The following is a 226030-nucleotide window of genomic DNA, read 5'->3' as shown; positions in this document are numbered from 1 at the left end:
TTGGCCGCCATCTGATCGGCCTGCGCTGTACTGTCACCTTCCATGGCGCAGATCAGGATCAATAGGCCGGGGCCGATATCGCCGATGACATCACCGTCGACACTGACAGAGGCTTCAGAAACGCGTTGGATCAGAGCACGCATAGTCTCTCCTATTCACTGGTCGGAGGCGTCAGTCGCGCCAGCTGGTAAAATCGCCCAATTCGGCGCGTTCGGTTCGGAATTGATTGGCAGGATGGTCCGGATCACCGTAGCCGAAGGACAGCGCACAAAGGATATTACGATCCTCCGGTATGTCGCAGAACTGATGCAGCATCGGGGCGTATGTGGCGACCGCAGCCTGCGCAATAGTCGCCACACCTGCGGCTGTCGCAGCAAGCGTGAAACCGGTGACGAAACCCCCGCAATCCAGCGCGCCATAGGGACCTAGCTCCTTCGGGCTGGTCAGAATGGCGCAATGGGGTGCGTCAAACAGGGTGAAATTGCGCATCATCTGTTGGTGAGATGCGGCGCGATCGCCGCGTTCGACACCCACGGCCTCATATAAGGCCCAGCCGCAGGCCTGACGGCGTGTCTTGTACTCGTCGCTGTAGCGTTCCGGAAACGGCAGATCCGGTGCAACGGGATCTTTCATGACCGCCTCCATCAAAGCGGATCGCAGCGCGTTGGTGGCCTCACCGCTGAACAAGGTCACCTGCCAAGGCTGGGCATTGCACCAGGACGGGACCTTCTGCGCGCAGCGCAAAATATCCTCGATCACCGCGCGGGGCACCGGGTCGGGACGAAAGGCACGACAGCTGTGGCGCTGACTGAACAGGGCATCAATCGCGGGCAGAGTGGTCATAGCGGATCCTTGATTTCTGACATCAGTAAGTGGACATGAGGGCGAGCCTTGGCTGTCAACGCGATCCGAAAAACGCCACGGCGCCGCCAAGGATCAGTGCAAGGATAACGGCCGATGCAATCTTCCACGCGGAGTAAGGGCGTTCCCCCTGTACACGGCCCGATTGCCCGTTGACCACAAACCGGTAGGTTTTGCCCCGGTACTTGTACGCGGCGAGCCAGACCGGCAGCAGCACATGTTTGAATGTGATATCGGAGAAATTGCTGTCGATATCTTCAATGCGCTGTCGATCCCCACCGATGTCAAAACGCACGTCACGTTCAATCACCCGGCGCATCCGCGCGTTTGCTTCGCTGTAACCGTCGGCCAGCTCCACTGCATAGGCCTCGGCACGGAACCCGGCCAGATACTGCGGCTGATAAGGTTCCAGCGCGGACAGATCCCAGGGTTCCAACGCGTCGGTGTTCTTTTTCGGCAGGCTTTTGGAGGCCAGCACCAGCACATCATCGAAAAACCGCTGGACCCGACCCGTGACTGGCCGCCAACGCACCTTGGGCACTTGGCGGGATTGGCGCTTGCCATCGACCATGACGGTTTCGGTGACATAATAGACCGTGCCGCGCTGGCCGCGATATTGCGACCGGGTTTCGGCGTCAAAGGTCCAATAGGGGACATAGATCCCGTCCATACGCCGCCCCTTGCGGGCGTATTGTTGCAGGCCGTTTGGGGCGAACCACAGCTGACCCAGCCAGTCTGACATGGCCTTATGGGCGCTGCGCTCGTCAAAGGCGAAGGGCAACACACCCTTCGGTTTGATGTGACGGTGGGTGCCGGTATCGGTCACCATAGGCGTGGCGCAGAAAGGACATTCGCCCGCATGGTCCTTTGGGTCCAGCTCCACCTGAGCCGCGCAATTCGGGCAGCGCAGGACGCGGGTTTCTTCCATGTCGGCCTCTGCCAGACCAGACGACAGGGCGGTCTCGAAATCCAGTTCGCGCAGGCTGCCACCGCGCCATGGACCGGAACGTATGGTGTCTTGATGGCCGCAATGATCGCAGGTCAGCGTGCCGTTCTGCGGGTCATAACGATAGTCTGCGCCGCATTGTTCGCAAGGGAACCGGTGTTCCGTCGGCTGAGCGTCGGTGCCGGAGGACGCAGGGGGCTCGGCAGAGGGAGGGCCGGGGGGCGGCGGTGGGGGTTGGGTCACGGGGGAGCCTCAAAGATACTTGTGCAGCAGTTTCGGCACCATGATGCGCAGGGCGTTGTCCTTCAACAGAAAATGGCGCCAAAGGTGGAAGATCCCATGCAAAACAATGGCAACTAGCAGCGCATCAAAGGCGATCTCATGCAGATCTTCAGCCAGTTCATGCAGGGTGCGGCTGCCGACCGCAGGGTTGATCGGCACAACCCCAAAGGCACGGATCGCAAAGGGCGCCAGCATCCCGGCCAGCGCGCCGGTTGCAACCATGATCGGCAGGCCGATTTGCAGAACACGATGGTTCAGCCCATGGAACCGCTTGGCCCAGCCGGGCAGCTTGGGACCGGCACGCCCGGCTAACCCTTTGCGCAGATAGATTGCGGTCCAGATCAGCACGATCAGCGCCAGTATCAGCCCAACCCCGGCATGGGTGGCCAACGCCAGCCCAGGGGCTGCGCTGTTTTCCTCCGGCTCCACCAGGTAGAAGTAGACAATAAGAGCGAGGCTTAGCCAGTGGAGCCATTTGAGCGCACTGCGTCGGGTCATTATTGCTGAATCCTTCGTGGCAAGGAGGCTGCATCGGTCGTGAGAAAGGGCGCCGATGATCACAGCGCCCTTGGGTTGGTTTGATGTCAGCCTGCCGGGGGGGGCGGTGGTGGGGGCAGGATGGTAAAGAGCTGCGCCAGTTCCAGCACATCGCCAGCTGCCTTCCAGCCGTCCTGACCCGGGGTCCAAACCAGGCTGTCGCGGCGCAATCCGCCCTCCTGCGCCATCCGCCCAAGGCGTGCTTTGGAGAAGGGGCCGGTGGTCTGTCCATTCTCGGCGATGTGCCAGACATGTTCCACCGGTGGCGGTGGCGGCGGCGGGGCCACCGGGGCGGTCATCGGTGCGGTTTGCGGGGCAGCGGGTCTGGGCCGTGCGCCCCAGGGACCGGCGGGCTGACCTGCTGCATGACCGGTGGCACCCGGTTGCGCCATCTGCGCCATCTGTTGGGCCATCGCCATGCCCATACCCATGCCCATACCAGCCCCCATACCGCTGTTGGGCGTCTGGGCTGCGACGGTCATCGCTTCGGCGGCAGAAAACTGCGTGTAGCGGCCAAGATCACCGACGATCCCCATCTGGGTGCGCTTGTCCAGCGCCTGTTCGACCGCGGCGGGCAGCGAGATGTTCTCGATATATAGCTCCGGGATCGCGATGCCGTAGTCTGCAACCGTTGCGGAAATCTCTGCTGCGACCAGCTTGCCCAGATCAGCGGTATTCGCGGCCATGTCCAGCACCGGGATGCCGGACCCTGCCAGCACCCGGCTCGCCTGTTGAACGATAATGTTGCGGATCTGGAAGGAGATTTCATCCATGGTGAATTCACCATCGGTGCCCACGATTTCAGTGAGGAACCGCGCCGGATCTACCACCCGGATGCTGTAGGTGCCAAAAGCGCGCAGGCGGACGGGGCCGAACTCGGGGTCCCGCGCCATGATGGGGTTCTTGGTACCCCACTTCAGATCGTTGAACCGGGTGGTGTCGACGAAATAGATCTCGGACTTGAACGGCGACTGAAACCCGTGGTCCCAATGCTGCAGCGTCGTCATGACTGGCATGTTGTTGGTCTCTAGCATGTAGAGTCCGGGGGTAAAGACATCCGCCAGCTGGCCCTCATGGACAAAGACCGCAGCCTGACCTTCGCGGACCGTCAGTTTGGCGCCGTATTTGATCGCATGGCCTTCACGCTCAAATCGCCAGACCAGCGTGTCATTGGTGTCGTCGGTCCAGTGGATGACGTCGATGAACTCTCCCTTGAGAAAGTCGAAAATACCCATTGTCTTCATCCTTGTTCGGCGATGCCAGAGCATCGGGTCGGCAAATGCGGGGCCGCTATTGCGGCTCCCCCATGATATCATAGGCGATTGTTTGCACGATCGGGCGGGCCTCTTCGGCGGACATGCCGGAGCGCAGACGTGGATCATACAGGATCTGCAGAAGCTTCTCGTCCTGGCTGGTGAGCAGCGCAAATTCATCGTCATCGTTGAAGATTGAGGGACGCGCGTGCGGGCTGTCGTTGCGCAGGCCAAGGCCCTGAGCGATTTCCTCGTGGATACAGCTGCGCCGTGCCAGATCCGGATGCTCTGCGCGAATGAGCGCCACTCCGCGCATATAAGACGAGGGATCCGCCTGCAGACCTCCGGCGCGCACCAGACAATAATAGCTTTGCGGCGGATTGGAGAAGACCTGAAGATCGGCGTCGCTGATCGACGGCAGGATTTCCCGCACCCGTCCGGCCACATAGGCACTGTCATCTGCGCCAGCGAAGATCACGTTGAAATTGGCCCGTGCGCGGCTGGTTGTCGTACTGATCGGATGACCGGTGATCCGGGCCAGACGGGCGGCATATGCCTCCAACGTTGAGCGGTCTTTCTGCTGCTGTTCGGCGCTGACCGAGGGGCCGAAGTCGGCCCTCAGGCGCACCGGCCCGTCCCACCGCCCCAGCGCGCCGGAGGTGCGCAGATTGCCGCTGCCGTATTCATCGTAGAAGGCGATCTGCTCAAAGTTCCTGCGCAGATCGTCAGCGTCATAGGGCGTCTCCGGCCCGCCACCATCTGTCCGCAATAGCCCACGGGTGAGCAGATCCTGCTGCAGGGCACCATAGTAGCGGGCCAGTCGCTGGCTCTCGACTGAGGGCGGTTTGGGCTGCGGGGCCAGGTTTGCAGGGCGCGTTGGCGGCACCAGCGAGGTGCGCTGAGCCAGGGGATCGCAGCCCATCAGGAGCGCAGTCCCGGTCAGCGCGCCGACAAGCACCGGCACCATTCGTCGCTTTCGGGCGCGCTGCCATATGCGGTGGGTCTTGCTCATGCGGTGCCGGGGACCGCCGTAGCAGCTGTGTCGCCAACACCGTCTCGGCGTGCCTTGGCTGCGGCGAGGGTGTCGCGCAATTCTGCTTCCATCTTTTTCAGATCTTCCTCAGCTGCGGCGCGTTTGGCCTTGCCCTCGTCAGCGATCTGCAGGCTATCCTGAATGGTGCCGATTAGATCGGCATTGGCCTGTTTCACCGCTTCGATGTCGAAAACGCCGCGCTCCATTTCCTGACGGATTACCTTGTTGGTTTCGCGTAGGTTGGCGGCGTTTGAGGTTAGCAGCTCATTTGTCAGGTCATTGGCATCGCGTACGGCCGCCGCTGCCTCTGCCGAGCGCTGGATGGTGACAGCCTGCGCCAGCTGGGTCTCCCAAAGCGGCACGGTGTTGACCAGAGTAGAGTTGATCTTGGTCACCAGGGATTTGTCATTTTCCTGCACCAAACGGATCGAGGGCAGCGACTGCATGGTGACCTGACGGGTCAGTTTCAGATCATGCACCCGGCGTTCCAGATCGTCGCGGGCGGCGCGCATGTCGCGCAACTCCTGCGCGCGCATCACCTGATCGCTCTCAGCCGCAGCGGCGACAGCGGCTTCCAGGGCGGGGATCTCATTGGCATCCAGTTCGGCCAGCTTGGCCTCACCTGCTGCAATATAGAGCGCCAGCTCGTCATAGAAGCTCAGCGTTTTGGCATAGAGCAGATCCAGCGATTTGATATCCTTGAGCAGCTGATGCTCATGACCGAGGAGATTATCGGTGATGCGGTCGATCTGGCCCTGCACATCCTCAAACCGGGCGGTGAATTTGGCAAAGGGTGCGGCGCGACCCAGCAGACGCTCCCAGAAGCTGCGCTTGCGGCGCACATCCAGTTCGGACACCGAAAAGCCACGGATGGTGGTGACGATATTGCGCAGACTGTCGCCGGCGGGGCCGACGTCTTTGTTGCGCACATCCGTCAGCATGGCTTGGCTGATCTGCTGCAATTCGGCCTGTGCGCCAGAACCGAAATTGATGATCGAATTGCTGTCCGACATGTCGATCTGCGCCATGCGGGACTTGATATCGGCGCTGGTGGCCTCATCCGCCTGTTCCAGCGACTGGATCTCCGCCACCGGTTCCGGCAGCTCAATCGCGGTGATCTCGGAAACTATTTGCGTCTCCTTGGCGGCTTTCTTCTGGGTCGTCTCGGACATGTGCAAATTCCTTATGGCTGTGTCAGCGGGTGTCCAGATGAACGCCCTCGCGCTGCAAACGATCCCGCAGCACGTCGATTTCAACGGTTAGATCGGTGCGATCCTCCAGCAGCATCTTGCGGGTGCGGGCGGCGAAATTCTGTTCCAGGTCAGTCAGCAGGGCCAGAAAATCCTGCCGGGCCTGAGTGTCGCCGCTGCGGGTATAGATATCGGCGAATTTGATGGTCGCATCGCGCGCCCCCATCAAATAGACGGTGAGGTAGCGCCGCGCGCCGGTCAGATCGCGGGGGTCTTCCTCAACTGTACGAAAGAGGTCGCGCGCCACCTCCTGAAAGGCCTCAACCTGCTGCTCGACCTTGCGGTCGCGGGCGCGCAGGGCGGCATCCTTCATTGCGGAGAGATAGGTTTCGGCCTCGTCCACTACACGGGCAACGCGGTCACGTTGGAAATCATCAATGCCTTCAGTGCCCTTGTCGCGCAGGGGATCAACGCCAAAGGCCGCCAGATGCAGGCCAGTCGACGCAGCGGCATAAATCAGCGCGCTGAGGGCGCCGGGGTCCTGCCGCCAGACAGCAAACAAGGCGCCGATACCGCAGAGCAGCGCCGCCAGGATCTTGCGTGGCAGGGCAGGGCGGCGGGCAACCTTGCGATCATCATAGGCGGCTTCAGCCCGCAGGCCATCGCGCAGCAGATAGGCCGACCCGGCCCATGTCGCTGCGGCAAGCAGGCCAAACGCCAGACCCGCCGCGTCCGAGAAGACAGACATCAGGGCCACCAGCCCCGCAGGCAGCGCCATCAGATTGGCGCGCATGCCGACTGGATCAACATTGGCGCTGCGATAGCTGTTGGCGCTGGAGGTGGTGTGGCCGGAGGTGGGGGCTTTATCTGCTCCGGTGTCGCGGCCATCAGGGCTGTATTTGCCGCCAAAACGCTGTGCCATGGGGTTAGCCTCCGACCAGCCAGCCGGTTGCCAGGCCAATCAACAGGATCAGCAAGGCCACAAAGGCGAGTTTCTGCACGTCTGTTCCCCCAAGATGAGCGCTGCAAGCAACTGGAAACTTAGGATATGCAGCGTCATCTTGCTAGGGGGAACTCTGAAATCGTGGACGCAACTTCTTGTCGCGAGCGGCTTAGCGGCGCGGTGGTTTGCCACCACTGCGTGGCGCGGGCCCTCGACCCGTGTCCCGACCTCCATCGCGACCCCCACTACGGCCCGAGGGTTTGCCGCCGAACTTGCCGCTGGGTTTACCACCCGGTTTGCTTCCGAATTTGCCTGCGGGTTTGCCACCGGGTCTGTCCGGCGTGCGATCAGCGGTCCGCCCCGCGGGCTTACCCTCGGCTTTTCCGGCAAACCGATCGGATGGTTTGCCTTTGCCTGCAAATTTTCCGCCCGGTTTGCCAGCAGGGCGGGCACCAGATCGGTCGCCGGGTTTCTCGCTCGACCGATCAGAAGAGCCAAAGGAGCGACCTGACGGTTTCCCGCCTGGTTTCCCGCCCGGCTTACTGCCTGATTTGAAATCTGGCTTGGCACCTGGCTTCGGGCCGGGTTTGCCCGCACCGGGGCGTTGGCGCACAGGGCGCTTGGGTCTTTCGTCTTCTTCAGTTTCTGGGGCAGTAAGTCCCAGCTGATCCCGCACCACGCGTGAGCGCAGTTCTTCGACCTCGCCCGGCTTCAGATTGCCCAGCTGGAAGGGGCCATAAGACAGGCGCAGCAGGCGGTTAACGGTAAAACCGATGTCTTCGATCGCACGGCGGATTTCGCGGTTTTTGCCTTCGCGCAGACCAATTGTCAGCCAGGCGTTTGCGCCTTGCTGGCGGTCCAGCGCGACGGTCATCGGCTGAAAACGCTCTCCCTCGATCACCAAACCCTGACGCAATGGTTCGAAATCGGTGTCTTTTGGACGGCCGTTGATCCGCACGCGGTAGCGGCGCAGCCAGCCGGTAGAGGGCAACTCGAGCTGGCGCTTGATGCCGCCATCGTTGGTCAACAGCAGAAGGCCTTCGGAGTTGAGATCAAGTCGCCCCACGGTCATCACGCGCGGCATATCCTCAGGCAGTTCGTCAAAGATGGTTCGGCGGTCCAGCTCATCATTTGTCGTGGTCACCAGACCTGAGGGCTTATGGTACATCCACAGGCGCGGCGGTTCGGGGTCCTGCATCGGGTTGCCATCCACCACGATCCGGTCCTTGCCCAGCACCACATTCAGCGCAGGGCTGTCGATCACCTTGCCGTTTACCGCAACACGCCCTTCGGCGATCATCCGCTCGGCTTCGCGCCGCGACGCAACGCCTGCGCGCGACAGAACCTTGGCGATGCGGTCGCCTTCGGGGCCATCACCCATGGCGGGCGTGTCAGTCGGTGTCTTACCAGCCTTTGCCGAAACAGGGCGTGTGTTGCGGGCTGGTTTGGCCGTGCCGGGGCGCTGGCCTTTGGGGGAAGATGGTGTTTTGCTCATACTGAGGCCATAGATCATTCCGCGCAGTTGCGAAAGCTCCCATTCTGGGGCAGGGAGAGGCTATGCCGTTTCGTTCTCACATGGATGTCGCCCTTGCCGAAGCCCGCGCCGCCGCCGCGCGCGGAGAGGTGCCGGTGGGGGCCGCCCTGATCTCCCCGGAGGGGCAGGTGGTGGCCCGTGCAGGCAACCGCACCCGAGAGCGGAGCGATCCCACCGCCCATGCCGAGGTGCTGGTGATCCGCGAGGCCTGCGCTGCCGCCGGTTCGGAGCGCCTCACGGGCCATGACCTCTATGTAACGCTGGAACCTTGTGCGATGTGCGCCGCCGCCATTGCTGCTGCCCGCATTCGCCGTGTCTACTACGGGGCGTCTGATCCCAAGTCCGGCGGCGTCGCTCATGGCGCTTGCGTGTTTTCGCATCCGCAGGCGCATCACGCGCCAGAGGTCTATGAGGGGATCAGTGCCGAACCGGCTGAAACCCTTCTGAAGGCATTCTTTGCCGCCCGCCGCTCAGGCGATAGTTGACCCGGCAGATGTGAGGGTCGTAGCGTGGCATTTTGGTTGCGCCAGCCGGTCGCGCCGCAGGAGGGCAAACAGACATGAGTAAGGAATTTCTGGCACCTGACGGGCAGTTGCGCTGTGGGTGGGCAGGATCCGCCCCGGAGTTTCTGGCCTATCATGATCACGAATGGGGCTATCCGGTTGCGGATGATAAGCGCCTATTTGAGAAGATCTGCCTGGAGAGTTTTCAGTCAGGCCTGAGCTGGCGCACCATTCTGGCCAAACGCGAGAATTTCCGGGCAGCTTTCGCGGGGTTCGACTGGACCCAGGTCGCCCGGCTTGGCCCTCAGGACGTGGATCGCCTGTTGCAGGACGCAGGCATCATCCGCCATCGCGGCAAGATCGAAGCGGTGATCAACAATGCCCGCCGCGCTGAGGACATGGTTGCGGGGGAAGGATCGCTCGCCGCGTTTTTCTGGAGCTATGAACCCGGCCCGGATGAACAGGTGCCGCCGCAGACGGCCTCCATTACGCCGCAGTCGATTGCGCTGTCGAAGGAGCTGAAAAAACGCGGCTGGAAATTCGTCGGACCCACCACCTGTTTTGCCTTCATGCAGGCGATGGGGCTGGTGAATGACCACGCAACAGACTGTATCTGCCGGAAAAAGGCCGCCCAGGCCCGCGCCGCCTTCACCTCCCCCGCAGTGCAGCAGGCGGGCTGAGCCGCGCAACTGACCGACTGGCAACCTTGCTCATAAGTTACCTGTTGCCGCAGCGGCCGCCTGCGCCGCCCGTTTGGGGCGGCGCCACGCCCAACGGGACCAGATCTGCCCGGCAGATCATGGTCCGGGCGGGAGCGCCCCGGTCAGCGGCGCGCTTATAGGATGATCGCCTCGAGCACCTGCGGTTCAATCACCGTCACATCCGGCAGCGCCTCCGCCAGTTTTTCGGCGCTCTGCTCCAGGATCGGGAAGGTGCGGTAGTGGCAGGGGATCAGCGTCTTGAACTTGAAATACCGCTTCGCCGCATAGGCCGTCTGCGCCATATCCATGGTGAAATGCCCACCAGCGCTTAGAATGCCGATCTCAGGTTTGTAGTAATCGCCCATCCAGTCCATATCCGCCATCAGCCCGGTATCGCCAGAGATATAAAGCGTTTTCCCCTCGCTCATCAGCATATAGCCCACCTCGCTGCCAGCCGTCCTCAGCCCATCCTGTGTCGCAAAGGTGGAGCTGTGCGAGGCCGGAACCATGGCGAGGTTCGGCCCGTCCAGATTTACGGTACCGCCCTTGTTGAAGCCGATGGTGGTCACATCTTCGGTCTCGCCCCAGATGCCCATCAGATCATATTGGCCCACAATTGGCACCGTCAGCCGCCGTGCCAGCGCCAGTACGTCAATGACATGGTCAAAATGGGCATGGGTCAGAATGATGTGCGTGGCGCCTGCGATAGCGGCCTCATGTTGGTCGTCGCGCAGCATCGGGTTGCCGGTCAGCCAGGGGTCCACCAACAGAACCTGTCCTGCGGTCTCGATGCGAAAGCTGCCATGGCCCAGCCAGATAATCTTCATGTTTTATACTCCCTCACTGCTGTTGCGATCCGGCCCGCTAGGGGCGTTGTCTTGCCCCAAGCCTATCGCGACGGAGGCAGAAATCCACAGGCTCAGGTGCCTTGTGGTCGAATTCCCGGGGCTTTCACGCGCCCGCAGGCTTGCGGCGGCGGCGGTGCGGCGGTAAATGCGTCCTAACACGAGATGAGGGTTTCCATGTCGATTGACCAAAGCACCGCCGCCAAGGTGGCCAAACTGGCCCGTATCAAGGTCGAAGAGGACGCGCTGCCCGCTCTGGCAGATGAGTTCAACACCATCCTCGGCTTTATCGAGCAGCTGAACGAGGTGGACGTCGAAGGCGTCGAGCCGATGACCTCCGTGACACCACAGCGCCTGAAACGTCGGGTGGATGAGGTCACGGACGGCAGCCAGCAGGACAAGATCCTCGCCAATGCTCCCGATGCCCGCGAAGGCTTTTTCGCAGTGCCCAAGGTGGTTGAATAAGACATGACCGAACTGAACAAACTCACCCTGTCCGACGCCCGTGACGCCCTGTGCAAGGGCGAAACAACCTCTGTTGAGCTGACCGAGGCCTGCCTGAAAGCCATTGATGCCGCTGATGCGCTGAATGCCTTCGTGCATAAGACGCCCGAAATCGCGCTGGAGCGCGCCAAGGCAGCAGATGCACGGATCAAGGCGGGCGATGCGCCTGCCATGTGTGGCCTGCCGATCGGCATCAAGGATCTGTTCTGCACCAAAGGTGTCGCCAGCCAGGCCGCCTCCGGCATTCTGGAGGGCTTTAAGCCCGAGTATGAATCCACTGTATCGCAGCAGCTGCAGGATGCAGGCGCTGTCATGCTGGGCAAGCTGAACATGGACGAATTCGCCATGGGCTCGTCCAATGAAACCTCCGTCTATGGTAACGCGGTCAGCCCCTGGCGGCGCGGCAATGATACTGCCGAGCTGACACCGGGCGGGTCCTCCGGCGGGTCCGCATCTGCCGTGGCAGCTGATCTGTGCCTCGCGGCAACCGGCACCGACACCGGCGGTTCGATTCGCCAGCCTGCGGCCTTTACCGGTATCACCGGCATCAAACCCACCTACGGGCGCTGCTCGCGCTGGGGTGTGGTGGCCTTTGCCTCATCGCTGGATCAGGCCGGTCCGATGACCAAATCGGTGCGCGACGCGGCAATGATGCTTGAGGCGATGTGTGGCCACGATCCCAAGGACAGCACCAGCGCCGATCTGGCAGTGCCGAACTTCGAGGCGATGCTGACCGGTGACATCAAGGGCAAGAAGATCGGTATCCCGCGTGAATACCGCATGGATGGCATGCCTGCGGAGATTGAGAAACTCTGGTCCGAAGGCGCCGAGATGCTGCGTGCAGCAGGCGCCGAGATTGTCGATATCTCTCTGCCGCACACCAAATACGCCCTGCCTGCTTATTACGTGATTGCGCCGGCTGAGGCCTCGTCGAATCTCGCGCGCTATGATGGCGTGCGCTATGGTCAGCGCGCCACGCTGGAGGCTGGCGATGGCATAACCGAAATGTACGAGAAAACCCGTGCTGCGGGCTTCGGCCATGAGGTGCAGCGTCGCGTGATGGTGGGCACCTATGTGCTCTCTGCAGGTTTCTATGACGCCTATTACAACCGCGCCCGTAAGGTCCGCACCCTGATCAAGAAGGACTTTGAGGATGTCTTTGCCCAAGGCATCGACGCGATCCTGACGCCAGCCACGCCCTCTGCCGCCTTTGGCTTGGGCGAAATGATCGACGCGGATCCGGTGCAGATGTACCTCAATGACGTCTTCACCGTCACCGTGAACCTGGCCGGTCTGCCGGGGATTTCGGTGCCTGCCGGTGTTGATGCGCAGGGGCTGCCGCTGGGGCTGCAGCTGATTGGCCGTCCGTGGGAAGAGGGCGATTTGCTGAATACAGCCTATGCGCTGGAAGAGGCTGCCGGATTTGTGGCCAAGCCCGGGCATTGGTGGTAAACCCTGTCCTGATCTGAGCAGAACCAACAGGTGGTGATCATGCGTGCATTCCGGTCCATCCTTGCGACCAGCAGCCTTGTCCTGCTGGCCGCGTGTCAGCCTCCGGTACCCGACAGCGGGCCAGAGGCCGGATTTGGCTCCAGCCCCTTTGACGGGGCGCCTGCGACCGGCACCACCATCAACGGCGACCCACTGGTGCCACCGGCACGGGTCGCCAGCGAGCCTCTGCCGCGTGCTGTGCAGCCTGCGCCGCGTGTGGCGGCACGCACCAGTGGCGCCGGAACACTCGCATCTTCCGGCAGCAGCAGCGATGACATCGCGCGGGAAACCGCAGCCGCGCTGGAGGCAGCGCGCAGCAACTCCGGTACCGCCCCGATTGAGGCCAGCCCCACCAATCCGGCACCGACGCTTGCGGGCAATCCGCGGATCTCCGATGAGAATGACTTCGACGCGGTTTCCTCCCGTCAGAGCATTGAAAGCGACGCGGAGCGGCTTGCCCGCCAGCGCGCGCAATATCAGGTGGTGAGTCCAACGGCCGTGCCCACCCGCAGAGGCAGCCGTGACCCCAATATCGTACGCTATGCGCTGAGCACCTCCAATCCGCGCGGGCAGCGCATCTATTCGCGTTCTGGCATCAATCTCGCCGCGCGCTCCTCGCGCAATTGCGCGGGCTTTGCATCACCCGAACTGGCCCAGATCGCCTTTCTTGAGGCAGGCGGCCCAAAGCGTGACCGTCAAGCCCTGGACCCTGATGGGGACGGCTATGCCTGCGGCTGGGACCCCGTACCCTACCGGCTTGCGGTGCAGAACTGAGGCGGCTTGCGCCCCATGACCCCTCCGCCGACCTCTGCTGACACCGGGACGGATGCCATCTGGCATCCCAGTCCCAATTCCAATGCGCGCCGCAATGATCTGAGGCCGCATCTGGTTGTGCTGCATTACACCGCGATGGACAGTGCCGAGGCCGCATTGGAGCGGCTCTGTGATCCGCAGTACGAAGTTTCCGCCCACTACCTGATCGGCGCTGATGGTACGCTGTGGCAAATGGTGCGCGAGGCGGATCGCGCCTGGCATGCGGGCGCAGGTGAGTGGTGCGGGCAGGAGGATATCAATTCGCGCTCTATCGGGATCGAACTCGACAATCGGGGGGATCACCCATTTTCAGCGCCGCAGATGACCCGGTTGGAAACGCTCCTGAGCGCTATTCTGCAACGTTGGGCGATCTTGCCGACAGGGGTGATCGGTCATTCCTGCATGGCGCCGGGGCGCAAATGTGACCCGGGCGCCCGCTTTGACTGGGCGCGGCTGGCCAGACAGGGGCTGGCCAGCGCCGCGCCGGGTGCTGCGGCGCGGCCAGAGATCGACGTCGGGATGGACCGCTTTCGCGCTCTGGCGCGGCGGCGTGGCTTTACGGCGGATGTGGATGACGCCACCCTGCTGCAGGCGGTGCGCCTCAGATTCCGGCCATGGCAGACCGGTCCCTTGACCGACAGGGACGTCCTGCCGCTGCTGACCGATGCGTCCCGGGCAGAGGCCTGAGCGAGGCTCTGCCTCGCGCTCCGGGATATTTGACGCCAGAAGATAGAGAGCGTCCCGGCATCTTCTGGCCGCAAATATCCTGGGGGTGAGCGCCGCAGGCGCGAGGGGGCAACGCCCCCGGTGCACTATCCGCTTGACCTTGGGCGCAGTAGTTTCTACGCCAACCCCTGCGCAGAGGGCTGGATGGCCGCGGGAGGCCGCAAGGCGTCGCGAGGAAAGTCCGGACTCTACAAAACAACGGTGCCGGGTAATGCCCGGGCAGAGCGATCTGACGGAGAGCGCCACAGAAAACAGACCGCCCATATGCGCCTGCCTGTCAGGTGATCCTATGTGGGTAAGGGTGAAACGGTGGGGTAAGAGCCCACCGCGCCGCTGGCAACAGGGGCGGCACGGCAAGCCCCACCGGGAGCAATGCCAAATAGGACCCCCGCGCGGGCCGGTCGGCGCAAGCCGATACCGCCGCTAGGCATGTTTTGGCCAAGAGGGGTCGGGTTGGCAGCTGGAGGTGCGCAGCAATGTGCATCCTAGATGAATGGTCGTCGAAGGGGCCTTGGCCCCGGAACAAAATCCGGCTTATAGGCCCTCTGCGCAAAATATCCCGGCGAACCCTCTTGACTCACGGGGTGGTGCAGGTAAAAGCGCACGCTCATATAGGAATTTACCGAGAGGCCCCTGCCTTTTCGGACGCAGGAGAATACCATGGCGAAGCCGACCACAATCAAGATCCGCCTGAACTCGACCGCGGGCACGGGCCACTTCTACGTGACCAAGAAAAACGCACGCACCATGACCGAGAAAATGGTTGTGCGTAAGTACGACCCGGTCGTGCGCAAGCACGTTGAATACAAAGAAGGCAAAATCAAATAAGCCTCTTGATGTCGCGCAGCCACTGGCCGCGATATCAGCCCCGATGTTCGGGACAGTAGATAAGAAGGGTCGCACATGAGTGCGGCCCTTTTTTATTGGCGCAGAAGGCGCTGCGCGACGCCGCATCAATTTTATGAAAATCCGGTAAATGAAATCGCGACCCGCCGTGCGCTTTGGCCTGAAAAAGCCACATTTCACCACGACAAGTGATCCCGGGATGTGGGTGAGAGAGTGGCGCCGAGATATCTCGCCGGAAGTGCGAGGTCTCAGGCGGTCACAGCACCGCAGGTCGGCTCGGGGGAGCGACCAGAGCAGGAGGCAGCGGTGGGGCTGCCTCCTGTTTTTTTACGGGGCGGCAATGCCTGTGTTTCAGGGCTCCCAGAGACGCAGAGGGCTCCGGCTCCGCTGCGCGATAACCTCGCCTGAGATGAGGCCTGTTTCAGCCACGCCACTCGGCCATTACATTCACCGGCTTCAGCCCCATACGGGCCATCAGCGCGGCGGAGGCGCTGTTGAACGGTGCATATGTGGTGGCAACTATCTGGATGCCTTGGGCTGTCACAGCACGCTTCAGATCCGCGATCAGCGCGGATCCAACGCCCATACGTCGCCAGCTTTCTGATACGGCGATGTGATGCAGCATTGCGCGGGTCTCAGCCTGGCGGACAGGTAGGGCAGGGCGGTGTTCAATGCCATATATCATATAGCCCATCACGCTGCCCTGCGGGCTGACCGCAGCGCGGGCGGTCACACTGGTCTCGCTCAGCCACTCCGTCAGCCAGCGGGTCAATGCGGCGTCGTCCGGGGCTGCCGGGTAGCGGTCGGGCTGATGGGCCACATGCAACGCATGCAGGTCCTGCAGCAGGGGGATCAGGCGGTGGGCGTCTTCGGGGGAAATATCAATCAGATCCATGGGTGTCTCAAATGCGGCGGTTATAAGAAGCCTGCCCGGCGACAGAAGGTCGGGCGCGCAGACAAAGAAAAAGGGCGGATCGTGATGATCCGCCCCGGTCGTGCTTATGTCTGGAAGGTGTCGCGTTATTCGCGGTTTCCAAGCAGCTGGAGCAGCATCATGAACATATTGATGAAGTCCAGATAGAGGCTCAGCGCGCCCATGATGGCGGATTTGGCAAGCCACTCCTGGTCGCCCATGTGGGCGTGCTGCAGATAGTCATTCTTGATCCGCTGGGTGTCATAGGCGGTGAGGCCGGCAAAGATGAGCACGCCAATCACCGAGATCGCAAACGCCATGGCAGAAGACGCCAGGAACATGTTGACGATTGATGCTACGATCAGACCGATGAGACCCATGATCAGGAAAGCGCCCATGCCGGAGAGGTCTTTCTTGGTGGTGTAACCCACCAGCGACAGCCCAGCAAAGGCGATGGAGGTGATCAGGAACACCTGCACGATGCTTTCGCCGGTGAACACCAAGAAGATCGAGCTGATCGACAGGCCCATCACGGTTGCAAAGACATAGAACAGCAGCTGGACGCCCGCTGCCGACATGCGATTGGCGGCGGCACTGATGCCAAAGACAAAGGCCAGCGGCGCAAACATGATAACCCACTTCAGCGGCGAGGCATAAAGCGCATAGCCGATGCTGGTCAGATATCTATCGGCACTCAGCTGGGCTGCGGCATTGGCCGGGTCCGTGGTAACCGCCAGGCCAGAGATGGCCCAGGCAGCCAGAAATGTAATGAATGTGCCTACGGCCATGGTGCCGTAGACCTTGTTCATATGGGCGCGCAGGCCCGCATCGATCTCCGCAGAGCGTGCGCCCGCTGTGGATCGGATGGTGTCAAACTGTGCCATGTATCATGGTCTCCGTCTTTAAACTCCCTCGCGCAGGTTTCCTGCTGCGTGCAGAGACCTGGCGTTCCTCGCAAATATCGGGTGAAGCGGGGCGCGGTTCAAGCCTGTAGATCGAAGTTTCGACGCAATTATCAACAAAAAGCGGTACAGAGCGGGGTCGTGATCCTGAAGTTTGCATTTATCAGGCGGATGCGCAGCGAGAGTGCATAAAACTATGAAGGCAGCGGGCAACCGCAGGGGTGCTCTTTTGCCAGGTTGGCTTCCTCAGTTCACACCACGGTATAGACGGGCTGCGGAAACCCTTTGGACGGTCCGGGCGCAGGGCGTTTCACAGGGTGATCGTGACATATTCAGTTCACTCTGAGGAACCGGCCGATACCATCATCGGTGCGTGCAATTTTTCGCGCATATCGGCACAGTTTCTGAGGGTCGTCTGTGCTCACGCCGCTCATGGTCAGCGTTATATGCCCCAACCGTCTCAGATTTTCTCTGTTCCCGTAGTAGAGGATACGCAGCAATCGCTGCTCGCGCAGACCATCGCGGGCGACACCGATGGATACAGCGTTATGACCTGAATAGGTCGTCACGCCCTTGCAGGTCTCGGCGATCAGGGCTGACGCCATATACTGCCCCCAGAAAACATCATACTTGCCTTGCGCTGTGGAGGCAGTCGCTGACGCGAGAAAAAGAAACAGGGCAACAGTAAATCTGGAAGGCTGCATGTGAAATCCACTAAGGTCTAATATCGAAAAAGATAATATTACTTTGTAACCCACCATCCCTTCGGCATCAATTAGGTGCGCGGTGTTGCGATGTTTTCCGGTCACAGGCCTGAGTGGAACGGGTTGAGCTGATCGCCAGCCTAGGGGGTGTTGAACCGATGGGCCCCATTGTGGACAGGTGCAGACAGGAGGGGGCTTCGGGAAGCTCATCTTCCATCAAAAAAAGGCCCGCAGCGCGGACCTCTTTTCGTATTAGACTTAGTGTGAGCCTTGTCGGGGCGTCGCCTTTAGCGGGTCCAGTTGTTTGGAGCGTCCCAGATCGGACGGCGGGCTTCTGCCTCGGCGTCGCGTGGGCTGATGCCCATGTCCTCAAGCGCGGAGGAATCCAGTTGCGCCAGCATCCGGCGTTCACGCCAGACGGCCAGCGCGTGCGCCACAGTTGCCAGGATCGAGCGACGGGGGGCGCAGGAGGTGGAGCGCAGGCTGTTATCCATATAGGTCATGATCTGTGTCCTTTTCTGGATCTATGATGGTGTGGTGCGTTGTTATCAATTCTGTTGATGTATATGGCGCAGTGTGATTGATATGAAAAACGAATGTTTATGATTTCAACTATCAAGGATTGTGATAATGCGGAATCTCGATATCACCACGCTGCGCTCCTTTGTGGCGGTTGCGGATAATGGCGGGGTGACCCGTGCCGCCGGTTTTCTGCATCTGACCCAGTCTGCGGTGTCCATGCAGCTGAAACGGCTTGAGGAGCTGTTGGGCCTGCAACTGCTGGATCGCTCTGGCCGGACGATTGCGCTGACGGCCTCGGGGGAGCAGCTGCTGGCCTATGCGCGGCGGATGGTGGCACTGAATGACGAGGTGATCGGGCGGCTCACCGATCAGGCCTATGAAGGCGAGATTGTCCTTGGGGTGCCGCATGACATTGTCTACCCGGCGATCCCGCAGGTGCTGCAGCGTTTCAATGCGTCGTTCCCACGGGTGAAGGTGCAGCTGATCTCCAGCTATACCCGCTCTTTGAAGGAGCAATTCTCGCGCGGCGAATGTGATCTGATCCTGACCACGGAGACCACCACCTCGGAAAATGGTGAGACATTGGCAGAGCGTCCGCTCTGCTGGATTGGCGCCCCCAACGGCTCCGCCTGGCGGCAGCGTCCGCTGAAACTGGCCTTTGGCCGTTACTGCACCTTCCGGCCCAAGGTGGTGGGCGCGCTGGATGCGGCGGGGATCTCCTGGGAGATGGTGGTGGAAACCGACAGTGACCGTACGATTGAGGCGACTGTCAGCGCCGATCTTGCGATCCATACGATGATTGAGGGGACCGAGCCGCCGCATCTGGTGCAGATCGACCACGGCGGTAATCTGCCGGAGCTGCCGGTTCAGTTGATCAACCTCTATGGTGCGGAGACCTCAGGCTCCCCCATGGTGAGCGAGCTGGCGTTTCTTGTGCGCAAGGCGTTTCAGAACATCAGCGCCCCGCTGGCTGCCGCGCAGACGCATTGGACAGCCGCCTGAACTCTGACCTTTGATCAACACCCGTGTCGCCCCGGTTCGCGATCCGGGGTCTCAACGCTTGGCGGGGGCAGGGCACGCAGGCAGGCTGTCGTTATCTCTGATCCGGTCGGATCATGATCACCACCTTGCCCGTGGCCCGTCTGCTGCGCAGCAGATCCAAACCCTCGGAGACTTGATCCAGCGGCAGCCTATGGCTGATATGCGGGCGCAACGAGCCGTCGCGGTACCACTGAAGCAACCGTTCGATAGCGCTGCGGATCACCGCGGGATGGCTCTTGAGGTAGCCGCCGAAGTAGAAGCCGATCACACTGAGGTTCTTCACCAGCAGGTGGTTCGCCGGGATCTGTGGCACCTCACCGCCGGCAAAGCCGATGGGCAACAACCGCCCGCCGGGGTTGGTGGCGCGAAAGGCCGCTTGCCAGACCTCGCCGCCAATCGCCTCATAGACCACATCCGCGCCGCCCAGATCCTTGACCGACTGGCGCAGATCTTCGCTGGCTTCGATCAGATGATCCGCACCCGCCGCCTTGGCCACGGCCAGTTTTTCAGCACCACGGGCATGGGCAATCACCCGCGCGCCCAGACGTTTGCCAATTTCAACAGCTGTCAGCCCGACACCGCCGGCAGCGCCGGTGACCAGCAGGGTCTCCCCCGGCTGAAGCCGTGCGCAGTGATCAAGGGCCACAAGCCCGGTGCCATAGGTGATCTGGAACGCCGCCGCATCGGCAAAGGACATCTCATCCGGGATTCGCGTGACCCGATCGACTGGGAAAACCCCGGTCTCGGCCAGACCGCCCTGACCGGAGAACACCGCTACCCGATCGCCCACGGCCAGCCCATCCACATCCGCGCCAACCGCTTCGATAACACCGGCGAGTTCCAATCCCGGCACAAAGGGCAGGTCCGGGGTGTCCTGATATTTGCCACGAAGCAGAAGAAGATCTGCAAAATTCAACCCACAGGCGTGTATTGCAACTGCAACCTCTCCGCTTTTTGGTGATCTAACGTCAACCTCTGCGATAGTTGGTGAGATGTCGAAGCTGCTGACACGGTAGGCGCGCATATCATTTTTCCATATCTGGCATGGGGTAAGGTGATTCTGAGTGGCAAAACCATGCCAGATTCGTCTTCAGATCACCTCACTATTTATGGGGAGGTGTAGAACATGTGTAAAACATGCAAAAAAGTGAAATAAAATTGGTTCATGAAATCATGCGTTTGACGCACGGGCGCCGATTGTGGCGAGAGTGACCGCTTGAATTCAACCGTTAAGGTCGTACACTCAACCTCAATGGGAGCGCCTTGTTCGTTTGTACAGGGACTTACGGGTTTTTTGGCAACATTGGTCTTGCGCGGTATTTGCCGGGTGGGCGGGGGTTAAGAAAGACGGCTAGGGTGGCTCCCAGTTTGTAAATCTTAGGAGAAACGCATGGCTCATCCAGTGGACGTGCACGTGGGGAAACGTATCCGGCATCGCCGGTGGCTCATAGGCATGACGCAACAACAGCTCGCAGAGCTGGTTGGTATTAAATTTCAACAGATCCAAAAATATGAAACCGGTGCAAACCGGGTCAGCGCCTCGCGGCTCTGGGATATTTCCGACGCGCTCAGCGTTCCGGTCAGCTTCTTTTTTGAAGGGTTGCAGGACGATGATGCGCCAGCATCAGACAAGGCACAGGTGCCTGATGATCTGATGGGCGATAAGGAGGCACTGGATCTGGTGCGGTCCTACTACGCGATCCCTGAAAACCAGCGCCGTCGTTTGTTCGAACTGGCGCGCGTGCTCAGCGACGCGGCCTGATTTTCCGGCCTCAAGTGGGGGCTTGGGGCTTGAAAAATGCGCGGTTGAATGTCAGGCCTTCGGGTATGACTTCAGCCGCGTTTTCAGATCTGGAGGTTGCCCATCGGATGGCCGATGCTGCACGCCAGGCGATCCTGCCATATTTTCGTTCAGCCGGGCTGCAATCCGACAATAAACTGGACGATGGCTTTGATCCTGTCACCATTGCTGATCGCGCTGCCGAACAGGCGATGCGGTCCGTGCTTTCCGAACTGCGCCCCGAGGACAGCATCCTTGGCGAGGAATTTGGCGAAACACACGGCCAGTCCGGTCGCACCTGGGTTCTTGATCCGATTGACGGCACCCGTGGCTTTATCAGTGGGACCCCAACTTGGGGGGTGCTGATCGCGCTGGGGGATGCAGATGGTCCGTTTCTGGGTATCGTCGATCAGCCTTATATCGGCGAGCGCTTTATCGGCACGCCAGAAGGGGCCAGTCTGACTGGTCCGCTCGGTCACAGCGCACTTGTCACGCGCGCCACCCACAGCCTGTCTGAGGCAACGCTGTTTACCACATTCCCAGAAGTCGGCACCGAGGCCGAACGCGCCGCCTTCCAACGGGTTTCAGCTCAGGTGCGCCTCACCCGCTACGGCATGGACTGCTACGCCTATGCGCTGCTGGCCGCCGGACAGTGTGATCTGGTGATTGAGGCAGGTCTCAACGCCTATGACATTCAGGCGCCGATCGCGGTCATTCAGGCGGCGGGCGGCGTGGTGACCAACTGGCAGGGCGAGCCCGCGCATGAGGGCGGTCAGGTCCTCGCAGCCGCCACGCCAGAGCTGCATGCTGCAGCGCTTGCGCTGATCCAGCAAACCGCTTGAACTGCCGGCAGATAATCAGCTAAACCATCACAGCGCGCCGAGTCCTTTGCCCTTATTCTGTCGGCGCGTCTTCACACTTCACCGAAATGGGCGGCCTGATGGAGTGTGACCTGTGCCTGAAATTCTGATCCAAGATATTGATATCGCGCTGACAATGGATGATCAGCGCAGCCAGCTTTCGGCTGTGGATTTGCGTATCCGCGACGGGATTATCGCTGAGATTGGCAGCGGTCTTACCACCGAGGGAGAGCGGATCAGCGGCAAGGGCTGTGTGGTGACGCCCGGTCTGGTGAACACCCACCACCATCTCTACCAGAACCTGACCCGCGCGGTGCCCGGTGCGCAGGATGCGCTGCTGTTTGGTTGGCTGAAGCGGCTCTATCCGATCTGGTCCGCCTTCACGCCGGATGACATCCATGTCTCCGCCCAGCTGGGGCTGGCCGAGCTGGCCTTCTCCGGCTGCACGCTTACCTCCGATCACCTCTACCTCTACCCCAATGGTTCAAGACTTGAGGACACGATTGAGGCCGCAGGTGACATTGGTCTGCGCTTCCAGCCGACGCGCGGCGCCATGAGCATCGGCGAAAGCGCGGGCGGCCTGCCGCCTGACAGCCTGGTCAAGGAGGAACGCGCCATTCTCGACGATATGATCCGGGTGGTGGACCGGTTCCACGATCCCGCCGAAGGATCCATGTGCCGGGTGGCACTGGCCCCCTGTTCGCCGTTTTCCGTCAGCCGCGAGCTGATGCGGGACAGTGCCCTTCTGGCGCGGGACAAGGGCGTTATGCTGCACACCCATCTGGCCGAAAATGACGAAGACATCGCTTATTCCCTCGCGCAGTTCGGCTGCCGACCCGGCCAATACGCCGAGGATCTGGGTTGGACCGGCCCCGATGTCTGGCACGCCCATTGTGTGAAACTGGATGCTGAGGAGATTGACCTCTTTGCCCGGACCCGGACCGGCGTGGCCCATTGCCCCTGTTCCAACTGTCGCCTTGGCAGCGGCATCGCGCCGCTGCGCGCGATGCGCGATGCGCGGGTTCCGGTCGGGCTGGGGGTCGATGGATCTGCCAGCAATGACATGGCCAGCCTGATCAGTGAGGCCCGTCAGGCCATGCTCTTGCAACGGGTCGCGCAGGGCGCCGATGCCATGAGCGCCTATGAGGCACTGGAGATCGCCACCCGGGGCGGCGCAGAGGTGCTGGGACGGCCCGATGTCGGTCAGCTTGCGGTGGGCAAACGCGCCGATATCGCCATGTGGGACGTAACCGGCGTTGCCTCAAGCGGCAGCTGGGATCCAGCAGCCCTGTTACTGGCAGGACCTGCGCAGGTGAAACATCTTTTCGTCGAGGGGCGTCAGATCATCCGCGATAGTAACTTGGCGACCATGGATCTGCCGGGGCTTCTCGAGCGGCACCAAAAAGCCACCACACGGCTGATGCAGCTGGCTTGATGCGACTGGCCTGACGCAACTGGCCAAACTGGGCACCATCGCTCCGCCCATCTTCTGGCGCCAAATATCCCCGCCGGAGGCAGAGGCGCGTCAGCGCCTCCCTCTCTTGGCGCTCCTGTCGCGGCACGGTTCAGTCGCGCGCGCCGTTGATCCAGACCTCGGCAACCGCCCGGTCATCGCCCATCATGATGGTGGCAAAGACCGCCTCCCAGAGGTCTTTCGCCCCGGCGCTGCGCTGCGCAATGGCAGGGGTTGAGGCCAGATCCAGCACCACCAGATCCGCCTCCATGCCAGGTGCGATATTGCCGATCTGGTCTCCCATATGCAGCGCGCGGGCCGAGCCTTGCGTGGCCAGCCACAGCAATTGTGCCGCATGCAGGGGCGTGCCGCGCAGCTGACCAACCTCATAGGCCGCCGCCATGGTGCGCAGCATCGAGAAACTGGAGCCGCCACCGGTATCTGTGGCGAGACCAATGCGTTGCCCTTCGGCCATCAATCCGGCCATATCAAACAGCCCAGACCCGATGAAGGTGTTGGAGGTCGGGCAATGCACCAGCGCCGCGCCAACCTCGCGCAGCCGGGCACGTTCGCGGTCTTCCAGATGGATGGCATGCCCATAAAGACCACGTGCGCCCAGCAGGCCAAATTGCTCATAGGTGTCCAGATAATCCCGCGCCTCGGGAAACAGCGATTTCACCCACGTAATTTCATCCGTCTGCTCGCTCAGATGGGTCTGCATCAGGCAGTCCGGATGATCAGCCCAAAGCGCGCCCATCGCCTCCAGCTGTTCGGGGGTCGAGGTGGGTGAGAACCGCGGTGTGATCGCATAGGACAGCCGGTCGACCCCATGCCAGCGCCCAATCAACGCCGCGCTGTCGTCATGGGCAGACTGCGCGGTGTCGCGCAGCCCGTCGGGGGCGTTGCGGTCCATGCAGGTCTTGCCCGCAACAACCCGTTGCCCACGTGCCTGCGCGGCGGTGAAAAACGCATCCACGCTTTCGGGGTGGATGGTGCAGTAGCTGCACATCGTGGTGGTGCCATTGGCCCGCGTCAGATCGAGATACCGTCCGGCGATTTCATCGGCATAGGCACGATCGCCAAACCGCATCTCCTCGGGGAAGGTATAGCTGTTCAGCCAGTCGATCAGCCGCTTGCCCCAGCTGGCGATAATGGCCGTTTGGGGGAAATGCACATGGGCATCGACAAATCCGGCCAGGATCAGCCGGTCGCCGTGATCCACCAGTTCTGCCGCCGGATGGGCCTTGCGCAAGCCATCCCATGTGCCCAGCTCCAGCACCTTGCCACCACCGATGGCGACCGCCTCATGCAGCTTTACCGCAGCCTCAGGGCTGTCACCCTCAAAGGGGGTGCCCGCAAACGAAAGAACCTGTCCCCGTAAGATATATTCTGCCTGCATAAGACGCGGTCCTTTCTTGCCAAACTGCGGTCCACAGGATACGCGCAGCATCATCGGCGGTAAATTACGTCATTGTCATTGTTTTTCGGTAACTGCTTCTTTTATTCCAGAAGCAACCGCGAAAAAGGGGCCTCAGATGATTGCAGACGACCACCAGGAGCCAGTCGACCCCGCGTCCGAGGATGCCTATGAGCTGGATCGCAAACGGGTCACCCAGATCCTTGAGGCGGTAGAGGCAGAAGATCAGGCGCAACTGACTGCACTGATGGAGCCATTGCACGCGGCGGACATCGCTGACCTGCTGGAACAGATCAGCGCCTTTGACCGGGGTCAGCTGATCCGGCTGTATGATCGTGAATTCGACGGTGAGATCCTGTCGGAACTTGATGAGAGCATCCGCGAAGAGGTGATTTCTCTGCTGGCGCCACAGGTTCTGGCTGAGGCGGTGCGTGATCTCGAAAGCGATGACGTTGTTGACCTGCTGGAGGATCTGGAAGAGCCGCAGCAAGAGGCCATCCTCAACACGCTCGAAGATGCGGACCGGGTCGCGGTCGAACAATCACTGAGCTATCCTGAGAATTCCGCCGGCCGTCTGATGCAGCGCGAGGTGGTGATGGCCCCGGATCACTGGACGGTGGGGCAGGCCATTGATTTCATGCGGGAATCGGATCATCTGCCGGATCAGTTCTACCATGTCGTTTTGGTCGACCCACGGTTACATCCGGTGGGCAATGTCACGCTGGGGCGGATCATGTCGTCGAAGCGTGAGGTGCCCCTCGGCACTATCGTCGAGGAGACCTTTCAGATCATTCCCGCCGATCAGGACGAGGAAGACGTGGCCTATGCTTTCAACCAGTACCACCTGATCTCGGCCCCGGTTGTCGATGATGAGGGACGGCTGGTGGGTGTCATCACCATGGATGACGCGATGGTGGTTCTGGACGAAGAACACGAAGAAGACATCCTGCGCCTTGCCGGTGTCGGCGAGGGCAGTCTGGCCGACCGCGTCATGGCCACGACCAAGCAGCGTTTTCCCTGGCTGGCAGTGAACCTTGCGACCGCGATCCTGGCCTCGCTGGTGATTGCCCAGTTTGAGGCGACGATTGCCGAATTTGTGGCGCTGGCGGTGCTGATGCCGATTGTGGCCTCCATGGGCGGCAATGCCGGTACGCAATCGCTGACGGTGGCGGTGCGCGCGCTCGCCACCCGCGACCTTACCGGCTCCAACGTCTGGCGGGTAATCCGGCGGGAGGTTCTGGTGGGATTGGTGAACGGCCTCGCCTTTGCCCTGATCATGGCCGTTGTCGGGATCCTGTGGTTCGGCTCGCCCATGCTGGGCGCCGTGATCGCCGTCGCTATGGTGATCAATCTGGTCGTCGCGGGGCTGGCAGGTACGGCGGTCCCGATTATTTTGGAGAAGATCGGCGTCGATCCGGCGCTGGCCTCCGGCGCTTTTGTGACGACGGTTACGGATATCGTTGGTTTCTTTGCCTTTCTTGGGCTGGCCGGGGTGTTGCTGCTCTGATCCTGCCTGCTGTTACTGCCCATTTGGGCCGTGTTCACTCACTCTGACAGGACCCGTATCATGGATGACCTTACCCAGATCAAGGCCGACGCCCGCAAGGCCGCCTTTCAGCGCCGCAAGGCCGCCTTTGACATGAACAAACCCGGCGTCGCGGGCCATCTGTCAGAGGTGCTGGCAGGCTATCGCGGCGTGCCGCTGTCGGGCTATATGCCGATCCGCACAGAGATTGATCCGCTTCCCGCGATGGCCGAAGCCGCCGCTCATGGCCCTGTTGGTGTGCCGGTGATCCAGGCCAAGAGTACACCGCTGAAATTCAGTCGCTGGCAGCCGGACGGCGCGCTGCGCGACGGGCCCTTTGGGGCCAAAGTGCCAGAGGCCGATGATTATTTCGAACCCGAGATCCTGATCGTGCCGCTGGTTGCCTTTGATGCGCGGGGCGGGCGCCTTGGTTATGGGGGCGGCTTTTATGATCGCACGCTGGAGCTGCTGCGTGCCAAACGTGCGACATTGGCCATCGGTTTTGCCTTTGACGCGCAAGAGGCGGATGATTTACCGCTGGAACCAACGGATCAGCCGCTGGACATGCTGATCACCGAAAGCCGGGTGTTGCAGTTCAACCGATGACGCTTGGGTGGGGAGGCCAGGATTTTTCCAAAAAATCCTGACAAAGCTTTTCAAAACGTTTTGCACCCACAACGCGGCTCTTGTCCTGAGCCCAGCAACGGCGTACCACGCCCGGATGCGACTATTATTTCTTGGCGATGTCATGGGCCGTGCGGGACGCAAGGCCATTTCCGAACACCTCCCGCAGATGCGCAAGGACTGGCGGCTCGATTTTGTCGTGGTCAATGGCGAGAACGCCTCCAATGGGATGGGGCTGAATGGCGAACACGCCAAGGCGCTGCTGGATGCGGGGGCCGATTGCCTGACCCTTGGCGACCATGCCTTTGACCAGAAGGACATGTTGCAGGCCATTGAGAAAGAGCCGCGCATTATCCGGCCGCTGAATTTTGCTAAAAACGCACCGGGGCGCGGCTACCGGCTGTTCAACGCGCCCGGCGGGCGCAAGGTGCTGGTGGTGCAGGCATTGGGGCAGGTGTTCATGAAGCGCGCCTATGATGATCCCTTTGGCGCGGTTGAGGCAGTGCTGAAATCACACCCCCGCGGTGGGCTGGCCCAGGCGGTGATCGTGGACATGCACTGCGAAGCCACATCCGAGAAGATGGCCATGGGGCATTTCTGCAATGGCCGCGCTTCGCTGGTTGTGGGGACACATACCCATGTGCCGACGGGCGATGCGCAGATCCTGTCCGAGGGCACCGGCTACCTGACAGACGCCGGCATGTGCGGCGATTACAACTCGGTGATTGGCATGGAAAAGGCTGAGCCGATGCGCCGCTTCCTGACCGGAATGCCCAAGAACCGCTTTACCCCCGCCGAGGGCCCGGCAACCCTGTCCGGCGTTTTTGTGGAAACCGATGACCGGACAGGCGCGGCGAAATCAATCCGCATGATCCGTGTTGGTGGCCTGTTGGAACAGGCAATCCCCTGAGGCAAGCTCTGCTCATGTGGTTTGCAACGTGCTGTGCTCCGCAAAAAATACGCGCAGGGCAGGGGGATACTTGCCTGCCTATGCGCGCAAAACCCGAACCCTGTTCGCAAACAGCTGATAAATCAGGGCTATGCAAACCGGTTGCATAGCGAGCCCCTTGCCTCGGCTGACAAGATCAGGTTCACTCCCTTGGGCCGCGCGAAGATGAATGCGGCTCTGGCAGTTCTTTTCGGTTTGCTATGATTGATCTTTCAACCTCTTGGATGTCTTTACCCCTGATGCAGTTTCTTCCCCTTGGTGAGACCGGCGGCGCGGTTCTGACGCTGCTGATCGTGGTGGCGATGTTTGCCGCTTTCCTGCGCGAAACCTTCCCGACCGAGGTGGTGGCGCTGGCGGGGGTGTCCGTGATGCTGGCAACCGGCGTTCTGCCCTATCAGGCGGCGCTGCCGGTGTTGTCAAATCCGGCGCCCTGGACCATTGCGGCCATGTTCATCATCATGGGGGCCCTGGTGCGCACCGGTGCGCTGGATGCTTTTACCGCGCAGGCCCGCAAACAGGCCGAGGTCAATCCCAAGCTGGCCATCGCGCTCTTGATGGTCTTTGTCGTTGCTGCCTCTGCCGTTGTGTCGAATACGCCGGTTGTGGTGGTGATGATCCCGGTGTTCATCCAGATTTCGCGCACGATGAAGGTTTCCGCCTCCAAGATGCTGATCCCTCTCAGCTATGCGGCCATCCTTGGCGGTACGCTGACGCTGATCGGCACGTCTACAAATCTGCTGGTTGACGGTGTCGCACGGGCGCAGGGGTTAGCACCTTTCACCATTTTCGAGGTCACGCCGCTTGGCATCATTCTGGTGATCTGGGGTATGATCTACCTGCGTTTCATCGCGCCGCGCCTGCTGCCGGATCGTAGCAGCATGGCCAGCCTGCTCAGCGACCGGTCCCGCATGAAATTCTTTACCGAGGCGGTGATCCCCCCCGAAAGCAACCTTATCGGTCGCGAGGTTACCGGTGTGCAGCTGTTCAAACGTCAGGGCGTGCGGCTGATTGATGTCATTCGCGGTGATATCTCACTGCGCAACGCGCTCAAGGGGGTGGAGCTGCAGGTGGGAGATCGCGTGGTGCTGCGCACGCAGATGACCGAACTCCTTAGCCTGCAACGCAACAAAGAACTGAAACGCGTCGATCAGGTCTCCACCGTGGAAACGGAAACCGTTGAAGTGCTGATCACCCCCGGCTGCCGCATGGTGGGGCGTTCGCTGGGCGCGATGCGTCTGCGCCGCCGCTATGGCGTCTATACGTTGGCGGTGCATCGCAGGAATCAGAACATCGGCGTTCAGCTGGAGGATCTGGTGGTGCGGGTCGGCGATACCTTGCTGTTGGAGGGCAATGCCGAGGATATTCAGCGCCTTGCCGCAGATATGGATATGGCTGCGGTGTCGCAGCCCTCTGTGCGCGCCTACCGCCGCCGTCACGCCCCCATCGCGATTGTCGCGCTGATCGGTATCGTGGTTCTGGCAGCGCTTGGCGTGGCGCCGATCCTGTTGTTGTCGGTGCTTGCCGTCTCCACCGTGCTGATCACCCGCTGTATTGACGCGGATGAGGCCTTCTCTTTTGTTGATGGTCGCCTGCTGACGCTGATCTTTGCGATGCTGGCCATTGGGGCCGCCTTGGAAAGCTCCGGAGCCGTTCGGTTGATCGTCGATGCGGTCGCGCCCTCGCTTTCAATGCTGCCGCCGTTCCTGCTGGTCTGGGCGGTCTATCTGTTGACCTCAATCCTGACAGAGCTGGTCTCGAACAATGCCGTGGCCGTGGTGGTGACCCCCATCGCAGTGGGGCTGGCGCAGGCCATGGGCATTGATCCACGCCCCTTGGTGGTTGCGGTGATGGTGGCGGCCTCGGCTTCTTTCGCGACGCCAATCGGCTATCAGACCAATATGCTGGTCTACGGTCCGGGCGGTTACAAGTTCACGGATTTTCTGCGCGTCGGCATTCCGCTGAACTTCAGCGTTGGCCTCTTGGCATCCATCTTGATCCCCTTCTTCTGGCCGCTTTAACAACGGCCAGTAAGGGTCTGTTAACCATAATTTATGTGACTTCAGGCAATGGCGCGTGATTGTCCGGCCTGACGACCAGTAAAAAGACAGCCGCCCAGGAAACTGCCCTCCAGCGCGTTGTAGCCGTGATAGCCGCCACCGCCAAAGCCTGCGACCTCTCCAGCGGCAAACAGCCCGGGTACAGCCGTGCCATCCGCGCCAATCAGCTGCCCGTCGAGATCGGTCTGCAAGCCGCCCAGTGACTTGCGCGTCAGAATGTTCAGCCGCACTGCAATCAGCGGCCCATTGGCGCGGTCCAGCAGGCGATGCGGTTTGGCGGTGCGGATCAGCCGGTCGCCCCGGTAGTTGCGCGCGGCATTGATCGCAATCAGCTGCGTGTCCTTGGCAAAGGGATTGTCGGCCTGCGCATCGCGCGCTTCGATCTGACGCCGCAGATGGGTTTCCTCCAGCGGCAGCTCACCCAGTTCATTCATGCCTGCGACCAGTTCGCTCAGCGTATCGGCGACCACAAAATCCGCACCATGTTTCTTGAAAGCCTCAACCGGGGCCGGGGCCTTGCCCCGCGACAACAGCCGCGCCCGCAACACCTCGCCCCATTTGCCAGAGGTCAGATCCGGGTTCTGCTCGGACCCCGACAGGGCAAATTCCTTCTGGATGATTTTCTGGCTCAGGATGAACCAGCTGTAATCCTGCCCGGTCTTGAGGATCTCGCGCAGGGTGCCCAACGTATCGAACCCCGGCAGATAAGGGGCGGGCAGACGGTCGCCTCTGGCGTCAAACCACATGGACGATGGTCCTGGCAGGATGCGGATGCCGTGGTTGGGCCAGATCGGATCCCAGTTGCGCAGCCCTTCGGTGTAGTGCCACATCCGGTCGGCATTGATGACATGACCGCCTGCGGCCTCTGTAATGGGGATCATCCGCCCATCCACGTGAAAGGGCACACCGGCCACCATGCGGCGTGGCGCAGGCCCCAGCCGATCCACCGGCCAGTTCTTGCGCACCGCATCCAGATTGCCGCCAATCCCGCCCGAAGCCACCAGCACCGACGGCGCATAGACCTCAAACTCGCCAATCTCCTGCCGGTTGGTGCGCGCGCCCTGTTGGGCATCATCAGAGGCCAGAACCTCGCCAGAGACACCTTTGACGATGCCGCCTTGGGTGATGATATGGCTGACCTGATGGCGAAACCTTGGTTGGATCAGACCCGCCTCGATATGGGCCTGCACCCGCTCGGCAAAGGGGGCGACCACGCCGGGTCCGGTGCCCCAGGTCAGGTGAAAGCGCGGCACCGAATTGCCGTGCCCTTCAGCATCACCACCGCCCCGTTCAGCCCAGCCGACCACCGGAAACCAGCGCATCCCCAGCCCATGCAGCCAGGCCCGCATCTCCCCGCTGGCAAAGTCCAGATAGGCCCGCGCCCAGCGTTGCGGCCAGTGATCCTCGGGGCGGTCAAACTGGGCGCTGCCAAACCAGTCGCGTCGCGCCAGATCGGGACAGTCGCGAATGCCCATGCGGCGCTGTTCCGGCGTGTCGATCATGAACAGCCCGCCAAGGCTCCAATGGGCCTGCCCGCCCAGGAAATGCGCAGGCTCCTGATCCAGCAGGATCACCCGCTTGCCCCGGTCGCCCAGTTCGGCAGCCGCCACTAATCCGGCCAGCCCGGCCCCGACGATGATGACATCTGCGCTGTTATCCGTCGGCTGTCCCATGGCGTGCCTCTGCTGTTAATCCAGGTTGTGGGATCAGCCTAAGCGTGCAGAGGGCGTTTGCGCAAACCCTGCGCGCCCTGCCGTTGGGTCATATCCGCGTTGATCCGCGGGTTCAGAGCGGCCAGAACAACAGGATCGACGGGATGGAGACCGCGATGATCAGCACCTCCAGCGGCAGGCCAATGCGCCAGTAGTCGCCAAAATGATAGCCCCCCGGACCCAGAACCAGCGTATTGTTCTTATGACCGATAGGGGTCAAGAACGCCGCCGAGGCCGCCACCGCCACCGCCATCAGAAACGGATCCGGCGATACGCCAAGGCTGGTGGCCATCTGGATCCCGACAGGGGCCGCCACAATGGCCGTGGCGGTGTTGTTCAGCACATCCGACAGCGTCATGGTCACCACCATCAGCACGGTCAGAATGGCCCAGGCGGGCATGCCTGCGGTCAACGTCAGCAGGCTTTCGGCGATCAGAGCCGTGCCTCCGGCGCTGTCCAGCGCCGCCCCCAAGGGGATCATTGAGCCGAGCAACACAACCACCGGCCATTCGATATGGTCGTATAATTCGGCCAGCGGCAGGATCTTGGTCAGCACATAGGCCACCACCACCAGTCCCAGCGCAATTGGCAGGTAGATAATCCCCAGCGAAGCCGCCAATACTGCGCCTGCAAAGAGACCAATCGCCAGCCAGGTCTTGTCATTGGCGGTCACCGACAGACCGCGCTCCGCCAGCGGCAGGCAGCCCAGCCATTCGGTGACATCGGCGCCGCGATCGCGCGGGCACAGCAGCAGCAGGATATCCCCGGCCTCAATCTGTTCCTGCCGGATATGCCGGGTCAGGCGGCGGCCCTGCCGTGCCAGCCCCATCAGCACGGTATTCTGCCGCCAGGCCAGCCCCAGCGCCTGCGCGCTGCGCCCCTTGATGCGGGCGGTTTCTGGCACCACCACTTCGACCAGCTCAAGCCCATCACCGGCTGCGCCCAGTTTCTCCTGCCGTGCCGCATCGGCAAAATCGAGCGAGGCCGCGGTGCGGAATTCATCCAGCGCTTCCGGTGTGGCCTCCAGCACCAGCGCATCACCGGCGCGCAGCATTTGACCCGCCGCGCGCCCATACAGGCGCTTGCCGTCACGGATCAGACCCAGGATCGCCACATCGGCCTTCTCGGCCTCTTTGTCGAATTCGCCCAGCCGCTGGCCGATCATGTCAGAACCTTCCGGCACGGTCAGCTCGGCTATATACTGGGACAGCTGCGCCTCTGACGCGCCCGCCGCATTCTGGCGCAGCGGGATCAGACGCCAGCCGATCAGCGCCACAAACAGCAACCCCGCCAGCGCCGCGATGCCGCCCACCGGGGCAAAATCAAACATCCCGAACGGTTCGCCCAGGGTTTCGGCCCGGATCGACGCAATGATGATATTGGGCGGCGTGCCGATCAGCGTCGCCATCCCGCCCAGAATGGTGGCAAAGGACAGCGGCATCAGGCTCATCCCCGGCGTGCGTCCCGCCTTGCGCGCGGTCTGGATGTCCACCGGCATCAGCAGCGCCAGTGCCGCTACATTGTTCATGAATGCCGACAGAACCGCGCCAATACCGCCCATCAGTGTGATATGCGCGCCCAGACTACGGCTGCTGTCCACCAAAGTGCGGGTGATCAGGAACACCGCCCCCGAGCGCACCAGCCCGGCCGAGACCACCAGCACCAGCGCCACCACCAATGTGGCGGGATGACCAAATCCTGCAAAGGCGTCATTGGCCGGCACCACACCCAGAACCACCGCCACCATCAACGCTGAAAACGCCACGATATCATAACGATACCTTCCCCACAGAAGCAGGCCAAAGACAGCAGCAAAGAGGGCGAACAAAACGATCTGGTCAAATGTCATGGCGCCACTCTAGCCGTTGGGGCGGGCGGGGCAACCGCCACATTGCGGTGATGGGGCACAGCCGAAGGGAGGTGCGCGCATGTGATCGGTTAGTGATGTGGGGGGCAGGGCGCATATGGGGCGCTTGAAAGCCCCCCGGTGTCGGGGCTATATGGGCGCCAGATCGAAATTGAAGCAGCAAGGATGCACCATGGCAGGCCATTCCAAATGGGCGAATATCCAGCACCGCAAGGGCCGTCAGGACGCCGCGCGGTCGAAATTGTTCTCGAAACTCTCCAAGGAAATCACCGTCGCCGCCAAAATGGGCGACCCCGATCCTGAGAAAAATCCGCGTCTGCGTCTGGCGGTAAAAGAAGCCAAGAGCCAATCCGTCCCCAAGGATGTGATTGATCGCGCGATCAAGAAATCCACTGCCGGTGAAGGCGACGATTACGAAGAAATCCGCTATGAGGGCTATGGCCCGAATGGTGTGGCCGTCATCGTCGAAGCCATGACCGACAACCGCAACCGCACCGCCTCCACCGTGCGCTCCACCTTCTCCAAGAACGGTGGCAACCTCGGGGAGACCGGCTCCGTCGGGTTCATGTTCGACCGCAAGGGGGAAGTGACCTATCCGGCGACGGTCGGTGATGCGGACACCGTGATGATGGCCGCGATCGAGGCGGGCGCCGAGGATGTTGATAGCTCCGAAGATGGCCATATCATTTACTGCGCCGACACCGACCTCAACGAGGTGTCCAATGCGCTGGAAGGTGAGCTGGGCGAGTCCGACTCGACCAAGCTGGTGTGGAAACCCACCACCACCACGGAACTGGATCTTGAAGGCATGCAGAAGCTGATGAAACTGGTGGATGCGCTGGAGGACGACGACGACGTGCAGCGCGTCACCACCAACTTTGAAGCCTCGGATGAGGTGATGGAGCAGCTGTAATACGCTGCCCCAGACAGAACAGGGCTAAGCCCCTCAGGCCCGCCGGATTGGCGGGCCTTTTTCGTCTGCACAATGGCTGCAGGCCCTATGCTGTAGAAGGATAAAGTCATGAATATCAGACCTTTCCGCCCCGAAGATGCCGCAGCGCTGGCGCAGATCTTTCATGCTGCCGTGCATGGGGTAAGCGCGCGGGACTACAGCCCGGAGCAATGCGCCGCCTGGAGCCCGCAACCGGCCCCGGCAGAGGCATGGCAGGGCCGCGCAGATGACGGGCGATCTGTCTTTGTCGCAGTAGACGACACGGATCAGCCGCAGGGCTTCATTGAGCTGGAGCGTGACGGTCACATCGATTGCTTCTATTGCCATCCGAAAGTTGCAGGCACCGGCGTAGGTCTTGCGCTTTATCAGCAGCTGGAAATCCGGGCGCGGGATCTGGGGCTGAGCAGCCTGTTTGTCGAGGCGAGCGATGCGGCGAAGCGATTTTTCATCCGGCAGGGGTTCACTGATGAGGGGCGCCGCGAGATTGAACGCCGCGGTGTCGCCCTGCACAATTACCGCATGACCAAGATCCTGATCTGACCGAAGGAGGTCAGGGCCGGGTCAGCACGCCTTCGCGCCGCAACTCGTCTGTGTCCGGCATCCAAAGGTCGCTGCTCGCGGTGGCAAACAGCCGGTCGGCAAACCCTGCGCTGATACCCTGTTCGATCAGGAAGGCCCGGTCGCGGGCCTGTTCTCGTTTCAGATCCACCTGAGGCAACCCGCCGGGAAAATCCAGCGCATAGGCATGAAACCCAAGGGCGCCCTCAGTCGCGAGCCGCCGCTGTCGCCCTGCGGCAAAGATCAGCGTGCAGGCCGAGGCACATGTGCCCTCCGCCACCGTATCCAGCGCGCGCTCACGGATCAGCCGGGCCACGCCGCGGGCCTCATAGATCAGGCCGCCGGGACCGCTCAGGGCGACCTCGCGCAGGGCGGGTGCGTCTTCCATCATCGCCTCTATGCGGCGGGTCAGCCCATGCGGAATCTCCCCCGCAAAAATCAACCTCCGGCCATCCGGGGTGATCGACAAGTCATACAGCGCCTCGCGCGCCAGCCGTTCCTGTTCGGCATAATCCGGCTCCACCGGGGCAGTGGCGATAAGGATCGCGTCCCACCACAGGGTCACCGTCGCAAAACCGGCAAAGAGAATGGCCAGATACCCGCCCCAGACCGGCGCCAGATGCCCGGTGTCGCGGATATGGGCATCGGCGCTGCGCAGGAAGCACCGCGCCTGCCATAGCAGTAGCAGCGCGTCGATCAGAACCAGCGCATATAGCAACCGCATCGGCAGCACCACGACCGTATTCAACAGTGCCCATGTCAGCAGCACCACGACCCTTGGCAGAACCAGCTGCCATAGAAAGCTTCGCCCGAGTGTCAGAATGCGCAGCCGCTTTGGCGAGGTGCGGGCGAGGCCGGTTCTCAGGCTGGATAACCGGCCGTCCGTTTTGCTGGTGTCGTGATCCTCTGGCACTGTATTCGTGCCCCCGGTGGTTAGATCGGCGTCAGATGCCGACGCGCTGATATGAGCACGGCATGGGTCACATCGGCAAGGGCCGGGGCCAGAACCCGGCTCACCTGCCAGGTCAGCGGGATATCCAACGGGGTGTTTGGGATCAGCGGGCACAGGTGCTCTGCCGCCAGATAGGGCGCAACCAGCTGTTCGGGATTCATCCCCCAGCCGACGCCTGCCAGTGCGGCATCGACAAAGGCCTGACTGGACGGCAGGAAATGGGCGGGGGGCGCAACCCCTTGTCCCACATGCGCGCCGAGCCAGCGCGCCTGCAGCTGATCCTTGGCATTGAATATGAGACAGGGTGCGCGCGTTGCGGCCTCTTGGGTCACGCCCTCGGCAAACCAGCGCTCCCGAAACCCCGGTGATGCCGTCGCAATATAGCGCAGGGCCCCCAATGGGTGGGCATCGCAGCCGGTCACCGGCTTGGCATGGGCTGTCACCGCCGCTGAAACCTCACCCCGGCGCAGCCAGTCGGCGCTGTGATCCTGATCGTCGATCACCAGATCAAACAGCAGCCCGTCGCAGGCGGCCATCACCGGAATGAACCAGGTCGCCAGACTGTCGGCGTTGATCGCCACCCGCAGGCGCGAGGCACCGGGGGCGCGCGTCAGCCGCAGATCCTCGGACACTGCCGCCTCCAGCAGGGCCACATCCTCGGCGTGTTTGGCAATCCGCAGCCCCGCTTCGGTGCCAAGGCAGGGGCTGCCGCGCTGCACCAGACTGCTGCCGATCCGATCCTCCAGCGCCTTGATCCGCTGCGAGATCGCCGAGGGGGTCACCAACAACGTCTGCGCCGCCGCCTCAAAGGAGCCAAGCCGCAGAACCGCTGAGAGCGCGGCAAGGTGATTGGGATCAAATCGCATTAGAGTATCTTAATTGAGGTTATTCAGATTAATTTGCGTACATCAATCAGGCGGCGTAGTCAAAGCTTCAGGCACGGTCAAAGCTCGTGCAGAAGTCAACAAAGGATAGATCCTATGCCCCCCAGCCTGATTGCCGGCTTCTTTCTGGGCCTCAGCCTCATCATGGCCATTGGCGCGCAAAACGCCTTTGTACTGCGGCAGGGGCTGCGGCGGCAGCATGTGTTTTGGATCTGTTTCACCTGTGCCAGCTCTGATGCGCTGCTGATCACTGCCGGTGTTTTGGGCTTCGGCTCTCTCGCGCTGGCGGTGCCTTGGTTCGAGCTGGCGATGCGACTGGGCGGGGCGGCGTTTCTGCTGTGGTATGGTGCGCGCAGTCTGATGGCCGCCTGGCGGGGCGGGGCGCATCTGGACAGTGCCGACGGGCAGGGGGCGCCGGTAACGCTCTGGCCGATGCTGGCAACGGTGCTGGCGCTGACTTGGCTCAATCCGCATGTCTATCTGGATACCGTGGTGTTGCTCGGCTCAATCTCGGCGCAATATCCGCAGCCGCTGGTGTTCGGCTTGGGGGCTGCCGTATCCAGCTTCGTCTTCTTCTTCACGCTGGGTTATGGCGCCAGCTTTCTGGCCCCGGTCTTTGCCCGGCCTCGGGCCTGGCAGGTGCTGGATGTGCTGGTTGGCCTGACCATGTGGGCCATCGCGCTCAAACTATTGCTGATGTAGGGTCTGCCGCGATGAAGATCTGCGCGTTACCCGACCAAACCAATGCAGATGGCCCGTGCCTGAAGATATTTCATATGTGAAGGGTTGTTCTGCAGCGGCCCCGGTGGTCTCATGCCCGCCATGACCTCAACATCGCAAAACTCTCCGTCTTCCGCACAAAGCACTGCCGCCAACCAGCCCTTGCGAGGCGTGTTCTGGATGCTGATGACGGGCTTCTGCTTTGTTGCGGTGACGGCGCTGGTCAAATATCTCGGCGATCGTGTCCCGCCAGCAGAATCCGCCTTCCTGCGGTATCTGCTGGGGCTGGTGTTTCTGCTGCCGATGATTGGTGCGCTGCGCCGCAGCCAGCTGACACCGCGCCTCTGGGGGCTGTTTGCCATGCGGGGTTTTGTCCATACCCTGGGGGTGATCCTGTGGTTTTTTGCGATGACCCAGATCCCCTTGGCAGAGGTCACGGCAATGAATTACCTCTCGCCGATCTATGTCTCCATCGGGGCGGCGCTGTTTCTGGGGGAACGCATGGCGTTGCGCCGGGTCGGGGCCATTCTGGTGGCGCTGATTGGCGCGCTGATCATCCTGCGGCCCGGGTTTCGCGAGGTGGAGGCGGGCCATATCGCCATGCTATTCACCGCACTGGCCTTTGGCGCGTCTTATCTTCTGGCAAAAACCACCGTGGATGGCACCAGCCCGGTGGTGGTCGTGGCGATGCTCTCGATCTGGGTGACGGTGTTTCTGGCGCCGTTCGCCGCCGCGGTGTGGGTGACACCCACCCTGTGGGAGCTGGCGATCCTGTTTGCGGTCGCCTGTTTTGCCACCGCCGGACATTACACAATGACACTGGCCTTCGCATCGGCGCCGGTGACGGTCACTCAACCGGTAACGTTTTTGCAATTGCTTTGGGCAACACTGCTAGGGGCGCTGGTCTTTGGTGAGGCGGTCGATATCTGGGTGGTGGCCGGGGGCTGCCTGATCCTGGCGGCTGTCAGCTTCATCACCTGGCGCGAGGCGGTGCTGAAGCGACGGGCTCTGACACCGGCCAGCCTCGCCACAAAAGTCTGATTTCGCAAAACCGTCACATAGCGCTGCTAGGGACCTCGAACGGATTCGGTAACAAAGGTGAAACACATGCGCGCCCGACTGATCTTGGCGTTTCTGCTGGCACCGCTCGGGCTGGCACCGCCTGTCCAGGGGGAGGCCGCGGGTCCGGACGGTCCAAGCTACGCAGGGCTGGAGATCTGCAACGACACCGCTGTGCCCCAATCCGTCAGCCTGGCCTACCGCGATGACGGGCGGTGGATGTCCCATGGCTGGTGGGCGCTGCCACCTGAAACCTGTGAACGGGTGCTCAATGGCCCGCTTAAGAACCGGTTCTACTATTTCCGCAGCGAGGCGCAGAACTGGCAGTTTCTGGATGAGCGGATTTCATTCTGCACAGCACCGGGTGAATTCACGATCTATGGCGACCGGGATTGCGCGATCCGTGGCTATGACAGCGCATTTTTCGCCAAGATCGACACCGATGTTCCTGCCCCTCCGTCCAGCAGCGGTCAGCCCGTGGTGGCCTATGTGGCCCGGCTGAGCCTCCATTCCCGTCCGAAGACCGGCGGCGCCGGCCCGTTCAGCACGGTGCTATCAGGGGCGGGCGCGACGGCCGGCAGCGCCTTTGATCAGGATGTGACCTTTCAGGGCTGCGAGGAGCGTGGCGATGGTCGGGTGATTTGCAAATTGGTCATGGGGTCAGGGCAGCTTTGCGTGACGAACGACGGGATGACGGATCCGGCCATCATCGACCGGCTACAGGCGCTGGACCCCGGCACGCCCCTACGGGTGTCGGGAAAGAGCCTGACATCCGGCGATCGCGTGACCTTCGCCAGCCTGAACGCCCTGACCAAGCGTGAGGAAACCCGGCACGATCTGATGCTGGATGATCTGGCTGGCCAATGGGTCTCGCAGGCCGATGCTTATGACCTCTTTGTCATCGAAGGGGCGGCGCGGCGCAATTTCTACGGATCGGTCGAAACCATGACTGAGCTGTTGTCGGTTCAGACCGCCTGCGACGACGCCACCGGGGCGGGTCCCTATCTGGTCGCCCAGGCCGAGGATGGTGGCCCCACCCATTGCTACCGGATCATCTCCCTGACAGAGAACGAGCTGGTGCTGTCATACATGCCGCGCGGGACTGAGCTGCGCTATCAGCGCCACGATCTGCCACTGAACTGAGTGGCGCGCGCTCCAGCTGTGCGGGGGAAGGGGGCGCTAGTTCAACGCCAGATCCACCACCCGATGCGCAGCGCGGCGGGCCTGGGCGGAATCCAGTGGCGTCGCGGACTGGGCGGCCTGCAGCCAGACCCCGTCCATATAGCATTGCAGGGCGTGACGGGCCGTCTCCACCCGGTCCGGCGGCAACAAGCCGTTCAACTCTGCCAGAAAATGGCTGCGCACCCGGCTGCGATTGATTCTGTGCAGCCGCGACAGACGCGGCGAATAGGGAGCGCTGGCCCAGAACTGCATCCAGAGACTGCATTGCGCGACGCTGAATAATTCATCGTCAAAATTGGCATCCATAACCGCATAAAGCCGCTCTTTCGGGCTCTTTGCGGTGGCATATCCCCGGATCATTGCCTCGCGCAACTTGTTTAGGAGATGGCGCATCGTGGCTTCCATCAGCCCTTCCTTGGAGCCGAAGTAATAGTTGATCGAGGCCGCTGAGGCCCCGGCCTCCCTCGCGATTTCTGCCATGGTAACAACACCATAACCACGTCGATGAACGGCGACGATGGTGGCTTCTATCAGCTCTTCATTGCGGATGTCGCGAATTCTTTTTCTACCCATTCTTCAGTCTTGCGTCAGGTCGCTCTGCGTTTCAACTCCTGTTATGCGCATTCCGGATCTTGAACGACCATTTAAAAATAGGTTTAGAGATGACCTTTTTTCTGCTATGCCTCTCCCACACGTCAAAAGGGCGATCAACGCCCATCCAAGGGAGGGACGTATGACAACAATCATCTCAGCCGGGATCTTGCTGGCCTTTGCGCTGGTGATTTTCTGCGTGATCAAATGGTGGAACATGCGCATTGTCGGGGTCACCCCGGTGCCATTGTTCACCTTCATCGCAATCCTGTTCACCTCGGGTCTGGATGTGGGGCTGATCATGTTCCCGCTGGCCTTTGACTACCCGCTTTATGCGGATACCGCAGCAGAGCCTGCCTATGCGTTCACCAATCCGCTGGCGCTTGAGTTCGGCTTCTGGGGCTTTCTGATCTGGGCCTTCTACTTCCTGACCTCATTCTACTTCTGCGCCATCGAGCCGCGGGTGAAGTTCTTTGAGATCGGTATTGTGAAGCTGCTGAACAATCTGGTGATCATCACCACCTGTGCCTTCACCGGTGCGCTGTTCCTCATCTACATGCCTTACTATATCGCTGAAGTCGGCGACGGTGAGACGGTCATTCCGGCCTTCTACGTGATCTGCTTCCTGGTGATCCTGGCGGCGGCCTATTCCTCGACCGACATCAAATACGTCCGTATCCTGTCGGTGGGTTCCACCTTCCTGTTCTTCGCGCTGATCCTTGGCATGTGGGCCTATGCAGGTATGGGGCTGGGTGAGTTTGTCACCACAGCTGGCAATATCGGCGGCTACTTCGGCAATATCCACAAATTCATCCTGCCGCTGACCGAATACCATGAATTCTACCTGTTCTGGTGGTTTGCATGGTCGATCATGATCGGCCAGTTCACCTCGCGCTTTGTTGGCGGTCTGACCACATGGCAGCTGCTCGCCGCACTTCTGGTGTTCCCGTCGATCCCGCTCGCGGTGTGGTTCTCGGTGCTGTATTTCTACCACCTCAACACCATCCCGACCGCTGGTCTGATCAACTGGTCCATGACCGTTGTTGGCATCCTCTTCGTGATCAACTCGTTTGACTCGCTGATCCGCCTTTACACCGACAACATGAACCTCAGCGCCGAACGTCTGGGCAAGCTGCCTTATGTGCTTGGCAATACGGTGGCGCTTTTTGCCCTGACCCTGGCCTTCCAGAGCCAGTGGCTGCAGATCCAGTGGGTCGGCACCGTGGTGATCGGCATCTACATCGCCTGCCTGATCTACATCTTCGTGAAGAAGCGTAGCGAAGTTGCAGCGATCACCAGCTCGCCTGAGGAAAACACCCTCGACTTCGATCGTATCAAAACAGCCCACTAAAGACCGGGCGCCCCGGCCCGCCAGATGGCAGGGCCGGGGCCTTTCGCGGCATCGCCGCATTCAGACATCTGACAGGATTGGTTCTTTGTGTCGCGCGCTTCTGGCCCCGCAAAACGCCACCTGTTGCAAGCTATCACCGGGCCCAAGGCCGCATTGCAAAAACAGAGGAGACGTTGGAAAGATGACCGCCCCGAATATCCTGATCGTGATGGTTGACCAGTTGAACGGTACGCTGTTCCCCGACGGTCCCGCCGATTTCCTGCATGCGCCCAATCTCAAAAAACTGGCGGCCCGCTCCACACGTTTCAAGAACGCCTATACCGCCTCGCCTCTCTGCGCGCCGGGGCGGGCCTCCTTCATGTCCGGTCAGCTGCCGTCGCGTACCGGTGTCTACGACAATGCCGCTGAGTTCCGCTCCGATATCCCGACCTACGCCCACCACCTGCGCCGCGCGGGCTACTACACCTGCCTGTCCGGCAAAATGCACTTCGTCGGCCCCGATCAGATGCACGGGTTTGAGGACCGCCTGACCACCGATATCTACCCGGCCGATTTCGGCTGGACGCCGGATTATCGCAAACCGGGAGAGCGGATCGACTGGTGGTATCACAATATGGGGTCGGTCACCGGCGCAGGCATCGCCGAGATTTCCAACCAGATGGAATATGACGATGAGGTCGCCTATCACGCCAAGGCCAAGCTCTACGATCTGGCGCGTGGCAAGGATGATCGCCCCTGGGCCCTGACCGTCAGCTTTACCCACCCGCATGACCCCTATGTGGCGCGCCGCAAATATTGGGATCTCTACGAAGATTGCGACCATCTGCTGCCAGAGGTCCCGGCGATGAACTACGCCGACCACGACAACCACTCCAAACGAATTTTTGACGCCAATGACTGGCGCAGCTTTGATATCTCGGAAGAGGACATCAAACGCTCCCGCCGCGCCTATTTCGCCAATATCTCCTACCTCGACGACAAGATCGGTGAGATCCTTGAGGTGCTGGAAACCACACGGCAAGAGGCAATCATCCTTTTTGTCTCTGATCACGGCGACATGCTGGGCGAGCGGGGATTGTGGTTCAAGATGAGCTTTTATGAAGGCTCCTCCCGCGTGCCGCTGATGATCTCGGCACCAAACCTGCCTGCCGGGCTGATCGAGACGCCTGTGTCCACATTGGACGTGACCCCAACGCTGGGCGCGCTGGCCGGTGTGGATATGGCAGAGATCGAACCCTGGACAGACGGGCAGAACCTGCTGCCGCTGGCTCTGGGCACGGAGCGCAGCGAACCGGTTGCCATCGAATACGCCGCCGAGGCCTCTTATGCGCCGCTGGTCTCGCTGCGCTATGGCAAATGGAAATACAATCGCTGCGCGCTGGACCCCGATCAGCTGTTCGATCTGGAGGCGGATCCGCAGGAGCTCAACAATCTGGCCGACGACCCGACCCATGCAGGCACGCTGCAGACCTTGCGCGCCAAGTCTGAGGCCCGCTGGGATCTGGACCGCTTCGACGCTGAGGTGCGCGCCAGCCAGGCCCGCCGCTGGGTCGTCTACGAAGCCCTGCGCCAGGGCGGCTATTACCCCTGGGACTATCAGCCGCTGCAAAAAGCATCCGAACGCTACATGCGCAACCATATGGATCTGAACGACGTTGAGGACGGCAACCGCTTTCCTCGCGGCGAATAGACCTCTCACATACACACTCCTACGCCAGTTCTTCTGGCCCTAAATATCCCCGCCGGAGGCATAAAATCATGACACACCCCGCACAGCCCAAAGCCAGCCATTTCATCAATGGCGAATACGTCGAAGACACTGCCGGCACGCCAATCCCGGTGATCTACGCCGCAACCGGTGAGCAGATCGCCACCGTCCATGCCGCGACGCCCGCAATTGTCGAACAGGCGCTGTCCACCGCCAAGGCCGCCCAGACGGCATGGGCCAGGATGACCGGCACCGAGCGGGGCCGCATCCTGCGCCGCGCCGCCGACATCATGCGCGAACGCAATCACGATCTCTCGGTTCTGGAAACCTACGATACGGGTAAACCGCTGCAGGAAACCCTTGTGGCCGACGCCACCTCCGGCGCCGACGCGCTGGAGTACTTCGGCGGTCTCGCAGCCTCGCTGACCGGCGAGCATATCCCGCTGGGTGAGGATTGGGTCTATACCAAACGTGAAGCTCTTGGCCTCTGTGTTGGCATCGGTGCGTGGAACTACCCCACGCAGATCGCCTGCTGGAAAGGTGCGCCAGCCTTGGCCTGCGGCAACGCGATGGTGTTCAAACCCTCCGAGACCACCCCGCTCTGCGCGTTGAAAGTGGCCGAAATCCTGATCGAGGCGGGCGCTCCGGCCGGTATCTACAATGTCATTCAGGGCATGGGCGAGGTTGGTGGTGCGCTGGTCACCGACCCCCGCGTCGACAAGGTGTCGCTGACCGGCTCGGTGCCAACCGGCAAGAAAGTCTACGCTGCAGCCGCTGAAGGCATGAAGCACGTCACCATGGAACTGGGCGGCAAATCGCCCCTGATCATCTTTGACGACGCCGACATCGACAATGCCGTCGGCGGCGCCATCAACGGCAACTTCTACTCCTCCGGTCAGGTCTGCTCCAACGGCACCCGCGTGTTCGTGCAGAAGGGCATCAAGGAGAAGTTCCTGGCCCGGCTGGCGGAGCGCACCGGCAACGCCATCCTCGGCGATCCGATGGATGAGGCGACCAGCTTTGGCCCCATGGTGACCGAGAACCAGATGAACATCGTCTTGGGCTACATCGAGAAGGGCAAGGAAGAAGGCGCGCGTCTGATCTGCGGCGGCAAGCGTGCAGACATGGACGGCTATTTCATTGAGCCGACCGTCTTTGCCGATGTGACCGACGACATGACCATCGCGCGCGAAGAAATCTTTGGCCCGGTCATGTCCGTCCTCGATTTCGACACCGAAGAAGAAGTTGTCGCCCGCGCCAATGACACCGAATTCGGCCTGTCCGCCGGTGTGTTCACCAAGGATTTCACCCGCGCCCACCGGGTGATCGGCAATCTTGAGGCCGGCAGCTGCTTCATCAACTCCTACAACGACGCGCCGGTTGAGGCGCCGTTTGGCGGTGTGAAGGCGTCTGGTGTGGGCCGCGAAAACTCGAAAGAGGCGATCAAGCATTTCAGCCAGGTGAAATCCGTCTACGTCCGCATGGGTGACGTCGAGGCGGCCTTCTGATTGCCCTTTTGGGCAACGCCCACCCACCCGCCCCGTTGCCCAAAAGGGCAAGAGGAAAGGGTTTGCTGAGAGGTCGCTGAGGGCGCTTTGCGTCCTCAGCAGACCAGAACAATGATGAGGCAGATTCGGGATGCCTCAAGGACAAGCCGCGCTAGGGCGCGGTGCCACAGGCATCCTTGACCCAGCCCGAATCCGCAATGGAGAGACGCAATGAACGCGGATTATGTGATTGTTGGCGCCGGATCAGCCGGCTGTGCCATGGCTTACCGGCTGTCAGAGGCCGGTAAATCGGTGCTGGTCATTGAACACGGGGGCACGGATGCAGGCCCCTTCATCCAGATGCCCGGCGCGCTGAGCTATCCGATGAATATGTCGATGTACGACTGGGGCTATAAATCCCAGCCGGAACCGCATCTGGGCGGGCGTGAACTGGTCTGCCCGCGCGGCAAGGTGGTTGGCGGGTCGTCGTCGATCAACGGGATGGTCTATGTGCGCGGCCACGCGGGCGACTACAACCACTGGGCCGAGTCGGGGGCTGCGGGCTGGTCCTATGCCGACGTGCTGCCCTATTTCAAACGCATGGAAACCTGGGACGATCGCGGCCATGGCGGCGATCCCGATTGGCGCGGCACCGACGGCCCGCTGCATGTGACCCGCGGCCCCCGCGACAACCCGCTGCACGCGGCCTTTGTCAAGGCGGGCGAACAGGCCGGCTATCCGGTGAGCAAGGACTACAACGGCGAACAGCAAGAGGGCTTTGGCCCGATGGAAATGACCGTCTACAAAGGTCAGCGCTGGTCCGCCGCAAACGCCTATCTGAAACCGGCGCTGAAGCGTGACAATTGCGAGATGATCCGCGCCCTGGCACGCAAGGTGGTCATTGAAGACGGTCGCGCCGTCGGGGTTGAGGTCGAGCGTGGCGGCAAGATCGAAGTCATCCGGGCAAATGCCGAGGTCATTCTTGCGGCGTCTTCGCTGAACTCGCCCAAACTGCTGATGCTGTCGGGCATTGGTCCGGCAAAACACCTGGCCGAACATGGCATCGACGTTGTCGTCGACCGCCCCGGCGTCGGGCAGAACCTGCAGGACCATCTGGAATTCTATTTCCAGTTCGCCTCGAAACAGCCGATTACCCTGTTCAAATACTGGAACCTCTTTGGCAAGGCACTGGTGGGCGCGCAGTGGCTGTTCACCAAAACCGGTCTTGGCGCCTCCAACCAGTTCGAAAGCGCCGCTTTCATCCGCTCTGACAAGGGGGTGGATTATCCGGATATCCAGTACCACTTCCTGCCGATTGCCGTCCGCTATGACGGGCAGGCGGCGGCCGAGGGGCATGGGTTTCAGGCCCATGTCGGCCCCATGCGCTCGGACTCGCGCGGGGAGGTCACGCTGGCCTCTGCCGATCCCAATGATGCGCCGAAGATCCTGTTCAACTACATGTCCACGGAGAAGGACTGGGAAGATTTCCGCAAATGTATCCGCCTGACCCGTGAGGTTTTTGCGCAGGATGCAATGAAACCCTTCGTGAAGCATGAGATCCAGCCCGGCGACGCGCTGCAATCGGATGAGGAGCTGAACGGCTTCATCCGCGAACATGTTGAGAGCGCCTATCACCCCTGCGGCACTTGCAAGATGGGCGCAGTAGAGGATCCGATGGCGGTGGTTGATCCGGAATGCCGTGTCATCGGTGTTGAGGGGCTGCGCGTTGCCGACAGCTCGATCTTCCCCCGCATTACCAATGGCAACCTCAACGGCCCCTCAATCATGACCGGAGAGAAGGCCTCTGATCATATTCTGGGTCGCCGCCTGCCGTCTTCCAATGCGGAACCGTGGTTCAACCCGAATTGGGAAGGTTCACAACGCTGACCCCTATGTCGCGATCCCGGTATTGCGACTGCCGTTAATCACGATCCCTGAAACGCCCGCTGCACACCGTTGCGCGGGCGTCTTTTTTTAGCGCTGTCGCCGCGGGTTTGATCCGCGTCAAGGTGGCTGACGACCCGCGGCCCTACGCTCTGTCTGACGCTAAGAAAAAGGAGCGAACAGATGTCCAATACCCCGCATGAGCTGGCCGAAGAATTTCCCGATAAAACAGCGCAGATCAGCCAGCTGAAACAATCCGACGCGCATTTTGCCAAACTCTCGGACGAGTATCACGCGGTGAACCGCGCAGTGCATCGCGCCGAAACCAATGTGGAACCGGTCAGCGCTGAGGCGGAGACCGGCCTGCGCAAACAACGCGCAGCACTGAAGGATGAGATTTGGGGCATTCTGTCCAAAGCATGAAGCCTATCGGAAGAACCGATTGGAAGGGCGCCTGAGGCGCCCTTTTGCTTTTGATCCTGCAAAACAGGCAATTCTGTAGGCCACCTTTTTCGGAGATTCAAAGCTGATGCAGAGCATGGATCGGGCAGGAAACGGATCCAACGCGCCACGATTGCACCGTTCGCGGAAACAATACGGCACTAGGGGCGGACTGTTTTCGCTAGGCCGCGAGTATTAACCAAATTTCATCAAATTTGAGGCAAAATAGGGCGATCTCCCGCACTTTCGTATAGTCTGGGTACAGCAAACGAATGTGCCCCGGCGCGGATCATTGCCGGAGCGGGTAGAGTTGAGGAGATGCCAGATGGAACAGAGCTGCCAGACTGCTTTCGGTGAGGACATGTATGGAACCGCTGGGTCTGACAGCGATGCGGAAATTCTGGCGGCTGTGCGCCGGGTCCTGACCGCCGAAGAGATCAGCCATCCGGATGTTGTTGAGCCTCCTCGAAAAACCTCCCTTGTGTCCACGCTGCTAAACCGGCTGCGCGGCTGATCTGCCGATTCGGGCGCAGACCGCTGCGCCCCCCGGTGACCAGGGATTTTGCAAAATCCTTGGTAATTTCCTTAGCAAGAAAATAGCGCGATAGGCGATGGGTCAGCTCACCTCATAAGGCAGCACGCCGCGTTGATCGGTATTGATGCTGAGCCTGCGTTCCAGCGGCGGCACCGAACGTTGATGACAGTCGCGCCGCTCGCAGATGCGGCAGGAAATCCCGATCGGCTCATAGGCGCTGTCCTGGCTCACATCCAGCGTATCTGCATAGACCAGCGCATCGGCGTGGCGCACCTCACATCCCAGTGCAATGGCATAGCGACGCACCGGTGAGCCGAAGGAGCCACCGGGTTTCGAGACATCCCGCGCCAGCGAGATATAGCGCACCCCGTCCGGTGTCTCCGCCAGCTGCCGCAGAAACCGGCCCGGCGTTTCAAACGCGCGGTGCACATTCCACAAGGGACAGGCGCCGCCGAAGCGGGCAAATTGCAGCCTGGTGGCCGAATGGCGTTTGGTGATCGTGCCCGCCTGATCCACCCGTACAAAGAAAAACGGCACGCCCTTGGCGCCCGGGCGTTGCAATGTCGAGAGCCGATGGGCCACCTGCTCGATTGAGGCGCCAAAGCGGGTGGAGAGCAGCTCCAGATCATGCCGACATTCGACCGCCGCGTCCAGAAACTGGCGATAGGGCATCATGGCAGCCCCGGCAAAGTAGTTGGCCAGCCCGATCTTGGCGATGGACCGCGCCGCCTCGCTGTGGAATTTGGCAAAATCCAGCGTCGCCTCCAGCAGATCATTCTGATGCAGCAGCGCCACCTGTAACAGCAGCTGAAACAGCTGCGTCTGCGGCGAGGCCCGGTTGGACAGTCGCAGAACCTTTCCCGCCGGATCAAATTTGCGCAGCCCGTCGATATCGCCGAACACCACGCTGATCCCGGCCTGATCCAGCGCCGCGATTGCCGCACTGCGGGCATCCAACCGCCCGCAGAAATTCTCAGCGGCGCGGTCCACCGCATCAATGTAGTTGTCGCAATAGTGGAAGAAATCGCGCACTTCTTCCCAGGGAGAGGCCTGAATGCGCGCATCCTCGCGTCCCAGGGCCTCATCCAGCGAAGCCAGCCGCTCATGGGTCTGCCGATAGGCGCGGTGCAGGGTGAGTAAGGCCCGTGCCAGGGCAGGCGCGTTGGAGGCTGTCAGCCGCAGATCCGCCATCGGGGGCGTGTCATCGGCAAAAACAGGGTCGGCCATCACTTCGCGCATGTCACTGACCAGCCGCTCACTGTCTCCCGCAGACAGCTCAGTCACATCCAGACCAAACTCCTGCGCCAGCGCCAGCACCACGGTGGTCGACACCGGCCGGTTGTTGTTCTCCATCTGGTTGAGATAGGGCAGGGAGACGCCCAGTTTGGCGGCAAACTCCTTTTGTGTCAGCGACAGGCGCAGCCGCATTTCCCGCAGCTTGGCCCCGGCATAGAGTTTCTGTTGCGCCATCCTGGTTACCTTTGCAAACTGAGGGTTCTGCAATTGTAGAATTGCAAATCAGTTGGCGCAATAGGGGTGATCTTTCAACCTGCTATCGCTTAGTGCTGCGCGCAGCACGGAAGGGACAGAAAGCTGCGCCTCAGAGTCCCAACGTCTTCTCGCGGCGGATCACCACCCGGATTGAGATAAAGCCCAGAACTGCGGTGCCCAGCATGATTGCCAGGAGGGGCACCGGGGTTGATCCCGGTACCAGCAGATAGCCGGCATAAGCGCTGAGGCCCGCGCCCACGCCAATCATGATCGCGCCGGCCAGCCCCGACGCTGTCCCCGCCAGATGCGGGCGCACGGAGATCGCGCCGGCGGTGGCATTGGGGATGGCCATACCATTGCCCAGCCCGACAAAAGTCATGAACCCGAAGAAGGAATAAACGCTGTCGGCCCCCAGCAGCGCCAGTACGAGCGACAGCGCCACGCCCACACCGTTGATCAGACACCCCCAGAGCACCATCTGGTTGAGGCCAATTCGCACGGAATAGCGCCCGGACAGGAAATTTCCGACGAAGTAGCCAACTGCCGGGGAGGCGAAATACACGCCCAATTGCGCCGCCGACAGTCCATAGACCTGCGTCCCCATAAAGGGTGCGCCGCCGAGATAGGCGAAAAACGCCCCTGACGACAGGCCGGAGGCCAGCGAATAGCCCCAGAACCGAGGTGACCGCAACAATTCGGGGTATTCCCGGAACTGGGCCATCAGCGTCTTGCCGCTCTTGCGCGCGGTTTCGCCCAGATCCAGATAGGCGATGGCAAATGTGCCGGTCCCCAGTGCCATCAGCAGCCAGAAATTGGCCTTCCAGCCGATGGTCTCTTCCAGTGCGCCGCCAATCATCGGGCCAATCATTGGCACAACGGCCATGCCCATGGTGACATAGCCGATCATGCTGGCAGCCTGATCACTGTCATAGATGTCGCGCACCGCAGCCCGGCTCAGCACCATGGCCGAGGCAACGATGGCCTGGCACATCCGAAACAACAGGAAAATCTCGGCTGAGGGCGCGTAAAGACAGCCCAGTGTCGCCAGAAGGAACAGCGCCACCCCCCAGAGGATCACCGGGCGCCGTCCCAGTTTGTCCGATATAGGCCCGACAAAGATCTGTACAATCGCGCTCACCGCAAGGTAAAGCGCGACCGAAAGCTGCATGAGACTGTAATCAGCATCAAAATGCCGCGCCATCCCGGGAAGGGAGGGCAGAAAGATATTCATCGCCAGCGCCGACAGTCCTGACAGCAGGATCAGCGTGCCGATATTTGGGTTGGACCGACGGTCCAGAAATCGCCGCGGAATGGTTCGCATGTGAACGAGTTAGGTCACACCGCGGCGATTGTCCATATTCAGCGGTCTCAGACCAGCAGATCGTCGCTGATTTGATCCAACGTCATATTGCGCAGGGTGATGCTGTGGTTGCCCTCCAGATCGAAGTAGAGATCATCCCCCACCTCGCTGGCACGGGCCAGCACATCTGCTTTGCTGCCATGCCCGACAATCCGCAGGGTATCGATATCGTCCTGAAAATCGCGGATGGTGTCATTGCCGCCTTTGCGGGCAAAGATGAACAGATCAGCACCGCTGTTTCCCACCAGCCGATCGTTGCCGCCAGCGCCGTTCAGCCGGTCATTGCCGCCACCTCCGACCAGCAGATCGACGCCGCTGTTGCCGTTCAGCGCATCATTGCCGCCATCGCCACGCAGCGTATCGCGCCCGCCGCCGCCCACCAGCCGGTTATTTGCATCATTGCCGGTGATGCGATCGCGTCCTCGCCCGCCAATGGCATTCTCAATGGTGACCCCCTGGGCGATGGTCACATCACTGTCGGCATCGAAACTTGAAAAATGCATCTCGCGCAGGTCCAGCGTCACCGCATTGGTTCGGTTGCTGGCGTTGAAAGTGTCCGTGCCTCCTGTGTCCCAGACCACATCGACCGTATCCGTGCGCGATCCGCGATATGTGGTGTTGCCGGTGTTGAAATCCGCAGCCCCCCAGATGTCCTGCAGCGCCAGCACGTCAAACAGCATCATCGCATCGCTGTCCTGCCCGTTCAGCGGGTTTTCCCGGTAGGACATCACCGAATAGAGGTTGCTGTCATACTCTTCAGGCAAGCTTGAGTCATGGGTGTGCTGAAGACCAAGAGCATGTCCCAGTTCATGCAGGATCAGGCTCTCACGGTTGTCTTGTGACATATCCAGCGTGTTATCGAACACGGCATAACCATCCCACCGGGTGATATCATCGCCGCGGAAGCTCATGCTGTAGCCACCGATGCCCACCGTGCTGCCCGGAATAGTGACTGAGCCGAGGTTGAGATCCGGATCGCTGGAGCCCTGGACCTCGACGAAATCGACATTGAGGAAGGTTTCGATATGCGCGAACGCCTCGGCGAAGGCAGCTTGCTCGGCGGCGCTGAAGCTCTGCCAGCCGGAATAGTTCGAGCCGGTGGGCAGGTCGCCCGGCGCGGAGTTGCCCGCGAACTGATAGGTGATGGTGAGGCGTGGGGCGTCATCCGTATTGACCGGGTTGCGGGTGTAGAACCCGTCGAATTGCATCGCCTGGATGATCTGGGAAGGTTGTAACATGGGGGGTGTTCCGTTTCCGTTAGTCGACCCCGGTGATACGAGTACATCCGTCAGCACATCAAGAACACCCGCCGCTTCGGCAGTTTCTGCGCGGTTCCGCGCTGATTTGCAAATTAGCGCATCCTCTACGCAAATGCTTTGCAAATTTGCCATTATTGCCTTTGGCTTCGCGTGTTCAGCGTCTATGGTCGCCTGAAATTCAACAGGGGGCATGGCCATGAAAGATATCCTTTCCGAGCTGGAAGACCGTCGCAACGCAGCGCGACTGGGTGGCGGACAAAAGCGGATCGACGCCCAGCACGGGCGCGGCAAACTGACCGCGCGCGAGCGGATTGAACTGCTGCTGGACGAGGGTAGTTTCGAAGAATTCGATATGTTCGTGGCGCACCGCTGCACGGATTTCGGCATGGAGAACCAGCGCCCCGCGGGGGATGGTGTGGTCACTGGCTGGGGCACCATCAATGGCCGGATGGTCTATGTTTTCAGCCAGGATTTCACCGTGTTTGGCGGCTCCCTGTCGGAAACCCACGCGCAAAAGATCTGCAAGATCATGGATATGGCGGTGCAGAATGGCGCGCCGGTCATCGGCATCAACGACTCCGGTGGCGCGCGCATCCAGGAGGGCGTCGCCTCGCTCGCGGGCTATGCCGAAGTGTTCCAGCGCAACATCATGGCCTCTGGCGTGGTGCCGCAGATTTCCGTCATCATGGGCCCCTGTGCCGGCGGCGCGGTCTACTCCCCCGCGATGACCGATTTCATCTTCATGGTGAAAGACACATCCTACATGTTCGTGACCGGACCCGACGTGGTGAAGACCGTCACCAATGAGGTGGTGACCGCCGAAGAACTGGGCGGTGCCTCGACCCACACCAAGAAGTCTTCGGTGGCCGATGGGGCCTTCGAAAACGATGTAGAAGCCTTGGCAGAGGTCCGCCGACTGGTCGACTTCCTGCCGCTGAACAATCGCGAAAAACCGCCGGTGCGCCCCTTCTTTGATGAGCCGGGCCGCGTTGAGACCTCGCTCGACACCCTGATTCCTGCGAATCCCAACACGCCCTACGACATGAAGGAGCTGATCCACAAAGTCGCGGATGAGGGGGATTTCTACGAAATTCAGGAAGATTTTGCCAAAAACATCATCACCGGCTTCATCCGCCTTGAGGGGCAGACCGTGGGTGTTGTCGCCAATCAGCCCACGGTTCTGGCGGGCTGTCTGGATATCGATTCCAGCCGCAAGGCCGCGCGGTTCGTGCGCTTCTGTGACTGTTTTGAGATCCCGATCCTGACGCTGGTGGATGTGCCGGGCTTCCTGCCAGGCACCAGCCAGGAATACGGCGGCGTCATCAAACATGGCGCGAAACTGCTGTTTGCCTATGGCGAGGCGACGGTGCCGAAGGTTACCGTGATCACCCGCAAGGCCTATGGCGGTGCCTATGACGTGATGGCGTCCAAACATCTGCGCGGCGATTTCAACTACGCCTGGCCGACGGCGGAAATCGCGGTGATGGGCGCCAAAGGGGCGACCGAGATCATCCACCGCGCCGATCTGGCGGATGCCGACAAGATTGCCGAGCACACGAAGGACTACGAGGAGCGCTTTGCGAATCCGTTTGTGGCGGCGGAACGTGGCTTCATCGATGAGGTGATCATGCCGCAGTCCACCCGCAAACGCGTCAGCCGCGCCTTTGCGTCGCTGCGGGGCAAGCAGCTGAAAAATCCGTGGAAGAAACACGACAATATCCCTCTTTGAGGTCCGGACCACTCCGGAATTCCTGAACCCAGACCCTTGCGGCTAAAGGTAAATATCGCCTTGGTTGCGAGGAGAGATGAGGATGCAACCCTGATGTCAGCGCTGCGATATGCCCGGATATGCTGCCGTGATGGCGGCGAAAGCCTGTGGGAAATCAGGGCTCTGGAACCAATCCTGCGTGATCAGGGCGGATTGTTCGCAAAATGCGATCAATTTGAGCGACCCCACGCGTTAGCGCCCACATTTGCGTCTTTGTTTGACACCGGAACCGAATCTGCTCCATGATCCGCGCCAGCTCATATCGGACAGCGCGCACCGCGTGTGCAGCGCCTGCAGCCCCGACAGGAGGAGCCCATCGTTTTTGGGGTCGGGGCTGCGGTATTGGGCCTGTCATCACATCTGTTTCCTGCCTCTCTTTGTCCGCGCTTGCCCTGTGCCTTGGCACCGCAGAGCGGGCGGTTGCTGTCCCCCTTGATGTGCCCTCGGGGCAGAGCGTCGATCTCCATGAAGTGCTGCTGGACGAAACCACTGGTGAACTCTGGGTGCGCTTTCGCTTCCTGGCGCCTCAGATTGCGCGCGATCTGGCGGGGATCACTTATGAACAGGCGGCGCCGGACATGGATCACCTCTGCCAGACACTTGCTCTGGCCTATCTGCGGCAGCATCAGCTGGCGCCCGCCCGCGTAGTGATTTCGCTGTCGGACCGCGAGGTGCCTTTTGGCCAGGCCGATGCCGCCGCAACGCAGTTCTTCGAAAGCTATCGCCCCGAGGGTGACAACTGTATCTGGGAGGCCTTCTGATGATCTCCTGTCTGCCGCCCGATATCCGCACCGGCGGCATCAGCGCGCCGCATCCGCTTCTGGTGGCGCCCGGCGTCACAAATATGCCGATCAAGGCTGAAAACTGGCGCTTTTTTGCAGCTTTATCCCGCGAACTGCCGTCCTGCTCGGCTTTGGGATGTGAAACCGCGCGCATCTCGGTTATTCTCGCGCCAGATCACATACGTGTGATCTGTTATTTGAGGATGAGGCAGGCGCCGGCCGTGGCCCGCGCAGGTTTCAAAGACACAATTGGGAGACAGAAATGTCCAAGAGCATCAAACTCGTTGCCCTCGCGGGCCTGCTTGCAGCCGCCGCAGCCTGTGCACAGCAGGAAGAAGAATACGTCGTTGTCGAGCCCGAGCCGATTTCGGCTGAGCCTGTCTACACCGGCAAATACAAGTAATCACTACAGGGGTCCGGCCCTGCGGCCGGACTCCACCGTCCCGCGGGGTGCCGGATCGGAGGCACCATCATGCTAAAACACCGCGGCTTTCCCGGTCGTCTGCCGGGCACCGATTTTCAATTCATCATCCGTCGTCCCAACCCCAAAGGGGTCACGCCGATCACCCGGCGCGAGCGGTTTCGCGACCGTCGTCCGGCGGACCGGCGCGCTGATGCCGGCTTCATGCAGGCGCTGTGGGATTGCTTTGGCGACCAGCCCTTTGAACGGGGCAATCTGGATGCCGGTCGTCTCAGCTGGCTGTTTGGCCGCGAGGTGATTGCTGCAGAAGACCCGTTTGATCCTGAAAGCTATGAGGCGCTGCTGGTCATCGACGTTGATGCCGCCCAGCTGTCCTTTCCCGAAGTCTTCGACGGAAACGCCCGCTAAGATGTCGGCCGGGATCCTTCATAACCCTGTCCGTTGCGACCGCCTCACGGGGTGGTTGCAGCGCGGCTGTGGCGACAGGATTTCGGCGAATCTATTGCTGGCGTTTTCCACGGATCTGCGTGTCGCACGGGCTCAAAAAGGGTCTCCTCGACTGCGGGGCGGTGACACTAACTGGCGGTCAAATAGGCCTATTCTGGCGGATTTCGGCATAATTCTGCACGGGGCTTCCCGGTTTGCGCGAGTTCTCGCCAAATCCGCGTGGTTTGCAACTCAGGGGATGTTTCTGCGCCGGACTGGGGGCAGTCTGACAGAGACAGGTCAGCCTGTCGTGCATCTGATCCAGCCCCTTCGCCTGGAAGGGCAGGTTTGCCCCCCCAATCGCGGCCTGCCCATTTTTTCCTTGGATGCAAAGGCGGAAGCTTGCCAATTGCCCCCCAGTGTTTGGCAGGCTTCTGCGCATCCTCTTGATGCAGACCGGATATCCTTGCCTCCTGTCCGGGGGGCTGCAAACAGTTGTGCAGAGCTTGGATCACACAACGAAGGATCACCCCCATGCAGGCAAAACTCATTCTCGCGGCCTTTGGCCTTTGCACCACACTTGCCGCCTGTGGCGACACCACGGGCGAACAGGTTGTCTATGGCGCCGGCGCCGGTGCGGTCGGCTCGGCGTTGCTCAACGGCAATCTCGTCGCAGGCGCTGCCGTTGGCGCTGCGGCCAATGTCATCTACTGCAAGGAAAATCCGCGCAAGTGTTAAGAAGACCGCTTGCCCGCAGACAGGCCTGACGCCTGATCGCTTGCCCCGCGCGGGTAAGGGGCTGCGCCGCATATCCACCGCACAAAGGCTGCGCCCGGAGATTTCTCCGGCGTGGCCTTTTTTGTGCTCCGACGAAGCCAAGACCGTGGCGGGGGCATGTCCTCGCGCCTCACGGAAGACACCGAAGACAAGGGACAGCCAATGTTTGAGAAGATCCTGATCGCCAACCGGGGCGAAATCGCCTGCCGCGTCATCAAGACCGCCCGTAAGATGGGTATCAAGACCGTTGCCATCTACTCGGACGCCGACAAGCAGTCCCTGCATGTGAAAATGGCCGACGAGGCCGTCCACATTGGCCCGCCGCCCGCGAACCAGTCCTATATCGTCATCGACAAGGTGATGGAGGCGATCCGCGCAACCGGCGCGCAGGCGGTGCATCCGGGCTATGGTTTCCTGTCGGAAAACGCCAAATTCGCCGAGGCGCTGGCCGCTGAAGGTGTCGCCTTTGTCGGCCCGCCGGTCGGCGCGATTGAAAGCATGGGCGATAAGATCACGTCCAAGAAAATCGCGCAGGAGGCCGGTGTTAGCACCGTGCCCGGCTACATGGGCCTGATCGCCGACGCGGATGAGGCGGTGAAGATTTCCAACGAGATCGGCTACCCGGTGATGATCAAGGCCTCCGCCGGCGGCGGCGGCAAGGGGATGCGGATCGCCTGGAGTGACGCCGAGGCCCGCGAAGGCTTCCAGTCCTCCAAGAACGAGGCCGCGAATTCCTTTGGTGATGACCGGATTTTCATTGAGAAATTCGTCACTCAGCCGCGCCATATTGAAATTCAGGTGCTCTGCGATGCCCATGGCAACGGCATCTATCTGGGCGAGCGGGAATGCTCGATCCAGCGTCGTAACCAGAAAGTGGTGGAAGAAGCGCCGTCGCCCTTCCTCGATGAGGACACCCGCCGCGCCATGGGTGAACAGGCCGTGGCGCTGGCCAAGGCGGTGGGCTACGCCTCCGCTGGCACCGTGGAATTCATCGTCGATGGCGACAAAAACTTCTACTTTCTGGAAATGAACACCCGTCTTCAGGTGGAACACCCGGTCACCGAACTGATCACCGGTGTGGATCTGGTCGAACAGATGATCCGCATCGCCGGTGGCGAGCCGCTGTCGATCACCCAGAACGATGTCAAACTGAACGGCTGGGCCATTGAAAACCGTCTCTATGCCGAAGATCCTTATCGGGGGTTCTTGCCTTCTATCGGGCGTCTGACCCGTTATCGCCCGCCCGCCGAAGTGGCTGCAGGCCCGCTGCATGACAGCGGCAAATGGCAGGGTGATGCGCCTGCGGGGGAACTCGCTGTGCGCAATGATACCGGCGTCTTTGAGGGCGGTGAGATCTCAATGTATTACGACCCGATGATCGCCAAACTCTGCACCTGGGGCCCAACGCGCGATGCGGCGATTGCGGCAATGCGCGACGCGCTCGACGGGTTTGAGGTTGAGGGGATCGGTCACAACCTGCCGTTCCTCAGCGCGGTGATGGATCACCCGATCTTTATCGCGGGCACCATGACCACCGCCTTTATCGAAGAGCAATATCCCGAAGGTTTCAATGGGGTGGAGCTGCCGGAACAGGATCTGCGCAAGATCGCCGCCGCCTCTGCCGCCATGCACCGCGTTGCCGAAATCCGCCGCACCCGCGTGTCGGGCCGGATGGACAACCACGAACGTAAGGTCGGCAGCGACTGGGTTGTGACCCTTCAGGATGTGTCGTTCAATGTGACCGTTGACGCCGATCGTGACGGCTCCACCGTGCGCTTTGACGATGGCAGCGCGCTGCGCGTCGCCTCCGACTGGACGCCCGGCGACCAGTTGGCGCGGCTCACTGTGGGCGATGACAGCCTGGTGGTCAAAGTCGGCAAGATCTCAGGCGGCTTCCGCATCCGCTCGCGCGGGGCCGATCTGAAGGTCCATGTCCGCACCCCGCGACAGGCCGAACTGGCCAAGCTGATGCCTGAGAAAATCGCACCTGATACGTCCAAGCTGCTGCTCTGCCCGATGCCGGGTCTGGTGGTGAAACTGGAGGTCGAAGTCGGCGATGAGGTGCAGGAAGGTCAGGCGCTTTGCACGATTGAGGCGATGAAGATGGAGAACATCCTGCGCGCCGAGAAAAAAGGCGTGGTCAGCGCGATCAACGCCGCCGCTGGTGACAGCCTCGCCGTTGACGAAGTGATCATGGAATTCGAATAACACGACATGATGTCGGTGCAGTCATATCACAAACTGGCGCGTGTCGCCTGTGTTGCGCTGGCCCTTTCGGGGCTGGCGGGCTGCGCCTTGCAAGATGAGGCGGCGGCCCGTGCCGCCGTCGGCGATTGGGTACAGCTGGGCGAGACGCAGTATTATTTCTCCCGCCGCAACTGCGCCGCTGGTGTGTTTGAGGTGAAGGCCACCCGGATTTCATCGCTGCTGACCAAGGCGCGCTCCATCCGGGCGGGGCTGCGTCACCTCGACAACAACATACCCGTCGCCTTTGAGGTTGAGGGACTGTCGCCCAATATGGTCTCGGTTCAGGTGATGACGATGGATCAGGGGCGCGGCAATGGCATCTTCGCAGCCGGGATTGTTGGCAAGGACTGTATGCTGGAGGAGGTCAGCCGCGCTTATCTCCTGGCGCTTCTCGATCCGACATCGGTGCTGATTTACGAGCCACGTGCCCGCTTCATGGCGGTTGTGGATCGCAGCAACAGACGCCTGTTCTACGCGCAGGGCGGGGGGGCGTGATGCGCTCCCGCTCGTCCCTTGGCTCTCGGCAAGTTGGTCCTGGCGGGTCCCTCAACGGCCGCGTCGGCGGGTACCGGGTTGTGTCCACTCAGCTGCCGCGCCGCTCCTCCACCTCGCGCAGGCGGGAGGGGAATTTGTCGATGGTCCGGCTCAGCTCGCGCACGGTCCAGGGTTGCGGTTTGCGTAATTTGACACCGCCATCCTTGCCGATCAGCACCAGCATGAACCCCCGTGGCCGCAATTTCTTGCGCAGCGCGGATGTCACGCCGGGGTCGGTATCGGTCAACACGATGACATCGCGCTCCAGCAGGGCCTCGGCCCCGTCCGCCAGCCGCTCCATCTGTTCGTGGAAACGCGGGTCAGCAGGGCTGTCGGCAAAAACCACGATGGGCCGGTGCAGCCACATCAGATCGTTCAGCTCAACGCTGGCGCCGGGGCGCACCAGCTGCACCAGCGGGTCGGTGGGCGGATCGGCGACTTCCGCCATCGTCTGGGCGTCACGTGCCCCTTGCGATCCGGTCTCCTCCGCCACGATCGCGGAGTCATCCGCAGCGACAGCAGCGGCCTGTTGTGCAACGCCCGCAGATGGCAGCCCCATGGCAAGCAGAGCCGCCAGCCCAAGTATCCCAGCCGATCCAAGCAGCGGTTCGGCCGGCCCAAAACGGGTTTTTCCAAAGACAAACAAGTGTTTCATCAGCTCTCCTGTAGCGATGAATATATGCCCCATCGCGGTAATTGCGATGGGCAATCCCGCGCGTGGGGCAAAAAAAACATGTCCCTGCAAAACCCGCGCACGGCGCATTAACCGCATCGTCAGCCTCCCTGTGGCAGGCTCTTGGCCTCTGCAAACCCGGCAGTCCGCCTTGCGCGACGCCACCATCGGGACAGGACTGGCCATGGATATCATGCTGCATATCGGCGCGCATCGCTGCGCAACGGGGTATTTTCAGGGCTTCCTCGCCCATCATGCGGCGCGGCTGCGGCAGGACGGGCTTGCGATCTGGGGGCCGGAGCAGACCCGCAACGGGCTGTTCCACGGCATCCAACCCGGCCCGGCGCCGGTCACAGGGCGCGATCTGGCAACCCGCGCGCGGGGCCGTCTGCGGCTGCGGATCGCGACAGAGGCCGCCGCCGGCGCCCAACGCCTGCTGATCAGTGACACGGATCTGATGGGCGGTGCCCATGACCTTCTGCAGCAGCGCCAGCTCTATGCCGGGGTTGGCGTGCGGCTCGCCCGCTTTGATGCGGCCTTTGACGGGCAGGTGCGCGACGTGATGCTGAACCTGCGCAGCCCGGATCGCTTCTGGACCTCGCTGCTGACCCAGATGGTGGCCAATGGGCACCCGCTGCCCTCGGCTGCGGTGCTGGGTCAGATCGCCGCCCATCCGCGCAGCTGGCGCGATGTCATCACGGATATCGCCTGCGCCATGCCCAATGCCCGCATCCGTGTGATGCCTTACGAGACCTATGGCGACCGGCCCGAGGTGCAGCTGTCCCTGCTTGCAGGCCTGCGTCTGGCGCGGATGCCCCGCGCAGATCGGCTCAACCGCTCCGACGGTCTGCCGACCCTGCGCCATCGCTTGGCGCCTGATGTGGCCCGCGATCTGCCGCGCGGGGAGGGCCGCTGGAGCCCGTTTTCCGACATTCAATCCGCAGTGCTGCGCGAGCGCTACGCCGACGATCTGATGTGGCTGCAAGGCGGGGCCGATGGTCTGGCAGAGCTGATGCGCGACCCTGACAAACACGCGGTGGGCTTGAACCCGCCCCCCTACGACCTGACAAGAGGAACTTCCGATGACGACCAAAACCGACGATTGGCGGGCTCTGGCTGAAAAGGAACTGCGCGGCCGCCCGCTGGACGCGCTGACCTGGAATACGCTGGAAGGTATTGATGTCAAACCACTCTATACCGAGGCCGATACCAAAGAACTGCCCCATATGGGCACCATGCCCGGCTTTGGCCCCTTTACCCGTGGGGTGAAGGCCACGATGTACGCAGGCCGCCCCTGGACCATCCGCCAATATGCGGGCTTTTCCACGGCTGAGGAATCCAACGCTTTCTACCGCCGCAACCTCGCCGCCGGGCAACAGGGCGTTTCGGTGGCCTTCGATCTTGCCACCCACCGCGGCTATGACAGCGACCACCCCCGCGTGATGGGCGATGTCGGCAAGGCCGGCGTGGCCATCGACAGCGTTGAGGACATGAAAATCCTGTTTGACGGCATCCCGCTGGATCAGGTCTCGGTCTCGATGACGATGAACGGCGCGGTTATCCCGATTCTGGCCAACTTCATCGTCGCGGGTGAGGAACAGGGCCATGACAAATCGCTGCTGGCCGGCACCATTCAGAACGACATTCTGAAGGAGTTCATGGTCCGCAACACCTATATCTATCCGCCTGAACCCTCGATGCGGATCATCTCGGACATTATTGAGTACACCTCGAACGAGATGCCCAAATTCAACTCTATCTCCATTTCCGGCTACCACATGCAGGAGGCCGGCGCGAACCTGGTGCAGGAGCTGGCCTATACCCTCGCAGACGGGCGCGAATATGTGCGCGCGGCGATGGAGGCGGGCATGGACGTCGACAAATTCGCAGGTCGTCTGAGCTTCTTCTTTGCCATTGGCATGAACTTCTTCATGGAAATCGCCAAGCTGCGTGCCGCTCGCACACTCTGGCACCGGGTGATGACCGACTTTGATGCCAAGAATGACCGCTCCAAGATGCTGCGCACCCATTGCCAGACCTCGGGCGTGTCCTTGCAGGAACAGGATCCCTATAACAACGTGATCCGCACCGCCTACGAGGCGATGTCGGCGGTCCTTGGCGGCACGCAAAGCTTGCACACCAACGCGCTGGATGAAGCCATCGCGCTGCCCACCGATTTCTCTGCCCGCATCGCCCGCAACACACAGCTGGTCCTGCAGGAGGAAACCGGCGTCACCAATGTGGTCGATCCGCTGGCGGGCTCCTACTATGTCGAAAGCCTCACCAATGAGCTGATCGAGAAAGCCTGGGCGCTCATGGAAGAGGTCGAGGAGATGGGCGGCATGACCAAGGCCGTGGCCTCCGGCATGCCCAAACTGCGCATCGAGGAAAGCGCGGCCCGTCGTCAGGCAATGATCGATCGGGGTGAGGAGGTGATCGTCGGCGTTAATAAATACCGCAAGGAAAAGGAAGACCCGATCGACATTCTGGACGTCGACAACGTCAAGGTGCGTGACAGCCAGATTGCCCGACTGGAACAGATCCGCTCCAGCCGCGACAGCGCCGCCTGCGAGGCCGCGCTGGAGAACCTGACCCGCGTCGCAAAGGAAGGTGGCAACCTTCTGGCCGCCGCTGTCGAAGCCGCGCGTGCGCGCGCCTCTGTCGGAGAAATCAGCATGGCAATGGAAAAGGAATTCGGCCGTCACAGCGCCGAGGTCAAGACCCTCGCCGGTGTCTACGGTGCCGCCTATGAGGGCGACGAAGGCTTTGCCGCCATTCAGAAATCCATCGAAGACTTTGCCGAGGCCGAGGGCCGCCGCCCGCGTCTTCTGGTGGTCAAGATGGGGCAGGACGGTCACGACCGCGGCGCCAAGGTGATCGCCACCGCCTTTGCCGATATCGGCTTTGACGTCGACGTGGGGCCGCTGTTCCAGACCCCGGAAGAGGCCGCGCAGGACGCCATCGACAATGACGTGCATGTGGTCGGGATCTCCAGCCAGGCCGCAGGGCACAAGACGCTGGCCCCGCAGCTGGTGAAGGAACTGAAGGCGCAGGGCGCCGAGGATATCATCGTGATCTGTGGCGGGGTGATCCCGCAGCAGGATTACCAGTTCCTCTATGACAATGGCGTCAAGGCGATCTTCGGCCCCGGCACCAATATCCCCGAAGCGGCGCAGGACATCCTGAAGCTGATCCGCCAAAGCTAAGTGCCGATGGTGCGCGTGGGGTCTCTCTGCGCGCACCCATCCGCACCGGCATTGAGACACCCATAGTGCTCCCGCCCCCGCAGGTGGGTTTGCCCCTTGGGCAAACGCCCCCTTTGCGGCCTTGGGCGTGGCAGCCAGCCTATTCGGCTGGCTGCCTGCATCGCGCTTGGCGCGATGCGATGCCCAACGGGAGCGGCTGCGTCTGAGACGCGGTCGAGGACGGGCGGGAGCGGCGCTGTCTGCCTCCTCACATGCCGCCAATATTGCCGCTTGCGCCCCGGCGATGTCCGGCTAGTCTCGCGCTGATGCAATGGCAGTGCCGGAAGAGGGGAGACATCATGGAGCTGGATCATCTTGCTGTGGCCGCAGATACGTTGGACGCGGCGGTCGCCCATGTGGAGGAAAGCCTCGGCGTGCCGATGCAACCCGGTGGCGGCCATGCGGTCTTTGGCACCCACAACCGGCTTCTTGGGCTTGCCGATGGCCTCTATCTCGAGGCCATTGCCATCGACCCAGCCGCCACACCGCAGCGCAGCCCGCGCTGGTTCGATCTGGACCGCCGCGGCGGCCCGGCACGGATCACCAACTGGATCTGCCGCTGCGCCGATCTCGCAGCCGCGCTGGCGGCAGCCCCGGAGGGCGCGGGCGAGATTGTCGATCTGCAACGGGGCAATCTCAGCTGGCAGATGGCGGTGCCGAAGGATGGCATCCTGCCCTTTGACAATATGTTCCCGGCCTTGATGCAATGGCACAGCCCCCATCCCGCCGCCGCGCTGATCCAGCAGGGCTGTACCCTGCGCCGTCTGCATCTGTCGCACCCGGACAGCACAGCACTGGCGCAGGCTCTGCCGCTGCGCGATGCACGGGTGGAACTGCATCATGGCCCCGCCGCCTTCGAGGCCGAGTTCGACACGCCCCATGGGCCAAGGGTGCTGCGATGATCGTCCGGGCGGCCACGGCAGCGGATGCAGAGGCAATCGCCGCGATCACCAATCAGATCATCCGCGACACGCTGATCACCTTCACCACGGCGGAAAAGACCAGCGCGCAGGTCAGGGATGAGATCGCCGAGAAAGGCGCATATGTGCAGGTGGCCGAGGAAGCGGGTCAGATCCTTGGCTACATCAGCCTTGGTGGGTTTCGCACCGGTCCCGGCTATGCCCGCACCTGCGAACACGCGATCTATCTGGCTGAAACGGCCCGTGGTCGCGGGGCAGGGCGGGCGCTGATTGCCGCCATTGAGGCGGTCGCGCGTGCCGCTGGGATCCATGTGCTGGTCGCAGGGATCAGTGCCGTGAACGCAGGCGGGTTGGCCTTCCACGCCGCCATGGGGTTCGTCGAGGTGGGGCGAATGCCGGAAGTTGGACATAAGGTCGGCCAGTGGCTTGACCTGGTGCTGATGCAGAAAATTCTCTCACCCAAAGGGGTTGGCCCCGCTGACAGCCCGGTCAAAGCAGGGTAGTCTGACCGCATGTCACTCTGGACCCGCATCACCGAAGCGCTCTCTGCGCTGGCTTCTGGCCAGAGCCTCAGCGAGGTGTTCGACAGCCTGCGCGCACCGCCGGAACGCAGTGTCGCCTTTGCCATTGCAGTGATCGCGCTTGGCGCCAAAATGGCCAAGGCGGACGGGCAGGTTACCCGTGACGAGGTCACCGCCTTTCGCGAGGTGTTTCAGATCGCGGCGGAGGATGAGGCAGGTGCTGCGCGGGTGTTTGACCTCGCACGCACGGATATTGCCGGCTACCAGGACTATGCCGCGCGGATCCAGAAGATGTTTGCAAATGACCCGCAGACGCTGTGCGATCTGATGGAAGGGCTGTTCCACATCGCCATGGCGGACGGGTTTTATCATCCCGGCGAGAATGAATTCCTGTCAGAGGTCAGCCGCATCTTCGGCCAGAGCGAGCAGCAATTCATGGCGCTGAGAGCGCGGTTTGTCGCCGATGCGCCGCGTGATCCCTTCACGGTTCTGGGGGTGTCCCCCGAGATGCCACGCGAAGAAATCCGCCAGCATTGGCGTAAACTGGTCCGCGAAACCCACCCTGATGCGATGATGGCGCGCGGTGTGCCCGAGGAGGCGGTGCGCCTTGCGGAAAAACGGATGATCGACATCAACCGCGCCTGGGATGAAATCAACGGATGCGGTGGCCATGCGGCTCGTCACCTATAACGTCGAGTGGTTCTCCTCGCTGTTCGGCGCAGATGACAGGTTGCTGATGGACGGCGGCACATCGGGCCGCCATGGCGTGGACCGTGACCGTCAGACCCGCGCCCTGGCGCAGGTGTTCAAACATCTGGATGCCGACGGCATCATGGTGATTGAGGCCCCGGATACCAACAACCGCCGCAAAACCCTGCGCGCGCTGGAGCATTTCGCCAAGGAGGCCGGTCTGCGCAGCACCGAGGCGGTGATCGGCTTTGCCAATGACACCCAGCAGGAGATCGCCTTTCTCTACGATCCGAAGGTGCTGCGTGTGGCCCATACTCCCGGTGACAGTGACGAGGCGCCGCGGTTTGATGGTGTTTTTCACATTGATCTGGATGTCGATGCGCAGAAGGACGCGGTGCGGTTTTCCAAACCACCGCTGGAGCTGACCGTGACCACAAACGGGGGCCGCGAGATCTCTCTGATTGGGGCGCATCTGAAGTCAAAGGCCCCGCATGGCGCGCGCTCCGAGGATCATGCCGTTACCCTGTCGATTGCGAACCGGCGCAAACAGCTGGCACAGGCAATCTGGCTGCGCCGCCGGGTTGAGCAGCTTTTGGCCGAGGGGCGGGACGTCGTGGTGATGGGCGATCTCAACGATGGGCCGGGGCTGGACCAATATGAACAGCTGTTCAACCGCTCCTCGGTGGAGATCGTGATGGAGAGCGATCTATACGATCCCAACGCCCAGAGCCTGCTGCAACCCCGGCTGCGGGTGATGCCCAGTTCCGCGCGCTTCTATGATAAGGCAAACAAACGCTATTTCAGTGCCTTGCTGGACTATATCATGGTCTCATCCGGGCTGCGCCAACCGGCAGCCAGCTGGCGGATCTGGCACCCGTTTGAGGATGCGGCCTGTTATGAGGATGTGGCGCTGCGCGAGGCGCTGCTGGCGGCCTCCGATCATTTCCCGGTCAGCCTTGATCTGGATCTGACGTGACAGCGGCCAACTCCGCCAAGGGCCGCAGCGCATACCGCCGGGTCTGCGTCCTCTTCAATCCTGACGTGGTCTGCCTATATTGACGGCAGGCAATCCCTGCCCATGCCAACCTGTTCATGCCAAAGGGGGCAAGACCATGATGCCTAGGTTTCAAATGACAGCGCAATTGAGCCGTATCCTTGCGCTTTCAGGACTGTTGATGCTGCCGCTGACGCCATCCGCGCAGGCGGAAAACGCGCCTGCGTCCGAGGATGAAGGCAGCAGCCTGATGCAGCGCGGGGCAGGGCTGTTCTGGGAAGGCCTGCGTCAGGAGATGGCCCCGGCAATCGACGATCTGCAGGCGCTGGCGGATGACTTCGGGCCAAGCCTGCAAGGGTTCCTGTCTGAGATGGGACCGGCACTGGCCGAGATCGCAGGCAAGGTCGAGGATTGGAGCGTCTACGCACGCCCCGAAATCCTGCCCAATGGCGATATTATCATACGCCGAAAACCCGAAGCCGCGCCGGATGAAACACCGGAGGGGCAGCAGGATGAGGTGTTGCCCGAGGGGACAACCGACCTCTGAACATCACAGCAGGCCCGCCCTCTGCCGCAGCTCGCTATCAGATTTGAAAGATGCGGAGGATCACTTGCGGATCTTCACCCGCACCTCTGCCTCCAGCGAGCGGGCGAGGGAATTCAACCGTGCTTCGGCAACCTCACCAAACAGCGGCTCCGCCTCGCGGGGGAGTTCCAGCAGCAGATGTTTTTTGCGCGGCTGCCAGACCAGTTTGCCGATGTCGCCATCCTTGCTGACCATCAGCATGGCGCCAAATCGCATCGCCTTGCCAAGGATTTCTGCCTCTTTCTTGCCGCGCTCATCCAGGAGGTCATAGAGGTATTCAAACGCTGTGCCCTGCCGCTTGTTGCGGTAGCGGTGTAGCAGCGCCAGGCCCAGAAACACCCGTTCAGAATGTTTCAGCCCGCCCAGATTGGCGCGGGTGGCATTGTCGAAACAGACTTCGGCGCGGTAGTCGGGGTGGGCGCGCCAGCTGACGTCATGCAGCAGGCAAGCGGCCTTGACCAGCCGGGTTTTTGCGTGATCCGAGGCTTTGAACAGGGGCGAGACAAATTCATAGAGCGTGCGGCCAAAGCCGGGGATACGGGCGTCTTTCTTCTCGGCAAAGCGGCTGGCCTCAATCAGCGGGTCCCGGTTGCGCAGACGCTGCGGCATCTGCTCATAGAGCAGCCCCTCGCGGATACCATAGCTGGAGACGGCAATATCCTTGGGTTTGAAGGTCTTGACCAGACGGGATAGGACATCGGCCGCATAGGGCACCAGTGACATCCGGGCGGTGGAAATGCCGCATTCGCTGCGCAACGCTTCCAGATTATGGGTCTCGATATAGCGCAGGGTTTCGCGCACGTCCTGCGCATTCATGCGATACTCATGCAGCACCCTCAGCGGGTAGCCCCGCCGGGCCATGTCGATCCGCGCAATTGCCCGCCAGCTGCCGCCGACCAGAAACAGCCGGTCGTTCTGCTGACCCATCTCGTTGCGCAGGCCTTCCATAACTTCTGTGATATGCGCTTTGCGGCCCCGCCTGCCGCCGGGAATGTCGCGCAGCTTCAGCGGGCCGAGCGATGACGTCACGCGTTTGCCAACCTCGCCGTCATGGATCTCTGCCAGCTCCATGGAGGAACCGCCGATATCGCAGACCAGACCGTAAGACCCCGGCCAGCCCAGCAGAACACCCTGGGCGGACAGGCGAGCCTCTTCCTGACCGTCAATGACGTGAATTTTCAGCCCGGTGTCATGCAGAACCTCTTCGCAGAAATCCTCGCCGTCGCTGGCATCGCGTACTGCTGCAGTGGCCACCACCGACAGTGGCGGCATGTCCATGCCCTCGGCCAGATGCTGAAACCGGCGCAGGGCGGACAGCGCGCGGGCGCGCCCTTCGGGGTTCAGGCGACCGGTCTCTGACAGGCCCGCCCCAAGCGCACACATGATTTTTTCATTGTAGAAATAGGCGGGGCTACGGGCGGCGCCGTCGAATATCACCATCCGCACCGAGTTGGAGCCGACGTCGACAACGCCCACCCGCGACAGGGCGCGGACGCCGGGATCGTCAAACAAGGGGCGCTCAAATGGCCCCCAATCGGCGGTGGCAGGCTCCGGTGTCACGTGCATGTTGGCTCCGTTACGTGTCGTCAGGATGGGGGATCGCAGGGCGCGGGTCAATCGCCGGATGTGGCCGGGTCGGCTGCCTCTGCGGCATCTGTTTTCGGATCGGTCTCTGCGCTATCGCCCGCGTCTGCCGATGCCGTTGCGGGCCGGGTCGGGCGGTCGGACATCAACTCCACCGCCAGCACGCGTGACACCATGCGCCCCTCAGTGAGGGAGAGACGATCCAGCTCCTCCACGATCTGTGAGGCGGCGGCAAAAGAGCGGTCCATATGGGCAACCAGATAGGGGATCACATCAGGCTTCGGCGTGATCTGGCGGTCATTGAACAGCTTGGCCAATACCACCGACAGCAGGGCGTCATCCGGTGGTTGCAGCTGCGCATGCGGCGCGCCCTCGATCCGGCTTTGCAGGTCGGGCAGGGACATGCCCCACAGATGCGGTGCCGCCCGGCCGGTCAGCATCAGGGCGTGGCCATTGGCCAGCACCAGATTGTGTAGGTGAAACAACGCGTCCTGCGCAGGCGCGCTGTCGGCAATATCCGGCACATCCTCCACCGCAATCGGACCATCGGCCAGATGCGGGACATCTTCCTTGGTCAGCTGCCAGGCGGGAATGATCTGCGCGCCGGAATTGCTGGCCCAGACGTGCACCAGATGGGTTTTGCCAGAGCGTTTTGGCCCGCTCAGCACCAGCTTGCCGCCCGGCCATGCGAAGGAGGGATCCAGCATCGCCACGGCCATGGCATTGGAAGGGGCGACAAAGAAATCGTCCCGCCCAAGCGCCGGTTTCGCCGGGAGATCAAAGCTCAATTGCTGTGCCATGGGGGAATTCAGTCCGCGTCGTGAAAGGCTTTGCCCTGATAGAGGCGACTGTCCAGATACTGCTCAACAAGGAAACGTGCAATCACCCCAAGTGCGGCGGCAACGGGCACCGCAATCAACATGCCGACAAAGCCAAACAACGCGCCAAAGACCGACAAGGCCAGCAGCAACCAGACCGGATGCAGCCCGACTGAATTGCCCACCAGTTTGGGGGTGAGCAAATTGCCCTCAATCACCTGACCAATGGCAAAGACGCCGGCCACCATGCCGATCGACCACCAGTCACCCCAGAACTGAAACAGCGCCAGACCAATAGCCAATGCGCCGCCGATCAGGGCACCCAGATAGGGAATGAAGGTGACAAGACCAGCGATAAAGCCAACGGCCAGACCAAAGTTCAGCCCGACCAGCATCAGGGCAACGGCGTAATAGGTGCCAAGGATCAGACAGACGGTGCCCATGCCACGGATGAAGGAGGCCAGCACCTTGTCAATGCGCGCGGCCAGTTCGCGGATGGTGGGGGCATGGTCGCGTGGCAGCAGCTCATCAATGCGGGCGACCATCCGGTCCCAGTCCAACAGCAGATAGACCGCCACAACCGGGACGATCACAAACAGGATCAGCACATTGACCAGCGACACAGCCGAGCCGACAACGCCTTCCAGCACGCCGATGGCCTTGCTTTGCAGGGTCTGGGCAATGGACACGATGGTCTGTTGCGCGCGGCTGCCCTCGTCAAACAGGGATGGTGCCTGCTGCTGTACAAAGTCCCGCAGGTTCTTGAAGGCCTCCGGCAGCACCTTGGCGAGATCCAGCATCTGGTAGATCAATGTTGGCACCACCACCAACAGAATGATGGCAAACAGCAGTACTGCAAAAACGGTGATCACCGCGGTGGCGGCAGTCCGGCTGAGGCCCATCGCCTCCAGCCGGTCGGCAATCGGGTCAATCAGATAGGCAATCGCCGCACCCAGCACGAAGGGCAGCAGCACATCGCCAAGCGCCCAGAGCACAACCGCGATAACAACCGCCGCAATGCCCCAGTATTTCATCTGTTTCTGTGCGGGAAGAGCCATTGTTGCGTCCTTGCTGTCAGCCCGAGCCTGCGGCGCGTGTTCGATCCAAGTCTTCGCCGATGCGCCGCGCTGATGCAACCCGTTGATGTGGCCCGTTGTTGTGGCCCTTTGCTGTAGGCTGCCAAAGCTCAGACGACAAAGCGCGATTGCCCAAGACGCGCCGATGGCTTAGACCGCTTGAGAACCCAGATTGATAAATGAGACCGCCATGCGCCTGTCCCGCTATTTCCTGCCTGTTCTCAAAGAGAACCCCTCCGAGGCCCAGATCGTCAGCCACCGCTATATGTTGCGGGCCGGCATGATCAAACAATCCGCCGCCGGGATCTATTCCTGGCTGCCCTTGGGCTTCAAGGTGCTGAAGAAGATCGAAACCATTGTCCACGAAGAGCAGATGCGCGCGGGCCATATCCCGATGCTGATGCCGACGCTGCAATCGGCGGATCTGTGGAAAGAATCCGGTCGCTATGATGATTACGGTCAGGAAATGCTGCGGATCTCTGATCGCCATGGCCGTGACATGCTCTATGGTCCCACCAATGAAGAGCTGATCACCGATATTTTCCGCAGCCATGTCGGCAGCTACAAAGATCTGCCGCTGACGCTCTACCACATCCAGTGGAAATTCCGCGATGAGATCCGCCCGCGTTTCGGCGTGATGCGGGGCCGCGAATTCTACATGAAGGATGGCTATAACTTCGACCTGACCAAAGAGGACGCGCTGCACGCCTACAATCGTCATCTGGTCAGCTATCTGCGCTCATACGAGCGTATGGGGTTGCAGGCGATCCCGATGCGGGCTGACGGCGGACCTATTGGCGGCGATTATACCCATGAGTTCCTGGTTCTGGCCGACACCGGTGAGAGCGAGGTGTTCTACGATAGCGCCGTTACCGATCTGACCTTTGGCGATCGCGCAATTGACTATGACAGTGTTGAGCAGTGTCAGGGCGTGCTTGAGGAGTTTACCTCCAAATATGCCCGCACCGACGAGACCCATGACGAGGCGCTGTTCAATGGGGTGCCGGAAGAGCGTCGCCGCGTGGCGCGCGGGATCGAGGTTGGCCAGATTTTCTACTTTGGTACCAAATACTCCGAAGCACTTGGTGCCAATGTGCAGGGCCCGGATGGCAAGCAGTCGCCGGTCCATATGGGCTCGCACGGCATTGGTGTTTCCCGTCTGCTGGGCGCGATCATTGAAGCAAGCCATGACGACAAGGGCATCATCTGGCCCGAAGGTGTGACGCCGTTCCACTGCGGGATCGTGAACCTCAAGCAGGGCGACGCAGAAGCGGACGCCGCCTGTGAGAGCCTTTATGAGGCGCTGACGGCTGCCGGGCTGGAGCCGCTCTATGATGATCGCAAGGAACGCGCAGGCGGCAAATTCGCCACTATGGACCTGATCGGTTTGCCTTGGCGCATCACCGTCGGCCCGCGTGGTCTGAAAAACGGCGTGGTCGAACTCACCTCGCGCCGCAGCGGCGAAAGCGAGGAACTCTCGCCCGAGGCGGCAGTGCAGAAGATCGTGGAAATCTACGCCAACCACCAGACCGGTCGCGGGTTCTGAGGCTAAGCTGACATCGCAAAAACGGTACAAGCGGCCCGCACCCCTATTTTTTTGGGATGCGGGCCGTTTTCATCTGGAGGTAGCGGGGAAAGCTGCCGGATGTGCAAGCAGATCTTGACCCCGGAGCTCAGGCAGCACAGGTTGCGCTGAACTTTGCCCGGCAGGATCATTATGGCCACACCACTCCCTTTTTCCCGTTTTGAATGGCTGATTGCCTGGCGCTATCTGCGGGCGCGCCGCGCCGAAGGGGGCGTCAGCGTGATGACCTGGATCAGCCTCATCGGCATTGCGCTGGCGGTGTTTGCACTGATCGCCACATTGGCGGTGCGCACCGGGTTCCGGTCGGAATTTGTCGGCACCATTCTTGGGGCCAATGCGCATGTGACGCTCTATTCACATGGCACTGTGACCGAACAGGGCCAGATTGACCGCAAACTGACAGAGTATGACGCCCTGGCCGAAGCCGCCGCAGCGGTGCCCGGTGTGATCCGCACCGCGCCGCTGATCAAAGGGCAGGTGATGGCGAGCCTGCGCCAGCGCAGCGCCGGGGTTGAGGTCTTTGGCATCTCGGCCGCCAATATCGCCACCTTGCCGGGGATTGCCCAGAGCGAGGCGGCGATTGGTGACCTGTCGCGGTTTGACGAGGGCGTGGCGCTGGGCTCCGGCGTGGCCCGCGAGCTGGGTGTCAGCGTCGGCGACCGGATCAAGCTGATCTCGCCCAACGGGGTGAAAACCGCCTTTGGCACCAGCCCGCGCGTCAACGCCTATGAGGTGGTCTATATCTTCACCGCCGGGCGCTATGACATCGACCGGACCCGGCTCTATATGCCCTTTGCCGAGGCGCAGAGCTATTTCAATCGCGAAGGCTTCGCCGATGAGATTGAGGTGATGGTGGAGGATCCCGAAACCGTCGATCGCATGGTGCTGCCGCTATTGCAGGCCGGGGATGAGGTTGCCTCGGGCATCGGGGTCTGGACCTGGCGCGATGCCTCTGGCGGGTTCCTGCGCGCGCTGGAGGTCGAGGACAATGTGATGTTCATCATTCTGTCGATCCTGGTGTTGATTGCCACGATGAATATCGTCTCCGGCCTGATTATGCTGGTCAAGAACAAGGGCCGCGACATTGGCATCCTGCGCACCATTGGCCTGAGTGAGGGGTCGGTGATGCGGGTGTTTTTCCTCTGCGGGGCCTGTACTGGCGTTGTGGGTACCCTGTTGGGCGTGATCCTTGGCTGCCTATTCGCGATCTACATTGATCCGATTTTTTCCTTTGTGAACTATGTGATGGGGGGCGGGGTCTGGGATCCGGCGATCCGGGGCATCTATGCGCTGCCCGCCGAGCTGCGGCTGGCGGATGTGCTGTCGGCAGTGGCGCTGTCGCTGACCTTGTCCTTTGTTATCACCATTTTCCCGGCACGGCGCGCGGCGCGGATGAACCCGGTGGAGGCGCTGCGCTATGAATAATTCTGAGGCGCAGGCAGGCGCGCAATCTGCCGTACTGCAGCTGAGCCAGGTCGGCAAATCCTACAACCATGGCCTGCCGACGCAGGTGGATGTGCTGACCGGCATTGATCTGACGGTGAAACCGGGCGAGATCGTGGCGCTGGTGGCGCCCTCTGGCGCAGGCAAATCCACGCTGCTGCATACGGCTGGCCTGCTGGACACGCCCGATCGCGGCACCGTGCGGATTGGCGGGCAGGATCTGACCGGCAAATCCGAGCGGCGGCGCACGGCGGTGCGGCGGCAGGATGTGGGGTTTGTCTATCAGTTCCATCACCTGCTGGCGGAATTCACTGCACTGGAAAACATCGTGCTGCCGCAGCTGGCCAATGGCATTCCTCAGGCCAAGGCAGAGGCGCGGGCGCAGGATCTGTTGGCACGGGTGGGTCTGAAGGACCGCGCCGGGCATCGCCCTGCGGCGATGTCGGGCGGCGAGCAGCAGCGGGTGGCATTTTGCCGGGCGCTGGCCAATGGGCCGCGTCTGCTTCTGGCGGATGAGCCGACCGGTAACCTCGATCCCGGCACGGCTGATCAGGTCTTCGCCGCGCTGATGGAGCTGGTGGCGGCCACCGGTATGGCAGCGCTGATTGCCACCCATAATCTGGAGCTGGCGCAGCGGATGGACCGGGTGGTGCGGTTGGAGGGCGGTCAGCTCCACGCCGGGATGTGACTGGCGCGGCTCAGGCGCAGATACCCGTCACATCGACATCTTTCCACGGCAGGTAGACATCGCTCTCGCGGCTTTGTGGCAGGTCGGAGACGGGCATTGCGCCCTTCAGCATTCCATGCAGCCGCTTGGTGCGCGCGCCGGTTGGATCCAGCGCACGGCAGCAGACGTATTCTTCGACAATTGCGCCCTGCTGTTCATAGGCAAAGTCGATAAAGCGGTCGTAGCCTTTCAGATCAAACAGATAGGGATCATCCGTCGCGCGGTGTTCGGCGGCGGCGCGCAGCGGGTGATAGCCGGTCTTGGCGCGTTGCTGCCATTGCCAGACATGGGTCGCCTCATGGGCCAACAGCATCGCCTCTACCAGATAGAGCCGCTCGGGATAGGCGGGCATGTAATCGTCGATATACCAGTCGCGCACGAAAAAGATGCGGTTGAACAGCGCCAATGCTGCAGGGGAGGAGGTGACAATTTCCTCCTTTACCGGCGGCAGGATACGTTCGCGGCAGGTTACGCGGGGGCGTGGCTTGCGGCGAAATGTGACCTGAGAGAGCGGCGCGCCTTTGACGATGCGCAGGCGATCCATATCCAGTTCCGGTCCGTGGATGCGGGTCAGAAACTGCTGTTCGCCTTCGGACAGTGGGCGTCCGCAGGACAGCAGGGCAAGACAGGTGATGAGGAGGCCGAGACGCGCGATCATGGCCCCACCCTAGGACAAGTTGCGCCGGGGTGGGAACCCGTTTCGCGGGCTTTGACCGCCGATCAGCTGGCGGCGGGGCGCAGGTCCACGAAGGTCTCGTTATAGCAGGCGCCATCCTCGGTATCGGTGCGGATATCGGCGGGGATCAGCGCATTCACGGTCAGGCCCGTGGCACTGCTGGCGCGCCAGGTGCCCTTGGGGCTGTAGAGCACGCCGGGACGGGTGGCATCGCTGATTTTCAGCCGCAGGGTGACGGTGGCTTGGGCGTTGAACACCTCCAGCAATGCGCCGTCGGTGAGGTTGCGACTGGCGGCATCTTTTGGGTGCATTTCGACCAGTTCGGCCCCATCTGAGGGTGGCTGATCACCAAAGGTGGCATTGGTGCGTTTTGCCGAAGACGGCGTGATCAGCACAAAGGGGGCGCTGCGCGGCACCGGATCATAGCGCGGCACGCCAAAGCCGTAGCGGGTCTCGTAGTCCTCGCTGAACAGCTCAATCTTGCCCGATCTGGTCGCCGGCGCAATCGTATCACAGAGGATCGATGCCGTGCCCTCGGCGGCGGTGATTTCCAGCGCCCGGTCCAGCGGGATCTCACTGGGGCGGTGGCCCTGAAGCTGCGGATGATTGCCGTCCAGCGCCTGATCCATCAGTTCCGCATCGCTGGCCTGAAACATCGGATCATCATAGCCAAATCGCGCTGCCAGACGGCGGAAAATCTCGGTATTGGGCAGGCTGTCGCCCACCAGTGGGATCACCGGGGCGGCACGCTGGATGAAGTTCTGGCCATAGGCACCATAGACATCGTCATATTCAAAATGGCTGGCGGCAGGCAGGATCACATCGCACATCCGCATGGAATCGGTCATCGCCACATCGCAGCCCGCGATAAAGACCTCTTCCTGACTGAGCGCCTCGATCAGGCGGGCCTGATCGGGGTGGGTGGCGATGGGGTTGTGGTTGTAGATCATCACCGCCTTCACCGGGATGCGCATGTTCTGGTCCAACAGTTTGCGCGCCACATCAACGATGTTGAAGATACGGGTGTCTGGGTCAATCAGGTGACTGGCCTGTAAGCGGTCTGGCGTTTTCGGAGCCGCAAGGCCGGGTTTGGCCAGCACCCCGGCACCCAGCCGCCCGTGATGACCGGTCAGCGCCTGTAGCGCCATAGCCGCACGCAGGCCGGAGCCGCCGGAGCGTCCGCGTTCGATCCCGTTTCCAAGCGAGGTGGACATGCAGCGGGCCTGCGTGATCCAATCGGCGAGCTGGTGGAACTGCGCCAGCGGGATGCCGCAGACCTCGGCCACCTGATAGGGGGTATAGCTGCGGGCGGCCTCCAGGTATTGTTCGGATCCCGTGGTCCATTGGGCGATAAACTCATGGTCCAACGTGCCGCGCCGCTCCAGCTCAGCCGCCAGTGCCATCGCCAGCACCACATCGGTGCCCGGCACCGGTTGCAGATGCAGGTCGCATTGTTCGGCGATCTTGGTGCGTTTGGGGTCGATCACCACCAGCCGTGCGCCCTTGGCGCGGGCGTCCTTCAGCAGTGGCGCCATATGCAGGTTGGAGACGGTGACATTGTTGCCCCAGACCAGCACCAGATCGGAATGCAGCACCTGTTGTGGCGGCATGCCGGGGGCGGCACCGAACAGGCTCTCATAGGCGCCGCCGCGCACTCCGCCGCAGAGCGGCCCCCGGTTCAGCCGGGTTGCGCCCATGTGGTAGAAAAACCGCCGGTCCATCGACCCGCCGGCCAGTTCGCCATGGGGGCCTGCGTAGTTGAAGGGCAGCACCGATTGCGGGCCGTGGGCGGTGATTGCGCGCGTAAACCCGGCGTGGATCAGGTCCAGCGCCTCCTCCCAGCTGATCGGCTCATAGCTGCCGCTGCCGCGCGGGCCACTGCGGCGCAGCGGCTGGGTCAGCCGGTTGGGACCATGCACAAAGCCTGCAAAACTGCGCACCACCTTGTTGCAGATCACAGCATCGGTCAGCGGGTTGGCGCGTGATCCGCGCACGGCGGTGATCTCACCATCCGTGACACTGACGCTGAGGCTGCAGGTGTCGGGGCAATCCAGCGGGCAGACGCTGGGCAGCTGGGGGGTCGGGCTATCGGCAGGGGCGTTATCGCGCATGGCTGGGCTCGCAAATCAGGACAGGTCTGTTGCGGTTAGCCTAACGGGTAATGTGACCTTGTCGAAATGGCCAGTTAGGCAGTTTTTGATAAGGCCAGGACTTAGCGCAGATCCACCACCGATTTGCCCAGCCGGAACGGCGCGGCAAAGGCCACCATGCAGAGCGCGAGGATCTGCAGGACCAGAATATGAGCATTATCCTGAAGATATTCCCATTCGCTCTTGAGCTGGGTGATCTGCTCAATCAGCGCATCATAGGCGCGGGCCAGGATCAGAAAATCGCCGGCAATGGTCGGTACCTTGCGGCGCAGGCTGTCGACGGCATCCTTGGTCGAAGCATCCAGCGCGGTAAAAACGGTGAAGGCGGCGGGATCGAACGCATCCGCCTTGGCGGCCATCTCCATCATCTCGCTGGTGTTTTCGGCGCGGCCAAAGATCAGCTGCAGCCCCTGCAGCGGGGTCACCTGATCAGTCACAGCGATGAACAGCGGCAGTTCGGCATTGCCCGCGGTGGAGGCGGAGAGAAACTCGATCTTATCACATAGGGTTGCGATATCGCTGTCATAGGCCGGATCGCAGAACCGCAGGCGAAAGCGCGCGGCGTCGCGGTCAAAAGAGGCGGTGGCGGCATAGGCGATGTCGATCTGCCGTTCCAGCCGCCCGGTGTCGGCCTTGTAGATGCCCGCCAGCACAGCGACCAGCGCGCCGATACCGCCCAGAACCACCCAGCCCAGATCCGCCAGCCGCCAGACCCGGTGTCCTGCTGGATGGCGAAACAGCAGCGCGGTGCCGAGGCTGCCTGCGCCGAAACACAGGAGGATCAGCAGCAGCTGATTGTCGGCAATGGTCATCATGGCGGCGGCTCCTGCGGGTGGGTCCGGGGTGGGCTGGCTCTGGGGAAGTGTAGAAAGACCAGCGCCTTGCAGGCAAGCGCTATCACCGCGCGGCCGGTGATGCCCAGAGGCGCGGCGGGGGATGTCCTGATTGTGATGTCACCCGCGTGGTGGGAGCGGCTGGTTGCTGTGGGCAGCAAAGAGCAGGCGGCGCCGCCAAGGGCCCAATGTGTCCACTGGGGCCAAAGGCGGAGGGTGGGATGGGGGTTGCCCATCTTCGCGAGATATCTGCGAACCGCCTCGGTTGGTGGCCGTGGCGTCCGATCTCCAGGTGGTGAGGCAGGGTGTCAGACCGCCCCGGATGTCGCGACCGGATCAGTCTGGCAGATCGGGTTTAAGCGAAGGTGGGGGCGGCGTGCGGTGGTCCGGGGGCTGGCGCAACGGGGGGACTGTTTGAGGCGTGGGCGGGTGGAGCCCTTCGCACCTAACCGTGCAAATCATGGAGCGGCGTTGGCAGAATGCCACCTGGGACGTGGCGCCCAGCGGCACGGCCCGCGCCTGACCTTCCCGTCATGCCAGAGGCGCTTCACGCCTCCCCAAGGTCAGGCGCGGGCCTTGGGGTGCGGCGAAGTAAAGGGTTGAGCAAGTTGGCTGGTTTGCAAGAGGCTTGACCGATCAGTGTGTATTGGGTTGAGTGTTTGGCGAGATTAACACCCTAGGGTATTCGGATATGGTTTCAATTCAGCACGGCGCAACGGGTGGCCTTAACAGACTTGAGAAAAAAATTGTAAAGCTGTTGTTTGAAAAGAAGTGGCGCAATCAAGATATTCTAGCATTTATTAATCAATGTCGCCCTGCGACAGTAAATCCTGGGCGAATATCTGATGTGAAATCAGACGATAAACAAACAGCCGCGACAGAAGAGCAACTTGATGACTATCTACATTTCAAGAAGTCTTTCGACCTTCAAACAGGTCTAAGCCCGTACGTCGATGAACGTCTCGTTAAATCAAGAGAGGCAATGAAGTTAGCGGTTTCGGTATTCAACAACCCGTCGCTCCGTTTTCGGGCAGAGAATTTTTCGATGTTGACTATTGTCGCGTGGACGTATCTGGCGCTTGAATTCGCAGAGAAAAATGATCTTCCGACTGAAAGGGGGAATGGTAAGGCTATATCGTTGGCAGATTTTATTAGGATGAATGAATGCCCTTTCCCTGAGGGAGTTAAAAACAATCTCAGGGCGATGATTGCACTCAGAGATCAGGTAGAACACAGAGTGTTAGGAGGGGAAGACCCAAGTTGGTTTGGAATATTCCAAGCGTGTTGTACCAACTACGATACTTGGTTGACCAAAATCTTTGGAGAAGACCTTGCATTAGCCAGAGAAATGTCTCTTTCGCTGCAATTCTCTGGCTTGAATATCGGTCAGGCAACCGAAATGGCCAATACAGGACTCCCCCCTGCAATCGATTCCGTAAACGCGGAAATCCTAAGTGGAATGACCGAGGCGGAAAAGAACGATTTGGAGTTTCGTTTTTCGGTTATATATATGACGGTCGCGAGCTCCAAGTCGGAGGCTGTCTACAAGTTTATTGCACCTTCCTCAGCGGAAGGCGTGGACATTTCCAATGTTCTGGTCAAGCATAAACCGTCGGCAGTTACCCATCCTTTCAAACCAATGGAAGTTGTGGCTCTAGTTGAAGAAAAGACGGGGAAAGTGTTTACGTCTCACAAACACACCCAGCAATGGAAGAAGCACCAAGTCAGGCCGAATGGTGATGCCGATAATCCAGAAGAAACGAATCTAGACTATTGTTACTATAACCCCACATTCAAAGTATATACGTACAATGAAAATTGGGTGGATTTGATCTGTAGCGAGATTAATGTTTGAGGGGAGAATCCCTCAAACATCCAGCTCCTCCACGAACTTCGCGTTCTCCTGAATATACTGGTAGCGAAGCTCGGGTTTCTTGCCCATCAGCTGTTCGACCAGCTCGCTGGTCTCGCCCGGTTCGTCCTCGTCAATGGTGACGCGGATCAGCTTGCGGGTGGTGGGGTCCATTGTGGTCTCTTTCAGATCCTTGGCGTCCATTTCGCCAAGACCCTTGAAGCGGCTCACGTCAATCTTGCCTTTGCCGCCCAGACCCTTTTCCAGCCAGAGGTCACGCTCGGCCTCGTCGAGGCAGTAGACGCGGCGCGCACCTTGGGTCAGGCGGAACAGCGGCGGGCAGGCCAGATAGAGGTGGCCGCCGTCAATCAGGGGCCGCATCTGCGTGAAGAAGAAGGTCATCAGCAACGAGGCGATATGGGCGCCGTCGACGTCCGCATCGGTCATGATGATGATCTTGTCATAGCGCAGATCGTCGAGGTTGAACTTGGTGCCGGTGCCGACGCCAAGCGCCTCGCAGAGGTCGCGGATTTCGGCGTTGGTGCCGATCTTGTTGGAGGCGGCCCCCAGCACGTTCAGGATCTTACCCTTGAGCGGCAACAGCGCCTGATTGACCCGGTTGCGCGCCCCCTTGCCGGAGCCGCCGGCGGAGTCGCCCTCGACGATGAACAATTCGGTGCCGACGCGGTCTTTTGACGTGCAGTCGGTCAGCTTGCCGGGCAGGCGCAGCTTTTTGGTGGCCGATTTGCGCTGGGTCTCTTTCTCCTGCTTGCGGCGCAGGCGTTCCTCAGCCCGCAGCACAAGAAAGTCGAGGATGGCGCCGGCCGATTTGGTGTCGGCGGCCAGCCAGTTATCGAAATGGTCGCGGACCGAGTTTTCGACCATTTTGGCGGCGATTTCGGTCGACAGGCGGTCCTTGGTCTGGCCCACAAAAGCCGGGTCGGCGATAAAGCAGGAGACCAGCGCGCAACCGCCCGCCATCAGGTCGTCGCGGGTGATCTGGCCTGCCTTCTTGTTGCCGACCAGCTCGCCGTAGGCCTTGATCCCCTTGAGGATGGCGGACCAGAAACCGGCAACATGGGTGCCGCCCTCCGGCGTGGGGACGGTGTTACAATAGGACTGGGTGAAGCCATCGCGCGACGGGGTCCAGTTGATCGCCCATTCGACATAGCCCGGCGCGTTGAATTTCTCGCGGAACTCAACCTTACCGGCAAAGGGCTGGTCGGCGTAGACAGAGGATTTGCCGAGCACCTCGGTCAGATAATCCTTAAGGCCGCCGGGGAAGTGGAAGGTGGCCTCGGTCGGGGTCTCATTGTCGTCGATTTCCGATTTCCACCGGATTTCGACGCCGGAGAACAGATAGGCCTTGGAACGCACGAGGGTAAACAGGCGCTTGGGCTTGAAGCGGTGGGAGCCGAAGATCTGCTCATCCGCGTGGAAAGTCACGAAGGTGCCGCGCTTGTTCGGGGCGGCGCCGATTTTTTCCACCGGACCCTGGGGGATGCCGCGCGAGAAACGCTGTTCGAACAGCTCTTTGTTCTTGGCGACCTGCACCACCATGGAATCTGACAGCGCGTTCACCACGGAGGAGCCGACGCCGTGCAGACCGCCGGAGGTCTGATAGGCCTTGCCGGAGAATTTGCCGCCCGCGTGCAGGGTGCAGAGGATCACCTCAAGCGCGGATTTGTCCGGGAACTTGGGGTGCGGGTCGATCGGGATGCCGCGGCCATTGTCGGAGATGGTGACGGCGTAATCGGCGTGCAGCGTCACCTCGATCCGGTTGGCGTGGCCGGCGACCGCCTCATCCATGGAGTTGTCGAGGATTTCGGCGACCATATGGTGCAGCGCGCGCTCATCCGTGCCGCCGATATACATACCGGGGCGCTGGCGGACCGGTTCGAGGCCTTCCAGGACCTCAATTGAGGAGGCGTCATAGGTGTCGGATGCAGGCGTGCTGAGGAGGTCGTCGGCCATATGCGGGGCTGCTCTTGCTTGGTTTTGGTTAAGGCTATTATGGCAGGTGTTGGGGCCGGGTGGAAGAGGCACGCAAGGGGCTGTGGATAAGGCGGCCCTGCCGCGGCAGGGCGCCGAGTGACCAGCCCTTCGATGATAAGTTCCCGTATTCAGCCTGCGGCGATATTCTCCGTGCGGTGCCGGGGCTTGCGGGCTACACCTCAGGCCAGAGGCAGGCAGGAGGAGAACGCAGGTGGCTGAGACTGGGATCAAAACGCAGGATTGGACGGCGTTTCGGGCGGTGGCGCAGCGGATGCTGGAGGCGGCGCTGGATCAGATGCAACAGGCGGCGGAACGCCCTTGGCAGCCCGTGCCCGACGACATTGACGCGCGTTATGCCATCAGGGCCGAGGCGCAGGGGCCGCAGCAGACAGTGGACCGGATCATCGCAGATGTGCTGCCCTATCACGGCGGCAATATTCATCCGCGGTTCTGGGGCTGGGTGCAGGGCTCGGGGCTGGCCACGGATCTGATCAGTTCGCTGGCGACGGCGGCGGTCAATGCCAATATGGGCGGGCGCGATCATGGCGCGAACTATATGGAGCGCGCTGTGGTGGACTGGACCCGCCGCAAAATGGGGATGCCGGAGGGGGCCAGCGGCATTCTGGTGACCGGCACCTCACAGGCGACGGTGATTGCCTTTCAGGCGGCGCGGCTGCGGGTGCTGCCGGATCTGCGCAAAGAGGGGCAGGGGGCTTTGCGGCTGACGGCCTATGCCGGTGCGGGCGTGCACAATGCAACGCTGAAGGCGGTAGAGCTGCTGGGCATCGGCTCGGACAATCTGCGTAAGGTGCCTTTGGTTGATGGCCAGATGGACTGTGCGGCCCTGGCCCGGATGGTGGCAGAGGACAAGGCCGCAGGGGCGCTGCCGTTTTTGGCGGTGGGCACGGCGGGGTCGGTGGATCTGGGGCTGTTTGATGATCTGAACGCGCTGGCCGATGCGGCGGCGGATCTGGGGCTGTGGCTGCATGTGGACGGGGCTTTCGGTGCCTGGACGCGGATTGCGCACGCGCCTTGGCGGTCCTTGTCCGACGGGATTGGGCGGGCCGACAGTATTGCGCTGGATTTCCACAAATGGATGTATGTCGGCTATGACTGCGGCATGGCGCTGCTGCGCAATGAGGACGAACATAGGGCGGCCTTTGCAGCGCGGCCATCCTATCTGGAAGGGGCGGAGCGCGGGCTGGCAGGCGGTGAGCCGTGGTTCTGCGACTACGGCATTGACCTCAGCCGTGGCAATCGTGCGCTGAAGGTCTGGACCGCGCTGGAGACCTATGGCGAGGCGGCGTTTGCGCAAGCGATCACTGGCAATTGCGAGTTGACGGCAGCGATGGCCGCCGCAGTCGAGGCGCAGCCGCTGATGGCGCTTGGCGCGCCTGTGGTGTCCAATATCTGCGTCTTTACGGCGCGCAGCGATTTGCCGGTGGCGGCACAGTCGCAGGTGAACGCGGATATTGCCCAGACCCTGCAGGAAAGCGGCGAGGCGGTGTTCTCCACCACGCGGATGGACGGGCGGGTGATGCTGCGCGCGGCCATCACCAACCACCGCAGCCGCGCGGCGGATGTGGATGCTGCCATTGCCGCAGTCGCACGGGAGGCCGCGCGGGTCTAGGGTTCAGCCGCCAGAGACATCGGCGGGGGGATCACTGGTTTTTTGCTTCCATCGCGCAGGGCAGCCGCAACTCTGCGCGCCAGACAATCAGGGAGAGCCTCATGGCCTGGATCAAGACCATTCCGTTTGACGCAGCAACGGGCAAGCTGAAGACGCTGTACGACCGGGTGACCGGACCGGGCGGCAATGTCGATAACATCATGATGATGCACAGCCTGCGCCCGCAGTCGATGGAAGGGCATATGGCGCTTTATAAGGCGGTTCTGCATCACAGCGGCAACAGCCTGCCGAAATGGTATCTGGAGGTGCTGGGCGTCTGGGTGTCGTCGCTGAATGACTGCGCCTACTGCGTTGAGCATCACTTTGCCGGGCTGCAGCGGCTGTTGCGGGACGCGCCACGTGGGGAGGCCATTCGCGCCGCGATTGAGGCGCGCAACCCGCAGCTGGCGCCGCTGGAGAGCGCAGAGCGGGCAGGCATGGTCTATGCGCGCAAACTGACCGAGGCGCCTGCAGCTGTGATTGAAGCGGATATCAACGCCCTGCGCGCGGCGGGACTGGATGACGGGCAGATTCTGGAGATCAATCAGGTCACTGCTTATTTTTCCTACGCCAACCGCACGGTGCTGGGGCTGGGCTGTTCGACCAGAGGCGACGTGCTGGGGCTCAGCCCCAACAACAGCGAGAACCCGGAGGACTGGGGTCACAGCTGATTGCGTCTGGTCGGCGGGCATGCACCGCGTCAGATCGGGCTAGGCCGCAACAGGATCGGCAAGGATCGGCTGCAGCAGCGTAAACAGCGGCGCCAGCACAAGGGCGGCGCTGCAGACTGCTGCCACGGGATCGGGCGGGGGCACGGGATCAACCGCGCGCCAGAGCGTCAGTGACTTGCGCCGCAGCAGATCGGCATGGGGATGGCTCTGCCCATGCGGAGCGGGCACGCGTTTCAACTCCGGTGCCTTGGGCTGAAACCCCTTGAGCGCGAGGATATCCATCAGGGCCGCCAGCTCATCGGCAAAGCCACTGTCGCGTGGGTTGGGATGCCCGGCGACCTGCGCCAGCCCGGCGGTGGGATAGGCCCGCGTCAGCGGCTGCCCCGCAACCGTATCGCGCCAGCGGCTGAGCGTGGCGCCTTTCAGCGCCATGATGCCCCCACCTATGCGTGCGCCATCGGGATCAATGCCAAAGAACACCCCGCACCCGGGATGCTGTGGCAGCTGCCAGAGCAGATGCAGATGGGTGTGATATGGGGTTTTGTCCTTGGAAAAGCGCAGATCGCGCTGGGGGCGGAAGATCTTGCCCTGAAGGCCGGGATGATGCGGGCGCAGATAGTCCGCGACCTCTTGCAAAAGCGCCTCAGCCGGGTGGCGCAACTCCGCCTCGTAGCGCGCCTTTTGGGACTGGAACCACTCCCGTGTGTTGGTCTCTGACAGCTCTGTGAGAAAGGCCCGTGCGTCGGGGATCAGCTGGCGTGTGATATCGGACATGCGAAGGCTCCTCGTGGTGGGCTGGCTTTGAGAGAAGCCTAACACAGGTGCTGCAGTGCGCGCGCATTGGAAAACCTGCAATCCCGGACCGGCTGAGAGCGAGGGGGCGACAACAACCAGCGGTAAGATCAGGCTTGCCGTTGTGCCGGTCGATGCCTAAGGCTGGGGTATGACACAGAGAATACCCCCGCCCGCCCCGAATACCCTCCTTGGCCACAGCCGCGCGATCGCGGTGTTGGGGCTGCCGTTGATCGGCGGCCATGTGGCGCAGTTTGCCATCGGCCTGACCGATACGGTGATGCTCGGGTGGTACGGGGTGGAGGCGTTGGCGGCGGTGACGCTGGGGTCGACCTATTTCTTCACGATCTTTCTGCTGGGCTCCGGCTTCGCCTTTGCGGTGATGCCAATGGTGGCCGCTGCCGCAGGCGCCGGTGAGGAACGCCAGATCCGCCGAAGCACCCGCATGGCGCTGTGGCTGTCGCTGGCCTATGGCCTGTTGGTGATGCCGCTGTTGTGGTGGTCGGAGCCGATCCTGCTGCTGCTGGGGCAGGAGGCGGAGGTGGCCCATGGCGCGGCGGAGTATCTGCGGATTGCGGGCTGGGCGCTGTTTCCGGCACTGCTCTATATGGTGCTGAAGAGCTATCTTGCGGCGCTGGAGCGGACGCAGATCGTGCTTTGGGTATCCGTTCTGGCGGCGATGCTGAACGCGCTGATCAATTACGCGCTGATCTTTGGCAATTGGGGGGCGCCGGAACTGGGGGTGACCGGGGCGGCGCTGGCCTCGCTGGCGACCAATGTTTTTGCCTGTATCTTCGTACTATTCTACGCGCTGAAGGCGCTGCCCGAGCATGAGCTGTTGAAGAATTTCCAGCGTCCCGACTGGGAGATGCTGAGCCGGGTGCTGCGTCTGGGGCTGCCAATTGGTCTGACCAACCTGAGCGAGACCAGCCTGTTTGCCGCCTCTGCGATGATGATGGGCTGGCTTGGCACCGTGGCGCTGGGCGCGCATGGCATTGCGCTGTCGCTGGGCGGGCTGGCGTTCATGATGCATCTGGGGCTGTCCAATGCGGCGACAATCCGGGCGGGCAATGCCTTTGGCCGCGGCGACCGGGACCACATGGCGCGGGGCGCGCGGGTGGTGATGGCGATGTCGCTGGGGCTGTCGGTGCTGGGGATGATCCTGTTTTTGGCGGTGCCTGAGGCGCTGATTTCGCTGTTCCTGTCGCCGGATGACCCGGACCGGGCCGAAATCGTGCTGATCGGCAGCGTGCTGTTGGCGGCGGCGGCGTTGTTTCAGCTGATGGACGGGATGCAGGTGATCGCGCTGGGGTTACTGCGCGGAGTGCAGGATACCGGCGTGCCGATGGTGATTGCGGCGCTCAGCTATTGGGCGGTTGGGATCCCGGCCTCTTATCTCCTCGGCTTTACCTTCGAGATGGGCGGGCTTGGGGTCTGGCTGGGGCTGGTGCTGGGTCTGACGGCGGCGGGGGTGTTCCTGATGATCCGGTTCTGGCGCCGCTCGATCAAGCTGGTCGGCACATCGAAGACCGCCGCCGCGCGGTAGCGGTCAGAGGGGCGGGCCGGTGGGCTGTGGAGGTGCAAGTCCCCTTTGTGATGGCGCGGCTATTTCAAGCCGAGTTTCGCGAGAGACCTTCGGGGGCCGTATATGCTGAATGTCGGGTGTGCGGACCTTGCGGCCCTTCGCTACGGCTGCGCGAATGGCTGCTTAGGGAAATCGAGAGTGCCAAAATCGGTCGATTTTGGTGAAATAATTCAGATGTTGATCGCAGGTCAGTCTGAGTTCGCCGACAAAAACAGGATCAGCGGTTTTGCGTACTCATCCTCGGTTAGGTAGATCAAATCCCCAACTTCCTCGAAGCAGATGCCCATAGAGGTTTCAGTTACGTCTACAGGATAGATGCTCTCACAGAGCTCCGCGCGCGCTTGTTCGCCGCAGGACAAACCGAGTGCGTGGATGGTGGCCATGTAGCTCTCTGTTAGCTTTGGATTGGTATCAGCGTCTTCGAACCAACCTCTGCAGGCGTAATAGTTGGATCGTGCGACTTCGAGAAATGCCGATTTGATTGCGGGTTTGGGTTCAATCACGGTGCCGATGAAGGTTGTTTGGCGGCATGCGTATCCGGCGGCTTGATGTTGGAATGCCATCCAGGTCCTTGTGATAGGCAGCACCGGCACAAGGTTCGTGAACGCCAGCATCGCGACGATGCCGTGATCCACCCGGTCGGACAACTCTTCGAAGTAGTCCCACGTGAATACGGTTTTGAGAGTGCCATCCCGCATCAAGTTTGGCCGCCTCGCTGATTCATGCAGTTCGGCCAGAAGTTTCGGATAGTCCGCGTACTTATACGGACCACCGCGTTCTGGCTTCAATCGGCAGAGACCGTCTTCTCCTCTGAATGCAGCCAGCATTTTTTCTTCGATTAACATAAGGGTTGAATATCGCGGTTTTCCGGCGACGTCGAATGCAAAGGAGCGGACACTCGTTCACAGTGCAGCATCCGTCAAACTGGGCTCAGAGCGGCCCTATGCTTGTGCGGCAACGTCCGACGTTGTGCGCCTCTGACACCTGCCATTCCTTCAGATTGTAGGGTTGTCCTGTCAGCGCGGTGCTGATGATTGGGTATGGAGGGAGGATCTGAGGGCATATCATGCCAAGAGTCCAACTTCCTGCAGTCACCCCAAAGCGCAAAGCCTGGAACAAAGGACGCATTATTGGTCAGAAGCGGCCCCTGTTGCCAAAACAGGTCCGGGCGATCCGAGCGCGGCTCGAACTGGCGGGTTATCTACGCGATCTGGCCTTGTTTAACGTCGCCATCGACAGCAAGCTGCGTGGCTGTGATCTGGTCAAACTGGCTGTTTCAGACCTTGTCAAAGATGACCGCGTTCGTGAACGCGTGTCGGTGATCCAGAGCAAGATCAAGCGGCCGGTCCAGTTTGAACTGACGGAAAACACGCGTGAAACCGTCTTGGCCTGGATAAAATCACCCGAGATGCTCGCGTGTCGGTTTATGTTCCCGAGCCGCTTCCATGACCGCCCACATATCTCGCCTCGCCAGTATGGACGGCTTGTTCGTGATTGGGTCACGGCGATTGGGTTAGAGCCAAGTGGATATGGCACCCATTCGCTCCGTCGGACAAAGGCAGCGGAAATCTACCGAAAGACCGGCAACCTCCGCGCGGTCCAACTGCTGCTTGGTCACACAAAGGTCGACAGCACAGTGCGCTACCTTGGCGTCGAACTTGAATATGCCCTGAGCATCGCTGAGCGTATCGACATCTGGGCTAGCTTGGCGAATGGTCCGGCCGTTCGCCGTCTCGAAGCAGTTGCCCGTCAGCTACGCGGCGATGGTCAGTGCTGAACCCAGAATTACGGATACTGCGATATGAATAAACGTCCGCCGACAGTGGAACTTTCATTGAGTACGGTGCAAGCGTAGCGTTGATGAACTGAAACGATTACTCCATTCTGGCGCGAATGGGAGTCAGTTTAAGATATGCGGAACTACCTCAATAGATGCGTGTCGGGGTTACGAAAATCCCGCTCATAACTTGACCGAATGTTTTCCGTCGGCTCCGCGATGCTGTGATCTTTTTGTAGCGGCAGCGGTAATCTCATCTAAGAAATGAGGTCAGTCGTCGAAGCGACCTAGCGCTGTATTTTTCCTCAGCGCACCCGCCGGGAAAACGCGACCATTCATAACGCCCCAAACGCCCGACTCCAGAAGCTGAGCTGCGATAACCGCGCTGCCGAGATTGAAATCTCCATCTGATGCCGAAAGTGAAAACGGTCGCATTGCGCCTGTCAAGACAACGGTTTTGTCTGGAATCTGACCATCCAGAAACTGGGCTGTCACGTCCATTGTCCCTGTTCCATGCGTGATAATCAAAGCGTTTTCAGCGCTGTTGGAAGCGGTCTGAAGGATCGCCTCTCGATCTGCATCGTCAAAATCAAGGCTGTCCTTCAACATGAGAACTTCAACGACTGGAAAGTAGCAGCGACCAATCTTCAGCATTTGAGAGAGGTGACTTTCGCTGTTGCTCCTAAAGCTCAAAGCCTCGGTTCGTGTGTCATGAACCTTGTCGATTGTGCCACCTGTGGCAATGATCCGAAGTTCCTTCATCTAAGCGTCCAGCAGATCAAGGATGGTTTGCGCTACATAAAGGTCCTGGACAGATAGGCCAGAGCTGTCGAATACAGTAATGTCATCGTCGCCGGATCGGCCTGTCTTCAAACCCGACAGAACTTCACCAATCGCCGTCAGCTCTGCCGCATCCCTGGCATGTTGAAACTCACCGATCTGCCTCGATTGAGCGGGCAGATCGCAGAATAAACGGGCACGATCAAAGAGTTGGGGCGGTAATTCTTGTTTCCCTTTGGAATCTGATCCCATGGAAGCGACATGTGTGCCTGGTTGGACCCATGCAGCGTCGAACAATGGCGCATTTGCTGGCGTCACGGTGATGATAATCTCTGCCACGCGGCACGCCTCTTCAGCCTCCATCAATTCAGCGGCAATGCCTTCTTCATTGAGAGAAGAGACGAACTGCGTGCCTTTCTCGGGGTTTCTGGTAACCACCAAAACTCGTTGCAGGTCACGGATACGGGCAAGAGCTCTCACCTCGTACTCGGCCTGATGACCTGCACCAAACACGGCAAGCGTCTGGGCATCGGAGCGGGCAAGAGCATTGGCGGCGACGGCATTGGATGCTGCTGTACGGTAGGCGTTGAGCTTTCCGGCCTCGACCGCAGCCCTTATGCGTCCGCAGCTTTGATCAAACAAAAGAATGATCGAGTTGTGGCGGGGTATGCCAAGCGCATCATTGCCAGGCCAATAGGAACCGACTTTGAGGCCTGCTAATTCAGCGACAGCAGAAGACTTGATAGCATAGCTATTGGTGGGTTCGCTCCCATGTGCCAGAACCACAGGAAAAATCGTGGCACTGTCGCTCGCGGCTATCAGAGCGGATTTAACGGCATCATAAGCCATCTCATGGGACGCGAGCTTAGCCGAAACCTCTTCGGGGATGTAACGCATGGCTATTTCTCCTACCAACCGCCGAACCTTGGCCAGACAGATAAGTCGGCCTCATGATCTGCGGGAATGACGTTGTATTCAGTGAATTGTGCGGCCATGGCACAGGCATGGTTGGGCAAAATGCGAAGTCGGGTGCCCAGGGGGAGGGCGGGCAACTTGCCTTCGCTGCCTGGCCTGCGCGCGATGATTCCATGTTCCTGATTTGCTTTAATGACAATTAAGTCCGGGATCATCTGTCCGGCTTCATCACATACGACACCATAGCCTTGATCGATGCGTTGGTTTGCCGTGCCGCGGTCTTGCGATAATGCCATCCAACCTGCATCTACGATGATCCAACCTTTTTGGTGTTGGTGACCAAGAACAGTTGTGAGGACAGAAAGTGCGATATCATCAAGATCGCAAACACCGATTCCAGCCTGAACCAGATCGAAAAACGCATAAACGCCTGCGCGGACTTCGGTGACACCATCCAGTTTTCTGGCAGAATGTGCAGTTGGAGTAGATCCGACGCTCACGACGGGGCAAGGCATGCCAGCATCTTGCAATGCATTGGCAGACTGAACGGCAGCATCACGTTCTTGTTTGGCGAAAATCTCATGACCATGGCGGCCTTGGATTTCGTAGCTTTCACCCGCATGGGTGAGCACACCGCGAAGCTCTGAAGCCCCATCATGCAACACGCGACCGATCTCAAGCAAGACTGGGTCTCCGGGAACAACCCCGCTACGGTGACCGTCGCAATCCAGCTCGATAAGCGCAGGAATGGCCAACCCCAGACGGGCAGAAGCATCTGCGACGGCGTGGGCTTGCGCGACACTGTCGAGAACGACGGCGAGATCACAGCCCTTAGAGCGAATGGCCGCTACTCGGTCGAGCTTCTGAGGCGTGATCCCCACGGCATAGATGATGTCTTTGACCCCCGCCTCCGCAAAAACTTCGGCTTCAATGAGTGTCGAAACTGTGGCCGGACCAGAACCATCTGTCAGTAAACGGCGCGAGATTTCTGTAGACTTCACGGTTTTTAAATGAGGGCGCAAAGAAACACCCAAGCCGTCCACCTGTTTGGCAAGGCGTTGGATGTTCCGCATCATCTTGGTTTCATCAAGAACGAGTGCAGGGGTCTGTAAATTCTTGAGTTGGGTTTCAGCGAATGACATTGCGCCTCCTTTACGTAATGTCAGACTTTTAGCGGAAATTTTCGTCAGCCTCTATTAACATGAACTGCATCTTGCATTAAGTTGAACTTAATGCTTGAAACACCCGATCTAAAGTTCTTCACAACTTTGGCCGCGGCACCATCACTGGCTGCGGCGGCACGTGAATTAGAAGTGACGCCGTCTGCAGTTTCGCAACGCTTGGCGCAGATCGAAGCTCGGCTCGGTCTACGTTTGGTTGAAAGGGGTCGCGGCCCAGTCGTATTGACTGCAGAAGGGGACAGGCTTGTTCGCCGTGCCAAGACGGTTCTTACTGATCTGTCACGCCTAAACGATGAACTTGTGGGTTTACGCGGGGACGTAGCTGGCCCCCTTCGTATCATCGCCCCCTTTGGTTTTGGCCGTATCCACATCGCGCCAATCATCGGAAAACTTGCCCTGGAGTTTCCTAGCATAACACCAGACCTCGTGTTGAGCGATGACCCCTACGGCGCTGCTGCATCCGACAATTGGGATATAATCATCCACATCGGCCAGCTCGCTGATTCTTCATTAGTGCAACGAAAACTCACAGCCAATAAGAGGTTCCTTTGTGCAACACCGGATTACCTCAAAGCGCATGGAGAACCACGTCACCCTCAAGAGCTTCTCAAGCATGCTTGCGGTGTAATACGCGAGGATCAGGCTGATGTTACAATGTGGAGCTTCAAGGACCAAAAGGGCTCTCGCCACTCGATCCGAATTCGCCCGGCCTTTGCCAGCAACGATGGTGAGGTGGTCAAGGCTTGGGCCTGCCAGGGGCTGGGAATTGTAATGCGCTCAGAATGGAGCATTACAAGGGAACTAAGGGAAAATAAACTGAGGCTTGTCATGGAAGACTACACGCTTTCAAGCGCTGACGTTATTGCGCTTGTTAGTCCCAAATCACTTAGAACGAAACGTGTTGAGCACCTCATAGACAAACTCATTGAGGAATGCGCTTTGAACCGCCCCGGGATTATCGGAGGCTGTTTGGGTTGAGTTATTTTGCCATAGGATTTAGATCTTGCATGGGGTAGCGGTTTCTCGGCTTCTGCTGGTGGAAACTGCCCAATAAGCGGATAGCAATTCAATTCTTCGAGGCTTCAACCGCTTTATCGACGGCTGAAATTACCTCTATGTGCAAAGAAAGGCATCAACTTTGGAAACTATCATGACGAATGGTTCGCTCACGATCCGCCCTTATGACACAGAAGACAACGCCGTGTTGACCGACATTTGGTATTCAGCTTCGAGGGTAGCCCATCACTTTCTGGGGGAAGGCAAACTTCAAGAACAGCGGTCTTTAATTTCGAAACTATATCTACCCCAAGCAGAAACATGGGTGGCATGCATTGACGGGGCTCCCGTTGGATTCATGGGCCTGATGAATAACTTCGTTGGCGGCATATTTGTTTCTCCCGAAGCACAGGGCAAGGGAGTCGGCCAAGCGTTAATCGCATACGGTCTTGAGTTGAAGGGCGGCTTGAACTTGGACGTCTATGCTCTCAATACGCGCACCTGTGAATTCTACAAGAGATTGGGGTTTGTAGAAACTGATCGCAGGTCAACTGACAAAGAAGGACTTCCGTTCGAAGAGATATCTATGTACTTGTCCAATTGAGAACGTATTAGGGAGGTGGACTTCCAACCTTGAACTCGTTTCATCATCTTTTCGCATCGGTGCCACTGTTTTGAATCAGGTTCGAAACTGCATGTCTCAGGATTGGTTCTAGTGTCTAATTTCCGGAAGCTTCTCATACTTTGAAAAACGTTTTCCGCGCATCGCTGACCTAGAAAAAGACCGATGCATCGACCGGGATGGAGATACGGTTACCAATATCTGTTGTTAGGTGGTAGTTGTACCCGTCTTGAATGTCGCCTGTAGATGGCTTCTGCATTCCAAGCGTTTTCTGTTGATATTTGCGGTCCTTATTTGTCGGCATTGTCGTTTGGAGCGCGAGTCATCCACATCATCCAGTTTGGGTTGGGATTATCCATGACACTGGAACGCTGGACACCGGGTTTGTGGCTGCTGTCAGCGTAAGCTGCAGCGGCGACAATCGTTGGACAAAGTCACAAATGCTGCGCTCGTGATGAATGTTGGCCTTAGAATTGATTGGATAGCTACGGCGCGACGAACAGAAGGTTGGATAGCTGATTTAATTCCGCGCAGATGAAGCCGTAATAATGCCAGATGCGACCATTGCTCCAGCCCCGCACTTGTTCAGGACACCTAGAATCGGTGTGTCTTTGGCCCCTTTCCGAAGACCGCTTCCAGCAAAAGCACTTATGACTGCTGCAAGTATTGCGATGAAGCAAAACGTAGCACCCAATACCAGAAACTGGGGCAATGCTGCCGTTTTCGCATCGACAAACTGAGGTAGGAACGCAATGTAAAAGATCAGCGCCTTGGGATTAAGCACAGCCACCAAAAAAGCTGGCCAGAACAGGCTTTTCTTCCCAGAACGGCGTTCCTTGGCTTCCGTTGTTCCACCGGGATTTGACACCCAAAGACGTATGCCCAAATAGATCAGGTATGCTGCTCCTGTCAGTTTCAATGCAGTGAAGAGTTGTGCTGAGGCCAGAAGGATAGCACCTGCACCAAGAAGTGATACTGAGATCGATGCCACCAATCCGAGCGCTAAGCCGGGCAAAGCTAGAAATGCTCTATAAAGGCCATCATTTAGCGCGAGTCCGATCATGAAAAGCATTGCCGGACCCGGGACAACCATAAGGGCGGAACTTGCCAGCACGAAAGTCATGTAAGTTTCAAAAGTCATTGGCATATCCTCTCATCACGGATGGAGCTTACAAGTTGCAGTTTCAAAAGTCGACAATCGCTAAGCCCACTTGATATGCACACAAACGGGCTTTGTTTGGGACCGTTGCAGCAAAAGTTCTCTTTATTACGCCTTGTGTGAGTTTATTCGCCGTGCGGCGAAGGTCAGCAATGCCATTTTTTACCCTTGCCGACAGTGGAAAACGAGATCCGACTTTGGAGTCCCTAAGATTCTTAACGCAGGTTTTTGCGCCTATCCGCAACTGCCCCGTCGGACGCTAAACTTCTCTCCCCCCAAAAACACATCTTCGACCTCTAGAGTTTCTGAAAGTAGTATTACATCCGCAACTTTTCCCACCTCGAGACTTCCATAGTTTGAAGCAGTGCCCACAAGTTGAGCCGGGGTAAGGCTAGCCATCTTGATCACTGAATGAAGAGGTGCGTTGGTGGCGCTGGCCATCGTTTTGACCATATGATCCATACCATGCATCGAACTGGCGAGACCGCCCTTTGGGTCGCGTACGGTTTCACCGTCGCTTATTACTATGGTTCCAGTCTCAATCGGTCCAAAACGGTACTCTCCCGGCGGGCAATCGAGCGCGCGATTGGCATCCGTCACTAGGCAGAGCCTGTGGTGGCCAATCATGTCATATGCGAATTGCAGCAACTCTACTGAGAGATGAAAGCCATCCGCAATAATTTCGGTGCTCATTTCCTCGTTGTGAAGGACAAACTGTTCCATTCCTGCACGCATCGGTGTTCCAAAGCGTCCTCGCAAAGAAGACACTGAACTCATGGCGCACCAGAAATGATCCACATGGCGTATTCCCTCAGCGAACCCCAGCTCAAGTTCGCCCCAGTGCGCGTTCGAGTGTCCGCATGTGATAAAGCAACCAGCTCTTTGAGCAAATCGGTAGAAATCCAACGCTCCGGGCAGCTCCGCAGCACAGGTTGCAATACGAACGATGTTCTTTCTGAGGAAATATTCATATTCTTCCTGAACGGGATCGCGCCGGCCGTCGACAGAATGAACCCCTACTTTGTCTTCGGCAAAATAGGGGCCATAGAAATGGACTCCCGCTATTCTTGCACCGTCGCTTGTTTGCCAAGCGTTTTGAGCATCCTCACAGGCAGAGATCATTGCATCCAGTTCTTCGCTGGTGCCGGTGGTAGTCGTTGGAAACACGGTCGTTGTCCCGTGACGCGCATGACATCTGTTACTCTCGAGCACGGCATTTCTGTTGCCGTCCATGTAATCAGCATTTGCTCCGCCATGTACGTGAATATCTACGTATCCAGGAGAGACGAATTTTCCCTTGATGACATCGACGGACGGGAACATATTTTCCGCGCCAACATAGATTATGCGACCGTTTTTACTGAGTAGCCCCACTTGGGTGGTCCAAATTGAAAGTTAGTGCATGGTTGGCCTTTGGTCCATCAGGACGATGGCCTCTGGCGCAGGTGGGCGGTAGCCCAGAGCACTGTGGGGCCGTTTAGTGTTGTAGTGTTTTCTCCAGCTTTCGATAATGATCTGGGCCTCGCGTAGCGAATAGAAGATTTCACCGTTCAGCAATTCATCCCGCATCCGCCCATTGAAGCTCTCGCAGTATCCGTTCTCCCAGGGTGATCCAGGCTCAATGTATGCGGTCTTGGCCCCGACGGCTTTGATCCAGCCTCTGACGGCCTCAGCAATGAACTCAGGGCCATTGTCCGACCGAATGTATGCTGGCACGCCACGTAGGATAAACAGATCCGTCAGTGCATCGATGACCTCGTTTGCATTCAGCTTCCGCTTCACTCGGATCGCAAGGCATTCCCGGCTATACTCGTCCAGAATGTTCAATGTTCTGAAAGCCCTGCCATCATCCGTTCGGTGATGCACAAAGTCGTACGACCAGACATGGTTGCGATATGCGGGACGCAGCCGGACACAGGATCCGTCGTTGAGCCAGAGCCGTCCCCTCCTGGGCTGCTTCATTGGAACCTTCAGCCCCTCCCGCCGCCATAGACGTTCGACACGTTTGTCATTCACCTGCCAGCCAGCGTCCCGCAGAAGGGCTGCAACCCGGCGGTAGCCGTATCGGCCGTATTGACGTGTCAGCTCGATCATGTCGGCGACCAGGCGTTCCTCGTCAGCACGCCCCTGAGGCAGTCGCCGCTGTGTGGACCGGTGCTGGCCCAGAACGCGGCAAACGCGACGCTCGGAAACCGTCATCTGGCTGCGCACATGATCAATGCAGGCCCGGCGGCGGGAGGGGCTCAGAAGTTTCCCTTTGCGGCCTCGGACAGGATCAATTTGTCCAGTGTCAGGTCCGAAACCGCCCGGCGAAGCCGCTCGTTTTCCTTCTGCAGCCGCTTTAGTTCTTTAAGCTGTTCCGTGCCCATTCCGCCGTACTTCTTTTTCCAGCGATAGTAGGTCTGTTCCGTAACGCCGATCTGACGGATCGCATCTATGCGGGGCATGCCTTGCCCCATCAAGACTTCAACCTGCCGTAACTTCACGACAATCTCTTCAGGCTTGGGCCTCTTGGTCGCCATCTATGGTCCTCCGTTTCCTAATCATAGGGGCGGACCACTTCTTTGGGGGAGCCTCAAGGGAGAACAACGTCACCCCTAAACACAACCATGTTTTCCATGCGTTTTCCACTTTTGTTCACCAAGAGACTGCTTGCGTGTATATTCCGATTCGTGCACAAAAGTGCAATTGCGAGAAGGGGATGTCAATGCAAGCAACTGCGAGTCCAGACGAACGGCGGAGCTTCATCCTGAAGGCCTTGCAAGAAACAGGTCGACTTACCACCGCGCAGTTGTCTTCCCATTTCGACATTTCGGAGGACTCCGCGCGTCGCGATTTCCGAGAGCTTTCTGCAGAGGGAATGATTCAACGTGTTCATGGCGCTGCTCTTCCTGCTACGTCGGCATCACAGCCATTTAAGTCGCGCTACAAAGTCTCTTCGGGCACAAAAGCGCGGCTAGCTAAGTTGGCTGCGGCGAGAATTCGCGAAGGGCAAGTTGTTCTTTTTGACGGCGGAACTACCAATCTTGCTGTTGCCACCCAGATTTCAAAGACACTAGCGTTTTCGGCGATTACCAGCAGCCCTCAGATTGCAACAGCTTTGAGCGAAAGCCGTAATGTCGAAGTCATACTGCTCGGTGGCGTTTTCGATCCACGCAGCCAGATGACGGTCGGCTCGGCTGTGCTAGACGCTGTGCAACGAGTTAGGGCGGATGTCTGTTTCACAGGAGTTCATGGACTTGATGCAGAAATCGGCCTCACAACGCCGTACTACGATGAGGCGCTAACCAAAGCGGCGATGATTGCGGCTAGCAGCGTTGTCATCGCCGTTGCAACGAATGATAAGATAGGGTTCTGCGCCGCTCATAAGATTAGCGAATTGGATTCTGTTGACCTGCTTATCGCCGAGCGCTCAGAATCGGCGCACACCCAGCTCGAGGAAATCGAACATTGTGGCGTCGAAGTGGTGTTGGGCTGAAATTCCAAGAGCAGCCATTGGCGCAGTTACAGCGAAGGTTCGGAAAGTCCGCATCTGGAGGGTCGGACTAGGCAGCAGCGAAAGCTAGGTTTCGGATCGGGAGAAATTGGTGTCTGTCAATGACAGCTCTGGTGAAACGCTCTGCGTCGCAACACCATATGTGCAGCACATGCCAACCGATGCTGCGTCAGCGAAGGCCCAAAAGCGAATGTCGGAAAAGTCCCGCGACCTGTGAGTTGCCCTGAAAAACCTCGCTGCGCTGTGAACGGATGGCAGCAATGCCCGCCGCCTTGCGGCATCCTAGACCGAGCAACTGCAGCAAATTATGTGCTGCGAGCGCACGCAGCGAGAAAAGTCGACGACCGCCTTGGGCTCACGGCCGACTTGCGGCGATGCGGCGGCAGGGTTGCGGCGAAACTTCACCAAGACGCTTCTCCCACACGATGCCAGGCAGCCCGAAGCGGACATGGTGCCCAAAACCTCTTCTGGCAAAAAGCGGATCTTTGCGAAGACACCCGGCAGATGGAAAGGGCGGGACGAGGCCGCCGGTCGTCGCAGTCGCGAACAAGGCTGCGCCCATTGTCTGCTATTGGTGCCTACACCGCCAAAGCTCGTCTTAGTTTACGGCATGATCGAGCCCAATTCGCCTGGTGTTGTAAAGCAGACGATTGTAGGCTCTGCAGATCGTGCACTTAGAAGAAACCCTTGAACTCATCACGAATTTTTGCGGTCGCGAATTCGAAGAATGCATGAACTCTGGCGCTTCGTCTAATATCGGGATGTGCCAGCATCCAGAGACTTGTGTTGTTTTTTGGGTCGGGCGCGTGCAGCCGCTGCAGTTCCGGGCAGCTTTGGCCAAGGTAGCAGGGCAATACGGCTATACCGAGCCCTGCCCGGGCAAGATCGAACATTCCCATAACCGCACTGGTCAGTGTTACTGGCGCATGCTCCGCCTTGTGGGCCGCTGTAATCCGGTTCATTGGTGATTGCCGCAAGCTATCGTCCAGCTGCAGCCAGCGGTGCTGCTCCGGCGGCAGGTCCCGCATAGCCTCCACGTAATCCGTATGCGCATAGACCGCATAGGAAACCGGCAGCAGGTTGCGCCCTATCCAATGTTCGGGAGGGTTCATTGTTGGCCGCAACGCAATATCCGCGTCACGCTGCATCAGGTCTAGTGGCCGGGTTCCGGAGAGCAGGCGCAGTTCAACATCAGGGTATCTTTGCTGAAAACACCGGAACACTGGCGAAAACGTGTGCAGCAAAGAGTCTGTCGTCGTAACGGTAAGAATGCCCTCCAGGCGCAAATCCTGACCGCTCAGCTCGCGCTGAATAAGGGTCATGCGCTCCCGAAGCTTCAGCCCATGCTGAAGAAAATACTCCCCCGCCGCAGTCATGACATAGCCGTGCGATTGACGCTCGAACAGGGTGACGCCCAGCTTGCTTTCCACGTTTTCGATGCGCCGGAAAACGGTGGAGTGGTTCACTCCTAACCTGCGGGCCGCGCCGGACAGGCTTCCGGTTTCGCAGACGGCCAACACAAAGGGGATATCACTCCATTCAAAGTTTTGTGCGTTCATGCAAGATACTTTCACGATGATGCCTAATTCCCTTGCAAGTATTAACGCTTGAACTTCGCTCAGCAAGTTTTTCGCATTGGCAGAGGGTGGCCCGTTTTCTGGCGCAGCTCTGGTCAGCATTGAAAAACCCGGCCCGTGTGGGCGCGCCGAGATTTCTGTCTGTGCTTATGTGCAAGGCTGATTTGCTTAGATCGCCAATTCCTGTGCGCGCCCGCGCAATCTATCTTCTGACCACACCGAATTGGAGAAACGCCATGAGCAAAACACTGAACCTCCCGAAGCGCGTTGGTCCGAAACCCGATACGACCCACGGGCTGCCGCATTCCCAAATCACTCAGCACGGGCCTGATCACATCGTTGACCAGATGCGCGAGTGGGCCTTTTCCCTGCCGTGTGTCGAAAATCGCGATAGCCTTGTTTCCGTTCCCGGAGCCCGCGCCATGGTCATGCACGACGGAGCCGCCTGCAATCACGACGCCTTCATGATCGGCCGCGAGTTCGCTCACATCCACCCGCATCCGGACAATGGCAGCATGCATGTGCAACTGCCCCACCATGATGCCCTGGAAGTTGTCGAAAAAGGCTGGGGTGAGCACCACACTCTGGTCCTGGCAGGTCGCCGTCCAGTCGGGCTGGTGATGGTGTTTTCACCCCGTGATGAGGCTGAGCTGGACACCATTAAAACGATCCTCAGCCGCTCCTACGAAGCTGTGACCGCTCAGAAAATCGCAGCGTAATCCCCCAACCCATACAGAAAGGATAATCCAATGAAACACGCATTTATTGGTGCTGTTGCAGGAATTCTCTTTGCCAGTTCGGCACTCGCAACCGAAATCGAAACCAAATCGCTCGAAGAGCTTTATGCCGAAGCCGTTGCGGAAGGCGGCGAGCTGGTCATCCGCGCGGGCGGTGATAAGGACGATCAGGCCGACTACTACCTGGATATGTTCAAAGAGCGCTTTCCAGAAATCAATGTCACACACAGCGTTGACCTGAGCTTCTATCATGCATCGCGTTACGACAACGCCCGCAAGGATGCAGACAAGTCTGACGTACCGGACGTCATCCAGCTGCAAACGCTGCATGACTACGACTATTATGCCGAGCGCGGGTTGCTGGAAAGATACAAACCCAGGAACTGGGAGAAGGTTTACCCGGACTACAAGGACCCGCACGGGAACTGGGTTGGCCTGTTCGGCGTGGCCTTCACCAATGTGTTCAATTCGGGCCTGATCAATGAAGATGACGCTCCGCGCGATGCCTTGGATTATCTGGACCCGGCGCTGAAGGGCAAAGTCATTCTGACCTACCCGCACACCGATGACGCCGTTCTGTACCAGTTCTGGAACCTGAAAGAGCAATACGGCTGGGAGTATCTAGAACAGCTTGTTGCCACTGAACCGACCTGGGTGCGCGGCACGTCGATGCCCTATGTCGCGATTGACAATGGCTGGTACGGCGCGAGCTTCACGACCTCCTGGGCATTTGTGCCATTTGAAGGCAGCGATACACGGCTCGTATTGCCCGAAGAAGACTACTTCCTGACCTGGTTTCAGACCGCAGCTATCCCGACCGATGCAAAACACAAGGCGGCGGCCAAACTCTACCTGAACTGGATGCTGTCTGAGGAATTCCAAGGCAAGTGGCTGCAGTTCCCGGTGCGCATGGATGTTGAATCACCCGATGGCTACAAATCGCACCTGCACTACAACACCTCTCCTGCAGACTTCCACCGGTTCATGCTGAAACGCGATCAGGTCGAGCGTTTCCGCCTGCAGATCGAACAGCTCGTCGGTCCGGCTGAAGGTCCAGCCCCTCTCGAACTGGACTACAGCGTCAAACCATAACCCCGCTCACGGCTTCGCGTTGCGATTAGAACGCGGCAACGCGAAGCCTTTCAATATCGGAGAAAATCCATGAAAATCCTTATCGTAGGCGCAACCGGTCTCATCGGCGGCGCAGTCGCAAATGCCCTCTCGGCCAACCATGAAATCATCAGCGCCGGATACAGCGACGGTGATGTGAAGGTCGATCTCGGTTCCAAAGCCTCCATCGAAGCGATGTTCCAGGCCATCGGCACCGTTGACGCCGTGATCAGCACCGCCGGGCTTGCCGGTTTTGCGCCCTTCAACGAGCTGGACGACGCGGCTTACGACCTTGCGCTTGGCAACAAGCTGATGGGCCAGATCAACCTTGTCCGTGTCGGCCGGAACCACATCACTGAAGGCGGTTCCTTCACGCTCACTGCTGGCATTCTGTCCCGCGATCCGATGCCGGGTTCTGTGGTGATCAGCATCGCCAACGGCGCGCTGGAATCCTTTGCCAAGGCCGCCGCACTGGAATTGGACCGTGGCTTGCGCGTCAACACTGTCAGTCCTGTCTTTGTCAAAGAGACCATGGAAATGATGGGTGTGGACTCAAGCTCTGGCCTGTCAGCTGCGGATACTGCCAAAGCTTATGTCGCTGCTATCGAAGGCGCTATGAGCGGTAAAACGTTGGATGCACCTGACTACGTGTAGTCATTGAAACCAAAATATCGGTTCCTTCCTGCCGTTGCGTTACCAAAACAGAATGGCAGGTAGGAACCGATTGCGACGTACTGCAGGCGCGAGAGCGCACCTAGCAGCCAGTGACCGCAACGGGCTCAGAGCGAACACTGTGCTCTGAGCGATGCAGTCATTTCCCGGCGTCATATTCTGTTGCCGGCTGTTTCTTCTGCGTTCCCTTTGCCGGGCAGTTTTCCGCTCCCGCTTTGGGCGGCAGCGGAAGATGGGATCAGTTGCTGATCGGTGACAGCAGATCCGGGTTGGTCACCAGATTGCGGACGCCGTGGGCGTGGGTCTCGTCGAAATGGTTGTGCTCCAGCCAGGTGCCGACGCTGTGGATATTGACCCGGATCACCTTGGGCCGGACGCTCCAGGTGACCTGAAACGGCGACCCTTTGGTGTTGTAACCCGGCCCGGTGGTGGAGCCGGCATAGCGCACCGGGGTGCCGGTGTTGCTGGGGATGTTCTGCGCCTGATAGAGGTTGTTACGGACCGTCAGGCGGGTCAGTTCCTCGAAATCGGCAGCGCCGGGATCATTGACCAGGACATAGACCTGCGCCTCGACCCGCAGCTGCGGGTTCTTGATCGCGTCACTCAGGCAGGCGCCAAGCGTGGGGCCGGGGGTTACCTGCGCGGTGGTGTGGACGTAATGCACCTCAATCGTGTCGCCCGGCTGCAGATCGCCGTGGCCGCCCTCCGTCCCGATGGGGCTGTCCAGCGGGGCCAGTTCGGCGGCTGTCAGCGTGCCGTCGTATTGATAGCCGCTGCCATAGCCCTTGCCATCTCCATTGCCGGCGTAGGTGGTGAATTCACCGCCGCGATGTTCGGCATTCTCGTGAAAGTGGATATTGCAGAGATTCATTTGCGATGCAGGTGGCGCAACTGAGAAAAAGCGGAGGTTCTGCCCTTCGGCGGCATCGATATCGCGGGGCGACTGCGGGCCAAAGCCTGCGCCAAAGGTGGACATGGCCAGCGCGGCGCGTTGCCTGTCAATCTCGCCGTCTTTCACGGGGTTCGGCGTGTCGGCGGCTATTGCTGCGCCATGCGTGAGGGTCAGGGCGGCAACGGCGGTAGCGATCAAACGATATGACGGCATCATGAATCCTGTTTTGACTGAGTTCACTGGTGACGGTGGCGGCAGTTGTGGACAGGCGCGAGACCAAACCAGGGGGCGAGGTGATCACGTCACAATCCGCATTGCCGCCTCTGTTTCTTAAGTTGAGTGTGTGATGATTGTGTTAATCGACCTATGGTTGCAAATCAAGGCTTTGCCGGAGGGCTGCGGTCGGGATCGCTTTGTCAAAGATGCAGGATGCAGCACATGATCTTGGATCGGCTGGATCAGATCAGGAGGCGTCGCTGTCCTTGGCGGCTTTCAGCAGCCGGTCGGCCTTCTTGCGGACCAGAACCGAGCGCAGGTCATGCATCGCCAGCAGCATCTGATCGGTGATTTCGTCCAGCTGTTCGTCACTGGCCTTGCTCTGGGCCCAATGGGCCGTGAGGTTCAGGTGGTCGATGGCGCGGTGGATGTCATCCATATTGCGCGCCGCCAGAGTGCGGCTGCGTTGCGCCATCCAGTCGCGGATGGCGCTCAGATCCTCGGGGCTGAGGCTGCGGTCGCCATGCGGTCGGATCTCGCCATTGCGCAGCTTCACCACTGCGATCTGGTCCATCTCCAGCCGCCGCTGCCGGTTTTCACTGTCGATGCGGAACACAAAGGCGCCGTTGTCGCGCACGCGAAAGTAATAGTCCGGCAGGGCAGTGGACATGCAGGAGCCTCCGGTCAGCGCAGCGCGGCGCAGAAGACCTGAATGCGGCGGCAGGCCTCGGTCAGGGTTTCATCGGCAGCGGCGTAGCTGATGCGGAAGTTTGGCGACAGCCCATAGGCGGCCCCATGCACGACAGCGACATCGGCCTCTTCCAGCAGCGCCTTGGCAAAGGCCTCGTCATCGGTGATCGCAACGCCCCCAGCCGATGTCCGCCCTATCAGCCCGGCAATCGACGGGTAGACATAGAAGGCCCCATCCGGCACCGGGCAGGCGACACCTTCGATCTGGCTGAGCATCGAGATCACCAGATCGCGGCGGCGACGGAACACGGCGGTATTGGGCAGAATATAATCCTGAGTGCCGTTGAGTGCCTCAACCGCGGCCCATTGGCTGATGGTGCAGGGGTTGGATGTAGACTGTGACTGGATTTTGCGCATGGCATCGATCAGCGGCTTTGGTCCGGCCGCATAGCCGATCCGCCAGCCAGTCATCGCATAGGCTTTGGAAACCCCATTGCAGGTGAGCGTGCGGTCATAAAGCTTGGGTTCGATCTGCGCCGGGGTGCAGAAGGTGAAATCGTCAAACACCAGATGCTCATACATATCATCTGTCATCACCCAAACATGGGGATGGCGCAGCAGCACATCGGTCAGCGCCTTCAGCTCATTCGGATGATATCCGGCCCCGGTGGGGTTGGAGGGAGAGTTGAAGATGAACCATTTGGTGTTGGGGGTGATCGCGGCCTCCAGCTGGTCGGCCGTGATCTTGAACCCGGTGTCCAGCGAGGATTCCACACAGACCGGGGTGCCGCCCGCGAGCCGTACCATATCAGGGTAGGACACCCAGTAGGGGGCGGGGATCACCACCTCGTCACCGGGGTTCAGTGTTGCCATCAGCGCATTGTAAAGGATCTGCTTGCCGCCGGTGCCGACCGAAACCTGCGCGGGCGTATATTCCAACCCGTTGTCGCGGGCGAATTTATCGCACACGGCCTGTTTCAGCTCGGCGATGCCGTCGGGGGCGGTGTATTTGGTCTTGCCTGCCTGAATGGCGCGGATCGCCGCTTCCTTGATATTGTCGGGGGTGTCGAAATCCGGCTCCCCGGCGCTCAACCCGATCACATCGCGGCCCGCAGCGCGCAATTCCCCGGCCAGCGTGGTGATCGCGATGGAGGGGGACGGTTTGACGCGGGCGAGGCTATCGGACAGGAATTGCATGGAAAGACCTCTGTTTGAATGTCATGTAGAACTGTCATAGGGTGCCGCTAACTGTCGATCAAGCGCGATCAAAGGGCAGGCAAACCGATAGGCCAACAGGAGCGGGCAAATGAGCAACGACGACATGAATTGGTATGGTCCGGAGGCCGCAACCTTTGGTGACCGCGTCGCGGCTGCGCGGGATGCTGCGGGCATGACACAGGCACAGCTGGCGCGCCGGCTGGGCATCAAAAAGACGACGCTGGCTGGCTGGGAGCAGGACCTGTCGGAGCCGCGTGCCAATAAGCTGTCGATGATGGCAGGGCTGCTGAATGTATCGATGCGCTGGCTGTTGACCGGTGAGGGCGAGGGCATGGAAGCCCCGGCCGGTGAGCAGGTGCCGCAGGATCTGGCAGCGGTCATGACTGAACTGCGCCAGCTGCGCGAAGAGCTGCGCGGGAATGCCGACCGGGCAGCGCGGCTGGAGAAACGTCTGCGTCTGGTGATGGAAGGCAGCGCCCAATGAGTGAGCTGCCCGTCCATCGTCTGAAACGGCTGCAGATGCGTTCCATGCGCCGGGGGATCAAGGAGATGGATATTCTCCTGTCGGCCTATGCCGACCGGAACCTAGCTGTGATGGGCCCGGCTGAGCTGGATCTCTATGATCGGCTGTTGCAGGAAAACGATCAGGATCTTTACCAGTGGGTGACCGGCCAGGTGGCCGCCCCGGCGCAGTTCGCTGCGCTGGTTGGCGACATATCGCAAACCCATCAAAAAGAATAAAATTTCAGCTTAACGGATTTTTCGGGAATTTTCCGCATTGTGGCTCGCAGACACCATCGAGTCGGAGATGCGGATGAGTATGGAAATGCCAATCGGCCAGCAGGACACCAAGGGGTTCATGACTGGCTATCTTGAGGCGCTCGCAATGGTTGAGCGTCTTCACCGTCTGCTGCTGGACGTGATCAAGGACGAGTTTGAGCGCGTGGGCGTGCTGGAGATCAATGCGGTCCAGGCGCTGCTGCTGTTCAATATCGGCAATAACGAAGTCACGGCAGGCGAACTGAAATCACGGGGCTATTATCAGGGCAGCAACGTCAGCTACAACCTGAAGAAACTGGTCGAGATGGGCTATATGCACCACCAGCGTTGCGAGATTGATCGCCGTTCGGTCCGGGTGCGCCTGACGGAGCGCGGTCGTGAGATTCGCGATATCGTTGCGGCCCTGTTCTCGCGCCATGCCGAAGGTCTGGAAGGCAAAGGTGTGATCAGCGGTGACGGCATCGCGGATATCACAACCGCGCTGAAGCGGGTCGAGCGTTACTGGTCTGACCAGATTCGCTATATTTACTAAGCCTGACATTGCAGCGCCTGAAACGGGCGTGCGGAAATGGTCATAGACAGGTTTCTCAGTATCGGCAGAACGCCGTTTTTGGGGAAATGCCGACCCTTCTGATTTGCTGCGTGGCAGCTGATCTGACCAAGCCATCCCGATGCCCACCGTGCAGAATGCCGGATGTGTGATCGGATCCGGGGATCAGAAGGCCCATCCGGCTTGGCATATGTTTCGAGTGATCACAGCGTAGCTGAAACACCACCGGGGCAACCGGCCGGTGCGTTTTGGCGTGGCGTGATGTGCGCTTGCCGAGCTGCCTGAGATGTCGATTGATGTCCGGCCAAAGCGGCGCAGTTTTGGCAGTGTGAGATCGCGATGCCGGGCAGGTTCGGATCACCAGCATCGGCGCGGGTTTTCGACCTGTTCAGCTGCGCGCCTGTGGCCCGTCAGAGCGGGCAGCGTGGCGATAGATACCACAGGGCAGGCGGAAAGAGCGATCCGCCCTGTGGTGTTGGTTTTCAGCGGTCAGGTTTACCAGCTGCCAGGTTTACCAGCTGCCGGTGTTTTCCATGCTGGCCCAGGGTTCTGCCGGGTCCAGCGCGTCGCCGTTTTGCAGCAGCTCAATCGAGATATTGTCGGGAGAGCGGACAAAGGCCATGTGACCGTCGCGCGGTGGGCGATTGATGGTGACGCCATTGTCCATCAGATGCTGGCAGGTGGCGTAGATGTCATCAACACCATAGGCCAGATGGCCAAAATGGCGGCTGTCGCTGGGCAGCGCGTCATCGCCATCCCAGTTGTAGGTCAGCTCAATCGGGGTGTCTTCCTGGCCTTCGGCAGCCATGAAGATCAACGAGAAACGGCCCTTTTCGCTGTCATAGCGTTTGGTCTCTTTCAGGCCCAAAAGCGCATAGAACGCCATGGATTTTTCCAGGTCTTTGACGCGGACCATCGTGTGCAGATATTTCAGCGGCATCGGTGTCTTCCTCATATCAGGACGGTTGGCCCAAGGGGCGCGGCGTCCGTGTCGTATATCTCAGGCCCCTGACCATAATGCGTCCGCTGGCGGTGACCAGAGCGATTGCGGGATCTGATTGGCATTTCGGGCTTAAAACTTGGACTGGATGCCGAGGGAGAGAGACAATTCGCGAGACTGGAAGCGGCTGTGATTGCTATCTTTTTTGCCAGCGCGCAGGCGCAGTGTCGGGGCAAAACCCGCGTAATCATACTCCTCAAAGAACAGGTTCACATCGGCATAGAGCGATGTGTCCTCGCGCCCGTCAGGCAGGTAGCGGGCGGGAAAGCCTGCAATGAACTGCGGGTAGTCGGTCTGTCCCAGGATCAACCCGGTGCTGATTTTGGCAGGTCCCAGAGGTTTGGCAAACTGGTATCCCAGCCGCAGCGTCGCGGTGCGGCTGGAGGTGTTCACATGGTCCGAACGGGTGTCGCGCAGGGCGACGCTCAGATTGATCTGATCGCCGTTCAGCAGTTTGCGATTGACCCGCGCGCCAAGGCCGAACACCTCGCCATCCTGAGAAGGGCCGCGCGCATCCAGCCGCTGCTCGGCCATGCCATCCAGCGTCAGGCCGGTGCGCGCAGAGAGCTGCCAGCTGCGCCGGGCGGTCAGCTTGACCAGATCATAACTCTTGTCGCCGCCATACCAGGCGGTGCCAAAGCTGAGGCCGAGCGCCGCAGATCCCTGCCGCTCAGGCGGGCCAACGGCAAAGGCATGGGTTAGGGAAATCTCGCCATAGGTGGAACCAAACTCGCTGTTGCGCGGCACTGTGGTGCCGGATTGCTGGGCGAGGGTGGCCGCCTTGGCCTTGGCATCCGAGGACAGCGCGACCCGTTGCAGATAGCCGCGCGCACTGAGAGTGGTGAGGCTGGTGCGGCTTTGATGCAGGCGACGGCTAATCGACATGTCGAGTACCCCCACCGTGCCCTCCAGCGCAACCGAGCGCGGCCCAAACCGCCCGAGCGTCGGCACGCCGTCAATCACCTCCAACGTGCTGTCGGCACCATTGTTGACATTGTTGGAGGGCTTCAGCTCTCCGCGCAGCTGGAAGGACCAAGGGTTGATGCGCCGCAGCACCTTATAGTCGGCAGCAATGCGTTTTTCGCTGATTTCATCGGGGGCATGGACGGCGGTGCGGCGGAGCCAGACCTGAGCGAGGGTCGGGCGGGCGTCCTGAACGGCCAGTCGCGCCGCGAGCTGTGCAGCGCGGAATTTCCCGGCGCTGTCCGGGGCAAACCGATAGGCGCGGGCGGCGGAGCGCCGACCGGCGCCCGGCGATTTCAGCTGCGCCTGGGCGGCGGCGCGCAGATACCATGCAAGGTGATCTTGCCGATCCGCCCGCAAGAGGGCGCGGGTCAGATCCAGCGTCAGTTCGGGCTTGCCAGTGCCAAGGGAATGCGCGGCCAGCAGGCGGCCCTGCTCCAGGCTCAGATGCTGTTCGGGTGTCGGCTCTGCCGCAGCGACTGGCGCCGCAGCAAGCAGCGCCAGGGTAAGGGCTGCGGCGAGTGTGTGCCGCATGGGATCAGGGAACCGGTTGGTCACAGACGGCTGAGCTGTCGGCCGTCCCGCATTGGCCCAGAACGAAGATTCCGTATTCCTCGATGCCGTCAATCCCTTCGACGTGGTTCTGGGCGAACACCGATCCGGCAACGGATGTGGCATCGGTTCCGGCAAAGATGCCGCCATAGGTGCCGACGTTGGTGCGGGTGCCGTTGATCACCTGCGAGGCGGTGCCGGTAAAGGTGCCATTGGCGGCAATATCGGTGGGCGCAAGGTCGAGGGTCACCAGTGTCTGCGGCACGGTGCCCGCGCTGGTCGGCTCAATCTGGCGGTTGTAGATGGTGCCATTGACGATGTTGTCGCCGAAATCTGCGTTGACGAAGGCATCACCGGTGACTTCAGCCGTCTGGGCCGGGCGGATATCGCTGGGGGTGCCGGGGGTGACAGGTAGCAGATCACCGCCGTCGCCTGCGATATTCATCAGGCCCACATAGGTACCGGCATAGCTGACCACACCGCCGGAGGCGACATCACCGGTTGGTGCGGAATAGCCACCGCGACGGCCATAGCTGGTGCCCGCGAAATAGTAGGAGAACTGACCGCCGGTGGCGACCGCAACGGCAAAGGCGCCGTCTTCGATTTCGCGGACATAGGCGGTGACGTGGCGGTCAAGCGAGCTGTCCTGCGCTGTATAGGCCTCATAGCCCTGCCGGTCGAGTGCGGGGCGGCGGCGGTAGCTGGCGGAAAATGGGGTGTCATCCAGGCTGAGACCGCTGATCACCAGCGTACCGGCGGCGGCGTCATAGGCGACGCTGTCGACATCGGAGGCCAGGACTTCGGGTACAATCGGATCGGTGGTGGTGCCCCCATCGGTGCTGTCATCGGTGTCAAAGGGGTTTGTCCCCCCGCCACAGGCTGACAGAAGGGTGGCTGCCGCAAGTCCTAGCATTGCCCGCTTCATTTGAACTGACCTCAAAATTTCTTTGTTTGCGGCAGTGTCTTGTCATGGTTGCGGAAAGTCAATTGAATTGCCGCGCCGGTCGCGTCGTTGCCGGGGGAGCGTGGCGGTTCGGTGACCTTTTTTTCGCAGGCGTGCTGGCGCGTGCAGACAGGCTGGGCTCCAGCGACGCAGCGGGGCGTTAAGACGGCGTGATCCGACCGGACAGCCCTTGAGATCAGAGGCGCGGGCAGGCTAGACAGGAGGGACCTTGCGGGTGCCGCCAGCACCCCGCGCGGAGACGATCACGAGGGGGAGCTCACCATGCGCCAGTACCATGAGGCATTGCAGTATATTCTGGACCACGGCGAGGCGAGCAGCGACCGGACCGGCACTGGTACCATATCCTGTTTCGGGATGCAGACCCGCTATCCGCTCGCGGATGGGTTCCCGCTGGTGACCACCAAGAAGCTGCATCTGCGCTCAATCATTCATGAACTGCTGTGGTTCCTGTCCGGCGACACCAATATTGGCTACCTCAAGGACAATGGCGTGTCGATCTGGGATGAATGGGCGGATGAGAATGGCGATCTTGGACCGGTCTATGGCCACCAATGGCGACATTTTCCGCGCCTGGAGCTTGCCCCCGGCACCAGCGGGGATGAGCCGCTCTATCGTGCGGGCACGGTGGATCAGATCACGAATCTGGTTGAGATGATCCACAATAGCCCGGACAGCCGCCGCCTGATCGTGACGGCCTGGAACCCTGCGGATGTGCCCGACATGGCGCTGCCGCCCTGTCATACGCTGTGGCAGGTGCGGGTGCAGGGACGGCGGATGCATTTGCAGCTCTATCAGCGGTCTGCGGATATGTTTCTGGGCGTGCCGTTTAACATCGCCTCTTATGCGCTGCTGTTGAAAATGCTGGCGCATGTGACCGGTTATGAGGCGGGGGATTTTATTCACACCATTGGTGACGCGCATATCTATTCCAACCATATGGATCAGGTGAAGCTGCAATTGTCACGGAGACCGCAGCCGTTGCCGGAGTTGCGTATAAACCGCGATGTCTCCTCCATTTTTGAGTTTAGGTATGAAGATTTCGACGTGCTGAATTACACTCCGGAGCCGGGCATCAAAGCTCCGGTTGCGGTTTAGGAAAGGATTGAGATGATCACCCTTATTGTTGCCCGCGACCAGAATGGCGCCATCGGCAAGGACAATACGATCCCCTGGCATGCGCCAGAGGATCTGCAATCTTTTCAGCGCGAAACGCTGGGCGGGGCTTTGATCATGGGGCGCAATACCTGGGATAGCCTGCCGGTGAAGCCTTTGAAAAACAGGCTCAACCTGGTGGTGTCCTCGGATCCGGAGGCTGCCGATCTGGTCTATCCCAGCATTGAGGCGGCGCTGGCGGAGGCACGCGCGCAGGGCTATCACCGGATTTACGGCATTGGCGGCGCTGGCATCTACAAGGGCATGATGGAGGCGGCCGACCGGATGCTGATCACCGAGGTTGAGACCGAGGTGGAGGGCGCGGATACGTATTTCCCCAAGTTCCGGGCCGGTGAATGGGGGATCGCCAGCCAGACTCAGATCCGCAGTGAGGCGCCCGCCTGTGTGGTGGTAGAATATCTGCGCCGCTGAGGGCGGCGGGGCGCAGAGGCCGCTGGGATGGCGGCCTCCGAGAGATTGGTTTCTGACCCGCTAAGGTGTGGGCCAGACTCGCGTGCCGTAAGGTGGCCGTCAAATCACCGGTAGCTCGGCGGGGGCGCGGGTGCTGAGCAGGCGGCCGCCCTGTGGTGTCACCACGATGTTTTCTTCATGCACCATCATCAGCCCGTCCCCATAGGACAGTGATGGCTCCAGCGTCAGCACCATGTTTTCCTGCAGTTCGGTGGTGTCGAAGGAGGCGTGTGAGGGCTGTTCTGTCAGCTGCAACCCCAGCCCGTGGCCCAGACGGCCAATGTCGCCGCCGCTGTCGTCCATTTCTGCGATGACAGTGGACATGGCCTGAAACAGGTCGCGGCAACTGTTGCCGGGGCGGGCGGCGGCCAGTCCGGCTTCGGTTGCGCGCCACAGCACGTCATAGGCACGGCGCGCGGTGTCATCTGCCCGGCCAATGGCCCAGTTGCGGTCGAAATCGCAGTAATAGCCGTCCAGCACCATGCCACTGTCCAGCATCAAAATGTCCCCGGCCGCCAGCGGCGTGGCATCAGGGGGCGAAATCACATCGGCATAGCCGCCCTGCGCGCTGGCCCCGACCACATAGGGCGCGCCATCCGCGCCCTGCGCCAGCGCCTCGCGGCGAAAGGCGCGGAACACGTCGTCCAGCGGCACACCTTCGCGGGCGAAGTCCGGCACGGCGGCAAAGGTGGCTGAGCCGATGGCGCAGATCCGGGCGAGCTTGTCGATCTCAGCTGCGGATTTCACCATTCGAAGGCCCTGCACGAGATGCGTCGCATCGTGGATATGCAGATCGGGCAGCGCGGCCATCAGCCGTTCCCAATCGCCGAGCGGCATCCTCAGATGGGTTTCATGCCCCTTCATCACGCCCAAGTTGCGAAGCGGAGATAGTGCCTCCGTGAGCAGGCTGATGCCATCATCCTGAGGGGCGGGCGCAGACCAGGTGCGGATATCGTCGATCCAGCTGCGGCGCATCAGGCTGGCGCCGATTTCAGGAATGAGGGCGATGGGTTTGCCGCTGGCGGGGATCAGCACGAACCACGGGCGCGTTGGGCTTTGCCAGAACAGGGTCTGAAAGCCGGTGAAATATTGCACCTCCGGCTCGCTCATCACCAAAATCGCGTCCAGACCGGCCTCCGCCATACGGCTCTGGGCAAGCTGGGTGCGGGCGGCGTATTCGGCCTCGGGAAATCCGCGCAGGGCAGGGGCTGGTGTCATGGGGGCCTCATTGGTGGTGCGATGGTGGTGCGATTGCGTGTCGGGGGCGCGGTGCCCGCAAGCCGGGCCAGCGTTGAGGGGAGATAGGCGGGTTAGAGTGTTGGCGTCAGCGCCCGGCCCGGATGTTTGAACAGCTGGCCAAAGCCATCGAGGTGATCCGCGATCCCGGCCCGGCGCAGGCAGGACCACATCAGCGCCTGATTGGATGTGATCACCGGTTTGCCTGCAGCCTGTTCGATCTCCTCCACCACTTCCAGGGTGCGCGTACCGCTGCAGGAGAGGAAGATCGCGTCTGCGTCCGGCTGGTCGATCTCCAGCGCGAATTCCTTCCAATAGGCGGGTTCCACCTGACCAAATTCCATACCGGTCTCCAGTCGCAGCCCCTGAATGTCGAGGATATCAAACCCTGCCGCCAGCAGATACTCGGCCTCGGCGGTGTTGATGTCGTCGAGATACGGTGTGCCGACCACGATTTGTTTCGCGCCCACCTCGCGCAGGGCATCCATCACGCCGGTGACGATGGACATGGGCTGGGTATAGGGCGCGCCCTTGTGGATCTCGCGAAAGACGTTCTCTTCCCGGCAGACGATTGAGCCTGAGGTGCAGCAATAAGCGATCACCGCAGGCTTCATGTCCGGTTGCAGCCGCCCGGCCGCATCGGCCATGTGATCGATATGGCGCGCCAGTGTTTCATTGGTGGTGTAGTCATCCGTCTTAAGCCGGGTAATGTGCACGCCGACGCCGTCGGGGGCCATGGCGAAGAGATCCGCCTCACAGGCCAGATCCGTTGACATCAGAATGAAGCCGAGACTGGCGCGATGGGCCGTGCCCTTGCCCATCAACGGCGTGCGGGGGCGGGACTGAACGGTTTGACCGGATCGGAACATCAGAGAGAGACCTCGCTTTGGACTTCGGAAAAAAACGGATGAGCATCGCATCCGCATTCGGAGAGGCTGATGCGACCAACGGCCTGCCACAGATATCCTTCGGCGACAGGCGCGCGGTCAATAGCCGGGATGACGCGCTTCCGAATTTGCGGATGGAATGCCCGCTTGCGACCCGCCGTGAAACCTGACGTCGTCACCCAAGAATATGCCCTTACGCGACCACTCTGGGTGACGCTGCTAAGCCGATGGCAATTGGGGCGAACGACCATTTTGACCAATGTCCTGTGGTGGGCTGCGCCAAGCGCACTATGAGATGAAAGGTGTTAGCTTTGCTCGTACTGATCCAGCACCGCTTTGGCGGCACGGAAACATTCCAGCCCCTGCGGGACACCGCAGTAGATCGCGACCGCGTGGATGATGGCGCGGATTTCCTCGCGGGTGACGCCATTGTTCAGCGCGCCCCGGCAATGCAGTTCCCATTCGTGCATCTTGCCAAGGGCGCCAATCATGGCGAGGTTCATCATCGACCGGGTTTTGGCATCAATTGTGTCATCGCCCCAGCCAAACCCCCAGCACCAGGCGGTCATGGCCTCCTGAAAGGGGCGGGTGAACTCATCGGCGGCGGCCAGGTTTTTTTCCACATACTCGGCACCAAGGGTCGCCTTGCGCTGCTCCAGACCCTTCAGAAACAGATCTTCGTCAAAGCTGCTGGTTTTCGGCGCGGTGTCAGAGGGCGTGCTGCTCATTGGGGTTGCTCCTTCATGGCTCTAGCCCCTCGACGATAGCGATCTGCGCGGTGCAGGCGGCCTGTCGGTGGGTACGGGCGGATTGATATTCGGTCGAGTGGTAGCAGGCGAGGGCGGTGGCTTTGCTGTCAAATTCGATGACGACATGGCGCTGATAGGCCGTGCCCTCCAGCGTCTCAGCCGCGCCACCCCTTGCCAGGAACCGCGCGCCATATTTGGCAAAGGCTGCAGGTGCCTGCTGTTGATAGCCCGCATAGCGGTCAGGATCGGTGACCGTGACAAAGGCGATCCAATATCCTTTAGCCATCGCGCGCCTCTCCAGCTGCTGGCGCGGGGTTTTTCAGGAACCGCTGCGCAGTTTGGGCGGCATCGGCAATATGCGCCTCAACGGCCTCGCGCGCCCTGTCAGGGTCGCGGCTGAGGATGGCGTCATGGATTGCGGTCATATGGCTCATCCCGGAGGTTTCGCGGTCCTTTGCCGCGATGGTCAAGGCGCGCAACCTGCTGATCCGCCCATTCAGGCGCTGTACAATGTCCCAGGCAATACTGTGGCCCGCTTCCAGAAAGATAAGCTGGTAAAAATCGGTGGTGGCCCGCAATAGGCTTCCCCATTCGGTATCATTCATCGTGCCCTTGACCGCCGCCAGCGCGCGGCCAAGTGCGGCGTCAAATTCCGGGCCCTGGGCGGTGGCGCAGACCGCTGCGGCAGAGCCTTCCAGCTGGCGGCGTACGTCATAGATCTGCTGCGCCTGATCCCAGGACAGCCGCGCGACCACAGGGCCGCGATTGGGGATGATCTCGACCAGGCCTTCTGCCTCCAGATAGCGGATAGTTTCGCGCACGACGGTGCGGCTGACACCCAGCTGATCGCAAAGAGGACGTTCCACCAACCGTTCACCGGGTGCAAAATGCCCGTCAATGATGGCCTCGCGCATTCTCTCCTGCACGATATCACGCAGGGTTTGCGGGGCTTTGTCGATTTTGCGGAGCGTTGTCTGGTTGCTGTTCATAGGGATCTCAATAGCAGCGCGGTTTCTGGCCGGCAAGTATGATTGACATATAGTATAATGGTATACCATAATATTAAAGATACGAGCGACCAGGAGATTCCCATGCCCGCAGAAATTCGTAAAACGCTGCTTCATGTCGAAAAGACACTGATTGAGGGCGGCAAGGCGGCGCCGACACCATTGACGATGATCGCGGCTATGGCTGTCATTCGGAACCCTTGGGCCGGGCAGGGCTTTGTTGAGGATCTGGGTCCGATGATCCGCGATTGCGCACCGGGTCTGGGCATCCTGCTGACAGAGATGATCCTGGAGGCCGCAGGCGGCGGTGACCGGGTCGAGGGCTATGGAAAATCCGCTATCGTTGGGATGAATGGCGAGGTTGAACATGCCTCGGCGCTGATCCACACACTGCAATTTGGCAATCACTATCGCAACGCGGTGGGGGCGAAATCCTATCTGTCGTTCTGCAACACGCGCGGGCCCGCAAATGCGCCGCTGATGATCCCGCTGATGGACAAGAACGACGGGGGCAGGCGGTCGCATTATCTGACGATCCAGACCTCGGTTGCGGATGCGCCCGCAGCGGATGAGATCCTGATCGCGCTGGGGGCCTCCATCGGGGGGCGTCCGCACCACCGGATCGGCGACCGCTATCAGGACCTGAAAGAGCTTGGCCATGACGTTGACAACCCTGCAGCTGTCTGAGGCTGGACCTACCGTCGCCCTGCGGGAGGCCGGGGCGGGCGCGCCGCTGGTTCTGCTGCACGGTGTCGGCATGCAGTCGGCGGCCTGGGGGCCGCAGATTGAGGATCTGAGCCGCAGCCACAGGGTCATCGCCCTTGATCTGCCGGGTCATGGCGGCAGCGACCCCTTGCCTGCGGGCAGTGACCTGCCGGATTTCGTGAGCTGGCTGCATGATGTGGTTCTGGCGTTGGATATTGGCCCTGTCAGCCTGGCAGGCCATTCGATGGGGGCGCTGATCGCGACTGGTTTTGCCGTAGACCATCCTGCAATGACCCGTCGGGTGGCGCTGCTGAATGGCGTCTACCGCCGCACACCGCAGGCGCGCGCGGCCGTAGTGACCCGTGCTGCCGAAATCGGTGCGGGTCAGGTGGATCTGGCAACGCCGCTGGCGCGCTGGTTTGGTAAGACGCCTGCTGACATCAGCGCCTGCGACCGGGTTGCGGGCTGGCTGCGGGCTGTTGATCCGGCAGGCTATGCCACCACCTATGGCGCGTTTGCGCGGGGCGATGCCACTTACGCCGACCGTCTGGACGAGATCCCTTGTCCCTTCCTTGCCATCACTGGCGACGGCGATCCCAATTCCACACCGGCCATGGCGCAGGAGATGGCCGCACAAGTGCGGCACGGACGCGCCATCGTCATCACCGGCCATCGCCATATGGTGAACCTGACGGCGCCTGATGTGGTCACCGCCCATCTGCACGACTGGCTGGCAATCCCCTCTGAGGAGACGTATCATGACATCGCTTGATCCGCGCGCCTTGCGCCATGCCTTTGGCAGTTTTATGACCGGGGTGACGATTGTGACCTCGCATGACCAAAGCGGCCAGCCGATTGGCTTTACCGCCAATTCCTTTACCTCAGTCTCGCTTGATCCGCCGCTGGTGCTGGTGTGCCTGGCCAACCAGTCGCGCAATTATGATGCGCTGGTCAATGGCGACGGGTTTGCCGTCAATGTGCTGGCGGAAACCCAGATTGAGATATCCAACACCTTTGCCCGACCGGCAGAAGATCGCTTTGCCGGGGTCAACTGGTACAAGGGGCCAGCGGGATCACCGCTGATCGACGGGGTGTCTGCCTGGTTCGACTGCAGCCTGCACAAGACGGTTGAGGCGGGCGATCATGTGATTCTGATTGGCGAGGTGAAAGCCTTCGACGTCAGCCCGCATCCCGGGCTGGGCTACGCGCGGGGTGCCTATGTGACGGCGGCCACCACGGCAGAGCCTGCCGGAACCGGCCCCGATCTGGTGGTCTCAGCACTGATTGAGCGCAACGGAGAGGTGCTGCTGGTCGATGACGGTCAAGGTGGCGCGACGCTGCCGGAGGCGCTGGCAGGTCCCGATGGTGCCTCTGCCACGGTACGCCAGCTGATCGTCGACACCGGGCTCACGGCTGAGCCGGGTTTTGTCTATTCGGTGTTTGAGGATGTAGCGCGCAAACGCCAGCATATCGCCTTTCTCTGTCAGGCAGGGGCAGGCGCGCCGACGCGCGGAACCTTTGTGCCGCTGGCGCAGGACGGGACGGGTGAAGCGGGTCTTGAGGATATCAGCGATCCGGCGATCCTGATCATGCTGGAGCGGTTCGCCCGCGAGGCAACATTGGGAGATTTCGGGATCTATTCCGGCAATCAACGCAGCGGCGAAATCCGCCAGATCGCATAACGATAGGTGACACATGCGCTTTTCTCTTTTTGTCCATATGGAACGGACCTCGGCGGAACAGGATCAACAGCGGCTCTATGACGAGTTCGTCGCCCTGGCAAAGATTGCCGACAATGGCGGAATGCACGCGGTCTGGACCGGGGAGCATCACGGGATGGATTTTACCATCGCGCCAAACCCGTTTCTGAACCTTGTCGATCTGGCACGCCAGACCCGGCATGTGCGATTGGGCACCGGCACGATCATCGCCCCCTTCTGGCATCCGATCCGCCTCGCTGGAGAGGCGGCGATGACCGATCTGATCACCGAGGGGCGGCTGGAACTCGGCATTGCACGCGGGGCTTATAGCTACGAATACGAACGGATGGTGCCGGGTATGGATGCCTGGGACGCAGGCCAGCGGATGCGTGAGCTGGTTCCGGCGATACAGGGGCTGTGGCGGGGCGACTACGCACAGGAGGGCACCTATCATTCCTTCCCGGCCACAACGTCCTCACCCAAGCCACGACAGGAAAACGGCCCCCCCATCTGGGTGGCTGCCCGCGATCCCAACAGCCATGAATTTGCTGTCGCCAATGGCTGCCATGTACAGGTAACGCCGCTGTGGCAGGGGGATGAGGAGATCACCCGGCTGATCGAGACTTTCAACGATGCCTGCGCCAAATACCCTGACGTGCAGCGCCCGGATATCATGCTGTTGAACCACACCTATATTGCCGCCGATGCCGCAGATGCGCAGCAGGCGGCGGAAGAAATCAACCGGTTTTACTGTTACTTCGGGGCCTGGTTCAAAAACGAGCGCCCGGTGTCGCAGGGGCTGATCGCGCCGCTGAGCGAAGCCGAAATCGCAGCGCATCCCTTCTATTCGCCGGAGGCGATGCTGCGTGACAATGTGATCGCCACCGCCGAGGATGCGATTGCCCGGATCCGGGGATATGAGGCACTCGGGTATGATGAATACAGTTTCTGGATCGACAGCGGCATGAGTTTTGAACGCAAGCGCGCTTCGCTTGAGCGGTTCATCCGCGATGTCATGCCAGCCTTTGCCTGAAGGGGATCACCATGCAGCAATTCCAGCAATATATCGGCGGGGTGTTCTCCGACGGCTCCGCCCGTTTTGAGAGCCGTGATCCGGCAACCGGAGAGGTCTGGGCGATGATGCCGGAGGCCCGCGCGCCGGATGTGGACGCGGCGGTTGCAGCCGCGCGCGCGGCATTCCACGCGCCGGATTGGGCGGACATGACCGCCACTGCGCGTGGCAAGCTGCTTTATCGGCTGGCGGATCTGATTGCCGAGAATGCTGAGACACTGGCCCAGCTGGAGACCCGCGATACCGGCAAAATCATCCGCGAAACCTCGGCCCAGATTGCCTATGTGGCCGACTACTATCGCTATTACGCGGGCCTCGCGGACAAGATCGAAGGCGCCCATCTGCCGATCGACAAACCGGATATGGAGGTCTGGCTGCGCCGCGAACCGCTTGGGGTGGTGGCGGCCGTGGTGCCGTGGAATTCGCAGTTGTTTCTGGCGGCGGTCAAGATTGGCCCGGCGCTGGCGGCAGGCTGTACCGTGGTGCTGAAGGCGTCTGAGGAGGCGCCTGCGCCGCTGTTGGAGTTTGCCCGGATCTTTGATCAGGCCGGTTTTCCACCCGGCGTGCTCAATGTCATTACCGGCTTTGGGGCGGACTGCGGTGCGGTGCTGACGGCCCATCCGGGCATTGACCACATCGCCTTTACCGGCGGGCCGGACACCGCCCGCCATGTGGTGCGCAATTCGGCGGAAAACCTTGCCTCCACCTCGTTGGAATTGGGCGGGAAATCTCCCTTCATCGTGTTTGAGGATGTCGATATCGACAGCACCGTGAATGCGCAGGTCTCTGCCATCTTTGCCGCTACGGGACAGAGCTGTGTTGCCGGTTCACGGTTGATTATTTCCAATCAGATCAAGGATGTGTTTCTGCACAGCCTCAAGGATAAAGCCGAGCGCGTACGGATCGGTGCACCCCAGATGGCGGAGACGGAGGTCGGTCCACTCTGCACCGACGCGCAAATGCACCGGGCGGTGGAGCTGGTGGCGGCCTCGGTTGCGACGGGCGCGCGGATCGTGACCGGAGGCCAGCCGCTGGAGGGGGAGGGCAATTTCTTTCCGCCCACCATCCTTGACTGCTCCAGCGCACCGGACGCGCCCTGTCTGCGCGAGGAGTTTTTTGGCCCGGTTCTGTCGGTGTGTGGGTTTGACACTGAGGCAGAGGCGCTGGCGCTGGCCAATGACACCGCCCATGGGTTGGCCTCTGGCGTGTTTACGCGCGACCTGACACGGGCGCACCGGATGATCCGGGGCATTCGTGCAGGCATTGTCTGGGTGAACACCTATCGCGCGGTCAGCCCGATTGCGCCCTTTGGCGGGCAAGGGCTGTCGGGACATGGTCGTGAGGGGGGATTGCAGGCGGCGCTGGATTATACAAGGGTCAAAACGGTCTGGCTGCGCACCAGTGATGAGCCGATCCCCGACCCTTTTGTGATGCGGTGACCGTCAGACGGCCGACACACAGGCGCGCGCTGACAGGGCCATTCGATGGCGCGGCAGGCTGCGCCCGAGAGTTAACCTCGGCGCAGCCGTATCGCGATCATTGGGGGCGAATGTCGCTGGCCATCTGGCGGCCATCGCGCCCTTCGGTCATCTCGAAATCAACTTTTTGATTATCCGCCAGGCCGGTCAGCCCCGACCGCTCAACCTGAGAGATGTGCACAAACACATCCTTGCCGCCGCCTTCAGGCTCGATAAAGCCATAACCCTTGGTTGTGTTGAACCATTTCACGGTGCCACTCGCCATGTTCCCGTGTCTCCTTCCTGCTAGTGAGCCGCCCTGAATACACGATAATTTCGCTGCGCAGAGCGGGGTGATCGGTTTTGCCGCAGTGCGCAGACAAAACAGGTCGGGGAAGTTGTCCCAACCCGGTTCCAACTTTTGCACGGACCATGTAAAAATCAAGCAAAACAGTGCGGCTCTACCATAAATTGTGCTGAGCCACCCCCTCGGGAAAGGAAAAAACGTGCAACTCTTTGGATTGAAGGCCTGTGACACCTGCCGCAAGGCGCTGAAACAGCTGCCGGAGGCGGAACTGGTCGATGTACGCGCCGAGGGCGTACCGGAGGCCATTCTCACAGCGGCGTTGGCGCAGTTTGGCGACCGTCTGGTCAATACCCGCTCCACCACATGGCGCGGATTGAGCGAGGCGGAGCGGGCGGGGGAACCGCTTGATCTGCTCAAGGCCCATCCGGCGCTGATGAAACGTCCGCTGATCAAAACGGGGGACGATCTGTACCTCGGCTGGGATGCCAAAACCAAGGCCGCCCTTGGCGTTGAGGGCTAGGATCCCCATGTCAGTTCCGGAGTAGATGAGGAGAGCGGCAATGCGCAATGCAGCGCTGGTGCTGGGCATCGTGGCCGGGCTGATTGGGATGATGGTGGGGTTTGCGGGTTATGGTTATACCGCCGCCGTTGAGTATTTTGGCGAAATCGACGGGATTGCCCGGCAGGTCGATGATGTTGATCAGCTGCGGCTTTTGGCAGTGATCTCGCCCATCCTTGCGCTAGCGGGCGGCGCGATGGCGCTGTCCCGCGCGCTGTGGGGTGGGGTGCTGCTGCTTGCGTCGGCGGCAGGGCTCTATGCCGGGTTCGGGTTGAACGTCTTTACCATTTTCCCGATCTCACTGGCGCTTTTGGGCGGGCTGCTGGCCTTGGCGGCCGGTAAACCGGATGAGCCGAAGGCGCATTTCTGACCCGAGGTGACTAACGGTCATGAAAAAAGGCGCCACTGCGGATGCAGGGCGCCTTTTGTGTTTGAGAGCTCAGCAGATCAGGCGGCGGCAGGCGCCGTGGCGCGCCGCGCCAGTGCATCCAGTGACAGGGGGCCGGCGCCCTTGAAGACGAGAACCAGCAGCAGGAAAGTCCACATCACCCGCTGGTCCACCAGACCGATGGAATTGTCAAAGAGACTGCCCAGCTTGACCCCGTGACCGGTGACATCGACAATGGTCTGCACCCAGATGAAGCCAATGGTGCCAAGCGCGGCCAGACGGGTGAACAACCCAACAAGGATCAGCGCAGGCAGCACGTATTCGGCAATCGTCCCGGCAAAGATCACCAGCCGCTGAAGGATATTGAGCTGGGAGACATCATAAAGCACAGCCTCGGCAGCCTTGGGAAAGATCTGACCAAACGCCCCGGCAGAGGGCGAAAAGATCGACCCGTCAATCTTCAGCCCGGCTGAGTTCCAGTAATAGACCAGCAATACAGCGGCGAAGACCAGCCGCGCCAGGGTCGGGATGATGAACGCCGACAATCTGTCAGCCCTGCCGGTGAGAGAGGTGTAGGAGGAAACAAGCGCGTGCATCGGTTATCCTTTGCGATCTAGGTCAATGATTGCACCGCCTTGCAACAACAGGGCGAGCGTATGAGAGAGGTCAAAATCCGGGTGGTTGGCCTGCACCGCGGTCAGGGCCTCTTCCAATGTGGCACCGGAGGTGAGGGCGGTGATCCAGTCAGCGCCACCCGGGGGCAGCTCCTGAATGATGGGGTCGAATTCGGGCCGGGTGATCAGCACATCCTGCGCCATATGCCGGGGCTTGGGAGCGTTCTCTTCGGTGTTGAAGCGCCAGATATCATAGATCGGCCAGGGTGAGCGCAGCAGGGCAACTGCGGGGGCCAGTGTCAGGCGGGTCGCCATCAGCTGATCGGGCGCAAGCGCTGCCAGACGCGCCGGGTCAACCGCTGTGGCGTCGCCTGCGTGATACGCCCGGCGCAGGGCGAGGTCGAGCCGCGCCGCATCGGGCAGATAGCCGAGGTGTTTCAGCTGCTCCATCCCGGCGAGAAACGCGGGAAATTCAGCGCCATAGTGCATCATCAGCGGCGAGGAGGGCGGATGGGTGCGCAGATACAGGCCCGCCAGCCCGTCGAGGTTCTGCTTACCCAGCAGTTTGCCAATCAGGGGAAAGGCGCTGTGCATCGCCTCCGTCAGGGAGACCGCGATATTGTTGCGATAGACGCTGAACCGCCGCCCGGCAGGCTGACCGGTCGCATCCAGCAGTCCCTCGGGCACCGGCTGGCCCGCATCCATCATGGCGTGGGTGAATTCTGTCTGGCTTACGGTCATGCCGGGACGCGCTCCAGCGCGGTTGCGGCGCGGGTGGCCTCGGCTGCCAACACAGGCCAGTCGGGCACATCGGTGTCCCATTCGACCAGCACAGGTTTGGGGCCGGATTTCGCCAGCGTATAGTCCAGCAGCGCCCAGACCGGATCAACCACCTCAGCGCCGTGGCTGTCGATCAGCAGCGGCTTGCCGTGGTCGTCCTCATCCTCGTCATGGCCGCCAAGGTGGATTTCACCGACCTGATCCAGCGCAAAGGCGTCGATATAGCCCTGCGGCGAGAAATCGAGATTGGTGGCGGAGACAAAGACATTGTTCACATCCAAGAGCAGCCCGCAGCCGGTGCGGCGGGTGATTTCGGTTAGAAACTCAGGCTCTGACCAGCTGCTCTCGGCAAAAGCGAGGTAGCTGGACGGGTTTTCCAGCAGCATCCGCCGCCCGATGGTGTCCTGCACCTGATTGATATGATCGCAGACCCGCGCCAGCGTGGCATCCGTATAGGGCAGCGGCAGCAGGTCGTTGTAGAAATGGCTGTCGTGGGTGGACCAGGCCAGATGTTCGGAGAAGCTGGCAGGATTGAGCCAGCCGACCAGATGCTTCAGCCGTGCCAGATGATCGGCGTCCAATGGCCCCTCGCCGCCGATTGAGAGGCCGACGCCATGGACCGATATGGCAAACTGTTCGCAGAGATGGCGCAGCTGCGCAATCGGGCGGCCACCGTCGCCCATGTAATTTTCGGCATGAATTTCCAGCCATTTCACCGGGCCTGCATCGGCGAGGATATCGGCAAAATGCTGCGGCTTGTAGCCAACACCTGCGGCAGCAGGCAGGAAAGGGGCGGCGTCCAGCATGGCAGGTCCTCTGATCCGGTTACAGAAAGGGCGGGAGAATACCCCCGCCCTCTGTCTTAAGCCTTTGCTTATGCAGGCAGGTCACGTTCCAGCGGCTCCAGCGAGCCCTTGCGGTCGCTGCCGTCTGCCATTGCGGGCAGATCCATGCCTTCGCAGCTGCCTGCGTCGACCAGCGTCCAGGCGTTGCCCTGATAGTCAACGGTGGAGGTGCCGGCGCAGGTGGTGCCGGGGCCGGCGGCGCAGTCATTCTGGCCGGCCAGGGAGACGCCATAGCATTTCTCTTTGGACTGGGCGGCGGCTGGGGTGACCATGGCAGAGGTCAGCGCGGCAGCAACGGCACCAGCGACGGCGAGGGATTTTGCAGTGTTGGACATCGGTGTCTTCCTTCTTTGGAATTTGGTTGCGAGGCGGTTGTTACAGGTCAGACATTAGCTCAGGCTGAGAAGTCTTTGAATTCACGAGCCTGTGTCTCACGCGGGCGTCAGCAGCTGTGACCGTATATTACAACCTTCCGGCTGCTGAACCCTTAAAACCATGCGCAAAAAGAAACCGGCCCCGCAAGTGGGGGCCGGTAAATCGGTAAAGATCAGCAAAAGACCGCAGAAATGTTACAGAAGATCCGGCGGAGTTGCCTCAACCGCCAGTGCTTTTGTTACAGCGTCCAGTGCCTCGACCTTGGTCTGTTTTTCGCCAAGACGCCGGACGGAGACGGTGCGCTCCTCGACTTCGCGGTGGCCGACAGCCAGAATGACAGGCACCTTGCCCACTGAATGCTCGCGGACCTTGTAGTTGATCTTCTCGTTGCGGATGTCGGCCTCGGCCCGCACACCTGCGGCGCGCAGGGTTTCAACCACTTCGTTCACATAATCATCCGCGTCCGATGTGATGGAGGCGACAACCACCTGACGCGGGGCCAGCCAGAACGGCAGCTTGCCTGCGTGTTCTTCGATCAGGATGCCGATGAACCGCTCAAAGCTGCCCAGCGTGGCGCGGTGCAGCATGAACGGGCGATGCTTGCTGCCGTCCTGACCGATGAAATTCGCATCCAGCCGTTCCGGCAGGTTGGGATCCACCTGCAGGGTGCCGCACTGCCAGTTCCGGCCGATGGCGTCGGTCAGGGTAAATTCCAGCTTGGGACCGTAAAAGGCACCTTCGCCCTCCAGCAGCTCATACTCATAGCCCGCCGCCTTGCAGGCATCGCCCAAAGCCTTCTCCACCAGATCCCAGCTCTCATCGCTGCCGATCCGCTTTTCCGGGCGGGTCGAGAGCTTGATGGTCCAGTCGTGGAAACCGAGGTCGGCATAGACTTTGGACAGGAAGGCGATGAATTTTGCAGTTTCAGATTCGATCTGATCCTCGGCGCAGAAGATATGGCCGTCGTCCTGAGTGAACCCACGCACCCGCATAATACCATGCAGCGCGCCCGAGGGTTCATAGCGCGCACAGGAGCCGAATTCGGCCATGCGCAGCGGCAGATCGCGGTAGGATTTGAGGCCCTGATTAAACACCTGCACGTGGCAGGGGCAGTTCATCGGCTTCAGCGCGTTCACGGCCTTTTCGCGGGCGTGATCCTCGTCGACCTCAACGATGAACATGTTTTCCTGGTATTTGTCCCAGTGGCCGGAGGCCTCCCACAGTTTGCGATCCACCACCTGCGGGGTGTTCACCTCGACATAGCCGTCGCGGTCCTGCATGCGGCGCATGTAGTCCTGCAGGGTGGTGTAGATTTTCCAGCCGTTGGGATGCCAGAAGATCTGGCCGGGTGCCTCTTCCTGCATGTGGAACAGGTTCATCTCGCGGCCCAGCTTGCGGTGATCGCGCTTGGCAGCCTCTTCCAGCATGTGGAGGTGGGCTTTCAGCTTCTCCTTGCCGGTGAAGGCAACGCCATAGATCCGCTGCAGCATGGCGCGGTCGCTGTCGCCGCGCCAATAGGCGCCTGCGATGGACATCAGCTTGAAGGCATCGCCCGGCAGCTGGCCGGTGTGCTGCAGGTGGGGACCACGGCAAAGATCCTGCCAGTCGCCGTGCCAGTACATCCGCAGCGGCTCATCACCGGGGATGCTCTCGATCAGCTCGACCTTATAGGGTTCGTTCAGGTCGGTGTAATGCTGGATCGCGCGGTCGCGGTCCCAGACCTCGGTGCGGACGGCATCACGTTTGTTGATGATCTCTTTCATCTTTTTCTCGATGGTGCCGAGATCTTCGGGGGTGAAGGGCTCGGCGCGATCAAAGTCGTAGTACCAGCCGTTTTCAATCACCGGGCCGATGGTGACCTTGGTGTCGGGCCAGATATCCTGCACAGCACGCGCCATCACATGGGCCAGATCGTGACGGATCAGCTCATTGGCCTGCTCTTCGTCTTTCATGGTGTGGATGGCGATGGCGGCATCGGAATCGATGGGCCATTGCAGGTCCCAATGCGCACCGTTCACGGTGGCGGAGATCGCCTTCTTGGCCAGCGAGGTCGAGATGGACGCGGCGACCTCGGCAGGGGTGACGCCTGCGTCATAGGATCGTGCATTGCCATCGGGGAAGGTGAGAGAGACTTGGGCCATATATCGGCACTCCTCGTCGGTTTGGCGCCCACAGAACGCCCGGTTGCGGGTTATGGTGTTTTGTCCGTTTGGCAGGGGCGCGCGAGGCTGTCAAGCGGGCGAGGGGCCTGCCCCGCGCGCTCCCTGGGATATTTTTTGCCAGAAGCTGCAAAAGCCGGATCAGGGGCCTGGATCAGGGGGCGGGGGCTGGCACGCCTTCGCGGATCAGGGTTGAGTAGTCTGGCGTGATGCCCTGGACCTGCGCCCTGGCCGTGATACTACCGCGTTTGCGCAGCTCCTCGGTGCTGTAGCCTGCCGCCAGTACCCCCTGATCATGGGCGTATTCGGGCAGGTAGCCATTGGCCAGCACCCGCCAGTCCAGCGGCACGTCCTGGACGATGGTGCGGATCATCGTCATTACCACGGTGGTGCAGTTTGAGGTGAGCGAGTTGTACCACTGCGGTTGTGCGGCCAGCCGGTTGGCGGCCTCGACATATTGCATCAGCAGCGCTCGGGCGGTGTCCGGATCTGTGTCGATACGAAACAGCTGCACATCCTCGCCACGGGCATTTGTGCGGGTGCCCACCACATCGCGCTCATCGGCGGCGATCAGCACCAGCGTGTTGGTCTTGAACAGATCCGCGATGGGGGAGAAACCGCCGCCGACCTGACGCCGCACCTCAACCGACCAGGCAATATGCGCACCCTCCTCAAAGCCGAAGCTGACCACCATATGGGCCATCTCCGGCCCGGCCCAGTAGGACATGAAGAGATCGACGCTGTTCAGTTGGCTGAGGTCATAGCTGCGGGTTTCCCAGCGGGGGGTGAACTCGGTTGGGGTGGACCAGTCGAAATTGCGTACGTCTGTCAGCGTCAGAATATCGCCGTCGCGGGTGCCGGTGACCTGCCGCGCAACATCGGGCGACCAATGCGCCTCGGCCGGTGGGGTCAGGCTGGACCACCACCAGATCAGCGCCGCAAGTGCGAGACAGAAGGTCGAAAGCCCACGCAGCGCGCGGCCCCGGATCACCGCCCAGAGGGTTGCCAGACCGAGGCCCGCAAAGCCGGAGGCCGCAGCCGTACGCCAGAGGCTGTCAACCGGCAGCCGATACCACAGCGCCATGGCCCCCCAGAGGGTGGTCAAAAGGATCAGCAGGCAGAGGAGACCGAGACAGAGAAGACGAAGGGCACGGGGCAAGGGCTGGCTCCTGATTGTGTGGCAAAGGCGAATATCGCGCGGACCCTAGGCAGGGCGGGGATGGGTCGCAAGGCTCTTGCGCCGGACAAAAGTCGCCAAATGTGAAGGCGTTGCCTCACTGCATCTTGGTGACCTGTGCCGGAATCGCATGGGGCAGCGGTGAAACACGCCATTGCCGTTGCGCCGTTGCCGTGGCAGATCTGGGGGCCTGTGATTTGGCATATTTTCAGCGCGGGGGAGACCATGGCCGCACCTCAATTTCTGGACACCGATACGGGCCGCCGCCTGGCCTATCATCTGACCCCCGCAAGCGGCGATGCAACAGCGCCGATGGTGGTGTTTCTGGGCGGGCTGAAATCCGACATGGAAGGCACCAAGGCGATACATCTTGAGGCCTGGGCCAAGGCGCGGGGCTTGGGCTTTCTGCGGTTTGACTATTCCGGCCACGGTGAAAGTTCCGGCACGTTTGAAGAGGGCTGTATTGGCGACTGGCATCAGGACACGCTGGCGGCGGTTCAGGCGCTGACGAAGGGGCAAATTCTGCCGGTCGGATCCTCCATGGGGGGCTGGCAGGCGCTGCTCTTGGCGCGGGCCCTGCCCGAACGGGTGGCCGGTCTGGTCACCATCGCCGCCGCACCCGATTTTACCGAGGATGGCTATTGGGCCAATTTCACCGATGCCCAGAAGGCGGAGCTGGAGGCACACGGACAGGTCGAACTGCCAAGCGACTATATGGAGCCTTATGTGATCACCAAACACATGATCGAGGATGGGCGAAATCATCTGGTGTTGCGCGATCCGCTGGTGCTGTCGATGCCGGTGCGTTGCCTGCAGGGCACCGCCGATACCGCCGTCAGCACTGAAACCGCACTGCGATTGCTGGATCATGCCACTTGCGCCGATATGCGCCTGCAGCTGGTCAAAGATGCCGATCACCGGTTTTCGGACCCCGCCTGTCTGGCCTTGATCGAAACGGCTGTTGCAGAGGTTCTGGGGCTATCTGGCGCTGATGCGATCAGCTAAGCTATGGGGAAGGCCTCGCTGCAGGTTGCAATCTAACCCGCAGCAGGATCTGTAAATATTATGAGGCCTCCCTCATTTGGGGTGCCACGGGCAGGAGAGGACGCGATGGAACAACGCATCAGCCTGATCACCCTTGGGGTGCCGGATATGGAGCAGGCCGCCGCCTTCTACGAGGCGCTTGGCTGGCAGCGGGCGGAGAGCCCCGATGGCGTCATCGCTTTTGACCTGATTTCGCAGACCTTGGGGCTTTATCCGCTCTCATCTTTGGCTGAGGACATTGGCCTGCCGGTGGAGGAACTGGGCACCGGGGCGATGACACTCAGCCACAACACCCGCAGTGCTGCGGATGTGGCCACGCTTCTGGCCAAGGCCGAGGCGGCGGGCGCGAGCGTCCTGCGCCCGGCGGGAGAGGTGTTCTGGGGGGGCACTATTGGCTATTTCCGTGCCCCTGACGGCCATATCTGGGAAATCGCGCATAACCCGTTCTCGCCGCTGTCTGACGCAGGCGCGTTTCGCTGGAATGGGTACGGGACCGAGGCAGGAGGATAGGCGCAGGTGGCAGATCAGCAGGGCGGAGCAGGGCAGACCAACAGGGCGCGCACAGCTGAGCGGGCAGGCGGGCAGGGCATTGCCCCCTTAGTGATGCTGCCGGGGCTGATGGGCACGGCAGAGGTCTTCGTGCCGCAGCTGCGGGCGCTCTCTGGTGTGATGCCAACCATGGTGGCGCCGCTTCTCGGTGGCGACCGGATTGAGCGTATCGCCGATCATCTGCTGACGCAGCTGCCTGCGCGGTTCGCGCTGGCCGGGCTGTCGATGGGGGGCATTGTCGCTATGGAAATCCTGCGCCGCGCGCCGGAACGGGTGAGCAGGCTTTGCCTGATGTCGACCAGCCCCTTGCCCGATACGCCGACGCAGGCCGCCGATTGGGAGCCGCTGATCATCGCAGCCCGCAGCGGTCGGCTGGAGGATGTTCTGCGCAGCTGCCTGCCGGTGGACTGTCTCGCGCCGTCGCCGCAGCGGCTTGATATCCTCAACATGATCTACCAGCAGGGCTGCACACTTGGGTCGGAGCTGTTCGTGGCGCAGGCGCGGGCCTTGCAGCGGCGCACGGATCAGCAGGCGGCGCTGCGCCGCTTCAAAGGGCCAACGCTGATCCTCTGCGGTGCGCAGGACCGGCTGACCCCGCTGAAACGTCATGAATTCATGGCCGCCCTGATGCCAAATGCCCGGCTACGCGTGATCGAGGGGGCAGGCCATCTGCCAACGCTGGAACAACCGGATCAGGTGACCGGCGCCATGGCCGAGTGGTTGGCCGAGGTCGCTCCCCGTCAGGACGAAAGGTCGGACCCGGCGCCAGATATCGCAAGCGCCGCAGCGGGCGAGGCGCAGTCCTCAGTGCCACCGTTGCCACCATTGACGCTGACAAACCCGCTAAAGACAAACTAAATCAGTGGATTGTAAGAGGTCTAGCGGAGCAGGGCTGCGCGTTCTTCCTTGCTGATCACCTCTGGCTTTGACACCGGTTCACCGCTTTCGACATCGAAAAACGGTGTCTCTTTCCAACGGCCTGACAGCCGCGCCGAGATCATTCGGCTCAGCAGCGACATAACCATCCGTGCGGCACCTTCGGTGCGGGGCTGTTTGCCCTGCTTCGGGACAAAGGCCCGCGCGCGGATCTTGCCAAGCGCATCTTTATTGGCAAACCGGTCCGACCGCAGTCCGGCAAAGGGCAGCGTGGGTTTCGCCAGCGTATTGGCCATTGGTGTGCCGCAGCAGCCCGCGTACCAGCGAAACAGCCCCTTCGGGCTGAGCCGCATAAGCCGCAGCAGATCCTCACCTTGATGAAATGTCAGCCCGTCGGGATTGACCTGAAACAGATCAACCGGGCCAGGGGCCGGGTCTGGCTGTTTGTGATAGATCTCATTGGCGCGGCAATCAGCGCAGAAACAGACGATGCGGGTGCCTGCCTTGCGCGCCTCTTGGGACAGCTCGCCACGGATTTTGCCGCAGTCACATGCAAATATCAGCGGATCAGCCATCGCCAGAAAATCCTCGGTGGGGGCGCAACGCCCGGTTATGAGTGGTTGCGCCCGACCTCAACCGATCAGGCGTTGGCCTTGGCGCGTTTTGCTGCCGGTTTCTTTGCCTTGCGGGCATTGGCGTTCATGAATTCGATCACCAGCGGGCGGATGTTATCGCGCCAGCTGCGCCCGGCAAAGATGCCATAATGTCCCGCACCCGGTTCCACATGGCTGGCCTTCTTCGCCTCCGGCAGACCGGTGCAGAGATCCAGCGCCGCGATGCACTGGCCGGGGGCGGAGATGTCATCATTGGCACCTTCGACCGTCTTAACCGCCACATCGGTAATTTTGCCTATGTCGACCTTGTGACCGGCCACAACAAATTCATTGCGGGCAATCTCACCACCCTTAAAGACGCGCTCTACCGTCGACAGATAGAATTCCGCCGTCATGTCCATCACCGCGAGATATTCGTCATAGAACCGGTTATGGGCATCGTGATCCGACGCCTCGCCCCGGCTGACCCGCTGGATCTGGTCCATGAACGCCTTGGAATGGCGCTCGCCGTTCATCGACATGAAGGAGCTGAGCTGCAACAGGCCCGGATAAACCTTGCGGCCCACCCCTTTGTATTTGAAGCCGACGCGTTGGATCATTGTCTCTTCCAGCTGACCCATAGTCACCCGGCGGCCAAAATCGGTGACATCGGTGGGGGTGGCATCGGGATCGACCGGCCCGCCGATCAACGTCAGCGAGCACGGCTGCGCCTCCGGATCCTGTTCCGCCAGATAGGCGGTGGCGGCCAATGTCAGCGGCGCTGGCTGGCAAACCGCAATCACATGGGTGTCGGGGCCCATCTCGCGCATGAAATCAACGAGGTAGAGCGTATAGTCCTCGATATCGAATTTGCCTGCGGACACCGGGATATCGCGCGCATTATGCCAGTCGGTGACATAGACTTCGCAATTCTCGATCAGGCTCTTGACGGTGGAGCGCAGCAGGGTTGCGTAGTGCCCGGACATCGGTGCCACCAGCAGCACCTTGCGCGGCTGTTCGGCGCGGCCGGCCACGCGGAAGTGGATCAGATCGCCAAAGGGGCGTTCCACCACCGTGTCGATCTCCACCACGTGATCGCGGCCATCGGCACAGGTCTGGGTGTAGATGCCCCAGTCCGGCTTGGTCACCATACGCTGATAACTGCGCTCCGTGACCTCGCCCCAGGCGGCCATCCAGCTGAGCGCCGGATTGGGGATCGCCGCAAAGGCAGGGTTCGACGCCATAGACAGGGCCGTTGCGCCAAGCCACTGGTTGGTGTTGCGCATGGTTTCCATCAGATCGTACGACATCATGTAACGCATGTTATATCTCCATTGCGTTGGCCGCTTGGATCCGATCTGAATCCACGTGCGGTTGTGTCACAACCCATCGGACGTTTCATAGCTTTGTCGTATGATGGGCGGACAGTATTCTGCATAGCAGAAAGATTACGGGGGATTTGTTAAGATGACAACAAGCGACAGTACGGATCCGGCACTCTCGCCGGAACATATTGAACGAATTAAAAAAAATATGGAGCAGGTTGAGCAACTTTCAAAACGCCTGATGGATGTTCTGGCTCAGAAAAAATCTCACCCCCCGTCACTGGATGGTCCGAATCAAGAGCTTTTTGCACGCGCAGCAACGGCCTATTGGTCGGAAATGGCAAAAAACCCGGCGAAACTGCTCGAAAAACAAGTGTCGTATTGGGGTCAGGCGGTGGTGAATTTCGCCGAAGCTCAGTCGCTTTTGGCCAAATCCCTGGACGGCGACGGTGCAGAGGACACCGCGCCCAGCTCCCCCAGTGATCGCCGCTTTGTCAATCCGATGTGGCAATCGAACCCCTATTTCCACTTTATCAAGCAGCAGTACCTCACCAATGCCGAGGCAATCCGCAAGGCCGTGGCCGAGGTCGAGGATATCGACGACATCGACAAACGGCGGCTTGGCTATTTTGCCGACCAGATCGTGCAGATGATGGCGCCCACCAATTTTCTGGCGACGAACCCCGACGCGCTGGAAAAAGCGGTGGAGACGGAAGGCCAGTCGCTGATCAAGGGTCTGGAGAATCTGGTCGCCGATCTGGAGGCCAACGACGGCGAGCTGGTGGTGCGGCTGGCTGATGAGAGCGCCTTTGAAATCGGCCGCAATATCGCCACCACCCCCGGTGAGGTTGTGTTTCGCAACGAGATGATGGAGCTGATCCAATATCGCCCCACCACGGAAACCGTGCATGAGACCCCCATCGTGCTATTCCCGCCCTGGATCAACAAATTCTACATTCTGGACCTCAAGGCGCAGAACAGCCTGATCAAATGGGTGACCGAACAGGGCTATACCCTGTTTGTGGTGTCCTGGCTCAACCCCAGTGCAGAGCACGCGGATCTGGGGCTGGAGGACTATGTTGAGAAGGGCTATCTGAGCGCGATTGAGACCGCCAAGTCGATCTGCAAGGTCAAGCAGGTCAATGCCGTCGGCTACTGCATCGCGGGCACCACTCTCAGCCTGACGCTGTCGCTGCTGAAGCAGCGGGGCGATACCTCAATCAAATCGGCGACGTTTTTTACGGCGCTGACGGATTTCTCCGATCAGGGGGAATTCACGCCCTTCCTGCAAAATGATTTCATCGATGGGATCGAGAAGGAGATCACCAACAACGGTCTGCTGCGGTCCTATATCATGGCGCGGACGTTCTCTTTCCTGCGTTCCAACGATCTGGTCTACGGGCCTGCGATCCGCAGCTATATGATGGGGGAGACGCCACCAGCCTTTGATCTGCTATACTGGAATGGCGACGGGGCGAACCTGCCGGGCCGAATGGCGATGCAATATCTGCGTGGTCTGTGCCAGCGCAATGAATTCGTACGTGACGGGTTTGAGCTGATGGGCCACACGCTGCATGTGCGCGACGTGACCGTGCCGGTGATGGCAATCACCTGCGAGACTGACCATATCGCGCGCTGGAAAGACTGCTATCGCGGCGTGCAGCAGATGGGATCGCGGTCCAAGACCTTTGTGGTGGCGCAGTCGGGCCATATTGCAGGCATCGTCAATCCGCCGACCCGCAACAAATACGGACATTACACCAATACCGATCTGAAGGTGGATGCCGACACCTGGCGGGAGGGGGCCACCTTCAACGAGGGGTCCTGGTGGCCGCGTTGGGAAAGCTGGCTCAAAAAACGCTCAGGCAAACAGGTTCCGGCCCGTGATCCGGGCGATTCTCAGCATCCACCGCTGACGCCAGCGCCGGGTGACTATGTCCGCGTGAAGGCCCGCGGTCAGGCAAGCGATTGATTTTTAGAGGTTCTCAAAAATATTCTGCATTGCAGCAATAAAAATCTTGAAATGCTGCGATGCAGAAACAATATTGGTGTCATGCGAAGGCGGCAGAACGATCTGGCCGCGTAACCAAGAGGAACCAGTACAATGGCTAAGACCCAAGATTTTACCGCGATGATGAAAGACATGATGGGTGCGTTTCCGGTTGACACAACCGCGATGGAAGATGCGTTCAAAACCACCGCAGCCCTGAACGAAAAACTGTCCAGCGTTGCCCTGCAGGCTGCTGAGAAGTCCGCTGAGATTTCCAACAGCTGGGCCAAAGAAACCCTGACCAAGCTGAGCGACGTCTCCAAGGCACAGGCTGAACCCGCAGACTACGCCAAAGCGGCAACCGATTTCGCTTCCGCCTCCGCTGAAGTGGCCGCCGAGAACATGGCCGCCTTCGCTGAAGTTGCGAAAAAGGTTCAGATGGACACCGTTGAGCTGCTGATGTCGGCTGGCAAGGACATGTCCGAAGAGGCATCCGCTGCTGTGAAGAAGGCCACCAACGACGTGACCTCCGCTGCGAAAAAAGCCGCCGCTAAGTAAGCGCCGCGCGCATTTGCAAAGGGGTTTTATACTCCTCCCAATGAAATCTCTTTGCACCGAAGGGGGCAGGTCATCGGACCTGCCCTTTTTCGTTTGCCCATTTCGGTCGTCCAGTCTGGGCTTGCGCCGGGGCGGGCAGACCTGCGGGGGAACGAGTCAGGCTGGTTATTGGATCCGACGATCAATTATTGCGCCGCATGGCGTAACGCTTCCCTTTTGTTCTGCGCTCGCATAGGCTTTGCTGCAACGCATCATGTCTGGGGAGAAGTGACATGTCGGATCAGGATAAACCCTTGTTGATCAAACGATATGCCAGCCGGCGGCTGTATAATACCGAGACCAGCGACTACGTCACGCTGGAGGATATCGCCGGCTTCATCAGGGAGGGGCGCGAGGTTCAGATTGTTGATCTCAAAACCGGTGACGACCTGACCCGCCAGTATCTCCTGCAGATCATCGCCGAACACGAAAGCCGGGGCGAAAACATTCTGCCGGTGAATGTGCTCAACGACCTTGTGCGCAGCTATATGGTGCCGGGCGGCGGGGTGATGCCGCAGTTCCTGCAAAGCTCGTTTGAGATGCTGCGCGAAAACCAGAGCAAGATGGTTGAGAATATGAACGCGATGAACCCAATGGCGCAGATGCCGGGGTTCGAGGCGATCAAGGCCCAGCAGGAGGCCTTTCTGAAGGCGATGGCCGGTGGATTCTCCGGCGGTTGGCCTGCGGGGGGGAAATCATCCGGTGACGCGGAGACTGCTGAGGACGGCGACGGGCTGGACGATATCAAACGCCAGCTGGCCGAGTTGCAGGATAAACTGTCCAAACTGAAGTGATCTGACACATACCGCGCCGTCCTGCGACCAAAGTCGCAGGGGGGCACTTGCGTTTTTGATCCCGCTTGCTGCGCTCCGGCGCTAGACTTGCCCCATCAGGTCGCGGCCCGTTCCGTCTGCCGTCGGTTTCACCCGTCTGGTCTGCGGTGGGCCTCGGCCCTCTATGGATCATCCTGCGGCTATCGCCCAACCCAGAGGTGCCTTATGTCTACGCCCGGTTTGCAGCGCTTTGATAATATTCCTGAAACGGCGCTCGACTGGCACCGGGCGGGGAAGGAGACCGGCCAGAAAAGCGGCCAGAAAAGTGGCCGGGGCGCGGCATTGGCCACGGTGGTAGAGACTTGGGGATCCGCCCCGCGCCGCACCGGTTCCCAACTGGTGGTCGCCAGTGATGGTCGCATCGAGGGCTCCGTCTCAGGCGGCTGTGTCGAAGGCGCGGTAATCCTTGCGGCGCAGGAGGCGATTGCCTCAGGCCGTCATCAGATCCTTGAATTTGGCGTCAGCGATGAGGATGCCTTTGCCGTGGGGCTTGCCTGTGGCGGCACCATCCGCATTCTGGTTGAACCCATCGGCGGCACGCTGGCCGAGGACACGCTGGCTGATCTGGTCACCGCCCGCGCCGAACGCCGCGCGGTGTCCTATGTTGTCGATCTCGACAGTGGCGCGGGGCATCTGGACGCCGAAGGCTACACAGATCGCAAGCGCATGGACCAATCAGGGGTCGAGGCGGATGGTAAGACCTTTGTGGCGGTCCATAACCCGCCCCTGCGGCTGATCGTGGTGGGGGCGGTGCATATTGCACAGGCGCTGGTGCCGATGGCGCGCATTGCAGGTTATGATCCCGTCATCATTGACCCGCGTGCCGCCTTTGCCTCCGCCGACCGCTTCCCGGGAGAGACACTGACGGAGGATTGGCCGGATGAGGCGATGGCGCAGCTTGCGCCCGATGCACGTACCGCCGTTGTGCTGCTCACCCATGATCCGAAGATTGACGACCCCGCGCTGGAGGTCGCCCTGCGCTCTGAGTGTTTTTACATCGGTGCGCTGGGATCAACCCGCACTCATGCCAAACGGGTCGCGCGGATGCAGGAGGCCGGATTTGACGCAGCCGCCATTGATCGCATCAACGGCCCCATCGGCCTGGATATCGGTGCCGCTGGACCAGCTGAAATCGCTGTGTCCATTGTTGCCGAGATGACGGCCACCCTGCGCGGGCGCAGCCTATGATCTTCGGCGCGCTGCCCCTGAATGAGGCGTCAGGCTGTTATCTGGCGCATTCCCTGCAGGGCGCGGAGCATCGTATCGCCAAGGGCACCAGACTGGCGGCGCAGGATCTGGCCGATCTTGCCGCCGCTGGCCATCGACAACTGACCGTGGCGCAGCTGGAACCGGGTGATATCCACGAGGACCGCGCCGCAGAGATGCTCGCCGAGGCCTTGCTGCCCGACCCGGAGGCGCTTGGCCTGCGGATTTCCGGTGCAGGGGCAGGGCGGGTTAACCTTTATGCGCTTGGTCCCGGTCTGATCCGGGTCGATGCTGAACGGATCAATGCGCTGAACGCGGTCGATCCGATGATCACATTGGCCACTGTGCCCGATTATCACCGCGCAGATGCGGGGGGCATGGTGGCAACGGCCAAGATCATCTCCTACGCGGTGGAGGACAGCGCGCTTGCAGCCGCCACCCGCGATGTGGCCGGGGCGATCCGCCTGATCCCGCCACAGCTGCGCCGCGCCACCTTGATCGAAACCCGCACCAGCACGGAGACCCCGCCGGACAAGGGGCGCGCCGCGATGATCGGACGGCTCGACCGGTTTGGCATGTCGATGGCCCCCCGGCAGGTCGTGCCGCACCGCGAGGGGGAGCTGGCGACGGCCCTGCAAACGGTTGGCACTGACAGCGATCTGATCCTGATCCTCACCGGGTCTGCCACCTCGGACCCGCTGGATGTGGCACCCGCTGCCGTACGTGCCGCGGGCGGAGAGGTCACGCGCTTTGGCATGCCGGTGGATCCGGGCAATCTGTTGTTCCTCGGTCATCTGGCCGGGCGTCCGGTGCTGGGCCTGCCGGGCTGTGCGCGCTCGCCCGCCTTGAATGGCGCCGATTGGGTGCTGGAACGGCTGGTCTGCGGGATTGATGTGAGCAGCGCCGATATCGCCGCCATGGGCGTTGGCGGCCTGCTGAAAGAAATCCCCACACGCCCCCGCCCGCGCCGCAGCGACGTCTGAGCGGGTCTTGGCGGTTCCCTGCGACTTTAGTCGTGGCGCTGCGATTAATGCTTCGCGCCAGCAACCTCCCCGTGCTTAACTTCGTTCAGCGAGTTTATGCGAGCCAAGGGAGGAGTTGATGGTGAAAGTCACAATGACCGTAAATGGTCGGACTGCCAGCGGAGAGGTCGAGGGGCGCACGCTGCTGTCCGGTTTCCTGCGAGAGGAACTGGGGCTGACCGGCACCCATGTCGGTTGCGACACCAGCCAATGTGGCGCCTGCGTCGTCCATGTGGATGGCAAGGCGGTAAAAGCCTGCACCATGCTGGCGGCAGAGGCCGACGGCGCAGATGTCGCCACCATTGAAGGGCAAGCCGCCCTGGACGGCACGTTGAACACTATTCAGCAGGCATTTCAGGACCACCACGGGTTGCAATGCGGGTTTTGCACGCCGGGCATGGTGATGTCGGCAGCCGCGCTGCTGAAAGACAACCCCAAACCCAGCGAGCAGGAAATCCGCGAATACCTTGAGGGCAACCTGTGCCGCTGCACGGGCTACCACAATATCGTCAAGGCGATCATGGCGGCCTCGGGTCAGGATGTGTCTGTCCTGGCTGCGGAATAACGCGCGATAGGATGCGTGCGATGCAAAGAGGCATCTGACCGCAGCAACCCAGCAGATTTCGCAACAGGCCGCCACAAGATGCGGCCGGGCATCGGATAGATCCCGCAAGGGGCATCCGGCGACAGACAGAACCAAAGCATGACCAAGAGGTCTGCCCCGCGCAGACCGTCCAGGGAGGAGATTTGGACAATGCCAAAGGATAGCGGCATCGGCGCCAGCCCAAAACGGCGCGAAGACGTGAGGTTCCTGACCGGAACCGGCAATTACACAGATGACATCAATATGCGTGGCCAGGCCTATGTGCATTTCCTGCGCTCGGACGTGGCCCATGGTCGATTGACCTCGGTTGACACCACAGATGCAGCCGCCATGCCCGGTGTAGTGCGAATCTTCACCGGTGCTGATTTCGAAGGCGTCGGCGGGCTGCCCTGCGGTTGGCAGGTGACTGACCGCCATGGTGAGGTGATGCAGGAACCGGCCCATCCGGTGCTGGCCCAGGGCAAGTTGCGCCATGTGGGCGACCCCATCGCCGCCGTGGTGGCGGAGACGCCGGAACAGGCGCGCGACGCGGCAGAAGCTATCGCGGTCGAGATCGAGGATCTGCCCGCCGTCATCAATATGAAAGAAGCGGTCAAGGACGGTGCCACCAAAGTCCATGACGATCTGACTTCAAACCTCTGTTATGACTGGGGATTTGTTGAGGAGAACCGCGACGCCGTGGACAAGGCCATCAAGGATGCGGCCCATGTCACCACGCTGGAGCTGGTCAACAACCGTCTGGTTGCCAATCCGATGGAGCCTCGCGTGGCGGTGGGGGATTTCAACCGCGCCACCGGCGACAGCACGCTTTATACCACGTCTCAAAACCCGCATGTGATCCGTCTCCTGATGGGCGCCTTTGTGCTGGGTATTCCCGAGCATAAACTGCGCGTTGTGGCCCCGGATGTGGGTGGGGGCTTTGGCTCCAAGATCTTCCACTATGCGGAAGAGGCGTTCTGTACCTTTGCCGCCAAGGCCCTGAACCGGGCGGTGAAATGGACCTCCTCGCGGTCCGAGGCGTTTATGTCTGATGCCCATGGCCGTGATCACGTGACCAAGATTGAGCTGGCGCTGGACGCGGACAACAACTTCACCGCGCTGCGCACCGAAACCTACGCAAATATGGGCGCTTATCTGTCGACCTTTGCGCCCTCGGTTCCGACCTGGCTGCATGGCACGCTGATGGCTGGCAATTATAAGACGCCGCTGATCTACGTGAACGTGAAGGCGGTGTTCACCAATACCGTTGCCGTTGACGCCTATCGTGGCGCTGGCCGACCGGAGGCGACCTATCAGCTGGAGCGCGTGATTGATAAGGCCGCGCGCGAGCTGGGTGTTGATCCGATTGCGCTGCGGCGTCAGAACTTTATCACCGAATTCCCCTATGCCACGCCGGTGGCGGTGGAATATGACACCGGGGATTATGTGGCGACGATGGACAAGCTGGAAGAGATCGCTGATCTCAGCGGCTTTGATGCGCGCCGTGCTGCCAGCAAGGCCAAGGGCAAGCTGCGCGGCCTTGGGGTCAACTGCTATATTGAGGCCTGCGGCATCGCGCCCTCGAACCTCGTGGGGCAGCTGGGCGCCCGCGCGGGCCTGTATGAAAGTGCGACAGTGCGGGTGAATGCCACCGGCGGCATTGTGGTCATGACTGGTAGTCACAGCCACGGGCAGGGGCATGAGACGTCCTTCCCGCAGGTGATCGCCGATATGATCGGCATCCCGGAGGATATGGTCGAGATCGAACATGGCGACACCGATAAGGCGCCGATGGGCATGGGCACCTACGGCTCGCGCTCGCTGGCGGTGGGTGGCTCTGCCATGGTACGCGCCACCGAGAAAATCATCGCCAAGGCCAAGAAAATCGCCGCCCATATCCTTGAGGCCTCGGATGCGGATATCGAGCTGAAGGACGGTCAGTTCACCGTCGCAGGCACCGATAAATCGCTGGCCTGGGGGGATGTGACCCTCGCCGCCTATGTGCCGCATAACTACCCGCTGGAGGATATCGAGCCGGGGCTGGAGGAAACGGCGTTCTATGATCCGGCGAACTTCACCTATCCCTCGGGCGCCTATGCCTGCGAGGTGGAGGTGGATCCCGACACCGGCAAGGTCACCATCGAGCGCTTTGCCGCGGCTGATGATTTTGGCAATATCGTCAATCCGATGATCGTCGACGGACAGGTCCATGGCGGCATTGGTCAGGGCATCGGTCAGGCATTGCTGGAGGGCTGCGTCTATGACGATGACGGGCAGCTACTGTCGGCGTCCTTCATGGACTACGCCATGCCACGGGCGGATGATCTGCCGTTCTACAAGGTGGATCATTCCTGTCAAACGCCGTGTACCCATAACCCATTGGGCGTGAAGGGCTGCGGTGAGGCTGGTGCCATCGGCACGCCGCCTGCGGTGGTCAATGCGGTGGTGGATGCGCTGCAATCGGCAGGCAGTTCCGTCACCCATATCGATATGCCCCTGAGCCCGGCACGGGTCTGGGCGGCGATGAATGGCTAAGGGTTCATGGGGGCGCTGCCCCCATACCCCCGGAGTATTTTCGGAAAGATGACAGCCGGTCAGCCGGTTTTCGGAAAGGATACGACATGTATGAATTCGAGTTCGAGAAGCCCTCGACCATCGCCGATGCGGTGAAGGCATTGGGCGAAGAGGACGCGCAGGCGCTTGGTGGGGGGCAGACGCTGATCCCGACGCTGAAACAGCGTCTGGCGATGCCCAGCACCTTGGTGAGCCTCAGCGGTATTGAAGAAATGAAGGGGGTCTGCCCGGATGGCGACGGGCTGGCCATTGGCGGGGCCACCACCCACGGCGAGGTCGAAGCGGCCACCGCTGACAGCTATCCGGCGCTGTCTGCGCTGGCGGGACAAATCGGCGATCCGGCGGTGCGCAACCGGGGTACCATTGGCGGCTCGCTTGCCAATAACGACCCATCGGCGTGCTACCCGGCAGCGGCGTTGGCCAGCGGGGCCACCATCGTGACCAACACCCGCGAGATTGCGGCGGATGACTATTTTCAGGGGCTGTTCACCACCGCGCTGGAGGAGGGGGAAATCATCACCAATATCCGCCTGCCGGTGCCACAATCAGCGCATTACGAGAAATTCGTTCAGCCGGCCTCGCGCTTTGCCCTTGTTGGGGTGTTTGTCGCGCGCTTTGCAGAGGGTGTACGCGTGGCGGTCACCGGCGCCTCTGAGGAGGGGGTTTTCCGCTGGAGCGCGGCGGAGGCGGCGCTATCGGTGAATTTCTCACCCGATGCCATTGATGGGCTGAGTGTGGATCCGGACGGGATGATCGGCGATTTGCATGGCACCAAAGCCTACCGCGCGCATCTGGTTGGGGTGATCACCAAACGGGCGGTGGCTGCTGCGGGATAGTCGCGCCATTTTGTAACAAGAAACAGCCCCGGCGCCGCGCCGGGGCTGTTTTCTGATGTGGGGTTGGTTCAGGCGCGCAGATAACCTGACATGGTGTCGAGCAGAGTCTGTGTGCGTCCAGAGAGATTGCGGATTTCCGACGCGATCACGGCAAAGCCTTTGCCCTGATCGCCAATGCGCGCCGCCTCGATTGAGGCATTGAAGGCAATCAGCTGAATATGACGGCCCACGGTTTCAGCATTCTCAATCGCATCACGCATCCCCTCGTCGCGGGCGCTGTCGCGGGACTTCTGCGCCTCGAACATGTTTTTGGTCATGTCGATCAGGAACTGCGAGACAATTGGCTCCACCTTATAGAGTGCTTGAGCTGTGAGCGAAGGCATCTCGCGCACGCGCTCCAGGATCTGGCCATCAGATTGCGTGCTCAGCACTTCGGCAAAGGGGGCCAGCGCATCAATGGATTTCTTGCGCTGTGTGCCGAGATCGCCGGGCAACTCGTATTCACTTTCGGCCAGTAATTTATCAAGCCCTTCGGTCAGCATCGCATAGGCAGATTTGATCCGGCGTACCGACTGTTCCAGCAGCTCCTTCATGGTGTCTGGGGCGTGTTGGCTGTCTTCATTGGCCAGAACCACCAGCGCCAGAGATGCGGCGCGGCAGGGGGCGATGGCCATGAAGGCACTGTTTTGGACGTCGCTGAGAGGCTTCAAGGGAGGCTCCATATTTGCGGTTGTTTTTTGTCGGAAGCGACCGAACTCCCTTCAGGAGCTAAGGGGGGAGCGTAAAGAAAACGTGAGTATTGAATGCATCAAGCGCAATTCCGGGGGAAATCCCCCTGCGGTCGATGCAGACACGAAAAACCCCGCACCGGAGGGAGCGGGGTTTTGCATAACAGATGGTGCAGCAGGGATTATTTCTGCGGCAGTGGGCCGATCATCATGATCATCTGACGGCCTTCCATCTTGGGCATGTTTTCGACTTTGCCCAGTTCCTTGATATCCTCTGCAACACGCAGCAGCAGCTCACGGCCCAGGTTCTGGTGGGCCATTTCGCGGCCACGGAAACGCAGGGTGATCTTCACCTTGTCGCCGTTTTCCAGAAACTTGTACACGTTGCGCATTTTCACTTCGTAGTCATGGGTGTCCGTGTTGGGACGGAACTTGACCTCTTTGACCTCGATGATCTTCTGCTTCTTGCGTGCTTCGCTTTCCCGCTTCTGCTGTTCATATTTGAACTTGCCGTAATCCATGATCTTGCACACGGGCGGGGTGGCGTTGGGCGAAATCTCGACCAGATCGAGACCGGCCTCTTCTGCCATCTGCATCGCCTTGGCGGGATGAACCACGCCAACGTTTTCCCCTTCGGCGCCAATCAGGCGAATTTCAGGAGCACGGATTTTTTCGTTGGTGCGCGGGCCGGTGTCGCGTTGCGGCGGCGCATTATGGGGTCTGCGGGCTATGACGTCTATCCTTCTGTCACTTCGGAAAAGTGCCCGGAAAATAACGGTCCCGGGCCTGCGATTCAAGTCAATTGCGGGTATGACCGCGCATATCGCGGTTTTCAAGGTTTGTTTGCACCTGAGAGCGTCAGCAAAGGGTTAATTCTGCGCTGCGCTGATCTTGGCGGACCGGTTATGCCAGACTGGCAGGGTTTGGCCGATGCGACGCTTTGACGTTTATTCCCCTTGTAGTTTCAGTCCCCTAAGCCCAAGTGCTATGCCGCAAGCTGCACCCATGTGCGCAGCATTTGGAGAGAGAAGGAGATCTATCATGAAACCGATCGTCATTGGCCTGGGTGTGGGAGCCGTCGCATTGGGCGGATATTTCTATGTCTCCTCCATGGAGACCGCGGAGCAGGCGCCGGAGACCGTCATCGTGACGCCTGAAGCTGAGACCCCCGCAGAGGAGGCTGCTGAGGTTGCCGCAGAGGTCGAAAGTGATATCGCCACCGCAGCTGAAGAAGCCGAAAGCGCGATCGAAAGTTCCGTTGATGCCGCGGCAGATGCGGTGAATGAGGCTGCCGCCGCCGTGACCGAGACGGCAGAGGAAACCGTGAACGAAATTGCCGAGGGGCTCACCGACAGCGCCAACCAGCTGCAGGACAGCGCGGCGGCTGCGGTTGACGAAGCCAGCGAGGGCGCAGCGGCGTTGAGTGAGGAGGCCTCCGCGACGGCTGAAACCGCTGGTGATGCGGTTGCGGATACCGCAGCTGCGGCAGGGGATGCGGCAGAAGGTGCCGTCAATGAGGTTGCAGAGACCGCCAATGACGCAGCGGCAACTGTGAGCGAGACCGCTGAGGCCGCGACAGAGGGTGTGGCGGATGCTGCCGCTGATGCGACTGCCGCCGCAGAAGAGGGCACAGAGGCCGCCAAGGATGCGCTGCTGACACCCGAAGGCTTCAACTATGACAAGGTGATCACGATGATCGAGGAATCGTCGATTGAGGCAACGCAGAAGGCGTTGCTGATCACCACCCTGGGTCAGGCCCGCGACAACCCGGCGCTGCTGGAGGCGACGCTGAAACGCATCAAGGACGCGCTGCCGCAATAAGCGGACTTAGACAGCTATTAAACAGCAAGGCCCCCGCCAGAGATTGGTGGGGGCCTTTCTTATCTGGAGATCTGTCAGGCATCGGCGGGGGCTGCGACAGCTGGTCAACCAGCCCTCAAATGGCAAGGGGGAGCGGACCTTGCCAGATGTGGGGCCATTACGGCCTATGCACCGACAGCGCTGGCGCTTAATGGGCCATCATGCCGGCCGCGATCTCTGCACCGGTCAATTCAGCATGGAAATAGGTCGGCCAGTTGGTCACCTCTGTCAGCAGTTCCGCACGGTCATCGCCCCAATAAAGGTGATAGTGATCAACTTTGGTGGGCACGATTTCATGGTCGCTGAACTGAATGAACTGAGGCGCGGCAGCGTCTCCCCCTGACTTTTCAAAGATGAAGCGCACACCCTGATTGCCTGATGCGTAGGTCAGGATTTCATATCCGTCATTGGTGTACTGGCCTTGCACGGGCTGGCCATCGCGAAAGAATGTAACGCTGGAGCCGTCGATGAGAATGCGCTCGACATCCGTTTTGTAGCCGGCGTCATAATACGCGCGATAGTCTTCGGCGGTCTTTTTGCCACTCTCTGCTTTGTGCTCCATCACCGGATCCAAAGTGCCGTCCTGCAAAAACGGATAGACCGATTGCCAGTCGGCCTCCCAGTCAGACAGGTCACGAGGCTGAATCTCTGCTTCGTTCACCAGAACCGGCTCTTTGGCCTGATGGCTGTGATTGTGGGTCGAGGTCGAGCTGGTCGCAGTCTGGGCCGGTGCCTGGGTTGAAAGGGCAACCAGCGCAGCAAGTGCGAGGATGTCGGTGCGTTTGAGGATTGTCCGTAGCATTTACGTCTCCAGCGGTTTTTGAACGAGTGAATGTTATGTTGTAACATTACATTTGCGGTTTATGCGGATTGCGCGTGTTTGGCAAGGCCTGCCGAGGCATCACGGCGAGGCAGCGCAGGATCGGCGATTTACGGCCTGCCGCTGAGGCGGTTTTTGCCGCGCAAGACAGACGTCGCGCCAGTCACCGGGGGAAGGCAACGGCGTGGGTTGGTACGATTGAAAAACTTTGGGGCTGCAGGCTGTACAAACCTCAGCTGGCCGGGCTCCGGGTCAGTCGTTTGGCCAGCACCAAACTCAGCATCATCGCCATGAGCAGAAACAGGGCGCCGACACTCCATGCGATGGGCGTGGAATAGATATCGGCAACGGCTCCTGCCAGCACCAGCCCCAATGCGGCCCCCAGCTGCTGTATGAGGGATCGCAGGGACAGCATTGTGGACCGCTGACGATCTGCCACGCAGCGATGCAGGATGCTGCTTGCGGGCGTCTCGCTCGCTCCAAGAAGGACAGAATACACTAGGAAGACGCCAATAAACCCGGCGATATCGCCCTGCATCGCCAAGGCCACCTGAACACCGGCAAGACAGGAAAACAGCACCGCGAGCGTGACAGCATGGCGACGCCTAAATACCCGGCTGATGTAGGAAGACAGCGCCGCGCCAAACGCGATTGCGAAGAAGTAGCCTGCCGTCAGGGTGCCAATGGCAGTATTGGCGTAGCGCTCGTCCAACATGGGCTTTGCGTAGGTCGGCCAGATCACCTCAACCGGATTGGTCGCCATCAGGAACAAGGCCAGTGCCGCCAGAAGCATGGAAAGTGTCGGATGTTTCAGGGCAAGCAGACCCGCCTCTGTGATCACCGATGGGACGTTGGTGAACCCTTGTCTCAACGCGCTGGCATTCAAAGGGCGGGGTTCTTCGGCGATGGCAAACATCGTGTAGATCAACACAGCTATCATCACTGCGAAGCTTGTCACGTAGGATACATCATAGATGCTGATCCCATACCTAAGCGCTGTCGTGCCAAACACGTCGGGGAGCAAACCTCCCAAAACGGCACCGAAGGCGAGGCCCATGGCATTGGCCCACTGCGCCTTCGCGAGAGCGGGTTGAACATCCACATTTGGGGCAGCGGTTTTGAATGTTTCGACAAACCACGCATCAAGCGTACCTGACCGCAAGGCACGTCCGAACCCGATAAAGCCGAACGAAAGAGCCAGGACAGTGAAATCACTCGATGACAGAAACAGGATGAGCGAAATCAAACTGGCGATGACCGCAGCTAGAAAAACCGGCTTGCGGCCGATGTTGTCGGCCAAACCGCCGAATGGCAATTCCAGTGCCATCGTCGTGAGCGAATAGATCCCAAAAAGCAGTGAAATCTGCAAGAGATCCATGCCCCGATCAGCCAGCGCAAGCGCGACCACAGCCACTGTCAGACCCATGGCAAAACGGTCAAGAAACTGATGTATCTGAAAGACCCGGATGTGCCGTCGTGCCGTGCCCGTCAAGGCTTTGAAAGAGAACTCAATTTCCGTTGCCATGGCAATATCATGTGCCTTTGCACCTTCCTGTGCAATGGCCTAACCGCAGGATGAGCGATTGGAACCGCATGAAGCAGGTCAATCACGCGACCGCGGCGAAGGGAGGCCCTGTTTGCGGGCAGGCTAGATTACAGCTGCCGGAGTGAAGGCACATCCCCAGTAAAGAATAAACTGGGGATGGCCCTCTCTCTTCACTGCCTTGTCAGGAAACGGGGCGTGCGCCATCGGATAGGGTCGTCTGCGCGATCCGGGAGGCAAGGCTGTTTGCCGCAGTCATCTCGCCGCGTGCCGGGAAACTGTCGAGGAAGTTCAGGAAACTGTCCCAGCCAGCAACGGAGCTGTTGTCTTGGCGAGCCAAGGTTCTTTGGTCCTGTGCAATCTGGCGCAGGTCTATGGGTTGGCTGTAGTCAGGCGCAGTGCCGGTAAGAGTGTCCAGATGACTGCGAAACCGTTCACCCATCGTGCTGAAAATGAGCATGTCGCCGTCAATGGGATGTCCGGCGCCGACCAGATCATCAAACATCCGGTCGATCTCTGTCGGGCTGACGTGGCTGGGGTCATGGCGCGCCTTGATCGCGGCAATGGCTGCGGGATCTGGCTGCGGCTCTGTGCGGGCAGCCGCATCTGCAAAGTTGGCAGCGGCTGGACGAGACGACGATTGCAGGGCGGCAGCGGGATGGGCTGCCAAGGCAGCGTGCTGTGGTGTGGCTGTTATCATGATCCATGGGGCTCCATTCTGGACGGTGCACACTGCATAGTTGATGACTTTTAACAAATGATGCGCGAGGGGCCACATGATTGCTCACGCCTAGGGTGAGGCTGCTGCGCAAGGCAAAGAAAACCCGCGCCGCCGACGATGCGGGGCGCGGGTATTTGTCTGACAGGCAAAATTGGTTCTGGGATCAGTCCAGAAACGCCTTTTCGACCACGAAATGCGCGGGCTTGGAATTGGCGCCTTCTTCCAGACCATAGGTATTCTCAAACAGGTCTTTCAGTTCCAGATTGAACGCCAGATTGCCGCAGATCATCGCGCGGTCGCTTTCCGGGTTCAGCGGCGGCACGCCAAGATCGGCAAACGCCTCGCCGGAGCGCATCAGATCGGTGATGCGGCCCATCTTGGCGCTCTCTTCGCGGGTGGTGGTCGGGTAATATTTGATCTTCTTCCAGAAGCCTTCGCCAATCACCTCATTGAGCAGCTCATCGGTCTTCAGGCTTTCGATCAACTCGCGGCCATAGGTCAGCTCGCCTGCCTCGCGGCAGGTGTGGGTGATGATCACCTCATCGAATTTCTCATAGGTTTCCGGCTCCCGCAGCAGGCTCGCAAAGGGCGCAAAACCGGTGCCGGTGGCAAAGAACCAGATGCGTTTGCCGGGGATCAGTGCGTCATGCACCAGCGTGCCAACGGGCTTCGGGCGCAGGATGATTTCATCCCCCACCTTGATGTGCTGCAAGCGCGAGGTCAGCGGGCCGTCCTGCACCTTGATCGAATAGAATTCCATTTCCTCATCCCAGCTGGGGGAGGCGATGGAATAAGCGCGCAGCAGGGGTTTCACCTTGCCGGTCTTGGGATCGGGATCGTTCATCAGACCGATCATCACAAACTCGCCCGAGCGGAACCGCAGGGAGGCAGGGCGCGTCACCTTGAAGGAGAACAGCCGGTCGGTCCAGTGCTTGACCTCCGTCACGGTCTGGGCGTCGGGCAGGGCGGGCACGGCCTTGGCCGGTTTCGGGTCGGTTGCAGCTTCGGTCACGGGTGTCATCTCGTTCATCGGATCCATTACCGGAGGAATATCCGGCACCTCTGATTAATCTTTGATACAGGTCAGGAAAACCCCTGTTTTCAGAAACCGGCTCCGCGCAGGGCGCAACGGAACCGGATCTGAAGGGGGGATTCTTAGAAAGCGGAGAGGGCTGGCTTAGCGCGCGGCGGTGCCGCGCAGGCGGGCCTGGTAATCATGCGCCTGCCAATTGGCACGGGCAAGCCATTGATCCTGCGGCTGACGGGCGGCCAGGTCCTCGCTGATCTCCACCTCGTCAAACCCGGAGCGCCGCGCCATCGCATATTGATCGGCCAGCACATGGCCATGGGCGCGCAGACGCCCGGTGTAGCCCGCCAGCCGCAGACGGCGGGCGAGGGTAAAGCCCCGGCCATCGGCAAAGCTGGGGAAATGAATACGGATCATCTCCAGCCCCGGCAGTTGGTTGGACAGGGCCGCCGGATCGGCATCAGGCTGCATCTCAATGGCGGTTTCGCTGTCAAAGCCCGCCGTCCAGCTGTCGGGGCCAAAGCCCGTATCGGTCACAATCACGCTCATCTGTCAGGCTCCTGTGCGAATGAATTTGCCATCCACCACGTGGATGCCGCATTCTTCCTTGTCTTGGTTGCGCCAGCGTCCGGCCCGCGGATCTTCGCCTTCCTTGACGGGCGAGGTGCAGGGGGCGCAGCCGATTGAGGGGTAACCCTTGGCCACCAGCGGGTGACGGGGCAATCTGTTTTCATCCATATAGGCGCGCACATCCTGTGGCGCCCAATGGGCCAGCGGGTTGATCTTCAGCCGACCTGTGGGGCCGGTGGCGGTCTCTTCCACCTCGAAGAAGTCCAGCGCCGCGCGCGACCCGGCCTGAAACCGCTTGCGCCCGGTGATCCAGCCATCAAAGCCGGACAGCGCCTGTTGCAGCGGCGCGGTCTTGCGCAGGGCGCAGCAGGCGTCGGTATCCGAGAACCGCAGTGCGCCATAGGGGTCTTTTTCGGCGATATCAGCGGCACGGATCACCTGCACATTGCGCAGGCCCAGCCGCTCGCTCACCTCCTGCTGGTAGACCAGCGTTTCGGTGAACAACAATTCGGTATCGACAAAAACCACCGGCGTCATCGGGTCGATCACGGCTGCCATATGCAGCAGCACGACCGATTCCGCGCCAAAGCTGGAGACCAGCGCGATATGGCCCGCGTCATTGAGCGCGCCTTCCATGACCGCGGTGGCAGAATGGTGGCGGAAGCGCGCATTGAGCGCATCCACCTTTGTTGCCAGTGCCAGCTGATGCGCACTGCTCGGGCCTTGGCGTGTGTCAGTCGGTAGTGCCGCTGCATTGACCATGGTGCTAAGCAACCTTTTTCTGGGCCTCGGGGTAAAGCGCGGCCTTGAACGGATCCATGCCGACGCGACGATAGGTCTGGAGGAAGGTTTCCTCGGCGCTGTCGCGCAGAGAGAGATAGGCGGTGATCAGACGTTCCACCGCAGGCACGATTTCGTCATAGGCGAAACCGGGTCCGGTGCGGGTGCCAATGGCGGCGGTCTCAGTCGCGTCGCCGCCAAGGGTGATCTGGTAGTTCTCCACCCCGGCGCGGTCGAGGCCAAGAATACCGATGTGGCCGACATGGTGGTGACCACAGGCGTTGATGCAGCCCGAAATCTTGATCTGGAGATGACCCACCTCATGTTCCAGCTTCAGCTCTTCAAACCGGGTGGCAATCTCCTGCGCCACCGGGATTGAGCGGGCAGTGGCCAGCGCGCAGTAATCCATGCCGGGGCAGGCGATGATATCGGAGATCAGCCCGACATTGGCAGTGGCCAACCCGTGGTCTTTCAACGCGGCGTGCAGGGCAGGCAGGTCCGATTTATGGACATGCGGCAGGATGACGTTCTGCTCATGGCTGATGCGCAGCTCGTTATAGCCGAACCGTTCTGCCAGATCGGCCATTGCCCGCATCTGCGCGGCGGTGGCATCACCGGGTGTCTGGCCATGCGCCTTGATCGAGATGGTGACGATGGCGTGGTTGTCATCGCGGTGCGCGGCCAGATTGGTATCAGCCCAGGAGCGGAACACCGGATCTGCATCATAGGCCGCCAGATAGGTCTCCACATTGCCACCGCGAAGTTTGGGCGGGGTAAAATGAGCTTTAATCTCTTCCAGCAGCAGCTGATCGGTGCCGTCAAAGGCCTTGCGGCGCTCTTCGAACCGCTCCTCCACCATCTCGCGGATGGTGTCGATGCCGTTTTCCAGCACGGTGATCTTGATACGGGCCTTATATTTATTGTCGCGCCGACCCAGCAGGTTGTAGACCGCCAGCACGGATTCCAGATAGGGCAGCAGATCGGCCTGCGGCAGGTAATCGCGGATCACCTTGCCAATCAGCGGCGTGCGGCCAAGGCCACCACCCACGATCACCTCAAACCCGGCCACACCGTCGCGTTCGACCATGCGCAGGCCGATGTCATGGGCCTTGGTGACGGCGCGGTCGTTGGAGCTGCCGGTGATGGCGATCTTGAACTTGCGGCCGAGGAACTGGAATTCCGGGTGGTCGGTAGACCACTGGCGGATCAGCTCGGCATAGGGGCGGGGGTCGGTCAGCTCATCCTTGGCGGCGGCGGCAAAATGATCCGACGTGACATTGCGGATAGTATTGCCGGAGGTCTGGATCGCGTGCAGGCCAACCTCACCCAGCGCATCCAGCATATCGGGTACATCGCGCAGCTTGGGCCAGTTGTACTGGATGTTCTGACGGGTGGTGAAATGGCCATAGCCCTTGTCCCACTTCTCCGCCAGCAGCGCGAGGGTGCGCATCTGGTCAGAGTTCAGCGTGCCATAGGGGATCGCCACCCGCAGCATATAGGCGTGCAGCTGCAGATAGAGACCATTCATCAGGCGCAGCGGCTTGAACTCATCCTCGGTGAGAGAGCCGTCAATGCGGCGCTCGACCTGGGCGCGGAACTGGGCGTTGCGTTCGGCGAGGAACGCCGTGTCGAAATCGTTGTACTTATACATTTGCTGCGGCCTCCTGCTTGCCGTGGCGATAGTTGGATGGGCCGGTGCGGCGGAAATCTTCGCGAAAATGGGTGGGCTCGGGGCCGTTGGCGCCCGCCTTGGCATCGGTCAGGTAGATGCCCACCACGTGCAGCGCGTCTTTTTCGGCTTCGAGCAGGCGCAGCTGGGCTTCGGCCTCATCCTCGATCAGCTCGGCCTCCTGCAGCTCGCGGCTCCAGCCATTGGTGTCGGTGAAATAGATCACGTCGCCCTCAAGCAGGTCGTTGGCGGTGATGATTTTCGGGGTAAAGGGGCGGGGCATCAGGCAAGCTCCATTTTCAAATCTGTCAGGGCCTGGGCGCTGGCGCGCGGGGCAAGGCCGAGGAATGTCAGCGCCGGGCCGGTCAGTTCGGCGGCGGCAAGATCGGTGGGCAGACGCTCCAGCGTGGTTTCAATCACCCGCTGATTGGCGCGCGAGGCGTTTTCAACAATAGTCATCGGCGTGGCGCGGTCGGCACCGTGCATGATCAGGCGGCCCTGCACGAAACGCGCGGATTTCTTACCCATGTAGATGGCGGCAACCTCACCCGGACGGGCGAGAGCGGCCCAGTCGTGATCAGCAAAGCCCTTCATGTCGTGGCCGGTCAGAAACCGCACCGAAGCATTGCGCCCGCGCTGTGTCAGGCTTTGACCGATGGAGGCCACGGCAGCCGAGGCCGCAGTAATACCCGGCAGGATCTGATAGGCGACGCCGGCAGCCTCGCAGGCGGTGAGCTCTTCATCGAGACGGCCATAGACGGTCGGGTCGCCGGATTTCAAGCGCAGGACCTTCTTGCCCATACGGGCATGGGCCACCATGCGGGCGCAGATTTCTTCCTGACTGACCTGTGGGCCAAACCCTTCCTTGCCGACGTCCTCCAGCTGGGCCTGCGGGCCTGCCAGCGCCATGATCTCGGCGCTGACCAGACGGTCAAACAGGATCACATCCGCCTGCAACAGCGCGCGCGCCACCTTCAGGGTCAGAAGATCAGGGTCACCGGGGCCGGAGCCTGCAAAGGCGACCTCACCAGCCACCAGAGCTGAGGAGACAGGACCACAGATGTCACCCCGCATCGGGTGCGGTGCAGGGGGTGTGGTTGGGGCTGGACCGGTCATCTGGGGCCTCGTCTGGTTTGTTTGACTTACCCCTGAATATAGGAAATATTCCCCCTTATCCGCTATATGGCGCGGCAAATAAGGAAGATTGTTCCAGCTGGTGTCAGATGCAGGCGGGTTGATCCCCAAACAAGGAGAAAACAGGAATGACAGTGCGGATCGACGGCACGGACAGGAAAATTCTGGCGGAGCTGCAACGCGATGCAGGCCAGTCGCTGGATGAAATCGCCCGCCGTGTGGGCAGTTCCAAGACCCCGGTTTGGAATCGTATTCGCAAATTGCGCGAGGGGGGTGTCATTGGGCGCCAGACCATGGTGCTGGATGCCGAGGCGCTGGGATTTGAGGCGTGTTTCTTTGTGCTGATCCGCACCTCTGCCCATGAGGCAGAATGGCAGGCCAAGTTCCTGAAGGCGCTGCAGGATCGCCCGGAGGTGCAGGAGGCGCACCGGCTGGCGGGGGACATCGACTATATCCTGAAGGTGCGGGTGAAAAACGCCCGTGCCTATGACAACTTCTATCAGGCGCTGATCTCCGAGGTGCGGGTGCATAATGTCACGGCACTCCTGTCGATGGAGGAGATCAAATCCACCACCCTGCTGCCGCTTGAGGCCATCGCAGAGGAATAAGCGCGCTGTCGTCTGATGGCGCCAAAGGAAAGGGGGCGCTGCCCCCTTTTTCGTGACCCGCGCCTGCGGCGCAGGTCCCATCCCCCGGAGTATTTCTGGAAAGATGACGGGGCGGGTCGCGCGACACCTGGCCTGGACTGAAGGCTTGCGCGCGAGAGGCGCTCCGGCAATGGTGAGGCATTTGCTGTTGAGTTGACTTAATCATGCCCATTTCCCCATCCTCTACGGCACCTGTAGGTGCGGTGACGGCGCGCCTGATGTTTCTGTTGCTGTTGTTCTGCGGCACGATTTGCACCGCCATGATTGTGCCCTTCATGAGCTATTTTCTGGTCAGGGGGTTGGGCTATGAGCCCTGGATCATCAGCGTTTACGCTGGCATGGCGATCAGCCTGACCCTGGTGGCCAACCGGCAGTTTGCCCGCCGCATTGATGCCGGCGCGCGGGTGTTTCCGCTGGTTGGACTGGCAGCGGCGGGGTTTGTGTGTGCGGCCGGAGCGCTGGCGCTGCTGCCCGCGCTCTGGGTGGTGCTGACGGCGGGTGTTATAGGGTTCGGGATCAGTTCCAGCGCGGTGTCGACCATGTTCAGCCTTGGCGGCAGTTTGGCCGAGCGTCACAAGGTGGAGCGGGTGCGGTTCAATGCGCATATGCGGGCCACCACATCAACCGCTTGGATGATTGGCCCGGCTGTCACGTTTCTGATTGCGGATGGGATCGGTCTTCGGGCGGTGTTTGTGATGGCGGTTGCGGTGTCGATGGTCTGGATCGGTCTGTGGTGGTTTACGCTGCCCCGTGACATCACCGCGATGCCGGGCCGTGCACCCGCACAGGACTGCTTTGGCCAGACCGCAGTGGCGCCGCAGGGGTTGTGGCTGGCGGCCGGGTTTGTGTTCTGCCTGTCGAGCGCACATTCGCTGACGTTTTCCGCCTTGCCGATCTTTTACGTGGAAGAGGTGGGGCTGCCCGGCTATGCGCCCGGTTTTGCCTTTAGTATTAAAACCTTTGTCGAGGTGATTGCGATTTTCTCCACCCCTTGGGTGATTGCGCGCATCGGCATGTGGCGGGCGCTGCTGGCGGTGACCGGGCTGGCGGTTGTGACGATCCAGCTGCTGGCGGCGGTGCAGAGCTTTCCGCAGATGCTGGCGGGGGCGGCGCTGGAGGGGCTGTATTACGGGTTCTATGCCAGCCTTGGTATCAGCTATGTGCAATCCTTTGCGCCAGACACACCTGCCCGCGCGACGGCGATGTACTGGAATACACTGATGGTGAGCGGGGTGACGGCGGGTCCGGCTGTGGGGCTGATTGCGCAGGCCTATGATTTTCAAACCGTGATCCGCTGTGCGTCGGCTGTGGCTGTTGTGGCTGCTGCGGTGCTGATCTTTGGACGGCCGCGAAGCCCAGCCTGAGGGGGGGGGGCGTGGTGTCGTGGCAGGCCGCGCTGGCCCGCCACGAGGGGGATCAGACCTGCACCATCAGGCCTGTCAGCCCGTGGAAATGGTAGGTGTTGTTATACTCCGGCTCGGCGGCCAGTTTCAGATCCGGGCAACGCTCAAACAGGATCGGCAGGGCGATCTGCATTTCCATCCGTGCCAGCGGCGCGCCGACGCAGAAATGCAGCCCTGCGCCAAAGGAGGTGTTCACCTTCGCCGGGCGCGTGGGATCGAAGCGTTCGGGATCCTCCAGCATTTCGGGATCGCGATTGGCCGCCGCCAGCAGCAGCGCCACCTCGTCGCCGCGCTGGAAGGTGTGGCCGAACAGCTCAACCTCCTCATAGGCGTAGCGGGTGAACATATGCAGCGGCGGGTCGTAGCGCAGGATCTCCTCCACCAGACCGTCGATGCCGTCGGGTGCAAGCCAGCTTTTGTCCCAGCCCTGTTGCAGCATAGTTTTCACGCCATTGCCCAGTGAATGCACCGTGGCCTCGTGCCCGGCATTGAGCAGCAGGATACAGGTGCCGATCAACTCATCGGTGGAGAGGCTTTCGCCGTCTTCCTCGGCCTGAATGAGACGGGTGATCAGATCCTCGCCCGGGGTCTTGCGGCGTTCGTCCACATAGGTGGTGAGGAAGTCGATGAACTCCTGGCTGGCGCGGGCGGCGGCATGTTCTGTTTCAACCGTTTTGGAGGCCTGATACATCGCCACCATCTTGTGCGACCAGTCCAGGAGCTGCGGCGCCATATCGGTGGGCACGCCCAGCAGGCGGCAGATCGCGATCACCGGGACCTGGGTGCAATAGGTGGTGAGCAGATCAAAGGGCGCATCCTTAGGGAAGGCGTCGATCAGCTCATGGCAGAGAGTGTCCAGCCCCGGCGCCAGCGCTTTGATCTCGCGGCTGGTGAAGGCACGCAAGACAAGGCGGCGCAGGCGAGTGTGGCGGGGTGGCTCTGCATCCAGGAGCGAATGCGCCTCGACCTGCAGGAAGGGGGCGAGATGGGCAGGGCTTTCGCGGGCCATCTCCGGCGGGATCTCGCGGCCAAAGCGGCGGTCGCGCAGCAGGGTATGAACAGCCGGGTGCGAGAAGGCTGCAACCATATTGTAGTCCTGCCAGTGGTGCAGATGTCCCATCGCGCGGGCCTCGGCGTAAAAACCGTAGGGCGATTGGACAAAATCGGGATCGGTGGGGGATTGAGTCAATGTCTTCATCCGCGCAGCTTTTGCCAAGGCGGCTGGTCAATGCAAGGGGGGCTTTGCTACTGTGCGGCCAATGACGCAGTTTCACGCACATCGGTGGATCATTCTGGCGCTTCTTTTGGGGGCCGTGGCGGCTGTGGCCGGGGGTGTCTACCGGCTGGGGTATCGTCAAGCGCTTGATTCGCTTGCGGAACGCAGTACGGCGGACCTGGCGCTGGCCTCGGACCGGGTGACGACGCAGTTGCAGGTCTATCAGGAACTGGCCGTTCTGATGGCCGATCACCCGACGCTGAAACGTCTTGACCGGGCAGAGGCCCGCGTGGCGGCGCAGGGCCTGTTGCGCGAGGTGGCGGATAAGACGGCGGCGCTGGATGTGTTCTTTGTCGACCGGGCGGGACGCGTGGTGGTCGCTGCTGAGGGGGTGATGGGGCGCGATGTGACCCAGACCGGTTATTTTCATCGTGCCATGCAGGGCGCGCTGGGCACCGGCTATGGTGTGCTGCAACCAGATGGGCGGCGCGCCTATATCTATGCGGCACCTGATTTCGATGTGGATGGTCGGGTGCGCGGTGCCTTGGTGGTGGTTGCTGATGTCGAAGATGTGGAACAGACATGGCGTGGCTCGCTCCCGGCGGTGTTTTTCACCAATCGCGGCGGCGAAGTGTTTATCGCCAACCGGCGAGAGTTGTTATTCTGGCAGCGCAGCGCCGAGGGACCGGGGCTGTCGCCGCCGGATGGGCGACAGGTGGCGCTTCGGTCCTGGCTGGAAGGGCCGCATGAGATCTGGGATCTGCGCTGGTCGCCCTATCTGCCGGAGCGGGCGCTGCATCAGGCGGTGAACCTGCCGCAGATCGGCATGGTGGGCGAAATTCTGGTGGATGTCGCCCCGGCGCGGCGTCTGGCGGGGTTGCAGGCGGCGGCGATGGCGGCAATCGTGCTGGCGCTGGGGGCGATGCTGGCCCTGGCTATTGAACGCAGGCGCACGCTGGCGGAGGCAAATACGGTGCTGGAAAGCCGGGTTGCGGCGCGCACGCGGGCGCTGTCGGCGACCAATATGCGGCTGACCCGCGAAGTGCAGGAACGTCAGGAGGCCGAAGCGGCGCTGAAACGTGCGCAGCAGGATCTGGTGCAGGCGGGCAAACTGTCAGCCCTTGGGCAGATGTCGGCGGGGATCAGCCATGAGCTGAACCAGCCGCTGATGGCGATTCAGCAATATGCCGAGAACGGCGAGGCCTTTGTGGCGCGCGGCAAACCGGAGCGGGCGGGAGAGAACCTGGGCCGGATTGCGCAGATGGCCGGTCGGATGGCGCGGATCATCAAGAACCTGCGCGCCTTTGCCCGCAACGAGAGCGAGCCGATGGGGCGGGTGGATCTGGGGCAGGTGATTGCCTCGGCGATTGAGCTGACCGAACCGCGCCTGCGTCAGGATGGCGTGCATCTGCACTGGCAGCCGCCTGCGGAGCCGGTTTTTGCTTGGGGCGGTGAAGTGCGTCTGTCGCAGGTGTTTGTGAACCTGATCAACAACGCAGCTGATGCCATGCTGGAGCAGGAGCAGCGCGAGATCCGGATTGCGATTGAGACGCGCCACGACGAGGGTGATGCGCGGCTTGCGGTGATTGTGCGCGACATCGGCCCCGGTCTGAAGGAGCCAGAGAAGATCTTTGATCCCTTCTACTCGACCAAGGCGGTTGGCAGTTCCGAGGGGATGGGGCTGGGGTTGTCGATCTCCTACGGGTTGGTGCAGAGCTTTGGCGGTCATATCCGGGGGACAAATACCGGCGATGGCGCGGAGTTCACGGTGGAATTGGACCGCTGGCACGCGCAGACGGGCACGGGCCCGCAACAACAGGATGAGGTGGCATGACCAATCGGGTTTTGGTGGTGGATGACGATGCCGCGGTGCGGGCCGCGCTGGGCCAGACGCTGGAGCTGGCGGATTGTGATGCGATCACGGTGGGATCCTTTGTTGCGGCCAAGGATCTGATCACGCCCGATTTTGACGGGGTGATCCTGTCGGATATGCGGATGCCGGGGCGCGACGGGTTTCATCTGTTGCGCTATGTGCGCGAGGTGGACGGTGATCTGCCGGTGATCCTGCTGACCGGTGAGGGAGACATCCCGATGGCGGTGCAGGCGATGGGAGAGGGGGCGTTTGACTTCCTCGAGAAGCCCTGCGCCAGCGTTGATCTGATGGCCGTGGTGCGCCGGGCGTTGAAGACGCGGGCGCTGGTGCGGGAAAACCGGGCGTTGAAATCGCGACTGGAAAGCGGCGATCCGGCGGCGCGGATGATCTTTGGCACCTCGTCGCAGATGGAGGAACTGCGGGCACGGGCGCGCGGGGTTGCTGCCACCGGGGCGGAGGTGCTGGTGACCGGCGCGCCGGGCGGTGGGATTTCCAAGGTGGCAGAGGTCATTCACCTGATGTCACCGCGTGGTCAGGGCGCGTTTGTGAAACGTCCGGCTGCGGGGCTGACCCCTGACGGGTTTGCGGATCTGTGTCGCGAGGCAGCGGGCGGATCGCTGTATCTGGATGAAATCGCCGCCCTGCCAAGCGAGACGCAATATGCCATGCTGGAAGCCCTGGAGCAGGGGCTGGAGGCGCGGGTTCTGGTCGGCTCGGTTGCGGATCTGGCGGAAGAGGCAGCGCAGGGGCGGTTCCTGCCGGATCTGTTCTATCGGCTTGATGTGATGCGGGTGCGCATTCCGGCGCTGTCGGAACGCCCCGAGGATATTCCCGTGCTGTTCAGCCATTACGTCGCACAGGCGGCAGAGCAGGCGGGCATTGCCGCGCCGGATATCCCGCAGGAGCATCTGGCGGCACTGATGGCGCAGGATTGGCCGGGCAATGCGCGCTCGCTGATGTCGGCAGCGATGCGGTTCGTGCTGGGGATGCCTGAGGAGGCGGCGCAATCGGCAGAACTGGGGCTGGCGGAGCAGCTGGCGCAGGTGGAGCGGTCCTTGCTCATAGCGGCGCTGGGCCGACAGAACGGCCATGCCTCTGCCGCGGCCAAAGCCCTGAAGCTGCCGCGCAAGACGTTTTATGACAAGCTGGCGCGCTATGGCATCCGGCCTGAGGACTATCGCCGCTGAGGACGGTCTGGTGTGTGTTGTGATCCGCGTCCTAGGGGAGGTCGCGGGGCAGTGAGGTGGCGGCGCCGCCGGGAGCCCCGCAAAGGGGGCTAGGGCGGAGGGGGGATGGAGCCGGCTGTCAGTCGGTCCCATGTTCGTCAACCTTTTCGTCAACTTCGGTTATCTGAACGCCCGGCCTGCGGAGGGTATCCGAGGGCGGGCCGATCTCCTGCCGGGGCATATGCCAGATGCCCCGGATCGGTGGGCTGCTTGTCAGGCGGCCCGAATGTCGCGACACGTCCAATCTGACAGATCCGGGTTAAGGGAACGCGAGATCGGCGTGCGCTGTCTGCGCAACGGCCCTGCAATGATACGGCGCGAGTGTTGGATCTGGTGGCGGGCGGCGGGATTTGAGTATTTGAGGAAAGGTGACGGGCGCTGATTCCGCCTGATGAAATGTCTGGCGCTAACAGGGTGTGCGGATTTCCGCACAGGCGTAGGATCACCCTGTGCGGAAAATCGCACACCGTTTTTGAGGCGCCAATATGACGGGTGAATTCTCCCGCGCAGCGAGTTGTTTTTAATTGGTAAATTCCGTTCCGTCGCGACGGATAACAAAGACTTGAGCGGGGCAGCTTTGCCCGTGATGCTGCGTCTGGGGTCTTCGCCTGAGCGGAGGCTATGGAGATATTCCGGGAGGAAAGACATGAAATTCGTAACTGCTGCTGCCACCGCTGTGGCGCTGACCATGAGTGCCGGGACCGCAATGGCGGCCTGTGATGACGGTGAGATTGTCGTCAAGTTCAGCCATGTGACCAACACCGACAAGCACCCCAAGGGGATCGCTGCCTCGCTGCTGGAAAAGCGCATCAATGAAGAGATGAACGGCACCATGTGCCTGGAGGTCTATCCGAACTCCACGCTTTATAATGACAACAAGGTGCTGGAAGCGATGCTGCAGGGCGACGTACAGCTGGCCGCACCAAGCCTGTCGAAATTCGAGAAATTCACCAAGCAGTTCCGCCTGTTCGATCTGCCGTTCATGTTCAAGAACATTGATGCGGTCGATGCCTTCCAAGGCTCCGAGAATGGTCAGGCGATGCTGGATTCTATGCAGCGCCGTGGCCTGCAGGGGCTGTCCTACTGGCACAATGGCATGAAGCAGATGTCGGCCAACAAGCCGCTGATCAACCCGTCGGACGCCAATGGTCTGAAGTTCCGCGTGCAGTCCTCGGACGTGCTGGTCGCGCAGATGGAAGCCATTGGTGGCAGCCCGCAGAAAATGGCCTTCTCCGAAGTTTACGGCGCACTGCAACAGGGCGTTGTGGACGGGCAGGAAAACACCTGGTCCAACATCTATGGCAAGAAGTTCTTTGAGGTGCAGGACGGTGTGACCGAGACCAATCACGGCGCGCTGGACTATCTGGTTGTGACCTCCGTGGATTGGCTGGACAGCCTGGATCCGGCGGTGCGCGAGCAGTTCCTGACCATTCTGGGCGAGGTCACCGCGACGCGGAACTCCGAGTCCACCAAGGTGAACGCAGAGGCCCGTCAATCGATCATCGATGCCGGTGGCGTGGTGCGTGAACTGACGCCTGAGCAGCGCGCAGCCTGGGTTGAGGCGATGAAGCCGGTCTGGGAGCAATTCGCAGGTGATGTGGGTCAGGACATGATCGACGCAGCCCAGGCGATCAACGCGGGCATGTAAGGGCTGCGGCCTTAAGATCCGGGGCTGGCGCGACGGCGCGCCGCCCCAATTTGCACGGTGCGCCATCCGCGCCGGTATCCCATTATCCAAACATCGAGGGAGAGAGATATGGCGGGGGCAAAACCTGGCCCGACCGGGCTTATCAATACACTCGAAGAGACGCTGATTGCGCTGCTGCTGGGGCTGATGACCCTGATTACATTTGCCAATGTGGTGGCGCGATTTGTGTTCAATTCCAACATTCTGTGGGCGCTGGAGCTGACGGTGTTCCTGTTTGCCTGGCTGGTTCTGCTGGGCGCATCCTACGCGGTAAAGGTCCATGCCCATCTGGGGGTCGATGCGATCCTCAATATGGTGTCGCCGGGCGCGCGCCGGGTGATCGGGCTGATTTCGGTCGGCTGTTGTCTGGTGTTTTCGCTGCTGCTGCTGAAGGGCGCCTATGACTACTGGGCGGTGTTTGCCGATCTGCCGCCCACCTCTGGGCGCTGGTTCCCCACCGGCTTTGACATGAAGGCGCGCAGCCAGAGTTTTTATGAGGTGCAGGATGTACCGATGGTGGCGATCTTTGGGTTTCTCGAAGATCTGATCAACTACGGCGATTCCTACGAGAAACTGCCCAAGGTGGTGCCCTATGTGGTGCTGCCGCTGTCGATGCTGCTGATGTTGCTGCGCTTTGCCCAAGCGGCGATGCAGATCCTGCGCGGCGATGTGGACCGGCTGGTGGCCAGCCATGAGGTCGAAGATGAAATCGCCGAGGTTCAGGCGCAGCGCGGGGAGCACGACTGATGGATGTCGTCCTATTGTTTTCCATGGTCATCGGGCTGTTGCTGATCGGGGTTCCGATTGCCGTGGCACTTGGCCTCAGCTCGACATTGTTCCTGCTGATCTACTCCGACAGCTCGCTGGCGTCGGTTGCTGGCACATTGTTCGAAGCCTTTGAGGGGCATTTCACGCTGCTGGCGATCCCCTTCTTCATTCTGGCCTCAAGCTTCATGACGACGGGCGGTGTGGCGCGGCGGATCATCCGGTTCTCCATCGCTTGTGTCGGTCATCTGCCGGGTGGTCTGGCGATTGCGGGCGTCTTTGCCTGTATGTTGTTTGCGGCCCTGTCCGGGTCCTCACCGGCCACAGTGGTGGCCATCGGATCCATCGTGATCGCGGGGATGCGGCAGGTGGGGTACTCCAAGGAGTTTGCCGCTGGTGTGATCTGTAACGCGGGCACGCTGGGCATCCTGATCCCGCCGTCGATTGTGATGGTGGTCTATGCGGCGGCGGTTGAGGTCTCGGTGGGGCGGATGTTCCTGGCGGGCGTTATTCCGGGTCTGATGGCGGGTCTGATGCTGATGGTCACCATCTATGTGATGGCCAAGGTGAAGAACCTGCCCAAGGGCGAATGGCTGGGCTGGGGGGAAGTTGCGGCCTCGGCGGCCAATGCCTCGGTCGGTCTGCTGCTGATCGGGATCATTCTGGGCGGCATCTATGGCGGGATCTTCACCCCGACAGAGGCGGCGGCGGTGGCGTCGGTCTATGCCTTCTTTGTAGCGACCTTTGTCTACCGTGACATGGGACCGTTGAAATCTGCGCCGAAACCCAAGGATATGGGTCAATTCCTGACCATGTTGCCGAAGATGCTGGGACAGACGGTGGTCTATTTCATCCCGTCCTTTTTTCACGCCGATACGCGCCATGCGTTGTTTGAGGCGGGCAAGCTGACGGTGACTCTCTTGTTTGTGATCGCCAATGCGCTGATCCTGAAACATGTGCTGACCGACGAGCAGGTGCCACAGCAGATTGCCACCGCGATGCTGTCGGCGGGCTTTGGCCCGGTGATGTTCCTGATCGTGGTCAATGTGATCCTGCTGATCGGTGGTCAGTTCATGGAGCCGTCGGGGCTGTTGGTGATCGTGGCGCCGCTGGTGTTCCCGATTGCCATCGAACTGGGCATCGACCCGATCCATCTGGGCATCATCATGGTGGTGAACATGGAAATCGGCATGATCACTCCGCCGGTTGGTCTGAACCTCTTTGTGACCTCCGGGGTTGCAGGAATGCCGATGATGGCGGTGGTGCGGGCCGCACTGCCGTTCCTGGCGGTGCTCTTCGTGTTTCTGATTATGATCACCTATATCCCGTGGATTTCAACCGTGTTGCCGAATGCGGTGATGGGGCCGGAGATCATCACCAAATAGAGCAGGTGTTCAGTACCCAGAATATGAAAAGGCCCGGGAACTGCTCCCGGGCCTTTTTCTGTCTGGCGTTATGTCAGGGGCTTTGCCCCTCTGCGCTGGCGCGCATTCACCCCAGAGTATTTCGTGAAAGGTGAAGGCGGGGTGCGGGGTCTGTCATCTTTCCCCAAATACTCCCGCCGGAGGCTGCGTCGTGAGGCGCATTTATGCGCTAGCGTCGAGAGCCGCGACGATGGGGGCGAAATCCGCAGCCTTGAGGCTGGCGCCGCCAACCAGGGCGCCGTCGACATGGGCCACCGCGAAGATTTCCTTGGCATTGCTGGCTTTGACAGATCCGCCATAGAGCAGTCGGATGGCGTTTGCGGTCTCGCCGCCGAAGCGTTTCACGAGGCTGGCGCGCAGGTCGTTGTGCACTTCGGCAATCTGTTCGACCGTGGGCACCTTGCCTGTGCCGATCGCCCAGACCGGTTCGTAGGCCACCACCACGGTTGTGCCGCTGGTGTCATCGGGGAGGGAGCCTGCCAATTGCGCCCGGACCACATCAAGTGTTTTGCCCGCCTCGCGGTCGTTCAGGGTTTCGCCCACGCAGATGATGGCGGTCAGCCCCGCAGCGATGGCGGTCTTGGCCTTGGCCCGGACTGTTTCATCCGTCTCACCGTGGTCGGCCCGGCGTTCGGAATGGCCAAGGATCACGGCGGTGGCGCCCGCGTCATGCAGCATTTCCGCGCTGAGATCGCCGGTATGGGCGCCATAGGTGGCGCTGTGGCAATCCTGGGCGCCAATGCTCACCTTGCTGTCGACGCAGACATTGGCCGCGCGGTAGAGCAGGGTTGCAGGCGGGCAGATCAGCACCTCGGCCTTGGCGGATTTGCAGCTATAGGCAAGATTGCCCAGCTCTGTCAGCGCACTTGCGGTGCCGTTCATTTTCCAATTGCCTGCGGCCAGTTTCCGACGCATCTGCGTATCTCCCTCAATCTTCTGTTGCTGCCTGCGAAGCCCTGTCGGGGCGCGGCAGCTTGCTGCTGGGTCTGTCCTAACATTGTTCGGAATAGGGAACAATTCGCCTGTTCACCACCAGCGGTGGTCAGCACATGTTGAACAATATCGAAGTGCGCCAATAACCGGGCGCAAAAAAAGAGGCAGAAACTGCCTCTTTTTTGGTGTTGTCTGCGCGCCACCACTCGCAAATCGGCGAGATGACAGGGACGCCGTACTGCGGATCAGCCTACGGGCATATCCTTGAAACTGATTGATTCTCCGCAGCCGCAGGCCTCGGAGACATTGGGGTTGTTGAACTTGAACCCGGCCTCCAGCAGCGAGACCTCATAGTCGATTTCGGTGCCGAAGAGGAACATCTGCGCCATCGGCGCGATCAGCACGCGGGCACCATCCTGTTCGACCACTTCGTCGTTGGGGTCGGGTTGATCGACATATTCCATGGTATATTCCATGCCGGCACAGCCGCCCTTCTTCACGCCGATGCGCAGGCCGGAATGGCCGCCCTTGTCCATCAGCTTGGCAATCTGGGCCGCTGCCTTGTCGGTGATGGTCACCGCTTGTTTGCCGGGAATGCCGAACATGTCTGTCTCCACTATCGCGCGTTACCCCTAATCTAAGGGGGGCGTGGCGCAGGCTCAAGGGGCTGCGGTCACAGCCCCATGCAATTGGCGTAATAGGTCACGGTTGCGGGCCAGTCGGAAAATACCCCGACAACCCCCACATCCTGCGCCAGCACATCAAGCACCTGATAGGTGGCCGCGTCCGATTGCACCGCAGCTGCGACCGATTGGAAATACCAGCCACCGCCGTTTTTCAGCGGACCAGAGCGCTCCAAGGTCCAGGTGATGATATTCAGACCGGCGGCGCGTGCGGCTTTGGCATAGGGAGAGGGGACCATGCGGCCATCCTCCAGCGTCAGCAGCATCCAGATCGGTGGCGCGATATAGTTGAGCCCCATGTCCTTCAACTCCTGCATCGACGGGCGGAAGGTTGCGGGGTCCATTGGATCAATCTGGCCTTCATCTTCGTCGTGGCGGGCGAAGCGATCATCGAGGTAGACCGCCTGACGGCCAAATTCCGGCGTTTGGGTGAGCCAGTATTTGATGTCGTCGAGGTCAAAGCTCTGCACCCAGACATCGCTGGCGGGGATCTCGGCGCTGACATAGGCGTCGATCAGTTTCTGCGCATAGGCTGCCTGCGTCATCCCGTTGAAGGGCATGGCGACGGTAGGGGCCTTCAGCTCGGGAGTGAATTTTGCGCCGAGATCGCGGAACAGCCGGATACTGTCGGCATGGCTGAGCAGAGTTGCGCCGTTCTGATGCAGGCTGCTGCGCCAGGGGGCGAGGCCGCCCTGAAAGGCGGCGGCACTGGTGGCTGTGGGGTCACGGCTGTCCATCTTGGGGCGCAGGGTCATCAGCTCTGCCAGCGTCAGATCGCTGGTGCGGCACTCGGCGCTTGCGGGGGCATCGGCGGTGGCCGGGGCAAAGGGCTGGGTGCAGCGGTCGGCAAGATCGGTGGTGAGGATATCGGTTGTGGTGTGTAGATCGTTCTGCGAGTGGCGGCAGACCAGTTCCAGATCGCTGGTGAAGGTTACATCGCATTCCATAACCCCTGCGCCCATGGTGGCGGCGGCGCGATTGCCCTCTACCGTATGTTCGGGAAACATCAGCGGCGCGCCCCGATGTGCAATGGAAAAATCGCTGCGTTCCGGGGTTTGCCGGGCACAGGATTGCAGTTTGGTCTTCAGCGCGCCATCGGGCAGGGCGTCAACCAGATAGGCCGGGCGCGGACCGTAGCTGAGCGCAATGGTGGCCTCAGCGGTGGTCTCTGCTGCGGCGGGGCTGGCGCATAAAGGGGCGGCAAGAGCAAGGGAGATCAGACGCGCGCAGATGTGAAATGTGCGGGGCAACAGGGTAACTCCAAATCATTTGGGGGCGCTCTTGGGGCGTGTTGCGGTATTAATCCGTGGGTCGCGCCAAGAACGGCTGCGGATGACCCGCAGCGATTTATAACTCTGATGTTACGGGGGCTTGCCTCTCTGGGGCAAGAGGGGGCGGGCGGATTGCTGCGGTCTTGCGCAACGTTAGCGTGCGTGTGACGCGAGCCAGGCGCGCGTGCCCCGGGACTGTGTCAACGGCCTGAACCTTGCAGCGGGTCATAAAAAACGCGGCAGGCGAGGGGCCGTGCCGCGTTGTGTCTTGTGGAAAGGACGGGAGCAGGCGTGGTTTGTGCTGCACCATCCGCGGCTGCGGCTACATGAAGCCGAGTTCGAGCCGTGCCTCATCCGACATCATGTCCATGCCCCAGGGCGGCTCCCATGTCAGTTCGACATCGCAGCTTTTGACGCCGGGGACGGGAGAGACGGCGTCCACGATCCATCCCGGCATCTCACCGGCGACGGGGCAGCCGGGGGCGGTGAGGGTCATAATGATCTTCACATCATTCTCGGCTGTGATGTCGATGGTGTAGATCAGGCCCAGTTCATAGATATTCACAGGGATTTCAGGGTCATAAACAGACCGGCACGCGTCCACCACCGGCTCGTACAGCTCATGGCTGACAGAGGAGGGGGCGATCAGCGGTGTGCCTTCCAGTGGTTCGGATGCGTTGGTCATAAGGGCCTCGGTTCGTTTCCTGACTGTTTATATAGGGAAGCCGGGCGCGAGGGTCCAGTGGCGGATCGCATGCGGCTTGTGATCAAGCGTCGCAGGAGAGGCAGGGATCTTGCTATAAGTGAATGATACGTTATATCGTAACACTTCCTGCGACTCATGAGGGATTTGTCTGCTGACGGTGTCAGAGGCACTCTCATCCGTCGCGCTGTGCTTTAGACTGGGTATCAAGATCGATGAAAGATAATCGCCTTCCTGTAACTGTTCTGTCCGGGTTTCTGGGAGCCGGAAAGACGACGTTGCTCAATCGTATTCTTAACAATCGCGACGGGCGTCGGGTCGCCGTGATCGTGAATGACATGTCGGAAATCAATATTGATGCGGATCTGGTGCGGGCGCATACGGAGTTGAGCCGCACCGATGAAACATTGGTGGAAATGTCCAATGGCTGTATCTGCTGCACCCTGCGCGATGATCTGCTGGCGGAAGTGCGACGTCTGGCGGGGGAGGGGCGGTTTGACTACCTCTTGATCGAGTCCACCGGCATCTCCGAGCCTCTGCCGGTCGCTGCTACCTTTGAGTTTCGCGATGAGGGGGGCGAGAGCCTCTCGGATGTGGCGCGGCTTGATACGATGGTGACGGTGGTGGATGCGGTCAATCTGCGCCGGAACTTTTCCTCGCATGATTTCCTTGCGGACCGGGGCGAGACCCTGGGCGAGGAAGATGAGCGCACGCTGGTACATCTGTTGACCGATCAGATCGAATTTGCCGATGTGGTGATCCTGAACAAGGTGGCTGACGCAGGCCCTGATGAGGCCGATGCGGCGCGCAAGATCATTCGCAGCCTGAATGCGGATGCCGAAATCATTGATGCCAATCATAGTGCGGTTGCCGCAGATAAAATTCTGGACACCGGATTGTTTGACTTTGAGCAGGCGCATGAGCATCCGATGTGGGCCAAAGAACTCTACGGGTTTGCCGATCACGTGCCGGAGAGCGAGGAATACGGTGTTGCGTCATATGTTTACCGGGCACGACAACCCTTTGTGCCGGAGCAAATTCTGGCGCTTCTCAATGGGGATTTGCCGGGTGTGATCCGGGCCAAGGGACATTTCTGGATCTCCACCCGGCCTGATTGGGTGGCGGAATTTTCGCTGGCCGGGGCCTTGTCCAGCGTGAAACCGCTCGGCACTTGGTGGGCGTCGGTTCCGGTGGAGCGGCACCCGACCCATGAGCAGGCGCGTGCCTACATAAAAGCCCATTGGCAGGAGCCCTGGGGGGATCGGCGTCAGGAACTGGTGTTCATTGGTTCAGGGATCGATTGGCCCGGGTTAAAGGCGCAGCTGGACGGATGTCTTGTGCCAGCTGACGTGGCCACCGGTCCCGATCAATTGCCCGACTATACTGATCCTTTTCCCATCTGGCGGCGGCCGGAGGCTGCGGCGTGATCGCGCTTTGCAAGAGCGCCCCGGAGGTGGCGCAAGACGTCGATATGGCACGGGATGAGACAGGGCTGCGGCGGTTTCTGGAGCCTGATTGCGCCGCGCTGATCTGGCGGCGGGAGACGCCCGCCGACGTCCAGCATTGGCTTGACCGGGTTGACCCCGACCGGCTGCCCCGGGGGCGGGTCATTGTGCAGCCAGAGATGATCGCACGGGTCTTGGCGGAGTTCTGTGTCATGTCCGGCCTGCCGCAGGGGCCGGAACATGACTGGCTTCAGGCGGATGTTACGCGGTTGGCGGGCGCGTTTTCATCGTTGATGGCGGCAAGATACCTGCGGTTCCGGCTGGACGTGGTGACCACAAATGCCTGCCGTAAGTTCCATGTCGATGCCATCACGGCGCGCTTGGTCTGCACCTACCGGGGGACCGGAACCCAGCTGGGCGTGTCTCGCCAGGGCGAGACCCCGGCCCATGCTCAGACGGTCGCGACCGGGTCACCCCTATTGCTGCGTGGCACCCGCTGGCCCGCGCAACCGGCGCCCGGTCTGCTGCACCGGTCCCCGCCGATCGAAGGTACCGGAGAAACCCGTCTGGTTCTGGTGCTGGATCCGGTGACCGACCCGGGGGATGAGGTGGAAAGCCATATGACCACTCCCGCCGCGGCGCCGCTGCATTAACGAGGCGTTTGCCGACTGCGTATTCACACCACAGGTGGCCTGCGAACCCAGACTGAACCCCGCCCGACGTCTATCGGGCGGGGCTTTTGTCAGTCGTTGATATCCCGGTCGAAGTGTTTCACCTGCCCCTTGGGTCCCTTGAAGAAGTGGCGGAGCACCAGCCAGGCGATCAGGGAGAGGGTGGCGTAGATGAGCAGGAGCACGGGCAGGGAGATGCTGCCTGCCGGGGTGAACGCCAGCAGCAGCCCCACAGCAACGGCCCCGATGGCAAACCCTACGAAGATGAACCCCGGTGCCAGGACCTCAACAATGGCGAGGCCGATGGCTATGGCGATCCAGACCCACCAGACCGAGAGCAGGGCGGTCATTTCCCGCTACCTTTCAGCATGTTGAAGGCATTGCCGAAAGCCTCGATCGCATTTGCGGGCACCAGAATGGTCTGTTTGCCTTCACCGGCGCCAAGGGCGTTGAGCGCCTCAACCTGTTTCAGGGCCACCTGATATTGCGCGGCTTCGATGCCATGGTCGGAAATGGCTTTTGCGACCACCTGGGTGGCGTAGGCTTCGGCGTCGGCCTGAATGCGGCGGGCTTTGGCGATCTGCTCGGCGGCGTAGAGTTCGGCGTCGGCGTTCAGCTCAACCGCGCGCTTTTGACCCTCAGCCTCGGTCACCTGGGCGCGGCGGGCCCGCTCCGCGTTCAGCTGTTGCAACATGGCGTCGCGGGTGGCCTGATCAAGGTTTACATCCAAGATCTCGGCGCGGGTCACTTCGATGCCCCAATCATCCACAGCGCTTTCGACGAGATGCTGGATCTGGCCGATCAGCTGCGAGCGGTTTGACTGCACCTCATCCAGGTCCATTTTGCCGATCTCAGCCCGCACGATACCGGCCACAGTGGTGGCAATGGCGCCGTCCACGTCACGGATCCGGTAGACGGTCTTTTCGGGTTCCAAAATGCGGTAGAACACCGAGGTGTCGATCTGCACCAAAACATTGTCCTTGGTGATGGCGTCCTGGCTGGCGTTGGGCAGCTGGCGTTCCAGGATGGAGACCTTATGGGCGACGGCGTCCAGCAGCGGCACGATGAAGTTGATGCCCGGCCCAAGCACCGCATGCAGGCGGCCAAAGCGTTCAACCACATATTTTTCGGACTGCGGCACGATGCGGATGCCTTTGAAGATCAGGATCATCAAGAAGATCGCGCCCAGAATATATATGATATTCTGTGTCAGCAGAGAGAGCAGGAGTTCTTCGGACATTTTGCCTCACAATATATTTGTATACTATAGTATGCACTTGAGGGCCTGTGGGCGTGATTTCAAGATCAGCTGCCAGACCCTAGGTCCCGATCTCTATGGCCCGCGCAGTGTTGGCAGACAAGGGGAAGCGGACGCGGCGTGCCGCATCGCTGCTGTCTGAGAGCCAAGCGCAGTGATCGGGAAAGGCGCACTGCAGGCTTGAAAGCCGGCCAAAGATCGGGCACATCCGGCAGGCTGTGCTGGCCGGGTTTCGGAACGCGCAGAGCAGGGTTCAGGTGGCAGATGATCCCGTTGGAAAATCACCCGTCGCGGCGGGACCTCGCGTATGACAGCCCAAGGAAGATATCATGGCACCCAAAATCTCGTTTGACCTGAAAGCCACCGATGGCAAGGCCCGCACGGGTGTCATTAATACCCCGCGTGGTGAGATCCGCACGCCGGCGTTCATGCCGGTGGGCACAGCGGCGACGGTGAAGGCGATGATGCCGGAGAGCGTGCGTGCGACCGGAGCGGATATTCTCCTTGGCAATACCTATCACTTGATGCTGCGCCCCACGGCAGAGCGGATTGATCGTTTGGGCGGTTTGCACAAGTTCATGAACTGGGAGCGGCCTATCCTGACGGACAGTGGCGGGTTTCAGGTGATGTCGCTGGCGGGTCTGCGTAAGCTGACGGAAAAGGGCGTGACCTTCAAAAGCCATGTGGATGGCTCCAAGCATGAGCTGACGCCGGAACGCTCGATGGAGATCCAGAAGCTGTTGGGATCCGACATCGTGATGTGTTTTGACGAATGCCCCGCGCTGCCTGCGGACCGCGACCGCATTGCTGAATCGATGCGTCTGTCGATGCGGTGGGCCGAGCGGTCGCGCGAGGCCTTTGGTGACCGTCCGGGCCATGCGCTGTTTGGTATTATGCAGGGCGGGCTTGAACAGGACCTGCGCGAAGAAAGCGCCGAGGCGCTGACGAAGATCGGCTTTGAAGGCTATGCCGTCGGCGGCCTAGCGGTGGGTGAGGGGCAGGAGGCGATGTTTGATTGTCTTGACTATGCCCCCGGTTTCCTGCCCGAGGATAAGCCGCGCTACCTGATGGGCGTGGGCAAGCCTGACGATATCGTTGGCGCGGTGGCGCGCGGCATCGACATGATGGACTGCGTGTTGCCGTCGCGTTCTGGTCGGACGGGACAGGCGTTCACCCGCTACGGCGTGGTCAATATCAAGAACGCGCGGCATCAGGACGATCCGCGCCCCTTGGACGAGAAGTGCTCCTGCCCAGCGTGCAGCAACTATTCCCGCGCCTATCTGCACCATGTATTCCGCTCCAACGAGATGATCTCCGGCATGCTGCTGACCTGGCACAACCTGCATTACTTCCAGGAGATCATGAGCGGTATGCGCGACGCGATAGCAGCGGGGACGTTTGAGGCTTGGCAGAAGGATTTTCACGACACCCGCGCGCAAGGCGATATTGAGCGGCTTTGATCACAAGCCAAAAAATCGACTACGCACCAGCAGTGAATTTGAAATTACGTCTTTTTCTCCAGTATGGAATTGATCCGATGAATTTTTTGACACGCGTCACAGTTTGTTTGGGCACTGTTTTGAGCCTCTCTGCATGCATGGAGGGCGGCAGCTCATCATCCCGACCGCCTAAACAGCTGAGCTTTCAAGATGTTGCCGCGATGGAGCTCTATCAGCGCGGTGGCGATAGACCTTTTTTTGATGGTGGCCTTGCTGCCAAGAGAGTCTCGGCTGCAGTGCTTTTTGTTCCGGGTGGTGCAGCGCGGCATGATGCCGTCAGGGGTAACGCCGTCTACTTTCAAGTTACCGTAGGCACATCAGAAAGCACTTTCCGTCCGCCTGCGCATTTGCCGAGCAGTGTTTTTGCCGGGCTATCAAAGCCTGAGCTGGTTGCCCTTCACAGTGACCTGACTTCCGGCCGGACGTCAGGGCGTGTCTTGGAACTGGCGAAAACGGCGGCACGCCAGACAATTTGTGCCGCTGGCACGGTGAGCCTTGATGACAGACCGATTCGCGAGGGCGTTCCGTTGACACCCCAGCAACAGGCCCGTGTGAATGCGGCGCTAGGCGGTCGTTTGGATCGAATTCTGGAGATGAAAAAAGAGGACCTTGACCGGCTCGGAATTGGCTTTGTTTTGAATCGTGAAACCAGGCCGGTACCGAATTTCTACTACAAAACTTATCGCTACAGCGGTACCAAATCAGCTTTACTGAGGATGAAATGCTTGTTCTAGGGAGGAGTGTCGGGCTTATTGCGCTATGTCTTGCCGCGTGCGGCGGGCGGGAGACTACCAAATTCAATCCCACCGTACACCAGATCTCTGAGGAGAGATTGGCCTATCCCTCCTCGGGGGCGACCTATCTGCACTGGGACAAGGGGCATGGCTACCAAGTCACCTACTACAGCGAAAAGCATGTCTGGCTTTGGTATCCCGGAAACAGGGCTGCGCTTCGTGGGGATTGGGTCCAAGAGCTTGTCGCGGGGGAGTATTACCTCTGCTTCACCTATCCTCACAGCTCCTACAATCCTATGACGGGTGTTGTCGGTGGTCAAAAAGAATGCCAGTTGCAGACCATTCTGGGTGGGGCGCTTGAGGGCGCGTTGGCTGGTGATGTGTACAACTTGTCATCGGGCAGGGTCCCGTATGTGCTGCGCAGGAACAAACGACCTGCCGAATTTTGAGGCGTGGAGTGACGGTGCTAATCGGGAACGGCGGGTAGTCGGTTTGGAAGCCCTTCCGGGACACCTGCGTGTAAGGCGACATTGAGGGCCTGGACTGAGAGGCGCGAGAGCCGAATGTTGCCTGTGGTCCCTTTGCGTTGTGTTCGTGTTGTTGAAAACTTGAGCAAATGTTCACCGGCGGGTCTCGCGCCGAACACCTTTGCGCCACAAATCAGCAGTGAACTGCGAGGCAGGCACATAACGACCCAAGTGGAGAGATCCGATGAATGACACCGCTTCGACTGGACTGGCGCATTGTTCGCTGATGATTTTGCTGGCCACGGGGGTGGCGATTTTTGCCCTGATGGATGACCGCTCCGATCCGGTGGCGCGGGGCGGCAGTCTGGGGCATCTGAGTGTCACGGCTATCGACTAGCACAGCTGCGGATCCGGTGCTGATGTCCCATGAATGATGGCGTTTTGGGCAGATCGGTTAACAGATTTTGTGAATGGGCGGCCTCTCGGGGCCGCCTTTCATCATTTGGTATCCTTGTGTCCATTTGCGCTCTTGTGGTCCGGACGCGCTGCGGGCAATGTGATCCCAAACATTGAGGCACGGCGGTTGAAATCCTTCTCCTGCTGCACCAGATAACAAAGCCATGAGGAGACGCACCAGAGCTGCCGACTGATCGGGGCGGGGGCGTCTTGCCAAATCGAAGGACCGAGTATGCAAGAGCCACTCAATTCATCCTACCCCGTCCTGCCGCTGCGCGATATCGTTGTGTTCCCGCATATGATCGTGCCGCTGTTTGTCGGACGGGACAAATCAGTGCGTGCCCTCGAAGAGGTGATGACGGATGACAAGCAGATCCTGCTGTCCAGTCAGATCGACCCGGCAGAGGATGATCCGCAATCTGATGGCATCTACAACGTCGGTGTTCTAGCCAATGTGCTGCAGCTGCTGAAACTGCCCGATGGCACCGTGAAGGTGCTGGTCGAAGGCCACGCGCGGGTGAAGATCACCGAATATCTGGAAAACGACAATTTCTTTGAGGCGCGGGCAGAGTACCTGACCGAGATGCCCGGCGATGTCACCACCGTTGAGGCGCTGCTGCGCACCGTCGGCGATGAGTTCGAGCGCTATGCAAAGGTCCGCAAGAATATCCCCGAAGAGGCGCTGAGCGCGGTCGGCGAGACCACCGAACCGGCCAAGTTGGCGGATCTGGTCGCTGGCCATCTGGGCATTGAAGTCGACAACAAGCAGGACCTGCTGGAGACCCTGTCGGTCAGCGAACGTCTGGAGAAGGTCTATGGCCTGATGCAGGGTGAGCTGTCGGTACTGCAGGTCGAGAAGAAGATCAAGACTCGCGTCAAGACGCAGATGGAGAAGACCCAGCGCGAATATTACCTGAATGAGCAGATGAAGGCCATTCAGAAGGAGCTGGGCGACAGTGAGGACGGCTCTAACGAGGTGGCCGAGCTGGAAGCGAAGATCGCTGAAACCAAGCTCTCCAAAGAGGCGCGTGAAAAATCTGAGGCCGAGCTGAAGAAGCTCAAAAACATGTCGCCGATGTCGGCAGAGGCCACAGTCGTGCGCAACTACCTCGACTGGATTCTGGCGCTGCCCTGGGGCACCAAATCGCGTGTGAAAAAAGACCTGAGCCGCGCTCAGGACATTCTGGATGCGGATCACTATGGTCTGGAAAAGGTCAAGGAACGCATTGTCGAGTATCTCGCGGTGCAGCAGCGCTCTGCCAAGCTGAAAGGCCCGATCCTGTGCCTCGTCGGCCCTCCGGGTGTCGGTAAAACATCGCTTGGCAAATCGGTGGCCAAAGCGACCGGTCGCGAGTTCATCCGCATTTCGCTGGGTGGCGTGCGCGATGAGAGCGAGATCCGCGGTCATCGTCGGACCTATATTGGCTCCATGCCCGGCAAGATCATTCAGGCGCTGAAAAAGGCCAAAACCACCAACCCGCTGATCCTGCTCGATGAAATCGACAAGATGGGGCAGGATTTCCGGGGCGATCCGGCTTCGGCGATGCTGGAAGTGCTGGATCCGGAGCAGAACGCGACCTTCATGGACCACTATTTGGAAGTGGAATATGACCTGTCGAACGTGATGTTCCTGACCACCTCGAACAGCTACAATATGCCGGGTCCTCTGCTGGACCGGATGGAGATCATTCCGCTGTCCGGCTACACCGAGGATGAAAAGCGCGAGATCGCCAAGCAGCACCTGATTTCCAAACAGGTGAAGAACCATGGTCTGAAGGCCAAGGAATTCGAGCTGACCGATGAGGCGCTGACCGAGATCATCCGCACCTATACCCGTGAGGCGGGCGTGCGGAACCTGGAGCGTGAAATCGCCAAGGTGGCGCGGAAATCGCTGACTAAGATCGTGAAGAAAGAGGCAGAAACCGTCTCTGTCACCGGGGATAATCTGGATGATTTCCTTGGCGTTGCGAAATATCGCTACGGTCTGGCCGAGAAAGAGGACCAAGTCGGTGTTGTGACCGGTCTGGCCTATACTTCGGTTGGCGGTGAACTGCTGAGCATCGAGGCGCTGCGCCTGCCGGGCAAAGGTCGGATGAAGACCACCGGGAAGCTGGGCGATGTGATGAAGGAGTCGATTGAGGCGGCCTCAAGCTATGTGCGTTCGATTTCACCGCAGCTTGGGGTGAAACCGCCAAAATTCGACAAGATCGACATCCACGTGCACGTCCCGGATGGCGCCACGCCAAAAGATGGTCCAAGCGCGGGTCTGGCGATGGTGACTGCGATTGTGTCGGTGTTGACCGGCATTCCGGTCCGTAAGGACATCGCCATGACCGGTGAGGTCACGCTGCGTGGCAACGCGACGGCCATTGGCGGCCTGAAGGAGAAACTGCTGGCAGCGCTGCGTGGTGGTATCAAGACTGTACTGATCCCGCAGGAGAATGAAAAAGACCTGCCGGATATCCCGGACAATGTGAAAGAGGGGCTGACCATCATCCCCGTCAGCCACGTGTCCGAGGTGCTGAAACATGCGCTGACCGATACGCCCGAACCCATCGAATGGGATGAGGCCGCAGAGGAAGCTGCCGCCGCAGCCAAGGCCGCCTTGGGCGCGCCTGACGATGCGGCAGGGGCCACGGCCCATTGATCCGGCTGCGGGCGCTGCTCGTATGATCTGAGATCAATCCGCAACGGATAATGATAAACGGGCGACCCTTCCGGGGTCGCCCGATGTCGTTTATGGTGTTGAGAAGGCAGGATTATATGTGTCTTCCGGCACAACGTGGATGACAGCGTGGTGCCTAGGCGGAGCAACCCGGCAGGCCACGCGGACAACCGTTTCACGGCGCCGATCGACGACATGTCGTCAGTCCGTTGTCGCCGATCCGTCCCCAAAAGCTGAGGTCAGGAAATCTTCCTTCATCATATGTGCTTTCATCGCGGGCAGACCTACGGCCTTTAGGGCGATGATCGCTGTATAGATCAAAGTTGCTGTTGCCAGAGCGTCCAGGATCCATGCGACAGGTGTTCCCACCGTCCCCAGACGAGTGGAGAGTTCATTCAGTTCGGGAATTGTCCAGAAGCCGGTCATCCAGTGAAGAGCCAATGCGATCCAAAATCCAGCGCAGAACGGGCAATGCCATTGCTCGTACAGCGTGCGAAGGGGACTTGGGAGCAGCGAAATGAGGGTTTTGAACCAGGTCCCCCATTCTGGCAGCTTCTCCCAAATCAAGATGTGGATGGCGGTGCCCAAGAGTGTGAGTTCGAACGTCATTTCATTTCCTGTTTAGGTAGTTAGCAGGACGTACTAATTTGGATAAATGCTGCGTTTTCGATTTTATCCCTTTTGATCAAACGCCCGGGTTATGCTGCCGGGCAGTTCGGACGCCAGCTCACGTGCGACGGCCTCATAGACCCTCTCACCACTCGCCAACAATGCCTGGCCGGCTTCGGTCAGGATGATGTGCTGCGCGCGGGCATCATAGCGGCAGGGGAAGCGGGCAACCAAGCCTCTGTCTTCCAGCTTCAGGACCATCGCACTGGCGGATGATTTCCTCACCCCCAGATCATTTACAACATCCTGAAGGTGTTGGCCGTGGTTGTCTTTGTCGGTGGTTTTGTCTTCCTGATCTCGGATGGCGCGCAGATACTCAAACTCGTTGTGACTTAATCTGAGCTCTGCGCTGAGTTCAGCCCATGAGCGCTGGCAGCGCCGATGCGCCAACTGGAGGAATTGTTCGAGGGTCACCTTGACATCCATCATTTAGTACGTCTTCCTAACTAACGTATAATTCCACCGTGTCAAGTCCACGTGTGGGGAACATCACCGAAGTTGGAGGGCGCCCGATGGTCCGTGAAATGAAGTTTGAAACCGACAGGCTTTGCATTGAATCCTGGGATACGGCCCTTGGCTCTGAGCAAGAAAAGCAGGCATTTGCAGCGGAGCTGGCAGCCATCTTGACACCACCTGTCCTGAAGAGCCTGCCGGAACCCATGCAGCTCGCTGATGGCGAGGCCGCTATTTCGGACTGGATTGCTGCCAGACATGCAGAGAGCCATGTGCTTACGATCCGCGATGGCAATGCGAGCCTCATTGGCCTCCTCATCTTGGCACCCTCCGGTGACGCGGAATATCCGCCGACGGTTCATATCGGATATCTCTTTTCCGAAATCGTGTGGGGCAAGGGCTTCGCATCAGAATTGATCGGCGGATTGGTCGCCTGGTATCAGGATCTGGGGGAGGGGACCCAGCTGTTGGCTGGTGTTGCACCTGGGAATGTTGCATCCGCAAAAGCACTGCAAAAGAATGGTTTTAAACAGGTCCCCGACCATTCCGACCCCGACACCGCGATGTTTCGCAAAGACACTCAGTTCAATTTTGATCGCCTTTACAGTTCCACAGCGCATGCGCTCGGCGCTCCGTCGTCGGAGATTGTGGAGTTTTTCAGCACGCTGGCGGGCGATGGTCTGCGCGTTCTTGATATTGGCTGCGGTCAGGGGCGTGACGCTCTTTTTATTGCGAGATTGGGCCATTCTGTCGTTGGTGTTGATATCGCACCAAGTGGGATCAAAGATCTGGTCTCGGCGGGCAACCGTGAAAACCTCAACGTCGATGGGATCGTTGCAGATATCACAAATTTCCAGCCGGTTGGGCAGTTTGACGTTCTATTGATAGATCGCACCCTGCACCTGCTGTCTGCCGACAGCCGGGTTGCGGTTCTTAGGCGCCTGATAGGCGTTGTTGCCCCGCAGGGTTGGGTGATTATCAGCGATGAGCCTGAAAACATGTCCACTTTCAAAGAGGTCTTTGATACGGAGGAGGCTCTCTGGAAACCCCATATCGAGACGGCCGAACATCTCATGCTTCAGCATGACGCTGGATGATTGGGGCATTGGATCTTAAAGCGGCTGGTTGAAGTCCCGCAGTGAATGACGGTTCCGCCCTGCGCCTTCGGTGATCGAATTGACGCCCACCCGTGTATCGGATTGCAAAGATGGGCGTCATTGGAGCCACTGGCGCCCTGTGCATGCAGTTTCAGGTGTCAACACGTCAGAGGGGCAAAGCGGGCGCTATCTCACTTGCGGGTGATATCCTCATAGTCGCCCATCCGCAGATAGGTATATTCGCGGTAGAGTTTGATGGTGGGGCGCAGCCCGAAGAGGATGGATCCGATCAGAAACAGCCAGGTGCCGGCATAGGTCGTCGCTTCCTGAAAAAACAGCACACTGCCCACCACGAACAGCACTGCAGCCGAGACATCGACAATGGTGTAGGCAATTTCGCAATAGGCGTAGATCTTCTTGTGCTGATCGCTGCGGTTGCGATTGTCGGGGTGGAACAGGGGCATGCGGTTCTCCTTGGGGTGTTCTCTGTGCTGGTATCATCAAACGCCTGAATGGCGATCTGGTTCAACGTCTGTCTGCACGGGGACCCGCTGGCCACAAAAAAGGGCAACCCATCTGGGCTGCACTCTTTCTCTGCTTGGTGTTATTCCCCCGAATATACCGGGGTCTTCCGCCTGGCGCCCGCTCTTTGGTGGCGGGGTTGAACGACGGCCCCGCAGCAGTGGGGCGTCGATTGGCGTCACCGTGGCCTAGGCGGCCTTTGGCGTCATCTTCGCCTGCACCGTGGCGATGGCGACGGCGTCGGGGCTGACATCATCCGCGGCAGCCTGAGCCAGGATTGCTGCCATGGTCACCTCAAGCGCCTCCAGCCGGTCCGCGACAAAGCTGTTGCGGTTGCCGATTTTCTGGATTTCTGTCGCCACATTGATGATGCCGCCACCATTGGCCACGAAATCGGGGGCGTAGAGAATGCCGCGCTGGTGCAGGGCGATCGCGTCCTCGGAGGAGGCCAGCTGGTTGTTGGCGCCACCGGCCACCAGAGCCACCTTCAGCTGCGGGATGGTGTCGCTGTTGAGGATGCTGCCAATGGCGCAGGGGGCAAAGATATCCGCCTCAACCGCATAGATCTCATCCGGGGCGACGGCTGTGGCGCCGAAGGCCTCTACCGCGCGGGTGACCTGCGCCGTGTTCACATCGGTGACGATCAGCTTGGCACCGGCCTTGTTGAGGAAGTCGCAGAGGTACCAGCCCACGTGACCCAGCCCCTGAACGGAAACAACCCGATCGGTGAGGTCGATCTGACCGGTCTTATGTTCCCACGCCGTGCGGATCGCGTTGAAGATGCCGCGCGCGGTGATGGGGGAGGGGTCGCCGGAGGCGTATTCTCCATCGGCCAGCCCGGCGACGGAGGTGGTTTCCTCGGCCAGGATTGCCATATCCTCGGGGCTCATGCCCATATCTTCGGCTGTGATGTAGCGGCCATCCAGACTGTCGATTGCGCGGGCAAAGGCGCGCAGCAGCTCAGGGGTTTTCTGGGTCGCAGGATCGCCGATGATCACCGCTTTGCCACCGCCGAGCGCGAGGCCCGCAGCCGCGTTCTTATAGGTCATGCCTTCGCTCAGACGCTTGACATCGGTCAGGGCCTCTTCGGCGCTGGCGTAGGGGCGCATCCGCAACCCGCCAGCCGCCGGGCCAAGCAACGTGGAATGCACGGCAATAAAACCAGTGAGGCCAACCGAGGCATCCTCGACCCGGTAGATTTCTTCATGTGTCGATGTGGCGACGGGGGTGATTGTGGCTGTCATTTTTGGATTGCTCCTCCATTTCGCCAGAGAATACCGTCAGGGAACCGCGGATTTCCTCTAAAATGGCGCGCCCCAATTGTCAATTTTAGAGCTAATCGCTAATATGTGGCGATAAATGAGGGGAAAGACGTGGATACCATTGACCGCAAGATATTGGCCGCGCTTCAGGAGAACGGGCGGATGAAAATTGCCGAGCTAGCGGAGAAGGTCGGCCTGTCCGCGACGCCCTGCGCCCGGCGGGTCGCCAATCTGGAAGAGAGCGGGGTGATTTCGGGCTATTCGGCGCGGGTGGACCAGACCGAAGTGGGGTTGCCGGTCACCATCTTTGTCGCGGTGGAGCTGGAGCGACAGTCCACCGAGGGGTTGCAGGCCTTTGAGGCGGCGGTGCGGCGCTTTGATCAGGTGATGGAATGCTATCTGATGACGGGGAGCCGTGATATTTTGCTGCGTGTCGTCGCGCAGGATCTGACCGATTTCGACCAGTTTCTGGAGCATCGCCTGATGCGCGTCCCCGGCATTCGCAACACCCGCTCCAGCTTTACCCTGCGCACGATGATCTGTCGCAATGTGCTGCCGCTGGACTAGTGGTTGGCGGGCAGGGCTGTTGGTCCGGCAGTGTCGGGCGACCTCGCGGGCCGGGCAAAAATGACGGGGCAGTTGGTTTTTTCGATCCGGCCCTCTTGCAGTGGCGCGCATCGGGCGGTATGACCGCCGCCAAGGGTGATTAGCTCAGTGGTAGAGCGCTTCGTTCACATCGAAGATGTCAGGAGTTCAAATCTCTTATCACCCACCATTCTCTTTCGATTTGATGGTTTTGTGCGCTTTCCGATGGCGCGTCGTCTTGCTGCGCGCGCTCTTCCCTGCCTCAGAAAACCTGTCTAGATGTTGCGGCAACGCCTAGGGGCGAAGCAGCAATGAGGGCAGGCATGGCATATCCGAAAATCTGGTTTCTGCGGCATGGGCAGACGGAGTGGAACGCCGAAGGGCGCATTCAAGGTCAGCTGGAATCAAAACTCAGCCCCTTGGGGATTGAACACGCCCAGCAGCAGGCGGGCCTGATGGCGCCGATTCTGGCGCAGGGGCCTGCCTGCTACGTCTCGCCGTTGGGGCGGGCGCAGCAGACCGCGCGGATTGCGCTTGGCGATCAGCCCTTCATCACCGATGCGCGGCTGGCCGAGGCGCAGGCCGGCGTGTTTCAGGGGCTGACACGACAAGAGGTCGCGGCTGAGTACCCGGAGATTTATGCCGCCAATCCGCTGAACCTTGATTTGTTCTGCGCCGCGCCACAGGGCGAGGGGTTCGACGCGTTTCAGGCCCGGATCACGGATTTCCTGACCGGGCTGAGTGAGCCGACTGTTGTGGTGGCGCATGGGCTGTGGGGACAGGTTCTGCGCGGGGTGATCTGCGGCTTGTCGCGCGCGGAAATGGCGGCGCTGCCGAACGAGCAGGGCTGCATCTATCAGTTGGCTGACGGCGGCGAGCAGGTGCTGCGCTAAGGCGATGACTTTTTCGCAGATTTCTGCGATTTACCTCTTGCGTCCAGCGCGTGGATTCTCTAAATCCCCGCTCACCGGGTCGTTAGCTCAGTTGGTAGAGCGCTTCGTTTACACCGAAGATGTCGGGAGTTCGAGCCTCTCACGACCCACCATATACCCCCTTGAATTCCTAATGCTTTTGCTCTGCCAACGCCTGATTGCCTGCGATTTGGTTGTGGCCTGAGGTCGATCGCTGACGTCCTTAAATCATTCTTTTTTTGATCATTGAACGGCGGGGCGGCGGCTGAATTTGCCGGTTACGCCATCTCGCGCTAGGCTGTTGGTTCTCCCCTGATGATTTTGTCAGCTGACGTCGGGAGAATTTGTATCAAGTCTATGATTTGGAGTTTCTGTGATGACGTATAAGGCGATCCTTTCAATTGTTGTGTCTGTTCTGCTGGCTGTGCCGGTCGCAGGCGAGGCGGGGTCCTTCAAACATGTGAAAACTGAGGCTGATTTCCTTGCTCTGGTTAGCGGCAAGACGCTGAGCGCTGATTGGGGGAGCATGCAGATCCTGCCCAATGGTAAGATCAAGGGAAAGACACAGCAGGGCAAACTGGTTGGCGCATGGTAATGGAATGGCGCCCTGTGGTGCCGCAATGTGCGGATCGGTAAGCAGCCGGAGCGGGGTACGGATTGTCAGAAAATCGGCGTCTCTGGAAATCAGCTGCAGTTTATCCGTGAGCAGGGCCGGGGGACGGCCGGTGTCATGGTGATCTCCAACTGATCAGGAATGACCGGTGGCGCGGCTCTGGTGTGGCGTGCCACCGGTGCTGTCTGTGGCACCCTGCGGCTGGATGGCGCTGTTGTTGTCGCCGGTTGGGTCCGTGATCCGCGTGGCCTGAGGTCGACTGTGATTTTCTGGATGGACTATCCCTGGTCTTCGGCGGGGCGCGAGATGGGAATTTCGGAAAAACAATGGGTTAGTCGGCCTGTTGGCGGTGGTTTCGTTTTTTTTCACGGAAACCGGAGAAAATGCCAAAACACCGCTTGACGATCCCTCGGTGCTGCGAATATTACAGCCCAACATTCAGCGGCGACGTTGGATGGAACAGCAAGCGGTTGTAGCTCAGTTGGTTAGAGTACCGGCCTGTCACGCCGGGGGTCGCGGGTTCGAGCCCCGTCAACCGCGCCACTGCTGTCCGCCCCGGATCCGGGTTAAGGGATCCAGATGAAAGTAAATGCGCGGTTGTAGCTCAGTTGGTTAGAGTACCGGCCTGTCACGCCGGGGGTCGCGGGTTCGAGCCCCGTCAACCGCGCCACTTTCAAATCTGCCCTGATGATCAGGGTCCGCCCCGGAGGGGAACATATGTCAGGCGCCTGCGTCTGATCTGCCGAAAGGCCCATGCGCGGTTGTAGCTCAGTTGGTTAGAGTACCGGCCTGTCACGCCGGGGGTCGCGGGTTCGAGCCCCGTCAACCGCGCCACTTTCTTCCCTAAATTTGTGGATGAACGCACCCTTCTTCGGAAGGGTTTTTGCTTTCGTGGTGATGTTCTGTTGTGCTTTTGATCTGCCTGAGGGGCGTGTCAGTGGTGCGCGCCGGGGCGCACCACTGGTGATCTTATGCCTTGGTCAGCGCGTCCAACACGCGGGCCCAGGAGCGGATGCCTTTGTGGAAGCTTTCCAGATCGTATTTCTCATTGGGGGAGTGGATCGCGTCATCTTCATTGGCAAAGCCGATCAGCATCGCATCCATGCCCAGAATCGATTTGAAGAAGCCTGCAATGGGGATCGAGCCGCCCATACCGCAGAACACCGCTTCGCGGTTCCATTCATCCGACAACGCACCACGGGCGGCCTCGAACTCGGGGCGGGAGATGTTCATCACCGAGGCGCGCGAGCCCTCCAGATCATTGTCCCATTTTACCTGGGTGTCGGGCTTCAGCCGGTCCTCGACATGTTTGCGGATCTTCAGGCGCAGCGCATCCGGGTCCATGTCCCCGACCAGGCGGCAGGTGATCTTGCAATGGGCCTCAGACGGGATCACGGTTTTGGAGCCAGCACCATTATAGCCACCCCAGAGGCCGTTCACCTCCAGCGTCGGCCGCGCCCACTGCTGTTCCAGCACCGAGCGGTCCTTTTCGCCGTGGGATTGGGTGTAGCCTGCGTTCGTGAGATAGTCCTGCTCTTCAAAACCGCAGCCCTCCCACTGGCGCAGCTGATCCTCTGGCACCTCATGCACGCCGTCATAGAAGCCCTCAACCGCGACCTTGCCGGTGTCTTCGTCATAGAAAGACGCGACAATGCGGCTGAGTTCGCGCAGCGGGTTCAGGCCGGGGCCGCCGTAGTGGCCAGAGTGCAGGTCGATCCGCGGGCCGATCAGGGTGAATTCGTCCTTCAGCATGCCGCGTAGCTGCGAGGAGATCGAGGGGACGCCACGAGAGACCATGGAAGTGTCGCAGATCAGAGCAAGATCCGCCTTCAGCTCAGCGGCGTGCTGTTCCATGAAGGGGACGAGGGAGGGGGAGCCGCTTTCTTCTTCGCCCTCAAAGAAGAAGGTGATGCGGCAGGGCAGAGTGCCATTGACCGCCTGCCAGGCGCGGCAGGCCTCGACAAATGTCATCAGCTGGCCTTTGTCATCGGACGCGCCGCGGCCGCGAATGACGGTGCCACGCGCGGTCTCTTCCAGCTGCGGCTCAAACGGCGGGGTGTTCCACAGGTCCAGCGGATCCACCGGTTGCACGTCGTAGTGACCATAAAACAGCACATGCGGCAGGTCTGCGTCCTGCGGGCCGACGTGGCCCACCACCATCGGATGGCCGGGGGTGATGCGTTTTTCCGCGTCGATCCCGATCGAGCGCAGGTCGGCCACCAGCCAATCGGCGGCTTTGTCGCAATCGGCCTTATATGCGGGATCGGTGGAAATCGACTGGATGCGCAGCAAGTCCATCAGCCGTTTGGTGGCAGCATCAAGATCGGTGTCAATCCGGTCCAGGACGTCGTTCAGAGACATATTCAGGGGGCTCCTGCAGTTGTTGATTGGCTTTGGCCGGACCCTAGCAGCGCCTGTGGGCAGGGGCCAGAGCGGCGCAAAAATGATCCGGAGGGGCGGGGATGCGTCGGATTGTAGCGTCAAACAGGCGTTACAATTCTTGCTGCCCGGGGCGCAAAGGTCTATTTGACCTGCATCAAGGCTGTGTCCGCTCCCTCGGCGTATTTGATTGATCAAACGGAGGGTTCGGGTTATCTATTCGGTAACGTGAATATATCAGCCTGACCACAGCTTGCACCAGATCCGTTGGTGCCAACTATGCCATGGAGATGCCGGTGGACTATACCGCGAAACTCGACCAAGCGATTGATCAGCTCCACACGGAAGGTCGCTATCGGACATTCATCGACATCGAACGGCAGAACGGCCAGTTTCCACATGCCGTCTGGACCCGTCCGGATGGCAGCAAACAGGATATCACCGTCTGGTGTGGCAATGACTATCTGGGCATGGGGCAACACCCTGTTGTGCTGGAGGCCATGCATGGCGCCATTGACGCCACCGGCGCAGGGTCCGGCGGCACCCGCAATATCTCGGGCACCACTGTCTATCACAAGCAGCTGGAAGCTGAGCTGGCCGATCTGCACCAGAAAGAAGCGGCGCTGCTGTTCACCTCGGCCTATATCGCCAATGATGCGACGCTGAGCACGCTGCCAAAACTGTTTCCCGGTCTCATCATTTTCTCCGATGCGCTGAACCACGCCTCGATGATCGAAGGCGTACGGCGCAACGGTGGTGCCAAGCGTATTTTCCGCCACAATGATGTGGCGCATCTGCGGGAGTTGCTGGCAGCGGCGGACCCTGCTGCGCCGAAGCTGATCGCCTTTGAATCGGTCTACTCCATGGATGGGGATTTTGGTCCGATTGCGGAGATCTGTGATCTGGCGGAGGAATTTGGCGCGCTCACCTATATCGATGAGGTGCATGCGGTTGGCATGTATGGTGCGCGTGGCGGCGGCGTCACTGAGCGGGATGGTCTGATTGACCGCATCGACATCGTAAACGGTACCCTGGCGAAGGCCTATGGTGTGATGGGGGGCTATATCGCCGCATCGGCAAAAATGTGTGACGCGATCCGCTCTTACGCGCCGGGCTTCATCTTCACCACCTCGCTGGCGCCTGCGGTTGCGGCAGGGGCGGCGGCCTCGGTTGCCTACCTCAAGACCGCGCCGGAATTGCGCGAACAGCATCAGCTGCAAGCGCGTATCCTGAAGATGCGTCTGAAGGGGCTTGGCCTGCCAATCATTGATCACGGCAGCCATATTGTGCCGGTGATCGTTGGCAATCCGGTTCATACCCAGAAACTGAGCGATATGCTGTTGTCAGATCACGGGATTTACGTCCAGCCAATCAACTTCCCGACAGTGCCGCGCGGCACCGAACGGCTGCGCTTTACCCCCTCTCCGGTGCATGGCCCGAAAGAGATCGACGCGCTGGTCAAGGCGATGGACGCGCTCTGGTCACATTGTGCGCTGAATCGTGCCGAAATGGCGGGCTGATTCATAGCTCTGTGTCAAATTGGTAAGATTATGGTAGTATGATCATAATCAAAGGGCGCAGGCGAATCGCATAAGGCGGATCGGTGACGTCCTGAATGTCGAATACGGCAGGCTAAAATGGGACAGCAGGCATGATCGGGCGCCTTACTCAGCGCAAATCGAAGACGCACGACGAATCGACAGGGCCGCGAAGCTTTGACGATTACGAGCTTCGATTGGGTGACATTATGCGCGGTGAGCGGGCCACGATGGGCAAGTCGCTGCTGGATGTCCAACGTGAGCTGCGGATCAAAGCCTCCTATATCGCTGCTATCGAGAATTCTGACCCGACTGTCTTTGACACGCCGGGTTTTATTGCGGGCTATGTGCGGTCTTATGCGCGTTATCTCAATATGAACCCCGACACCACGTTCGACAGTTTCTGTCAGGAGAGTGGGTTTCAGGTTGCCCACGGCATGTCGGCAGAGGCCTCGGTGCGCAAATCCGCCGGTGCGCCGATTGCAACCGGCATGGGTGGGTTGCGCAGTGATGCGTTCACCTCGCCCAATACCCCCTTTGTTCCCGCAGCCAGCGGCGTCTTCAGCCAGATCGAGCTGCGTGCGGTAGGCTCACTTGCGGTGCTGGTCGCGCTGATCGGCGGCATCGGCTATGGCGGGTGGGCCGTCCTGAAGGAAGTGCAGCAGGTGCAGATGGCACCGGTTGAGCAGACCCCCATCGTGTTGGCCGATCTGGATCCGCTGGCGGGGGCGAGCCGTGACGCGGAAGTCCAGAATGAGGATCCCGCACTGGAGGCGCTTGATCGGCTCTACCGTCCGCAGGCGTTGGATGTGCCGGTTCTGGTGCCTCGCGACGGCCCGATTGCCACCCTTGATCCGCGCGGCTTTGGCAATTTTGCCATGCCGGAGCTGCCGTCGGTTGTGCTGGCGGATGCCAGCCTCAGTGCCGAGGCGCCGCTGCCTGCGATGCCGCAGGTTGTCGAAGAAACGGCGCCGGCCCTGCAGATGGTTGCGGTGCGCCCCTCCTGGGTGCAGGTCACCGCCGTGGATGGCAGTGTGATTTTCGAAACCATCATGGAACCGGGCCAGCATTTTGAAATCCCCGCCACTGAAGAGGCACCTTTGCTGCGCACAGGCGAAAGCGGCGCGATCTATTTTGCGGTGAACGGCGCCCATTACGGCCCGGTCGGCGATCGGGGGCAGGTGACCAAGAATGTGGTGCTGTCCTCGGATGCGCTCACCGAGCGTTTTGCGCTCGCCGACCTCAGCGAAGATCGCAACAGCGCGCTCGCCACGCTGGTGGCGGAATTGCAGGCCAGCAGCCTGCCCGTCGACCCGGTCGAGACCATCAGCGAGTAGACCATAGGCGAGTTGACCGTCAACGTGTCGACCGGAAATCGGGTGGTGTCACGGCGCCCGTATCACCTGCACCGTCGATCTGATTGCCTGCCCGCTTGCGACATCTGGCCCGATCCTTGCAGGAATGCCCACCCACCATTGAAGCCGCGCCAGACTGCGCGTATCTATGCCCGGAACCCTGAACAGCGCGGACCGGACCTCATGTCGATCAACCATATTCGCCCCTGGCGCCATATCGAACGCCGCAAGAGCCGCCAGATCCATGTGGGCAATGTGCCTGTCGGCGGCGATGCACCGATTGCGGTACAAACTATGACCAATACGCCGACCACCGATGTGGCCGCAACGGTGGCGCAGGTTCAGGCCGCAGCCGAGGCCGGCGCGGATATTGTCCGGGTGTCGGTCCCGGATGAGGCGTCCTCCAGGGCACTGAAGGAGATCGTTCGCGAAAGCCCGGTGCCCATCGTTGCCGATATCCATTTCCACTACAAACGCGGCATCGAAGCGGCTGAGGCCGGGGCCGCCTGCCTGCGCATCAACCCGGGTAATATCGGTGATGAGAAACGCGTGGCCGAGGTGATCAGAGCAGCCAAGGATCACAATTGCTCCATTCGCATCGGGGTGAATGCGGGGTCGCTGGAAAAACATCTTCTGGACAAATACGGGGAACCCTGTCCGGAGGCGATGGTGGAGTCGGGCCTCGATCATATCCGCATACTGCAAGACCATGATTTCCACGAATTCAAGATATCGGTGAAAGCCTCCGACGTCTTCATGTCCGCTGCCGCCTACCAGCAGCTGGCCGAGGCAACCGATGCGCCGATCCATCTTGGCATCACCGAGGCGGGTGGCTTTGTTTCCGGCACCATCAAATCCGCCATCGGCCTCGGCCAGCTGTTGTGGATGGGCATCGGTGACACCCTGCGGGTCAGCCTCTCTGCCGATCCGGTGGAGGAGGTCAAGGTGGGCTTTGAAATCCTGAAATCCCTCGGCCTACGCCACCGCGGCGTCAATATCATCTCCTGCCCCAGCTGTGCTCGGCAGGGGTTTGATGTGATCAAGACGGTCGAGGCGCTCGAAAAACGCCTGGAGCATGTGAAAACCCCGATGAGCCTCAGCATCATCGGCTGTGTGGTGAATGGCCCGGGCGAGGCGCTGATGACGGATGTCGGCTTCACCGGCGGCGGTGCGGGCTCCGGCATGGTCTATCTGGCGGGCAAGGCAAGCCATAAGATGTCCAACGCGCAGATGGTGGATCATATCGTCGAAGAAGTGGAGAAAAAGGCGGCTCAGCTGGATGCAGAGGCAGCTGCGGCGGAATAGGTGCGTCACCAACTGACAAACAGATGAACAAAAGGGCGCTGTGATGAGATCAGCGCCCTCTTTCTTTTGTCTGTTTTGCCTGTCATCTTTCCCGAAATACTCCGGGGGTCTGGGGGCTGGCCCCCAGTTCGCCCTGTGTCTGGGGCCGACCTGCGCTGCGCCCCAGAAAAGTCAGCTGCGCTTTTCGCGAATATCGGCGACCATGATTTCCATCTGGTCAGCAGGCAGATAGCCACGCAGCAGCTCATCGCCCAGAACGAAGGTCGGTGTGCCGGAGATTGCCAGCTGCTGCGCCAGGGCGCGGGTGTCTTGCAGCTGACGCGCGATTTCGGGATCGGACATCCGCGCGAGGATCGCATCCGCGTCCAGATCCAGCCCTTCGGCGAGACGGCGCAATGTGCCCTCATTTGGCTCACCGCTGAGGGTGATCAGCGCGTCATGGACGTCCTTGTAGGCGTCATCCCCAGCCACCAGCCGGGTGGCGATGGCAAAGCGGGAGGTCAGCACCGAGGCCTCGCCCAGGATCGGAAATTCCTTGATGATCAGGCGGATATTGCCGTCACCTGATACCAGCTGCTCGACCTCGGGGGCGGCGCGGCGGCAGTAGCCACAGCGATAATCCATGAATTCCACCAAGGTGATATCGCCATTGGGATTGCCGCCGACCCAGGAATAGCCGTCCTCATGCAGCGCTGTCAGGTTTTCAGAGACCAGCGCATCATCACGGGCGGCCTCATCGGCGGCTTGCTGCTGTTCCAATTTGTTGACGGCTTCCAGGATCACCTCCGGATTTTCCAGCAGATAGGCGCGGACCTCGGCGCCAAATGCGGCACGCTCGTCGTCGCTCATCTTGCTGAGATCCAGCGCCTGAACAGCAGGGGCAACCATCAGCCCAAGGGCCAGTGCCGCGGCAGAAACTGCGGGGAGGCGGGTCAAACGGGTCATCTTGATTTCCTTTTTTCGTTTTGTTCAGCAGCGATCAGCACGTCTTGTGCACGCCGCCAGGCAGTGGATCCGGTGGGCAGTTGGGCGGTTGCGCGTTTGGCATGCAGCCCTGCGTCCTTCAGCCGTCCCTGTAGCGCATAGCGTTCGGCGGTGGCCAGTGCAGCCATGCCGGACTGGCCAAGTTTCGCGTAGGCCTGCGCCATGTCCCGCAGCATTGCGGCATTGCGAAAATCCCGTGCGCGGGCGGCTTCCAGCGACTTGATTGCCGCCTTGGGCCGGCCTGAAGCCAATTGCGCGCGCCCAAGACTGGCGAGGATCAGCGGGTCACGTCCCGCCTGTTGCACCGCGCGACTATAGGCGGCAAGGGCTGGTTGCCAGCGGCGGTTCTCCATCAGGATCTGGCCCTTCAACTCCTGATAATAGGGATCAGACGGGCGCAGGGCGAGGGCGCCGTCGATAGCGCGCAGAGCCTTGTTCAGGTCGTTGCGTCGATGATGGGCGATGGCCTCTCGCATCAGGCGCACGTCCTTGTAAGGCTCATCCGCGACACGGCGCAGGGTCCATTTGGGTGAGCGCGTAAAGGCCGACAGCTTGCCGCGCACCCGGGCGAACCAATAGATCGCATTGGCATCGGGTTTGGCAGTGTCGCCATGGCTTGCCAGATAGGCTTCGGCGGCGCGGATCCGGTCGCGGCTAAGCGGATGCGAACGCATGTAGGGATCCTGATTGACCGGGCTTAGCAGCTCTTGCCCGGCAAAGATCTTATGGACATCGACCAACCCGCGCGGGCTGACCCCGGCTCGTTGCAAGATGCCTGCAGCGGTGCGGTCGGCGGAGGCTTCCTCGGCGCGGGTGTGGGCCAGAAACCCGCGCAGGGCAGAGGATTGCGTGCCAAGGGCGATACCTGCTGCGGCCTCGCCTGCGCCAGCGGCGGCAGCCAGGACAGCAAGTGCAGCCCCAAGGCCAGCTGCAGAGCGAGCCGAACGCATATTCTGCATCCGCCGGGACAAGTGGCCATTGGTGATATGGGCCGCCTCATGGGCGATCACGGCTTGCAGCATCTCGGGGCGGTCTACCTTTAGGATCAGCCCGTAATGGATGAAAATCGTTTGAGAATCGACGACGAAGGCATTGAAGGAACCATTATTGACGACCAGCACCCGGACCCGTTTCGCATTCAGACCTGCGGCGCGCAGTACTGGGGCTGCCAGCTCATTCAGCCCGCGTTCAATATCGGGATCACGCAGCAGCGAAATCGAGGCTGCCTGCGCGGATGACGCCAGGGATCCCGCGACGAAACAGAGCGCAGCAAGGGCCAGAGCCGGGATTGACGCGAGGCGGGAGAAGCGGTCAAAGGTCATGGCCGCACCATGGGAGATCAACATGCGAAACTCAAGCCGGTCCAACGTCGATCCCTTCATTGTGATGGATGTCATGGAGGCCGCCCGCCGCGCCGAAGAGGCAGGGCGCCACATCATCCATATGGAGGTGGGCCAGCCGTCCACTGGCGCGCCCGTTGCCGCGCGTGAAGCGCTGGCCAAGGCCTTGGATCACGACAGTCTGGGCTACACTGTGGCGCTGGGTCTGCCTGCGCTGCGCAAACGGATCGCGCAGTTATATGGCGAATGGTATAATGTTGATCTGAACCCTGAGCGGGTGGTGGTTACCCCCGGATCATCCGGAGCTTTCCTGCTCAGCTTTACGGCGCTGTTTGACAGTGGTGACCGGGTGGGCATCGGCGCGCCGGGCTATCCCTCCTACCGTCAGATCCTGCATGCGCTGGGGCTGACACCCGTTGATATTGAGACCTCGCTGGATCACCGCCTGCAACCGGTGCCGCAGGATTTGACGGAGCTGGATCTGGCGGGGCTGATGGTGGCCTCTCCGGCCAATCCCACCGGCACCATGCTGGACAAACCTGCGATGGCGGCCTTGATCGACGCGGCACAGGGGCAGGGGGCGGCGTTCATCTCGGACGAGATTTATCACGGCATCGAATATGAGGCGAAGGCGGTGACGGCGCTTGAGGTGACGGATGAGTGCTATGTAATCAACTCGTTCTCCAAGTATTTCTCCATGACCGGCTGGCGCGTTGGCTGGATGGTGGTGCCGGAGGATCACGTGCGGGTGGTCGAACGCATCGCCCAGAACATGTTCATCTGTGCGCCCCATGCAAGTCAGGTGGCGGCTTTGGCGGCGATGGATTGCCGCGACGAGCTTGAGGGCAATCTCGCCGTTTATGCGCGCAATCGCGCGCTGATGCTGGAAGGTCTGCCAAAAGCAGGTTTTGATCGGATCGCGCCACCGGATGGGGCGTTCTATGTCTATGCAGATGTGTCTGAGTTGACCCATGACAGCCGCGCCTTTGCCAAGGAAATTCTGGACGAGGCCGGGGTGGCGGTGACGCCGGGGCTGGATTTTGATCCCAAGCGTGGCGCGACCACATTGCGGTTTTCCTACGCGCGCTCAACCGCCGATATGGAGGAGGGGCTGGCACGGCTGACCACCTTCATGGCGGCGCGGAGGGGCTAGGTCTCTAGCCCTGAACATCGGGCAGGCTGTGCCGCAGGATGAGGCTGGCCATCCGGTCCCGCAATGGCCTAGTCTGCCAGCAAAATATCTGTGTAGCCAAAGCGGCGCATCCTCTTCCCTTGCTCCGGACCGGGCGCAACAGGGGCGGGCAGAAATGGATCCGGGCAGAACAGTACAATGGGCAGAACAATAGCCATGAGCAGAAAAACAATGGTCCTTGCGGCGCTGCTGCCGGTTTTGATGGCGGCACCGCTGGCGGCGCAGGACGCCGCCGAGGCGGTCGGCACGCCAACACCGCAAGTGATCTCACAGGTGCCACAGGGGTTTAGCGGCCTCGCGCGGATCGAGCCGCAGGGAACCGGGGCGGAGGACCGCCGCTCCGGGACGGATATCACCTTGGGGCTAAGCCAGGGCGTGCCGTATCGGCTGTTCACGCTGGCTGCGCCGCCGCGTGTGGTGCTGGATTTTCAGGAGGTCGACTGGAGTGGTCTGAGTGCTCAGGCACTGGTCACGGAAGATGGCATTACCGCTGCGCAATTCGGAACCTATGTGCCGGGGTGGTCGCGGCTGGTGCTGGCGCTGGCGCAGCCGATGCAGATTGACACGGCAGCGATGGATATCGATCCGGTGACGGCGGCGGCCCGACTGTCGGTGGCGTTGCGCGAGACCACGGCCGAGGAGTTTGCCGCTACGACCGGCGCGCCACGCGATGCCCGCTGGGATCTGCCCGCGCCCACCCCGATGATCGCGCGCGAAGCAAAGGATTCGCTGGCCCCTCTGCTGATCGTCATTGATCCGGGCCATGGTGGTATTGATCCGGGGGCGGAAGCCTTCCTTCAGGGAGGGCTGGTGCAGGAAAAGGATCTGATGCTGCAATTCGCCATTGAGCTGGGGGAGATGCTGGTTCGCTCTGGGCAGTTCAATGTGCAGCTGACGCGGGATGACGATTATTTTGTCTCGCTTGAGCGGCGGATTGCGCTGGCGCATCAGGCCAAGGCGGATCTGTTCCTGTCGCTGCATGCTGACAGCCTATCGGAAGGGCGTGCCCATGGCACCACGGTGTATACGCTGTCTGACGATGCCTCTGATGCGGCATCTGCAACGCTGGTGGAGCGGCAGGAGCGGGGCGATCTGCTGGCGGGCACCGATCTGAGCCAGGCCGATGACCGGGTGACGGATGTGCTGCTGGATCTGGCGCGGGTAGAGACTCATCCCCGCAGTCAGGCGCTGGCGCGGGCGTTGGTAAAGGGGCTGAAGAGCCAGGGCGGGGCAATGAACCGCCGACCGCTGCGCGAAGCCGGGTTTTCTGTGCTAAAATCAGCCGATATCCCATCGGCTCTGGTGGAAGTTGGTTTCCTGTCCAGCCCCCGTGATCTTGCCAATCTGATGGACCCGGAATGGCGCGAGCGCACGGCGCGGGGCATTCTGAACGGGCTGTTGTCCTGGCGCATCGCGGATGAGGAGACGCGCCCGCTGGTGCGTCAATAACCTCCGGTGGTTGGTTGTTGCCAACGGCGAGACCGTCTGTCGATGTCGGTCAGCTGCGTGAGAGCGGAACCAATGAGGCGGATGTGAGGTTTGTTATCCGGGGACAGCCATCCATGCTTTCCCCCTGTTTTCTCCGGGTCGGCGGCATCAATATGCCGTTTCCCGTTTTGACCCCACGCGCCGCTGCACCTATATAGGCGGCACTGCGCGAGAAAGGCTCTACTGTGGTCAGATTTATTCTATCGTTCTTTGGTTCCATCTTCAGCACCATCACGCTGGGCATCGCAATGATTGCCCTGACCATTGGTGCGGTGTTCTGGATCTATGGCCGGGATCTGCCCAGCCACGAATCCCTGGCGCAGTATCAGCCGCCGACCATCAGCCGGATCTACTCCGGCGAAGGGGCGCTGATTGACGAATTTGCCCAGGAACGCCGCCTGTTCACCCCGTCGGAAGAAATTCCCGATCTGGTGAAACAGGCCTTCATTTCGGCTGAAGACAAAAACTTCTACAGCCACAAGGGCTATGACATGCGCGGCATCGCCGCTGCTGCGGTTGAGGCGGTGCGGTCGCGAGGATCAAACGTGCGCGGCGCCTCCACCATCACCCAGCAGGTGATGAAGAACTTTCTTCTGTCCGGCGACCGCAAGGCAGAGCGTAAGGTCAAGGAACTGATCCTCGCCTCCCGGCTTGAGGAAACGCTGAGCAAAGACAAGATTCTAGAGCTCTACATGAACGAGATCTTTCTGGGTCAGAACTCCTATGGGGTGACAGCTGCGGCGCAGACTTATTTCAACAAGACGCTGAGCGAACTGACCCCGCATGAGGCCGCGACGCTGGCATCCATGCCCAAAGCGCCCTCCGACTACCATCCGGTGCGTCAGAAACAGCGCTTGCTGAACCGCCGCAACTACGTGCTGCGTGAAATGCGCGAAAACGGCTATATCTCTGATGCGGTTTACAAGGTCGAGGTCGATCAGCCGCTGCGCTCGGTCCAGAATGGTGATTTCGACAGTTTCCGCACCGCGCTGCCGCCGCGGGACTACTTCACCGATGAAATCCGCCGCCAGCTGTCCGAAGACTTTGGCGAAGGGGAATTCTTCACCGGTGGCTTTACTGTGCGTGCCACCATCGACGAGGAAATGCAGACCGAAGCCGCATCGGCATTGCGCGCAGGGCTTGAGAAATACGACCGTTCGCGCGGGAACTGGCGCGGCACCGGTGTGACCCTTGATGCGGAGGCGCTGGCCTCGGAAGAGAGCTGGCGTGCGGCGTTGAGCAACGCCTCGGTGCCCCGCGACATTGATCTGGGCGGCAAGTGGCATCCGGCGGTGGCGCTGGAGGTCGGCGACCAGAGCCTGCGTGTGGGGATCGAAGATGTGGCCGAGATCGGATCGGTCCCGCGCTCGGACATCAAATGGATGAAGGGCAGCTTCAAGGACAATATTTCCGCGGGCGACGTGGTACTGGTCCGCGCCGTGGAGAAAGACGGCGCACTGCAACATTGGTCGCTGCGTCAGGTGCCCGAGGTTCAGGGCGGCTTTGTCGCGATGGATGTGAACACGGGCCGCGTTCTGGCCATGCAGGGTGGGTTCTCCTACCAGCATTCGGTGTTCAACCGCGCCACACAGGCGCAGCGCCAGCCGGGGTCCAGCTTCAAACCCTTTGTCTATGCGGCAGCGCTGGACAGCGGCTATAGCCCCGCCACAATCGTTGTGGATGCCCCGATTGAGATCAACACCCCGCAGGGGCTGTGGCGTCCGAAAAACTCTACCAATAAATTTTACGGCCCAACGCCGCTGCGCACCGGGATCGAGATGAGCCGGAACCTGATGACCATTCGTCTGGCACAGGAAGTCGGCATGGAAGTGGTTGCGGGTTATGCCGAACGCTTTGGTGTCTATGACAATATGGGGGCGTTTCTGGCCAACTCACTCGGGGCGGAGGAAACCACACTGTATAAGATGGTGGCGGCCTATGCGATGTTTGCCAATGGCGGCGAACGGGTGCAGCCGACGCTGGTGGACCGGATTCAGGACCGCCGGGGCGAAACCATCTATCGCCATGATGACCGCGACTGCGTTGACTGTGCCTCGCCCGCGCTGGCGGCGGGACAGGCGCCCCGGATCGTGGATAACCGCGAGCAGGTCATGGATCCGATCACGGCTTATCAGCTGACCTCAATGATGCGGGGGGTGGTCGATCGCGGCACCGCCTCAAGCGTGATCAACCTGCCGGTGCCCACTGCGGGCAAAACCGGGACGACCAACGACTCGCGCGATGTGTGGTTTGTCGGCTTTACCTCAAATATTGTGGCGGGGTGCTACATGGGCTTTGACCAGCCGCGTCCGATGGGGCGCGGGGCCTACGGGGGCACAATGTGCGGCCCGGTGTTCCAGCAGTTCATGCAGAAAGCGACTGCAAAATACGGTGGGGGTAAATTCGCCGTGCCAGAGGGCGGTCATTTCATCAAGATCGACCGCTATACCGGCGCACGCCTTGCTGATGCGGCCTCGGGTGGCAATGTGGTGGCAGAGTATTTCCGCGATGGCGCCGAGCCGATCTTTGGTCTGGCGTTTGACGGTGGCTTTGCGATGGGGTCAAACCTGCCGCTGTTTGAGGAAGCCGCGCAGTCGGCGCGCCGTGTGACCACATCGGATGGCGGCACTGCTGTTCTGGGACCAAAGGCCACGTTTGGCACCATCAGTTCCGGCGGGCTTTATTGACGCCTGCTAAGGTGAGCGGACTTATCTGAGGGGCGGGGCGTGGAAATCATGACCCCGCCCGTTTTATGCCGTGCGGTGGCGTGGCGCGCCAATCGCGCCGCGCTCTGCCGCCCCGGCTTGCCCGCAGAGCGCGGGTGGTTTATCACGCAGGCCTGATACGTGATTTCAAGGGATTGCCATGCGCGCCGAAACTCAGAACATCGTGGCCGATATCGAAAAGTCGCTGGAGCTTTTGGCACAGCGTCTGGATTGGGAAACCGCCGAGTTCCGCCTGGAAGAGTTCAACGCCCGCGTTGAGGATCCCAACCTGTGGGACGACGCCGATGCGGCGCAGGCCCTGATGCGCGACCGGCAGATGCTGGTGGACGCCATCGACACCTACAAGTCCATCAAACAGGATCTCAGCGACAATATGGAGCTGATCGAACTGGGAGAGATGGAAGAGGATGCCGAGGTCATTTCCGACGCCGAAGCAGCCTTGAAAACGTTGAAAGAAAAAGCCGCCGAGAAGGAGCTGGAAGCGCTTCTGGATGGTGAGGCCGACAGCAACGACACCTTTCTCGAAATTAACGCCGGGGCCGGGGGCACCGAGAGCTGTGACTGGGCGTCGATGCTGGCGCGGATGTATGTCCGCTGGGCAGAGAAGAAAGGCTACAAAGTCGAACTGCAGTCCGAAAGCGCGGGCGAAGAGGCGGGTATCAAATCCGCAGCCTACAAGATTTCCGGCCATAACGCCTATGGCTGGCTGAAGTCCGAAAGCGGCGTCCATCGTTTGGTGCGAATTTCGCCTTACGATTCAGCGGCCAAGCGCCACACCTCGTTCAGCTCGGTCTGGGTCTACCCGGTGGTGGATGACAATATCGAAATCGACGTGAACCCCTCGGACATCCGCATCGATACCTATCGTTCGTCGGGCGCGGGCGGCCAGCACGTCAACACCACCGACTCGGCGGTGCGGATCACCCATGAACCCACCGGGATTGTGGTGACCTCCTCCGAGAAGTCGCAGCACCAGAACCGCGATATCGCCATGAAAGCGCTGAAATCGCGACTGTATCAGCTGGAGCTGGACCGCCGGAACGCGGACATCAACGCCGCCCATGAGGCGAAAGGCGATGCCGGTTGGGGCAACCAGATCCGGTCTTATGTGTTGCAGCCCTATCAGATGGTAAAGGATTTGCGCACCAGCCATGAGACCTCGGATACCAAGGGGGTGCTCGATGGTGATCTGGACGGCTTCATGGCGGCTACACTGGCGCTGAATGTGGCGGGCAAGAGCCGCTCGGAGGCGCAGGGCGACTGATCGCGCCACCGCGCTGGCCCGGATTCGCAAGCGCCAGACCTTCTGGTTGAATTCATCGAGACCCGTTTGCCCCGGCAAGCGGGTTTTCTTTGTGTTTTGGCCCGGCTAGGCTGCGGCTAACGGCCATCCAGGAGCGCCTTTCGATGAGTGAGACCACAACCAGCGCCCGCGAGACCCTGCAGGATATCTCTTCCGGTCGGCGCACGGCAGTTGCGCTGATGGAGGAGACGCTGGCACGCATTGATGCGCTAAATCCCAGCCTCAACGCAATCGTGGCGCTGCGGGACCGCGAGGTGCTGATGGCGGAGGCCGCGGCGGCAGACCGATCGACGACGCGGGGGCCGCTGCATGGGCTGCCGATGGCGATCAAGGATCTGGCCAATGTGGCAGGCGTGCGCTCTACCCAAGGCTCGCCTTTGCTGGCGGATTTTGTCCCACAGCAGGATGACCTGATGGTGGCGCGGCTGCGGGCGGCGGGGGCTCTGTTTATCGGCAAGACCAACACCCCGGAATTCGGGCTTGGCTCGCATACGTTCAATCCTGTCCATGGGGCCACGGCGAACCCCTATGACCACAGTCGCAGCTGCGGTGGCTCGTCAGGTGGCGCGGCGGTGGCGCTGGCGACAGGGATGGTGGCGCTGGCCGATGGCTCCGACATGATGGGATCTCTGCGCAACCCTGCGGGGTGGTGCAATGTCTACGGCTTCCGGCCCAGCTGGGGGCGGGTGCCGGGGGAGCCGCGGGGCGATCTGTTTCTGCATCCGCTCTCGACCAATGGTCCGATGGCGCGCTGCCCGGAAGATCTGGCGTTGCTGCTGGATGTGATGTCAGGACCGGATCCACGCCAGCCGCTTGCGGCCACTGCCGGGACGGGGCGTCGTGTCTCGCCTTTGCCGGAGGCGCGTCCGATGCGCATTGGCTGGCTGGCGGATTGGGGTGGGGCCTATCCGATGGAGTCGGGTATCCTGGAGACCTGTGAGACGGCGTTGGAGACCCTGCGCACTCTGGGTCATCAGGTTGAGACGCTGGCGCCGCCCTTCGCCGCGGAGCGGATCTGGCAAAGCTGGAGCACGCTGCGCTCATTCTCCGTGGCTTCGGGTCTCCGGGTTTTTGGTGGGCAGATGCAGCAGCTGAAAGACAGTGCCCAATGGGAGCTTCAGCGTGGGCTCGCCCTGAGCGGGCAGGAAATACAGGCGGCGTCGGACCTGCGCTCGGACTGGCAGCGGGTCGCGGCGCGCCTGTTCTCGCAATATGACGCATTGGTTTTGCCGACCGCACAATGCTGGCCGTTCGACATTGCGCTCGATTACCCCCAGGTGATCGGGGAAACCGCAATGGACAGCTATCATCGCTGGATGGAGGTGGTGACACCTGTCAGCCTTATTGGGCTGCCCTGTCTGGCTGCCCCCGCTGGGTTTGGCCCGGCCGGTCTGCCGATGGGGATACAGATTTTTGCGGCACATGGGCAAGACCGGGATTTGCTGGCGTTGGGACAGCAGTATCACTGCGCAACCCGTTGGCCAGAGCGTCGCCCGCCGCAAACGCCATCAACAACTGCCGCCCGCTGAACAGCCGCATCAGGAGACCCCGCATGGAAGAAAAAGCCTTTGGAGTGCCCGATTTGCAGCCGATGACGCTGGCAACGCTGGGACAGGCGTTGCGGCACGGCTGGGAGGATTTTCGTGCCAAACCGGGCTACGGGTTGTTTTTCGCCAGCGTTTATGTGCTGGCGGGATGGATCATGGCCTGGATCACCGTGGCGACTGGCACCACCTTCTGGCTGGTGCTGGCGGCGATCGGGTTTCCGCTGATCGGGCCGTTTGCGGCGGTCGGGCTTTATGAGGTGTCGCATCGACTGGAGCAGGGGGAAGCGCTGGGGTTTGGCGCCATATTGGGGGTGGTCTGGCAGCAAAGTCGTCGTCAGCTACCGTCGATCTGCGCCATTATCATCATCGTATTCCTGTTCTGGTTCTTCCTCGGACACATGATTTTTGCGCTGTTTCTGGGACATTCCACAATGACCAATATCTCCAGCTCGCCGGAGGTGTTCCTGACCGCGAACGGGGTGACCATGCTGGCTGTGGGCAGTGCGGTTGGTGCGATTTTTGCACTGCTCCTTTATATGATTACGGTGCTGTCGCTGCCGCTCTTGCTGGATCGCGAGGTGGATTTTGTCACTGCAATGATCACCAGTTTTTCCTATGTGCAGAGCAATTTTGTGCTGATGATCCTCTGGGCGGCGGGTATTGCTGCGGCAACATTCGTGGCGATGCTCCCGGGGTTTCTGGGTTTGCTGCTGGTGCTGCCGCTGCTGGGCCACGCCAGCTGGCATGTCTACCGGCTGATCGCGGCGCGGACCTGAGGAGCGGCGGCACCTCTCTTATCTGAACCGGGTGCCGACACCCAGCAACCGCTGCTGAAAGGGGCTGAGTTCGTGTTGTTCGACAAATCCTGCCCGTCGCGCCGTGCGCAGGATGACACCGTGGTTCTGCCCCAGATATTCATAGACCATACGCGTGACGCGATCTGCGGTCTCGCTTTCGCGGCTGGTGCGTGCGACATAGCCGGCCCAGACATTGGCCTCCATCGCAGGCACGTTGGCCAGATAGTTGAAGGATGAGGTGCGCCCGCCGCGCCGCGCCAACGTGAAGGCGACCCCATCATCATAGGCCGAGGCGTAGCCACGAAATTCACGGGATTTCGCATCGGCTGGCAGTCCCTGATAGCGCATGGCGGATTTTGCCTCGTAGCCGCGGATATAGGTGATACCTTCGCTGCGAAATACCCGCACCAGCCCCAGAATGTAGCGATCCGTCCGCACGAAGCTGCGGCGTAGAAACTGGTAAAGGCCGGACGGAAAAAACGCTTCGGTCATATTGGTGACGCCGGGACCCAGAAAATCGTTCAGAAATGGTCCCTGCAGGATTTGTCCCTTGCAGGAGAGCTGCGCGACCGGGTCCAGCAGGATGCGGGCATCCACATCAAAGAAATTGCAGATCCTGTCCAGAACATCGGGCCGTGGAAAGCTCTCACCGGTCAGGTATCGGTTGAACTGCGTTCGGTTGATGCCCAGACGCCGCGACAGTTCTGATATCGATGGGTAATCCCTGGCCAGTTGCCGCAGGTTGGCACCAAACATATTGCGCAGCTCGGCAGGGGATCGGTCGGGCTGGCTGGGCTGGCTCACGAAGGTCTCCTCTATGTTGGTAAGTGGGGTTAATACCAGATCTTGCGGTTACCCAAGGGAAGGCATATCCCATTTGTAGATAATAGTCGCGAAGCTGACGCTACATAGCATCAATTCTGCGCAAACCGACACAAATTGGTACAGGTTTTTTCAGATGTTTTTGGTGTTCCTCCAGCATGATTTATCTCAGAATGGGTCGGGTCCAATGTGAGGTATGATATGATTGGTGTCGTTCTGTGGACCGACTACGACCTACGGCAGGCTGTGATCTGGTGTGAAGATCACGGGGATCTGGTCTACTATCGCTGGACCTCTCTGGATGAGCCGGTAGTGCTCAGCAAGGGGGATTGCGTGGCATTTCAGGTCGAGACGAAAGGCGCCCTGCGGTTGGCCTGCGATCTGCGCCTCATCGAGGAAAGCCAGAGCCCGGAGTTGGCCGCCAAACTGGTCCGGGCAGAGCATGAGGCCAATCTGTACCCGCCGAAGTCCCGGTCCAATGCAACTGTCATGTCTTGGGAAGATGCGCGCCGCGATCCGCTATATCCCACCGCTGAGGAGGCGGAGCGGCAGGAGTATGGGCCGTCGCAGAATAGCCTCCACGATGTGTCGGATCCCCGCCCAACCGGCGGTGCGACAGTGGTCTCTTTTCCGGATAAGAAGGCAAGGGAAGCCCGCGCGCAGGCAAAGCGGCGCAGCGGTTAACGCTCGGGACGCACGGGCGCCGCAAGCCATTATGTGGCCTTGGGTCAGGTGCCGTCAGTACCTAGGTTTGTCCAGCAAAAAGGGGCCGCGCGGACGCAACCCCTATCTGGTATTTCAGCGGATCTGATCAGTTGCCGCGCAGCAGCGCTGCGACACCGGTGCGGGCGATTTTGGTCAGCCCCAAGGGCCGCATCATCTCTGCAAAGGCGTCGATTTTGTCCGGTGCGCCGGTCAGTTCGAAAATGAAACTGTTGAGCGTGGTATCGACCACCTTCGCGCGGAAAATCTCGGCCAGGCGCATCGCCTCGACGCGTTTTTCTCCCTCGCCGACCACTTTCACGATGGCCAATTCACGCTCGACAAAGGGACCTGCCACGGTGAGATCGGTGACCTCATGCACGGACACGATCCGACCCAGCTGCGCCTTGATCTGCTCAATCACCTGCGGGGTCCCGGTGGTGACAATGGTGATGCGCGACAGATGACCGGTGTGGTCGACCTCAGCCACGGTGAGGCTGTCGATATTGTAGCCGCGACCGGAGAACAGGCCAATGACGCGGGCCAGAACGCCGGGTTCGTTTTCCACCAGAATGGTGATGGTGTGGCGTTCCTGAACATCCGAGAAATTCGGACGTAGGTTATAGGCGGAGTGGCTGGTGGAGCCTTTTTTGATGTGTAGGGCAGACATTCGTCTATCTCCTTTTGTAGAGATATTTTAAATTCTCGTCTCTAGGGGTCATCGCAACCACCTGATCTAAAGACAAAGTACGTTCTTTAGGGAGAGGAACTGGTATGCGCCCTGTTCCTAGGCTGAATGGGTCTCCAGCCACGACTGCTTTGGCGGTATCGGAGACAATAACTTGAAAGTTACATTCCCACTTGCCTCCACGTTGTTTCGTTGTTGGGTTGTATGAGCTTTGTGGGTACATGAAGCAAATCTGCGCTACCTTCTTCGGCTCTTTTTGCACTTTCCAGAGGCCCTGGACCGCTCTTGTGTTGCCGGGATACCAAAGGTAGGCGCGACCATCGGGCGCAAAGTACTCGATCTGGGTGCCATGACTACTGTCATTGAAGAGAACAGTGTTCCCCTTGAATGAATCCCTGATGTCTACGGCGGAATACTTGTCGCTGTTAAACATGTGCACAGTCTCTCTGACACCGTAAGGTTGCGGCGCACATGCCGATAAGGCAGTCAGTGCGACCGCGACCAAAGGTAAGCTGATGAGTGAGTGCTTTCCGGACATTGATCAGACCAGCACCGCGCCGCCGGATTGGATGACGCCTTGGGTTTCGGCTTCGCCCAGCAGCATCTCGTTATGTGCCTTGCCCGAGGGGATCATCGGGAAGCAGTTTTCGTGCTTTTCCACCAGACAGTCAAAGATCACCGGCCCGTCGTAGTCGAGCATTTCCATGATCGCATCGTCCAGATCCTTGGGATCCTTGCAGATGATGCCCTTGGCCCCGAAAGCCTCGGCGAGTTTCACGAAATCGGGCAGCGCTTCTGACCAGGAATGGCTGTAGCGTTCGCCATGCAGCAGTTCCTGCCACTGGCGCACCATGCCGAGGCGTTCATTGTTCAGAATGAACTGTTTCACCGGCAGGCGGTATTGTACGGCAGTGCCCATCTCCTGCATGTTCATCAACCAGGACGCTTCGCCCGCGACGTTGATCACCAGCGCGTCCGGGTGTGCCACCTGCACCCCAATAGAAGCTGGCGTGCCGTAGCCCATAGTGCCAAGACCACCGGAGGTCATCCAACGATTGGGATCTTCAAAGCCGAGGTATTGCGCCGCCCACATCTGGTGCTGGCCCACTTCGGTGGTGATATAGCGATTGCGGTCCTTCGTCAGGGCCTCAAGCCGTTCGAGAGCGTATTGCGGTTTGATGGTGGTTTCAGAGCCGGTGTAGGCGAGGCAGCGGATATCGCGCCACTCAGTGATCTGTTCCTGCCATTTGGCAATGGCGGCGCTGTCCACCTTGCGGCCGCGGCTTTTCCAAACCTTCAGAACATCTTCAAGCACATGGCCGATGTCGCCGACAATCGGGATATCCACGCGGATCACCTTGTTGATCGACGAGGGGTCGATATCAATATGCGCCTTGGTTGAATTCGGGCTGAAGGCATCAAGGCGGCCGGTGATGCGGTCATCAAACCGCGCGCCGATATTGATCATCAGATCGCAATCATGCATCGCCATATTGGCCTCATACAACCCGTGCATGCCCAGCATCCCCAGCCAGTTTTTGCCGGAGGCCGGATAGGCGCCGAGACCCATCAGGGTCGAGGTCACCGGAATGCCCGTCGCTTCGGCGAGTTCGCGCAGCAGCTGGCTGGCGCCGGGGCCGGAGTTGATGACACCGCCGCCGGTGTAGAACACCGGGCGCTTGGCGGTTTCCATCGCAGCGACCAGCTCGGTGATGGCCTCCAGATCGCCCTTTACTGGCGGCTGGTAATGCGACGCGGCGGGTTTGGGACCCTGATAGGTGCCGGTGGCAAACTGCACATCCTTCGGGATGTCGATCAGTACCGGACCGGGGCGGCCGGCAGTGGCCACGTGGAAGGCCTCATGCAGGGTACCTGCCAGCTTCTCGGTGTCCTTCACCAGCCAGTTGTGTTTGGTACAGGGGCGGGTGATGCCCACGGTGTCTGCTTCCTGAAAGGCGTCGGAGCCGATCATGAAGGTCGGCACCTGGCCGGTCAGAACCACCAGCGGAATGGAGTCGAGCAAGGCGTCTGTGAGGCCGGTCACCGCATTGGTGGCACCGGGGCCAGAGGTCACCAGAACAACACCGGGCTTGCCGGTGGAGCGGGCATAGCCCTCGGCGGCGTGCACCGCGCCCTGTTCGTGGCGCACCAGAATGTGCCGGATATCATTCTGCAAAAAGATCTCGTCATAAATCGGCAGAACAGCACCGCCGGGATAGCCAAAGACCGTGTCCACCCCCTGATCCTTCAGGGCCTGAACAACCATTTTTGCGCCGGTCATCTCACGTTTCATCTGCTTTAGCTCCAATTGGCGGCATCGTTCTGTTTCGCATAAAAAAAGCCCCCGATTTCTGGTCGGAGGCGCATGGGTTCGATTATGGTGTACCGTTACCGGCCCATGCGCGTGGTTCCTACGACTACGACTAGGATTTTCATCGTCTTGGCTCCTTTAGCGTTGAAGCGGACCTTAGGACCGGTGGCGGGGGGCGTCAACAGGGAAATGAACCGAAAACACCCCAGTTTGGGACATTTTATTGCGCCAATGTGCGGCGCGGCGACATTATTACGGTTTTGGGCGGTGTGAACCGTGCCATTTCGGTCCTGATTTCCCAATTCGGGGCAGGCCAGCCCCGGTGTTTTGATTGATCTCAGGCGTCTTTCGTCGACGATATGTCCGGCTGTGGACCTAATTTTTCGATATTTCTGCTGCAATGCAGCGTTACGAGGAGCCTTTATGCGACATCACCGGCGGGCGGGTCAGAAACTGTGACCGGTGCCCTGCAGCACACCATGTTCCAGTGCATAGCGTGTCAGCCCTGCGGTGGAAGAGATGCCAAGCTTGCGTTTGATGTTCTTGCGATGGGTCTCCACGGTGCGCACTGAAATATCCAATGCCAAGGCCACATCCTTGTTGGATTTGCCCTGAGCCAGCTCCAGCAGGATGGTCTGCTCGCGCCCTGTGAGCGCCTCACGGTCAGGATCATCTTTGGGCTTCAGCGAGCCTTCGGCACCGGTGCAGAGATAGGTCTCGCCGCGCATCACGGTGTCGATGGCCTGACGGATCTCTTCGGTTGGGACATCTTTCAGCACATAACCCATGGCGCCATGGGCCAGCGCGCTGGAGATATATTCCGGACTGTCGTGCATCGACAGAATAAGGATACGGGTGGCGGGGGATTGTTCCAGGATGATTTCTGTCGCACTCAGCCCGCCCAGTTTCGGCATGTTCAGATCCATCAGGATCACATCCGGTTTCAGCGCGCGGGCCTCGGTCACGGCCTCTTCGCCATTGCTGGGAATGCCCACCACTTCGATGTCGTCATAGCTTTCGAGGATGGACTGAATGCCCTCGGCGACCATTGGGTGATCGTCTACGATCAGAACGCGAATGGTGTTTGGCATGATCGCCCCTCATGTGGCTTGTGCGGTTCCTGTTGCCCTATGCTGCGATGGCAGATCGGGCAGGGCGCGGTTTGGCTCAGGACACCCGTTTGGAGGTCGCGTTGGCCGCGTCTCCGGGCGGCAGAAGATGGCTCAGCGGCAGCAGAACCTCAATCACCGTGCCACTTTGCGTGCCCCGTGATGACAAAATCCTGAGGGTGCCGTCAAGCTGTTCGATCCGTTCCTGCATATTGCGCAGCCCGATACCCGGCCCACCGCGGTCCTGCACTGGTGGGAGGCCGCGGCCATTATCGGTGATCCGCATGGTAGCACCGCGGGCATGGCCACGCAGGTCCATGCTGACCTCGGTGGCCTCGGCGTGGCGTTCGATATTGGTCAGCGCCTCCTGCGCAATCCGGTAGAGCGCGATCTTGGCATCCGCGTCCAGACGGTTGCGGAACACCACGGTGCTGAACCGCGTCTCAATGCCGGTGCGGGTGGCAAAGTCATCGGTCAGCGCCTTCAGCGCCGGTCCCAGACCCAGATCATCCAGCACACCGGGGCGCAGGTCGCGGCTGATGCGGCGGACCTCGGTGATGGCAGTACCCAGATGTGAAATCCCCTTGTTCAACGGGGCATCGACATGGTCGAAGTCGCCGCGTGACAGTCGCCTGCGGGCATTGTCCAGAGCGTAGCGCACCCCGACCAGAAGCTGGCTGATCCCGTCGTGCAGCTCGCGCGCGACGCGGCCGCGTTCCTCTTCCTGGGCGTCAAAGACCCGCTGGGTCAGTTCTTTCAGCTTGGCATCGGCCAATCGGCGTTCGCGAATGTTCAGCACCATGCCGGAGGCAAAGACCAGACCCAGCGCAAAGAGGGTGATGCCGCCGATATAATAGAAGGTGCGGCGAATTCGGGTCTCAACCTCGGCGCGGGAGGCCGCGACAGAGGCCAGCACATCGTCAATAAACACCCCGGTTCCGATCGCCCACCGCCAGTCCTGTAGCCCTAGTACATAGGCCACCATCTGCGCCTCTTCGCCGGTGGAGGGTTTTTCCCACATGAAAGTGTGCCAGCCGGCCCCCTGACGGGCCAGGTGGATGAATTCATCCACCACGGGCGTGCCGCGACTGTCGGTCAGACCGCGCCAATTCTTGTTGATATATTCGGTTTGCCGTGGGCTAACCAGATTGGTGCCGTCGTAATCATAGACAAAGAAGAACCCGTCCCGGTCGTAGATCATCGCGCTGAGGATCTGGGTTACTTTTTCTTTGGCCTCTTCGTCATCGGGCGCGGCCAGCCCGTAGATATGCGAGAACCCGTTGCGGGCCTGGGTCACATAATTGCGCAGTTCGGCCTTCTTGGCCTGCAACAGCTGCTGTTCCAGCGCCTTGATTTCCCGTTCGGCAAGCGCGCGGGACTGTATGGCGACCAGAACCGCAATGGCCGCCCCGGCGACAATCAGCGGCAAGGTGGCCAGCAGAGAGAGTTTCTGGGCGTAGTTCGGTCGCAGGAAATCGGGGATCAGACGCATGGTCGAATCGTTACGCAATCCGATTTGAGAATCAAAGCCCCCATTGGTGCGGTCACCGCACGAAAGTCCGACGCCTCCGCGCCGCAGTCACAGCCTGCCCGGATTTTGGCCAAAAAATTTGGCCAAATTGCGGTTTTCTACGCAGTAGTAGGTATTCACATGACGCAGGGTGCGGCTAGGCTTGCCCCACTCGACAAGACCCGCCTTGGGCGCAGACCCAAGGCAATCCAATTAAATGGGAGGAGAAACCTATGGATCGTCGTTCCTTTTTGAAGACATCCGCGCTGGGGGGCAGCGCCGCTGCAGCAACCACTCTGGCCGCACCAGCCTATGCACAGGGTAAGCGCACCCTGACCATGGTCACCACCTGGGGTCGTGGCCTCGCAGGCGTGCATGACTCGGCGCAGTATGTTGCCGATGCCATCACTGCCATGTCCGGTGGCGACCTGACCGTTGATGTGAAGGCCGCAGGCGAGCTGGTCGGCGCGTTCGAAGTGTTCGACGCCGTGACCGCAGGCCAGGCCGACATGTACCATGGTGCCGACTATTATTTCACCGGCCAGCACCCGGGCTATGCTTATTTCACCGCCGTGCCTTTTGGCATGACTCCGCAGGAACTGACCAACTGGTACTACCATGGCGACGGCCATGCGCTGCATGACGAACTGGGCCAGATTTTCGGCCTCAAGTCCTTCATCGGCGGCAACACCGGCCCGCAGGCCGGCGGCTGGTACAACAAGGAAATCAAGGGCCCCGAAGATTTCAACGGCCTGAAATTCCGGATGCCAGGTCTGGGCGGCAAGGCTCTGGGTAAACTGGGCGCCTCCGTGCAGAACATCCCTGGTTCTGAAGTGTATCAGGCGCTGTCCTCCGGCGCGATTGACGGCACCGAGTGGATTGGCCCCTGGGCGGACGAGAAAGCCGGTTTCCAGGAAATCACCAAGACCTACTACACCGCTGGCTTCCACGAGCCGGGCGCGGCGCTGTCGGTTGCCACCAACCGTGACGTCTTTGAAGGCCTGTCGCCCGCGCACCAGAAGGTCATTGAAATGGCGTCCGCCGCTGGCCACCAGTGGAGCCTGGCGCAGTTCATGAACAACAACGGTGCAGCGCTGCAGCGCCTGCAGTCCGGCGGCGTGAAGACCCTGGAATTCCCTGACAGCGTCTGGGATGCCTTCGGTTCCGCGACCAAGGAAACCCTGGACGAGTTCATGGGCGATGAGCTGTTCGCGAAAATCCGCGGCAGCGTCGAAGAGTCCATGAAGGCCTCCTCCGGCTGGATTACCAAATCCGAAGGTGCCTATCGCGTTCAGCGCGACCGCGTTCTGGGCTAACCCTCTTCGAGTGGTTTCAATCGGATCCTCCGCAGCGGCGGGGGATCCTTTCGCAATTGCAGCCGGCAGGGATGGTCGTGACCATCTATGCCCATCGGGTCCAATGATCCGTGCGCGCCTGATTTTATCCCAAAGATGACAATCAAAAGGCCTGCGCTGCACGCATTTATTCGAGGGAAAAATGCAGGACGAAAGTGGCGTTTCCTTTTTTGGAGCCTTACTGGGCGGCCTGATCTGGCTGGTCCAGAACATCGCGGGCGCCTTTTATAATTTCGGCTATGCCGTCGCCAACCCGCAGCTCTGGCTCGATTGGTCGGACAAGGCCTCCGTCATGCGGTTTGTCTACTATGGCGGGTCGGTTGAGTTCTTCTTTGTGGTGTTTACCGCGTTTCTGGTGCTGACGGCTGTCGGCATCTATCGCCATTCCATCATGTGGGGTGTCGTGCGCGGGCTGGAGGGCTTTGCCAACACGCTGGGTCGACTGTTTGCCTGGGCGGGCCTGCTGATGGTACTGCAGCAGATTGTGATCGTGTTCATGCAGCGGGTGTTTGCGCGCCCGGATATGAGCTTTGGTCTGGGCATCGCGCTGGAAAAAGACATCAGCTGGTTTGCGGAAGAACTGAAGCTTTACAATGCTTTGGTGGTCTGTCTTTGCGTGACGTACACGTTCGTACAGGGCGGTCATGTGCGGGTGGATCTGATCTATTCCGGTATCAGCTTCCGCGCCAAACGCGTTGTGGACATGCTGGGATCGCTGATCTTCATGATGCCTGCCGCGGTGCTGACGTGGATGTATGGCTGGTTCTTCCTGTGGCGCCATCTGATCGTGCCAAAACCCTCCGCCTCTGACACTCTGGACCGGCTGGTGATGAAGTCACGGGCCCTGCGCTGGAATGTGGAAACCATCGGTTTCAGCCCCAACGGGTTCAACGGGTATTTCCTGTTCAAGATCCTGCTGGTGATCTTCGCCGGTATCGTCTTCCTGCATGCCATCGCGTTTTTCTACCGCTCGTTCCTTGAGTTCGTGGAAGGCCCCGGCAGTGAGAATAAACACCTCGACAAGGACAGCCTTGGTGAAGGTGAAGAAGCCTATGAAGGCGCGCATTAAATAAGGGACAGCCCCCATGCTATTCGGACTTGATGGCGTTGAAATCGGCCTGATCATTGTCTTCTTCTGCCTTTTTGGCGGTATTCTTTCCGGCTTTCCGGTGGCCTTTGCCATCGGGGGAGCCGGGGTCATCTCCTTCGGGATCATTGCGGCGCTAGACAGCGCCGGGATCCTTGTTCACCAGGCCATCGACACCTCGTCGCAGGTCTATCGGGATCTGGTGAATTCCGGCGTGAAGCCGGATTCTGTTTCGGTCTTCCGATACCCCGACCTGCCACGCGTCGCCGAGGCCGTCTTCCCACAAGGCTGGGAAGTTGCGATGGACCGCAACATCTCCTTCATTGTGAACCGGATGAACGAACGTGTTCTGGCGGGGGCGTCGATTGAGACCCTGCTGGCCGTGCTGATGTTTGTTCTGATGGGGATCACGCTGGAACGCTCCAAGATCGCCAATGATCTTCTGACCACCATGGCGCGCGTCTTTGGCCCGCTGCCCGGCGGTCTGGCGGTATCGATTGTGGTTGTGGGCGCGTTTTTGGCAGCCTCAACTGGGATCGTGGGCGCAACCGTTGTGACCATGGGCCTGCTGGCGCTGCCAACCATGTTGCGCAACAACTATTCGCCAGAGCTGGCGACAGGGGTGATTGCGGCCTCCGGGACACTCGGCCAGATTATTCCGCCGTCGATCGTGATCGTTCTGCTGGGCACCCTGGCGGGGGATCTCTACTCCACCGCGCAGGAAGCCCGCGCGCAGGAGTTCGGTTGTTCTGACGCGCTGACCTATCTGGGGGAGCCTGCGGTTGTGTCGGTCGGCACCCTGTTTCAGGCGGCACTGTTGCCGGGCATCATGCTAGCATTGCTCTATGCCCTGTATGCCTTTGGCTATGCATTGCTGAATCCGGAAAAAGCCCCTGCGGTGGTTCTGGAAGGCGGCACCGGCGAGCCGATCACCCGTGGGGAAGGCCTGACCTGGTTCCTTGGTGTACCGGTCGCGCTGATTGCAGGTGCTATGTTGCTTGGCCAGGTGAACCTGATCGGCAGCCAGAACGTCAATGTTTCGGCCTTCTCCGATGCAGGTCAGACCGCAGCGCTGCGTACCAACGTTGGTGATCAGTGCAAGGCGGCGATGATTGACCTGCATGGTCAGGAGGCCTGGGACGCGGCGGTTACCGAACAGGACGCGATTGATGCGGCTGGCGGCGTGACCCAAGCAACCAAGCTGACAGAGGAAGAGCTGGAAGCTGCCAAGATCGCCAAGATTGACGCCGCAGCGCCAATCGGCACCGGTCTGACCGTGCTGATGGTTCTGATGGGGCTGGTTCTGGCTGTGGGGCGTGGCGTCTCGCCTTCGTCTGATCCCAAGCCGCTGATCCTTGGTGCGATTGGTGTTCTGCTGATCGCGTTGGTAGATGTTGTGGCAATTGCTCCGACCACCAGCCCGGGTATCACCGTTCTGCTGATCGCGCTGCCGACGCTTCTGGCCCTTTACGGGTGCAGGGTCGCTGCGGGGCGCAGTGCCAGAAACGATCTGATCCGTGTCGTATTCCCGCCGCTGATTCTGATCGTTGCGGTGCTGGGGTCCATTCTGGGCGGTATTACCAACCCGACGCCGGCTGCGGCGCTGGGGGCAGGTGGCGCCATTATGCTGGCGGCCTACCGCAAGCTTCAGGATCAGGGCAAATCCGGCAAGATCATCATCTGGGCAACCTTTGCGGTGGCAATCTGTATTCTGGTGGGCGTGAACTTTGACCTGCGCATCAACGGTCGTAGCGGCGTGTCAGCCGAAACGGTCATCGCCTTTGGCGTGGCCTACGGGGCCTATCTGTTCGCGCTGTTTGGTCTGCTGTATGGCTGCTGGGTGCTGTTCAAGGGCGGGGTTCTGACCCCGGTCGTGCGCGAGACGGCCAAGGTCACATCGATGGTGTTCACCATCCTGATCGGCTCGCAGCTGTTGAACCTTGTGGTGATCTCCTTTGGAGGGGAGCATTATATCCAGCAGTTCCTGAAGAGCTTTGACAGCGAGTTGAAGGTCTTTTTGATCGTGATGGTGGTGCTGTTCATTCTTGGGTTCGTGTTGGACTTCCTTGAGATCATCTACATCGTGATCCCCATTGTGGGGCCGGTGATCTATGGCGGGTCTTTCGATCCGAAGTGGGTGACCATCATGGTGGCAGTGAACCTGCAGACGTCGTTCCTGACGCCTCCCTTTGGCTTTGCGCTGTTCTATCTGCGTGGGGTGGCCCCAAAAGAGGTGACAACGGCGCATATCTACCGTGGGGTCCTGCCGTTTGTGCTGATCCAGGTGGTTGGTCTGGGAATCCTTTGGATGTTCCCGTCGATCGTGACCATCGTGCCGGCGCTGATGCCAAACTGATCTCGTCTCAATCGTCAGATCAAAGGGCCCTCCACGCGGAGGGCCCTTTCTTATGCCTGCAGGATGTTGTGGAGGGGCGCTGTCTCTCTGCGCCCTGGGGGCAATCACCATGGCATATTTCAGACCAGAAGACGGGTGCGCGCGCCTGCTCAGGTAAGCTGAAGTAGATCCCAGCGATTGCCGAATGGGTCGCGCCAAACAGCGACGCAGCCATAGGGTTCGTGGCGCGGCGCCTCCTCGAACCTGACACCTGCGGCCAGCATCGCGGCGTGATCGCGGGTGAAATCGTCGGTGCACAGGAACAATCCGACGCGCCCACCAAATTGATTGCCAATAATTGCCTGCTGCGCAGCGCTGTCTGCGCGTGCCAGAATGAGGCTGCCTTGGCTGGCGCCGGGCGGCAGGATCCGCACCCAACGTTTGCGCCCCTGGTCAATGTCCTCGGCCAGTTGCCAGCCAAGCGTCCCGCAATAGAACGCAATCGCCTCGTCGTAGTCGGGGATCACAAGGGTGACGGCGTGGAGGGTCTGCACCGTGTTACCTGCTGTGGTTGCGCGAATCCGGCAGGTGGATATTGGCGACCTGTTCTGCGATCGGATCGGTCGACAGGGGATGCGCCGTGTCGTCGAAGGCGTCGGGGTCAGTCATCGGCTGCCAGGCACCGCGGTGATAGACCTCAAGTCCGGTGAACTTCGCCTTGTAGCCCATCTTGGCGCTGCCCGGGACCCAATAGCCGAGGTAAACATAAGGCAACCCGGCCTCACGCGCGATTTCGATATGATCTAGGATCATGAACGTGCCAAGCGAGTTCTGTGGCAGATCGGGCTGGTAGAAGGAATAGACCATGCTCAGCCCATCCTCGAGCACATCGGTGAGCGATACGGCGGTCAGCGCATTGGTCTCGCGATGATTGTATTCCACCACCCGACTGCGGATCGGCGTTTCTTCGATCATGGCAGCGTATTCAAAGACATCCATATCGGCCATCCCGCCATCGGCATGGCGGCTGTCCAGATAGGTGCGGAACAGCGCGTATTGATCTTCCGTCGCCCAGGGAGAGGTGGCGCGCCGCTCCAGTTCGGAATTGCGTCGCAGAGTTCGTTTCTGACCACGGCTCGCTTTGAAGTCGGCAACATTGATCCGGGCCGACAGGCAGGCGGAGCAGTCCGAGCAGGACGGCCGATAGAGGACATTCTGGGAACGGCGAAAGCCCTGTTGTGATAGGCTGTTGTTAAGCTGCTCAACCCCGTCGCCCTGAAGTGCGGTGAACAGCTTACGCTCCATCCGATCTGCCAGATAGGGGCAGGGCTGCGGCGCAGTCACGTAGAACTGTGGGGCAATCGGCAGAGTATGGCGCATCAGGCGGGTGGGTGTCCGTTTGGTCTTGGCGCAAAAAGCCCCGTTGTCGCGCTGGTGCGCTGACAGAGCGGGGCACTCTGGCCACTAGGTTGGCTTCGATGATAGCAACGCCGCCGCCATGCGCCAAGAGGCCAGTTTCGATTAAGGTTTACAGATTTTGATTGTCTGTTTGGGTCCGCGTTTTTGGGCCAATGTCCTGTAGCTCAGCTTGCCGGTTATCTGCGCCGGTTCAGCATCACCGTGCCAAGCACCGCATCCGTCAGCCCCTGACCGCGCGCAGACATCAGCATCATCAGGATGGAGATAACCTGCAGCACCGGAAAGGCCATTGAGATCGAATATCCGGCGGTATGCAGCAACGCACCCTGGCCATCAAGCTTGCGCCCCGATAGGTCCCGCAACTCAATCCCTGCGATGAGCATCCCCCAGGTGGCGGAGCCTGCTGCGATGGTGACTGCGCGGTAGATGAAGCCGATGACCAGATAGAGTAACGGCCAGATGAACAGCCCGGTGAAGGCGGTGAAAACCACCGCGACACTGGCCAGAAGCGTGATCAATACGCTGTCCATCAGCCAGGCGAACAGGCGTTTTGAGGCAACAAACTGGTAAAAATCGGCCTGATAGTCCGGGTCGGGCAGGGCGGTCATCAAAGCCTCCTTCTGGCTTTATCTCGGGATATTTTTTGGGGGCTGTAGCCTGCGAGAGGCGGCGGCGGTTTGGGTGCGCATTTGCCCCGCCCCTGACGGGGCGAGGCGGGGGGCGGGGCGGAGGTCAGTGACGCTTGCTTCGACGGGAGCCGCTGTCGTCGTCATTCTCGTCGTCGAGTTCGATAGCCTCATCGTCGTTCTGCAGCGCGCGCTCATGCATGAACTCATCGAATTCGGATTTGTCCTTCGCGGCGCGCAGGCGCTGCAGGAAGGCTTCGAAATCATGCTGCTCCTGTTCCAGGCGCTGCAATGTGTCCGCTTTGTAGGCGTCAAAGGCGCTATTGCCGGACGGGGTCATCGCCGACATGCCATGGCGGGCCCAGGATTTACGGCGCGTGCTGCAGGATTTTGAGAACATACGTTTGCTCCAGATCATGTAAAACAAGAGGGCCAGGCCAACCGGCCAGAAAAACACGAAGCCAAGGACCATCGCTGCGATCCAGGCGCCTTTGCCCTTGCTGTCCAGCCAGGATTCGCTGCGGGAAAACCAGCCCTGTTCGGACGGCTGCGGGGCGGTTGAGGTATAACTCGTCATCGGGGTCTCCAGGTTAACGTTGCAAGGTGCGGCGTCTATGTAAATGCGCTTCACATTATGGAATATCGGAGTCCCCGGGCTTGGTTTCAAGGCTTAATGTAAATCTTTTTCACATAAGGGGGTTTGCTTAGGTTTAAGTGTTTGATTGTAGCGGGACACTTCTGTAGCGGGTGTAGCGGGACACTTCCGTTTGCAAACTCGGACACTTCCCGTTGCAGCAAACCGTTCTTCAAATATTGCCCGTCTTTAGCGCAACATCCTGGCTCTGCATAGTATTTTAGGGGCCTGCTGTTTGCGGGGGCGGTGTGCTGCCCCGCCGGATGAGCGGGACAGCTTCGGACAGCTCAATTTGCAAAACTGCAAGGCAGAGACCGCCAACCGTTTAAAACCGTCGAAACCACTGCCCGTTTAAACGGTCTTTAATACGGTGTTGAACGTTTAGGCTGCGATAGCTGACACATGATCAGTGAGCCGATTTTCAGCGATACGATAGATCTCTGGGACCAACTCGCAGCCGAGAAACGGTCGGCCCGTGTTCATCGCGGCGATCCCTGTTGTGCCGCTTCCCATGAACGGATCAAGGATCACAGCGTCATCATCAGTAATAGCCAAGAGCCACTCCATGACTTCGACCGGCTTTTGGGTCTGGTGCAGCTTGTCCCGACTGATATTCGATTTCCTGAAGCAACCGGGCAAGATCTTCCTGGCATCCTTCCTCTTTGGCCCGTTGGTGCCCCAAACGATGTATTCGCATTGCGCCCGGTAGGCGCCCTTATTGGGTCGGGTGCCTTCGGTCTTGTCCCATACGCTTATTCCTTTCCAATGCAGACCAGCAATTTGAGCGGCATCGGTAAAAAGGGGAAGCTGCCGCCAGTCGCAGAAGATCCCAAAGTACCCGCCAGGCTGAATAACCCGGCGGGCCAAGCTGAGCCAGGTAATCGTGAACCTGAGATTTGAGCGTTGATCCATGGTTTCTCCTGCGAAGTCGGCAAGATCTCGGCTGCTGCTACCGGTTCCGCAGTATTTTCGACCAGAGGCGGTGGTTACCATTCTTTGACTACCACCTGACGAATAGGGTGGATCTGCAAAGACCCCCCCTACACTGGCGGTGGCGAGGCCATCCATGAATGAAAGGGCATCACCCTGATGAATGTTGAAGCCCGGTCGGGCTGTCGTGGTTTTGAAAGTGGCGCTGTGCATTCTCTTTGCTATTCCCATTGCGCTCATCTGTTCGGCGCTCTGGTAAAGGGCTCGCGGGCCTCAAGGTATTGTGTGCCTTACATCTGGGGCACTTGATGGCGAGCGTGCCGCTAAGGGCGCCAGGCTCGATTTTGAATAACAATCTGCGGCATTCACCGCAGCGTAGGTCTTGCAGCTCCAAGTGGAATCACTCCAAAGAGGCCGTGTCCTCGCGAGGGCAGGGGGCGGCCATAAGTGTGAGCTGGTCGGCGGGGGCAAGTGTGAGAGCGTGACCCCGTGCAAAAGGATGCGTCAGCGCCCTTTTGCCTCCCGGTTTCATGCGGGAATTCGTAGTGCCCATTTCCAGAACCGGCGGGCGCGCATGGCGCCATAGGCGGCCCAGGTGCGCAGGGCGGGGGCGTGTTCGCTTAGTGCTGCCTCAAACCACTGGCTGTCGGCAAAGGCCACGCGATAACCCTCTTCCAGCAGGGTGTCGTGGATGACGGCGGATTTCAGGAAATAGGGATCGTCAGGGGAAAACAGCCAATGCAGCCAGCCGGGAACCGAGCTTTCAAACTCGCGGCCTGCCGGGATGGTCAAGAGCCAGCCGCTGTCTTTCTTGCCAATGCTCCAGGTCAGATCGCGCGTGGTGACATAGCTGCGCGTGCCGCCCCGGCGATACCATTCAGTGTCCAGATTTACGTTCATGTCTTGGCCTTCTCGTTGTCGCGTTCTGCTTTGAAACTGGTTGTGAGTGTGGTGCCGAGGCGGTGGGTGACGCTGGTGATCAACCATTCGCCTTCTAGTTCGGGCCTGATGCCGGTCAGGTTGACCTTGGCCTCGGCCATCAGATCTCCCCCAAAAGCCGCCGAGCTGAACAGTGACTGACCCGCTGGCGCGGGCGGCGCGGGGTACCAGAACCGAGCTGAAACAGCGGTCGATGCGGGCACCGCGATCCATTGTCGAGGCGAGATCATATACCGCCTCTCGCCTTTCTGAAAATGGGACTGCGGGGTTCCGAGAATACCTCGATTGCCTCGAAGAAGTTTGTGCATTTGTACCGCCCCAAGAGCTGGCGAATTCTGGAAGCTGACATTCTGATTTGTTACTTTCGGCTGCTTCTTTTGCGTATGCTCTTCTTTGATACGCTGGTCATGTGGCCATCGCTCCGAAGTCGATCCTCTTTTCCAAATCGACATCGAACCGGCCATACCGGTTAGTGTGGGAATACGCCGCTGACCTGCACAAGTTTACTGATGCGACACGCCATATCAATGGATGCAGGTCGTAGCGCAGGATACCGCCCCTATACGCAACTGGTCTCGGTGACTGATGACGCAGCGAAACTCGTCGAGCTGGCTATTCCTTTGCTCTATTGCCAGAGCGATCACCAAGGAGACGCCACTGGCGCAGAGTTAGCTGCATGCGCGGTCTAACGGCGTTCTTGTTCACATCAGTGAACTTTGTCACGACAGAGCCATCCTGAATTGCTGATAGTAGGCTCATCAAACGACGACTTTAGACGATTTTTTTACGATTTCTTCCTAGGAAGAAGACCTAGTTGTAGCCACACGATTTACTCTCAGATCCGCAAGGCCCGGCAGCGCCTTTCAGGCTTGCCGAGCTACCTATATTAAAAATCTATCAAGTTTCAAAATGAGTGGAGGAGCCCCCTGTGAAGATATGTATCGTCATCCCGACATATAGGCGGAATGTTCAACTCGTGCGTTTATTGTCTCAGCTTGCGGAACTGCGCGAAACATACATGGGACAAGCAGAGTACAGCGTTTTCGTTACGGACTCCGACCCGAATAACCCAGCTAGTGACATCATCCAACAGCTTTGCGACCGTTACATCCTGAACAAGGGAACAGGTTTCGACGACAACCTGTTCTACTTCTACAAGGATTATGCTGGGGCTTTTGATTTTGTGTTTAGCTGCAGCGACGACGACCTATTTAACTGCGGGCCGGTCAATGCGCTGGATCTTCTCGAAGTCGCGGCGCGGCAAGACAAGGCAGCTGTTCATTTTAATCACTTCGAGTATAAAACAGATAGCCCTGATGGTATGGAGATGCGATACTCCATCTCCTCGGCAGCCTACAACTTGCCTGCTCTCACCGATGACCCCGAAGCGCTCCGCAGGCGGTTCCTGGGGCTTTTGCCTAGGCATGTGGGGATGCTCTACAAATCCAGCCACATTACAGGCTTGCTAGACCAGCTGCCCGCGTTCAGAGGAACTCTGCATCTCTACGCGGTTCCTTTCATGTGCGCTGTTGAAAGCGGAGAGGCTGTTTTTTTTGACTACCCTCTCAACTATTTCTCTGCAGAAGTTGGCGATGATGGTGCCTGGGAAAACAAAGTAAATGTCTATTATGGCTTGCTGCAGTACCTGGTTGCCTCAAAAGCACTGTTAAGCCGGGAAAGCTTCGAGCTTACCCGAAGAGGCTTTATGGGCAACTACCTCGGGCAATCTGCTTGGCTCCGCAGGCTCATCCCCGAGGACTTGCAGCATGAAACAGAAGTGCTGGCCAGAATTGAGGAAGCTATGACCGTTTGACTAATCTCCGGCACCACAGCCTTCGGCGTGATGAAAAATTAGGAAAGTTTGGCGCTACGGGAAAGATTACATTAACCAAACTCGGATTACTAATGGCTGAACATAAATGCAGCGGTCTGAAGTCCGCATGTTGCAACTAAAATGACAAGTCTCTCAACCGGTGCAGCATCAGCCAGAAGGTCAGTGAATGTGAACGTTAGATCCCGCGAACAAATCGTCGCAGATGCCAAGGCCTATTTTTAGGCTCAGCCGCTGCCTGAATTCCAGCCCGGTGAGACTTACATTCCACCGTCAGGGAAAGTACTGGACGGAGAAGATTGTGCCAGCCTGATAGACGCCGGCTTGGACATGTGGCTGACAGCGGGACGTTATGCTGACAGTTTCGAAGATCGCCTGGCAGCCAAATTTGGTACGAAGCTTTCTAAACTCACGGTGTCCGGCTCGGCTGCGAACCTGCTGGCCTTCTCGACGCTGACATCATGGAAACTTGGATCAAAGCGGATCGAGCCAGGATCGGAAGTCATCACTGTTGCAGCCGGCTTTCCGACAACTGTGACTCCGATCATCCAGAACGGCTGCATACCCGTTTTTGTGGATGTCGATCTTGAGACGCACAATGTGAATGTCGATCTAGTGGAAGCGGCAATTACCTCTAATACACGCGCAATCATGATTGCACACAGCCTTGGCAACCCATTCGATGTCATCCGGATCTCAGAGCTTTGCAAAGCGCATGACCTTTACCTGATCGAAGATTGCTGCGACGCCTTTGGCGCCAGCGTTCTGATGCCGGACGGCTCCGAAAAGGGGGTCGGCACCTTTGGAGACCTAGCGACACTCAGCTTTTATCCCGCACATCATATCACTATGGGTGAAGGCGGAGCCATATTGATGAACAGCATCCGCCTAGCCCGCATTTGCGAAAGCTTCCGCGATTGGGGGCGGGACTGCTATTGCGCGCCTGGGAAGGATAATACCTGTGGCAAACGGTTCGATTGGCAACTCGGGGACCTGCCGGACGGTTACGACCACAAGTATATTTACAGCCACATTGGATACAATTTGAAAGTTTCCGACATGCAGGCGGCCGTCGGGCTAAGCCAGCTTGGGAAATTGGACGATTTCGTTGAAATAAGGCGGAAGAATTTCATTGGTCTAACCGAGCGGATGAAACGAGCTGGCCTGGATGAATATTACCACCTGCCTCAGTCGACCCCCGGTACAAATCCATCGTGGTTCGGATTCCTGCTGACGATACGGGATGGGGTACCGCTGCTACGGCGCGATGTAACCGCCGCATTAGAGGACCAGAAGGTCGGGACACGGATGCTTTTTGCCGGCAATCTGATCCGCCAGCCTGCTTTCGCACGGGCCAACTACCGCGTGAGCGGGCCGTTGGACGTGACGGATAAGGTCATGGCGGACGCGTTCTGGATCGGTGTCTGGCCGGGCCTGTCCGGTGACCATTTAGACTACATGGTGGATACACTCGCAAAGGTCACAAAAAACCAACTTCAATCTGCAAAGGTTGCCGTAGAATGAAAGCCGTCATCCTCGCGGGCGGGCTGGGCACCCGTCTCTCAGAAGAAACCAGCCTGAAACCAAAGCCTATGGTCGAAATCGGCGGCCGTCCGATCCTGTGGCATATCATGAAAATTTACACATCCTTTGGTATCACGGATTTTGTGATCTGCCTCGGCTACAAAGGATACGTCATCAAGGAGTTTTTTGCCAATTACGCTCTACAGACCTCCGACGTTACTATTGATATGTCATCCGGCTCTGTCGAAGTACACCGCGCAGCGGTAGAGCCTTGGCGCATCAGCCTGATTGACACCGGCGAGCACACAATGACCGGCGGCCGCCTGAAGAGAATTTCCCATTTGATCGATGGCACATTTTGTATGACCTACGGCGACGGGGTCGGGGATATCAACATCGAGGAATTGGTTTCCTTCCATCGCTCTCACGGCCTGAAGTCGACAGTTACAGCGGTTGCTCCTCCGGGCAGGTTTGGACTGCTTGATTTGGACGACACCCGGGTCGCCGGTTTTGTCGAGAAACCGAAAGGGGAAGGCGGACGGATCAATGGCGGTTTTTTCGTGCTCGAACCGGAAGCCTTGGATGTGATCGATGGAGACGCTGACATGTGGGAGGATAGTCCTATGCGGCGGCTTGTTTCGCAGGGGCAGATGGCGGCTTTTCATCATGACGGATTCTGGCAACCCATGGACACCCTAAGAGATAAGAATCACCTAGAACAACTCTGGAACGAAGGCCGGGCCGCCTGGAAAACTTGGGATCCGCACCCTGTGAAGCCGGCGACCGGTAGTACGCTGATCCGCCCATCGCTCAGCTTGCATTGAAGGAGCCTGCTGTTATGAGCTGGGAGACACAAAGTGCGTTCTGGAAAGGGCGCAGAGTTTTTCTGACCGGGCACACAGGGTTTAAGGGAAGTTGGCTTGCCCATTGGCTTCTTATGCTCGGTGCGGAAGTCCGAGGGTTTTCTTTAGCGCCCGAGAGTGGCCAGGTGCCCGACGGGTTCAAGCCTTTGTTTGAAGAACTGGGCCTAGGCGCCAGGCTTGATCATCTCATCGGAGATGTCCGGGACGAGGAAACCCTCAAGAGATCCCTGCGGGCCTTCAATCCTGAGGTTGTTTTGCACCTTGCTGCACAGCCTTTGGTTCGCGCCTCCTACCAAAACCCGGTTGAAACCTACGCGACGAATGTCATGGGAACGGCACATCTATTGAATGCTTGTCGTTCTGTAGCTGATCTGCGGAGCATTGTGGTTGTTAGCAGCGACAAATGTTATGAAAACCGTGAACAGCTTTGGGCCTACCGCGAAATTGATCCGATGGGTGGACATGATCCATATTCGAGCAGCAAAGGCTGCGCGGAGCTGGTTACTAGCGCGTTTCGAGATTCCTATTTTCCCACAGAGCGCGCGGACGAGCATGGCGTGTCCATCAGCAGCGCACGGGCGGGGAATGTGATCGGTGGCGGAGATTGGAGTGAAGACCGGTTGATCCCGGATGCCATGCGGTCAATGCTGGCCGGATCACCTCTGGAGATTAGGAATCCACGGGCTGTACGCCCTTGGCAGCATGTCCTCGAGCCCCTTCAAGGATACTTGAAACTGGCGTACAAAGGCGCAGAGGATCCGGCTCTCTTTTCAAAGGGGTGGAATTTCGGTCCCGTGGATGGAGACGCCCTTCCCGTCGGCGACTTGGCAGACCGCCTTGCAGCCAAAATGCATGGGAAGTTTTCCTGGAAAACAGCTGCAGAGAGCGGGCCGCATGAAGCCCAGCTCTTGGCGCTGGACAGCACGGCCGCCCGTGCGCTGTTGGATTGGAAACCGGCACTATCCTTACAAGGCATGATGGACTTCACAGCAAGCTGGTACAGTTGCCGCAGCCTGGAGCAGCGGGTAGAAATGGTGTCTGGGCAGATAACCCAGTACACCCGAAGACTGAAGCTATGAATGCGCTTGAAGGAAAGAGGGTTTTGCTGACAGGGGCAACAGGTTTCCTGGGCGGCAAACTTCTTGAGCGTTTGTGCCGTATAAATGCCGTAACTGGCTGTTTGATGCGAAATAACCGGAACATAGCGCTTTGCGTAGGAGCTGAGCGACTGGAAACAACTGGTTGTGCGGCTGACACTATTGAAACAATCTGTCAATTCCGCCCGGACGTAATGATCCATTGCGCTGGCTTGGTTCAAACAACACACGGTCCAGACGACATCGATACGATGCTGCAAAGCAATGTTCAACTGGCTGCAACATTGTTTGAGGCTGGACGGCAGCTTGGAGAGCTTCGCATCGTTAACCTTGGAACTTACCTAGAGTACAGCAGCGACGGAAAGATCGCACCAACCAGTCTTTATGCCGCGAGCAAGCGTGCTGTGACTGAACTGCTGAACTATTACACTCATGCGGTGCCTACCCGTGCAATCTCAATCAAACCGTCCGTAATTTACGGAGCTGGAGATCCGCGTCCGAGATTGCTGCCGTCGTTGGCTAAGGCTATTGCCAATGGACAGACGCTTTGCCTTTCAGAAGGGCTGCAGAAACTGGACCTGATTCACATTGATGATGTTGTCGAGGCCTTGATTCAGGCATCGGTTCACCTGCTATCATCTGAATCAAAGACCGGGCACCAAGAGTACTTTGCTGTCTCCGGCAACAGATTGAGTATTCGTGAGCTGGCCCAGAAGCTTGAGCAGATTGTCGGCCGGGAAGCCGATTTGCACTGGGGCGCACATTCTTACAGACCTGAAGAGGTTATGGAGCCATTTTCTGGCGGTACCCCTTTACCGGGATGGTCTCCGGTAGTCCCCTTGGAACTAGGATTAGCTGAGCTAGTTATTCAGCAAGGCAATTAAGAGGAGTTGCGAAGGGGCATCGGGTCACTGAGACTGGACGCTTAAGTTCTAAAACATACCCTGCCTAACAAAAGTAGTTCTGGCATTCATCTGGCGTGTAAAGGTCGCAAATTTTACTGATTGCTTCAAAGAGGCTGAGTTGCTGCCGGTCAACGGACCGTGCGGTGGGGCTGATCTCCATAGAGTAAGTGTCAGTCACAGAACGGATCTCGATAAGGCAGCTTCGGCTGTGTGGCGGCTAGCAGAAGTTGAAGCCCGGGAAGCTGCTGACTTTTTTGGTATTTTCCGGGTGGATTACAGGCTGACGGGTCGGCACTGTCGCGAAGTCACTCCCCGGATCAGCTCAAAACCACGTGGCGACGGTGCTGGCTAGCCCATCCATGACCTGCACCTCTCTACTTCCGACAAAAAGCACAGCTGCGGGTCAGTGAGTGTAAGAAGGGCCATTCCGACGTCGCGGCGGTAGCGTGCGGGAAACGGGGTAGTTGGTGAAATCGTGAAACGCCATGGCTCCTATTTCCGTCTTGGCGACCGCGCTCTTGCTCCGATGACACTGTCTGAGATTGCGCGTGAAACTGAATTTCACCTGAGTACCGTCAGTCGGATTCTGAATGGTTTGCTGATCGAAGGACCGAACGGCATTCTGCTCGCGCGTATCCGGGCATCTGACATTTGGCGAGTATTCAGACTGGTCAAATCACACATCCTCCTTCGAGAGGGCGAGGCAGGGCAGATCATCAAACACTTTGGAGGGGTTGAGCGTAGATTGGGGGTCAAACGCTGTCTTTAGCTGTCGCATGGCCGCGAGAGCCGGTGTGGGGCGGCTAAGCGGCAGATGCATGCGTTTTTCGAGTCCTATGCCGTGTTCTGCCGAAACGGTCGTGCCTGTGAATTGCTGCAGCACGCCGTAGACAGCGCCGTCAATTGTGGCGTGACTAGCGGGGTCATGGGCAGGCCCTACCATGATGTGCAAGTTGCCGTCGCCCATGTGGCCGAAAACGTAGCAGGTGACTCCCTTGCAATCCTTTGCGATCCGCATTTGCAGCTGTTCAACATAACCGGGGATATCGTGAAGGCGCAGGCCGACGTCGTAGGACAGGCAGGGGCCGTTCGGACTTTCTATCACGTCTGCGCCCTCGCGCAGCTGCCAGATGGTGCGGCGCTGTGTTTCGGACTGGGCGACGGTGCCGTCCTGCAGAAGGCCATCCTCGAAACATTCGGCCAGAAAGGTCGTCAGAGCATCCTCGTGCTCTGTGTCGCCCCAGTGGCCGGTCTCGATCACCCCGTAGATACCGCAATCGGGCGACACCAAGCTGCTGCCCAAATGCGTGGCGATTTGGATGAAGAACTCCGGCCACATGGCTTCAAATGACAAGAGGCTGCCTCCAAAGGCTTTGCGGGCGCTGGCCAGCACTTGAAACAGATCTTCGGTTCCGGCGCAGCCGATCAGCGCAGTTTGCACCGAGGACGGGCGGCTGTGCAGGCGCAGGGTGAGTTTGGTGATGATGCCCAGCGTGCCTTCGGAGCCGATGAACAGCTGCTTCAGGTCATAGCCTGCGTTGTTCTTGAGCAGAGTGTTGTTCAGATCCAGGATCGTACCGTCCGCCAGCACCGCTTCCAGCCCCAAAATGTTGTCGCGCGCCATGCCGTAACGGATCGCCTGGATGCCGCCAGCATTGGTCGAGGCGAGGCCACCCAGGGTGCAGCTGCCGCGCGACGGCAGGTCGACACCGGGGGCGAGGCCGAGGGGCTCGGCGGCGTCGATTACCTGCTGCAGGGTGACGCCGGCCTCAGCGGTGATAATGCCCTGCACCGGATCGAGCTCCAGAATCCGGGTCATCTTCTCTAGCGACAAGGCCACCTGCCCGGGGGCCGTGGCAGTGCCCTGCACCAGCCCGGTCAACCCGCCTTGCGGAACAATTGCCAGTCCATGTTCGGCAGCCAACCAGCAAATTTTGCTAACGTCCTGCGCCGAGCCGGGAGTCAGCAGCACGCCACCGTCATAGCTCGCGGCGCAATAGCCGGTGTTGCGCAAGGCGAGCCGCTCGCCGGTGATCATATTCTGCGTGCCGATCACCGGAGCGAATAGAGCGGAAATCTGACTGATATCCATTGGATGTGCTTTCGATTGTGCCTGATCTCAACTGCCGGACTTGTCTTTACGGTGCTCGCACAGGGCCTTGGCGACGATGGCGATTGTGGTCAGCACTATCAGGATCACCGAGACCGCAGCGATGATCGGGTCAACGTTGAGGCGCAGCCCATCCCAGATCCGTTTCGGCAGGGTGATCACGTCGATGCCACTGACAAACAAGGCGACGGCGATCTCTTCCCAGGACAGAACCAAGCTAAGGAACCAGGCCGAGAACAGCCCGAATTTGAGGTTCGGCAGCACCACCCAGAAGGTGGTCTGCAATCGCGAGGCGCCAAGGTTGCGCGAGGCAAGCTCCAGCGATTTGTCCAGCTGTGAGGTGGCGGTCAGCATCACGATCACCGCAAAGGGAGTCACCATAATCACATGGGTCAGGATCAGCCCCGCATAGGTATCGATCAGGCCGATGCGCGCTTGCAGGAAGTAGATGATTACCGCCGAGACCACCGGAGGCACCGCCATTGGTAACAGCGCCAGCCCTACCAGCGCCCCGCCATAGCACGGCTGGCGGAACCAAGGGCCCAAGGCAAAAGTGGTGGCTAGAACCGTGGCGATCACGCTGCTGGCCATAGCCACCAGCACGCTGTCGGATATGCTGGCCAGCCATGCCTCGTCTGTCAGCAGCGCCCGATAGTGGCGCAGGGACCAGTCGCCCTTTGGCAGAGACAGGAACCGCTTGGGGGTGAAGGAGACCGGGATCACAGCCAGCAGCGGCATCAGCAAGAAGAGGCCGGTGAGGATGGCGGCAAGTTTCAGCAGCCAGCCTTGCAGGTTCCGGGGCTTGCGCATCATTTGACCAGCCTTTCCGGATGGATGACCCTGAACAGCAGGCCCGCCATTGCCGCGACCACGGCCAGCACCCCGATGCTGAGCGCGGCGCCAAAGCCCCAGTTCGATGTTTGGAACATCTGGATGTAGATGTATTCCGCAATCATCACGATTTTACCGCCACCGAGGATCGCCGGGGTGATGAAGAAGCCAAGGGCAAAGACAAAGACGATGATCACCGAGGCCAGGATGCCGGATACCGTGAGTGGTAGGAACACATTCCAAAAGGTGAAGGCCGGGCTGGCACCCATACCGCGCGAGGCCAAGAGCACCCGAGAGTCGATCTGGCGCATGATCGAGGCAATCGGGAAGACTGCAAAGGGCACCAGGAAATGCACCATGCCTAGGACCACGGAAAATTCAGTGCGCACCAGCGTCAGCGGTTCGGCGATGGCGCCAATGGACAGCAGGGTCTCGTTCAGGATGCCCTTGTTGCGCAGGATCACCACCCAGCCGAAGGCGCGGATCAGCACTGAGATCCAGAAGGGGATGAAGATGCAAAACTCCATGAACAGCTTGCGCGCGGGTGAGCCGAAGACCCAGTGATAGGCCAGAAGGTAGGCCATCAGCACTGAGGTAAGGGTGACCAGAATGCAGACCCGCGCGGTGCGCAGCATTATGTTGAGCGCATCCGCATCAGTCAGCATCCGCACATAGTTCTGGGCTCCGGGCTCAGGCCGAGAGACAGACCAGCCAAAGACGCCCAAGAGCGGTGCCAGATAGACCGCCAGGAAAAGGGCGGGCAGCAGCCACATGGCTATGGTGTGTATATTGAGCCGTGCGGCCATCCTGCTGCCCCTCCCCGAGTGCTTAGCTGCTGACCAGGGCCAGATATTTATCCAGCGCGGTGCCGTAGTGGTCGGCGTACCATTCCGCCTGCAGCGCGATCTGCCGCTCCAGGTTCTCTTTGGAGCTCGCATCCACCGGCTTCATTTCTTCCGAAACCAGCGCATGGGCGGCAGGGTTGGCTGGGCCGTTACCCAGCTCGTTCAGCAGGGTCACCTGATTGTCCGGATTTTGAGCCAGGGCGATGAACTCCATTGCAGCCTTTAGCCCGGCCGGGTTGCCCTTGATCACAGTCCAGCCGGAAGGCGACACCAGACCCTGATCAAAGGTCCAGTCGACCTCGCCTTCGGTGTCCTGCTTGGTCAGGTTGGCGCGGGTGTGCCACAGCAGGCCCATCGAGGCCTCGCCGTCGCGCAACAGCTGCTGACTTTCGGCGCCGGAGGACCAGAAGCTGACGATATGCGGCTTCAGCACCTCGATCTTGGCCAGCGCGCGGTCCACATCCAGCGGATAAAGCTCAGCAGGCGCCACGCCATCGGCCAGCAGCGCGGCCTCCAGTACGCCGGTCATCCATTTGTAGAGGGTGCGTTTGCCCGGGTACTTCGCGACATTCCAGAAATCGGCCCAGGTGCTGGGCGCGTCATCGCCGAAGCGGGCGGCGTCATAGGCGATGACATTGCTGTAGAAATAGGAGGGAACGTAGAATTCGCCGTCAAAGCCGGGCTCGATCTTGCTGCGGTCGACGATGGAATAGTCGATTTTTTCCATCATGCCTTCGCGGCCCAGGCGGATCGCGGAATAGGGTTCGGCGTCGCAGACGTCCCAGCGGACCGAGTTGCTTTCGAATTGGGTCTTCATCGAGCCTTCGAGAGGTCCGGAGCCATCGATCTTCAGCTTGTTGCCAGTGGCGGCCTCGTAAGCCTCGGCAAAGGCGGCGGAGTAGGCGTCAATCGCATCCCCGCCCCAGTTGACCACGACCAGCTCCTGGCCTGCGGCCCGGGCACCCGGCGCGGCCATAGTCGCTGCCCCCAAGGCAACCAGCCCGGTCAGAAAGCCGCGACGGTCCAGCTTGCCACTCCGGAAGCGCTCAGCCAATAGCTCGCAGCAGTCTCGTTGAAAGTTGCTCATTGTTTTCTCCCTGGTCATGTCGCGCCGACTGCCGCTTCGGGCAGCGCAGTCCTGGTCTTGTTAGTCGGCAATCACGATGCTGTTTTCGGGGGGGCAGCTGACCCACAGTTCACTGCCAACACTGGGCAGCGTGCCATTGGCGCTGTGGGTGGAGGCACTGATGGTGCGGCCCTGCGGCGTCTGCAGCATCAGGTCGCTATGCGAGCCCTGATAGGTGGTCTGG

At 60.3% G+C, this 226030-nt stretch carries 221 protein-coding genes, 5 tRNA genes and 1 other RNA gene (2 of these 227 cut by a window edge); 122 read left to right on the top strand and 105 right to left on the bottom strand.

The window, feature by feature from the left end:
* The 9 genes from dtd to J4721_RS08140 form a co-directional block, all read right to left on the bottom strand.
* Nucleotides 1–143: the start of a D-aminoacyl-tRNA deacylase gene (dtd, locus tag J4721_RS08180; RefSeq protein WP_211002313.1), read on the bottom strand. It extends 304 nt beyond the left edge of the window; only the first 143 of its 447 coding nucleotides appear in the window; it begins with the start codon at nt 141–143; its stop codon lies beyond the left edge, outside the window.
* A 28-nt stretch (nt 144–171) separates the two neighbouring features.
* Nucleotides 172–843: a nitroreductase gene (locus J4721_RS08175; protein WP_102870176.1), complete on the bottom strand. Its 672-nt coding sequence runs from the start codon at nt 841–843 to the stop codon at nt 172–174.
* A gap of 55 nt (nt 844–898) precedes the next feature.
* Nucleotides 899–2050, bottom strand: a complete 1152-nt coding sequence (locus J4721_RS08170; RefSeq protein ID WP_211002314.1) for a TFIIB-type zinc finger domain-containing protein — start codon at nt 2048–2050, stop codon at nt 899–901.
* Nucleotides 2051–2059: 9 nt separating this feature from the next.
* On the bottom strand, nt 2060–2587 hold the full coding sequence (locus J4721_RS08165) for a cytochrome b (RefSeq protein ID WP_102873958.1): 528 nt from the start codon (nt 2585–2587) through the stop codon (nt 2060–2062).
* 86 nt (nt 2588–2673) lie between these two features.
* Nucleotides 2674–3861 carry an SPFH domain-containing protein gene (locus tag J4721_RS08160; RefSeq protein ID WP_211002315.1) on the bottom strand — a complete coding sequence of 396 codons (1188 nt, stop codon included), beginning with the start codon at nt 3859–3861 and terminating at the stop codon, nt 2674–2676.
* A 55-nt stretch (nt 3862–3916) separates the two neighbouring features.
* Nucleotides 3917–4801 carry a DUF2927 domain-containing protein gene (locus tag J4721_RS08155; RefSeq protein ID WP_102855855.1) on the bottom strand — a complete coding sequence of 295 codons (885 nt, stop codon included), beginning with the start codon at nt 4799–4801 and terminating at the stop codon, nt 3917–3919.
* An 86-nt stretch (nt 4802–4887) separates the two neighbouring features.
* Nucleotides 4888–6084 carry a toxic anion resistance protein gene (locus tag J4721_RS08150; RefSeq protein ID WP_014875203.1) on the bottom strand — a complete coding sequence of 399 codons (1197 nt, stop codon included), beginning with the start codon at nt 6082–6084 and terminating at the stop codon, nt 4888–4890.
* A 22-nt stretch (nt 6085–6106) separates the two neighbouring features.
* The gene (locus J4721_RS08145) at nt 6107–7024 is read right to left on the bottom strand and encodes a 5-bromo-4-chloroindolyl phosphate hydrolysis family protein (protein ID WP_211002316.1); all 918 of its coding nucleotides are present in this window, start codon (nt 7022–7024) and stop codon (nt 6107–6109) included.
* A gap of 190 nt (nt 7025–7214) precedes the next feature.
* Complete coding sequence (locus tag J4721_RS08140) at nt 7215–8540, bottom strand: pseudouridine synthase (RefSeq protein ID WP_211002317.1); 1326 nt, start codon at nt 8538–8540, stop codon at nt 7215–7217.
* Between the two features lie 62 nt (nt 8541–8602).
* On the opposite strand from J4721_RS08140, the gene J4721_RS08135 reads away from it, so the two are divergent.
* Together J4721_RS08135 and J4721_RS08130 are read left to right on the top strand one after the other, a co-directional pair.
* Nucleotides 8603–9064 (top strand): nucleoside deaminase, encoded by a 462-nt coding sequence (locus J4721_RS08135; RefSeq protein WP_102873960.1) that lies wholly within the window; start codon nt 8603–8605, stop codon nt 9062–9064.
* 74 nt (nt 9065–9138) lie between these two features.
* Nucleotides 9139–9762 (top strand): DNA-3-methyladenine glycosylase I, encoded by a 624-nt coding sequence (locus J4721_RS08130; RefSeq protein ID WP_211002318.1) that lies wholly within the window; start codon nt 9139–9141, stop codon nt 9760–9762.
* Between the two features lie 155 nt (nt 9763–9917).
* On the opposite strand, the gene J4721_RS08125 is transcribed toward J4721_RS08130, so the two are convergent.
* Entirely contained in the window at nt 9918–10610 is a 693-nt protein-coding gene (locus tag J4721_RS08125) for a metal-dependent hydrolase (protein ID WP_076616226.1), read from the bottom strand.
* A 195-nt stretch (nt 10611–10805) separates the two neighbouring features.
* On the opposite strand from J4721_RS08125, the gene gatC reads away from it, so the two are divergent.
* From gatC to rpmG, 6 genes are all read left to right on the top strand, one after another.
* Nucleotides 10806–11093 (top strand): Asp-tRNA(Asn)/Glu-tRNA(Gln) amidotransferase subunit GatC, encoded by a 288-nt coding sequence (gene gatC / locus J4721_RS08120; protein WP_014875197.1) that lies wholly within the window; start codon nt 10806–10808, stop codon nt 11091–11093.
* 3 nt (nt 11094–11096) lie between these two features.
* Complete coding sequence (gene gatA, locus J4721_RS08115; RefSeq protein WP_211002319.1) at nt 11097–12584, top strand: Asp-tRNA(Asn)/Glu-tRNA(Gln) amidotransferase subunit GatA; 1488 nt, start codon at nt 11097–11099, stop codon at nt 12582–12584.
* A gap of 39 nt (nt 12585–12623) precedes the next feature.
* Nucleotides 12624–13397, top strand: a complete 774-nt coding sequence (locus tag J4721_RS08110; protein WP_211002320.1) for a hypothetical protein — start codon at nt 12624–12626, stop codon at nt 13395–13397.
* A 15-nt stretch (nt 13398–13412) separates the two neighbouring features.
* Nucleotides 13413–14123: an N-acetylmuramoyl-L-alanine amidase gene (locus J4721_RS08105; RefSeq protein WP_211002321.1), complete on the top strand. Its 711-nt coding sequence runs from the start codon at nt 13413–13415 to the stop codon at nt 14121–14123.
* 171 nt (nt 14124–14294) lie between these two features.
* Nucleotides 14295–14715: RNase P RNA component class A (gene rnpB / locus J4721_RS08100), an RNA gene on the top strand.
* Nucleotides 14716–14822: 107 nt separating this feature from the next.
* Entirely contained in the window at nt 14823–14990 is a 168-nt protein-coding gene (rpmG, locus tag J4721_RS08095; protein ID WP_007814563.1) for a 50S ribosomal protein L33, read from the top strand.
* Nucleotides 14991–15429: 439 nt separating this feature from the next.
* On the opposite strand, the gene J4721_RS08090 is transcribed toward rpmG, so the two are convergent.
* From J4721_RS08090 to J4721_RS08075, 4 genes are all read right to left on the bottom strand, one after another.
* The gene (locus tag J4721_RS08090) at nt 15430–15903 is read right to left on the bottom strand and encodes a GNAT family N-acetyltransferase (RefSeq protein WP_211002322.1); all 474 of its coding nucleotides are present in this window, start codon (nt 15901–15903) and stop codon (nt 15430–15432) included.
* Nucleotides 15904–16028: 125 nt separating this feature from the next.
* Complete coding sequence (locus J4721_RS08085) at nt 16029–16805, bottom strand: Bax inhibitor-1/YccA family protein (RefSeq protein WP_014875192.1); 777 nt, start codon at nt 16803–16805, stop codon at nt 16029–16031.
* A 350-nt stretch (nt 16806–17155) separates the two neighbouring features.
* Nucleotides 17156–17527 (bottom strand): hypothetical protein, encoded by a 372-nt coding sequence (locus J4721_RS08080; RefSeq protein WP_014875191.1) that lies wholly within the window; start codon nt 17525–17527, stop codon nt 17156–17158.
* 287 nt (nt 17528–17814) lie between these two features.
* Nucleotides 17815–18030, bottom strand: a complete 216-nt coding sequence (locus J4721_RS08075) for a DUF1127 domain-containing protein (protein ID WP_014875190.1) — start codon at nt 18028–18030, stop codon at nt 17815–17817.
* A gap of 127 nt (nt 18031–18157) precedes the next feature.
* Here J4721_RS08075 and J4721_RS08070 point away from each other — a divergent pair, with 127 nt between their 5' ends.
* Nucleotides 18158–19051, top strand: coding sequence for a LysR family transcriptional regulator (locus tag J4721_RS08070; protein ID WP_014875189.1), 894 nt, complete (start codon nt 18158–18160; stop codon nt 19049–19051).
* Nucleotides 19052–19142: 91 nt separating this feature from the next.
* Here J4721_RS08070 and J4721_RS08065 read toward each other — a convergent pair whose 3' ends face one another.
* The gene (locus tag J4721_RS08065) at nt 19143–20114 is read right to left on the bottom strand and encodes an NADPH:quinone oxidoreductase family protein (RefSeq protein ID WP_211002323.1); all 972 of its coding nucleotides are present in this window, start codon (nt 20112–20114) and stop codon (nt 19143–19145) included.
* Between the two features lie 366 nt (nt 20115–20480).
* Here J4721_RS08065 and J4721_RS08060 point away from each other — a divergent pair, with 366 nt between their 5' ends.
* From J4721_RS08060 to J4721_RS08050, 3 genes are all read left to right on the top strand, one after another.
* The gene (locus J4721_RS08060) at nt 20481–20852 is read left to right on the top strand and encodes a helix-turn-helix domain-containing protein (RefSeq protein ID WP_014875187.1); all 372 of its coding nucleotides are present in this window, start codon (nt 20481–20483) and stop codon (nt 20850–20852) included.
* Nucleotides 20853–20917: 65 nt separating this feature from the next.
* A complete protein-coding gene (hisN, locus tag J4721_RS08055; RefSeq protein WP_102854948.1) occupies nt 20918–21712 on the top strand; it encodes a histidinol-phosphatase in 795 nt (264 codons plus the stop codon).
* 112 nt (nt 21713–21824) lie between these two features.
* On the top strand, nt 21825–23165 hold the full coding sequence (locus J4721_RS08050; protein WP_211002324.1) for an 8-oxoguanine deaminase: 1341 nt from the start codon (nt 21825–21827) through the stop codon (nt 23163–23165).
* A 130-nt stretch (nt 23166–23295) separates the two neighbouring features.
* Here the strand turns inward: J4721_RS08050 and guaD are convergent, their stop codons facing one another.
* A complete protein-coding gene (gene guaD, locus J4721_RS08045) occupies nt 23296–24582 on the bottom strand; it encodes a guanine deaminase (protein ID WP_211002325.1) in 1287 nt (428 codons plus the stop codon).
* Nucleotides 24583–24718: 136 nt separating this feature from the next.
* Between guaD and mgtE the strand changes: the two genes are divergently transcribed.
* The 4 genes from mgtE to J4721_RS08025 all read left to right on the top strand — a co-directional run bounded on the left by mgtE (nt 24719) and on the right by J4721_RS08025 (nt 29716).
* Nucleotides 24719–26107: a magnesium transporter gene (gene mgtE / locus J4721_RS08040; protein WP_211002326.1), complete on the top strand. Its 1389-nt coding sequence runs from the start codon at nt 24719–24721 to the stop codon at nt 26105–26107.
* A gap of 60 nt (nt 26108–26167) precedes the next feature.
* Nucleotides 26168–26731, top strand: coding sequence for a 5-formyltetrahydrofolate cyclo-ligase (locus tag J4721_RS08035; protein WP_014875182.1), 564 nt, complete (start codon nt 26168–26170; stop codon nt 26729–26731).
* Nucleotides 26732–26846: 115 nt separating this feature from the next.
* Nucleotides 26847–27659, top strand: coding sequence for a TIGR00282 family metallophosphoesterase (locus J4721_RS08030; RefSeq protein WP_061048702.1), 813 nt, complete (start codon nt 26847–26849; stop codon nt 27657–27659).
* Between the two features lie 278 nt (nt 27660–27937).
* Nucleotides 27938–29716, top strand: a complete 1779-nt coding sequence (locus J4721_RS08025) for an SLC13 family permease (RefSeq protein ID WP_027246931.1) — start codon at nt 27938–27940, stop codon at nt 29714–29716.
* 41 nt (nt 29717–29757) lie between these two features.
* Here J4721_RS08025 and J4721_RS08020 read toward each other — a convergent pair whose 3' ends face one another.
* Together J4721_RS08020 and J4721_RS08015 are read right to left on the bottom strand one after the other, a co-directional pair.
* Complete coding sequence (locus J4721_RS08020) at nt 29758–31428, bottom strand: FAD-binding dehydrogenase (RefSeq protein ID WP_211002327.1); 1671 nt, start codon at nt 31426–31428, stop codon at nt 29758–29760.
* A gap of 112 nt (nt 31429–31540) precedes the next feature.
* Nucleotides 31541–33316 (bottom strand): SLC13 family permease, encoded by a 1776-nt coding sequence (locus tag J4721_RS08015; protein ID WP_014880483.1) that lies wholly within the window; start codon nt 33314–33316, stop codon nt 31541–31543.
* 190 nt (nt 33317–33506) lie between these two features.
* On the opposite strand from J4721_RS08015, the gene J4721_RS08010 reads away from it, so the two are divergent.
* Both J4721_RS08010 and J4721_RS08005 read left to right on the top strand, forming a co-directional pair.
* Nucleotides 33507–34247: a YebC/PmpR family DNA-binding transcriptional regulator gene (locus J4721_RS08010; RefSeq protein ID WP_024096685.1), complete on the top strand. Its 741-nt coding sequence runs from the start codon at nt 33507–33509 to the stop codon at nt 34245–34247.
* A 108-nt stretch (nt 34248–34355) separates the two neighbouring features.
* Nucleotides 34356–34826: a GNAT family N-acetyltransferase gene (locus tag J4721_RS08005; protein WP_211002328.1), complete on the top strand. Its 471-nt coding sequence runs from the start codon at nt 34356–34358 to the stop codon at nt 34824–34826.
* Nucleotides 34827–34836: 10 nt separating this feature from the next.
* Here the strand turns inward: J4721_RS08005 and J4721_RS08000 are convergent, their stop codons facing one another.
* Both J4721_RS08000 and J4721_RS07995 read right to left on the bottom strand, forming a co-directional pair.
* Nucleotides 34837–35757 carry a hypothetical protein gene (locus J4721_RS08000; protein WP_211002329.1) on the bottom strand — a complete coding sequence of 307 codons (921 nt, stop codon included), beginning with the start codon at nt 35755–35757 and terminating at the stop codon, nt 34837–34839.
* A 20-nt stretch (nt 35758–35777) separates the two neighbouring features.
* Complete coding sequence (locus J4721_RS07995; RefSeq protein WP_211002330.1) at nt 35778–36662, bottom strand: LysR family transcriptional regulator ArgP; 885 nt, start codon at nt 36660–36662, stop codon at nt 35778–35780.
* A 114-nt stretch (nt 36663–36776) separates the two neighbouring features.
* Here J4721_RS07995 and J4721_RS07990 point away from each other — a divergent pair, with 114 nt between their 5' ends.
* From J4721_RS07990 to J4721_RS07980, 3 genes are all read left to right on the top strand, one after another.
* Nucleotides 36777–37382, top strand: a complete 606-nt coding sequence (locus J4721_RS07990; RefSeq protein WP_076616194.1) for a LysE/ArgO family amino acid transporter — start codon at nt 36777–36779, stop codon at nt 37380–37382.
* A gap of 120 nt (nt 37383–37502) precedes the next feature.
* Nucleotides 37503–38441 carry a DMT family transporter gene (locus tag J4721_RS07985; RefSeq protein ID WP_211002331.1) on the top strand — a complete coding sequence of 313 codons (939 nt, stop codon included), beginning with the start codon at nt 37503–37505 and terminating at the stop codon, nt 38439–38441.
* A 66-nt stretch (nt 38442–38507) separates the two neighbouring features.
* Nucleotides 38508–39602 (top strand): DUF1036 domain-containing protein, encoded by a 1095-nt coding sequence (locus J4721_RS07980; protein WP_102858838.1) that lies wholly within the window; start codon nt 38508–38510, stop codon nt 39600–39602.
* Between the two features lie 36 nt (nt 39603–39638).
* On the opposite strand, the gene betI is transcribed toward J4721_RS07980, so the two are convergent.
* Complete coding sequence (gene betI / locus J4721_RS07975; protein WP_014875170.1) at nt 39639–40214, bottom strand: transcriptional regulator BetI; 576 nt, start codon at nt 40212–40214, stop codon at nt 39639–39641.
* Between the two features lie 160 nt (nt 40215–40374).
* Between betI and J4721_RS07970 the strand changes: the two genes are divergently transcribed.
* The 6 genes from J4721_RS07970 to J4721_RS07945 all read left to right on the top strand — a co-directional run bounded on the left by J4721_RS07970 (nt 40375) and on the right by J4721_RS07945 (nt 47617).
* Nucleotides 40375–41583 (top strand): BCCT family transporter, encoded by a 1209-nt coding sequence (locus J4721_RS07970; protein WP_211002332.1) that lies wholly within the window; start codon nt 40375–40377, stop codon nt 41581–41583.
* A 181-nt stretch (nt 41584–41764) separates the two neighbouring features.
* Nucleotides 41765–43273 carry a choline-sulfatase gene (betC, locus tag J4721_RS07965; protein ID WP_102914833.1) on the top strand — a complete coding sequence of 503 codons (1509 nt, stop codon included), beginning with the start codon at nt 41765–41767 and terminating at the stop codon, nt 43271–43273.
* A gap of 68 nt (nt 43274–43341) precedes the next feature.
* Nucleotides 43342–44799: a betaine-aldehyde dehydrogenase gene (gene betB, locus J4721_RS07960; RefSeq protein ID WP_211002333.1), complete on the top strand. Its 1458-nt coding sequence runs from the start codon at nt 43342–43344 to the stop codon at nt 44797–44799.
* Between the two features lie 210 nt (nt 44800–45009).
* Nucleotides 45010–46665, top strand: coding sequence for a choline dehydrogenase (betA, locus tag J4721_RS07955; protein WP_014875166.1), 1656 nt, complete (start codon nt 45010–45012; stop codon nt 46663–46665).
* 180 nt (nt 46666–46845) lie between these two features.
* The gene (locus J4721_RS07950; RefSeq protein WP_014875165.1) at nt 46846–47085 is read left to right on the top strand and encodes a YdcH family protein; all 240 of its coding nucleotides are present in this window, start codon (nt 46846–46848) and stop codon (nt 47083–47085) included.
* Between the two features lie 343 nt (nt 47086–47428).
* On the top strand, nt 47429–47617 hold the full coding sequence (locus tag J4721_RS07945) for a hypothetical protein (protein WP_102914836.1): 189 nt from the start codon (nt 47429–47431) through the stop codon (nt 47615–47617).
* A gap of 102 nt (nt 47618–47719) precedes the next feature.
* On the opposite strand, the gene J4721_RS07940 is transcribed toward J4721_RS07945, so the two are convergent.
* The 3 genes from J4721_RS07940 to J4721_RS07930 form a co-directional block, all read right to left on the bottom strand.
* Entirely contained in the window at nt 47720–49108 is a 1389-nt protein-coding gene (locus J4721_RS07940) for a short-chain fatty acyl-CoA regulator family protein (RefSeq protein WP_014875164.1), read from the bottom strand.
* A gap of 130 nt (nt 49109–49238) precedes the next feature.
* Entirely contained in the window at nt 49239–50450 is a 1212-nt protein-coding gene (locus J4721_RS07935; RefSeq protein WP_211002334.1) for a multidrug effflux MFS transporter, read from the bottom strand.
* 47 nt (nt 50451–50497) lie between these two features.
* Nucleotides 50498–51727: a M10 family metallopeptidase gene (locus J4721_RS07930; RefSeq protein ID WP_247655946.1), complete on the bottom strand. Its 1230-nt coding sequence runs from the start codon at nt 51725–51727 to the stop codon at nt 50498–50500.
* Nucleotides 51728–51944: 217 nt separating this feature from the next.
* On the opposite strand from J4721_RS07930, the gene J4721_RS07925 reads away from it, so the two are divergent.
* From J4721_RS07925 to J4721_RS07895, 7 genes are all read left to right on the top strand, one after another.
* Nucleotides 51945–53477: an acyl-CoA carboxylase subunit beta gene (locus tag J4721_RS07925; protein WP_014875161.1), complete on the top strand. Its 1533-nt coding sequence runs from the start codon at nt 51945–51947 to the stop codon at nt 53475–53477.
* Between the two features lie 416 nt (nt 53478–53893).
* Entirely contained in the window at nt 53894–54277 is a 384-nt protein-coding gene (locus tag J4721_RS07920) for a DUF6497 family protein (protein WP_247655944.1), read from the top strand.
* A 283-nt stretch (nt 54278–54560) separates the two neighbouring features.
* Nucleotides 54561–54701: a hypothetical protein gene (locus tag J4721_RS07915; RefSeq protein WP_014880466.1), complete on the top strand. Its 141-nt coding sequence runs from the start codon at nt 54561–54563 to the stop codon at nt 54699–54701.
* Nucleotides 54702–54770: 69 nt separating this feature from the next.
* The gene (locus J4721_RS07910) at nt 54771–55127 is read left to right on the top strand and encodes a hypothetical protein (RefSeq protein ID WP_027246943.1); all 357 of its coding nucleotides are present in this window, start codon (nt 54771–54773) and stop codon (nt 55125–55127) included.
* A gap of 552 nt (nt 55128–55679) precedes the next feature.
* Nucleotides 55680–55883: a hypothetical protein gene (locus J4721_RS07905; RefSeq protein WP_014875158.1), complete on the top strand. Its 204-nt coding sequence runs from the start codon at nt 55680–55682 to the stop codon at nt 55881–55883.
* Nucleotides 55884–56084: 201 nt separating this feature from the next.
* Nucleotides 56085–58130 (top strand): acetyl/propionyl/methylcrotonyl-CoA carboxylase subunit alpha, encoded by a 2046-nt coding sequence (locus J4721_RS07900; protein WP_014880465.1) that lies wholly within the window; start codon nt 56085–56087, stop codon nt 58128–58130.
* Nucleotides 58131–58139: 9 nt separating this feature from the next.
* Nucleotides 58140–58664 carry a hypothetical protein gene (locus J4721_RS07895; RefSeq protein ID WP_247655942.1) on the top strand — a complete coding sequence of 175 codons (525 nt, stop codon included), beginning with the start codon at nt 58140–58142 and terminating at the stop codon, nt 58662–58664.
* An 88-nt stretch (nt 58665–58752) separates the two neighbouring features.
* Here the strand turns inward: J4721_RS07895 and J4721_RS07890 are convergent, their stop codons facing one another.
* Nucleotides 58753–59358, bottom strand: coding sequence for a DUF4174 domain-containing protein (locus J4721_RS07890; protein ID WP_102883719.1), 606 nt, complete (start codon nt 59356–59358; stop codon nt 58753–58755).
* Nucleotides 59359–59560: 202 nt separating this feature from the next.
* Here J4721_RS07890 and J4721_RS07885 point away from each other — a divergent pair, with 202 nt between their 5' ends.
* From J4721_RS07885 to J4721_RS07855, 7 genes are all read left to right on the top strand, one after another.
* Nucleotides 59561–60496 carry a hypothetical protein gene (locus J4721_RS07885; protein ID WP_211002337.1) on the top strand — a complete coding sequence of 312 codons (936 nt, stop codon included), beginning with the start codon at nt 59561–59563 and terminating at the stop codon, nt 60494–60496.
* Entirely contained in the window at nt 60459–62582 is a 2124-nt protein-coding gene (gene scpA, locus J4721_RS07880; protein ID WP_211002338.1) for a methylmalonyl-CoA mutase, read from the top strand. Before J4721_RS07885 ends, scpA begins: the two co-directional genes overlap by 38 nt.
* 338 nt (nt 62583–62920) lie before the next feature.
* Nucleotides 62921–63523 carry a VOC family protein gene (locus J4721_RS07875; protein ID WP_211002339.1) on the top strand — a complete coding sequence of 201 codons (603 nt, stop codon included), beginning with the start codon at nt 62921–62923 and terminating at the stop codon, nt 63521–63523.
* Entirely contained in the window at nt 63520–64044 is a 525-nt protein-coding gene (locus tag J4721_RS07870; RefSeq protein ID WP_211002340.1) for a GNAT family N-acetyltransferase, read from the top strand. The genes J4721_RS07875 and J4721_RS07870 overlap by 4 nt, the downstream gene beginning before the upstream one ends.
* Before the next feature lie 9 nt (nt 64045–64053).
* Nucleotides 64054–64752, top strand: coding sequence for a molecular chaperone DjiA (locus J4721_RS07865; protein WP_014875151.1), 699 nt, complete (start codon nt 64054–64056; stop codon nt 64750–64752).
* Nucleotides 64733–65728 carry an endonuclease/exonuclease/phosphatase family protein gene (locus J4721_RS07860; RefSeq protein ID WP_102873988.1) on the top strand — a complete coding sequence of 332 codons (996 nt, stop codon included), beginning with the start codon at nt 64733–64735 and terminating at the stop codon, nt 65726–65728. The genes J4721_RS07865 and J4721_RS07860 overlap by 20 nt, the downstream gene beginning before the upstream one ends.
* Nucleotides 65729–65864: 136 nt before the next feature.
* Nucleotides 65865–66293 (top strand): hypothetical protein, encoded by a 429-nt coding sequence (locus tag J4721_RS07855; protein WP_211002341.1) that lies wholly within the window; start codon nt 65865–65867, stop codon nt 66291–66293.
* 60 nt (nt 66294–66353) lie between these two features.
* Here the strand turns inward: J4721_RS07855 and J4721_RS07850 are convergent, their stop codons facing one another.
* The 3 genes from J4721_RS07850 to J4721_RS07840 are packed head-to-tail and all read right to left on the bottom strand — an operon-like array spanning nt 66354 to nt 69792.
* Nucleotides 66354–67898 carry a Ppx/GppA family phosphatase gene (locus J4721_RS07850; RefSeq protein ID WP_211002342.1) on the bottom strand — a complete coding sequence of 515 codons (1545 nt, stop codon included), beginning with the start codon at nt 67896–67898 and terminating at the stop codon, nt 66354–66356.
* Between the two features lie 47 nt (nt 67899–67945).
* On the bottom strand, nt 67946–68716 hold the full coding sequence (locus J4721_RS07845) for a chromosomal replication initiator DnaA (protein ID WP_102883715.1): 771 nt from the start codon (nt 68714–68716) through the stop codon (nt 67946–67948).
* A gap of 8 nt (nt 68717–68724) precedes the next feature.
* Entirely contained in the window at nt 68725–69792 is a 1068-nt protein-coding gene (locus J4721_RS07840) for an AI-2E family transporter (RefSeq protein ID WP_014875146.1), read from the bottom strand.
* 208 nt (nt 69793–70000) lie between these two features.
* Between J4721_RS07840 and proS the strand changes: the two genes are divergently transcribed.
* The 3 genes from proS to J4721_RS07825 all read left to right on the top strand — a co-directional run bounded on the left by proS (nt 70001) and on the right by J4721_RS07825 (nt 73526).
* Complete coding sequence (proS, locus tag J4721_RS07835) at nt 70001–71356, top strand: proline--tRNA ligase (protein WP_211002343.1); 1356 nt, start codon at nt 70001–70003, stop codon at nt 71354–71356.
* A 171-nt stretch (nt 71357–71527) separates the two neighbouring features.
* The gene (locus tag J4721_RS07830; RefSeq protein WP_014875144.1) at nt 71528–72820 is read left to right on the top strand and encodes a lipoprotein-releasing ABC transporter permease subunit; all 1293 of its coding nucleotides are present in this window, start codon (nt 71528–71530) and stop codon (nt 72818–72820) included.
* Complete coding sequence (locus J4721_RS07825; protein WP_211002344.1) at nt 72813–73526, top strand: ABC transporter ATP-binding protein; 714 nt, start codon at nt 72813–72815, stop codon at nt 73524–73526. The genes J4721_RS07830 and J4721_RS07825 overlap by 8 nt, the downstream gene beginning before the upstream one ends.
* A gap of 10 nt (nt 73527–73536) precedes the next feature.
* On the opposite strand, the gene J4721_RS07820 is transcribed toward J4721_RS07825, so the two are convergent.
* The 3 genes from J4721_RS07820 to J4721_RS07810 form a co-directional block, all read right to left on the bottom strand.
* Complete coding sequence (locus tag J4721_RS07820) at nt 73537–74223, bottom strand: hypothetical protein (protein ID WP_211002345.1); 687 nt, start codon at nt 74221–74223, stop codon at nt 73537–73539.
* A 62-nt stretch (nt 74224–74285) separates the two neighbouring features.
* Nucleotides 74286–76352, bottom strand: coding sequence for a molybdopterin-dependent oxidoreductase (locus tag J4721_RS07815; RefSeq protein WP_211002346.1), 2067 nt, complete (start codon nt 76350–76352; stop codon nt 74286–74288).
* A gap of 101 nt (nt 76353–76453) precedes the next feature.
* Entirely contained in the window at nt 76454–77206 is a 753-nt protein-coding gene (locus tag J4721_RS07810; protein ID WP_102876875.1) for a hypothetical protein, read from the bottom strand.
* A 709-nt stretch (nt 77207–77915) separates the two neighbouring features.
* On the opposite strand from J4721_RS07810, the gene J4721_RS07805 reads away from it, so the two are divergent.
* The gene (locus J4721_RS07805) at nt 77916–79079 is read left to right on the top strand and encodes a DUF3644 domain-containing protein (protein ID WP_211003474.1); all 1164 of its coding nucleotides are present in this window, start codon (nt 77916–77918) and stop codon (nt 79077–79079) included.
* Between the two features lie 12 nt (nt 79080–79091).
* On the opposite strand, the gene parE is transcribed toward J4721_RS07805, so the two are convergent.
* Nucleotides 79092–81050, bottom strand: a complete 1959-nt coding sequence (gene parE, locus J4721_RS07800) for a DNA topoisomerase IV subunit B (RefSeq protein ID WP_211002348.1) — start codon at nt 81048–81050, stop codon at nt 79092–79094.
* A gap of 232 nt (nt 81051–81282) precedes the next feature.
* On the opposite strand from parE, the gene J4721_RS07795 reads away from it, so the two are divergent.
* Entirely contained in the window at nt 81283–82701 is a 1419-nt protein-coding gene (locus J4721_RS07795) for a pyridoxal-dependent decarboxylase (RefSeq protein ID WP_211002349.1), read from the top strand.
* A gap of 101 nt (nt 82702–82802) precedes the next feature.
* Nucleotides 82803–83411 carry a peroxidase-related enzyme gene (locus J4721_RS07790; RefSeq protein ID WP_014880444.1) on the top strand — a complete coding sequence of 203 codons (609 nt, stop codon included), beginning with the start codon at nt 82803–82805 and terminating at the stop codon, nt 83409–83411.
* A 39-nt stretch (nt 83412–83450) separates the two neighbouring features.
* On the opposite strand, the gene J4721_RS07785 is transcribed toward J4721_RS07790, so the two are convergent.
* A complete protein-coding gene (locus tag J4721_RS07785) occupies nt 83451–84185 on the bottom strand; it encodes a DUF2461 domain-containing protein (protein ID WP_211002350.1) in 735 nt (244 codons plus the stop codon).
* A gap of 169 nt (nt 84186–84354) precedes the next feature.
* Between J4721_RS07785 and J4721_RS07780 the strand changes: the two genes are divergently transcribed.
* On the top strand, nt 84355–85749 hold the full coding sequence (locus J4721_RS07780) for an MATE family efflux transporter (RefSeq protein ID WP_014875134.1): 1395 nt from the start codon (nt 84355–84357) through the stop codon (nt 85747–85749).
* Nucleotides 85750–85976: 227 nt separating this feature from the next.
* Here J4721_RS07780 and J4721_RS07775 read toward each other — a convergent pair whose 3' ends face one another.
* Nucleotides 85977–86633, bottom strand: coding sequence for a hypothetical protein (locus tag J4721_RS07775; protein ID WP_211002351.1), 657 nt, complete (start codon nt 86631–86633; stop codon nt 85977–85979).
* 221 nt (nt 86634–86854) lie between these two features.
* Here J4721_RS07775 and J4721_RS07770 point away from each other — a divergent pair, with 221 nt between their 5' ends.
* Nucleotides 86855–87565: a tyrosine-type recombinase/integrase gene (locus tag J4721_RS07770; protein WP_247655940.1), complete on the top strand. Its 711-nt coding sequence runs from the start codon at nt 86855–86857 to the stop codon at nt 87563–87565.
* Between the two features lie 270 nt (nt 87566–87835).
* On the opposite strand, the gene J4721_RS07765 is transcribed toward J4721_RS07770, so the two are convergent.
* The 3 genes from J4721_RS07765 to J4721_RS07755 are packed head-to-tail and all read right to left on the bottom strand — an operon-like array spanning nt 87836 to nt 90402.
* Nucleotides 87836–88327, bottom strand: coding sequence for an asparaginase domain-containing protein (locus tag J4721_RS07765; RefSeq protein WP_044040752.1), 492 nt, complete (start codon nt 88325–88327; stop codon nt 87836–87838).
* Entirely contained in the window at nt 88328–89242 is a 915-nt protein-coding gene (locus J4721_RS07760) for an ornithine cyclodeaminase family protein (protein ID WP_014875131.1), read from the bottom strand.
* A gap of 11 nt (nt 89243–89253) precedes the next feature.
* Nucleotides 89254–90402: a DSD1 family PLP-dependent enzyme gene (locus tag J4721_RS07755; RefSeq protein WP_211002352.1), complete on the bottom strand. Its 1149-nt coding sequence runs from the start codon at nt 90400–90402 to the stop codon at nt 89254–89256.
* Nucleotides 90403–90492: 90 nt separating this feature from the next.
* Here J4721_RS07755 and J4721_RS07750 point away from each other — a divergent pair, with 90 nt between their 5' ends.
* Both J4721_RS07750 and J4721_RS07745 read left to right on the top strand, forming a co-directional pair.
* Complete coding sequence (locus J4721_RS07750; protein ID WP_211002492.1) at nt 90493–91419, top strand: LysR substrate-binding domain-containing protein; 927 nt, start codon at nt 90493–90495, stop codon at nt 91417–91419.
* A 172-nt stretch (nt 91420–91591) separates the two neighbouring features.
* Nucleotides 91592–92041 carry a GNAT family N-acetyltransferase gene (locus tag J4721_RS07745; protein ID WP_102854914.1) on the top strand — a complete coding sequence of 150 codons (450 nt, stop codon included), beginning with the start codon at nt 91592–91594 and terminating at the stop codon, nt 92039–92041.
* 538 nt (nt 92042–92579) lie between these two features.
* Here the strand turns inward: J4721_RS07745 and J4721_RS07740 are convergent.
* From J4721_RS07740 to J4721_RS07730, 3 genes are all read right to left on the bottom strand, one after another.
* Nucleotides 92580–93200, bottom strand: a complete 621-nt coding sequence (locus J4721_RS07740) for a LysE family translocator (protein WP_211002353.1) — start codon at nt 93198–93200, stop codon at nt 92580–92582.
* Nucleotides 93201–93452: 252 nt separating this feature from the next.
* Nucleotides 93453–94592, bottom strand: coding sequence for an amidohydrolase family protein (locus tag J4721_RS07735; protein WP_211002354.1), 1140 nt, complete (start codon nt 94590–94592; stop codon nt 93453–93455).
* A 21-nt stretch (nt 94593–94613) separates the two neighbouring features.
* Nucleotides 94614–95740 (bottom strand): IS3 family transposase gene (locus J4721_RS07730; RefSeq protein WP_156875473.1). Its coding sequence is split into 2 segments (ribosomal slippage): nt 94614–95476 and nt 95476–95740, totalling 1128 coding nucleotides; the frame shifts between segments, so codons are not numbered across the junction.
* Nucleotides 95741–95925: 185 nt separating this feature from the next.
* Here J4721_RS07730 and J4721_RS07725 point away from each other — a divergent pair.
* Complete coding sequence (locus J4721_RS07725) at nt 95926–96696, top strand: DeoR/GlpR family DNA-binding transcription regulator (protein WP_158525062.1); 771 nt, start codon at nt 95926–95928, stop codon at nt 96694–96696.
* A gap of 692 nt (nt 96697–97388) precedes the next feature.
* Here the strand turns inward: J4721_RS07725 and J4721_RS07720 are convergent.
* Entirely contained in the window at nt 97389–98393 is a 1005-nt protein-coding gene (locus J4721_RS07720) for a LysR family transcriptional regulator (RefSeq protein WP_211002355.1), read from the bottom strand.
* A 134-nt stretch (nt 98394–98527) separates the two neighbouring features.
* On the opposite strand from J4721_RS07720, the gene J4721_RS07715 reads away from it, so the two are divergent.
* From J4721_RS07715 to J4721_RS07705, 3 genes are all read left to right on the top strand, one after another.
* Nucleotides 98528–99010, top strand: a complete 483-nt coding sequence (locus tag J4721_RS07715; protein ID WP_102850059.1) for a luciferase family protein — start codon at nt 98528–98530, stop codon at nt 99008–99010.
* A gap of 30 nt (nt 99011–99040) precedes the next feature.
* Nucleotides 99041–100120 carry an ABC transporter substrate-binding protein gene (locus J4721_RS07710; protein ID WP_211002356.1) on the top strand — a complete coding sequence of 360 codons (1080 nt, stop codon included), beginning with the start codon at nt 99041–99043 and terminating at the stop codon, nt 100118–100120.
* 69 nt (nt 100121–100189) lie between these two features.
* The gene (locus J4721_RS07705; protein ID WP_211002357.1) at nt 100190–100792 is read left to right on the top strand and encodes a short chain dehydrogenase; all 603 of its coding nucleotides are present in this window, start codon (nt 100190–100192) and stop codon (nt 100790–100792) included.
* A gap of 256 nt (nt 100793–101048) precedes the next feature.
* On the opposite strand, the gene J4721_RS07700 is transcribed toward J4721_RS07705, so the two are convergent.
* The 3 genes from J4721_RS07700 to J4721_RS07690 form a co-directional block, all read right to left on the bottom strand.
* Complete coding sequence (locus tag J4721_RS07700; protein WP_211002358.1) at nt 101049–101915, bottom strand: delta-class carbonic anhydrase; 867 nt, start codon at nt 101913–101915, stop codon at nt 101049–101051.
* A 250-nt stretch (nt 101916–102165) separates the two neighbouring features.
* On the bottom strand, nt 102166–102588 hold the full coding sequence (locus tag J4721_RS07695) for a hypothetical protein (RefSeq protein WP_102883700.1): 423 nt from the start codon (nt 102586–102588) through the stop codon (nt 102166–102168).
* 14 nt (nt 102589–102602) lie between these two features.
* Nucleotides 102603–103805: a pyridoxal phosphate-dependent aminotransferase gene (locus J4721_RS07690; protein WP_102874012.1), complete on the bottom strand. Its 1203-nt coding sequence runs from the start codon at nt 103803–103805 to the stop codon at nt 102603–102605.
* A gap of 109 nt (nt 103806–103914) precedes the next feature.
* Here J4721_RS07690 and J4721_RS07685 point away from each other — a divergent pair, with 109 nt between their 5' ends.
* The 3 genes from J4721_RS07685 (at nt 103915) to J4721_RS07675 (ending at nt 105138) form a co-directional block, all read left to right on the top strand.
* Nucleotides 103915–104310 (top strand): helix-turn-helix domain-containing protein, encoded by a 396-nt coding sequence (locus tag J4721_RS07685; protein WP_014875117.1) that lies wholly within the window; start codon nt 103915–103917, stop codon nt 104308–104310.
* Complete coding sequence (locus J4721_RS07680) at nt 104307–104567, top strand: succinate dehydrogenase assembly factor 2 (protein WP_211002359.1); 261 nt, start codon at nt 104307–104309, stop codon at nt 104565–104567. Before J4721_RS07685 ends, J4721_RS07680 begins: the two co-directional genes overlap by 4 nt.
* Nucleotides 104568–104640: 73 nt before the next feature.
* On the top strand, nt 104641–105138 hold the full coding sequence (locus J4721_RS07675) for a MarR family winged helix-turn-helix transcriptional regulator (protein WP_014875115.1): 498 nt from the start codon (nt 104641–104643) through the stop codon (nt 105136–105138).
* Nucleotides 105139–105667: 529 nt separating this feature from the next.
* On the opposite strand, the gene J4721_RS07670 is transcribed toward J4721_RS07675, so the two are convergent.
* The 3 genes from J4721_RS07670 to J4721_RS07660 form a co-directional block, all read right to left on the bottom strand.
* Nucleotides 105668–106096, bottom strand: coding sequence for a VOC family protein (locus tag J4721_RS07670; protein ID WP_014875114.1), 429 nt, complete (start codon nt 106094–106096; stop codon nt 105668–105670).
* 132 nt (nt 106097–106228) lie between these two features.
* Nucleotides 106229–107653, bottom strand: coding sequence for a hypothetical protein (locus J4721_RS07665; protein ID WP_014875113.1), 1425 nt, complete (start codon nt 107651–107653; stop codon nt 106229–106231).
* Nucleotides 107654–107657: 4 nt separating this feature from the next.
* Nucleotides 107658–108596 (bottom strand): hypothetical protein, encoded by a 939-nt coding sequence (locus J4721_RS07660; RefSeq protein ID WP_027246978.1) that lies wholly within the window; start codon nt 108594–108596, stop codon nt 107658–107660.
* 300 nt (nt 108597–108896) lie between these two features.
* Between J4721_RS07660 and J4721_RS07655 the strand changes: the two genes are divergently transcribed.
* Together J4721_RS07655 and J4721_RS07650 are read left to right on the top strand one after the other, a co-directional pair.
* Nucleotides 108897–109730 carry a thymidylate synthase gene (locus J4721_RS07655; RefSeq protein ID WP_211002360.1) on the top strand — a complete coding sequence of 278 codons (834 nt, stop codon included), beginning with the start codon at nt 108897–108899 and terminating at the stop codon, nt 109728–109730.
* Between the two features lie 12 nt (nt 109731–109742).
* Entirely contained in the window at nt 109743–110219 is a 477-nt protein-coding gene (locus J4721_RS07650) for a dihydrofolate reductase (RefSeq protein WP_014875110.1), read from the top strand.
* Nucleotides 110220–110318: 99 nt separating this feature from the next.
* Here J4721_RS07650 and J4721_RS07645 read toward each other — a convergent pair whose 3' ends face one another.
* Nucleotides 110319–111476 carry a Xaa-Pro peptidase family protein gene (locus J4721_RS07645; protein WP_211002361.1) on the bottom strand — a complete coding sequence of 386 codons (1158 nt, stop codon included), beginning with the start codon at nt 111474–111476 and terminating at the stop codon, nt 110319–110321.
* Between the two features lie 92 nt (nt 111477–111568).
* Nucleotides 111569–112363 carry an aspartate/glutamate racemase family protein gene (locus J4721_RS07640; protein ID WP_014875108.1) on the bottom strand — a complete coding sequence of 265 codons (795 nt, stop codon included), beginning with the start codon at nt 112361–112363 and terminating at the stop codon, nt 111569–111571.
* A gap of 38 nt (nt 112364–112401) precedes the next feature.
* On the opposite strand from J4721_RS07640, the gene J4721_RS07635 reads away from it, so the two are divergent.
* Nucleotides 112402–112551 (top strand): hypothetical protein, encoded by a 150-nt coding sequence (locus J4721_RS07635; protein WP_211002362.1) that lies wholly within the window; start codon nt 112402–112404, stop codon nt 112549–112551.
* A gap of 135 nt (nt 112552–112686) precedes the next feature.
* On the opposite strand, the gene J4721_RS07630 is transcribed toward J4721_RS07635, so the two are convergent.
* Genes J4721_RS07630 through J4721_RS07620 form a run of 3 tightly spaced genes read right to left on the bottom strand, consistent with a single transcriptional unit; the run spans nt 112687 to nt 114119 of the window.
* Entirely contained in the window at nt 112687–113109 is a 423-nt protein-coding gene (locus tag J4721_RS07630; RefSeq protein WP_211002363.1) for a carboxymuconolactone decarboxylase family protein, read from the bottom strand.
* Between the two features lie 13 nt (nt 113110–113122).
* Nucleotides 113123–113416: a DUF1330 domain-containing protein gene (locus tag J4721_RS07625; protein ID WP_014875106.1), complete on the bottom strand. Its 294-nt coding sequence runs from the start codon at nt 113414–113416 to the stop codon at nt 113123–113125.
* The gene (locus J4721_RS07620; RefSeq protein ID WP_211002364.1) at nt 113409–114119 is read right to left on the bottom strand and encodes a GntR family transcriptional regulator; all 711 of its coding nucleotides are present in this window, start codon (nt 114117–114119) and stop codon (nt 113409–113411) included. Before J4721_RS07620 ends, J4721_RS07625 begins: the two co-directional genes overlap by 8 nt.
* 102 nt (nt 114120–114221) lie before the next feature.
* Between J4721_RS07620 and J4721_RS07615 the strand changes: the two genes are divergently transcribed.
* From J4721_RS07615 to J4721_RS07595, 5 genes are read left to right on the top strand one after another with little or no spacing between them, the layout of a single operon-like run.
* Nucleotides 114222–114824, top strand: a complete 603-nt coding sequence (locus tag J4721_RS07615) for an amino acid synthesis family protein (RefSeq protein WP_027246985.1) — start codon at nt 114222–114224, stop codon at nt 114822–114824.
* Nucleotides 114796–115614: an alpha/beta fold hydrolase gene (locus tag J4721_RS07610; protein ID WP_211002365.1), complete on the top strand. Its 819-nt coding sequence runs from the start codon at nt 114796–114798 to the stop codon at nt 115612–115614. Before J4721_RS07615 ends, J4721_RS07610 begins: the two co-directional genes overlap by 29 nt.
* Nucleotides 115601–116524: a flavin reductase gene (locus tag J4721_RS07605; RefSeq protein ID WP_211002366.1), complete on the top strand. Its 924-nt coding sequence runs from the start codon at nt 115601–115603 to the stop codon at nt 116522–116524. Before J4721_RS07610 ends, J4721_RS07605 begins: the two co-directional genes overlap by 14 nt.
* 13 nt (nt 116525–116537) lie before the next feature.
* Nucleotides 116538–117575, top strand: coding sequence for an LLM class flavin-dependent oxidoreductase (locus J4721_RS07600; RefSeq protein ID WP_211002367.1), 1038 nt, complete (start codon nt 116538–116540; stop codon nt 117573–117575).
* An 11-nt stretch (nt 117576–117586) separates the two neighbouring features.
* Complete coding sequence (locus J4721_RS07595; protein ID WP_211002368.1) at nt 117587–119053, top strand: aldehyde dehydrogenase; 1467 nt, start codon at nt 117587–117589, stop codon at nt 119051–119053.
* A 97-nt stretch (nt 119054–119150) separates the two neighbouring features.
* On the opposite strand, the gene J4721_RS07590 is transcribed toward J4721_RS07595, so the two are convergent.
* The gene (locus J4721_RS07590) at nt 119151–119357 is read right to left on the bottom strand and encodes a cold-shock protein (protein ID WP_014875099.1); all 207 of its coding nucleotides are present in this window, start codon (nt 119355–119357) and stop codon (nt 119151–119153) included.
* Nucleotides 119358–119577: 220 nt separating this feature from the next.
* Between J4721_RS07590 and J4721_RS07585 the strand changes: the two genes are divergently transcribed.
* Together J4721_RS07585 and J4721_RS07580 are read left to right on the top strand one after the other, a co-directional pair.
* The gene (locus tag J4721_RS07585) at nt 119578–119898 is read left to right on the top strand and encodes an ArsC/Spx/MgsR family protein (protein ID WP_211002369.1); all 321 of its coding nucleotides are present in this window, start codon (nt 119578–119580) and stop codon (nt 119896–119898) included.
* Nucleotides 119899–119938: 40 nt separating this feature from the next.
* The gene (locus tag J4721_RS07580) at nt 119939–120307 is read left to right on the top strand and encodes a hypothetical protein (RefSeq protein ID WP_014880420.1); all 369 of its coding nucleotides are present in this window, start codon (nt 119939–119941) and stop codon (nt 120305–120307) included.
* Nucleotides 120308–120384: 77 nt separating this feature from the next.
* Here the strand turns inward: J4721_RS07580 and J4721_RS07575 are convergent, their stop codons facing one another.
* The 6 genes from J4721_RS07575 to J4721_RS07550 all read right to left on the bottom strand — a co-directional run bounded on the left by J4721_RS07575 (nt 120385) and on the right by J4721_RS07550 (nt 126257).
* On the bottom strand, nt 120385–120921 hold the full coding sequence (locus tag J4721_RS07575) for a DoxX family protein (protein ID WP_014875096.1): 537 nt from the start codon (nt 120919–120921) through the stop codon (nt 120385–120387).
* 3 nt (nt 120922–120924) lie between these two features.
* Nucleotides 120925–121680, bottom strand: a complete 756-nt coding sequence (locus tag J4721_RS07570) for a DNA-binding domain-containing protein (RefSeq protein WP_014875095.1) — start codon at nt 121678–121680, stop codon at nt 120925–120927.
* Nucleotides 121677–122525, bottom strand: a complete 849-nt coding sequence (locus J4721_RS07565) for a DUF692 family multinuclear iron-containing protein (RefSeq protein ID WP_014875094.1) — start codon at nt 122523–122525, stop codon at nt 121677–121679. Before J4721_RS07565 ends, J4721_RS07570 begins: the two co-directional genes overlap by 4 nt.
* Before the next feature lie 68 nt (nt 122526–122593).
* Nucleotides 122594–122899 carry a DUF2282 domain-containing protein gene (locus J4721_RS07560; RefSeq protein WP_014875093.1) on the bottom strand — a complete coding sequence of 102 codons (306 nt, stop codon included), beginning with the start codon at nt 122897–122899 and terminating at the stop codon, nt 122594–122596.
* Between the two features lie 234 nt (nt 122900–123133).
* Nucleotides 123134–125080 carry a threonine--tRNA ligase gene (gene thrS, locus J4721_RS07555; protein ID WP_102870133.1) on the bottom strand — a complete coding sequence of 649 codons (1947 nt, stop codon included), beginning with the start codon at nt 125078–125080 and terminating at the stop codon, nt 123134–123136.
* Nucleotides 125081–125252: 172 nt separating this feature from the next.
* Nucleotides 125253–126257 carry a DUF4105 domain-containing protein gene (locus tag J4721_RS07550; protein WP_211002370.1) on the bottom strand — a complete coding sequence of 335 codons (1005 nt, stop codon included), beginning with the start codon at nt 126255–126257 and terminating at the stop codon, nt 125253–125255.
* Nucleotides 126258–126500: 243 nt separating this feature from the next.
* Between J4721_RS07550 and J4721_RS07545 the strand changes: the two genes are divergently transcribed.
* The 3 genes from J4721_RS07545 (at nt 126501) to J4721_RS07535 (ending at nt 128726) form a co-directional block, all read left to right on the top strand.
* Nucleotides 126501–127280, top strand: a complete 780-nt coding sequence (locus J4721_RS07545) for an alpha/beta hydrolase (RefSeq protein WP_211002371.1) — start codon at nt 126501–126503, stop codon at nt 127278–127280.
* Nucleotides 127281–127385: 105 nt separating this feature from the next.
* Entirely contained in the window at nt 127386–127829 is a 444-nt protein-coding gene (locus tag J4721_RS07540; RefSeq protein ID WP_027246996.1) for a VOC family protein, read from the top strand.
* 6 nt (nt 127830–127835) lie between these two features.
* Complete coding sequence (locus J4721_RS07535) at nt 127836–128726, top strand: alpha/beta fold hydrolase (RefSeq protein WP_102858797.1); 891 nt, start codon at nt 127836–127838, stop codon at nt 128724–128726.
* Between the two features lie 20 nt (nt 128727–128746).
* Here J4721_RS07535 and J4721_RS07530 read toward each other — a convergent pair whose 3' ends face one another.
* Nucleotides 128747–129319, bottom strand: a complete 573-nt coding sequence (locus J4721_RS07530; protein ID WP_102858796.1) for a DUF6151 family protein — start codon at nt 129317–129319, stop codon at nt 128747–128749.
* 65 nt (nt 129320–129384) lie between these two features.
* On the bottom strand, nt 129385–130659 hold the full coding sequence (gene phaZ / locus J4721_RS07525; protein WP_014875086.1) for a polyhydroxyalkanoate depolymerase: 1275 nt from the start codon (nt 130657–130659) through the stop codon (nt 129385–129387).
* Between the two features lie 145 nt (nt 130660–130804).
* Between phaZ and phaC the strand changes: the two genes are divergently transcribed.
* The 8 genes from phaC (at nt 130805) to J4721_RS07485 (ending at nt 140303) form a co-directional block, all read left to right on the top strand.
* Nucleotides 130805–132634: a class I poly(R)-hydroxyalkanoic acid synthase gene (gene phaC, locus J4721_RS07520; protein WP_211002372.1), complete on the top strand. Its 1830-nt coding sequence runs from the start codon at nt 130805–130807 to the stop codon at nt 132632–132634.
* A gap of 132 nt (nt 132635–132766) precedes the next feature.
* Complete coding sequence (locus J4721_RS07515) at nt 132767–133210, top strand: hypothetical protein (RefSeq protein ID WP_014875084.1); 444 nt, start codon at nt 132767–132769, stop codon at nt 133208–133210.
* 272 nt (nt 133211–133482) lie between these two features.
* Entirely contained in the window at nt 133483–134043 is a 561-nt protein-coding gene (phaR, locus tag J4721_RS07510; protein ID WP_014875083.1) for a polyhydroxyalkanoate synthesis repressor PhaR, read from the top strand.
* Between the two features lie 204 nt (nt 134044–134247).
* A complete protein-coding gene (locus tag J4721_RS07505) occupies nt 134248–135270 on the top strand; it encodes an XdhC family protein (protein ID WP_211002373.1) in 1023 nt (340 codons plus the stop codon).
* Nucleotides 135267–136271 carry a molybdopterin-binding protein gene (locus J4721_RS07500; protein WP_211002374.1) on the top strand — a complete coding sequence of 335 codons (1005 nt, stop codon included), beginning with the start codon at nt 135267–135269 and terminating at the stop codon, nt 136269–136271. The genes J4721_RS07505 and J4721_RS07500 overlap by 4 nt, the downstream gene beginning before the upstream one ends.
* A 118-nt stretch (nt 136272–136389) precedes the next feature.
* Complete coding sequence (locus J4721_RS07495; protein ID WP_102849330.1) at nt 136390–136875, top strand: (2Fe-2S)-binding protein; 486 nt, start codon at nt 136390–136392, stop codon at nt 136873–136875.
* Between the two features lie 189 nt (nt 136876–137064).
* Complete coding sequence (locus J4721_RS07490) at nt 137065–139428, top strand: xanthine dehydrogenase family protein molybdopterin-binding subunit (protein WP_211002375.1); 2364 nt, start codon at nt 137065–137067, stop codon at nt 139426–139428.
* An 86-nt stretch (nt 139429–139514) separates the two neighbouring features.
* Nucleotides 139515–140303, top strand: a complete 789-nt coding sequence (locus J4721_RS07485) for a xanthine dehydrogenase family protein subunit M (protein ID WP_211002376.1) — start codon at nt 139515–139517, stop codon at nt 140301–140303.
* Between the two features lie 68 nt (nt 140304–140371).
* Here the strand turns inward: J4721_RS07485 and J4721_RS19870 are convergent, their stop codons facing one another.
* The gene (locus tag J4721_RS19870) at nt 140372–141013 is read right to left on the bottom strand and encodes a methyl-accepting chemotaxis protein (RefSeq protein WP_027247007.1); all 642 of its coding nucleotides are present in this window, start codon (nt 141011–141013) and stop codon (nt 140372–140374) included.
* 200 nt (nt 141014–141213) lie between these two features.
* Nucleotides 141214–141762: a translation initiation factor IF-3 gene (gene infC, locus J4721_RS07475; protein ID WP_027247008.1), complete on the bottom strand. Its 549-nt coding sequence runs from the start codon at nt 141760–141762 to the stop codon at nt 141214–141216.
* 310 nt (nt 141763–142072) lie between these two features.
* On the opposite strand from infC, the gene J4721_RS07470 reads away from it, so the two are divergent.
* Nucleotides 142073–142852, top strand: a complete 780-nt coding sequence (locus J4721_RS07470) for a hypothetical protein (RefSeq protein WP_247655938.1) — start codon at nt 142073–142075, stop codon at nt 142850–142852.
* Between the two features lie 187 nt (nt 142853–143039).
* On the opposite strand, the gene J4721_RS07465 is transcribed toward J4721_RS07470, so the two are convergent.
* The 9 genes from J4721_RS07465 to cobA form a co-directional block, all read right to left on the bottom strand.
* Nucleotides 143040–143693 carry a metal-binding protein ZinT gene (locus tag J4721_RS07465; protein ID WP_102854885.1) on the bottom strand — a complete coding sequence of 218 codons (654 nt, stop codon included), beginning with the start codon at nt 143691–143693 and terminating at the stop codon, nt 143040–143042.
* Between the two features lie 250 nt (nt 143694–143943).
* On the bottom strand, nt 143944–145236 hold the full coding sequence (locus J4721_RS07460) for an MFS transporter (protein WP_211002378.1): 1293 nt from the start codon (nt 145234–145236) through the stop codon (nt 143944–143946).
* Nucleotides 145237–145438: 202 nt separating this feature from the next.
* On the bottom strand, nt 145439–145954 hold the full coding sequence (locus tag J4721_RS07455; protein ID WP_014875072.1) for a hypothetical protein: 516 nt from the start codon (nt 145952–145954) through the stop codon (nt 145439–145441).
* A 184-nt stretch (nt 145955–146138) separates the two neighbouring features.
* Entirely contained in the window at nt 146139–147014 is an 876-nt protein-coding gene (locus tag J4721_RS07450) for a ferredoxin--NADP reductase (RefSeq protein ID WP_247656736.1), read from the bottom strand.
* A 138-nt stretch (nt 147015–147152) separates the two neighbouring features.
* A complete protein-coding gene (locus J4721_RS07445) occupies nt 147153–147551 on the bottom strand; it encodes a DUF934 domain-containing protein (protein ID WP_211002379.1) in 399 nt (132 codons plus the stop codon).
* A gap of 3 nt (nt 147552–147554) precedes the next feature.
* Nucleotides 147555–148334 (bottom strand): phosphoadenylyl-sulfate reductase, encoded by a 780-nt coding sequence (locus J4721_RS07440; RefSeq protein WP_102854883.1) that lies wholly within the window; start codon nt 148332–148334, stop codon nt 147555–147557.
* A gap of 4 nt (nt 148335–148338) precedes the next feature.
* Nucleotides 148339–150003, bottom strand: coding sequence for a nitrite/sulfite reductase (locus J4721_RS07435; protein WP_014875068.1), 1665 nt, complete (start codon nt 150001–150003; stop codon nt 148339–148341).
* Nucleotides 149996–150304 (bottom strand): DUF2849 domain-containing protein, encoded by a 309-nt coding sequence (locus J4721_RS07430; RefSeq protein ID WP_014875067.1) that lies wholly within the window; start codon nt 150302–150304, stop codon nt 149996–149998. Before J4721_RS07430 ends, J4721_RS07435 begins: the two co-directional genes overlap by 8 nt.
* The gene (gene cobA, locus J4721_RS07425) at nt 150304–151137 is read right to left on the bottom strand and encodes a uroporphyrinogen-III C-methyltransferase (protein WP_102858784.1); all 834 of its coding nucleotides are present in this window, start codon (nt 151135–151137) and stop codon (nt 150304–150306) included. The genes J4721_RS07430 and cobA overlap by 1 nt, the downstream gene beginning before the upstream one ends.
* Before the next feature lie 146 nt (nt 151138–151283).
* On the opposite strand from cobA, the gene J4721_RS07420 reads away from it, so the two are divergent.
* Nucleotides 151284–151763 carry an Lrp/AsnC family transcriptional regulator gene (locus J4721_RS07420; RefSeq protein ID WP_014875065.1) on the top strand — a complete coding sequence of 160 codons (480 nt, stop codon included), beginning with the start codon at nt 151284–151286 and terminating at the stop codon, nt 151761–151763.
* A gap of 203 nt (nt 151764–151966) precedes the next feature.
* Nucleotides 151967–153166: an MFS transporter gene (locus J4721_RS07415; RefSeq protein WP_102876842.1), complete on the top strand. Its 1200-nt coding sequence runs from the start codon at nt 151967–151969 to the stop codon at nt 153164–153166.
* A gap of 52 nt (nt 153167–153218) precedes the next feature.
* Here J4721_RS07415 and J4721_RS07410 read toward each other — a convergent pair whose 3' ends face one another.
* Nucleotides 153219–154403, bottom strand: coding sequence for a cytochrome P450 (locus J4721_RS07410; RefSeq protein ID WP_211002380.1), 1185 nt, complete (start codon nt 154401–154403; stop codon nt 153219–153221).
* 61 nt (nt 154404–154464) lie between these two features.
* On the opposite strand from J4721_RS07410, the gene J4721_RS07405 reads away from it, so the two are divergent.
* The 5 genes from J4721_RS07405 to J4721_RS07385 all read left to right on the top strand — a co-directional run bounded on the left by J4721_RS07405 (nt 154465) and on the right by J4721_RS07385 (nt 161357).
* Nucleotides 154465–156255: an ATP-binding protein gene (locus tag J4721_RS07405; protein ID WP_211002381.1), complete on the top strand. Its 1791-nt coding sequence runs from the start codon at nt 154465–154467 to the stop codon at nt 156253–156255.
* On the top strand, nt 156252–157481 hold the full coding sequence (locus J4721_RS07400) for a sigma-54 dependent transcriptional regulator (RefSeq protein WP_211002382.1): 1230 nt from the start codon (nt 156252–156254) through the stop codon (nt 157479–157481). The genes J4721_RS07405 and J4721_RS07400 overlap by 4 nt, the downstream gene beginning before the upstream one ends.
* A 685-nt stretch (nt 157482–158166) precedes the next feature.
* Nucleotides 158167–159168, top strand: a complete 1002-nt coding sequence (locus J4721_RS07395) for a DctP family TRAP transporter solute-binding subunit (RefSeq protein WP_014875060.1) — start codon at nt 158167–158169, stop codon at nt 159166–159168.
* A gap of 108 nt (nt 159169–159276) precedes the next feature.
* On the top strand, nt 159277–159954 hold the full coding sequence (locus tag J4721_RS07390; RefSeq protein ID WP_014875059.1) for a TRAP transporter small permease: 678 nt from the start codon (nt 159277–159279) through the stop codon (nt 159952–159954).
* Complete coding sequence (locus tag J4721_RS07385; RefSeq protein WP_014875058.1) at nt 159954–161357, top strand: TRAP transporter large permease; 1404 nt, start codon at nt 159954–159956, stop codon at nt 161355–161357. Before J4721_RS07390 ends, J4721_RS07385 begins: the two co-directional genes overlap by 1 nt.
* Nucleotides 161358–161558: 201 nt before the next feature.
* Here the strand turns inward: J4721_RS07385 and tpiA are convergent, their stop codons facing one another.
* The 4 genes from tpiA to J4721_RS07365 form a co-directional block, all read right to left on the bottom strand.
* A complete protein-coding gene (gene tpiA, locus J4721_RS07380; RefSeq protein ID WP_076615995.1) occupies nt 161559–162311 on the bottom strand; it encodes a triose-phosphate isomerase in 753 nt (250 codons plus the stop codon).
* Nucleotides 162312–162574: 263 nt separating this feature from the next.
* Nucleotides 162575–162934 (bottom strand): iron-sulfur cluster assembly accessory protein, encoded by a 360-nt coding sequence (locus tag J4721_RS07375; RefSeq protein WP_102858779.1) that lies wholly within the window; start codon nt 162932–162934, stop codon nt 162575–162577.
* Between the two features lie 68 nt (nt 162935–163002).
* Complete coding sequence (locus J4721_RS07370) at nt 163003–164262, bottom strand: glycerophosphodiester phosphodiesterase family protein (RefSeq protein WP_211002383.1); 1260 nt, start codon at nt 164260–164262, stop codon at nt 163003–163005.
* A 343-nt stretch (nt 164263–164605) separates the two neighbouring features.
* Nucleotides 164606–164968, bottom strand: a complete 363-nt coding sequence (locus tag J4721_RS07365; protein ID WP_014875054.1) for an SUF system Fe-S cluster assembly protein — start codon at nt 164966–164968, stop codon at nt 164606–164608.
* Nucleotides 164969–165201: 233 nt separating this feature from the next.
* Between J4721_RS07365 and J4721_RS07360 the strand changes: the two genes are divergently transcribed.
* A complete protein-coding gene (locus J4721_RS07360; RefSeq protein WP_014875053.1) occupies nt 165202–166413 on the top strand; it encodes a GTP-binding protein in 1212 nt (403 codons plus the stop codon).
* A complete protein-coding gene (locus J4721_RS07355) occupies nt 166410–167084 on the top strand; it encodes a DUF1826 domain-containing protein (protein ID WP_211002384.1) in 675 nt (224 codons plus the stop codon). Before J4721_RS07360 ends, J4721_RS07355 begins: the two co-directional genes overlap by 4 nt.
* A gap of 89 nt (nt 167085–167173) precedes the next feature.
* Here the strand turns inward: J4721_RS07355 and J4721_RS07350 are convergent, their stop codons facing one another.
* Nucleotides 167174–167452: an NfeD family protein gene (locus tag J4721_RS07350; protein WP_211002385.1), complete on the bottom strand. Its 279-nt coding sequence runs from the start codon at nt 167450–167452 to the stop codon at nt 167174–167176.
* A complete protein-coding gene (locus J4721_RS07345) occupies nt 167449–168342 on the bottom strand; it encodes an SPFH domain-containing protein (RefSeq protein ID WP_014875050.1) in 894 nt (297 codons plus the stop codon). The genes J4721_RS07350 and J4721_RS07345 overlap by 4 nt, the downstream gene beginning before the upstream one ends.
* 347 nt (nt 168343–168689) lie before the next feature.
* On the opposite strand from J4721_RS07345, the gene tgt reads away from it, so the two are divergent.
* From tgt to lon, 5 genes are all read left to right on the top strand, one after another.
* Nucleotides 168690–169820: a tRNA guanosine(34) transglycosylase Tgt gene (gene tgt, locus J4721_RS07340; RefSeq protein ID WP_102883668.1), complete on the top strand. Its 1131-nt coding sequence runs from the start codon at nt 168690–168692 to the stop codon at nt 169818–169820.
* Nucleotides 169817–170593: a hypothetical protein gene (locus J4721_RS07335; protein ID WP_123585464.1), complete on the top strand. Its 777-nt coding sequence runs from the start codon at nt 169817–169819 to the stop codon at nt 170591–170593. Before tgt ends, J4721_RS07335 begins: the two co-directional genes overlap by 4 nt.
* 98 nt (nt 170594–170691) lie before the next feature.
* Entirely contained in the window at nt 170692–171042 is a 351-nt protein-coding gene (locus J4721_RS07330) for a hypothetical protein (protein WP_247655935.1), read from the top strand.
* A gap of 262 nt (nt 171043–171304) precedes the next feature.
* Nucleotides 171305–171457 carry a hypothetical protein gene (locus J4721_RS07325; protein ID WP_155805565.1) on the top strand — a complete coding sequence of 51 codons (153 nt, stop codon included), beginning with the start codon at nt 171305–171307 and terminating at the stop codon, nt 171455–171457.
* A gap of 291 nt (nt 171458–171748) precedes the next feature.
* Nucleotides 171749–174163 (top strand): endopeptidase La, encoded by a 2415-nt coding sequence (gene lon / locus J4721_RS07320; protein WP_014875047.1) that lies wholly within the window; start codon nt 171749–171751, stop codon nt 174161–174163.
* 219 nt (nt 174164–174382) lie between these two features.
* On the opposite strand, the gene J4721_RS07315 is transcribed toward lon, so the two are convergent.
* Nucleotides 174383–174790, bottom strand: a complete 408-nt coding sequence (locus J4721_RS07315; RefSeq protein ID WP_014875046.1) for a hypothetical protein — start codon at nt 174788–174790, stop codon at nt 174383–174385.
* A 63-nt stretch (nt 174791–174853) separates the two neighbouring features.
* The gene (locus J4721_RS07310; protein WP_211002387.1) at nt 174854–175279 is read right to left on the bottom strand and encodes a MarR family winged helix-turn-helix transcriptional regulator; all 426 of its coding nucleotides are present in this window, start codon (nt 175277–175279) and stop codon (nt 174854–174856) included.
* Nucleotides 175280–175362: 83 nt separating this feature from the next.
* Between J4721_RS07310 and J4721_RS07305 the strand changes: the two genes are divergently transcribed.
* Nucleotides 175363–176400, top strand: coding sequence for a bifunctional GNAT family N-acetyltransferase/class I SAM-dependent methyltransferase (locus J4721_RS07305; protein WP_211002388.1), 1038 nt, complete (start codon nt 175363–175365; stop codon nt 176398–176400).
* Between the two features lie 191 nt (nt 176401–176591).
* Here J4721_RS07305 and J4721_RS07300 read toward each other — a convergent pair whose 3' ends face one another.
* Nucleotides 176592–176864 (bottom strand): YrhK family protein, encoded by a 273-nt coding sequence (locus tag J4721_RS07300; protein WP_211002389.1) that lies wholly within the window; start codon nt 176862–176864, stop codon nt 176592–176594.
* 246 nt (nt 176865–177110) lie between these two features.
* Nucleotides 177111–178166, bottom strand: coding sequence for a Glu/Leu/Phe/Val dehydrogenase (locus tag J4721_RS07295; protein WP_211002390.1), 1056 nt, complete (start codon nt 178164–178166; stop codon nt 177111–177113).
* Nucleotides 178167–178295: 129 nt separating this feature from the next.
* Between J4721_RS07295 and J4721_RS07290 the strand changes: the two genes are divergently transcribed.
* The 8 genes from J4721_RS07290 to J4721_RS07255 all read left to right on the top strand — a co-directional run bounded on the left by J4721_RS07290 (nt 178296) and on the right by J4721_RS07255 (nt 181127).
* Nucleotides 178296–178751 carry an Lrp/AsnC family transcriptional regulator gene (locus tag J4721_RS07290; protein ID WP_014880375.1) on the top strand — a complete coding sequence of 152 codons (456 nt, stop codon included), beginning with the start codon at nt 178296–178298 and terminating at the stop codon, nt 178749–178751.
* A gap of 133 nt (nt 178752–178884) precedes the next feature.
* Nucleotides 178885–178959, top strand: a tRNA-Val gene (locus tag J4721_RS07285).
* A gap of 121 nt (nt 178960–179080) precedes the next feature.
* Nucleotides 179081–179662 (top strand): histidine phosphatase family protein, encoded by a 582-nt coding sequence (locus tag J4721_RS07280; RefSeq protein ID WP_102854868.1) that lies wholly within the window; start codon nt 179081–179083, stop codon nt 179660–179662.
* A gap of 76 nt (nt 179663–179738) precedes the next feature.
* Nucleotides 179739–179814: transfer RNA gene (locus tag J4721_RS07275), tRNA-Val, on the top strand.
* Nucleotides 179815–180056: 242 nt separating this feature from the next.
* Nucleotides 180057–180275 (top strand): hypothetical protein, encoded by a 219-nt coding sequence (locus J4721_RS19725; protein WP_247655933.1) that lies wholly within the window; start codon nt 180057–180059, stop codon nt 180273–180275.
* Between the two features lie 484 nt (nt 180276–180759).
* Nucleotides 180760–180836, top strand: a tRNA-Asp gene (locus J4721_RS07265).
* A 50-nt stretch (nt 180837–180886) separates the two neighbouring features.
* Nucleotides 180887–180963: transfer RNA gene (locus tag J4721_RS07260), tRNA-Asp, on the top strand.
* 87 nt (nt 180964–181050) lie between these two features.
* A tRNA-Asp gene (locus J4721_RS07255) sits at nt 181051–181127 on the top strand.
* Between the two features lie 135 nt (nt 181128–181262).
* Here the strand turns inward: J4721_RS07255 and J4721_RS07250 are convergent.
* Nucleotides 181263–182654, bottom strand: coding sequence for a M20/M25/M40 family metallo-hydrolase (locus J4721_RS07250; RefSeq protein ID WP_211002391.1), 1392 nt, complete (start codon nt 182652–182654; stop codon nt 181263–181265).
* A gap of 314 nt (nt 182655–182968) precedes the next feature.
* Here J4721_RS07250 and hemA point away from each other — a divergent pair, with 314 nt between their 5' ends.
* The 3 genes from hemA (at nt 182969) to ispG (ending at nt 186870) form a co-directional block, all read left to right on the top strand.
* Nucleotides 182969–184192: a 5-aminolevulinate synthase gene (gene hemA, locus J4721_RS07245; RefSeq protein ID WP_044040941.1), complete on the top strand. Its 1224-nt coding sequence runs from the start codon at nt 182969–182971 to the stop codon at nt 184190–184192.
* Nucleotides 184193–184323: 131 nt separating this feature from the next.
* The gene (locus J4721_RS07240) at nt 184324–185547 is read left to right on the top strand and encodes a helix-turn-helix domain-containing protein (protein WP_014875036.1); all 1224 of its coding nucleotides are present in this window, start codon (nt 184324–184326) and stop codon (nt 185545–185547) included.
* 201 nt (nt 185548–185748) lie between these two features.
* Nucleotides 185749–186870, top strand: coding sequence for a flavodoxin-dependent (E)-4-hydroxy-3-methylbut-2-enyl-diphosphate synthase (gene ispG / locus J4721_RS07235; protein ID WP_014875035.1), 1122 nt, complete (start codon nt 185749–185751; stop codon nt 186868–186870).
* Between the two features lie 171 nt (nt 186871–187041).
* Here the strand turns inward: ispG and J4721_RS07230 are convergent, their stop codons facing one another.
* Nucleotides 187042–187815 (bottom strand): DsbA family protein, encoded by a 774-nt coding sequence (locus J4721_RS07230; RefSeq protein ID WP_211002392.1) that lies wholly within the window; start codon nt 187813–187815, stop codon nt 187042–187044.
* Nucleotides 187812–189200, bottom strand: a complete 1389-nt coding sequence (locus tag J4721_RS07225) for a M48 family metalloprotease (RefSeq protein ID WP_211002493.1) — start codon at nt 189198–189200, stop codon at nt 187812–187814. The genes J4721_RS07230 and J4721_RS07225 overlap by 4 nt, the downstream gene beginning before the upstream one ends.
* Here J4721_RS07225 and J4721_RS07220 point away from each other — a divergent pair.
* The 6 genes from J4721_RS07220 to J4721_RS07195 all read left to right on the top strand — a co-directional run bounded on the left by J4721_RS07220 (nt 189199) and on the right by J4721_RS07195 (nt 198226).
* Nucleotides 189199–190347, top strand: coding sequence for a pyridoxal phosphate-dependent aminotransferase (locus tag J4721_RS07220; protein WP_211002393.1), 1149 nt, complete (start codon nt 189199–189201; stop codon nt 190345–190347). The two genes, J4721_RS07225 and J4721_RS07220, sit on opposite strands and share 2 nt — an antisense overlap.
* Nucleotides 190348–190524: 177 nt before the next feature.
* Nucleotides 190525–191835 (top strand): N-acetylmuramoyl-L-alanine amidase, encoded by a 1311-nt coding sequence (locus tag J4721_RS07215; protein WP_211002394.1) that lies wholly within the window; start codon nt 190525–190527, stop codon nt 191833–191835.
* Between the two features lie 224 nt (nt 191836–192059).
* The gene (locus J4721_RS07210) at nt 192060–194561 is read left to right on the top strand and encodes a PBP1A family penicillin-binding protein (protein ID WP_211002395.1); all 2502 of its coding nucleotides are present in this window, start codon (nt 192060–192062) and stop codon (nt 194559–194561) included.
* Between the two features lie 178 nt (nt 194562–194739).
* Nucleotides 194740–195864 (top strand): peptide chain release factor 2, encoded by a 1125-nt coding sequence (prfB, locus tag J4721_RS07205; RefSeq protein WP_014875029.1) that lies wholly within the window; start codon nt 194740–194742, stop codon nt 195862–195864.
* Between the two features lie 143 nt (nt 195865–196007).
* Nucleotides 196008–197432, top strand: a complete 1425-nt coding sequence (locus J4721_RS07200; protein WP_102854860.1) for an amidase — start codon at nt 196008–196010, stop codon at nt 197430–197432.
* Nucleotides 197433–197455: 23 nt separating this feature from the next.
* On the top strand, nt 197456–198226 hold the full coding sequence (locus J4721_RS07195) for a DUF2189 domain-containing protein (protein WP_102854859.1): 771 nt from the start codon (nt 197456–197458) through the stop codon (nt 198224–198226).
* Between the two features lie 18 nt (nt 198227–198244).
* Here the strand turns inward: J4721_RS07195 and J4721_RS07190 are convergent, their stop codons facing one another.
* Nucleotides 198245–199051 (bottom strand): helix-turn-helix domain-containing protein, encoded by an 807-nt coding sequence (locus tag J4721_RS07190; RefSeq protein ID WP_014880358.1) that lies wholly within the window; start codon nt 199049–199051, stop codon nt 198245–198247.
* 219 nt (nt 199052–199270) lie between these two features.
* Here J4721_RS07190 and J4721_RS07185 point away from each other — a divergent pair, with 219 nt between their 5' ends.
* On the top strand, nt 199271–199753 hold the full coding sequence (locus tag J4721_RS07185; protein ID WP_014880357.1) for a hypothetical protein: 483 nt from the start codon (nt 199271–199273) through the stop codon (nt 199751–199753).
* A 127-nt stretch (nt 199754–199880) separates the two neighbouring features.
* On the opposite strand, the gene ilvN is transcribed toward J4721_RS07185, so the two are convergent.
* The 5 genes from ilvN to J4721_RS07160 all read right to left on the bottom strand — a co-directional run bounded on the left by ilvN (nt 199881) and on the right by J4721_RS07160 (nt 205371).
* The gene (gene ilvN, locus J4721_RS07180; protein WP_014875024.1) at nt 199881–200441 is read right to left on the bottom strand and encodes an acetolactate synthase small subunit; all 561 of its coding nucleotides are present in this window, start codon (nt 200439–200441) and stop codon (nt 199881–199883) included.
* A gap of 4 nt (nt 200442–200445) precedes the next feature.
* Nucleotides 200446–200892, bottom strand: coding sequence for a hypothetical protein (locus J4721_RS07175; RefSeq protein WP_102883656.1), 447 nt, complete (start codon nt 200890–200892; stop codon nt 200446–200448).
* 108 nt (nt 200893–201000) lie between these two features.
* The gene (locus J4721_RS07170; RefSeq protein ID WP_014875023.1) at nt 201001–202752 is read right to left on the bottom strand and encodes an acetolactate synthase 3 large subunit; all 1752 of its coding nucleotides are present in this window, start codon (nt 202750–202752) and stop codon (nt 201001–201003) included.
* Between the two features lie 464 nt (nt 202753–203216).
* Nucleotides 203217–203861, bottom strand: coding sequence for a response regulator transcription factor (locus tag J4721_RS07165; RefSeq protein WP_014875022.1), 645 nt, complete (start codon nt 203859–203861; stop codon nt 203217–203219).
* Nucleotides 203862–203937: 76 nt separating this feature from the next.
* A complete protein-coding gene (locus J4721_RS07160; protein WP_014875021.1) occupies nt 203938–205371 on the bottom strand; it encodes a cache domain-containing protein in 1434 nt (477 codons plus the stop codon).
* Between the two features lie 251 nt (nt 205372–205622).
* Here J4721_RS07160 and J4721_RS07155 point away from each other — a divergent pair, with 251 nt between their 5' ends.
* The 3 genes from J4721_RS07155 to J4721_RS07145 all read left to right on the top strand — a co-directional run bounded on the left by J4721_RS07155 (nt 205623) and on the right by J4721_RS07145 (nt 210187).
* Nucleotides 205623–206705 (top strand): TRAP transporter substrate-binding protein, encoded by a 1083-nt coding sequence (locus tag J4721_RS07155; protein WP_014875020.1) that lies wholly within the window; start codon nt 205623–205625, stop codon nt 206703–206705.
* 181 nt (nt 206706–206886) lie between these two features.
* A complete protein-coding gene (locus J4721_RS07150) occupies nt 206887–207813 on the top strand; it encodes a TRAP transporter small permease subunit (protein ID WP_014875019.1) in 927 nt (308 codons plus the stop codon).
* Between the two features lie 16 nt (nt 207814–207829).
* Nucleotides 207830–210187: a TRAP transporter large permease subunit gene (locus J4721_RS07145; protein WP_102854856.1), complete on the top strand. Its 2358-nt coding sequence runs from the start codon at nt 207830–207832 to the stop codon at nt 210185–210187.
* A 149-nt stretch (nt 210188–210336) separates the two neighbouring features.
* Here J4721_RS07145 and J4721_RS07140 read toward each other — a convergent pair whose 3' ends face one another.
* The 8 genes from J4721_RS07140 to J4721_RS19720 form a co-directional block, all read right to left on the bottom strand.
* On the bottom strand, nt 210337–210720 hold the full coding sequence (locus J4721_RS07140) for a VOC family protein (RefSeq protein WP_061047839.1): 384 nt from the start codon (nt 210718–210720) through the stop codon (nt 210337–210339).
* Between the two features lie 4 nt (nt 210721–210724).
* The gene (locus tag J4721_RS07135) at nt 210725–211546 is read right to left on the bottom strand and encodes an arginyltransferase (RefSeq protein ID WP_014875016.1); all 822 of its coding nucleotides are present in this window, start codon (nt 211544–211546) and stop codon (nt 210725–210727) included.
* A gap of 215 nt (nt 211547–211761) precedes the next feature.
* Nucleotides 211762–212193, bottom strand: a complete 432-nt coding sequence (locus J4721_RS07130; RefSeq protein WP_102854855.1) for an RDD family protein — start codon at nt 212191–212193, stop codon at nt 211762–211764.
* A gap of 124 nt (nt 212194–212317) precedes the next feature.
* Nucleotides 212318–212788 (bottom strand): DUF2852 domain-containing protein, encoded by a 471-nt coding sequence (locus tag J4721_RS07125; RefSeq protein ID WP_102854854.1) that lies wholly within the window; start codon nt 212786–212788, stop codon nt 212318–212320.
* A 438-nt stretch (nt 212789–213226) separates the two neighbouring features.
* On the bottom strand, nt 213227–214015 hold the full coding sequence (locus tag J4721_RS07120) for a site-specific DNA-methyltransferase (protein WP_247655931.1): 789 nt from the start codon (nt 214013–214015) through the stop codon (nt 213227–213229).
* Complete coding sequence (locus tag J4721_RS19905) at nt 213927–214130, bottom strand: hypothetical protein (RefSeq protein ID WP_371816063.1); 204 nt, start codon at nt 214128–214130, stop codon at nt 213927–213929. The genes J4721_RS07120 and J4721_RS19905 overlap by 89 nt, the downstream gene beginning before the upstream one ends.
* A gap of 173 nt (nt 214131–214303) precedes the next feature.
* Nucleotides 214304–214675 carry a DUF1353 domain-containing protein gene (locus tag J4721_RS07110; protein ID WP_211002398.1) on the bottom strand — a complete coding sequence of 124 codons (372 nt, stop codon included), beginning with the start codon at nt 214673–214675 and terminating at the stop codon, nt 214304–214306.
* Entirely contained in the window at nt 214672–215166 is a 495-nt protein-coding gene (locus J4721_RS19720; protein ID WP_247655929.1) for a hypothetical protein, read from the bottom strand. The genes J4721_RS07110 and J4721_RS19720 overlap by 4 nt, the downstream gene beginning before the upstream one ends.
* A gap of 476 nt (nt 215167–215642) precedes the next feature.
* Here J4721_RS19720 and J4721_RS07100 point away from each other — a divergent pair, with 476 nt between their 5' ends.
* From J4721_RS07100 to J4721_RS19900, 6 genes are all read left to right on the top strand, one after another.
* Nucleotides 215643–216527: a hypothetical protein gene (locus J4721_RS07100; RefSeq protein WP_371816061.1), complete on the top strand. Its 885-nt coding sequence runs from the start codon at nt 215643–215645 to the stop codon at nt 216525–216527.
* 252 nt (nt 216528–216779) lie between these two features.
* Nucleotides 216780–218069, top strand: a complete 1290-nt coding sequence (gene rfbH / locus J4721_RS07095) for a lipopolysaccharide biosynthesis protein RfbH (protein WP_211002495.1) — start codon at nt 216780–216782, stop codon at nt 218067–218069.
* Nucleotides 218066–218893 carry a glucose-1-phosphate cytidylyltransferase gene (gene rfbF, locus J4721_RS07090; protein WP_102858751.1) on the top strand — a complete coding sequence of 276 codons (828 nt, stop codon included), beginning with the start codon at nt 218066–218068 and terminating at the stop codon, nt 218891–218893. Before rfbH ends, rfbF begins: the two co-directional genes overlap by 4 nt.
* 14 nt (nt 218894–218907) lie before the next feature.
* Nucleotides 218908–220011, top strand: a complete 1104-nt coding sequence (gene rfbG / locus J4721_RS07085; RefSeq protein WP_027247099.1) for a CDP-glucose 4,6-dehydratase — start codon at nt 218908–218910, stop codon at nt 220009–220011.
* Nucleotides 220008–220913: an NAD(P)-dependent oxidoreductase gene (locus tag J4721_RS07080; RefSeq protein ID WP_211002399.1), complete on the top strand. Its 906-nt coding sequence runs from the start codon at nt 220008–220010 to the stop codon at nt 220911–220913. Before rfbG ends, J4721_RS07080 begins: the two co-directional genes overlap by 4 nt.
* A gap of 493 nt (nt 220914–221406) precedes the next feature.
* Entirely contained in the window at nt 221407–221703 is a 297-nt protein-coding gene (locus J4721_RS19900; RefSeq protein ID WP_371816062.1) for a helix-turn-helix domain-containing protein, read from the top strand.
* Here J4721_RS19900 and J4721_RS07070 read toward each other — a convergent pair.
* The 5 genes in view from J4721_RS07070 to J4721_RS07050 are tightly spaced (at most 60 nt apart) and all read right to left on the bottom strand, a layout consistent with a single transcriptional unit that may run on beyond the window.
* A complete protein-coding gene (locus tag J4721_RS07070) occupies nt 221611–223026 on the bottom strand; it encodes an FAD-binding oxidoreductase (RefSeq protein ID WP_211002401.1) in 1416 nt (471 codons plus the stop codon). The genes J4721_RS19900 and J4721_RS07070 overlap by 93 nt on opposite strands.
* Nucleotides 223027–223053: 27 nt before the next feature.
* Entirely contained in the window at nt 223054–223857 is an 804-nt protein-coding gene (locus tag J4721_RS07065) for an ABC transporter permease (RefSeq protein ID WP_211002402.1), read from the bottom strand.
* Nucleotides 223854–224681 carry an ABC transporter permease gene (locus J4721_RS07060; RefSeq protein ID WP_102854845.1) on the bottom strand — a complete coding sequence of 276 codons (828 nt, stop codon included), beginning with the start codon at nt 224679–224681 and terminating at the stop codon, nt 223854–223856. The genes J4721_RS07065 and J4721_RS07060 overlap by 4 nt, the downstream gene beginning before the upstream one ends.
* A 22-nt stretch (nt 224682–224703) precedes the next feature.
* Entirely contained in the window at nt 224704–225807 is a 1104-nt protein-coding gene (locus J4721_RS07055) for an ABC transporter substrate-binding protein (protein ID WP_027247103.1), read from the bottom strand.
* A 60-nt stretch (nt 225808–225867) separates the two neighbouring features.
* Nucleotides 225868–226030: the 3' portion of an ABC transporter ATP-binding protein gene (locus J4721_RS07050; protein ID WP_211002403.1), read on the bottom strand. The gene runs 920 nt beyond the window's last position; 163 of the gene's 1083 nt are visible here — the last part of the coding sequence; the start codon falls outside the window, past its right edge; its stop codon occupies nt 225868–225870.

It is taken from the genome of Phaeobacter sp. HS011 (assembly GCF_018101215.1).
Lineage (GTDB): Bacteria > Pseudomonadota > Alphaproteobacteria > Rhodobacterales > Rhodobacteraceae > Phaeobacter > Phaeobacter inhibens.
Note: the sequence above shows the minus strand (reverse complement) of the source record. Positions and strands in the feature narration are given on the sequence as shown.

What these genes read in the sequence shown, in the direction of transcription:
- J4721_RS08175 (WP_102870176.1), bottom strand. Translation starts at nt 843, where the DNA reads ATGACCACTCTGCCCGCGATTGATGCCCTGTTCAGTCAGCGCCACAGC.
- J4721_RS08165 (WP_102873958.1), bottom strand. Translation starts at nt 2,587, where the DNA reads ATGACCCGACGCAGTGCGCTCAAATGGCTCCACTGGCTAAGCCTCGCT.
- J4721_RS08160 (WP_211002315.1), bottom strand. Translation starts at nt 3,861, where the DNA reads ATGGGTATTTTCGACTTTCTCAAGGGAGAGTTCATCGACGTCATCCAC.
- J4721_RS08155 (WP_102855855.1), bottom strand. Translation starts at nt 4,801, where the DNA reads ATGGGCTGCGATCCCCTGGCTCAGCGCACCTCGCTGGTGCCGCCAACG.
- J4721_RS08150 (WP_014875203.1), bottom strand. Translation starts at nt 6,084, where the DNA reads ATGTCCGAGACGACCCAGAAGAAAGCCGCCAAGGAGACGCAAATAGTT.
- J4721_RS08145 (WP_211002316.1), bottom strand. Translation starts at nt 7,024, where the DNA reads ATGGCACAGCGTTTTGGCGGCAAATACAGCCCTGATGGCCGCGACACC.
- J4721_RS08140 (WP_211002317.1), bottom strand. Translation starts at nt 8,540, where the DNA reads ATGAGCAAAACACCATCTTCCCCCAAAGGCCAGCGCCCCGGCACGGCC.
- J4721_RS08135 (WP_102873960.1), top strand. Translation starts at nt 8,603, where the DNA reads ATGCCGTTTCGTTCTCACATGGATGTCGCCCTTGCCGAAGCCCGCGCC.
- J4721_RS08130 (WP_211002318.1), top strand. Translation starts at nt 9,139, where the DNA reads ATGAGTAAGGAATTTCTGGCACCTGACGGGCAGTTGCGCTGTGGGTGG.
- J4721_RS08125 (WP_076616226.1), bottom strand. Translation starts at nt 10,610, where the DNA reads ATGAAGATTATCTGGCTGGGCCATGGCAGCTTTCGCATCGAGACCGCA.
- gatC (WP_014875197.1), top strand. Translation starts at nt 10,806, where the DNA reads ATGTCGATTGACCAAAGCACCGCCGCCAAGGTGGCCAAACTGGCCCGT.
- gatA (WP_211002319.1), top strand. Translation starts at nt 11,097, where the DNA reads ATGACCGAACTGAACAAACTCACCCTGTCCGACGCCCGTGACGCCCTG.
- J4721_RS08110 (WP_211002320.1), top strand. Translation starts at nt 12,624, where the DNA reads ATGCGTGCATTCCGGTCCATCCTTGCGACCAGCAGCCTTGTCCTGCTG.
- J4721_RS08105 (WP_211002321.1), top strand. Translation starts at nt 13,413, where the DNA reads ATGACCCCTCCGCCGACCTCTGCTGACACCGGGACGGATGCCATCTGG.
- rpmG (WP_007814563.1), top strand. Translation starts at nt 14,823, where the DNA reads ATGGCGAAGCCGACCACAATCAAGATCCGCCTGAACTCGACCGCGGGC.
- J4721_RS08090 (WP_211002322.1), bottom strand. Translation starts at nt 15,903, where the DNA reads ATGGATCTGATTGATATTTCCCCCGAAGACGCCCACCGCCTGATCCCC.
- J4721_RS08085 (WP_014875192.1), bottom strand. Translation starts at nt 16,805, where the DNA reads ATGGCACAGTTTGACACCATCCGATCCACAGCGGGCGCACGCTCTGCG.
- J4721_RS08080 (WP_014875191.1), bottom strand. Translation starts at nt 17,527, where the DNA reads ATGCAGCCTTCCAGATTTACTGTTGCCCTGTTTCTTTTTCTCGCGTCA.
- J4721_RS08075 (WP_014875190.1), bottom strand. Translation starts at nt 18,030, where the DNA reads ATGACCTATATGGATAACAGCCTGCGCTCCACCTCCTGCGCCCCCCGT.
- J4721_RS08070 (WP_014875189.1), top strand. Translation starts at nt 18,158, where the DNA reads ATGCGGAATCTCGATATCACCACGCTGCGCTCCTTTGTGGCGGTTGCG.
- J4721_RS08065 (WP_211002323.1), bottom strand. Translation starts at nt 20,114, where the DNA reads ATGCGCGCCTACCGTGTCAGCAGCTTCGACATCTCACCAACTATCGCA.
- J4721_RS08060 (WP_014875187.1), top strand. Translation starts at nt 20,481, where the DNA reads ATGGCTCATCCAGTGGACGTGCACGTGGGGAAACGTATCCGGCATCGC.
- hisN (WP_102854948.1), top strand. Translation starts at nt 20,918, where the DNA reads ATGACTTCAGCCGCGTTTTCAGATCTGGAGGTTGCCCATCGGATGGCC.
- guaD (WP_211002325.1), bottom strand. Translation starts at nt 24,582, where the DNA reads ATGCAGGCAGAATATATCTTACGGGGACAGGTTCTTTCGTTTGCGGGC.
- mgtE (WP_211002326.1), top strand. Translation starts at nt 24,719, where the DNA reads ATGATTGCAGACGACCACCAGGAGCCAGTCGACCCCGCGTCCGAGGAT.
- J4721_RS08035 (WP_014875182.1), top strand. Translation starts at nt 26,168, where the DNA reads ATGGATGACCTTACCCAGATCAAGGCCGACGCCCGCAAGGCCGCCTTT.
- J4721_RS08030 (WP_061048702.1), top strand. Translation starts at nt 26,847, where the DNA reads ATGCGACTATTATTTCTTGGCGATGTCATGGGCCGTGCGGGACGCAAG.
- J4721_RS08025 (WP_027246931.1), top strand. Translation starts at nt 27,938, where the DNA reads ATGCAGTTTCTTCCCCTTGGTGAGACCGGCGGCGCGGTTCTGACGCTG.
- J4721_RS08020 (WP_211002327.1), bottom strand. Translation starts at nt 31,428, where the DNA reads ATGGGACAGCCGACGGATAACAGCGCAGATGTCATCATCGTCGGGGCC.
- J4721_RS08015 (WP_014880483.1), bottom strand. Translation starts at nt 33,316, where the DNA reads ATGACATTTGACCAGATCGTTTTGTTCGCCCTCTTTGCTGCTGTCTTT.
- J4721_RS08010 (WP_024096685.1), top strand. Translation starts at nt 33,507, where the DNA reads ATGGCAGGCCATTCCAAATGGGCGAATATCCAGCACCGCAAGGGCCGT.
- J4721_RS08005 (WP_211002328.1), top strand. Translation starts at nt 34,356, where the DNA reads ATGAATATCAGACCTTTCCGCCCCGAAGATGCCGCAGCGCTGGCGCAG.
- J4721_RS07995 (WP_211002330.1), bottom strand. Translation starts at nt 36,662, where the DNA reads ATGCGATTTGATCCCAATCACCTTGCCGCGCTCTCAGCGGTTCTGCGG.
- J4721_RS07990 (WP_076616194.1), top strand. Translation starts at nt 36,777, where the DNA reads ATGCCCCCCAGCCTGATTGCCGGCTTCTTTCTGGGCCTCAGCCTCATC.
- J4721_RS07985 (WP_211002331.1), top strand. Translation starts at nt 37,503, where the DNA reads ATGACCTCAACATCGCAAAACTCTCCGTCTTCCGCACAAAGCACTGCC.
- J4721_RS07980 (WP_102858838.1), top strand. Translation starts at nt 38,508, where the DNA reads ATGCGCGCCCGACTGATCTTGGCGTTTCTGCTGGCACCGCTCGGGCTG.
- betI (WP_014875170.1), bottom strand. Translation starts at nt 40,214, where the DNA reads ATGGGTAGAAAAAGAATTCGCGACATCCGCAATGAAGAGCTGATAGAA.
- J4721_RS07970 (WP_211002332.1), top strand. Translation starts at nt 40,375, where the DNA reads ATGACAACAATCATCTCAGCCGGGATCTTGCTGGCCTTTGCGCTGGTG.
- betC (WP_102914833.1), top strand. Translation starts at nt 41,765, where the DNA reads ATGACCGCCCCGAATATCCTGATCGTGATGGTTGACCAGTTGAACGGT.
- betB (WP_211002333.1), top strand. Translation starts at nt 43,342, where the DNA reads ATGACACACCCCGCACAGCCCAAAGCCAGCCATTTCATCAATGGCGAA.
- betA (WP_014875166.1), top strand. Translation starts at nt 45,010, where the DNA reads ATGAACGCGGATTATGTGATTGTTGGCGCCGGATCAGCCGGCTGTGCC.
- J4721_RS07950 (WP_014875165.1), top strand. Translation starts at nt 46,846, where the DNA reads ATGTCCAATACCCCGCATGAGCTGGCCGAAGAATTTCCCGATAAAACA.
- J4721_RS07945 (WP_102914836.1), top strand. Translation starts at nt 47,429, where the DNA reads ATGGAACAGAGCTGCCAGACTGCTTTCGGTGAGGACATGTATGGAACC.
- J4721_RS07940 (WP_014875164.1), bottom strand. Translation starts at nt 49,108, where the DNA reads ATGGCGCAACAGAAACTCTATGCCGGGGCCAAGCTGCGGGAAATGCGG.
- J4721_RS07935 (WP_211002334.1), bottom strand. Translation starts at nt 50,450, where the DNA reads ATGCGAACCATTCCGCGGCGATTTCTGGACCGTCGGTCCAACCCAAAT.
- J4721_RS07930 (WP_247655946.1), bottom strand. Translation starts at nt 51,727, where the DNA reads ATGTTACAACCTTCCCAGATCATCCAGGCGATGCAATTCGACGGGTTC.
- J4721_RS07925 (WP_014875161.1), top strand. Translation starts at nt 51,945, where the DNA reads ATGAAAGATATCCTTTCCGAGCTGGAAGACCGTCGCAACGCAGCGCGA.
- J4721_RS07915 (WP_014880466.1), top strand. Translation starts at nt 54,561, where the DNA reads ATGTCCAAGAGCATCAAACTCGTTGCCCTCGCGGGCCTGCTTGCAGCC.
- J4721_RS07910 (WP_027246943.1), top strand. Translation starts at nt 54,771, where the DNA reads ATGCTAAAACACCGCGGCTTTCCCGGTCGTCTGCCGGGCACCGATTTT.
- J4721_RS07905 (WP_014875158.1), top strand. Translation starts at nt 55,680, where the DNA reads ATGCAGGCAAAACTCATTCTCGCGGCCTTTGGCCTTTGCACCACACTT.
- J4721_RS07900 (WP_014880465.1), top strand. Translation starts at nt 56,085, where the DNA reads ATGTTTGAGAAGATCCTGATCGCCAACCGGGGCGAAATCGCCTGCCGC.
- J4721_RS07895 (WP_247655942.1), top strand. Translation starts at nt 58,140, where the DNA reads ATGTCGGTGCAGTCATATCACAAACTGGCGCGTGTCGCCTGTGTTGCG.
- J4721_RS07890 (WP_102883719.1), bottom strand. Translation starts at nt 59,358, where the DNA reads ATGAAACACTTGTTTGTCTTTGGAAAAACCCGTTTTGGGCCGGCCGAA.
- J4721_RS07885 (WP_211002337.1), top strand. Translation starts at nt 59,561, where the DNA reads ATGGATATCATGCTGCATATCGGCGCGCATCGCTGCGCAACGGGGTAT.
- scpA (WP_211002338.1), top strand. Translation starts at nt 60,459, where the DNA reads ATGACGACCAAAACCGACGATTGGCGGGCTCTGGCTGAAAAGGAACTG.
- J4721_RS07875 (WP_211002339.1), top strand. Translation starts at nt 62,921, where the DNA reads ATGGAGCTGGATCATCTTGCTGTGGCCGCAGATACGTTGGACGCGGCG.
- J4721_RS07870 (WP_211002340.1), top strand. Translation starts at nt 63,520, where the DNA reads ATGATCGTCCGGGCGGCCACGGCAGCGGATGCAGAGGCAATCGCCGCG.
- J4721_RS07865 (WP_014875151.1), top strand. Translation starts at nt 64,054, where the DNA reads ATGTCACTCTGGACCCGCATCACCGAAGCGCTCTCTGCGCTGGCTTCT.
- J4721_RS07860 (WP_102873988.1), top strand. Translation starts at nt 64,733, where the DNA reads ATGCGGCTCGTCACCTATAACGTCGAGTGGTTCTCCTCGCTGTTCGGC.
- J4721_RS07855 (WP_211002341.1), top strand. Translation starts at nt 65,865, where the DNA reads ATGATGCCTAGGTTTCAAATGACAGCGCAATTGAGCCGTATCCTTGCG.
- J4721_RS07850 (WP_211002342.1), bottom strand. Translation starts at nt 67,898, where the DNA reads ATGCACGTGACACCGGAGCCTGCCACCGCCGATTGGGGGCCATTTGAG.
- J4721_RS07845 (WP_102883715.1), bottom strand. Translation starts at nt 68,716, where the DNA reads ATGGCACAGCAATTGAGCTTTGATCTCCCGGCGAAACCGGCGCTTGGG.
- J4721_RS07840 (WP_014875146.1), bottom strand. Translation starts at nt 69,792, where the DNA reads ATGGCTCTTCCCGCACAGAAACAGATGAAATACTGGGGCATTGCGGCG.
- proS (WP_211002343.1), top strand. Translation starts at nt 70,001, where the DNA reads ATGCGCCTGTCCCGCTATTTCCTGCCTGTTCTCAAAGAGAACCCCTCC.
- J4721_RS07830 (WP_014875144.1), top strand. Translation starts at nt 71,528, where the DNA reads ATGGCCACACCACTCCCTTTTTCCCGTTTTGAATGGCTGATTGCCTGG.
- J4721_RS07825 (WP_211002344.1), top strand. Translation starts at nt 72,813, where the DNA reads ATGAATAATTCTGAGGCGCAGGCAGGCGCGCAATCTGCCGTACTGCAG.
- J4721_RS07820 (WP_211002345.1), bottom strand. Translation starts at nt 74,223, where the DNA reads ATGATCGCGCGTCTCGGCCTCCTCATCACCTGTCTTGCCCTGCTGTCC.
- J4721_RS07815 (WP_211002346.1), bottom strand. Translation starts at nt 76,352, where the DNA reads ATGCGCGATAACGCCCCTGCCGATAGCCCGACCCCCCAGCTGCCCAGC.
- J4721_RS07810 (WP_102876875.1), bottom strand. Translation starts at nt 77,206, where the DNA reads ATGATGACCATTGCCGACAATCAGCTGCTGCTGATCCTCCTGTGTTTC.
- J4721_RS07805 (WP_211003474.1), top strand. Translation starts at nt 77,916, where the DNA reads ATGGTTTCAATTCAGCACGGCGCAACGGGTGGCCTTAACAGACTTGAG.
- parE (WP_211002348.1), bottom strand. Translation starts at nt 81,050, where the DNA reads ATGGCCGACGACCTCCTCAGCACGCCTGCATCCGACACCTATGACGCC.
- J4721_RS07790 (WP_014880444.1), top strand. Translation starts at nt 82,803, where the DNA reads ATGGCCTGGATCAAGACCATTCCGTTTGACGCAGCAACGGGCAAGCTG.
- J4721_RS07785 (WP_211002350.1), bottom strand. Translation starts at nt 84,185, where the DNA reads ATGTCCGATATCACACGCCAGCTGATCCCCGACGCACGGGCCTTTCTC.
- J4721_RS07780 (WP_014875134.1), top strand. Translation starts at nt 84,355, where the DNA reads ATGACACAGAGAATACCCCCGCCCGCCCCGAATACCCTCCTTGGCCAC.
- J4721_RS07775 (WP_211002351.1), bottom strand. Translation starts at nt 86,633, where the DNA reads ATGTTAATCGAAGAAAAAATGCTGGCTGCATTCAGAGGAGAAGACGGT.
- J4721_RS07770 (WP_247655940.1), top strand. Translation starts at nt 86,855, where the DNA reads ATGCCAAGAGTCCAACTTCCTGCAGTCACCCCAAAGCGCAAAGCCTGG.
- J4721_RS07765 (WP_044040752.1), bottom strand. Translation starts at nt 88,327, where the DNA reads ATGAAGGAACTTCGGATCATTGCCACAGGTGGCACAATCGACAAGGTT.
- J4721_RS07760 (WP_014875131.1), bottom strand. Translation starts at nt 89,242, where the DNA reads ATGCGTTACATCCCCGAAGAGGTTTCGGCTAAGCTCGCGTCCCATGAG.
- J4721_RS07755 (WP_211002352.1), bottom strand. Translation starts at nt 90,402, where the DNA reads ATGTCATTCGCTGAAACCCAACTCAAGAATTTACAGACCCCTGCACTC.
- J4721_RS07750 (WP_211002492.1), top strand. Translation starts at nt 90,493, where the DNA reads ATGCTTGAAACACCCGATCTAAAGTTCTTCACAACTTTGGCCGCGGCA.
- J4721_RS07745 (WP_102854914.1), top strand. Translation starts at nt 91,592, where the DNA reads ATGACGAATGGTTCGCTCACGATCCGCCCTTATGACACAGAAGACAAC.
- J4721_RS07740 (WP_211002353.1), bottom strand. Translation starts at nt 93,200, where the DNA reads ATGACTTTTGAAACTTACATGACTTTCGTGCTGGCAAGTTCCGCCCTT.
- J4721_RS07725 (WP_158525062.1), top strand. Translation starts at nt 95,926, where the DNA reads ATGCAAGCAACTGCGAGTCCAGACGAACGGCGGAGCTTCATCCTGAAG.
- J4721_RS07720 (WP_211002355.1), bottom strand. Translation starts at nt 98,393, where the DNA reads ATGCTGACCAGAGCTGCGCCAGAAAACGGGCCACCCTCTGCCAATGCG.
- J4721_RS07715 (WP_102850059.1), top strand. Translation starts at nt 98,528, where the DNA reads ATGAGCAAAACACTGAACCTCCCGAAGCGCGTTGGTCCGAAACCCGAT.
- J4721_RS07710 (WP_211002356.1), top strand. Translation starts at nt 99,041, where the DNA reads ATGAAACACGCATTTATTGGTGCTGTTGCAGGAATTCTCTTTGCCAGT.
- J4721_RS07705 (WP_211002357.1), top strand. Translation starts at nt 100,190, where the DNA reads ATGAAAATCCTTATCGTAGGCGCAACCGGTCTCATCGGCGGCGCAGTC.
- J4721_RS07700 (WP_211002358.1), bottom strand. Translation starts at nt 101,915, where the DNA reads ATGCCGTCATATCGTTTGATCGCTACCGCCGTTGCCGCCCTGACCCTC.
- J4721_RS07695 (WP_102883700.1), bottom strand. Translation starts at nt 102,588, where the DNA reads ATGTCCACTGCCCTGCCGGACTATTACTTTCGCGTGCGCGACAACGGC.
- J4721_RS07690 (WP_102874012.1), bottom strand. Translation starts at nt 103,805, where the DNA reads ATGCAATTCCTGTCCGATAGCCTCGCCCGCGTCAAACCGTCCCCCTCC.
- J4721_RS07685 (WP_014875117.1), top strand. Translation starts at nt 103,915, where the DNA reads ATGAGCAACGACGACATGAATTGGTATGGTCCGGAGGCCGCAACCTTT.
- J4721_RS07680 (WP_211002359.1), top strand. Translation starts at nt 104,307, where the DNA reads ATGAGTGAGCTGCCCGTCCATCGTCTGAAACGGCTGCAGATGCGTTCC.
- J4721_RS07675 (WP_014875115.1), top strand. Translation starts at nt 104,641, where the DNA reads ATGAGTATGGAAATGCCAATCGGCCAGCAGGACACCAAGGGGTTCATG.
- J4721_RS07670 (WP_014875114.1), bottom strand. Translation starts at nt 106,096, where the DNA reads ATGCCGCTGAAATATCTGCACACGATGGTCCGCGTCAAAGACCTGGAA.
- J4721_RS07665 (WP_014875113.1), bottom strand. Translation starts at nt 107,653, where the DNA reads ATGCGGCACACACTCGCCGCAGCCCTTACCCTGGCGCTGCTTGCTGCG.
- J4721_RS07660 (WP_027246978.1), bottom strand. Translation starts at nt 108,596, where the DNA reads ATGAAGCGGGCAATGCTAGGACTTGCGGCAGCCACCCTTCTGTCAGCC.
- J4721_RS07655 (WP_211002360.1), top strand. Translation starts at nt 108,897, where the DNA reads ATGCGCCAGTACCATGAGGCATTGCAGTATATTCTGGACCACGGCGAG.
- J4721_RS07650 (WP_014875110.1), top strand. Translation starts at nt 109,743, where the DNA reads ATGATCACCCTTATTGTTGCCCGCGACCAGAATGGCGCCATCGGCAAG.
- J4721_RS07645 (WP_211002361.1), bottom strand. Translation starts at nt 111,476, where the DNA reads ATGACACCAGCCCCTGCCCTGCGCGGATTTCCCGAGGCCGAATACGCC.
- J4721_RS07640 (WP_014875108.1), bottom strand. Translation starts at nt 112,363, where the DNA reads ATGTTCCGATCCGGTCAAACCGTTCAGTCCCGCCCCCGCACGCCGTTG.
- J4721_RS07635 (WP_211002362.1), top strand. Translation starts at nt 112,402, where the DNA reads ATGAGCATCGCATCCGCATTCGGAGAGGCTGATGCGACCAACGGCCTG.
- J4721_RS07630 (WP_211002363.1), bottom strand. Translation starts at nt 113,109, where the DNA reads ATGAGCAGCACGCCCTCTGACACCGCGCCGAAAACCAGCAGCTTTGAC.
- J4721_RS07625 (WP_014875106.1), bottom strand. Translation starts at nt 113,416, where the DNA reads ATGGCTAAAGGATATTGGATCGCCTTTGTCACGGTCACCGATCCTGAC.
- J4721_RS07620 (WP_211002364.1), bottom strand. Translation starts at nt 114,119, where the DNA reads ATGAACAGCAACCAGACAACGCTCCGCAAAATCGACAAAGCCCCGCAA.
- J4721_RS07615 (WP_027246985.1), top strand. Translation starts at nt 114,222, where the DNA reads ATGCCCGCAGAAATTCGTAAAACGCTGCTTCATGTCGAAAAGACACTG.
- J4721_RS07610 (WP_211002365.1), top strand. Translation starts at nt 114,796, where the DNA reads ATGACGTTGACAACCCTGCAGCTGTCTGAGGCTGGACCTACCGTCGCC.
- J4721_RS07605 (WP_211002366.1), top strand. Translation starts at nt 115,601, where the DNA reads ATGACATCGCTTGATCCGCGCGCCTTGCGCCATGCCTTTGGCAGTTTT.
- J4721_RS07600 (WP_211002367.1), top strand. Translation starts at nt 116,538, where the DNA reads ATGCGCTTTTCTCTTTTTGTCCATATGGAACGGACCTCGGCGGAACAG.
- J4721_RS07595 (WP_211002368.1), top strand. Translation starts at nt 117,587, where the DNA reads ATGCAGCAATTCCAGCAATATATCGGCGGGGTGTTCTCCGACGGCTCC.
- J4721_RS07590 (WP_014875099.1), bottom strand. Translation starts at nt 119,357, where the DNA reads ATGGCGAGTGGCACCGTGAAATGGTTCAACACAACCAAGGGTTATGGC.
- J4721_RS07580 (WP_014880420.1), top strand. Translation starts at nt 119,939, where the DNA reads ATGCGCAATGCAGCGCTGGTGCTGGGCATCGTGGCCGGGCTGATTGGG.
- J4721_RS07575 (WP_014875096.1), bottom strand. Translation starts at nt 120,921, where the DNA reads ATGCACGCGCTTGTTTCCTCCTACACCTCTCTCACCGGCAGGGCTGAC.
- J4721_RS07570 (WP_014875095.1), bottom strand. Translation starts at nt 121,680, where the DNA reads ATGACCGTAAGCCAGACAGAATTCACCCACGCCATGATGGATGCGGGC.
- J4721_RS07565 (WP_014875094.1), bottom strand. Translation starts at nt 122,525, where the DNA reads ATGCTGGACGCCGCCCCTTTCCTGCCTGCTGCCGCAGGTGTTGGCTAC.
- J4721_RS07560 (WP_014875093.1), bottom strand. Translation starts at nt 122,899, where the DNA reads ATGTCCAACACTGCAAAATCCCTCGCCGTCGCTGGTGCCGTTGCTGCC.
- thrS (WP_102870133.1), bottom strand. Translation starts at nt 125,080, where the DNA reads ATGGCCCAAGTCTCTCTCACCTTCCCCGATGGCAATGCACGATCCTAT.
- J4721_RS07545 (WP_211002371.1), top strand. Translation starts at nt 126,501, where the DNA reads ATGGCCGCACCTCAATTTCTGGACACCGATACGGGCCGCCGCCTGGCC.
- J4721_RS07540 (WP_027246996.1), top strand. Translation starts at nt 127,386, where the DNA reads ATGGAACAACGCATCAGCCTGATCACCCTTGGGGTGCCGGATATGGAG.
- J4721_RS07530 (WP_102858796.1), bottom strand. Translation starts at nt 129,319, where the DNA reads ATGGCTGATCCGCTGATATTTGCATGTGACTGCGGCAAAATCCGTGGC.
- phaZ (WP_014875086.1), bottom strand. Translation starts at nt 130,659, where the DNA reads ATGCGTTACATGATGTCGTACGATCTGATGGAAACCATGCGCAACACC.
- phaC (WP_211002372.1), top strand. Translation starts at nt 130,805, where the DNA reads ATGACAACAAGCGACAGTACGGATCCGGCACTCTCGCCGGAACATATT.
- J4721_RS07515 (WP_014875084.1), top strand. Translation starts at nt 132,767, where the DNA reads ATGGCTAAGACCCAAGATTTTACCGCGATGATGAAAGACATGATGGGT.
- phaR (WP_014875083.1), top strand. Translation starts at nt 133,483, where the DNA reads ATGTCGGATCAGGATAAACCCTTGTTGATCAAACGATATGCCAGCCGG.
- J4721_RS07505 (WP_211002373.1), top strand. Translation starts at nt 134,248, where the DNA reads ATGTCTACGCCCGGTTTGCAGCGCTTTGATAATATTCCTGAAACGGCG.
- J4721_RS07500 (WP_211002374.1), top strand. Translation starts at nt 135,267, where the DNA reads ATGATCTTCGGCGCGCTGCCCCTGAATGAGGCGTCAGGCTGTTATCTG.
- J4721_RS07495 (WP_102849330.1), top strand. Translation starts at nt 136,390, where the DNA reads ATGGTGAAAGTCACAATGACCGTAAATGGTCGGACTGCCAGCGGAGAG.
- J4721_RS07490 (WP_211002375.1), top strand. Translation starts at nt 137,065, where the DNA reads ATGCCAAAGGATAGCGGCATCGGCGCCAGCCCAAAACGGCGCGAAGAC.
- J4721_RS07485 (WP_211002376.1), top strand. Translation starts at nt 139,515, where the DNA reads ATGTATGAATTCGAGTTCGAGAAGCCCTCGACCATCGCCGATGCGGTG.
- J4721_RS07470 (WP_247655938.1), top strand. Translation starts at nt 142,073, where the DNA reads ATGAAACCGATCGTCATTGGCCTGGGTGTGGGAGCCGTCGCATTGGGC.
- J4721_RS07465 (WP_102854885.1), bottom strand. Translation starts at nt 143,693, where the DNA reads ATGCTACGGACAATCCTCAAACGCACCGACATCCTCGCACTTGCTGCG.
- J4721_RS07460 (WP_211002378.1), bottom strand. Translation starts at nt 145,236, where the DNA reads ATGGCAACGGAAATTGAGTTCTCTTTCAAAGCCTTGACGGGCACGGCA.
- J4721_RS07455 (WP_014875072.1), bottom strand. Translation starts at nt 145,954, where the DNA reads ATGATAACAGCCACACCACAGCACGCTGCCTTGGCAGCCCATCCCGCT.
- J4721_RS07450 (WP_247656736.1), bottom strand. Translation starts at nt 147,014, where the DNA reads ATGGATCCGATGAACGAGATGACACCCGTGACCGAAGCTGCAACCGAC.
- J4721_RS07445 (WP_211002379.1), bottom strand. Translation starts at nt 147,551, where the DNA reads ATGAGCGTGATTGTGACCGATACGGGCTTTGGCCCCGACAGCTGGACG.
- J4721_RS07440 (WP_102854883.1), bottom strand. Translation starts at nt 148,334, where the DNA reads ATGGTCAATGCAGCGGCACTACCGACTGACACACGCCAAGGCCCGAGC.
- J4721_RS07435 (WP_014875068.1), bottom strand. Translation starts at nt 150,003, where the DNA reads ATGTATAAGTACAACGATTTCGACACGGCGTTCCTCGCCGAACGCAAC.
- J4721_RS07430 (WP_014875067.1), bottom strand. Translation starts at nt 150,304, where the DNA reads ATGCCCCGCCCCTTTACCCCGAAAATCATCACCGCCAACGACCTGCTT.
- cobA (WP_102858784.1), bottom strand. Translation starts at nt 151,137, where the DNA reads ATGACCGGTCCAGCCCCAACCACACCCCCTGCACCGCACCCGATGCGG.
- J4721_RS07420 (WP_014875065.1), top strand. Translation starts at nt 151,284, where the DNA reads ATGACAGTGCGGATCGACGGCACGGACAGGAAAATTCTGGCGGAGCTG.
- J4721_RS07415 (WP_102876842.1), top strand. Translation starts at nt 151,967, where the DNA reads ATGCCCATTTCCCCATCCTCTACGGCACCTGTAGGTGCGGTGACGGCG.
- J4721_RS07410 (WP_211002380.1), bottom strand. Translation starts at nt 154,403, where the DNA reads ATGAAGACATTGACTCAATCCCCCACCGATCCCGATTTTGTCCAATCG.
- J4721_RS07405 (WP_211002381.1), top strand. Translation starts at nt 154,465, where the DNA reads ATGACGCAGTTTCACGCACATCGGTGGATCATTCTGGCGCTTCTTTTG.
- J4721_RS07400 (WP_211002382.1), top strand. Translation starts at nt 156,252, where the DNA reads ATGACCAATCGGGTTTTGGTGGTGGATGACGATGCCGCGGTGCGGGCC.
- J4721_RS07395 (WP_014875060.1), top strand. Translation starts at nt 158,167, where the DNA reads ATGAAATTCGTAACTGCTGCTGCCACCGCTGTGGCGCTGACCATGAGT.
- J4721_RS07390 (WP_014875059.1), top strand. Translation starts at nt 159,277, where the DNA reads ATGGCGGGGGCAAAACCTGGCCCGACCGGGCTTATCAATACACTCGAA.
- J4721_RS07385 (WP_014875058.1), top strand. Translation starts at nt 159,954, where the DNA reads ATGGATGTCGTCCTATTGTTTTCCATGGTCATCGGGCTGTTGCTGATC.
- tpiA (WP_076615995.1), bottom strand. Translation starts at nt 162,311, where the DNA reads ATGCGTCGGAAACTGGCCGCAGGCAATTGGAAAATGAACGGCACCGCA.
- J4721_RS07375 (WP_102858779.1), bottom strand. Translation starts at nt 162,934, where the DNA reads ATGTTCGGCATTCCCGGCAAACAAGCGGTGACCATCACCGACAAGGCA.
- J4721_RS07365 (WP_014875054.1), bottom strand. Translation starts at nt 164,968, where the DNA reads ATGACCAACGCATCCGAACCACTGGAAGGCACACCGCTGATCGCCCCC.
- J4721_RS07360 (WP_014875053.1), top strand. Translation starts at nt 165,202, where the DNA reads ATGAAAGATAATCGCCTTCCTGTAACTGTTCTGTCCGGGTTTCTGGGA.
- J4721_RS07350 (WP_211002385.1), bottom strand. Translation starts at nt 167,452, where the DNA reads ATGACCGCCCTGCTCTCGGTCTGGTGGGTCTGGATCGCCATAGCCATC.
- J4721_RS07345 (WP_014875050.1), bottom strand. Translation starts at nt 168,342, where the DNA reads ATGTCCGAAGAACTCCTGCTCTCTCTGCTGACACAGAATATCATATAT.
- tgt (WP_102883668.1), top strand. Translation starts at nt 168,690, where the DNA reads ATGGCACCCAAAATCTCGTTTGACCTGAAAGCCACCGATGGCAAGGCC.
- J4721_RS07325 (WP_155805565.1), top strand. Translation starts at nt 171,305, where the DNA reads ATGAATGACACCGCTTCGACTGGACTGGCGCATTGTTCGCTGATGATT.
- lon (WP_014875047.1), top strand. Translation starts at nt 171,749, where the DNA reads ATGCAAGAGCCACTCAATTCATCCTACCCCGTCCTGCCGCTGCGCGAT.
- J4721_RS07315 (WP_014875046.1), bottom strand. Translation starts at nt 174,790, where the DNA reads ATGACGTTCGAACTCACACTCTTGGGCACCGCCATCCACATCTTGATT.
- J4721_RS07310 (WP_211002387.1), bottom strand. Translation starts at nt 175,279, where the DNA reads ATGATGGATGTCAAGGTGACCCTCGAACAATTCCTCCAGTTGGCGCAT.
- J4721_RS07305 (WP_211002388.1), top strand. Translation starts at nt 175,363, where the DNA reads ATGGTCCGTGAAATGAAGTTTGAAACCGACAGGCTTTGCATTGAATCC.
- J4721_RS07300 (WP_211002389.1), bottom strand. Translation starts at nt 176,864, where the DNA reads ATGCCCCTGTTCCACCCCGACAATCGCAACCGCAGCGATCAGCACAAG.
- J4721_RS07295 (WP_211002390.1), bottom strand. Translation starts at nt 178,166, where the DNA reads ATGACAGCCACAATCACCCCCGTCGCCACATCGACACATGAAGAAATC.
- J4721_RS07280 (WP_102854868.1), top strand. Translation starts at nt 179,081, where the DNA reads ATGAGGGCAGGCATGGCATATCCGAAAATCTGGTTTCTGCGGCATGGG.
- J4721_RS19725 (WP_247655933.1), top strand. Translation starts at nt 180,057, where the DNA reads ATGACGTATAAGGCGATCCTTTCAATTGTTGTGTCTGTTCTGCTGGCT.
- J4721_RS07250 (WP_211002391.1), bottom strand. Translation starts at nt 182,654, where the DNA reads ATGTCTCTGAACGACGTCCTGGACCGGATTGACACCGATCTTGATGCT.
- J4721_RS07240 (WP_014875036.1), top strand. Translation starts at nt 184,324, where the DNA reads ATGATCGGGCGCCTTACTCAGCGCAAATCGAAGACGCACGACGAATCG.
- ispG (WP_014875035.1), top strand. Translation starts at nt 185,749, where the DNA reads ATGTCGATCAACCATATTCGCCCCTGGCGCCATATCGAACGCCGCAAG.
- J4721_RS07230 (WP_211002392.1), bottom strand. Translation starts at nt 187,815, where the DNA reads ATGACCCGTTTGACCCGCCTCCCCGCAGTTTCTGCCGCGGCACTGGCC.
- J4721_RS07220 (WP_211002393.1), top strand. Translation starts at nt 189,199, where the DNA reads ATGCGAAACTCAAGCCGGTCCAACGTCGATCCCTTCATTGTGATGGAT.
- J4721_RS07225 (WP_211002493.1), bottom strand. Translation starts at nt 189,200, where the DNA reads ATGTTGATCTCCCATGGTGCGGCCATGACCTTTGACCGCTTCTCCCGC.
- J4721_RS07215 (WP_211002394.1), top strand. Translation starts at nt 190,525, where the DNA reads ATGGGCAGAACAATAGCCATGAGCAGAAAAACAATGGTCCTTGCGGCG.
- prfB (WP_014875029.1), top strand. Translation starts at nt 194,740, where the DNA reads ATGCGCGCCGAAACTCAGAACATCGTGGCCGATATCGAAAAGTCGCTG.
- J4721_RS07200 (WP_102854860.1), top strand. Translation starts at nt 196,008, where the DNA reads ATGAGTGAGACCACAACCAGCGCCCGCGAGACCCTGCAGGATATCTCT.
- J4721_RS07195 (WP_102854859.1), top strand. Translation starts at nt 197,456, where the DNA reads ATGGAAGAAAAAGCCTTTGGAGTGCCCGATTTGCAGCCGATGACGCTG.
- J4721_RS07185 (WP_014880357.1), top strand. Translation starts at nt 199,271, where the DNA reads ATGATTGGTGTCGTTCTGTGGACCGACTACGACCTACGGCAGGCTGTG.
- ilvN (WP_014875024.1), bottom strand. Translation starts at nt 200,441, where the DNA reads ATGTCTGCCCTACACATCAAAAAAGGCTCCACCAGCCACTCCGCCTAT.
- J4721_RS07175 (WP_102883656.1), bottom strand. Translation starts at nt 200,892, where the DNA reads ATGTTTAACAGCGACAAGTATTCCGCCGTAGACATCAGGGATTCATTC.
- J4721_RS07170 (WP_014875023.1), bottom strand. Translation starts at nt 202,752, where the DNA reads ATGAAACGTGAGATGACCGGCGCAAAAATGGTTGTTCAGGCCCTGAAG.
- J4721_RS07165 (WP_014875022.1), bottom strand. Translation starts at nt 203,861, where the DNA reads ATGCCAAACACCATTCGCGTTCTGATCGTAGACGATCACCCAATGGTC.
- J4721_RS07160 (WP_014875021.1), bottom strand. Translation starts at nt 205,371, where the DNA reads ATGCGTCTGATCCCCGATTTCCTGCGACCGAACTACGCCCAGAAACTC.
- J4721_RS07155 (WP_014875020.1), top strand. Translation starts at nt 205,623, where the DNA reads ATGGATCGTCGTTCCTTTTTGAAGACATCCGCGCTGGGGGGCAGCGCC.
- J4721_RS07150 (WP_014875019.1), top strand. Translation starts at nt 206,887, where the DNA reads ATGCAGGACGAAAGTGGCGTTTCCTTTTTTGGAGCCTTACTGGGCGGC.
- J4721_RS07145 (WP_102854856.1), top strand. Translation starts at nt 207,830, where the DNA reads ATGCTATTCGGACTTGATGGCGTTGAAATCGGCCTGATCATTGTCTTC.
- J4721_RS07135 (WP_014875016.1), bottom strand. Translation starts at nt 211,546, where the DNA reads ATGCGCCATACTCTGCCGATTGCCCCACAGTTCTACGTGACTGCGCCG.
- J4721_RS07130 (WP_102854855.1), bottom strand. Translation starts at nt 212,193, where the DNA reads ATGACCGCCCTGCCCGACCCGGACTATCAGGCCGATTTTTACCAGTTT.
- J4721_RS07125 (WP_102854854.1), bottom strand. Translation starts at nt 212,788, where the DNA reads ATGACGAGTTATACCTCAACCGCCCCGCAGCCGTCCGAACAGGGCTGG.
- J4721_RS07120 (WP_247655931.1), bottom strand. Translation starts at nt 214,015, where the DNA reads ATGAGCGCAATGGGAATAGCAAAGAGAATGCACAGCGCCACTTTCAAA.
- J4721_RS07110 (WP_211002398.1), bottom strand. Translation starts at nt 214,675, where the DNA reads ATGAACGTAAATCTGGACACTGAATGGTATCGCCGGGGCGGCACGCGC.
- J4721_RS19720 (WP_247655929.1), bottom strand. Translation starts at nt 215,166, where the DNA reads ATGTCGATTTGGAAAAGAGGATCGACTTCGGAGCGATGGCCACATGAC.
- rfbF (WP_102858751.1), top strand. Translation starts at nt 218,066, where the DNA reads ATGAAAGCCGTCATCCTCGCGGGCGGGCTGGGCACCCGTCTCTCAGAA.
- rfbG (WP_027247099.1), top strand. Translation starts at nt 218,908, where the DNA reads ATGAGCTGGGAGACACAAAGTGCGTTCTGGAAAGGGCGCAGAGTTTTT.
- J4721_RS07080 (WP_211002399.1), top strand. Translation starts at nt 220,008, where the DNA reads ATGAATGCGCTTGAAGGAAAGAGGGTTTTGCTGACAGGGGCAACAGGT.
- J4721_RS07070 (WP_211002401.1), bottom strand. Translation starts at nt 223,026, where the DNA reads ATGGATATCAGTCAGATTTCCGCTCTATTCGCTCCGGTGATCGGCACG.
- J4721_RS07065 (WP_211002402.1), bottom strand. Translation starts at nt 223,857, where the DNA reads ATGATGCGCAAGCCCCGGAACCTGCAAGGCTGGCTGCTGAAACTTGCC.
- J4721_RS07060 (WP_102854845.1), bottom strand. Translation starts at nt 224,681, where the DNA reads ATGGCCGCACGGCTCAATATACACACCATAGCCATGTGGCTGCTGCCC.
- J4721_RS07055 (WP_027247103.1), bottom strand. Translation starts at nt 225,807, where the DNA reads ATGAGCAACTTTCAACGAGACTGCTGCGAGCTATTGGCTGAGCGCTTC.